This window comes from Streptomyces lancefieldiae, assembly GCF_031845825.1.
GTDB lineage: Bacteria > Actinomycetota > Actinomycetes > Streptomycetales > Streptomycetaceae > Streptomyces > Streptomyces lancefieldiae.
The window spans coordinates 1-192,998 of record NZ_JAVRFH010000013.1 but is presented as its reverse complement, the minus strand read 5'-3'; the positions used below and the strand labels follow the sequence as shown (position 1 = coordinate 192,998).

General features: G+C 71.7%; 173 protein-coding genes, 3 tRNA genes, 3 pseudogenes and 1 riboswitch. Of the genes and pseudogenes, 91 read left to right on the top strand and 88 right to left on the bottom strand.

The annotated features are described in order from the left end of the window. Together RM812_RS16280 and RM812_RS16275 are read right to left on the bottom strand one after the other, a co-directional pair. On the bottom strand, positions 1-696 hold a 696-nt coding region (locus tag RM812_RS16280), incomplete at its 3' end, for a transglutaminase-like domain-containing protein (RefSeq protein WP_311573267.1). Between the two features lie 17 nt (positions 697-713). Beyond that, positions 714-1,739, bottom strand: a complete 1,026-nt coding sequence (locus RM812_RS16275) for a GNAT family N-acetyltransferase (protein WP_311573266.1) — start codon at positions 1,737-1,739, stop codon at positions 714-716. Positions 1,740-1,879: 140 nt separating this feature from the next. On the opposite strand from RM812_RS16275, the gene fdxA reads away from it, so the two are divergent. Both fdxA and RM812_RS16265 read left to right on the top strand, forming a co-directional pair. Then, positions 1,880-2,200 carry a ferredoxin gene (gene fdxA, locus RM812_RS16270; protein WP_053136647.1) on the top strand — a complete coding sequence of 107 codons (321 nt, stop codon included), beginning with the start codon at positions 1,880-1,882 and terminating at the stop codon, positions 2,198-2,200. Positions 2,201-2,323: 123 nt separating this feature from the next. Further along, the gene (locus RM812_RS16265; RefSeq protein ID WP_311573265.1) at positions 2,324-3,421 is read left to right on the top strand and encodes a bifunctional succinyldiaminopimelate transaminase/glutamate-prephenate aminotransferase; all 1,098 of its coding nucleotides are present in this window, start codon (positions 2,324-2,326) and stop codon (positions 3,419-3,421) included. Between the two features lie 120 nt (positions 3,422-3,541). On the opposite strand, the gene RM812_RS16260 is transcribed toward RM812_RS16265, so the two are convergent. Together RM812_RS16260 and RM812_RS16255 are read right to left on the bottom strand one after the other, a co-directional pair. Next, on the bottom strand, positions 3,542-3,958 hold the full coding sequence (locus RM812_RS16260) for an ATP-binding protein (RefSeq protein ID WP_311573264.1): 417 nt from the start codon (positions 3,956-3,958) through the stop codon (positions 3,542-3,544). A 327-nt stretch (positions 3,959-4,285) separates the two neighbouring features. Then, the gene (locus tag RM812_RS16255; RefSeq protein WP_449657842.1) at positions 4,286-5,272 is read right to left on the bottom strand and encodes a heavy metal transporter; all 987 of its coding nucleotides are present in this window, start codon (positions 5,270-5,272) and stop codon (positions 4,286-4,288) included. A gap of 96 nt (positions 5,273-5,368) precedes the next feature. Between RM812_RS16255 and dapE the strand changes: the two genes are divergently transcribed. After that, positions 5,369-6,448: a succinyl-diaminopimelate desuccinylase gene (dapE, locus tag RM812_RS16250; RefSeq protein ID WP_311573263.1), complete on the top strand. Its 1,080-nt coding sequence runs from the start codon at positions 5,369-5,371 to the stop codon at positions 6,446-6,448. 108 nt (positions 6,449-6,556) lie between these two features. Then, a complete protein-coding gene (locus tag RM812_RS16245) occupies positions 6,557-7,315 on the top strand; it encodes an LOG family protein (protein WP_311573262.1) in 759 nt (252 codons plus the stop codon). A gap of 153 nt (positions 7,316-7,468) precedes the next feature. On the opposite strand, the gene folP is transcribed toward RM812_RS16245, so the two are convergent. Then, positions 7,469-8,329: a dihydropteroate synthase gene (folP, locus tag RM812_RS16240; RefSeq protein ID WP_311573273.1), complete on the bottom strand. Its 861-nt coding sequence runs from the start codon at positions 8,327-8,329 to the stop codon at positions 7,469-7,471. 338 nt (positions 8,330-8,667) lie between these two features. Here folP and RM812_RS16235 point away from each other — a divergent pair, with 338 nt between their 5' ends. Both RM812_RS16235 and RM812_RS16230 read left to right on the top strand, forming a co-directional pair. Next, positions 8,668-9,027: a DivIVA domain-containing protein gene (locus tag RM812_RS16235; RefSeq protein WP_311573261.1), complete on the top strand. Its 360-nt coding sequence runs from the start codon at positions 8,668-8,670 to the stop codon at positions 9,025-9,027. Continuing rightward, the gene (locus RM812_RS16230) at positions 9,024-9,608 is read left to right on the top strand and encodes a DNA-3-methyladenine glycosylase I (RefSeq protein ID WP_311573260.1); all 585 of its coding nucleotides are present in this window, start codon (positions 9,024-9,026) and stop codon (positions 9,606-9,608) included. Before RM812_RS16235 ends, RM812_RS16230 begins: the two co-directional genes overlap by 4 nt. 79 nt (positions 9,609-9,687) lie before the next feature. Here RM812_RS16230 and chcB read toward each other — a convergent pair whose 3' ends face one another. Further along, positions 9,688-10,491, bottom strand: a complete 804-nt coding sequence (gene chcB / locus RM812_RS16225; protein WP_311573259.1) for a 2-cyclohexenylcarbonyl CoA isomerase — start codon at positions 10,489-10,491, stop codon at positions 9,688-9,690. A gap of 370 nt (positions 10,492-10,861) precedes the next feature. On the opposite strand from chcB, the gene RM812_RS16220 reads away from it, so the two are divergent. Continuing rightward, entirely contained in the window at positions 10,862-11,029 is a 168-nt protein-coding gene (locus RM812_RS16220; RefSeq protein ID WP_003966491.1) for a DUF3117 domain-containing protein, read from the top strand. A 131-nt stretch (positions 11,030-11,160) separates the two neighbouring features. Here the strand turns inward: RM812_RS16220 and RM812_RS16215 are convergent, their stop codons facing one another. Continuing rightward, positions 11,161-11,859 carry an O-methyltransferase gene (locus RM812_RS16215; RefSeq protein WP_311573272.1) on the bottom strand — a complete coding sequence of 233 codons (699 nt, stop codon included), beginning with the start codon at positions 11,857-11,859 and terminating at the stop codon, positions 11,161-11,163. A gap of 288 nt (positions 11,860-12,147) precedes the next feature. Between RM812_RS16215 and sigE the strand changes: the two genes are divergently transcribed. The 5 genes from sigE (at position 12,148) to RM812_RS16190 (ending at position 17,777) form a co-directional block, all read left to right on the top strand. Continuing rightward, the gene (sigE, locus tag RM812_RS16210) at positions 12,148-12,819 is read left to right on the top strand and encodes an RNA polymerase sigma factor SigE (protein WP_311573257.1); all 672 of its coding nucleotides are present in this window, start codon (positions 12,148-12,150) and stop codon (positions 12,817-12,819) included. After that, the gene (locus tag RM812_RS16205) at positions 12,816-13,853 is read left to right on the top strand and encodes an anti-sigma factor family protein (RefSeq protein ID WP_311573256.1); all 1,038 of its coding nucleotides are present in this window, start codon (positions 12,816-12,818) and stop codon (positions 13,851-13,853) included. The genes sigE and RM812_RS16205 overlap by 4 nt, the downstream gene beginning before the upstream one ends. A gap of 766 nt (positions 13,854-14,619) precedes the next feature. Further along, positions 14,620-16,233: a trypsin-like peptidase domain-containing protein gene (locus tag RM812_RS16200; protein WP_394816459.1), complete on the top strand. Its 1,614-nt coding sequence runs from the start codon at positions 14,620-14,622 to the stop codon at positions 16,231-16,233. A 148-nt stretch (positions 16,234-16,381) separates the two neighbouring features. Continuing rightward, positions 16,382-16,855: a sec-independent translocase gene (locus RM812_RS16195; protein WP_311573254.1), complete on the top strand. Its 474-nt coding sequence runs from the start codon at positions 16,382-16,384 to the stop codon at positions 16,853-16,855. A gap of 250 nt (positions 16,856-17,105) precedes the next feature. Then, a complete protein-coding gene (locus RM812_RS16190) occupies positions 17,106-17,777 on the top strand; it encodes a hypothetical protein (RefSeq protein ID WP_311573253.1) in 672 nt (223 codons plus the stop codon). Positions 17,778-17,932: 155 nt separating this feature from the next. On the opposite strand, the gene RM812_RS16185 is transcribed toward RM812_RS16190, so the two are convergent. Genes RM812_RS16185 through RM812_RS16175 form a run of 3 tightly spaced genes read right to left on the bottom strand, consistent with a single transcriptional unit; the run spans position 17,933 to position 20,995 of the window. Continuing rightward, complete coding sequence (locus tag RM812_RS16185) at positions 17,933-19,066, bottom strand: Mrp/NBP35 family ATP-binding protein (protein ID WP_311573252.1); 1,134 nt, start codon at positions 19,064-19,066, stop codon at positions 17,933-17,935. 44 nt (positions 19,067-19,110) lie between these two features. Then, positions 19,111-19,713: a DUF1003 domain-containing protein gene (locus tag RM812_RS16180; RefSeq protein WP_311573251.1), complete on the bottom strand. Its 603-nt coding sequence runs from the start codon at positions 19,711-19,713 to the stop codon at positions 19,111-19,113. Further along, positions 19,703-20,995, bottom strand: a complete 1,293-nt coding sequence (locus RM812_RS16175) for a magnesium transporter MgtE N-terminal domain-containing protein (RefSeq protein WP_311573250.1) — start codon at positions 20,993-20,995, stop codon at positions 19,703-19,705. Before RM812_RS16175 ends, RM812_RS16180 begins: the two co-directional genes overlap by 11 nt. Positions 20,996-21,330: 335 nt before the next feature. On the opposite strand from RM812_RS16175, the gene RM812_RS16170 reads away from it, so the two are divergent. Continuing rightward, positions 21,331-22,026, top strand: a complete 696-nt coding sequence (locus RM812_RS16170; RefSeq protein ID WP_394816458.1) for a hypothetical protein — start codon at positions 21,331-21,333, stop codon at positions 22,024-22,026. Between the two features lie 171 nt (positions 22,027-22,197). On the opposite strand, the gene RM812_RS16165 is transcribed toward RM812_RS16170, so the two are convergent. After that, complete coding sequence (locus tag RM812_RS16165) at positions 22,198-22,716, bottom strand: hypothetical protein (protein WP_311573248.1); 519 nt, start codon at positions 22,714-22,716, stop codon at positions 22,198-22,200. A gap of 23 nt (positions 22,717-22,739) precedes the next feature. After that, on the bottom strand, positions 22,740-23,855 hold the full coding sequence (locus tag RM812_RS16160) for a magnesium and cobalt transport protein CorA (RefSeq protein ID WP_311573247.1): 1,116 nt from the start codon (positions 23,853-23,855) through the stop codon (positions 22,740-22,742). A 514-nt stretch (positions 23,856-24,369) separates the two neighbouring features. Between RM812_RS16160 and RM812_RS16155 the strand changes: the two genes are divergently transcribed. The 4 genes from RM812_RS16155 to RM812_RS16140 all read left to right on the top strand — a co-directional run bounded on the left by RM812_RS16155 (position 24,370) and on the right by RM812_RS16140 (position 27,503). Further along, a complete protein-coding gene (locus RM812_RS16155; RefSeq protein ID WP_311573246.1) occupies positions 24,370-24,966 on the top strand; it encodes a suppressor of fused domain protein in 597 nt (198 codons plus the stop codon). Between the two features lie 194 nt (positions 24,967-25,160). Then, a complete protein-coding gene (locus RM812_RS16150; protein WP_311573245.1) occupies positions 25,161-25,802 on the top strand; it encodes a DUF6758 family protein in 642 nt (213 codons plus the stop codon). A gap of 182 nt (positions 25,803-25,984) precedes the next feature. Further along, positions 25,985-26,842 (top strand): PHP domain-containing protein, encoded by an 858-nt coding sequence (locus RM812_RS16145; RefSeq protein ID WP_311573244.1) that lies wholly within the window; start codon positions 25,985-25,987, stop codon positions 26,840-26,842. Positions 26,843-26,897: 55 nt separating this feature from the next. Continuing rightward, the gene (locus tag RM812_RS16140; protein ID WP_311573243.1) at positions 26,898-27,503 is read left to right on the top strand and encodes a MarC family protein; all 606 of its coding nucleotides are present in this window, start codon (positions 26,898-26,900) and stop codon (positions 27,501-27,503) included. A gap of 71 nt (positions 27,504-27,574) precedes the next feature. Here RM812_RS16140 and RM812_RS16135 read toward each other — a convergent pair whose 3' ends face one another. Continuing rightward, positions 27,575-27,727: a hypothetical protein gene (locus RM812_RS16135; protein WP_007444413.1), complete on the bottom strand. Its 153-nt coding sequence runs from the start codon at positions 27,725-27,727 to the stop codon at positions 27,575-27,577. Positions 27,728-27,957: 230 nt separating this feature from the next. Here RM812_RS16135 and RM812_RS16130 point away from each other — a divergent pair, with 230 nt between their 5' ends. Next, positions 27,958-28,863, top strand: a complete 906-nt coding sequence (locus RM812_RS16130) for an NYN domain-containing protein (RefSeq protein ID WP_311573271.1) — start codon at positions 27,958-27,960, stop codon at positions 28,861-28,863. A gap of 16 nt (positions 28,864-28,879) precedes the next feature. On the opposite strand, the gene RM812_RS16125 is transcribed toward RM812_RS16130, so the two are convergent. Both RM812_RS16125 and RM812_RS16120 read right to left on the bottom strand, forming a co-directional pair. Next, positions 28,880-29,770, bottom strand: coding sequence for an alpha/beta fold hydrolase (locus RM812_RS16125; RefSeq protein WP_311573242.1), 891 nt, complete (start codon positions 29,768-29,770; stop codon positions 28,880-28,882). Positions 29,771-29,876: 106 nt separating this feature from the next. After that, a complete protein-coding gene (locus RM812_RS16120; protein WP_311573241.1) occupies positions 29,877-32,414 on the bottom strand; it encodes a DEAD/DEAH box helicase in 2,538 nt (845 codons plus the stop codon). 510 nt (positions 32,415-32,924) lie between these two features. Between RM812_RS16120 and RM812_RS16115 the strand changes: the two genes are divergently transcribed. Further along, the gene (locus RM812_RS16115) at positions 32,925-33,671 is read left to right on the top strand and encodes a ferritin-like domain-containing protein (protein ID WP_311573240.1); all 747 of its coding nucleotides are present in this window, start codon (positions 32,925-32,927) and stop codon (positions 33,669-33,671) included. A gap of 145 nt (positions 33,672-33,816) precedes the next feature. Here RM812_RS16115 and RM812_RS16110 read toward each other — a convergent pair whose 3' ends face one another. The 4 genes from RM812_RS16110 to RM812_RS16095 form a co-directional block, all read right to left on the bottom strand. Continuing rightward, positions 33,817-34,086 (bottom strand): hypothetical protein, encoded by a 270-nt coding sequence (locus RM812_RS16110; protein ID WP_311573239.1) that lies wholly within the window; start codon positions 34,084-34,086, stop codon positions 33,817-33,819. Between the two features lie 210 nt (positions 34,087-34,296). After that, entirely contained in the window at positions 34,297-34,524 is a 228-nt protein-coding gene (locus tag RM812_RS16105) for a DUF3107 domain-containing protein (protein ID WP_311573238.1), read from the bottom strand. A gap of 158 nt (positions 34,525-34,682) precedes the next feature. Beyond that, on the bottom strand, positions 34,683-35,324 hold the full coding sequence (locus RM812_RS16100) for a TetR/AcrR family transcriptional regulator (RefSeq protein WP_311573237.1): 642 nt from the start codon (positions 35,322-35,324) through the stop codon (positions 34,683-34,685). 209 nt (positions 35,325-35,533) lie between these two features. Then, on the bottom strand, positions 35,534-35,755 hold the full coding sequence (locus RM812_RS16095; RefSeq protein ID WP_311573236.1) for a hypothetical protein: 222 nt from the start codon (positions 35,753-35,755) through the stop codon (positions 35,534-35,536). Between the two features lie 228 nt (positions 35,756-35,983). Between RM812_RS16095 and RM812_RS16090 the strand changes: the two genes are divergently transcribed. The 7 genes from RM812_RS16090 (at position 35,984) to moeZ (ending at position 45,251) form a co-directional block, all read left to right on the top strand. After that, the gene (locus RM812_RS16090; RefSeq protein WP_311573235.1) at positions 35,984-37,006 is read left to right on the top strand and encodes an alpha/beta fold hydrolase; all 1,023 of its coding nucleotides are present in this window, start codon (positions 35,984-35,986) and stop codon (positions 37,004-37,006) included. A gap of 8 nt (positions 37,007-37,014) precedes the next feature. Next, positions 37,015-38,748: a DUF3152 domain-containing protein gene (locus RM812_RS16085; RefSeq protein ID WP_311573234.1), complete on the top strand. Its 1,734-nt coding sequence runs from the start codon at positions 37,015-37,017 to the stop codon at positions 38,746-38,748. 237 nt (positions 38,749-38,985) lie between these two features. Then, entirely contained in the window at positions 38,986-40,722 is a 1,737-nt protein-coding gene (locus RM812_RS16080; protein ID WP_311573233.1) for a DUF3492 domain-containing protein, read from the top strand. After that, on the top strand, positions 40,719-42,110 hold the full coding sequence (locus tag RM812_RS16075; protein ID WP_311573232.1) for a hypothetical protein: 1,392 nt from the start codon (positions 40,719-40,721) through the stop codon (positions 42,108-42,110). Before RM812_RS16080 ends, RM812_RS16075 begins: the two co-directional genes overlap by 4 nt. Before the next feature lie 103 nt (positions 42,111-42,213). Continuing rightward, positions 42,214-43,272, top strand: a complete 1,059-nt coding sequence (locus RM812_RS16070) for an NAD-dependent epimerase/dehydratase family protein (protein ID WP_311573231.1) — start codon at positions 42,214-42,216, stop codon at positions 43,270-43,272. Further along, positions 43,260-44,009 carry a spherulation-specific family 4 protein gene (locus RM812_RS16065; protein WP_311573230.1) on the top strand — a complete coding sequence of 250 codons (750 nt, stop codon included), beginning with the start codon at positions 43,260-43,262 and terminating at the stop codon, positions 44,007-44,009. Before RM812_RS16070 ends, RM812_RS16065 begins: the two co-directional genes overlap by 13 nt. 63 nt (positions 44,010-44,072) lie before the next feature. Next, the gene (gene moeZ / locus RM812_RS16060) at positions 44,073-45,251 is read left to right on the top strand and encodes an adenylyltransferase/sulfurtransferase MoeZ (protein WP_311573229.1); all 1,179 of its coding nucleotides are present in this window, start codon (positions 44,073-44,075) and stop codon (positions 45,249-45,251) included. 71 nt (positions 45,252-45,322) lie between these two features. On the opposite strand, the gene RM812_RS16055 is transcribed toward moeZ, so the two are convergent. The 3 genes from RM812_RS16055 to RM812_RS16045 form a co-directional block, all read right to left on the bottom strand. Beyond that, the gene (locus tag RM812_RS16055; RefSeq protein ID WP_311573228.1) at positions 45,323-46,864 is read right to left on the bottom strand and encodes an alpha/beta hydrolase; all 1,542 of its coding nucleotides are present in this window, start codon (positions 46,862-46,864) and stop codon (positions 45,323-45,325) included. A 140-nt stretch (positions 46,865-47,004) separates the two neighbouring features. Then, complete coding sequence (locus RM812_RS16050) at positions 47,005-48,552, bottom strand: alpha/beta hydrolase (protein ID WP_311573227.1); 1,548 nt, start codon at positions 48,550-48,552, stop codon at positions 47,005-47,007. 107 nt (positions 48,553-48,659) lie between these two features. Beyond that, entirely contained in the window at positions 48,660-51,443 is a 2,784-nt protein-coding gene (locus tag RM812_RS16045) for a lysylphosphatidylglycerol synthase transmembrane domain-containing protein (RefSeq protein ID WP_311573226.1), read from the bottom strand. A 185-nt stretch (positions 51,444-51,628) separates the two neighbouring features. Here RM812_RS16045 and RM812_RS16040 point away from each other — a divergent pair, with 185 nt between their 5' ends. From RM812_RS16040 to nudC, 5 genes are all read left to right on the top strand, one after another. Beyond that, on the top strand, positions 51,629-52,015 hold the full coding sequence (locus tag RM812_RS16040; protein WP_311573225.1) for an MGMT family protein: 387 nt from the start codon (positions 51,629-51,631) through the stop codon (positions 52,013-52,015). A gap of 275 nt (positions 52,016-52,290) precedes the next feature. Beyond that, positions 52,291-55,692: an ATP-dependent helicase gene (locus tag RM812_RS16035; protein ID WP_311573224.1), complete on the top strand. Its 3,402-nt coding sequence runs from the start codon at positions 52,291-52,293 to the stop codon at positions 55,690-55,692. A 132-nt stretch (positions 55,693-55,824) separates the two neighbouring features. Beyond that, positions 55,825-59,436 (top strand): UvrD-helicase domain-containing protein, encoded by a 3,612-nt coding sequence (locus tag RM812_RS16030; RefSeq protein WP_311573223.1) that lies wholly within the window; start codon positions 55,825-55,827, stop codon positions 59,434-59,436. A 10-nt stretch (positions 59,437-59,446) separates the two neighbouring features. Further along, positions 59,447-60,859 (top strand): dipeptidase, encoded by a 1,413-nt coding sequence (locus RM812_RS16025; protein ID WP_311573222.1) that lies wholly within the window; start codon positions 59,447-59,449, stop codon positions 60,857-60,859. Positions 60,860-61,021: 162 nt separating this feature from the next. Beyond that, entirely contained in the window at positions 61,022-61,966 is a 945-nt protein-coding gene (gene nudC / locus RM812_RS16020) for an NAD(+) diphosphatase (protein ID WP_311573221.1), read from the top strand. 75 nt (positions 61,967-62,041) lie between these two features. Here nudC and RM812_RS16015 read toward each other — a convergent pair whose 3' ends face one another. Then, a complete protein-coding gene (locus RM812_RS16015) occupies positions 62,042-62,284 on the bottom strand; it encodes a mycoredoxin (protein ID WP_055417962.1) in 243 nt (80 codons plus the stop codon). 166 nt (positions 62,285-62,450) lie between these two features. On the opposite strand from RM812_RS16015, the gene RM812_RS16010 reads away from it, so the two are divergent. The 4 genes from RM812_RS16010 to RM812_RS15995 all read left to right on the top strand — a co-directional run bounded on the left by RM812_RS16010 (position 62,451) and on the right by RM812_RS15995 (position 66,017). Then, positions 62,451-64,652, top strand: coding sequence for an ATP-dependent DNA helicase UvrD2 (locus tag RM812_RS16010; protein WP_394816457.1), 2,202 nt, complete (start codon positions 62,451-62,453; stop codon positions 64,650-64,652). A 163-nt stretch (positions 64,653-64,815) separates the two neighbouring features. Further along, on the top strand, positions 64,816-65,136 hold the full coding sequence (locus RM812_RS16005) for a hypothetical protein (RefSeq protein WP_311573220.1): 321 nt from the start codon (positions 64,816-64,818) through the stop codon (positions 65,134-65,136). 174 nt (positions 65,137-65,310) lie between these two features. Then, positions 65,311-65,697, top strand: coding sequence for a WhiB family transcriptional regulator (locus RM812_RS16000; protein ID WP_311573219.1), 387 nt, complete (start codon positions 65,311-65,313; stop codon positions 65,695-65,697). Continuing rightward, the gene (locus RM812_RS15995; protein ID WP_311573218.1) at positions 65,694-66,017 is read left to right on the top strand and encodes a hypothetical protein; all 324 of its coding nucleotides are present in this window, start codon (positions 65,694-65,696) and stop codon (positions 66,015-66,017) included. Before RM812_RS16000 ends, RM812_RS15995 begins: the two co-directional genes overlap by 4 nt. Positions 66,018-66,126: 109 nt before the next feature. Here the strand turns inward: RM812_RS15995 and RM812_RS15990 are convergent, their stop codons facing one another. Together RM812_RS15990 and RM812_RS15985 are read right to left on the bottom strand one after the other, a co-directional pair. Beyond that, entirely contained in the window at positions 66,127-67,509 is a 1,383-nt protein-coding gene (locus RM812_RS15990) for an ABC1 kinase family protein (protein ID WP_311573217.1), read from the bottom strand. Then, on the bottom strand, positions 67,502-68,716 hold the full coding sequence (locus RM812_RS15985) for a TOMM precursor leader peptide-binding protein (protein WP_311573216.1): 1,215 nt from the start codon (positions 68,714-68,716) through the stop codon (positions 67,502-67,504). The genes RM812_RS15990 and RM812_RS15985 overlap by 8 nt, the downstream gene beginning before the upstream one ends. 266 nt (positions 68,717-68,982) lie before the next feature. On the opposite strand from RM812_RS15985, the gene RM812_RS15980 reads away from it, so the two are divergent. The 4 genes from RM812_RS15980 to RM812_RS15965 all read left to right on the top strand — a co-directional run bounded on the left by RM812_RS15980 (position 68,983) and on the right by RM812_RS15965 (position 72,879). Continuing rightward, a complete protein-coding gene (locus RM812_RS15980) occupies positions 68,983-69,579 on the top strand; it encodes a M48 metallopeptidase family protein (RefSeq protein ID WP_311573215.1) in 597 nt (198 codons plus the stop codon). 138 nt (positions 69,580-69,717) lie between these two features. Further along, positions 69,718-71,412 (top strand): TerD family protein, encoded by a 1,695-nt coding sequence (locus tag RM812_RS15975; protein WP_311573214.1) that lies wholly within the window; start codon positions 69,718-69,720, stop codon positions 71,410-71,412. Positions 71,413-71,425: 13 nt separating this feature from the next. Further along, positions 71,426-72,106 (top strand): AIM24 family protein, encoded by a 681-nt coding sequence (locus RM812_RS15970; RefSeq protein ID WP_311573213.1) that lies wholly within the window; start codon positions 71,426-71,428, stop codon positions 72,104-72,106. 17 nt (positions 72,107-72,123) lie between these two features. Then, positions 72,124-72,879, top strand: a complete 756-nt coding sequence (locus tag RM812_RS15965) for an AIM24 family protein (protein WP_311573212.1) — start codon at positions 72,124-72,126, stop codon at positions 72,877-72,879. A gap of 65 nt (positions 72,880-72,944) precedes the next feature. Here RM812_RS15965 and RM812_RS15960 read toward each other — a convergent pair whose 3' ends face one another. Both RM812_RS15960 and RM812_RS15955 read right to left on the bottom strand, forming a co-directional pair. Further along, on the bottom strand, positions 72,945-73,460 hold the full coding sequence (locus tag RM812_RS15960) for an NUDIX hydrolase (protein WP_311573211.1): 516 nt from the start codon (positions 73,458-73,460) through the stop codon (positions 72,945-72,947). Beyond that, positions 73,457-74,917, bottom strand: a complete 1,461-nt coding sequence (locus tag RM812_RS15955) for a zinc-dependent metalloprotease (RefSeq protein ID WP_311573210.1) — start codon at positions 74,915-74,917, stop codon at positions 73,457-73,459. The genes RM812_RS15960 and RM812_RS15955 overlap by 4 nt, the downstream gene beginning before the upstream one ends. A 192-nt stretch (positions 74,918-75,109) precedes the next feature. On the opposite strand from RM812_RS15955, the gene RM812_RS15950 reads away from it, so the two are divergent. The 4 genes from RM812_RS15950 (at position 75,110) to RM812_RS15935 (ending at position 78,241) form a co-directional block, all read left to right on the top strand. Next, positions 75,110-76,231, top strand: coding sequence for an SDR family oxidoreductase (locus RM812_RS15950; protein WP_311573209.1), 1,122 nt, complete (start codon positions 75,110-75,112; stop codon positions 76,229-76,231). A gap of 93 nt (positions 76,232-76,324) precedes the next feature. After that, complete coding sequence (locus RM812_RS15945; RefSeq protein ID WP_311573208.1) at positions 76,325-76,786, top strand: molybdenum cofactor biosynthesis protein MoaE; 462 nt, start codon at positions 76,325-76,327, stop codon at positions 76,784-76,786. A gap of 143 nt (positions 76,787-76,929) precedes the next feature. Next, the gene (locus tag RM812_RS15940; protein ID WP_311573207.1) at positions 76,930-77,094 is read left to right on the top strand and encodes a hypothetical protein; all 165 of its coding nucleotides are present in this window, start codon (positions 76,930-76,932) and stop codon (positions 77,092-77,094) included. Between the two features lie 52 nt (positions 77,095-77,146). Next, positions 77,147-78,241, top strand: coding sequence for a YlbL family protein (locus tag RM812_RS15935; RefSeq protein WP_311573206.1), 1,095 nt, complete (start codon positions 77,147-77,149; stop codon positions 78,239-78,241). Positions 78,242-78,284: 43 nt separating this feature from the next. Here the strand turns inward: RM812_RS15935 and RM812_RS15930 are convergent, their stop codons facing one another. Beyond that, positions 78,285-78,827, bottom strand: coding sequence for a PPA1309 family protein (locus RM812_RS15930; protein WP_311573205.1), 543 nt, complete (start codon positions 78,825-78,827; stop codon positions 78,285-78,287). A gap of 164 nt (positions 78,828-78,991) precedes the next feature. Here RM812_RS15930 and RM812_RS15925 point away from each other — a divergent pair, with 164 nt between their 5' ends. From RM812_RS15925 to RM812_RS15910, 4 genes are all read left to right on the top strand, one after another. Further along, the gene (locus RM812_RS15925) at positions 78,992-81,967 is read left to right on the top strand and encodes a UPF0182 family membrane protein (RefSeq protein WP_311573269.1); all 2,976 of its coding nucleotides are present in this window, start codon (positions 78,992-78,994) and stop codon (positions 81,965-81,967) included. Positions 81,968-82,040: 73 nt separating this feature from the next. After that, positions 82,041-82,114 (top strand) — tRNA-Met (locus tag RM812_RS15920). A gap of 239 nt (positions 82,115-82,353) precedes the next feature. Continuing rightward, positions 82,354-84,162, top strand: coding sequence for a tetratricopeptide repeat protein (locus RM812_RS15915; RefSeq protein ID WP_394816456.1), 1,809 nt, complete (start codon positions 82,354-82,356; stop codon positions 84,160-84,162). A 258-nt stretch (positions 84,163-84,420) separates the two neighbouring features. Beyond that, positions 84,421-84,494: transfer RNA gene (locus RM812_RS15910), tRNA-Met, on the top strand. A gap of 136 nt (positions 84,495-84,630) precedes the next feature. Here RM812_RS15910 and RM812_RS15905 read toward each other — a convergent pair. After that, a complete protein-coding gene (locus RM812_RS15905) occupies positions 84,631-85,047 on the bottom strand; it encodes a Fur family transcriptional regulator (protein ID WP_311573203.1) in 417 nt (138 codons plus the stop codon). Between the two features lie 143 nt (positions 85,048-85,190). Between RM812_RS15905 and RM812_RS15900 the strand changes: the two genes are divergently transcribed. Continuing rightward, the gene (locus RM812_RS15900; protein WP_311573202.1) at positions 85,191-86,642 is read left to right on the top strand and encodes a catalase; all 1,452 of its coding nucleotides are present in this window, start codon (positions 85,191-85,193) and stop codon (positions 86,640-86,642) included. A 141-nt stretch (positions 86,643-86,783) separates the two neighbouring features. Here the strand turns inward: RM812_RS15900 and RM812_RS15895 are convergent, their stop codons facing one another. Together RM812_RS15895 and hisN are read right to left on the bottom strand one after the other, a co-directional pair. Further along, positions 86,784-87,191, bottom strand: coding sequence for a CBS domain-containing protein (locus tag RM812_RS15895; protein ID WP_311573201.1), 408 nt, complete (start codon positions 87,189-87,191; stop codon positions 86,784-86,786). 142 nt (positions 87,192-87,333) lie between these two features. Next, positions 87,334-88,134, bottom strand: coding sequence for a histidinol-phosphatase (gene hisN, locus RM812_RS15890; protein ID WP_311573200.1), 801 nt, complete (start codon positions 88,132-88,134; stop codon positions 87,334-87,336). Between the two features lie 406 nt (positions 88,135-88,540). Between hisN and RM812_RS15885 the strand changes: the two genes are divergently transcribed. After that, positions 88,541-89,152 carry a TetR/AcrR family transcriptional regulator gene (locus tag RM812_RS15885; RefSeq protein ID WP_311573199.1) on the top strand — a complete coding sequence of 204 codons (612 nt, stop codon included), beginning with the start codon at positions 88,541-88,543 and terminating at the stop codon, positions 89,150-89,152. A gap of 15 nt (positions 89,153-89,167) precedes the next feature. Here the strand turns inward: RM812_RS15885 and RM812_RS15880 are convergent, their stop codons facing one another. The 4 genes from RM812_RS15880 to RM812_RS15865 form a co-directional block, all read right to left on the bottom strand. Continuing rightward, positions 89,168-89,491 (bottom strand): DMT family transporter, encoded by a 324-nt coding sequence (locus RM812_RS15880; protein ID WP_311573198.1) that lies wholly within the window; start codon positions 89,489-89,491, stop codon positions 89,168-89,170. A gap of 126 nt (positions 89,492-89,617) precedes the next feature. Beyond that, positions 89,618-90,631: a ribosome small subunit-dependent GTPase A gene (gene rsgA / locus RM812_RS15875; RefSeq protein ID WP_311573197.1), complete on the bottom strand. Its 1,014-nt coding sequence runs from the start codon at positions 90,629-90,631 to the stop codon at positions 89,618-89,620. 12 nt (positions 90,632-90,643) lie between these two features. Continuing rightward, a complete protein-coding gene (gene aroA / locus RM812_RS15870; protein ID WP_311573196.1) occupies positions 90,644-91,960 on the bottom strand; it encodes a 3-phosphoshikimate 1-carboxyvinyltransferase in 1,317 nt (438 codons plus the stop codon). 139 nt (positions 91,961-92,099) lie between these two features. Continuing rightward, positions 92,100-92,822: a M50 family metallopeptidase gene (locus RM812_RS15865; protein WP_311573195.1), complete on the bottom strand. Its 723-nt coding sequence runs from the start codon at positions 92,820-92,822 to the stop codon at positions 92,100-92,102. Positions 92,823-92,872: 50 nt separating this feature from the next. Here RM812_RS15865 and RM812_RS15860 point away from each other — a divergent pair, with 50 nt between their 5' ends. The 10 genes from RM812_RS15860 to RM812_RS15815 all read left to right on the top strand — a co-directional run bounded on the left by RM812_RS15860 (position 92,873) and on the right by RM812_RS15815 (position 103,292). Then, on the top strand, positions 92,873-93,688 hold the full coding sequence (locus RM812_RS15860; RefSeq protein ID WP_311573194.1) for an SOS response-associated peptidase: 816 nt from the start codon (positions 92,873-92,875) through the stop codon (positions 93,686-93,688). Positions 93,689-93,731: 43 nt separating this feature from the next. After that, the gene (locus RM812_RS15855) at positions 93,732-94,379 is read left to right on the top strand and encodes an alpha/beta hydrolase family protein (RefSeq protein WP_311573193.1); all 648 of its coding nucleotides are present in this window, start codon (positions 93,732-93,734) and stop codon (positions 94,377-94,379) included. 253 nt (positions 94,380-94,632) lie between these two features. Continuing rightward, the gene (gene sigR, locus RM812_RS15850) at positions 94,633-95,316 is read left to right on the top strand and encodes an RNA polymerase sigma factor SigR (protein ID WP_003973756.1); all 684 of its coding nucleotides are present in this window, start codon (positions 94,633-94,635) and stop codon (positions 95,314-95,316) included. Beyond that, positions 95,313-95,624, top strand: coding sequence for a mycothiol system anti-sigma-R factor (rsrA, locus tag RM812_RS15845; RefSeq protein ID WP_311573192.1), 312 nt, complete (start codon positions 95,313-95,315; stop codon positions 95,622-95,624). The genes sigR and rsrA overlap by 4 nt, the downstream gene beginning before the upstream one ends. Before the next feature lie 144 nt (positions 95,625-95,768). Next, positions 95,769-97,124, top strand: coding sequence for an HD-GYP domain-containing protein (locus tag RM812_RS15840; protein WP_311573191.1), 1,356 nt, complete (start codon positions 95,769-95,771; stop codon positions 97,122-97,124). A gap of 349 nt (positions 97,125-97,473) precedes the next feature. Next, the gene (locus tag RM812_RS15835; protein WP_311573190.1) at positions 97,474-98,727 is read left to right on the top strand and encodes an HD-GYP domain-containing protein; all 1,254 of its coding nucleotides are present in this window, start codon (positions 97,474-97,476) and stop codon (positions 98,725-98,727) included. 114 nt (positions 98,728-98,841) lie between these two features. Next, the gene (locus RM812_RS15830; RefSeq protein ID WP_311573189.1) at positions 98,842-99,822 is read left to right on the top strand and encodes a tetratricopeptide repeat protein; all 981 of its coding nucleotides are present in this window, start codon (positions 98,842-98,844) and stop codon (positions 99,820-99,822) included. A 103-nt stretch (positions 99,823-99,925) separates the two neighbouring features. Then, positions 99,926-100,576 (top strand): peptide deformylase, encoded by a 651-nt coding sequence (gene def / locus RM812_RS15825; RefSeq protein WP_311573188.1) that lies wholly within the window; start codon positions 99,926-99,928, stop codon positions 100,574-100,576. A gap of 248 nt (positions 100,577-100,824) precedes the next feature. Then, positions 100,825-101,916, top strand: coding sequence for an epi-isozizaene synthase (gene cyc1 / locus RM812_RS15820; RefSeq protein WP_311573268.1), 1,092 nt, complete (start codon positions 100,825-100,827; stop codon positions 101,914-101,916). After that, the gene (locus RM812_RS15815; RefSeq protein ID WP_311573187.1) at positions 101,913-103,292 is read left to right on the top strand and encodes a bifunctional albaflavenone monooxygenase/terpene synthase; all 1,380 of its coding nucleotides are present in this window, start codon (positions 101,913-101,915) and stop codon (positions 103,290-103,292) included. The genes cyc1 and RM812_RS15815 overlap by 4 nt, the downstream gene beginning before the upstream one ends. Before the next feature lie 3 nt (positions 103,293-103,295). On the opposite strand, the gene RM812_RS15810 is transcribed toward RM812_RS15815, so the two are convergent. Beyond that, positions 103,296-104,264, bottom strand: coding sequence for a GlxA family transcriptional regulator (locus RM812_RS15810; RefSeq protein ID WP_311573186.1), 969 nt, complete (start codon positions 104,262-104,264; stop codon positions 103,296-103,298). A 92-nt stretch (positions 104,265-104,356) separates the two neighbouring features. On the opposite strand from RM812_RS15810, the gene RM812_RS15805 reads away from it, so the two are divergent. Then, complete coding sequence (locus RM812_RS15805; protein WP_311573185.1) at positions 104,357-104,611, top strand: hypothetical protein; 255 nt, start codon at positions 104,357-104,359, stop codon at positions 104,609-104,611. Here RM812_RS15805 and RM812_RS15800 read toward each other — a convergent pair. The 6 genes from RM812_RS15800 to RM812_RS15775 form a co-directional block, all read right to left on the bottom strand. Next, complete coding sequence (locus RM812_RS15800) at positions 104,524-105,552, bottom strand: ribonucleotide-diphosphate reductase subunit beta (RefSeq protein WP_311573184.1); 1,029 nt, start codon at positions 105,550-105,552, stop codon at positions 104,524-104,526. The two genes, RM812_RS15805 and RM812_RS15800, sit on opposite strands and share 88 nt — an antisense overlap. Continuing rightward, the gene (locus RM812_RS15795; RefSeq protein WP_311573183.1) at positions 105,552-107,924 is read right to left on the bottom strand and encodes a ribonucleoside-diphosphate reductase subunit alpha; all 2,373 of its coding nucleotides are present in this window, start codon (positions 107,922-107,924) and stop codon (positions 105,552-105,554) included. Before RM812_RS15795 ends, RM812_RS15800 begins: the two co-directional genes overlap by 1 nt. A gap of 124 nt (positions 107,925-108,048) precedes the next feature. Next, positions 108,049-108,172, bottom strand: a riboswitch (cobalamin riboswitch). A 52-nt stretch (positions 108,173-108,224) separates the two neighbouring features. Then, positions 108,225-108,731 carry a GNAT family N-acetyltransferase gene (locus RM812_RS15790; RefSeq protein WP_311573182.1) on the bottom strand — a complete coding sequence of 169 codons (507 nt, stop codon included), beginning with the start codon at positions 108,729-108,731 and terminating at the stop codon, positions 108,225-108,227. An 81-nt stretch (positions 108,732-108,812) separates the two neighbouring features. Further along, entirely contained in the window at positions 108,813-110,423 is a 1,611-nt protein-coding gene (gene mctP / locus RM812_RS15785) for a monocarboxylate uptake permease MctP (protein ID WP_311573181.1), read from the bottom strand. Then, a complete protein-coding gene (locus tag RM812_RS15780; protein ID WP_311573180.1) occupies positions 110,420-110,677 on the bottom strand; it encodes a DUF3311 domain-containing protein in 258 nt (85 codons plus the stop codon). Before RM812_RS15780 ends, mctP begins: the two co-directional genes overlap by 4 nt. A gap of 173 nt (positions 110,678-110,850) precedes the next feature. After that, a complete protein-coding gene (locus RM812_RS15775; protein WP_311573179.1) occupies positions 110,851-111,615 on the bottom strand; it encodes a GntR family transcriptional regulator in 765 nt (254 codons plus the stop codon). Positions 111,616-112,070: 455 nt separating this feature from the next. Between RM812_RS15775 and RM812_RS15770 the strand changes: the two genes are divergently transcribed. The 4 genes from RM812_RS15770 to RM812_RS15755 all read left to right on the top strand — a co-directional run bounded on the left by RM812_RS15770 (position 112,071) and on the right by RM812_RS15755 (position 116,755). Continuing rightward, positions 112,071-113,351 carry an extracellular solute-binding protein gene (locus RM812_RS15770; RefSeq protein WP_311573178.1) on the top strand — a complete coding sequence of 427 codons (1,281 nt, stop codon included), beginning with the start codon at positions 112,071-112,073 and terminating at the stop codon, positions 113,349-113,351. A gap of 88 nt (positions 113,352-113,439) precedes the next feature. Continuing rightward, entirely contained in the window at positions 113,440-114,426 is a 987-nt protein-coding gene (locus RM812_RS15765) for a carbohydrate ABC transporter permease (RefSeq protein WP_311573177.1), read from the top strand. Further along, entirely contained in the window at positions 114,423-115,253 is an 831-nt protein-coding gene (locus RM812_RS15760) for a carbohydrate ABC transporter permease (RefSeq protein WP_311573176.1), read from the top strand. Before RM812_RS15765 ends, RM812_RS15760 begins: the two co-directional genes overlap by 4 nt. 8 nt (positions 115,254-115,261) lie before the next feature. Further along, complete coding sequence (locus tag RM812_RS15755) at positions 115,262-116,755, top strand: glycoside hydrolase family 3 protein (RefSeq protein ID WP_311573175.1); 1,494 nt, start codon at positions 115,262-115,264, stop codon at positions 116,753-116,755. Positions 116,756-117,088: 333 nt separating this feature from the next. On the opposite strand, the gene nagB is transcribed toward RM812_RS15755, so the two are convergent. Together nagB and RM812_RS15745 are read right to left on the bottom strand one after the other, a co-directional pair. Next, positions 117,089-117,874, bottom strand: a complete 786-nt coding sequence (nagB, locus tag RM812_RS15750; RefSeq protein WP_311573174.1) for a glucosamine-6-phosphate deaminase — start codon at positions 117,872-117,874, stop codon at positions 117,089-117,091. A 120-nt stretch (positions 117,875-117,994) separates the two neighbouring features. Further along, the gene (locus RM812_RS15745) at positions 117,995-118,759 is read right to left on the bottom strand and encodes an SDR family oxidoreductase (protein ID WP_311573173.1); all 765 of its coding nucleotides are present in this window, start codon (positions 118,757-118,759) and stop codon (positions 117,995-117,997) included. A 97-nt stretch (positions 118,760-118,856) separates the two neighbouring features. Here RM812_RS15745 and RM812_RS15740 point away from each other — a divergent pair, with 97 nt between their 5' ends. Both RM812_RS15740 and RM812_RS15735 read left to right on the top strand, forming a co-directional pair. Beyond that, complete coding sequence (locus RM812_RS15740) at positions 118,857-119,501, top strand: TetR/AcrR family transcriptional regulator (RefSeq protein WP_311573172.1); 645 nt, start codon at positions 118,857-118,859, stop codon at positions 119,499-119,501. Positions 119,502-119,920: 419 nt separating this feature from the next. Then, the gene (locus RM812_RS15735; protein ID WP_311573171.1) at positions 119,921-121,396 is read left to right on the top strand and encodes a sensor histidine kinase; all 1,476 of its coding nucleotides are present in this window, start codon (positions 119,921-119,923) and stop codon (positions 121,394-121,396) included. Positions 121,397-121,580: 184 nt separating this feature from the next. Here the strand turns inward: RM812_RS15735 and RM812_RS15730 are convergent, their stop codons facing one another. Continuing rightward, positions 121,581-121,838, bottom strand: a complete 258-nt coding sequence (locus RM812_RS15730) for a WhiB family transcriptional regulator (protein WP_003973730.1) — start codon at positions 121,836-121,838, stop codon at positions 121,581-121,583. A gap of 318 nt (positions 121,839-122,156) precedes the next feature. Further along, positions 122,157-123,125 carry a diacylglycerol/lipid kinase family protein gene (locus RM812_RS15725; protein ID WP_311573170.1) on the bottom strand — a complete coding sequence of 323 codons (969 nt, stop codon included), beginning with the start codon at positions 123,123-123,125 and terminating at the stop codon, positions 122,157-122,159. A 170-nt stretch (positions 123,126-123,295) separates the two neighbouring features. Between RM812_RS15725 and RM812_RS15720 the strand changes: the two genes are divergently transcribed. Then, a complete protein-coding gene (locus RM812_RS15720; RefSeq protein WP_311573169.1) occupies positions 123,296-123,742 on the top strand; it encodes a hypothetical protein in 447 nt (148 codons plus the stop codon). Between the two features lie 60 nt (positions 123,743-123,802). Here the strand turns inward: RM812_RS15720 and RM812_RS15715 are convergent, their stop codons facing one another. The 3 genes from RM812_RS15715 to RM812_RS15705 form a co-directional block, all read right to left on the bottom strand. Next, positions 123,803-124,867 carry an RNA polymerase sigma factor SigF gene (locus RM812_RS15715; RefSeq protein WP_311573168.1) on the bottom strand — a complete coding sequence of 355 codons (1,065 nt, stop codon included), beginning with the start codon at positions 124,865-124,867 and terminating at the stop codon, positions 123,803-123,805. A gap of 17 nt (positions 124,868-124,884) precedes the next feature. Next, the gene (locus RM812_RS15710) at positions 124,885-125,298 is read right to left on the bottom strand and encodes an ATP-binding protein (RefSeq protein ID WP_003973726.1); all 414 of its coding nucleotides are present in this window, start codon (positions 125,296-125,298) and stop codon (positions 124,885-124,887) included. Between the two features lie 250 nt (positions 125,299-125,548). After that, positions 125,549-125,809 (bottom strand): UBP-type zinc finger domain-containing protein, encoded by a 261-nt coding sequence (locus RM812_RS15705; protein WP_311573167.1) that lies wholly within the window; start codon positions 125,807-125,809, stop codon positions 125,549-125,551. A gap of 61 nt (positions 125,810-125,870) precedes the next feature. On the opposite strand from RM812_RS15705, the gene RM812_RS15700 reads away from it, so the two are divergent. Further along, on the top strand, positions 125,871-127,463 hold the full coding sequence (locus RM812_RS15700; RefSeq protein ID WP_311573166.1) for a Na+/H+ antiporter: 1,593 nt from the start codon (positions 125,871-125,873) through the stop codon (positions 127,461-127,463). Positions 127,464-127,955: 492 nt separating this feature from the next. Here RM812_RS15700 and RM812_RS15695 read toward each other — a convergent pair whose 3' ends face one another. Both RM812_RS15695 and RM812_RS15690 read right to left on the bottom strand, forming a co-directional pair. Further along, positions 127,956-128,864: a 1-aminocyclopropane-1-carboxylate deaminase/D-cysteine desulfhydrase gene (locus RM812_RS15695; RefSeq protein WP_311573165.1), complete on the bottom strand. Its 909-nt coding sequence runs from the start codon at positions 128,862-128,864 to the stop codon at positions 127,956-127,958. Positions 128,865-128,901: 37 nt separating this feature from the next. Then, a complete protein-coding gene (locus tag RM812_RS15690) occupies positions 128,902-129,492 on the bottom strand; it encodes an N-acetylmuramoyl-L-alanine amidase (protein WP_311573164.1) in 591 nt (196 codons plus the stop codon). Between the two features lie 349 nt (positions 129,493-129,841). On the opposite strand from RM812_RS15690, the gene RM812_RS15685 reads away from it, so the two are divergent. From RM812_RS15685 to RM812_RS15675, 3 genes and pseudogenes are all read left to right on the top strand, one after another. After that, entirely contained in the window at positions 129,842-131,248 is a 1,407-nt protein-coding gene (locus tag RM812_RS15685) for a family 2B encapsulin nanocompartment shell protein (protein ID WP_311573163.1), read from the top strand. A gap of 88 nt (positions 131,249-131,336) precedes the next feature. Beyond that, complete coding sequence (locus tag RM812_RS15680) at positions 131,337-132,521, top strand: family 2 encapsulin nanocompartment cargo protein polyprenyl transferase (protein WP_311573162.1); 1,185 nt, start codon at positions 131,337-131,339, stop codon at positions 132,519-132,521. A 221-nt stretch (positions 132,522-132,742) separates the two neighbouring features. Beyond that, positions 132,743-133,056: pseudogene (locus tag RM812_RS15675) on the top strand (GNAT family N-acetyltransferase); the annotation flags it as partial. A gap of 321 nt (positions 133,057-133,377) precedes the next feature. On the opposite strand, the gene RM812_RS15665 reads toward RM812_RS15675, so the two are convergent. Both RM812_RS15665 and RM812_RS15660 read right to left on the bottom strand, forming a co-directional pair. Continuing rightward, positions 133,378-134,085, bottom strand: coding sequence for a B3/B4 domain-containing protein (locus RM812_RS15665; protein WP_311573160.1), 708 nt, complete (start codon positions 134,083-134,085; stop codon positions 133,378-133,380). Between the two features lie 35 nt (positions 134,086-134,120). Continuing rightward, on the bottom strand, positions 134,121-134,768 hold the full coding sequence (locus RM812_RS15660) for an FMN-binding negative transcriptional regulator (RefSeq protein WP_311573159.1): 648 nt from the start codon (positions 134,766-134,768) through the stop codon (positions 134,121-134,123). 298 nt (positions 134,769-135,066) lie between these two features. Here RM812_RS15660 and RM812_RS15655 point away from each other — a divergent pair, with 298 nt between their 5' ends. Continuing rightward, complete coding sequence (locus RM812_RS15655) at positions 135,067-135,651, top strand: helix-turn-helix domain-containing protein (protein WP_311573158.1); 585 nt, start codon at positions 135,067-135,069, stop codon at positions 135,649-135,651. 219 nt (positions 135,652-135,870) lie between these two features. On the opposite strand, the gene sodN is transcribed toward RM812_RS15655, so the two are convergent. Then, positions 135,871-136,266 carry a superoxide dismutase, Ni gene (sodN, locus tag RM812_RS15650; protein WP_311573157.1) on the bottom strand — a complete coding sequence of 132 codons (396 nt, stop codon included), beginning with the start codon at positions 136,264-136,266 and terminating at the stop codon, positions 135,871-135,873. 145 nt (positions 136,267-136,411) lie between these two features. Between sodN and sodX the strand changes: the two genes are divergently transcribed. Continuing rightward, complete coding sequence (gene sodX / locus RM812_RS15645) at positions 136,412-136,846, top strand: nickel-type superoxide dismutase maturation protease (protein ID WP_311573156.1); 435 nt, start codon at positions 136,412-136,414, stop codon at positions 136,844-136,846. On the opposite strand, the gene RM812_RS15640 is transcribed toward sodX, so the two are convergent. Next, positions 136,750-137,379, bottom strand: coding sequence for a CGNR zinc finger domain-containing protein (locus RM812_RS15640; RefSeq protein WP_311573155.1), 630 nt, complete (start codon positions 137,377-137,379; stop codon positions 136,750-136,752). The genes sodX and RM812_RS15640 overlap by 97 nt on opposite strands. A gap of 100 nt (positions 137,380-137,479) precedes the next feature. Here RM812_RS15640 and RM812_RS15635 point away from each other — a divergent pair, with 100 nt between their 5' ends. Next, positions 137,480-138,250, top strand: a complete 771-nt coding sequence (locus tag RM812_RS15635) for a class I SAM-dependent methyltransferase (protein WP_311573154.1) — start codon at positions 137,480-137,482, stop codon at positions 138,248-138,250. Positions 138,251-138,442: 192 nt separating this feature from the next. Here RM812_RS15635 and RM812_RS15630 read toward each other — a convergent pair whose 3' ends face one another. Genes RM812_RS15630 through RM812_RS15620 form a run of 3 tightly spaced genes read right to left on the bottom strand, consistent with a single transcriptional unit; the run spans position 138,443 to position 141,141 of the window. Further along, positions 138,443-139,204, bottom strand: a complete 762-nt coding sequence (locus tag RM812_RS15630; protein ID WP_311573153.1) for an amino acid ABC transporter ATP-binding protein — start codon at positions 139,202-139,204, stop codon at positions 138,443-138,445. Further along, a complete protein-coding gene (locus tag RM812_RS15625; RefSeq protein ID WP_311573152.1) occupies positions 139,201-140,148 on the bottom strand; it encodes an amino acid ABC transporter permease in 948 nt (315 codons plus the stop codon). The genes RM812_RS15630 and RM812_RS15625 overlap by 4 nt, the downstream gene beginning before the upstream one ends. 30 nt (positions 140,149-140,178) lie before the next feature. Continuing rightward, complete coding sequence (locus RM812_RS15620) at positions 140,179-141,141, bottom strand: ABC transporter substrate-binding protein (RefSeq protein ID WP_311573151.1); 963 nt, start codon at positions 141,139-141,141, stop codon at positions 140,179-140,181. A gap of 621 nt (positions 141,142-141,762) precedes the next feature. On the opposite strand from RM812_RS15620, the gene RM812_RS15615 reads away from it, so the two are divergent. From RM812_RS15615 to RM812_RS15600, 4 genes are all read left to right on the top strand, one after another. After that, positions 141,763-142,992, top strand: a complete 1,230-nt coding sequence (locus RM812_RS15615; RefSeq protein WP_311573150.1) for an NAD(P)-dependent malic enzyme — start codon at positions 141,763-141,765, stop codon at positions 142,990-142,992. A gap of 223 nt (positions 142,993-143,215) precedes the next feature. Continuing rightward, on the top strand, positions 143,216-144,181 hold the full coding sequence (locus RM812_RS15610) for a zinc-binding dehydrogenase (protein WP_311573149.1): 966 nt from the start codon (positions 143,216-143,218) through the stop codon (positions 144,179-144,181). A 120-nt stretch (positions 144,182-144,301) separates the two neighbouring features. Then, positions 144,302-144,511, top strand: a complete 210-nt coding sequence (locus RM812_RS15605; protein WP_043383227.1) for an RNA polymerase sigma factor sigma-70 region 4 domain-containing protein — start codon at positions 144,302-144,304, stop codon at positions 144,509-144,511. Next, positions 144,511-145,074, top strand: a complete 564-nt coding sequence (locus tag RM812_RS15600) for a Clp protease N-terminal domain-containing protein (RefSeq protein ID WP_311573148.1) — start codon at positions 144,511-144,513, stop codon at positions 145,072-145,074. Before RM812_RS15605 ends, RM812_RS15600 begins: the two co-directional genes overlap by 1 nt. 75 nt (positions 145,075-145,149) lie before the next feature. Here the strand turns inward: RM812_RS15600 and RM812_RS15595 are convergent, their stop codons facing one another. From RM812_RS15595 to RM812_RS15565, 7 genes and pseudogenes are all read right to left on the bottom strand, one after another. Then, positions 145,150-146,247, bottom strand: coding sequence for a PadR family transcriptional regulator (locus tag RM812_RS15595; protein WP_311573147.1), 1,098 nt, complete (start codon positions 146,245-146,247; stop codon positions 145,150-145,152). A gap of 1 nt (position 146,248) precedes the next feature. Continuing rightward, a pseudogene (locus tag RM812_RS15590) lies at positions 146,249-147,153 on the bottom strand (DUF4097 family beta strand repeat-containing protein). A gap of 198 nt (positions 147,154-147,351) precedes the next feature. Next, entirely contained in the window at positions 147,352-147,531 is a 180-nt protein-coding gene (locus RM812_RS15585; RefSeq protein WP_311573146.1) for a DUF6104 family protein, read from the bottom strand. A gap of 204 nt (positions 147,532-147,735) precedes the next feature. After that, positions 147,736-151,575 (bottom strand): multifunctional oxoglutarate decarboxylase/oxoglutarate dehydrogenase thiamine pyrophosphate-binding subunit/dihydrolipoyllysine-residue succinyltransferase subunit, encoded by a 3,840-nt coding sequence (locus RM812_RS15580; protein WP_311573145.1) that lies wholly within the window; start codon positions 151,573-151,575, stop codon positions 147,736-147,738. A 281-nt stretch (positions 151,576-151,856) separates the two neighbouring features. Then, a complete protein-coding gene (locus RM812_RS15575; protein ID WP_311573144.1) occupies positions 151,857-152,981 on the bottom strand; it encodes a sensor histidine kinase in 1,125 nt (374 codons plus the stop codon). Then, a complete protein-coding gene (locus RM812_RS15570; RefSeq protein ID WP_311573143.1) occupies positions 152,978-153,718 on the bottom strand; it encodes a response regulator transcription factor in 741 nt (246 codons plus the stop codon). Before RM812_RS15570 ends, RM812_RS15575 begins: the two co-directional genes overlap by 4 nt. 122 nt (positions 153,719-153,840) lie before the next feature. Next, the gene (locus RM812_RS15565; protein WP_311573142.1) at positions 153,841-154,539 is read right to left on the bottom strand and encodes a spermine/spermidine synthase domain-containing protein; all 699 of its coding nucleotides are present in this window, start codon (positions 154,537-154,539) and stop codon (positions 153,841-153,843) included. 188 nt (positions 154,540-154,727) lie between these two features. Between RM812_RS15565 and lon the strand changes: the two genes are divergently transcribed. Next, positions 154,728-157,151: an endopeptidase La gene (gene lon / locus RM812_RS15560; RefSeq protein WP_311573141.1), complete on the top strand. Its 2,424-nt coding sequence runs from the start codon at positions 154,728-154,730 to the stop codon at positions 157,149-157,151. Positions 157,152-157,227: 76 nt separating this feature from the next. Here lon and RM812_RS15555 read toward each other — a convergent pair whose 3' ends face one another. After that, complete coding sequence (locus RM812_RS15555) at positions 157,228-158,055, bottom strand: lysozyme (RefSeq protein WP_311573140.1); 828 nt, start codon at positions 158,053-158,055, stop codon at positions 157,228-157,230. Positions 158,056-158,292: 237 nt separating this feature from the next. On the opposite strand from RM812_RS15555, the gene RM812_RS15550 reads away from it, so the two are divergent. Next, positions 158,293-158,787 (top strand): MarR family winged helix-turn-helix transcriptional regulator, encoded by a 495-nt coding sequence (locus RM812_RS15550; RefSeq protein WP_311573139.1) that lies wholly within the window; start codon positions 158,293-158,295, stop codon positions 158,785-158,787. Positions 158,788-158,803: 16 nt separating this feature from the next. Here the strand turns inward: RM812_RS15550 and RM812_RS15545 are convergent, their stop codons facing one another. Next, on the bottom strand, positions 158,804-159,595 hold the full coding sequence (locus tag RM812_RS15545) for a protein phosphatase 2C domain-containing protein (protein ID WP_311573138.1): 792 nt from the start codon (positions 159,593-159,595) through the stop codon (positions 158,804-158,806). 440 nt (positions 159,596-160,035) lie between these two features. Between RM812_RS15545 and RM812_RS15540 the strand changes: the two genes are divergently transcribed. Genes RM812_RS15540 through RM812_RS15520 form a run of 5 tightly spaced genes read left to right on the top strand, consistent with a single transcriptional unit; the run spans position 160,036 to position 165,887 of the window. After that, positions 160,036-163,053 (top strand): sensor histidine kinase, encoded by a 3,018-nt coding sequence (locus tag RM812_RS15540; RefSeq protein ID WP_311573137.1) that lies wholly within the window; start codon positions 160,036-160,038, stop codon positions 163,051-163,053. After that, positions 163,050-163,553 (top strand): roadblock/LC7 domain-containing protein, encoded by a 504-nt coding sequence (locus RM812_RS15535; RefSeq protein WP_311573136.1) that lies wholly within the window; start codon positions 163,050-163,052, stop codon positions 163,551-163,553. The genes RM812_RS15540 and RM812_RS15535 overlap by 4 nt, the downstream gene beginning before the upstream one ends. After that, entirely contained in the window at positions 163,550-163,987 is a 438-nt protein-coding gene (locus tag RM812_RS15530) for a DUF742 domain-containing protein (protein ID WP_311573135.1), read from the top strand. Before RM812_RS15535 ends, RM812_RS15530 begins: the two co-directional genes overlap by 4 nt. After that, positions 163,968-164,609: a GTP-binding protein gene (locus RM812_RS15525; RefSeq protein WP_311573134.1), complete on the top strand. Its 642-nt coding sequence runs from the start codon at positions 163,968-163,970 to the stop codon at positions 164,607-164,609. Before RM812_RS15530 ends, RM812_RS15525 begins: the two co-directional genes overlap by 20 nt. A 15-nt stretch (positions 164,610-164,624) precedes the next feature. Beyond that, a complete protein-coding gene (locus RM812_RS15520; protein ID WP_311573133.1) occupies positions 164,625-165,887 on the top strand; it encodes a styrene monooxygenase/indole monooxygenase family protein in 1,263 nt (420 codons plus the stop codon). On the opposite strand, the gene RM812_RS15515 is transcribed toward RM812_RS15520, so the two are convergent. From RM812_RS15515 to ligD, 11 genes and pseudogenes are all read right to left on the bottom strand, one after another. After that, positions 165,851-167,011: a C40 family peptidase gene (locus RM812_RS15515; protein ID WP_311573132.1), complete on the bottom strand. Its 1,161-nt coding sequence runs from the start codon at positions 167,009-167,011 to the stop codon at positions 165,851-165,853. The genes RM812_RS15520 and RM812_RS15515 overlap by 37 nt on opposite strands. Before the next feature lie 103 nt (positions 167,012-167,114). Beyond that, positions 167,115-167,411 carry a hypothetical protein gene (locus RM812_RS15510; RefSeq protein WP_311573131.1) on the bottom strand — a complete coding sequence of 99 codons (297 nt, stop codon included), beginning with the start codon at positions 167,409-167,411 and terminating at the stop codon, positions 167,115-167,117. A 10-nt stretch (positions 167,412-167,421) separates the two neighbouring features. Beyond that, positions 167,422-168,075: a TetR/AcrR family transcriptional regulator gene (locus RM812_RS15505; protein ID WP_311573130.1), complete on the bottom strand. Its 654-nt coding sequence runs from the start codon at positions 168,073-168,075 to the stop codon at positions 167,422-167,424. Positions 168,076-168,137: 62 nt separating this feature from the next. Next, positions 168,138-169,076 carry an AurF N-oxygenase family protein gene (locus RM812_RS15500; RefSeq protein WP_311573129.1) on the bottom strand — a complete coding sequence of 313 codons (939 nt, stop codon included), beginning with the start codon at positions 169,074-169,076 and terminating at the stop codon, positions 168,138-168,140. Between the two features lie 181 nt (positions 169,077-169,257). Then, positions 169,258-169,633 (bottom strand): annotated as a pseudogene (locus RM812_RS15495) (DUF3291 domain-containing protein). 81 nt (positions 169,634-169,714) lie between these two features. Further along, complete coding sequence (locus tag RM812_RS15490; protein WP_311573128.1) at positions 169,715-171,172, bottom strand: peptidoglycan D,D-transpeptidase FtsI family protein; 1,458 nt, start codon at positions 171,170-171,172, stop codon at positions 169,715-169,717. A 16-nt stretch (positions 171,173-171,188) separates the two neighbouring features. After that, positions 171,189-172,562, bottom strand: a complete 1,374-nt coding sequence (locus RM812_RS15485) for an FtsW/RodA/SpoVE family cell cycle protein (protein ID WP_311573127.1) — start codon at positions 172,560-172,562, stop codon at positions 171,189-171,191. Positions 172,563-172,818: 256 nt separating this feature from the next. Then, complete coding sequence (locus tag RM812_RS15480; RefSeq protein WP_311573126.1) at positions 172,819-174,063, bottom strand: ATP-binding protein; 1,245 nt, start codon at positions 174,061-174,063, stop codon at positions 172,819-172,821. After that, positions 174,060-174,839, bottom strand: a complete 780-nt coding sequence (locus tag RM812_RS15475; protein ID WP_311573125.1) for a hypothetical protein — start codon at positions 174,837-174,839, stop codon at positions 174,060-174,062. The genes RM812_RS15480 and RM812_RS15475 overlap by 4 nt, the downstream gene beginning before the upstream one ends. A 107-nt stretch (positions 174,840-174,946) precedes the next feature. Then, positions 174,947-175,453, bottom strand: coding sequence for a protein-tyrosine phosphatase family protein (locus RM812_RS15470; protein WP_311573124.1), 507 nt, complete (start codon positions 175,451-175,453; stop codon positions 174,947-174,949). Between the two features lie 293 nt (positions 175,454-175,746). Next, positions 175,747-176,628 (bottom strand): non-homologous end-joining DNA ligase, encoded by an 882-nt coding sequence (gene ligD / locus RM812_RS15465; RefSeq protein WP_311573123.1) that lies wholly within the window; start codon positions 176,626-176,628, stop codon positions 175,747-175,749. 67 nt (positions 176,629-176,695) lie between these two features. On the opposite strand from ligD, the gene ku reads away from it, so the two are divergent. Beyond that, positions 176,696-177,790 carry a non-homologous end joining protein Ku gene (gene ku / locus RM812_RS15460; RefSeq protein ID WP_311573122.1) on the top strand — a complete coding sequence of 365 codons (1,095 nt, stop codon included), beginning with the start codon at positions 176,696-176,698 and terminating at the stop codon, positions 177,788-177,790. A gap of 351 nt (positions 177,791-178,141) precedes the next feature. Here ku and RM812_RS15455 read toward each other — a convergent pair whose 3' ends face one another. The 9 genes from RM812_RS15455 to RM812_RS15415 form a co-directional block, all read right to left on the bottom strand. Next, a complete protein-coding gene (locus RM812_RS15455) occupies positions 178,142-178,576 on the bottom strand; it encodes a PPOX class F420-dependent oxidoreductase (protein WP_311573121.1) in 435 nt (144 codons plus the stop codon). A gap of 69 nt (positions 178,577-178,645) precedes the next feature. Then, complete coding sequence (locus RM812_RS15450; protein ID WP_311573120.1) at positions 178,646-179,578, bottom strand: DUF3152 domain-containing protein; 933 nt, start codon at positions 179,576-179,578, stop codon at positions 178,646-178,648. Positions 179,579-179,848: 270 nt separating this feature from the next. Next, the gene (locus RM812_RS15445; RefSeq protein ID WP_311573119.1) at positions 179,849-180,184 is read right to left on the bottom strand and encodes a TcmI family type II polyketide cyclase; all 336 of its coding nucleotides are present in this window, start codon (positions 180,182-180,184) and stop codon (positions 179,849-179,851) included. 101 nt (positions 180,185-180,285) lie between these two features. Further along, positions 180,286-180,765 carry an SRPBCC family protein gene (locus RM812_RS15440; protein ID WP_311573118.1) on the bottom strand — a complete coding sequence of 160 codons (480 nt, stop codon included), beginning with the start codon at positions 180,763-180,765 and terminating at the stop codon, positions 180,286-180,288. Between the two features lies 1 nt (position 180,766). Continuing rightward, entirely contained in the window at positions 180,767-181,036 is a 270-nt protein-coding gene (locus tag RM812_RS15435) for an acyl carrier protein (RefSeq protein ID WP_311573117.1), read from the bottom strand. A gap of 118 nt (positions 181,037-181,154) precedes the next feature. Beyond that, the gene (locus RM812_RS15430) at positions 181,155-182,435 is read right to left on the bottom strand and encodes a ketosynthase chain-length factor (protein ID WP_311573116.1); all 1,281 of its coding nucleotides are present in this window, start codon (positions 182,433-182,435) and stop codon (positions 181,155-181,157) included. Continuing rightward, a complete protein-coding gene (locus tag RM812_RS15425; RefSeq protein ID WP_311573115.1) occupies positions 182,432-183,703 on the bottom strand; it encodes a beta-ketoacyl-[acyl-carrier-protein] synthase family protein in 1,272 nt (423 codons plus the stop codon). The genes RM812_RS15430 and RM812_RS15425 overlap by 4 nt, the downstream gene beginning before the upstream one ends. Continuing rightward, the gene (locus RM812_RS15420; RefSeq protein WP_311573114.1) at positions 183,700-184,161 is read right to left on the bottom strand and encodes a cupin domain-containing protein; all 462 of its coding nucleotides are present in this window, start codon (positions 184,159-184,161) and stop codon (positions 183,700-183,702) included. The genes RM812_RS15425 and RM812_RS15420 overlap by 4 nt, the downstream gene beginning before the upstream one ends. Positions 184,162-184,269: 108 nt before the next feature. Continuing rightward, positions 184,270-185,502 (bottom strand): SchA/CurD-like domain-containing protein, encoded by a 1,233-nt coding sequence (locus RM812_RS15415; protein WP_311573113.1) that lies wholly within the window; start codon positions 185,500-185,502, stop codon positions 184,270-184,272. A gap of 506 nt (positions 185,503-186,008) precedes the next feature. On the opposite strand from RM812_RS15415, the gene RM812_RS15410 reads away from it, so the two are divergent. The 5 genes from RM812_RS15410 (at position 186,009) to RM812_RS15390 (ending at position 192,483) form a co-directional block, all read left to right on the top strand. After that, entirely contained in the window at positions 186,009-187,943 is a 1,935-nt protein-coding gene (locus tag RM812_RS15410) for an FAD-dependent oxidoreductase (RefSeq protein WP_311573112.1), read from the top strand. Between the two features lie 300 nt (positions 187,944-188,243). Continuing rightward, positions 188,244-188,957, top strand: coding sequence for a two-component system response regulator CseB (cseB, locus tag RM812_RS15405; RefSeq protein ID WP_311573111.1), 714 nt, complete (start codon positions 188,244-188,246; stop codon positions 188,955-188,957). A gap of 1 nt (position 188,958) precedes the next feature. Next, complete coding sequence (locus tag RM812_RS15400) at positions 188,959-190,236, top strand: sensor histidine kinase (RefSeq protein ID WP_311573110.1); 1,278 nt, start codon at positions 188,959-188,961, stop codon at positions 190,234-190,236. Between the two features lie 142 nt (positions 190,237-190,378). Then, entirely contained in the window at positions 190,379-191,479 is a 1,101-nt protein-coding gene (locus tag RM812_RS15395) for a D-alanyl-D-alanine carboxypeptidase family protein (RefSeq protein WP_311573109.1), read from the top strand. Then, the gene (locus RM812_RS15390) at positions 191,476-192,483 is read left to right on the top strand and encodes an endonuclease/exonuclease/phosphatase family protein (protein WP_311573108.1); all 1,008 of its coding nucleotides are present in this window, start codon (positions 191,476-191,478) and stop codon (positions 192,481-192,483) included. The genes RM812_RS15395 and RM812_RS15390 overlap by 4 nt, the downstream gene beginning before the upstream one ends. A 135-nt stretch (positions 192,484-192,618) precedes the next feature. Here RM812_RS15390 and RM812_RS15385 read toward each other — a convergent pair. Next, positions 192,619-192,690: transfer RNA gene (locus RM812_RS15385), tRNA-Arg, on the bottom strand. Positions 192,691-192,998: the final 308 nt, after the last annotated feature.

The following is a 192,998-nucleotide window of genomic DNA, read 5'->3' as shown; positions in this document are numbered from 1 at the left end:
CTTGTCGACGAGCTTGCCGTCGATGGCCGTGACCCTGAGGAACTTCCACAGCGACTTCTCCGGGCTCATCTGAATGGAGTGCGCCGCGTCGGTCTGCACGGTCACCCTGGCCGACATCGCCGGCTCGAGCATCGACGGATGCAACCCCGCCCCCGTCGCCCCGGCGACCAGCACCTCCGCGTCGTTCCCGCTGAGCACCCGGCCCGCGTCGAACGGATCGGCGAGCACCCGCTCCTCCTCCGGCCCGAACTCCGGCCCGAACCCGACGACGAAATGCCCCGGCAACGCGACCCCGTACACCGGGGCCCCCGCCCGCCGGGCCACCTCCAGCCACACCACCGACAGCATGATCGGCAGCCCGCGCCGGCGCCGCAGCACCTCGTGCAGCAACGACGACTCCAGCCGCTGGTAGTCCGCCGCGCCCCCGTGGAACCCGTACCGCCCGCCGAGCAGGTCCCGCACCGCCGCCGCCCAGGCCCGCGGCGTACCCGGCCGGAACGGGAGCTGTCCGGCCAGCCGGTCGAGCTCCATCTGCGCGGCGTCCAGACCCGCCTCGTCCAGCGCCCCGTCCGCCTCCGCGCCCAGCAGCAGGCACAGCGTCGACAGGTCGGGCCGCTCGGACCGCGCCTCTTCGGCGAACCGCCTCCGCACCTCGGCGGAGCGCTCGGACGACGGGGGACGGGGGAGGTGACGCATACCTGGCTCGTGCCCTCTCACGGCGATCGCTTACCGGCCGCACCGGCGCTTTCGGGCGCGCGGTAGTGGTGGTACGCGTGATGCGCCGCGAAGCCCATCCCCGCGTACAGCGCCCGCGCCCCCGCGTTGTCCGTCTCCACCTGGAGCCATGCCGCCGACGCGCCCTCGTCGAGCGCCCGCCGGGCCAGCGCGGCCATCACGGCGGTCGCCAGCCCCCGCCGCCGCTGCGCGGGGTCGACCTCGACGGCCGCGAAGGAGGCCCACCGCCCGTCCACGACACACCGCCCGATCGCCGCCGGGGCGTCCGCGTCCGTGCCCGGCACCGTCGCGAACCACACCGACGGCCCGGCGGCCAGCACCCGCAGGGCCACCTCGCTCACGCCCTTGCGCTGGTACCGCGTCAGCCACGCCTCGTCCGCCTCCCGGGACAGGACCACCCCGGTCCCCTCCGCCCGGTCGGCGACCGGTGCCAGGGCGCCGATCCACAGCTCGGCCGTCACCTCCCGCACCCAGCCCCGCCGCTCCAGCCCCGCGCACAGCAGCTCCTGCGTGCCCTCGGCCCCGGTGGCGGTCTGGACGTACGCGGGCAGGCCGCGCTCGCCGTACCAGCGTCGTACGGCGGTCAGCGCCTCGTCGAGCGGCAGCCCCGGGTCGCCGAGCGGGAGTACGGAGTTCGCCCGCCGCGTGAAACCGGAAGCCGCCCGCAGCTCCCACCCACCGAGCCGCTCGCTCTCCACCGGCCGCCAGGCCCGCGAGGCGACGCGCGCCAGTTCCTCGTAGGAGGCCGCGGGGCCGCGCCGACGCGCCGGAGCGGACGGCACCACCTTCCCCGCGACCAGCGCGGATTCCGGGACGCGAACGGTCTCGCCGCTCTTCCGTGTGATCAGCAGCACACCGTCGTCCCATGATGTGAGAACACCGACCGTGTCGGTGAACCTCTTGTCCGCGGCACAAGGTTCGCTCAAGCGTCGCACTGAGACCCGTTTGCCCACGTCAGCGGTGGTGATACGGACCTCAAGGCGTCCAGCGGCAGAGATTTCCACGGGTCGGTCCACCCCTCCTGTTCGGATCGTGCCCCAGAACGGAGATACTAGAGGCGGGCATCGACGACGCCGCGCTCCCGCGCGCCAGGCGGCGGAGCCTGAGGAGGCCCGCCAGCGCCCAATCGAGGAGGAACGACAGCGTGACCTACGTCATCGCGCAGCCTTGTGTCGACGTGAAGGACAAGGCGTGCATCGAGGAGTGCCCGGTCGACTGCATCTACGAGGGCCAGCGGTCCTTGTACATCCACCCGGACGAATGCGTCGACTGTGGTGCCTGTGAGCCGGTCTGCCCGGTCGAGGCGATCTTCTACGAGGACGACACTCCGGAGGAGTGGAAGGACTACTACAAGGCGAACGTCGAGTTCTTCGACGAGCTCGGCTCGCCCGGCGGTGCCAGCAAGCTGGGTCTGATCGAGCGCGACCACCCCTTCATCAGCGCGCTGCCGCCGCAGAACCAGTAGCAGCGGCCCGCGCCGCGCCGCGCCGCCTCGGTCCCGTACGGCCTGATCGCTCCCGATCGGCGCCGTACGGGACCGAGGCGTTTGCCGGGTCCCTGCCGTACCGACGAAAGTGAGCCAGTAACCGTGTCCGCAGTCTCCGACCGCTTGCCCACCTTCCCCTGGGACAAGCTGGAGCCGTACAAGAAGACGGCCGCCGCGCACCCCGACGGCATCGTCGACCTCTCCGTCGGCACCCCGGTCGACCCGGTCCCCGAGCTGATCCAGAAGGCCCTGATCGACGCGGCGGACTCCCCGGGCTACCCGACCGTCTGGGGCACCCCGGCACTGCGCGACGCGATCACCGGCTGGGTCGGGCGCCGCCTCGGCGCCCGGGACGTCACCCACCGCCACGTCCTGCCGATCGTCGGCTCCAAGGAACTCGTCGCCTGGCTCCCGACCCAGCTGGGCCTCGGCCCCGGCGACCGGGTGGCCTTCCCGCGCCTCGCCTACCCGACGTACGAGGTCGGCGCGCGTCTGGCCCGTGCGGAGTACGAGGTGTACGACGACCCGACCGAGCTGGACCCGGCGGGCCTGAAGCTGCTCTGGCTGAACTCGCCGTCCAACCCCACGGGCCGGGTCCTGTCCAAGGCCGACCTGGCCCGGATCGTCGGCTGGGCCCGCGAGCACGGCGTCCTCGTCGTCTCCGACGAGTGCTACCTGGAGCTGGGCTGGGAGGCCGACCCGGTCTCCGTCCTGCACCCGGACGTCAACGGGGGCTCGTACGACGGCCTGGTCGCCGTCCACTCCCTCTCCAAGCGCTCCAACCTCGCGGGCTACCGGGCGGCCTTCCTGGCGGGCGACCCGGCCGTCCTGGGCCCCCTGCTGGAGATCCGCAAGCACGGCGGCATGATGACGTCGGCACCGACGCAGGCGGCCGTGGTGGCGGCCCTCGGCGACGACGAGCACGTCCGCGTCCAGCGCGAGCGCTACGCGGCCCGCCGCGCGGCCCTGCGCGAGGCCCTGCTCGGCCACGGCTTCCGCATCGAGCACAGCGAGGCCAGCCTCTACCTCTGGGCCACCCGCGACGAGTCCTGCTGGGACACGGTGGCCCATCTGGCCGAGCGCGGCATCCTCGTGGCCCCGGGCGACTTCTACGGCCGGGCCGGCGAGAACTTCGTCCGCGTCGCCCTCACCGCGACGGACGAGCGCGTCCGCGCGGCGGTGGAACGCCTGACGGCCTGACGGCCCGGCTGCGGTGCGCCGTTGCGCCGTAGCCCACACCATCCCGCGCCGACGTGGGCACACAAGGGCGACGGGGCCCGGGAACCCACCCCGGACCCCGTCGCCGTACCGGCCGGGTGCTCAGCGCAGCGGCAGCGCCCCCTCGCCCAGCGTGCCCGTCGGCAGCCCGCCCTTCGTGGCGGTCTGCGCGGTGTCGCCGACGATGTCCCCGGCGGAGCCCGCCACGTCGCCGGCGCCCTTCTGCGCCGCGGGCGTGGCCTTCTTGACGACCGTGCCACCGGTCCTGCCCGCGGCCGGCACGGCCTTCTTGACGGTCTTGCCGCCGGTGTCGCCCGCGGTCTCGGTGACGTTCTGGGCCGTGGACCCGGCGGTGTCGCCGACGTTCGCCCCGTCCAGGGCGGTCAGTCCCCCGAGGTTCGGGGTGGCCGGCTGTACCGGGGCCGCGCCGGCGGAGCCGGCCGCACCGACCCCGGCAGCCGCTCCCGCGGCGACGAGCAGCGCGGCACGGGCGATCCGGCGGGACAGGGGGAGGGACATGATGCTCCTTCGACGGAAATCAGCAGTGCGGAACGAGGAATCCGACCGCGCCCGGCGAGTGGTCGACCGGGCCCGGACGCAGTGACTACCGCTCGAAGGCCCGGAAGGTTGCGGCGGCCCAACGTAAAGAGTTGGTAATGCATCGCATTATCAGGTCCACAGAAAAACGGGCAAAAGGATGTCGGCCGGGAAGGTCCGCCAAATCCTTTCAGCTCTTGTTTTCCCAGGCACCGGCCGAGGCGAGGGCAGCGGCGCGACCCCTGCGCATCGCCTCGGTCCGACACCGGCACGGACACCCGCAGGGGTGACGGCTCGTACTGCCGAGCGCTACCGCGCTGACGTGATCCGGACCGATCGCGTGTCCCGCTCCGCGTTCCGGGCGCCGCTCGCGCCCGTCGGGTACCACTTGCTGTCGGTGTTGCCCGCGGTCCACACCCGGCCGGCGTAGGAGACCCGTTCGATGCGGAGCGAGGAGGCGTTGGCCACCGCCCAGTGCGCCAGCTGCCAGCCACGCCGCCCCGCAGCGTCCGACGTGCCCGAGCCGGTGCCGGCGGTCACGGGCAGCGACACGGTCCGTCCGTCCCAGCCGCCCGCGGCGCTCGCGGCCGTTGAGGGGGTGGGCCTCGAGGAGACCTCCGCGCCGGCCGGCTGGAGCACGGCGCGCCCGAAGTCCCGTACGAGCGCCGCGCGTACCGCCTCCGGCCCCTCCAGCCCCGTCGCGCCGGGGCGTCCGTCGCAGGTCAGCGTCGCCGCGGACCGTCCGGTCAGCGCGGTGGCGAGCAGCCTGGCGTCCGGTTCGTGCTTGGCGTACGCCTGGGGGAAGCCGCTGCGCTGCACGCGCTGCACGCGCTGGGCGGCGACGGTCAGGGGCAGGCCCTTGTAGCCGGGCACCTCGACCAGACGGTCGTAGAACACGCCCGCCGAGTACGCCGGGTCCATGATCTCCTTCGGCGTGCCCCAGCCCTGCGAGGGCCGCTGCTGGAACAGGCCGAGCGAGTCCCGGTCGCCGTGGTCGAGATTGCGCAGCGCCGACTCCTGCAACGCGGTCGCCAGCGCGATCGTCACCGCCTGCTCCGGCAGGTTGCGCGCGGTGCCCACCGCGGTGATCGTCGCCGCGTTCACCGCCTGCTCCGGCGTGAACCCGTAGACCACCCCGGGGTCCTCGTCCGAGACCACCTTGCACCCCGGCGCGCCCGCGCCCCCGGTGACGTACTGCACCGCCAGGTAACCGGCGACCGCGAGCAGGACCACCGAGGCCGCCCCGGAACGGAGGAGGCGGCCACGGCGTTTGCGGGGTGGTGACGGCTGAAGCACGCGTACAAGGTACTGGAGGGTAATGCCGGGTGTACGCCAGGTCCGCATGGTGCCCGAAAGGGCAGGGCGAAAGGGCAGGGCGTTAGGGTCGGAGCCATGGCCGATACCCCGCTTGACCTCACGCTGGACGCCGCAGAGCTCACCGCGCGGCTCGTCGACTTCCCCTCCGAGAGCGGCACCGAGGAGCCGTTGGCGGACGCGATCGAGAGCTCCCTGCGCGCCCTGCCCCACCTGTCGGTCGAGCGGTACGGCAACAACGTCGTCGCCCGTACGAACCTCGGCCGCGCGGAGCGCGTGATCCTGGCCGGCCACATCGACACGGTCCCGATCGCCGACAACGTCCCCTCACGGCTGGACGAGGACGGGGTGCTGTGGGGCTGCGGCACCTGCGACATGAAGGCGGGCGTCGCGGTCCAGCTGCGCATCGCGGCGACGGTCCCGGCCCCCAACCGCGACCTGACCTTCGTCTTCTACGACAACGAGGAGGTCGCCGCGGAGCTGAACGGCCTGAAGCACGTCGCCGAGGCACACCCCGAGTGGCTGGAGGGCGACTTCGCGGTGCTCCTCGAACCGTCGGACGGCCAGGTGGAGGGCGGCTGCCAGGGCACGCTGCGGGTGCTGCTGCGGACGGCGGGCGAGCGAGCCCACTCCGCACGGAGCTGGATGGGTTCCAACGCCATCCACGCCGCCGCCCCGATCCTCGCCCGCCTGGCCGCCTATGAGCCGCGCCACCCGGTCATCGACGGCCTGGAGTACCGCGAGGGCCTCAACGCGGTCGGCATCACGGGCGGGGTGGCGGGCAACGTCATCCCCGACGAGTGCGTGGTCACCGTCAACTTCCGCTACGCCCCGGACCGCAGCCCTCAGGAAGCGCTCGCCCACGTCCGCGAGGTCTTCGCGGACTGCGGGGTGGCGGAGTTCGTCGTCGACGACCACAGCGGTGCGGCGCTGCCGGGCCTGTCCCACCCGGCCGCGGCGGCCTTCATCGAGGCGGTGGGCGGCACCCCGCAGCCCAAGTACGGCTGGACCGACGTGTCCCGCTTCTCGGCGCTCGGCGTCCCGGCGGTCAACTACGGCCCCGGCAACCCGCACTTGGCGCACAAGCGGGACGAACGGGTCGAGGTGAAGAAGATCCTCGCGGGCGAGGAGCGCCTGCGGTCCTGGCTGACCGCCTGATCCGCGGGGGGTTTGCGCCGCAGCGTTCCGGACATGCTGAGGTCCCCCGTACGTAACCCGCGTAGATCTACGCTGAGGTGGAAAGACCCGCAAACGGAGGGAGCGCGCATGGCCACCGGCAACCCCGAGGGCAAGAAGCGGCCACCGGAGGAGCAGCGCCTGGGCCCTGTCCTCCGGAGGCGGGGCCAGGTCCAGGAGAGCACCACGGACCAGCGTCTGCTGGACGAGCGTGCTCCGACGGACTGGGTCCACACCGACCCCTGGCGCGTCCTGCGCATCCAGTCGGAGTTCATCGAGGGCTTCGGCACGCTCGCCGAACTCCCGCCCGCGATCAGCGTCTTCGGCTCCGCCCGTACGGCGGTGGACTCGCCGGAGTACGAGGCGGGCGTGCGGCTGGGCCGCGGCCTGGTGGAGGCGGGCTTCGCGGTCATCACCGGCGGTGGGCCGGGGGCCATGGAGGCGGCCAACAAGGGCGCCCTGGAGGCGAAGGGCACGTCGGTCGGCCTCGGCATCGAGCTGCCCTTCGAGCAGGGGCTCAACCCGTACGTCGACATCGGCCTGAACTTCCGGTACTTCTTCGTCCGCAAGATGATGTTCGTGAAGTACGCGCAGGGCTTCGTCGTCCTGCCCGGCGGCCTCGGCACCCTCGACGAACTCTTCGAGGCCCTCACCCTGGTCCAGACCCAGAAGGTGACCCGCTTCCCCATCGTCCTGTTCGGGTCCGAGTACTGGGGCGGCCTGGTGAACTGGCTCCGCGACACCCTGGTGGCCCAGGGCAAGGCCGCGGAGAAGGACCTGCTGCTCTTCCACGTCACGGACGACGTGGAGGAGGCGGTGGCCCTGGTCTCCAAGGAAGCGGGACGCTAGCGCGCGGCTCGGGCCGGGCCGGTGGCCGAGACCACCGGCCCGGCACCGGGTCTGCCGCCCCGGGGGAGGGGACGCGTGGTCCCCACCGGGACGCAGGCGTGCGGGGGCGAGGAACCCGGCGTCAGCCCCACCGGTCCGCAGTCGGCGCCCCGCCTACGCCAACCCCCGCCGGGTCACCGCAGGGACCCGGTGGCCCGCGATCGTGGCCACCATGTCCAGGACCTGCCGCGTCTCCGCCACCTCGTGCACCCGGTACACCCGCGCCCCCAGCCACGCCGACACCGCCGTCGTCGCCAGCGTCCCGAGCACCCGCTCCTTCACGGGCCGGTCCAGCGTCTCCCCGACGAAGTCCTTGTTGGACAGGGACACCAGCACCGGCCACCCCGTCTCCACCATCTCCCCGAGCCGCCGCGTCGCCTCCAGGCTGTGCCGCGTGTTCTTCCCGAAGTCGTGCCCGGGATCGATCAGCACCGACTCCCGCGGCACCCCCAGCGCCACCGCCCGCTCGGCCAGCCCCAGCGTCACCTTCAGGATGTCGGCCATGACGTCGTCGTACGTCACCCGGTGCGGCCGCGTCCGCGGCTCGGCGCCACCCGCGTGCGTGCACACCAGCCCCACCCCGTACCGTGCGGCGACCTCCGCGAGCTTCGGGTCGACGCCGCCCCACGCGTCGTTCAGCAGGTCCGCCCCCGCCTCGCAGACGGCTTCGCCGACCTCGTGCCGCCAGGTGTCCACGCTGATCACGACGTCCGGGAACCGCCGCCGCACCTCCGCGACGAACCCCACCGTCCGCCGTGCCTCCTCCGCCGCCGAGACCTCGTCCCCGGGCCCGGCCTTCACCCCGCCGATGTCGATGATCGCGGCGCCGTCGGCGACCGCCTGCTCCACGCGCGCGAGGGCGGGCTCGTCGCGGAAGGTCGCCCCCTGGTCGTAGAAGGAGTCCGGGGTCCGGTTCACGATCGCCATGATCACCGGCTCGTGCGCCGCGAACTCGCGCCTGCCCAGCCTGAGCATCCCCTGTGACATCTCCTCGCCCATACCGTCCTCACGTCCCACTCTCGCCTTGGAAACCGCCTACGCGTCAGGCCTGTGAACCAGGCCTGCGACCAGGCCCGTGAACCAGGCCTGCGACCAGGCCCGTGAACCGGGCTCACGAACCCGTCCCGAGGACCGGCCCACCGACCCGGCCCACGAGTCTTCGAAGCGGCCTTGGACCGCCTGCGACCCGGACTGTCAGACTCGCATGGCACGATCGGACCCGACACAACCGACTCCGACTCCGATCCAACCAGCCACGCGATCCGCCGAACCCACGCGATCGCCGCGCCAGACCGACCATGGGGGCCCCAGCGATGGTCATGTTCCTGTTCCTCGTCATCGCGCTGGCCGTCGTGGTCACCGCGGTCACGCTCGCCGTGGTGAGCGGCGGCGACAGCGGGCCGTTGCCCGAGGCCGCACCGGAGCGGCTGAGGGACCCCCTGCCCCCCGACCGCCCGGTGGGCCGCGCGGACGTGGAGCGGCTCCGCTTCCCGCTCGTCGTCCGCGGCTACCGCATGGCGGAGGTCGACGACGCCCTCGGCCGCCTCGGCGCCGAGCTGGCCGAGCGCGACGCCCGCATCGCCGACCTGGAGGCCGCGCTGGCCGGCGCCCGGGCCGCCGCCACCCGCCCGCACGTCTCCATGGACAAGCCGGCCCAGGAGGAGCAGCAGTGAGCGCCAAAGAGGCCGTCGTGGGGCCGGACGGCGCGCCGCGCTGCCCCTGGGCCCTGTCCACCGCGGACTACGTGGCCTACCACGACGAGGAGTGGGGCCGCCCGGTCCACGGCGACGACGCCCTGTACGAACGGCTCAGCCTGGAGGCCTTCCAGTCCGGCCTGTCCTGGATCACCATCCTGCGCCGCCGCACCGGCTTCCGCACCGCCTTCGCGGACTTCGAGATCGCCAAGGTGGCGGCCTTCACCGACGGGGACCGCGAGCGCCTGCTCGCCGATGCCGGGATCATCCGCAACCGCGCCAAGATCGACGCGACCCTCGCCAACGCGCGCGTGCTGGCCGAGTGGGCCCCGGGTGACCTGGACGAGCTGATCTGGTCGCACGCCCCGGACCCGGCCGGCCGCCCGGTCCCGAAGACGCTCGCCGACGTCCCCGCCGTCACACCCGAGTCCACGGCACTGTCCAAGGCCCTGAAGAAGCGGGGCCTGCGTTTCGTCGGCCCGACGACGGCGTACGCGCTGATGCAGGCGTGCGGACTGGTCGACGACCACCTGGCGGCGTGCGTGGCGCGACGGGCCTGAACCGCGCCGCCTGCCACCCCGCCCTGCCCCGCCGGCCACCCTGCCCCGCCGGCCACCCCGGCCCACCGGTCCCTGGCGTCTACCGGCCCAGGTACTTGGGCTTCTCCTTGTTGACGAACGCCCGCACCGCGATCGCGTGGTCCTCGGAGGACCCCGCCCGGGACTGCAGCTCGTCCTCCTTCTCCAGCGTCTCGGAGAGCGAGTGCGTCAGCCCGTACGCCATCGCCTCCTTCAGCGCCGCGTACGCCACCGTCGGGCCCCCGGCCAGCGCCCGTGCCGTCCGCTCGGCCTCGGCGCGCAGGTCGGCCGCGGGCACGACCCGGTTGGCGATGCCCAGCTCGTACGCCTCCTGGGCGCCGATGCTGCGCGGGAAGAGCAGCAGGTCGGCGGCGCGCCCCGGGCCGACGACGCGCGGCAGCGTCCAGGAGACGCCCGAGTCGGCGGTCAGCGCGACACCCGCGAACGACGTGTTGAACGCCGCCGTGTCCGCGACGATCCGGTAGTCCGCCGCGAGCGCGAAACCGAAGCCCGCCCCGGCCGCCACGCCGTTCACGGCGGCGACCACCGGCTTGGCGGCCTCGGCCAGCGCCCGCACGATCGGGTTGTAGTGCTCGCGCACCGTGCTCATCGTCCGGCCGGAGCCCGACTCCCGGTCGGAGGCGAGCAGCCCGATGTGCTCCTTGAGGTCCTGGCCGACGCAGAACGCCCGCTCCCCGGCCGCGGTCAGCAGCACCGCCCGCACGGCGTCGTCCGCCGCCGCGGAGCGCACCGCGTCCCGGAGCGCGACCTTGGCCTCGATGTTCAGCGCGTTCATCGCCTCCGGGCGGTTCAGCGTGATCGTCGCGAGCCCGTCGCTCACCTCGTAGAGCACGGTGTCGGCCATGGTTTTCCCCTCCGCGTCGTGGCGTGTGTCCTTGGGTGCGTCTTGGTGTCCGGGAGACAGCATGACGGAGATCACCGGTGACGGATCGGACCGGCGGTGTGACCTGCGTCAAAGAATTCCGGTCCGTGTCCATTCGGCGGAAGTGGGCGAGGGCGCGCAGTATCGCAGCCACATCCCCGAATTGAGTGGTTTTGCTCGCGCGCGTTGCCCAAGCGATGCCGACCGATGTTGGTCATCGGGTCCTGCGATGCGGGATAATGGCCGGGAAGCAATGTGTTCGATGCCGGTGTCGCGCGTCCGTGCCGGACTGCGCGTGCCCTCACGGGCCGTCGGCGGTGACGGTGAGCTGGTATCAGGAAGGGGAACGAGCATGGCGGCCATGAAGCCGCGGACGGGCGATGGCCCGCTCGAGGTGACCAAGGAGGGGCGGGGCATCGTCATGCGCGTTCCGCTCGAAGGCGGCGGTCGACTCGTCGTCGAGCTGACCCCCGATGAGGCCGACGCGCTCGGCGACGCCCTCAAGAAGGTCGTCGGCTGACGCGCAAGCGACCATACCCGTTCAATTGCCCCGGCACCGCGCATGGTGCCGGGGTGATTGTTTTTCCGCTTTCTCCGGCCGGAGAGAAGCGGTGACCGGGAAGAAGTGGTGACCGAGAACGGGTCACCGCTTCACCGCTTCACCGCGCACAGCAGCCCGTCGCCCACCGGGAGCAGGGACGGCACCAGCTCCTGGCTCTCCCGGACCGCGCGCAGCAGCTCCCGCAGCCGCAGCACCTCCGTGGGCTGCGGTCCGGAGTCGATCGTCCGGCCGGCGCCGAACACGCCCTCGAAGGCGACGAGACCTCCGGGACGCAGCAGACGCAACGATTCAGCGAGGTAGTCCTGGTACTCCAGGCGGTCGCCGTCGCAGAAGACCAGGTCGTAGCCGGCGTCCGCGAGCCGGGGCAGGACGTCCAGGGCGCGGCCCGGGATGAAACGGGCCCGGTTGCTGGCGAAGCCCGCGGCCCGGAAGGCCTGGCGGGCGAACTGCTGGTGCTCCGGCTCCGGGTCGACCGTGGTGAGCACCCCGTCCGGCCGCATGCCGTACAGCAGATGGATCCCGGAGACACCGCAGCCGGTGCCGATCTCCGCGACCGCCTTGGCGTCCACGGCGGCGGCGAGCAACCCCAGGGCGGCGCCCGTGCCTGGGGTCACCGAGCGCAGGCCCGCCTCATGGGCCCGGTCGCGTGCCCAGCGCAGCGCGTCGTCCTCGGCGACATAGGCGTCGGAGAACGCCCAGCTCGTCTGCCGGTTGCCGGTAATGACCCTCTCCTGTCCCCGTCGTTGCCTCGGCGTGACTGTATCCGTTGGTGTCGGGAACCCGCAGATGGGACCGGTCGTTTAAGAGGAGAGCAAAGAGACGACCGAGCGGCCGCGAGTGCGACGGGGGGCGGCGAGTTGGGCCAGGGTGCCGAGCAAGTGCTGACGCAGCCGTACGAGCCGTGTCAGCACAGATCAAATTCTCGTAAAACCGCTTATCCGGAGCTAACGGGCGAGGTGGCTATGGTAGGGGCTCCACTGGACACCACCAGAGCCGACAGGGGAGGTGCGGCCGCACCCGCGGATCGGGGAGGAGTGCTGCGGCGCTTCCTCGGATCGGCAGGCAGGCCGAAATCCGTGAACGACACCGCTGCTGACCCCAGCCACGCCGACGGTCCCGCCAAGGGACACGCCCACACCGCGACCTTCTCCAGCGACGCGAACGGGCAGGCGTGGACTCCGCCCACCTGGGAGGAGATCGTCAGCACCCACAGCGGCCGGGTCTACCGCCTCGCCTACCGCCTCACCGGCAACCAGCACGACGCCGAGGACCTCACCCAGGAGGTCTTCGTCCGCGTCTTCCGGTCGTTGTCGACCTACACGCCGGGCACCTTCGAGGGCTGGCTGCACCGCATCACCACCAACCTCTTCCTGGACATGGTCCGCCGCAAGCAGCGCATCCGCTTCGACGCGCTCGGCGACGACGCGGCCGAGCGGCTGCCCAGCAAGGAGCCCACCCCGCAGCAGCTCTTCCACGACGCCCACTTCGACGCGGACGTCCAGCAGGCCCTGGACACCCTGGCGCCCGAGTTCCGGGCCGCCGTCGTGCTGTGCGACATCGAGGGGCTGTCGTACGAGGAGATCGCCGCGACCCTCGGCGTGAAGCTCGGCACGGTGCGCTCCCGTATCCACCGCGGCCGCTCCCAGCTGCGCAAGGCCCTCGCGCACCGCTCCCCCGAGGCGCGTGCCGTGCGTCGCTCGTTCGCAGCCCGTGTTCCCGCACTGGGGGGAGGGGGCACGAGCGCGTGAGTGGGTCACGGCCGAAATCCGAGGGACACCTCGCAGAGCAGCATCTGGGAGACCGACTCTCCGCCCTGGTGGACGGAGAGCTCGGTCATGACGCGCGTGAGCGCGTGCTGGCGCACGTGGCCACCTGCCCGAAGTGCAAGGCGGAGGTCGACGCGCAGCGCCGGTTGAAGAACGTGTTCGCGGAAGCGGCCCCGCCGGCCCCGTCCGAGAGCTTCCTCGCCCGCCTCCAGGGGCTTCCCGGGGGAGGCGACACGGACGGTGGCGGCTCGCCGCTGGGCGGCGGAGGGTTCTCCGACGGTCTGGCCGGGCTGCCCGGAAGGATCGGGGCGACCGGGACCTCCGGAGTCTTCGGTACGAAGCGTGGCGAGCGGTTCGAGTTCGACTACGCTCCCGTCCGGCCGCACGCCTCCGTGCTGCCACCGTCCGCGCAGCAGCGGGGCTTCCGGATCCACGACGTGAGCCGGCACGACTCCGAGCGGTCGGCCTCGCGCGGCCTGCGGTTCGCGTTCGCCGCCGCCGGGGCGGTGTCGCTGGCCGCGATCGCGCTGGGCGGGGTCACCGTCGTCATGCCGGACGCCACCACGGAGGCACGGGGTTCGGGCAGCGGAAGCAATGTGACGCCGACGCGCACACAGGGCGCGGGCGCGTCCACGAGCCCCGACAGCCAGCGCCGGCGCTCGGGCGCTGCGCTGCTCGGACAGACCCAGGGGCAGCGGGCGCTCGGCGACACCACCGTCGCGCCCACCGCGCTGTCCGCGCCGCTGCTGCCGGGGCTGACGGCCTCCTCCGGCACCAATCCGCACCAGCAGGCCTTGCGTGCGCTGACCACTCCGGTGACGGCCGGTGCCGCCGCGATGTCCCCGTTGATACGTCCGCTGGAGTCGGTTCCGCCGCTCGCCCTGACGGCCCTGACCTCCTGGTCGACGACCCCCGAGGGGGGGCCACCCGGTCTGCTCACCGCCCCCGTCCCCGAACCCGCCGCGTCCCTCTACCCGTCGGCGTCCCCCGGCGTCTCCCACCGCCCGCCTCCCTGACCGGAGTCTGCGCGCCGGGCCGCGAACCTGATTGAATCCGGGGTGGCACCAGAGCCCTTGGAGCCGACGATCTGCGGCCAGCTGCGGGGGAGACATGAACGACGGGAAGCCCACGAAGGCGAAGTGGTGGAGTCGTCCCCGCTCGTCCGGAGACGCGACCGACGGCGACTTCGAACTGGAGCGCCCGCGCGCGACCCCCGAGTCCGCCGGCGGCGACTTCGAGTTGGAGCGCCCGTCGGCGACCCGGGTGGCCGCCGGGGGCGACTACGAGCTGCACCGCCCGGCGCCCCCGACGAACGCGCCCACAGGCACCGGCCAGGAGGCCGCCCTGCCCGACGACACGAGCACGGACACCGCCCCACCCACGGGCGCGACCTCGAGGGCGGGCGGGGGCCACGGAGGCATTTCCCTCGCGGGCGCGGACACCGGCGCAACCGCGTACACGGGTGGCGGCCACGCCGCCGCTTCGCCCACCGACGTGGCCTCACCGAAGGGCCGGGACCACGACGACGCTTCGCCCACCGACGCGACCTCACCGACGGGCCGGGACCACGCCGCCGCCTCGCTCGCGGACGCGCCCACCGACGCGGCCCCGTCGGCGGGCCGGGACCACGAGGCCGCCTCGCTTGCGGGTGCTGACGGAGCTTCGCCTGCGGGTGTGGCTGCCGATGCGGCCTCGTCGGCGGGTGGGGGCCGCGACGGTGCACCGGGCCGTGGCGTGGGTACCGGCACAGGCCCGCTCGCGGGTGCGGATGCCGAGGGCGCCATGGACACAGGCGTGGGCGCCGGCGTCGATGGTGACGGTGATGTCCTGGCCGCCGTGACCGTCGCCGAGCGGCCGAAGCCGTTGCACGATCCCGACCCGTACAGCACCCCGCCGTACGGCGAGCCGGGCCCCTGGGCCCCCGCTCCGCCGGTCCAGCATCCGGCGGCGCCGGTCCTGTCCCCGCCTCCGGGAGCGGTACCGGAACCGTCCCTGGCGGACGCCCCGCCTCCTGTCCCGCCGGCCGCCGGCCCGGTGGGGTCGGCGATGCCTCCCGTGCCCGGCGTTCCGGCGGGTCCGCCGTCCCCGCCTCCGGGTGCCGCGGTTCCCGACCCCACCGCCGGCGCGGGCACCCCGGCCCACAGCGCGACGGCAGCGGCGGGGGAGCCGTCGGCGTTCCCGCCCCCCGACCCCTGGCGGCGCTACGACCCCTGGGCCGCCTCGGCCGCCGCCGCGCCGCTTCAGCACACCGGTGCGCTCCCCCGGACGCCCAAGCAGCGGCGCAGGCGGGCCGTACGGGCACTCGTCGGCGGTTCCCTGCTGATCGCCCTCGTCTCCGGCGGCATCGGCGGCGCCATGGGGGCGTACCTCGAGCGGAACGGCGGCGTGGGGACGATCGAGTTGCCGCAGGCCGGGAAGGAACCGGCCGAGCGGGCGCCGGACAGCGTGGCCGGCATCGCCGCCCGGGCCCTGCCCGGCGTGGTGACGCTGCACGTGAGCGGCAGCGACGCGGCGGGCACCGGCACCGGCTTCGTACTCGACGGCAACGGCCACATCCTGACCAACAACCACGTCGTGGAGCCCGCCGGATCCGGCGGCGAGATAACCGTCACCTTCAACAGCGGCGACACCGCCGAGGCGACGGTCGTCGGCCGCGACAGCGGATACGACCTCGCCGTGGTGAAGGTGAGCGGCGTACGGGGACTCACCCCCATGCCCCTCGGCAACTCCGAGAACGTCCACGTGGGTGACCCCGTCGTCGCCATCGGCGCGCCCTTCGACCTGGCGGGCACGGTCACCTCCGGCATCATCAGCGCCAAGGAGCGGCCCATCACCGCGGGCGGCGAGGAGAGCGACGGCAGCGACGTGTCGTACGTCGACGCCCTGCAGACCGACGCGCCCATCAACCCCGGCAACTCCGGCGGTCCTCTCCTGGACGCCCAGGGCCGGGTCATCGGCATCAACTCCGCCATCCGGTCCGCCGACAGCGGCGGACCGGATGCGGACGGCGGCCAGGCCGGCTCCATAGGGCTCGGTTTCGCCATCCCCATCAACCAGGGCAAGCGCGTCGCCGAGGAACTGATCAACACGGGCAAGGCCACCCACCCGGTCATCGGCATCACCCTCGACATGAACTACACCGGCGACGGCGCCCGCGTCGGCACCAAGAGCGGCGACGGCGGACCCCCGGTCACCGCGGGCGGCCCCGGCGCCGAGGCCGGCCTCGAGCCCGGGGACGTGATCACCGAGGTCGACGGCCGACGCGTGCACTCCGGTGAGGAACTCATCGTCAAGACCCGCGCCCACCGCCCCGGCGACCGCCTGGAACTGACGCTGGAGCGCGCCGGCAAGGAGACGAAGGTCTCACTGGTGCTCGGTTCGTCCGGCGGGGACTGAGCCGTCGCACAGGTCCTGACAAGGGCCCAGGAAGGCAAACAATTCGGAAAGCACTCGCATACACCCGCTCGGGACCGACGGGACGGTACCGGTCGGACGGGGTCGGCGGGTACCGTGGTGGCGGCCCGGACATCGCAAGGAGCTTCAGGTGTTCAATGACATAGGACCACTCGAGCTGGTCACGCTCGTTGTCCTCGCCGTGCTCGTCTTCGGTCCGGACAAGCTCCCCAAGGTCATCCAGGACGTGACGCGCACCATCCGGAAGATCCGGGAGTTCTCGGACAGCGCCAAGCAGGACATCCGGCAGGAGCTGGGCCCCGAGTTCAAGGACTTCGAGTTCGAGGACCTCAACCCCAAGACGTTCATCCGCAAGCAGCTGGACAACGACGATCTGGGGCTCAAGGAGATCCGCAACGGCTTCGACCTGAAGAAGGAGATGGCCGAGGTCACCGACGCGATCCACGGCCGTGAGTCCGATTCGTCGACCGGTTCCTCGTCCTCCTCCGCCTCGTCGTCATCGTCGTCCTCCTCCGGGTCCACCGGCGGTCGTATCGACATGTCGAAGAAGCCCGAGACCCCCGCCCGCGACGACCGCCCGCCCTTCGACGCGGACGCCACCTGAGTCAGGCCCGCGGGCTGCCGTGCGGCACGGGAGCCCACTCCCGGCCGCACGTGACGTGTCTCACACCCCGATGGGGCCGCGGGGCGCACCGGGCGTGAAGGCGACGTCCGCGCGACCCACGCGCAGTTCGGTTTTCCGGCTGCCGCCTGTGGGTGTGGCTATGCTGCCGAGTTGTTGTGCGGACCGGAGAGTGCGCCCGAAGGGGGGCGGGCCGTTCCGGTCCGACGAGAGCGAGGAGGCGTCCGGGTTCATGGAGACGACGAGTGGGACGGTCGCGCAGGCGTCGGCCGCGGAGGACGGACCACGGGTCTCCTCCGCCCGGCGCACGGTCGACGGCTACCTGCGCGCGCCCTTCCCTTGGTACGGCCTGGACGAGGCCTTCACGGGACGGCGCTGGCTGATGCAGGTCGGTATGGCGGCCGACGGGGCCGTGGAACACGGCTCGATCGGGCACGGCGACGAACCGTCCGTGCGCAACGAGCACGTGGCGGGCGACGACCAGGACACCAGGGAGAAGTTCGCGGTCGTCGTGACCGTCGCGGCCAACCCCGACCGGCACAGCGCCGACGGTACGGGCCTGCTGGAGGCCACCTCGGTGTCCTCGGCCGCCTGGCTCGCCGGTGTGGGGCTGCTGTCCTGCACCTGGCCCGGCCAGATGGACCACTCGCTGCGCGACGACTGGCTGGAGCAGCAGACCGAGACCGCGTGGGTCCTCGCCGACGACCTCGACGGAGAGGACTGGTCGACCCTGTTCCTCCCCGTGGACGGCGTGCCGACGTCCTTCCACTACCGGGAGTCCGAGTACGGCTGGGTGCTCGCCGGTTCCACCGAACAGGGCGTCCATCTGGGGGCCTACGGCAGGGGCATCAGCGCCTACGGGCTGGCCTTCTCCGTGGTCATCGACATCGCCGCGTACGCCTAGTAGGGCCTGTCTGACCATTCCCGCCTGCCGCGCGGCCCGCCCTCCGGGCGGACGACGGGAATGGTCAGACAGGCCCTGGCCCACCCGCACTGTCCGCCGGCGCACGACAAGGGGCGCCGTCCCGGCGGACGGCGCCCCCCGTTCCGTACGGAACGTCAGAACTTGTTCTTCGGGGTGATCCCCAGCGACAGTCCCGACAGGCCCCGCTGACGGCCGCCCAGCTTCCCCGCGATCGAGCGCAGGGCCGCGCCCGCGGGGGAGTCCGGGTCGGACAGGACGACGGGCCTGCCCTCGTCGCCGCCCTCGCGCAGACGGACGTCGATCGGGATGGAGCCGAGGACCGGGACCGAGGCGCCGGTCGTGCGGGTCAGGCCGTCGGCGACCGCCTGGCCGCCGCCCGTGCCGAACACGTCGACCATCTCGCCGCAGTGCGGGCAGGGCAGCCCGGCCATGTTCTCGACCACGCCGACGATCTTCTGGTGGGTCTGGACGGCGATGGCGCCCGCCCGCTCCGCCACCTCGGCCGCGGCCTGCTGAGGAGTCGTCACGACCAGGATCTCGGCGTTCGGGACGAGCTGCGCGACCGAGATCGCGATGTCGCCGGTGCCGGGCGGCAGGTCGAGCAGCAGGACGTCCAGGTCGCCCCAGTACACGTCCGCCAGGAACTGCTGGAGCGCGCGGTGCAGCATCGGGCCGCGCCAGACGACCGGCGCGTTGCCCGGGGTGAACATGCCGATCGAGATGACCTTCACGCCGTTGGCGGAAGGCGGCATGATCATGTTCTCGACCTGGGTGGGCCGCCCGTCGGCGCCCAGCATGCGGGGCACGGAGTGGCCGTAGATGTCGGCGTCGACGACCCCGACCTTCAGACCGTCCGCCGCCATCGAGGCCGCCAGGTTCACTGTCACCGAGGACTTGCCGACGCCGCCCTTGCCGGAGGCGACCGCGTAGACCCGGGTCAGACTGCCGGGCTTGGCGAAGGGCACCTCGCGCTCGGTCTGGCCGCCGCGCAGGGCGGTGGCCAGCTCCTTGCGCTGCTCGTCGCTCATCACGTCGAGCTCGACGTCGACCCGCGTGACCCCCTCGACCCGGGACACCGCCTCCGTCACGCGCTGGGTGATCGTGTCCCGCATGGGGCAGCCGGAGACCGTCAGGTACACGGCGACCGCGACCGCTCCGTCCGCACCGATCGCCACCGACTTGACCATCCCGAGCTCGGTGATGGGCCGGTTGATCTCGGGGTCGTTCACCGTCGCCAGTGCCTCGCGCACCGCGTCTTCCGTAGCCATAAGCACGATGGTACGGCGCCGCCCACGGGGCACGGAAAGCCCCGTCACCGGTCGTGTACGTCACGTCCCCCGGACCGTTCCGCCGGGAATACCCCCGTGTCGCGGCGGTGGCCGTTCTGGCGGTCCTCCAGCTCCTTGAGCGCATCGTGCAGCTCAGAGCGGATCCAGTCCCGCGTCGCGACCTCGCCGAGGCCGATGCGCAGGGCGGCGATCTCGCGCGTCAGGTACTCGGTGTCGGCGATCGACCGCTCGTTCTGCTTGCGGTCCTGCTCAAGGTTGACCCGGTCCCGGTCGTCCTGCCGGTTCTGCGCGAGCAGGATCAAAGGGGCCGCATAGGAAGCCTGTAGCGAGAGCATCAGGGTCAGGAAGATGAACGGGTACTCGTCGAAGCGCAGACCGCTCGGCGCGGACACGTTCCACACCACCCAGACGATGATGACGACCGTCATCCAGACGATGAACCGCCCGGTCCCCAGGAAACGCGCGATGCGCTCCGACAGCCGTCCGAAGGCCTCCGGGTCCCACTCGGGCAGCAGGCGGCGGCGCGGCGCCCGGGGCTGGTCCAGGCGGGTGCCGCGGGAACGGGAGGCCGCCGTGGCCCCCGACAGCGCGCGCTCACGGGCCGCCGTCTCACGCTCAGGCGCCATCGGCACTCACCTCCGACGTCGTCTCGTCGAGGTGGTACTCGGTCTCCCGCCAGTCGTCGGGCAGCATGTGGTCCAGTACGTCGTCCACCGTGATGGCGCCCAGCAGCGCCCCGGACTCGTCGACGACCGGCGCCGCGACCATGTCGTACGTGGCGAAGAACCCGGCGACCACGGGCAGCGCGGCGTCCGGCTCCAGGGGCTGCAGATCGTCGTCGAGGATCGAGCCGACCAGGGTGTACGGGGGGTCGCGCAGCAGGCGCTGGAAGTGGACCGTGCCCAGGTACTTGCCGGTCGGGGTCTCCTCGGGCGGGCGGCAGACGTAGACCTGGGCCGCGTGTGCGGGGGACAGGTCGGGGTTGCGGATGCGGGCCAGGGCGTCGGCGACGGTCGCGTCGGGCCGCAGCACGATCGGCTCGGTCGTCATCAGACCGCCGGCCGTGTGCTCCTCGTACGCCATCAGTCGCCGCATGTCGGCCGCGTCGTCGGGCTGCATCAGGCTCAGCAGCCGTTCCTTGTCGTCCTCGGGCAGCTCGCCCAGCAGGTCGGCGGCGTCGTCGGGGTCCATCGCCTCCAGTACGTCCGCGGCGCGCTCCTCCTTGAGCTTGCCGAGGATCTCGATCTGGTCGTCCTCCGGCAGCTCCTCCAGTACGTCGGCCAGGCGGTCGTCGTCGAGGGCGGCGGCGACCTCGGCGCGGCGCTTGGGGGACAGGTGGTGCAGGACGTTGGCGAGGTCGGCGGGGCGCAGCTGCTCGAAGGTGGCGAGGAGGTTCTCGGCGCCCTGCCCCTGTTCCTCCACGGAGAAGCCGGTGACGCCGGACCACTCGACGGTCAGGGTCTCGCCCTTGTTGCGCCGGAAGGCGCCGCCCTTCCTCCCCTTGCGGACGAAGACCTTGTCGATCTCCCAGTCCCGGCGGGCGGGGAGCTGCTGCACCGACAGGTCCAGGACGGTGGCCTCCTCGCCGGTCTCGGTGAGCGTGACCCGCCGGTCGAGCAGCTCGCCGAAGACGAGGCGCTCGGTGGGCCGCTGCTCGAACCGCCGTACGTTGACCACCCCGGTGGTGATGACCTGACCGGACTCGATGCCGGTGACCCGGGTCATCGGCAGGAAGATGCGGCGGCGGGTGGCGAGTTCGACGACCAGACCCAGCACCCGCGGGGGTTTGCGGCCGACGCGGAGCATGACGACCAGATCGCGGACACGTCCCACCTGGTCGCCGGCCGGGTCGAACACGGCGATGCCGGAGAGGTGCGAGACGAAGATCCGGGGGGCGCCCGCTGCCATGGCCGCGGCTCCTTTTCCTATCGCGTGCGTCGGACTGCGCAGAGCTGTTTCGTACGGTGCCTCTTTTCCGAATTGCCCGCTCGGACGGGCTTCAGGCTAGCCCGTCCCGAACGGCTCCGCCCGGGTGGCCGGTCCGGACGGACTGGCTCCGTTCGCCCTCGGCGGCCCCGGTACGCTGCCGTAACGCCACACGGACCCCTGTCGGCTCGCCGCCGGCGCCCGCCGGTTCCGTGTCCGCCCGTTTCAACCCTTGTCAGCCGTTGTCAGCCCTTGTCAGAAAGGCGGTCCCGCCTGTGTCTGTGACTCCCCGGCGCCGAATCCGCAGGGCCGCCCTGATGGGCGCGGTGTGCGCCCTGGCGGTGACGGGAGCGGGGCTGACGGGATGCAGTGGCGAGGACCCCGACGCGGGGACCAACGGCGTCGGGAAGCTCCCGGCCGACGAGATCCACACCAAGGCCCGCGCGGTCGCCGAGTCCGCCGAAGCGGTACGTCTGCACGGGACCGTGGCCGCGGGCGGGAACACGTACACCCTCGACATGAGGCTGAAGCCCGACGGAGGCACGGGGTCGGTCGCCGCCGAGGGGACGACGTTCGGGCTGCTGCGCGTCGGCGAGCAGCTCTTCCTCAAGGCCGACGCCGGGTTCTGGAGCCACGACGGGGGAGACGCCGCGGCCGCCGGCAAGCTGGCCGGCAAGTACGTGAAGGTGCCGCAGGGCGATCCCGCCTACAAGAAGTTCAGTGGCTTCACGGACAAGGACGTCCTCCTCGGCGATCTGCTGACCCTGCACGGCACGGTGGAGACGGACGGCAGGCACGAGCAGGCGGGCGTGCGCACGGTCCGCATCACCGGCGGCCAGGGCGCCGGCGGCTCGCTGGACGTCTCCCTGGAGGGCACCCCGTACCCGCTGCGCCTGGTGCGGGCGGGCAGTGCGGGCACGCTCAGCTTCTCGGACTGGAACAAGGCCTTCCCGCTCGCGGCACCGGCCAAGGACGACACCCTGGACTACGGCAAGCAGCTGCCGACGTCCTAAGGCCTGTCTGACAATGCCCGTCGTCGCCCGGAGGGCGGCCTCGCGGCGTCAGGTGCGTGCTCTCGGCGTGCCGGGCGTAGAGCCTCGTACTGGATGTACTCGGCTCTGCGCCCGGTGCGGCGAGAGTGCGTGCATGGCGTCGCGAGGCAGGCGGGAATTGTCAGACAGGCCTTAGGACCTGCTCTTCTTCCGGCGCTTCAGCAGCAGGCGCGGCAGCCCCGCGGGGACCGGCTCGCGCGTCGTCGCCGGGGTGGGCAGCGGCGCCTCGGCCAGCGAACCGTCGGGCAGGGGCGCCGTAACACCCGTCGGCTCCAGGCGCAGCACTCGGCACTCGCGGGACCAGCGCTCGGTCATCGCCTCGCCGTCCGGGGCGTTGAGACGTTTGCCCTTGAGGTCGGCGACCGCCGCCTGCCACGCCTCGGAACCGGACGGCAGTTCCACGACCCGCGCCGCCCAGGAGACCAGCCGGCCCCCCTTGTCCTTGCTGCGCACCGTCACCTCGGCCGCCGCCCCGTCGGCCAGCCCCGGCAGCGGCTGCTCGCCGGGACCGTCGCCGATGACGCAGGCCGCCCCCTCGTGCCAGACGTGCCACAGCGCCCGGGTGGGCACCCCGGGGCCCTTGACCCAGATGAGGCCGGACTTCTTCGTGGCCTCCTCGACGAGGGCCTGGTCGAGCAACGCACTTGTCATGCGGCCAGCCTATCCAGCGCCGGTCACAGCCAGCCGTTGCGCTTGAGCGTGCGGTGGATGCCCAGACAGAGGCCGACCGTGATCGACAGGACCAGCGGATAGCCGTACTTCCAGTGCGTCTCCGGCATGTGGTCGAAGTTCATGCCGTACACGCCGCACACCATCGTCGGTACGGCGATGATCGCGGCCCACGAGGTGATCTTGCGCATGTCCTCGTTCTGCGCGACGGACGCCTGGGCGAGGTTGGCCTGGAGGATGGAGTTCAGCAGCTCGTCGAAGCCGATGACCTGCTCCTGCACCCGCGCCACGTGGTCGGCGACGTCCCGGAAGTACTTCTGGATCTCCGGGTCGATCAGCCGCATGGGCCGCTCACTGAGCAGCTGCATGGGCCGCAGCAGTGGCGACACCGCGCGCTTGAACTCCAGTACCTCGCGCTTGAGTTGGTAGATCCGGCCGGCGTCGGTGCCGCGCGGGCTGCCCTTGCGGCCCGGCGAGAAGACCTCCGTCTCGACCTCGTCGATGTCGTCCTGCACCGCGTCGGCGACCGCGATGTAGCCGTCGACGACGTGGTCGGCGATGGCGTGCAGCACCGCCGAGGGGCCCTTGAGCAGCAGCTCGGGGTCGTCCTGGAGCCGGTGCCGCAGTGCGCGCAGCGAGCCCTGCCCGCCGTGCCGGACGGTGATGAAGAAGTCCCGCCCCGTGAAGCACATGACCTCGCCGGTCTCGACGACCTCGCTGTTGGCGGTGAGTTCGTCGTGGTCGACGTAGTGGATGGTCTTGAAGACCGTGAACAGGGAGTCGTCGTAGCGCTCCAGCTTGGGCCGCTGGTGGGCCTGGACGGCGTCCTCCACGGCCAGCGGGTGCAGCCCGAACTCCCGGGCGATACCGGCGAATTCGTCCTCGGTGGGCTCGTGCAGGCCGATCCACACGAACCCGCCGTCACGGCGCACCTGGCGCATCGCCTGGTGCGGGCCGAGCGGCGCGTCCGTCTCGACGCGCATGCCGTCGCGGTAGACGGCGCAGTCGACGACGGCGGAGGCGGTCGCCGGGTCGCGGGTGGTGTCGTAGACGCCGGTGTCCTTGCGCAGGGAGACGCGGGACGGGCGGACCGCGGCGCGCAGGTCACGGATCATGGACATGGCAGGCTCCTTCGCGACGGGCAGCGAACGGGGCCGGTGACGGGTGGAACCGCCCGGAATGAGGACGTCCTGACTACGCGGGCTCGGCGCGTCCACAAAGCGGGGGGCACCGCACCGTTGCGGTGGCCGGCTTCGCTGCTGGTTCAGCTGCTGATCCGGACCGGTGGACCGGGTCAGGCACAACGAGACGAAGTGCTCTTCCGTGTGAAGGCGCGCGGGTGAGGGGGAGCGGCAGAGGGCAAGAGCCGGAGCTGCGGCGTCAGCGGCCGGAAGAGCGGGTGGTACTGCACGGTCGACTTCGGTCCATGCCAGCCCCACCTCCTCCGGTCGGTCCCTCGTGAGGGACGATCCATTCCCCTTGTTTGGAGGGGTTCCCCGTAGGGGAGTCTTCACAGTGTCGGGAGCTTGATCGCGACGCTGTGCGTGCTGCCCCGAACCGCTGACCCAGAGTATCAGTCGCCCGGCGTGTCAAGGTGCCGCTTTGCCGCTTCCCTACGAGTTCTATGCTCGCCGCATGGCTGATGTTCTTCCTCTGGTCGAGGCCCGGTTGCGCAGCGCGCTGGGCGAGCCGGACGCGCGCGCGGCGGTCACCTTCCTCGGCACCGACCGCATCGAGGTGCTGCGCTTCCCCGGCGGCGGCCAGGAGGGCGACATCGTCCGCTATGCCACCCTCGGCATGTCGTCGCAGCCCATGGCGGACCCCACGGCCGTGCTCGCCGACCCGGTCAAGGGCCCCCGCGCCGAGCTGGTCCTCTCCGTCCGGACCGGCCTCGCCGACACCGACAAGGTGCTCCGCCCACTCGCCGTGCTGGCCGCGTCCCCGCAGGTCGAGGGCGTGGTCGTGGCCCCCGGCGCCTCCCTGGACGTCGGTGAGGCGCTGTGGCCCGGGGCCCCGTTCACCTCGGTCCTGGTCGCCGAGCCGGGCGGCCTGGTCGAGGACCTGGAGCTCGACGCCCCGCTGGACCCCGTACGGTTCCTGCCGCTGCTGCCGATGACCGCGAACGAGGCCGCCTGGAAGCGGGTGCACGGCGCGCAGGCCCTTCAGGAGCGCTGGCTGACGCAGGGGACGGACCTGCGGGACCCGGCCCGCAGGTCCGTCTCCCTGGAGTGACGGGTCTCCTCAAGGTCCGTCTGCCGGGGGTGAGTCGGCGGCTCGGCCGCGGGGGCCCCGCTCGAGCCCAGTCGCGAGCGGGGGAGCGCGAGCGCGCGACGCCGTACGACGGCGAAGTTCCGCCGGCGGGCCTTTCCGCCCGGATGGGTGATCGTCCTTGACGTGGGCGAGTGAGGGTAGGACCGTGGGGCTCTATGAGGGGCGAACCCAGTTGCCCGAAGTGTGGTGGCCGGGTCAGGGCTCCCGGTCTCTTCGCCGATTCCTGGCAGTGCGACGTGCACGGTGTCGTGCATCCGCTCCAGCCCGTGCTCCCGCCCAGCGTCGAGGCGCTCGGGGTGGTGGTGCACCGCACGCAGGTGCCGGTGTGGATGCCGTGGCCGCTGCCGGTCGGCTGGCTGTTCACCGGCGTGACCTGTGCGGGCGACGACCGCAGCGGCGGCCGGGCGACCGCGGTGGCCTGCTCCGGACCCGGCCCGCTCGGCGGCATCGGTGAGCTGATCCTGGTCGCCGAGGAACTCGGCGTCGGCCTCGGCGCGCGGTACGCGGGCATCGACGCCCCGGACCCGGGCCCGTACATGAACGTCGAGAAGCCGCCCCAGGCCAAGGTCCTGGCCGCCGGCCGCCCGACCCCCCTATGGCACGTCTCCGGCGCACCCGTGGACCGAGCCGTCTTCGCCGGGGAGGCGCTCGGCATGTGGCTGTGGGCCGTCGTCTGGCCCGAGCGGTCCGGACTGCTGATGTACGAGGAGCTGGTGCTCACCGACCTGCGGGACGCGGGTGCCGAGGTGGAGCTGGTGCCGTGCGGGGCGCTGTCGCCGCGGCTGATCCAGCCGTAGCGCCGGGTGGTCGGGGTGCGCGCGGGAATGCTGCCGCGTCGCTGGTGAGTAGCCGGTGAGCAGCTGGTCAGTCAGCCGGTGCGTAGGGGGTGCAGGGCCGCTGCGGGTGTGACATCGGTGGGTGAAGTTCCGGTTATCCTTGAGCGTCCCCATCCGTCCCGTCACCGCCTGGAGTCAGCGTCGTGCGCATCGATCTGCACACCCACTCCACCGCATCCGACGGCACGGACACCCCGGCCGAGCTGGTGCGCAACGCCGCCGCGGCCGGGCTGGACGTCGTCGCGCTGACCGACCACGACACCACCCGCGGGCACGCCGAGGCCGTCGCCGCGCTGCCGGAGGGGCTCACGCTGGTCACCGGCGCCGAGCTCTCCTGCCGCACGGACGGCGTCAGCATGCACATGCTGGCCTACCTCTTCGACCCCGAGGAGCCCGCCCTGCTCGCCGAGCGCGAGCTGGTCCGGGACGACCGGGTGCCGCGGGCCCGGGCGATGGTCGCCAAGCTCAACGCGCTGGGCGTCCCGGTCACCTGGGAACAGGTCGCGCGGATCGCCGGCGACGGATCGGTCGGGCGGCCCCACGTGGCCTCGGCGCTCGTGGAGCTCGGCGTGGTGCCCACCGTGGGCGACGCCTTCACCCGGGACTGGCTGGCCGACGGCGGCCGGGCCTACGTGGAGAAGCACGAGACCGACCCCTTCGAGGCGCTCCGGCTGATCAAGGGCGCGGGCGGGGTCGCCGTGTTCGCGCACCCGGCCGCCGCCAAGCGGGGACGTACGGTGCCGGAGTCCACGATCGCCGAGCTGGCCGCCGCCGGACTCGACGGCATCGAGGTCGACCACATGGACCACGACGCGGCCACGCGGGCCAGGCTCCGCGGGACGGCGAAGGAGCTGGGGCTCCTGGTCACCGGCTCCAGCGACTACCACGGCAGCCGGAAGACCTGCGTGCTCGGCGAGTACACGACCGACCCCGAGGTGTACGGGGAGATCACGCGACGGGCGTTCGGGGCGTTCCCCGTGCCGGGGGCCGGCGGGGTCTGAACCCCGTCGCCCGCACGCCCACCTTTCACTCTTCCGCAAGGCCAGTAGCTCACCCATGTTCGACGTCGCCGTCTTCGGCTCTCTCTTCCTGACCCTTTTTGTCATCATGGATCCCCCTGGGATCACCCCGATCTTCCTCGCGCTGACCTCCGGTCGCCCCGCCAAGGTGCAGAAGCGGATGGCCTTCCAGGCCGTCTGTGTCGCCGGTGGCGTGATCACCGTGTTCGGTCTGCTCGGGCACCAGATCCTGGACTACCTGCACGTGTCCGTGCCCGCGCTGATGATCGCGGGCGGGCTGCTGCTCCTGCTCATCGCGCTCGACCTGCTCACCGGCAAGACGGACGAGCCGAAGCAGACCAAGGACGTCAACGTCGCGCTCGTACCGCTGGGCATGCCGCTGCTCGCCGGGCCCGGGGCGATCGTGTCGGTCATCCTGGCGGTGCAGAAGGCCGACAGCGTGACCACACAGGTGTCGGTGTGGACGGCGATCCTCGCGATCCATGTCGTGCTGTGGCTGGTGATGCGCTACTCCCTGCTGATCATCCGGGTCATCAAGGACGGCGGCGTGGTCCTGGTGACCCGCCTCGCCGGCATGATGCTCTCCGCGATCGCCGTGCAGCAGATCATCAACGGCGTCACCCAGGTGATCCGGGGCGCGTGAGCCGGGCATGCGCGAGGCCCCCCGCACGGCTTTCCGTGCGGGGGGCCTCGCATGCGTGCGGAAGGTCCGCGCTACAAGGCCGAGGTGTCGGCGGGGCGGATCCACAGACGCTGCCCGATGGCGGCGGCCTGCTGAACGATGCGGTTCACGGAGGCGGCGTCCACGACGGTCGTGTCCACGGGGGTTCCGTCGACGTCGTCGAGTCGCATGACTTCAAAGCGCATGGCCTCTCCCTTGATCTGGTCATCCTCCTGAGGAGAACTACTGGTGGGGCTCCCGGGTCGTCGGTGCCCGTGGTGCCGTATCTAGTCAACGGACTTCGTGTTACAAACATTCCCTACGCTAAAGAAATTTTTCGAACGTCTAACTACTGACCGGTAAGCCGCTCGGTGCGAGAGGGGCCGTACAAAGACTGACCGGGACCGGTTGTGTTCGAAGCGTGACCGCCAGGACAATGGACGTGATGAACGACGACCTCGCGTCCCTGAACGCCCGCATCGACCGCACCAACGAGCTGCTGCAGCGCATGCTCGCCGAGGTGGCGAAGACGCCCTCGACCCACGCGATCTTCGTGGACGCCGGGTACCTCTACGCGGCGGCCGGACGGCTGGTCACCGGGACCGAGGACCGCCGGGCCTTCGACCTGGACGCCGAGGGACTGATCGACGCGCTCATCGACAAGGCGCGCACGATCTTCGCGGACAGCCGCCTGCTGCGGGTCTACTGGTACGACGGCGCCCGGCGCCGCATCCACACCGCCGAGCAGCAGTCCATCGCCGAGCTGCCGGACGTGAAGGTCCGCCTGGGCAACCTGAACGCCAACAACCAGCAGAAGGGCGTCGACTCCCTCATCCGCTCCGACCTGGAGTCCCTCGCCCGCTACCGCGCCATCAGCGACGCGGCACTGCTCGGCGGCGACGAGGACCTGGTGTCGGCGGTCGAGGCCGCCCAGGGCTACGGCGCCCGCGTCCACCTCTGGGGCATCGAGGCCCCCGAGGGGCGCAACCAGGCCGACCCGCTGCTCTGGGAGGTCGACAGCCAGCGCACCTTCGACCTGGACTTCTTCAAGCCGTACGTCTCCCGGCGCACCGCCCACGCCTTCGAAGCGGCGGGTGCGGTCCGGCCGGGCCGCGAGGACGTCCGCTTCGTGGGCGCCCAGATCGCGGCGAAGTGGCTCGCCGCACGCGGCCGCGAGGCACTGGTGGAACTCCTCCCCGGCCACCCCTACCTCCCCGGCTCGGTGGACCAGGACCTGCTGGTCGAGGCCGAGGGGCTGCTCCAGTACTCGCTGCGCGGCCAGGCCGACCTGCGACGGGCGCTGCGGGACGGCTTCTGGGAGCACCTGCAGGCGCAGTACTAGAGCGTCCCCCTGCCCCTCAGGGGCGGGCCGGCCGCCGCTGTGCGGATACGCCGTCCCAGAAGTCGGCGAGGGCACGGGCGGTCGGCAGGGGCTGGTCGGTGTTGGGGGAGTGCTCGGCGCCGGGGATGACGGTCCGGCGCGCGTCGAGCCGCCGCGCCATCTCGTCGAGCAGGGGTACGGGCCAGGTGTCGTCGTAGGTGCCCGACAGCACGTGACAGGGCAGCGGTACGTCGGCGAGCTCGGCGACCCGGTCCGGCTCGCTGCACAACTGGCGCCCGGTGGCGAAGAGTTGGGCTGGCCTCGTGCCCAGCCAGCGGTTGCGCAGCCGTTGCGGGTCGCCCGGGCCGACGGCGGGTCCGCCGACCTCCTCGGGCGGCCCCATGGCCTGGATCACCTCCCAGACCTCGGCCATCGTCATGGTGTCGAGCGCGTCCCGCAGGAGCTTCACGCGCTGCTGCTGGGACTCGGAGATCCGTGCCGGACCCGAGGACATCAGCGTGACGGACTCGAAGGGCGCGTGGTCGAACAGGACGGCGGCGCGCGCGATCTGGCCGCCGAGGGAGTGTCCGACGAGATGGACACGCGTCCCGAGGGCGGCGACCTGCGCGAGCACGTCACGGGCCAACTCGGCCTGCGCGTAGACCGCTTCATCGTGTTCGGGTCCGTCGGACTCGTACTGTCCCCGCCCGTCGACGGCGACCGTACGGTATCCGCGTGCCCCGAGCGGCTCGTGCAGCAGCGTGAAGTCCTCCTTGCTCCCCGTGAACCCGGGCAGCATCAGCACCGTCCCCCTCGGCTCGACACCGTGGGCCACGGGCGAGTCGACGACGGCGAACTCGCCGCGCGCGGTACGCAGCCGGTACGCGCGGGCATCGGGGGGCGGGGCGAAGACGGCGTTCCTGCTCACGGGCAGAGGCTATCGGTCGGTCGGTGGCCCGGTGCGGCGGGAACGACGGCGGCCCGGGCCCGCGTGGAGTGCGGGACCGGGCCGACGGTCGGGTGAGCGGCGGGGATCAGCTCTCGCCGGACCCCGAGGGCTGCGTGGCAGCCGTGGCCGCCTTGCGGGTGCGGCGAGCCTTCGGCTTCGCCTCGGCCGTGTCGACCGCCGGCTCGGTGGCGGCGGCCGTGGCCTTGGCCGTGGTCTTCCGGGTCCGGCGCTTCGGTGCGGCCTCCGCCTCCTGAGAGGTCTGAGCCGGGATCTCGGCGGCGGTCGCGACGGGTTCGGCCGTCTTGCGGGTGCGGCGGCGCGGCTTGGCTTCCGCGGCCTCGGCGGTGTCGACGGCGGCTTCCGCGGCGGTGGCCTCGGGCTTGGTGCTCTCGGCCTTGGTGGTGGCCGTCTTGCGGGTGCGGCGGGGCTTGGCCTCGGTGGCTTCCGGTGCCTGTGCCACCACCTCGGTGGTCTCCGCTGCCTTGCGGGTGCGGCGGCGCGGCTTGGCTTCCGCGGCCTCGGCGGTGTCGACGGCGGCTTCCGCCTTGGCGGGCTCCGCCGTGGCGGTCTCGGCCTTGGTGGCGGCCGTCTTGCGGGTGCGGCGGGGCTTGGCCTCGGCGGCTTCCGGCGCCTGTGCTGCCTGGGCGGGGATGTCGGCGGCGGTCGCGACGGGCTCGGCCGTCTTGCGGGTGCGGCGGCGCGGCTTGGCTTCCGCGGCCTCGGCGGTGTCGACGGCGGCTTCCGCCTTGGCGGGCTCCGCCGTGGCGGTCTCGGCCTTGGCGGCGGCCGTCTTGCGGGTGCGGCGCGGCTTCGTCTCCGTCGGTTCGGACGCGGCCGCTGCCGTGCCGTCCGCCGTGTCGACCGCGGTCTCGGCGGTCGTGGCCGTGGCCTTGCGGGTGCGGCGGCGCGGCTTCTCCGCGGGGGCCTCGGCCGCCGGAACCTCGGCGATCGTCGGCTCGGCGACCGTCGGCTCCACCACCGACGGCTCGACCACGGGGGTCGTCTCCGGCGGGGCGGCCGGTGCCTCGGCCGACTTGCGAGTGCGGCGGCGGCGCGGCTTCGCCGGAGTCTCCGCCGCCTCCGGGACGTCGGTGACCTCGGAGACCGCGAGCGCGGTGGCCTCCGGCGTCTGTGCTGCGGGGGCGTCGGCCGACGCGGCCGCCACCGGCCGGCGCGACGGCTCGCCACCGCGCGTGCGGCGCCGGCGGCGCAGGGTACGGGGACCCTGGGCGGCGTCCGTGTCCGCGGCGCTGTCCGCGCCGCCGGTCACGACCTCGGGCGCGGTGGTCGCGGAGGCCTCCGTGTCCACCGGGGCGCCCGAGCGCATCCGGCGGCGGCGTCGCGGCGTCGTACGGGACGAACCTTCGCGCTCGGCGGGACGCGACTCGGCCCGGTCACCCCGGCCACCGCGCGTGCGGCCACCGCGGCCGCCCGGCTCGCCCAGGTCCTCGAGCTCCTCCGCGTCCAGTCCGGCGCGCGTACGCTCCGAGCGCGGCAGGACGCCCTTGGTGCCCTCGGGGATGCCGAGGTCGGAGTAGAAGTGCGGGGAGGTGGAGTACGTCTCCGGCGGGTCGTTGAAGCCCAGCTCCAGCGCCTTGTTGATCAGCTGCCAGCGCGGGATGTCGTCCCAGTCGACCAGCGTGATCGCCGTACCCTTGGCGCCCGCGCGGCCGGTGCGGCCGATGCGGTGCAGGTACGTCTTCTCCTCTTCCGGCGACTGGTAGTTGATGACGTGCGTGACGCCCTCGACGTCGATGCCGCGGGCGGCGACGTCGGTGCAGACGAGCACGTCCACCTTGCCGTTGCGGAAGGCGCGCAGGGCCTGCTCGCGGGCGCCCTGGCCGAGGTCGCCGTGGACCGCGCCGGAGGCGAAACCGCGCTGCTTGAGCTGGTCGGCCAGGTCGGCCGCCGTCCGCTTGGTGCGGCAGAAGACCATGGCCAGTCCCCGGCCGTCGGCCTGCAGTATGCGCGCCACCATCTCGGGCTTGTCCATGTTGTGCGCGCGGTAGATGAACTGCTTCGTGTTCGCGACCGTCGCGCCCTCGTCGTCCGGCGAGGTGGCGCGGATGTGGGTGGGCTGCGACATGTACCGGCGGGCGAGTCCGATGACCGCGCCAGGCATGGTGGCCGAGAACAGCATGGTCTGGCGCCTGGGCGGCAGCATGTTGATGATCTTCTCGACGTCGGGCAGGAAGCCCAGGTCGAGCATCTCGTCGGCCTCGTCGAGGACCAGGCACTTGATGTGCTTCAGGCTCAGCTTCTTCTGGCCCGCGAGGTCCAGCAGGCGGCCCGGGGTGCCGACGATCACGTCGACGCCCTTCTTCAGGGCCTCCACCTGCGGCTCGTAGGCCCGGCCGCCGTAGATCGCGAGGACGCGCACGTTGCGCGCCTTGCCCGCGGTCAGGAGGTCGTTGGTGACCTGCTGGCACAGCTCGCGCGTCGGGACGACGACGAGGGCCTGCGGGGCGTCGGTGAGGGCCTCGGGCGCGGCGCGGCCGGCCTCAACGTCGACGGGGACGGTGACGCGCTCGAGGAGCGGAAGGCCGAAGCCCAGCGTCTTGCCGGTGCCGGTCTTGGCCTGGCCGATGACGTCCGTGCCCGACAGGGCCACGGGGAGCGTCATCTCCTGGATGGGGAAGGGAGTGGTGATGCCGACGGCTTCGAGGGCTTCGGCGGTCTCGGGGAGGATCCCGAGGGATCGGAACGTCGTAGTCAGGGTGCTGCCTCTTCTGTGTACGTGGTGCGAGGCGAGCGCGCGGGTCGTGCCGGACCGTGTCGGGGACGTCGGCCGCCTTACGGGAGCCGTAGGACACGGGACCTCTGTCGACGCTCCAGCGCTCGTACCACTGAGGGTCCCCCTCCGAATCCCGTACGCAGTGTGGCGTACGGGAGGAGGGCTGTCGGGTCGGAGCCGATCGGGCCACCGACCGGGCATCCTCATACGTGCGGCCCGTCGAAGACGTCACGTACCCGTACGTCACATACTCGGCAGGCGCATTACCACCATACCCCGGATTCGCGCACATGCGATGGCCGATTTGGTCACGTAGTCGTCGTCACACTGGCCGACCGGGGGTGCTCGGGGTCCACCGGGGGCCGTCCGGCAGGCGGAGGGCGGGCTATTGTGCGCTGCATGACGAGCTCTGACAAGCCTGGCAACGCCGCAGACGCCCCCGCCGAAACCACGTCGGTCGCCGCCCGGGACTGGGCGACGGCCGCCGCCGACCCCCAGTACCGTGCCGCTGTCGTGGACCTGCTCGGCGCGCTCGCGTACGGCGAGCTGGCGGCGTTCGAGCGGCTCGCGGAGGACGCCAAGCTGGCGCCCACGCTGGCGGACAAGGCGGAGCTGGCGAAGATGGCGTCGGCGGAGTTCCACCACTTCGAGCGGCTGCGCGACCGGCTCGCCGAGATCGGTGAGGAGCCGACGGCGGCGATGGAGCCGTTCGTGGCCGCCTACGACGGCTTCCACCGGCAGACGGACCCCTCCGACTGGCTGGAGGGACTCGTCAAGGCCTACGTCGGCGACTCCATCGCCAGCGACTTCTACCGCGAGGTCGCGGCCCGCCTCGACTCCGGCACCCGCGAGCTGGTGCTGGCCGTGCTCGACGACACCGGGCACGCCGGTTTCGCCGTGGAGAAGGTGCGTGCGGCGATCGACGCCGACCCGCGTGTGGGCGGGCGGCTCGCGCTGTGGGCGCGGCGGCTGATGGGGGAGGCGCTCTCCCAGTCCCAGCGGGTGGTGGCCGACCGGGACGCGCTGTCGACGATGCTCGTGGGCGGCGTCGCGGACGGCTTCGACCTCGCCGAGGTGGGCCGGATGTTCTCCCGGATCACCGAGGCGCACACCAAGCGGATGGCGGCGCTGGGCCTGGCGGCCTGATCACGGCCGTCGGACGGAACCGACGGCGGCGGGACCACGGCCACGGGCGGCTGGTGGCTGCGGGTGAGGGGTCGCCGACGAGCGGCCGATCACCTGCGGGCGGCTGGACGCCGTCGGTGCGGGCGCCAGCGCGGTCGGCCGTCGGTCAGGCGGTCGCCGACCGGCGGCGGAGTCTTCCCGCGGGGCGCAGCAGCAGCGACAGCGAGGCCGCGGAGAGGGCCGCCGAGCCCAGGAGGACCAGCAGGAGACCGCCGGCACCCAGCGCGGTGTGCGTCACGAACGCTCCGAAGAGGGCCCCGGCGATTCCCGTCGGCAGCACCAGCACACGGGCCGGGAGGCGGTGCGGCAGACGGTGGGCGGCGGCCCATGCCAGCGCCAAACCGAGGATCGCGGCGCTGAGCGCTTCCAAGAGCATGTCGGGGTCCCTCCCACATGGCCGGCCTGCCCCAAACGGTCACAGCCGTCTTACCCCTGACCTGCGGAATGCAATCCTCCCCTGTGGGTGAACCGTGAGCCCCGCATGTGAACGGGAAGTCCGTACGTGAACGGGAAGAGCGGGAGGGGCCCGGCGGTGACTCACCGCCGGGCCCCTCCCGCTCTGCGTCACGCGTTCCGCGTCCGCCGGCTACAGCGCGCCGAAGCCCACCTTGCGCGGGGACAGCTCGCCGATCTCGACGTAGGCGAGACGGTCGGCCGGTACCAGGACCTTGCGGCCGTGTTCGTCCACGAGGCTCAGGAGCTGCGACTTGCCGGCCAGTGCCTCGGCCACCACGCGCTCGACCTCCTCGGCACTCTGACCGCTCTCCAGAACGATCTCGCGGGGCGCGTGCTGCACGCCGATCTTGACCTCCACGGCTATGTCCCTCCGACGGTCAGTGAAGTGCGCGATCTTCCGCGCCGTACCCAGCACACATTAGCCCGGTGAGGGGACCTGCACGTTGCGCCGGAGAACGCCAGGAGCGAACAGCCGGCGGGAACAGAACCGGCGCACGCCCCGCAGCGCCGTGCCGGTCAGTGCTGCTCGCTGCCGTGCAGGGGGAATCCGGCGATGCCCCGCCAGGCCAGCGAGGTCAGCAACTGGACCGCCTGGTCGCGCGGCACGCTGCGGTCGCTGTGCAGCCAGGAGCGCGCCACCACCTGGGCGAGGCCGCCGAGCCCGGAGGCCAGCAGCATCGACTCGGCGCGCGAGAGGCCGGTGTCCTCGGCGATGACGTCGCAGATCGCCTCGGCGCACTCGTTCGTGACCTTGTCGACGCGCTCGCGCACGGCGGGCTCGTTCGTCAGGTCCGACTCGAACACCAGGCGGAAGGCGCCGCCGTCGTCCTCGACGTACGCGAAGTAGGCGTCCATCGTCGCGCGGACGCGCTGCTTGTTGTCGGTCGTCGACGCGAGCGCGTGCCGTACGGACTGGATCAGGGCCTCGCAGTGCTGGTCCAGCAGGGCGAGGTAGAGGTCGAGCTTGCCCGGGAAGTGCTGGTAGAGCACCGGCTTGCTGACACCGGCCCGTTCGGCGATGTCGTCCATCGCGGCCGCGTGGTAGCCCTGGGCCACGAACACTTGCTGTGCGGCGCCCAGCAGCTGGTTGCGTCGGGCGCGGCGGGGAAGGCGTGTGCCCCGCGGGCGTACTGCCTCTGTCTGCTCGATGGCTGTCACGCCGCCTCCCATAGTCGTCCACGTGCGGTGTGCGCCGCGTCGCCATCGTACTTTTCGGTAACCGTGGTGTGCGCGGTGCGAGCGCAGAATTTCACGGACCGGACGGTGACGAAAGCGGCACAACAGGTTTCAAAAAGGATCAGTCCGGGCAGAAATCGGCCTCCCTCCTGCTGGGCGGGCCCCCTCGGCCGCCTTCACGGCACCGCGACTCAGCGGTAGTCGTCCTCGTCGTGGGAGACGACGCGGGCCTGTTCCGCCAGGTCGGCCTCGTTGGCGCGGTCCGGTTCGACGCCGGTCAGCGAATCGTCGCGCTCCGGCGCGATGTCCGCCTGTTGCTCGGCCGCGTCGGCGTCGGGCGCCTCGACGTCGAACTCCTGCGGTTCCTGTGTCTCGTCGTCGAAGGTCTCGGGGTCGGACGGGTCGACGGTCATCCTGGGCTCCCTTCCTACGAACGTCCCTGAAGATGCAGGGGCCACACGCGGGTGCCCACTCCACGAGCGTAGGAGACACGCGATCCGGACGCCACGCGTCGCCAAGTCCCCGGGACGCGGCCGTGGGCGCCCGGCGGCCGTGCCGAGTATCCGCGCCTGTGACGGGGCGTCCGCGCCTGTGACGGCGAACACACGAACCACTACGTGATCGTCTCGTAACATTGCCGCATGTCTTCGACCGACCTGCCCTCCGTGCCGCCCGCCACCGTGCTGCCGAAGGTCGCAGCCGTCAAGGTCGCGGACGGCGAGCACCTCAGGTCGGTCCACCTGGCCGGCGTCACCCTGGCGGTGCGCTCGAGGCGGCCGGTGCGCGAGGGACTCCCGCCCGCGCTGTACGTCCACGGTCTCGGCGGCTCCTCGCAGAACTGGTCGGCGCTGATGCCGCTGCTGGACGACGTCGTCGACAGCGAGGCCGTCGACCTGCCGGGCTTCGGCGACTCTCCGCCACCGGACGACGGCGACTACTCGATCACGGGACACGCGCGCGCGGTCATCCGCTACCTCGACGCTGCCGGGCGCGGCCCCGTGCACCTCTTCGGCAACTCGCTGGGCGGCGCCGTCGTGACCCGCGTCGCCGCCGTGCGGCCCGACCTCGTGCGGACGCTGACCCTCGTGTCCCCCGCGCTGCCGGAGATCCGCGTACAGCGCAGCGCCGTACCGACGGGGCTGCTGGCACTGCCGGGCGTGGTGTCGCTGTTCACCCGGCTCACCCGGGAGTGGACCGCCGAGCAGCGGGTCCGCGGTGTGACGGCGCTCTGCTACGGCGACCCGGGGAGGGTGACGCCGGAAGCCTTCCGCAACGCCGTGGAGGAGATGGAACGGCGGCTGCAACTGCCGTACTTCTGGGACGCGATGGCGCGTTCCGCGCGCGGAATCGTCAACGCGTACACGCTGGGCGGCCAGCACGGGCTGTGGCGACAGGCCGGGCGGGTTCTCGCACCCACGCTCCTGGTCTACGGTGGACGGGACCAACTCGTCGGCTACCGCATGGCCCAGCGGGCTGCCCGTGCCTTCCGTGACTCCCGGCTGCTGACCCTGCCGGACGCGGGACACGTGGCGATGATGGAGTATCCGGAGACCGTGGCCACGGCCTTCCGTGAACTCCTCGCGTACGCCGGGGAGTCGACGGGCGACAACAGGACCGATGGGGTCGTCGACGACGAGCCCGCCAACCAGACCACAGGAGGCTGAGGCGCAACGTGGGACGCCACAGCCGCCGCGGACCCGCCCCCAGGGCCGAGGACGCCGGCACGGCCGCAGCGCGGGAGGAACGCCCCGGGTGGCCCGACGGCCGTCGAGCGCCCGGACCTCCGGCGGGGGAGCAGGCGGCACCGGCGAGCGGGATGCCCGGAGCGGATCCCCACGGGGCGCCGGGTGGGGTCCCGGGGGGCAGCCAGGGGCATGCCGGTCCGGGCTCGGGCCCCGGCCTGGGCCTGGGCCTGGGGCGGAGGCTGCCGGACGGGACGCCGGCCCATGGCTTTCCGGAGTTTTCGGACGGTGCGCCGGGGCATGGTGTTCCGTCGGTTCCGTCGGTTCCGTCGGTTCCGTCGGATCCGGACGGGACGCCGGGGCGTGGGCTTCCGCGAATGGCGGACGGTACGCCCGCGCACGGTGTCCCCGGGGTCTCCGGCGGTACTCCGGCGCACGGTGTGCCCGGGTTCCCAGGCGGTACCCCGGCGCGTGGTGTCCCCGGCGTCTCCGGCGGTGCCCCGGCGCACGGTGTGCCGCAGGTTCGTGGTGGCCACCCCGAGCAGCGTGAGGCCGGCGGTGGCTGGGGTGAGCTGGGCGGGCGGGCCGGCGCCGGGTACGGCACCCCTGCGGGGCCGCCGGCCGGTGCCCCCGGGCAGCCGGGCCGGTCCACGAGGCCCGGCTCTCCGTTCCCGCGGCAGCGGCAGGCGCCCCCGGGAGCGCCGCGGCAGGAGTACGTGGACGCCTTCGGCGAGGGCGGCGACGTCTTCGGGGGCCGTCCCCCGCGCCGTACCTCCGTCACCGCGCAGCCCGCCGACCCGTACCCCTCCGTCACCGACTGGAGCGCCGACGGCGGGGGCGTCGGCGGCGCGGGCGGTGGCATCGCGTCCGACGCGGACGACGCGCCGCGCACCGGTGGACCCGCGCCGGCCAAGGGCGGCAAGGGCCGGACCTTCACCGGCATCGCCGCGGCCGCCGTCACCACCGTGCTGGCGGTCGTCGTGGCCGGCCAGGTCGCCGACGGGCCGCAGGGCGAGGACCTGCGGTCGCAGGCCGCCCCCGACCAGGCCCGCGGCGCCCACGACTCCTCGTCGCGGGCGGACGGGCGGCCGACGCCGTCCGCACCCGAGGCTCCGCCGCTGACGTACGAGCAGAAGATGGCCAAGAGGTACCCGCTCGGCGCCACGATGAAGGGTTCGGGGAAGTTCGACGCGGTCCCCGGCATCGCCAAGGGGCCGGGGACGGGACAGAAGTACACCTATCGCGTGGACGTGGAGCAGGGGCTCGGACTGGACGGAGAACTCTTCGCCGAGGCCGTGCAGAAGACGCTCAACGACAACCGGAGCTGGGCCCACAACGGCGCGCGCACCTTCGAGCGCATCCACTCCGGGCAGCCCGACTTCGTGATCACACTGGCCAGCCCCGGCACCACCGCCGACTGGTGCGCCAAGTCCGGCCTGGACACCACCGAGGACAACGTGTCCTGCGACTCGGCCGCCACCGAGCGCGTGATGATCAACGCCTACCGGTGGGCGCAGGGCGCGGCGCCGTACGGCGACGAGATCCACGCCTACCGGCAGATGCTGATCAACCACGAGGTCGGCCACCGTATCGGCTTCAACCACGTCACCTGCGACAAGGACGGCGAACTCGCCCCGGTCATGCAGCAGCAGACCAAGTTCGTCGACCACGACGGGATCGACTGCCGCCCCAACCCCTGGGCGTACCCCAACAGTGATGACTGACCGGCAACAGTGAAAGCGTTGGCGGGCGATGCCTGGCCGGAGCGTGACGCCTGGTGACCGGGTGATCTCTTAGCGCGATCGAACGCGTCCCGTGCGGGAAAGTTACGACCGTTCACCCCTTTTGGTGGCGTGATGGACAACCGTCCATCGCGCCACCGCCTTGTCCGCATACCTTCGTCCCGCTGTGAGCCGCCGAGCCAACGGCGGTTCCCCAAACGGGAGATCGGGGGTGCGCGCGTGCGCATCGGACTGCTTACGGAGGGTGGCTATCCGTATGTGAGCGGTGAGGCCGGGCTCTGGTGCGACCGGCTCGTGCGCGGGCTCGGGCAGCACGAGTTCGACGTCTACGCGCTCAGTCACAGCGAGCGCCAGGAGGACGAGGGGTGGGTCCCGCTGCCGCCGCAGGTCAGCCGGGTGCGCACCGCGCCGCTGTGGGACGCCGGGGACGACGGGGTCGCTCACGGGCGGCGCGTGCGCAGGCGCTTCGCCGAGTACTACGGCGAACTGGCCGCAGCCCTGTGCGCGACCACCCCCGGAACCTCGGCCGGAACCGCGGCCGGGGCCGTGGAAGATGCGTCGGAGGGCGCGTCGGCCCTTGAGGCGGACCGTTTCGCCAACGCGCTGTACGGACTCGCCGAACTCGCCCGCGACGAGGGCGGACTGCCCGGCGCACTGCGCTCGGACACCGCCGTACGCGCACTCGAACGCGCCTGTCGCGCGCCCGGCGCCCACCCCTCCGCTCGCGAGGCGCGCGTCCCCGATCTGCTCGCCGTCGCCGCGCGCCTCGAACGCGCCCTGCGCCCCCTGTCGCTCGACTGGTACGAGGCCGACGGCTTGGGCGCGGTCGACCTGTGCCACGCGGCCTCCGGCGGCACGGCGTCCCTTGCGGGCCTGCTCGCCCGGCACTTCTGCGACGTGCCCCTGCTGGTGACCGAGTACGGGGTGCGGCTGCGCACGCACTACCTGACGGAACCCGACTCCTCACCCGCGATACGGTCCCTGCTGGCCGCCTTCCAGGGCAGACTGGCCGCCGAGACCTACCGGCGCGCAGCCGTGATCACGCCCGGCAACGCGCACGCCCGGCGCTGGCAGGAGCGCTGCGGGGCCGACCGCGCCAAGCTCCGGACGGTCTACCCGGGGATGGACGCGTCTGCCTTCGCGGAGGCGGGGGAGTCGCCGCAGGGCGCCGACCCGCACACCCTCGTCTGGGTCGGCCGCGTCGAGCCCGCCAAGGACCTGGTCTCGTTGCTGCACGCCTTCGCGGAGATCCGCAAGAAGGAACCCGGGGCGCGTCTCAGGATCGTCGGCAGCCCCGGCGGCCCCGAGGGCGCGGCCTACCACGCCCACTGCAAGGGCCTGGCCGCGCAGCTCTTCCCCGACGAGGCCGACGGTCCGCACGCCGTCGGCCGCAATCCGGTCTCCTTCGAGGAGACCGGCGGGCCGGAACTGCCGTCCCGTGCCGACGCGTACGCCTGCGGCGCCCTGGTCGTCCTCTCCAGCGTCGTCGAAGGGTTCCCGGCCGGTCTGGTCGAAGCCATGTTCTGCGGTCGAGCGACGGTGTCCACGGATGTCGGCGCGGTGGTGGAGGTCATCGGCGGTACCGGGCTCGTGGTGCCCCCGCGCAATCCGCGGGCGCTCGCCGAGGCGTGCGTCGCCCTGTTGCGCGACCCCGAGCGTCGTGAGCGCCTGGGTGCCGCCGCGCGTGCCCGGGCACTGGAGCTCTTCACCGTCGAGCAGAACGTCGCGTCGTTCCACGCCATTTACCTGGACATCCTCGCGAGGACGCCGCTGCGCCGCGTCCTCCTCGACGACACCGGCGAGCCCCTGCCGTTCGCCGTCCCCGCCGAGGCCCATGTCCCCGGCCGCTGGATCGATCCCACGGCCCGTGTCGTGGCCCGGGGCGGCCCCGGCTGGGTGACGGACGCCCCTGTCCGGGCCACGAAACCCCTCTCCGCGACCGAGGGGGCCCGATGAGCGGCCTCGGCGAACTGGACCGCCCCGAGAACCCGGGCAGCCCCGGCGCATGGGACGAACGCTCACGGCAGTCCCTGACCAACGCGATCCGTGACACGCAAGCACCTGCCGGGCAGGAGGCGGGCGAGGACCGGCCGTCGGGTGGGGGCCGACCGTCGGGCGCGGGCGGGGCCCCGGGCCCGGTTGAGGATCGGCGTCCGGGCGGGAGCCGGTGGTCGAGCGAGGGCCGGTCTCCGGGTGAGGGAGAGCGGGCTCGCGAGGATGCCGGTGGCCCACCGGTCGACGGTCGCAAGCGGTCGCCGTCCGCTGCTCACCGCGCCACCGCGGATCCCGTGAAGGCCCTGATGCACCGACACCGCACCCTGTGCGAACGGGCCGTGGACCCGTTGGAGATCGCGGCGGGCCTGGAGGCGCACGGCGTCACCGACCGGACCGCGGCACGCTTCCGGCACCGGGACGTCTTCTCCCTCGCGGAGGAGATGTACGCCCGTGTACCGCGCGAAGCCGACACCCCTCCGCGCGCCACGGACCCGCCGACACCCCGGGCACGCGCCGTGTGGATCGTCCTCGCCCTGCTGCCGGGCGTGCTGGGCGCCGCGACCGCGGCCGGCCTGCGCCTCACCGACGGCCGGCCGCGCCTGATCGTGGCCGTCGCCGGCTTCCTCGCTGTGGTCCTGGCCCTGCGCGCCGCAGTGCGCCGAGGCCCACTGCACGCCGCCACGCGCACCACCGGCACCACGACCTGCTGGCTCCTCGGCTACGCGCTCCTCGGCGACGGCCTGCTCGACGCCGCCCTCGCAGGCGGCCCGGACGGCCTGCCCGACGGCACCACCGACGGTCCGTGGCCCGTCACCGTCGTCCCCGTCCTGGCCCTCGCCCTTGCCTGCGCGCCCGCGACCGCGAGCGCCCACTTCTTCGCCGTGGGCGCGCGTCGCAGACTGACGGCCAGCCGCGGCCTGGCCGACTTCTCCGCCTCCGTACGCCCGCTGCTGCTCGGCACGCTCGCCCTGTTCCTGGTCGCCCTGACGGCCCTGCTCGCGCTGACCGGCGCGGCCCTCGGCGAGCCCGCCGCCTACCCGCAGGGGATCACCCTGGGTGCCCTGCTCCTGTTCGCCCGCCTTCTCACCGTGCACGGTCACATCCACGCCCCCACACTCGTCCTCACCGCCGCGGCCACCGCCGAGGCAGTCGCCCTGGCCACGCTCTTCGCCGGCCGCCTCCCCGGATGCGGCTTCCTGGCCGTTCCCGTGGAGACGCTCGTCGTCGCCTGCGGCCCGGCCGGCGTCCCCGCGGTGGCCTGCGGCACCGGCGCCCTCACCCTCCTGATCCACGCGACCCGCCGACTGACCAGAGCCTCGGCCCACGCATCGACGGAGCAGCAGCGGTGACCGCGCGCCCGGACGGCCCTCCACCCACACGTCCGCACCACTCTCCGAAGGAGCCCCAGATGACCACCTCCCGACCCGACGCCTCGGCACCGGGAGCCGCCCGATGAGAGTCCTGTTGATCGGAGCCAACGGCTACATCGGCCGCTTCGTCGCCGACCGTCTGCTCGCCGACCCGGCCGTCCAGCTCACCGCCCTCGGCCGCGGTGACGACGCCGACGTCCGCTTCGACCTCGCCACCGGCAGCCCCGGCGCCCTCACCCGCTTCCTCGACGCGGTCCATCCCGGCGTCGTCGTCAACTGCGCCGGTGCCACCCGCGGCGGCGCCCGCGAACTCACCCGGCACAACACCGTCGCCGTCGCCACCGTCTGCGAGGCTCTGCGCCGCAGCGGCTGCGGCGCCCGCCTGGTGCAGGTCGGCTGCAGCGCGGAGTACGGCCCCAGCCAGCCCGGCTCCTCCACGGCGGAGGACGCCGTGCCCCGCCCCGGTGGCCCCTACGGCGTCAGCAAACTCGCCGCGACGGAACTGGTCCTCGGCTCCGGCCTGGACGCCGTCGTCCTCCGCGTCTTCTCGCCCGCCGGTCCCGGCACCCCTGCCGGTTCACCACTGGGCCGCCTCGCCGAGGCCATGCGCCGCGCCATGCAGTCCGGCGACGGCGAACTGCGGCTCGGCGGACTCGGCGCGCAGCGTGACTTCATCGACGTCCGCGACGTGGCACGCGCCGTCCACGCCGCCTCGCTCTCCGCCGCGCAGGGCGTCATCAACATCGGCTCCGGCCGAGCCGTCCGCCTGCGCGACGCCGCCGCCGTCCTCGCCCGCGTGGCCGGCTACGGCGGCGCCCTGCACGAGCTCGACGGGCCGCCCGGGGCGCTGCGGCCGACCATCGGCCACCCTCGCACCGAGTCCGTCGGCCACCGTGCCGACTCCCTCGGTCACCACCGCACCGATGCCCTCGGCCATCACCGCCCGGAGTCCCTCGGCCACCGCGCCGACCGTGCCGACACCGAGCACGCGGCCCCGGTCGCCCACCCCTACCCGGACGGCTGCGGCAGCTGGCAGCAGGCCGATGTGCGCACCGCACGCGACCGGCTCGGCTGGCGGCCCCGGATCGCCCTCGAAGAATCTCTCGCCGACATCTGGATGGAGGCGGCGTGCCGTATCTGACCAGTAGGAAAGCGGGCACAGCGAGCACCGCCGTCCGAACCGGCCTCGGAGTCCCGGGCCTGGCCCACCCCCTCCTCGCCCCCGGTGAGTGGGCCGACCTCACCAAACCGGGCATCCCCTTGCACTGGGTCGTCCTCAACGTCGCCGACGGCCCAGGCGCGCACCCCGACCCGCACTGCCTGGAGGCCGCCGGCCACCTGCGCAACGTGGGCGTCCGCGTCCTCGGCCACCTCGATGCCGCGTACGGTGCCCGGCGCTTCGGCGCACTGGTCTCCGACGCACACCGGTATCTCGACTGGTACCGGGTCGACGGCTTCCTCCTCGACCGCTGCCCGTCCGAACGGGCCGCGCTCCCCGAGGTCCGCCGCACGGTCACCACCCTGCGGATGATCCGTGACGACGCTCATGTCGTTCTCGGCCACGGCACCCACCCCTACCCCGGCTATGCCGAGAACGCCGATCAACTGGTCACCTTCTCGGGCACCTGGAGCGATTACCGCTGGTCCCAGGCGGCCGACTGGAGCGCCGACTACCGGCCCGAACGCTTCTGCCACTTCGTCCACGGCGTTCCCCGCGGACATCTGGACGAGGCGCTGCGCATCGCCCGCTGGCAGGGCGCCGCGACGATCTGCTTCACCGACCGCACGGACCGGGGCGGCCGAGTCGACCCCTGGGAGACGATGCCCGGGTACTGGGACGAGATCGTCTCGCGAGTCGGGACAGGTGTCTCGGAATGAAAAAGGCCGTGGCAGTGTTACCAGGAGAACAACCGTAATTACTGACCGACCAACGGAGTCCCCGTGTCGCTGCCACCCCTGGTCGAGCCGGCCGCCGAGCTCACCGTAGACGAGGTCCGCAGGTACTCCCGCCACCTGATCATCCCCGACGTGGGGATGGACGGGCAGAAGCGGCTGAAGAACGCCAAGGTGCTCGCCGTGGGCGCGGGCGGCCTCGGCTCGCCGACCCTGATGTACCTGGCGGCAGCCGGTGTCGGCACGCTCGGCATCGTGGAGTTCGACGAGGTCGACGAGTCGAACCTGCAGCGTCAGGTCATCCACAGTCAGGCCGACATCGGCCGTTCCAAGGCCGAGTCCGCCCGCGACACCATCAAGGGCATCAACCCGTACGTGGACGTGGTCCTTCACCAGGAGCGGCTCGAGGCCGACAACGTGATGGACATCTTCAGCCAGTACGACCTGATCGTCGACGGTACGGACAACTTCGCGACCCGCTACCTGGTCAACGACGCCTGTGTGCTGCTGAACAAGCCCTACGTCTGGGGCTCGATCTACCGCTTCGACGGCCAGGCGTCCGTCTTCTGGTCCGAGCACGGTCCCTGCTACCGCTGCCTCTACCCGGAGCCCCCGCCCCCCGGCATGGTTCCCTCCTGCGCCGAGGGCGGTGTCCTGGGCGTGCTGTGCGCGTCCATCGGCTCCATTCAGACCAACGAGGCCATCAAGCTCCTCGCGGGCATCGGCGAACCGCTGGTCGGCCGCCTGATGATCTACGACGCCCTGGAGATGCAGTACCGCCAGGTCAAGGTCCGCAAGGACCCCAACTGCGCGGTCTGCGGCGAGAACCCGACCGTCACCGAGCTCATCGACTACGAGGCCTTCTGCGGCGTCGTGTCCGAGGAGGCCCAGGCGGCGGCCGCCGACTCCACGATCACTCCCAAGCAGCTCAAGGAGTGGATCGACGACGGAGAGAACATCGAGCTCATCGACGTCCGCGAGCCGAACGAGTTCGAGATCGTCTCCATCCCGGGCGCGCGGCTGATCCCGAAGAACGACTTCCTCATGGGCTCCGCCCTGGAGAGCCTCCCGCAGGACAAGAAGATTGTCTTGAACTGCAAGACGGGTGTCCGCAGTGCGGAAGTCCTGGCGGTCCTCAAGTCCGCCGGCTTCTCGGACGCCGTCCACGTCGGCGGCGGCGTGATCGGCTGGGTCAACCAGATCGAGCCGGAGAAGCCCGTCTACTGACCGGACCCCGGTCCCGCTTCCCGGACGGCGGGGGTTTCGCGCACCGCAGGTGCCCGAAGCCCCCGCCGCCGTCATGAGCAGACCTTGCCGTCCTTCGGCACCGCGCCCCTCAGCAGATAGGCGTCGACCGCCGAGTCGACACAGTCGCTCCCGCTCCCGTACGCTCCGTGCCCCTCGCCCTTCCAGGTGAGCACCACTCCGACCCCTTTGCCCAGCTCGTCCGCCATCCTGCGGGCGCCCTCGTAGGGCGTGGCCGGGTCGCCGGTGTTGCCGACCACCAGGATCGGAGCCGCGCCGGACGCGCTCACCTCCGGGTTCTCGTGCTGTCCGGGCACCGGCCAGGCGTGACACCAGCCCGCCGTGTCCCAGCCGAGGAAGGCGCCGAACACGGGCGAGATCTGCTCGAACCTCGGCAGCAGCTTCTTCGTCTCCTCGAGGGTCGGCCGCTGCTTGTCGTCCAGGCACGATATGACCCGCTGGGAGTGGGTCGCCGTGCCGTAGCGCCCCGAGGAGTCACGCTCGTTGTAGCCGTCGGCGAGCGCCAGCAGCTCCGTGCCGTCGCCGTCCTCGGCCGCGGCGAGCGCGCTGGTCAGGGCCGGCCAGCCGTCCTTGCTGTACAGGGGCAGCACGATGCCGGTGAGCGCGAGCGTCTGCGTCAGCTTCCGACCCGCCGACGACGTCGGCAGCGGCTCCGCGTCGAGCCGCTCCAGCATGTCGGCGATCTTCCGTGTGCCCTGCTCCGGTTCCTGCCCGGTGGATTCCAGATAGTCGTCCAGCGCGCGCTGGAAGCCCCTCGCCTGGTTCTCGGCATGCCCCATCGTGTCGGCGCTCGGGTCCACGACCGCGTCGAGGATCACGCGCCCCACGTGCTTCGGGAACAGGTGCGCGTAGACACCGCCGAGTTCCGTGCCGTACGAGATGCCGAAGTAGTGCATCTTCTCGTCGCCGAGCACGTGCCGCATCAGGTCCATGTCGCGGGCGGTGTCCGTGGTCGAGACATGGGCCATCAGCTTGCCGGCAGCCTTCGCGCAGCCGTTCCCGAAGTCGGCGGCGTCCTTCAGGTACGCCTGTTCCTCGGCCGCGGTGTCCGGCGTGGAGTCCACCGACTCGGCGTCCCCGATCGCCTGGTCGCCGCGGCAGCGGACGCCCTCGCTGGCCGCCACCCCGCGCGGGTCCCAGCTGACCAGGTCGTACCGCTTGTGCAGGGAGGAGACGGTGTCCGCGTAGGACGGCATCGTGGACACGCCCGAGCCGCCGGGGCCGCCGAAGTTGAACAACAGGGAGCCGATGCGCTCGTCCCCGGTGGCCTTCGCCCGGATCAGCGCGAGGTCGATCGTCTCGCCGTCCGGCTCGGCCCAGTCCAGCGGCGCCTCGAGCGTGGCGCACTGCCAGTCGCCGTCCGGTGCGGGGGAGTCCGCGGTGCCCTTGCAACGGCCCCAGTCCAGCGTCTGGGAGGCCAGCGACGCGGGCACTCCGGAGGGTGCCGCCGCCGACGGTCGCGTGCTGCTCTCACCCCCGTCGCCCTTGCCGTCGTCGGACGAGCCGCTGCTGCAGCCCGCCGTCAGTAGTGCGGCGGCGGCCGTCAGAGCCGCCCACCGTCCGAGCCGCGTCATGTGCTCTCCCCCCTCGCAAGCCGTCCGCGCCGTGCGGCGGATGGCGGTCATGCCATGGTAGGCGGATCACGCAACGCCCGCTGTGCCCTGTGGATAACGTCTCGACCTGCGGTTTTGTCCGAGCTTTGGTGCTGTGGGGGTCAGGAGCAGACGGTCCCGGCGGCCGGCACCCTCCCATCCAGCAGGTAGCCGTCCACCGCGTCCCGCACGCACTTGTTCTTGCTGTCATAGGCACCGTGCCCCTGGCCCTTGTAGGTCAGTTCCACACCGACGCCCTTCCCCAGCGCGTCCGCCATCCGTCCCGCGCCCTCGTAGGGGGTCGCCGGGTCGCCGGTGTTGCCGATCACCAGGATCGGCGGCGCCCCGGGCGCGCTGACGTCGGGGTGGTCGGCAGCGCCGGCGACCGGCCAGTCGGTGCAGCTGATCATGGACCAGGCGAGGTAGTCGCCGAACAGCGCGGACGCCTTCCGGAACTCGGGCAGCCTGCGTTCCACGTACGCCGAGTCGTACCGCGGCTTGTCGTCGGCGCAGTTGATGGCGACGTTGGCCGCGGTGATGTTGCTGTACTCACCGTTCTCGTTGCGCCCGTTCAACGAGTCCGAGAGCACCATCAGAACTCTGCCGTCCCCGGCGTACGCCTGGTCCAGCCCTTCGGTGAGGTACTCCCAGAAGTCCTTCGAGTACAGCGCCTGCGCGATGCCACTGGTCGCGGCGGTCTGGGTGAGTTCGCGGGGGAAGACGCCCGGGATCGGTTTGCGGTCGAGGTCCTTCAGCAGCCGGGCGATGCGGTCCTTGACGTCCTGGGCGCTGTCGCCGACGGGGCAGTCCTCGACCTTCGACACGCAGTCCTCGGCGTAGTTGTCGAGTGCGAGCTGGAAGCCCTTGGCCTGGCCCAACGACCCCTGTTCCGAGCTCTGGGTCGGGTCGACGACCGCGTCGAAGACGGCGCGGCCCACCGTCTTCGGGAAAAGGTGGGCGTAGACGCCGCCGAGTTCGGTGCCGTAGGAGATACCGAAGTAGTGCAGCTTGTCGTCGCCGAGGACCTGGCGCAGCAGGTCCATGTCGCGGGCGGCGTCGGTCGTGGCCACGTGCGGCAGCACCTTCTTCGAGTTCTTCTCGCAGGCCGCGTTGAACTTCTCCGTGTTGTCCAGCAACTCGGTGCGCTCGGCTGCGTCGTCAGGGGTCGCGTCCTGCTGGAAGTAGGTGTCGAGCTGTTTGTCGTCCAGGCACTCCACGGGGGCACTGCGGCCGACACCGCGCGGGTCGAAGCTGACCAGGTCGTAGCGGGTGCGCAGGTTGTCGTAGTCCTGGCCGAAGGCGGGCAGCGTGGTGACACCCGATCCGCCCGGGCCGCCGAAGTTGAAGACCAGCGAACCGATCCGCCGGTCCGCATCGCCGCTCGCCCTGGCCCGGATCAGCGCGAGGTCGATCGTGTCACCCTTCGGGTCGTCCCAGTCGAGGGGTGCCCTCATGGTGGCGCACTGCCACGCGGCACCGTCCGGCAGCGGGGACGGGGCGGTGCCGCCCCCCTCGGCCTCGGACGGTGCCGGGCAGTCCTTCCAGCTGAGCTTCTGGTCCGGCAGGTCCTCGTCTTCCGGGGAGTCGCCGCCGCAGCCCCACAGCAGGGCGGACAGCACTACGGCGGTGGCGGTGAGAGCGGCGGCGTGCAGCCGGAAGGGGTTCGGCATGCGTCCATCGTGCGGTCGCGCGGGGCCGTGCGCTCGGGGCAGGGGCCGTACGAGGTAGGGGGCGGGCCCACGGACCGGCTCGGGCGGGCTTTCGGACTCCGGGGTCGCTACAGCGCCTCTTTCCGCGACAGGTGGTTGAAGGCCAGCCAGCCCGGCAGTACCGGCAGCCACAGCGTGAGCAGCCGGAACAGCAGTACCGCGGGTGCGGCGACCTCCTTGGGCAGGCCCACGGCGATCAGGCCGACCGTCAGGGTGGCCTCCACCGCGCCCACACCGCCCGGCGTCGGAGCGGCGGATCCCAGTGCGTTGCCCGCGAGGAAGACCACGGCGACGCTCGCCAGGCTGATCGACGTCGACTCGTCTCCGAAGGCCCTGATCGAGGCGTCCAGGCACATCACGAAGCAGGCGGTGAGCAGCAGCATGCCGCCGATGCCGGTGATCAGCTTCTGCGGTCGTTGCAGCACGTCCAGCATGCGCGGCACGACTCCGGCGAAGAGCGACCGCACGCGCGTGGCGACGAATTTCCGCAGGAACGGTACCGAGGTCACCACGAGCACGAGCACCGCCACCGTCAGCAGACCCGCGATGACCGTCCGGGACGGCGACAACGACGGCGTCTTCTCGGTGCCGGTCAGGTAGCCGAAGGACAGCAGCATCAGGATGTGACAGCCGAGCCCGAACAACTGCGACGCGCCGACACTCGCCACCGCGAGCCCCGGCCGCACTCCCGCACGCTGCAGGAACCGCGTGTTCAGGGCGACACCGCCGACCGCCGCGGGGGCGACGATCTTCACGAACGACCCGGCGACCTGCGCGGCCACGGTCCGGACGAACGGCACCCGCTCCGGTACGAATCCCAGCAGGGCCATCGCCGCCGCGACGTAGCTCGCCGCCGAGAACAGCACGGCCGCGGCGACCCATCCCCACTCGGCGTTCTCGATCAGCGGACCGAACTCGATGTGGGTGAGCTGGGTCAGCAGGAAGTACGCGCCGATCGCACCGGCGATGAAGCTGATCAGCGTGCGCGGCCGGATGCGCTCCAGGCGGGCCGGCTCGACGGGTGCCTGCGGCCTGATCCGCAGTACGGCGTACCGGATCTGCGTGAGCAGGTCCTCCTCGCGCGCGCCCTCGAGGGCCTCGTCCACGGCCCGTTTCTCGGCCCGCTGCTCCGCGCGCACGGCCTTCTTGTCGGCCTTTCCGGGTTTCCCCGGCCTGGGCTTCTCGTGCTCCTCGGATACCGGACCGTGGTCGTCGGCCTCGGCCGCCTCCGCGCGGGCCAGCTTGGCCTGCCGGGACGACTCCAGGACCGCCTCCCGCTCGCGCTGGGCCCGTTCCCGGGCCAGCCTGCGCAGGGTCGCGCGCGTGGAGCGGCTGAGCGCGATGGGCTGGAGCATCGGGAGGCAGTCCGCCACGGCGTCGGGGCCGAGCACGCCCACCGCCGAGGCGACCGCGCGTTCGGCACCCACCCGCAGGCCGAGCGTCACCAGAAGCTGGGAGACGTCCATGCGCAGCAGCAGGTCCCCGGCGGCGATCTCGCCGATGCGCAGATCGGTGAGGATCACCGTGCCGGAACGATCCACCAGGATGGCGTCGCCCACCAGCCTGCGGTGCGCGATGCGGCGGGACTGCAGAGCCCGCACCTGCTCCCAGGCGTCGCGCAGCAGTTCGTCGGTGATCTCCTCGTCCGACAACGAGTCGAGGGTGCGCCCGCCGGTGTGCTCGTAGACGAGCATCACGGCGTCGGGGCCCAGTTCGGACGTCGCGATCAGCTTGGGGGCGTTGGCACCCGCCGCGATCGCCGCGTAGGCGAGCAGCGCCTCCTGCTCCAGGGCCTGCCGCAGCGACGGGAGGCTGCTGCGGGTGGCGAAGCCGCGCAGCGTCAGATTGCGCCACGCGCGGTAGAAGAAGCCCTGGGCCTGCTGCTCCCGGTCCACCACCGTCACGTCCAGCGGCCGGCCGTCCTCCAGCGTGACGAAGTAGCGCCGGCCGCGGTCACCGGTCTCGGCGCTGTCCGACGGCACCTCCTCGCGGACCGCGGTCACCGGGTGGAAGCCCACGGTCCGCAGGCCCGCCATCAGCGTCCGACCGGTCGGACGGACGTTCGGGGAGCCGACCGCGTACAGCGTTCCGTAGGCCACGGTCCAGCCGATGAGGACCGTCAGAATGATCGAGAACGGCGTCGTGTAGCCGGTGACGAGCATCGAGAAGGCATCGAGGAGCAGCACGATCCACAGCACCGCGCGCCAGCGGGGTCTGCGGGACATGCCGACGGCCGTCATATACGCGATGACCGGCGCCAGGTAGCCGTGCACAGGATCGGTGAGGGCGTGGACGTCCCCCGGTGACGGCTGGGTGAGCGCCTCCTGGATGGAGCCGGGGGCGGCCTTGGCGACCCACAGGTCGGTGGCGAGGGTCACACCGTGCGCGAGGACCGCCGCCAGCACGCCGTCGGCGATCCGCAGCCCGTCCCGTTTGACCAGCCGCTCGATCGCGAACGCGACCGGCACCAGGAGGATCGCGATGCTGGAGGCCAGACCCGCGATCTTGATCAGCAGGTCGGGCGCCTGCCCGGTGCCCTTGGTGATGTCCTGTTCGAGGCCCGAGGTGGTGCCGTGCGCGAAGGCGGCGACGGCGAGCAGCACACCGACGGCGAGCACGCCCACCAGGAGCCGCATCAGGTCCGACGGACGGTGCACGCGCGCGGGGAGCAGCGGTTCGTCGCCCACCACCTCGTCGATGTGTGCCACGTCGTCGGGGTCGGCGGCCGTCGCCGACCTGCCTCCTGCCGCGCGCTCGCCGCGCTTCTCGTCGCTTCCGGCCGCGGTGCCCGGGCGCGACGAAGAGTCAGAGGTGCCCTCGCCGTCCTCGGGGTGCACACCCTGCTGCTTCATCGCCTCTTCTTGCTCTCGTATCACTGGTCACCGCCCGCACGATGGTGGCATGCCGTGTCGGCCTGCGGAGGCATCAGGGTGCCCGTGCGGGCCGCACAGTCTGCCCGAAGCGCCGCTCCCGGGCGAGGGACGCACACCGCCGGGAGCGCGTCGCGTTGTCGGTGGGGTGGGGCAGGATGGGACGGATGAGCGAGCAGAGCCTTCCGGACGACGCCCGCCCGGGGTACGCGGACGCGCTGCCCGAGTACGCCGAGCGAGTACTCGAGGTGACCGAGTTGATTCCACCGGGCCGCGTCATGACGTACGGGGACGTCGCCGAGTACCTGGAGGAGGGGGGACCTCGTCAGGTCGGGCGGGTGATGTCCCTCTACGGGGGAGGCGTGCCGTGGTGGCGTGTCGTCCGCGCGGACGGAGTGCTGCTCGCGGGGCACGAACTCGAGGCGCTCGGCCGCTACCGGGAGGAGGGCACGCCCCTGAGGGAGGCGAGCAGAGCCGCGGAGGACCACCTGCCGCGCCTCGACCTGAGGCGGGCGCGGTGGGACGGCGGCGAACGCGCACAGGGTCACACCTGACAGCTTCCGGCATCGGACCGACCGACGTGTGGCCTGTGATCCGTATGAGCGAAACGAGCGAAACGGGACGATGCGGGCATGCCTGTGACATGGCGTACGTTCGGGGAGCGGGAGACTCGCGTGCCACGAGCGACCGGAGGGAAGAAGGGGAAGCCCTGCTTCCGTCTCGTTCACCGGCGTAGCGTCGGCCGCGCGCGTCGCCCTCATCCCGCGGCCACCGCCGTACCCGCAGCGCGGACGGCCCACCAGCACACCCACCAGGACCGGCGAACCACGTGAGCTCCTCTTCCTCCATCGGACACCCGTCGCACCCCCAGGTGCGACGGGGGAGCCGTGGCGCTTACCGGTTGGTGCGTACCCCGCCGGAGCGCATGGATCCCCCTCGTCTGGACGCCGCACAGCGCGCCGTGGTTGACCACGGGACCGGGCCGCTGCTCGTCCTGGCAGGCCCGGGCACCGGCAAGACGACCACGCTGGTCGAGTCCGTGGCGGACCGGATCGCCCGCGGCGGCGACCCCGAGCGGATCCTGGTGCTGACCTTCAGCCGCAAGGCGGCCGTCGAGCTGCGCGACCGGATGGCGCTGCGCATGGGTGCCGCGCGTGCTCCCCGGGCAACGACCTTTCACTCCTTCGGTTACGCCTTGGTCCGCGCCCACCAGGACAGCGATCTGTTCGTGGAGCCCCTGCGGCTGCTCTCCGGCCCGGAGCAGGACGTGACGGTACGCGAGCTGCTCGCCGGCCAGGTCGACCTGGAGCGGCTGGGCCTGGCCCATGTGCGCTGGCCCGACGAACTGCGGGCCTGCCTGACCACCCGGGGCTTCGCCGACGAGGTCCGCGCGGTGCTCGCCCGCAGCCGCGAACTGGGTCTCGGCCCGGACGCCCTGGGGGCCTTCGCCCGGCGCATCGGCCGCCCGGACTGGGGGGCCGCCGCCGTCTTCCTCGCCGAGTACCTCGACGTGCTCGACCTGCAGGGCGTGCTCGACTACGCGGAACTGGTCCACCGCGCGGTGCTCCTCGCCCGCCGCCCCGAGGTCGCCGCGCACCTGGCCACTCAGTACGACGCGGTATACGTCGACGAGTACCAGGACACCGACCCGGCCCAGGTACGGCTGCTGCACGCCCTCGCGGGCACCGGGCGCACCCTCGTCGCCTTCGGCGACCCCGACCAGTCGATCTACGCCTTCCGTGGCGCGGACGTGAACGGCATCCTCGATTTCCCGACCGCCTTCCCGCGTGCGGACGGCCGCCCGGCGCCGGTCGAGGTCCTGCGCACCTCGCGCCGATCCGGGGCCGCCCTTCTGGCCGCGACCCGGCTGCTGACCCGGCGCATGCCGCTGACCAGGCTCCCCGCCGACAAGGTCCGCGCCCATCGCGAACTCGCCCCGGTACGGGACGGGGGGCGCGTGGAGGTGTACACGTACCCGACGTCCGGTACCGAGACGGACAACATCGCCGACATCCTGCGCCGGGCCCACCTGGAGGACGGCGTCCCCTGGGGCGACATGGCCGTCCTGGTGCGCGCCGGCTCCCGCACCATCCCCACGGTCCGCCGCGTCCTCACCGCGGCCGGCGTCCCCCTGGACATCGACGGCGACGAGCTCCCCCTGCGCCACGAGCCGGCGGTGGCGCCCTTGCTGACGGCACTGCGGGCCGTCGCGGAGGCGGAGGCGGCGGCCGGAGAGCGGTCGGGGGCAGATGCCGGTACGGCGACGAAGACAGCCGTGGACGAGGGAATCACCGGGACGACGGTGGGGCCGTCGTCCGGCGAAGGTGCCGACCCCGCGGTGGAAGCGTGCTGGCTCCCCACCGACACCGCTCTCACCCTCCTCACCTCACCCCTCGCCGGCATGGACGCCGCCGACCTGCGCCGCCTCGGCCGCGCCCTGCGTGAAGAGGAGCGCGCCGCCGGCAACCCCCTGCCGCCGCCCTCGGACGAACTGCTCGCGCGGGCGCTGGCCGAGCCGGAGCGGCTGGCGGTGCACGATCCCGCGTACGCGCGTGGCGCCCAGCGGCTCGGCGCGCTGCTCCGCAGGGCCCGCGAGCGCCTGGCGGGCGGCGGCAGCGCCGAGGAGGCGCTGTGGGACCTGTGGGAGGGCACCCCGTGGCCCACCCGCCTGGAACGGTCCGCCCGGCGCGGCGGCGCGGCCGGACGCAACGCCGACCGCGACCTCGACGCCGTGTGCGCGCTGTTCGCGACGGCCGCCCGCGCGGAGGAGCGCACCGGCGGCCGGGGCGCCCTGAACTTCCTGGAGGAGATCGACGCCGAGGACATCGCCGCCGACACCCTCACGCGGCGTGCCGTACGCCCCGACGCCGTCCGCCTGATGACCGCGCACCGCTCGAAGGGGCTGGAATGGCGGCTGGTCGTCGTGGCGGGCGTCCAGGAGGGCCTGTGGCCGGACCTGCGCCGCCGCGGCTCCCTGCTGGAGGCCGACCGCATCGGCCGGGACGGACTCGCCGAACCCCTCACGCCGGGAGCACTGCTCGCGGAGGAGCGCCGCCTGTTCTACGTGGCCGCCACACGCGCGCGTGAACGGCTCGTCGTGACCGCCGTGAAGGCACCGGCCGACGACGGTGACCAGCCCTCCCGGTTCCTGACCGAACTCGGCGTCGAACCCGTCGACGTCACGGGCCGACCGCGCCGCCCCCTCGCCGTCGCGGCACTCGTCGCCGAGCTGCGCGCCACCACGGTCGACCCCCGCGTCTCCGAGCCCCTGAGGGAGGCCGCCGCCCGCCGCCTGGCACGCCTCGCCGCCCTCGCCGACGAGGACGGCCGCCCACTGGTGCCGTCCGCGCATCCCTACCGCTGGTGGGGCATGTGGGACCCGACCGAGAGCAAGGTGCCGTTGCGCGACCGCGACCGGCCCGTCACGCTCTCCGGCAGCGCCTTGGACCAGCTGGCCAACACGTGCGCCCTGCAGTGGTTCCTGGGCCGCGAGGTGAAGGCCGACGCGCCCGCGACCGCCGCCCAGGGCTTCGGCAACGTGGTGCACGTCCTCGCCGACGAGGTGGCCTCCGGGCACACCCCGGCCGACCTCGCCGTTCTCATGGAGCGTCTGGAATCCGTGTGGAACGCGCTCGCGTTCGACGCGCCGTGGAAGTCGGCGCAGGAGAAGGCCAACGCGCGCGTGGCGCTCGAACGCTTCCTGAAGTGGCACGTCATGGACCGCGCCGGGCGCACACCGGTGGCGAGTGAGCACGACTTCGACGTGACCCTGGAGGCCGGCGACTACGAGGTGCGCATCCGCGGCCAGATGGACCGCGTCGAGGCCGACGCCGACGGCCGCGCCTACGTCGTCGACTTCAAGACCGGCAAACAGGCGCCCACCTCCGCCGAGGTGGCCCGCCACCCCCAGCTCGCCGTCTACCAGCTCGCCGTGCGCGAGGGCGCCGTCGACGAGGCCTTCGACGGCGTACGCCCCGAACCGGGCGGCGCCGAACTCGTCCAGCTGCGCCAGGGCGCGCCCAAGCGGGACGGCGGCGAGACACTCCCCAAGGTGCAGGCGCAGGAGTCCCTGGAGGGGGCGGCGGGCGAGTGGGTCGGGGACCTGCTGGCCACGGCCGCCGGCAAGGTCCTCGACGAACGGTTCACCCCGACCGCCGGCCAGCACTGCACCCACTGCGCCTTCCGGGCGTCGTGCAGCGCGCGGCCCGAGGGCCGGCACGTCGTGGAGTGAGTCGCTCCAGCGGGACCACGGGAGCCGGGGAACCGGTGTGATGAGACGCACCACAGGCGCTGACCTGCGCTTTCCCTGATCCCGAAGGCGACCCGGCACCCGCTGTCGGTGCCCGCCGCTAGCCTCTTTGACGTGCCTGCCCATCTCACCGATCCCGATCAGCTCAAGGAGCTCCTCGGCATCCCCTTCACGCCGGAGCAGACGGCGTGCATCGTCGCGCCGCCCGCCCCGCAGGTGATCGTGGCCGGAGCCGGGTCGGGCAAGACGACGGTGATGGCGGCGCGCGTGGTGTGGCTGGTCGGCACCGGCCAGGTGGCCCCGGAACAGGTCCTCGGTCTCACCTTCACCAACAAGGCGGCCGGCGAGCTCGCCGAACGCGTCCGCAAGGCGCTCGTCAGGGCCGGCGTCACCGATCCGGACGTGATCGACCCGGACAACCCGCCGGGTGAACCGCTGATCTCGACGTACCACGCCTTCGCGGGCCGCCTCCTGACCGACCACGGTCTGCGTCTCGGGCTGGAGCCGACCTCCCGTCTCCTCGCCGACGCCTCCCGCTACCAGCTCGCCGCGCGGGTCCTGCGCGAGGCCCCCGGGCCCTACCCGGCGCTCACCCGCTCCTTCGCCGATCTGGTCAGCGACCTCCTCGCACTCGACGCCGAGCTCGCCGAGCACCTCGTAGGCCCCGAGGAACTGCGCGGCTGGGACGCCGACCTCCTGGACTCCCTGCAGAGCGTCAAGCTCGGCAACGCCGATCTGCGCAAGGTCCCCGAGGCCGCCGCCGCGCGCCGCGAACTCGCCGACCTGGTGATCCGCTACCGGGCCGCCAAACGCGAACGGGACCTGCTCGACTTCGGCGACCAGATCGCCCTGTCCGCACGGCTCGCCGGGCTTCCCGAGGTGGGCCGCGTCCTGCGCGACGAGTTCCGGGTCGTCCTGCTCGACGAGTACCAGGACACCTCGGTGGCCCAGCGCATCCTCCTGGCTGGCCTGTTCGGCGGTGGCACCGGGCACCCCGTGACCGCGGTGGGCGACCCCTGCCAGGCGATCTACGGCTGGCGCGGTGCCTCCGTCGCCAACCTCGACGACTTCCCCGAGCACTTCGCCCGCGCGGACGGCCGCCCCGCCACCCGGCAGGCGCTCAGCGAGAACCGCCGCAGCGGCGGCCGCCTCCTCGACCTCGCCAACGGCCTCGCCGAGCCGCTGCGCGCCATGCACGCGGGCGTGGAGGCCCTGCGGCCGGCCCCCGGCGCCGAACGCGACGGCGTGGTCCGCTGCGCACTGCTGCGCACCCACGCCGAGGAGATCGACTGGATCGCCGACTCCGTCGCCCACCTCGTGCACACCGGCAAGGCGCCCGGTGAGATCGCCGTCCTGTGCCGCACGGCGACCGACTTCGCCGGGATCCAGGGCGCGCTGGTGGCCCGCGACGTCCCCGTCGAGGTCGTGGGCCTCTCCGGCCTGCTGCACCTGCCCGAGGTGGCCGACCTGGTCGCCGTCTGCGAGGTCCTCCAGGACCCCGGCGCCAACGCCTCCCTGGTCCGCCTGCTCACCGGCCCGCGTTGGCGCATCGGCCCGCGCGATCTCGCCCTGCTCGGACGCCGGGCCCGGCTCCTGGTGGCCCACGCGCGCGTGGGCGGCGACGAGGACCCCGACCGGCGGCTCGCCGAGGCCGTCGAGGGTGTCGACCCGTCCGAGGTGATATCGCTCGCGGACGCCCTCGACACCTTCCTGGAGACACCGCTGGACGGTTCCGGGGACGACGACGGACTGCCCTTCTCACCGGACGCGCGCGTCCGGTTCGCCCGGCTGGCCGCCGAACTGCGCGACCTGCGCCGAGCCCTGTCCGACCCGCTCATGGACGTCCTGCACCGCGTCCTCGCCGTCACCGGCCTCGAGGTCGAGCTGTCGGCGTCCCCGCACGCCCTGGCTGCCCGGCGCCGCGAGACCCTCTCGAACTTCCTCGACGTCGCCGCGTCCTTCGCCGCGAGCGACGGCGAGGCCACCCTGCTCGCCTTCCTCGGCTTCCTGCGCACCGCCGCCCAGTACGAGAAGGGCCTCGACAACGCCCTGCCCGGCGGCGAGAACACCGTCAAGGTGCTCACCGCGCACAAGTCCAAGGGCCTGGAGTGGGACGTCGTCGCCGTACCCGGGCTGGTCACCGGCACCTTCCCCAGCGGTCAGGGCCGAGAGAAGTGGACGGCCCAGGGCAAGGTGCTGCCGCACCGCCTGCGCGGCGACGCCGACACCCTGCCCGACGTCGACTCCTGGGACTCCCGTGGCCTCAAAGCCTTCCACGAGGCGATGAAGGACCACCAGCACACCGAGGAACTCCGCCTCGGCTACGTCGCCTTCACTCGCCCCCGCTCCCTGCTGCTGGGCTCCGGCCACTGGTGGGGCCCGAGCCAGAAGAAGCCCCGCGGACCGTCCGACTTCCTCACGGCCCTGTACGAGCACTGCGCCGCCGGATACGGCGAGATCGAGGCCTGGGCGGACGAACCCGCCGAGGACGAGGAGAACCCGGCCCTGCACCAGGCGACCGGCGACCAGGCCTGGCCCCTGCCCCTGGACGACGAGGCCCTCGCCCGCCGCCGGGCCGCCGCCGAGACGGTTCTGGCCCACCTGGACAGCCTCGCCGCCCAGGAGGACGGCCACCCCGCTGCCACACACGACCCGGACGACACCTACGACGACCCGGACTGGCCGCCGACCCGCGAGGACGACGAGGCACTCCTGGCGGAAGAGGCCCCCGACCGGGCCGAGGACCCCGCCGACTGGGACTCCTGGACCACGGACCGGCCCGCCACGCCGCAGACGGAGGGGCCCGCCACGCCACAGGCGGACGGGCCCGCCATGCCTGCCACGGATCGCCCCACCACGCCCCCGACGGGCCGCCGCCCCACGATCCCGCACCAGGCGACCCCTCCCGGACAGCCCGGCGGCACCGTCGGCGTCCACCCTCAACCACGGTCGCCCGAACCGGTGCCCGCCTCCCAGGAACCCGTGGCCGCTCGCCTGACCCCGGAGGAGGCCCGCACGGTCGCCTCCTGGGACCGCGACCTGGACGTGCTCGCCGGCGAGCTCCTACGCGCCCGCGAGAGCGTGACCGAGGTGCGTCTTCCGGCGTCGCTGACCGCCTCCCAACTGCTGAGCCTGGCCGCCGACCCCGACGGCTTCGCGCAGGAGCTGGCCCGGCCCATGCCCCGCCCGCCCCAGCCCGCCGCCCGCCGCGGCACCCGTTTCCACGCCTGGGTGGAAGCCCGCTTCGAACCGCTGACGCTGCCCCTGCTGGAACCGGAGGAGCTGCCCGGCGGTGACGCCGAGATCGCCGACGAGCGCGATCTGGAGTTCCTCAAGAACGCCTTCGAGCGCACCGAGTACGCCCGGCGCACCCCTTACCGCGTCGAAGCGCCGTTCCAGCTCTCGCTCGGCGGCCGAGTCGTACGAGGTCGCATCGACGCCGTCTACAAGGAGGGCGACGGCCGGACGGCCACGTACGAGATCGTCGACTGGAAGACCGGTCGGGCCGCCACCGGGGACCCGCTCCAGCTCGCGCTCTACCGCCTGGCCTGGGCAGAGCAGCAGGACGTACCACTGGAGTCGGTGACGGCCGCGTTCCTGTACGTACGCACCGGCGAGGTCGTACGGCCCGACGGGCTGCCGGGCCGTGCCGCGCTGGAGAGTCTGCTGCTGGCCGAGCCGGTCGGTGACGAAGCGCACGATCAGGGTGCCCGTGCGGGCCGCTAGGCTCGTGAGCATGAGCCACCCCGTTGACAATGCTGTCAGCGCTGTCCGTACGTACATCGAGCAGCACCGCGCCGGCTTCCTCGACGACCTCGTCGACTGGCTGCGCATCCCGTCCGTGTCGGCGCAGCCGGAGCACGCGAACGATGTACGCCGCAGTGCCGACTGGCTCGCCACCAAGCTGAAGGAGACCGGTTTCCCGACCGCCGAGGTCTGGCCGACGCCGGGCGCCCCGGCCGTCTTCGCCGAGTGGCCCTCCGACGACCCGGAAGCACCGACGGTCCTCGTCTACGGCCACCACGACGTGCAGCCGGCGGCCCGCGAGGACGGCTGGCACAGTGAGCCGTTCGAGCCCGTCGTCCGAGAGAACCGCCTCTACGGACGCGGTGCGGCCGACGACAAGGGGCAGGTGTTCTTCCACACACTCGGCGTCCGCGCCCACCTCGCCGCCACCGGCCGTACCGCCCCGGCGGTGCATCTCAAGCTGCTGATCGAGGGTGAGGAGGAGTCCGGCTCCCCGCACTTCCGCGCCCTCGTGGAGGAGCGCGCCGAGCGGCTCACCGCCGACGCGGTGATCGTCTCCGACACCGGCATGTGGTCCGAGGACACCCCCACGGTCTGCACCGGCATGCGCGGCCTCGCCGAGTGCGAGATCCAGCTGCACGGACCCGACCAGGACATCCACTCGGGCTCCTTCGGCGGCGCGGTCCCCAACCCGGCCACGGCCGTCGCCCGCCTCGTCGCCGCCCTGCACGACGAGCACGCGCGCGTGGCCATCCCGGGCTTCTACGACGGAGTGACCGAACTCACCGACCACGAACGCGAGCTCTTCGCCGAGCTGCCCTTCGACGAGCGGCAGTGGCTGCGCACGGCCAAGTCGTACGCAGCCCACGGTGAGGCCGGACACACCACGCTGGAGCGGATCTGGGCCCGCCCCACCGCCGAGGTCAACGGCATCGGCGGCGGATACCAGGGCCCGGGCAGCAAGACGATCATCCCGTCGTCCGCCATGGTGAAGCTCTCCTTCCGGCTGGTCGCGGGCCAGGATCCCGACGACGTCGAGAAGGCCGTCCGCGCCTGGGCCGCCGAGCAGGTGCCCGTCGGCATCCGCTGCGAGATCACCTTCGGCGCGGCCACGCGCCCCTGCCTGACACCGCTGGACAACCCGGCGCTGCAATCGGTGGTCCGAGCCATGGGGCGCGCCTTCGGGAAACCGGTCCGCTTCACCCGTGAAGGCGGCTCCGGACCGGCCGCCGACCTCCAGGAGGTCCTCGGCGCGCCGGTGCTCTTCCTCGGCATCTCCGTCCCGTCCGACGGCTGGCACGCCCCCGACGAGAAGGTGGAGCTGGACCTGCTCCTCAAGGGCGTCGAAACCTCCGCCCACCTGTGGGGTGACCTGGCGGAATACTGGCGTCATGCGCCCTGAGCGCTCAGCGCGGACCGGGTCGGGACCGGCCTCGCGCGCGCGGCACACTGGAAGGGCCGCCGCGCACGGCCGAACTCTCCCGGACCCGATCGCCACCCGTCGTACGACCCGCTGAAACCGCCTGCCGAAAAGAACCGCTCACCGGGGGAGTTGGAAGCACCCGTGACCATCTGGACCGACCACACCGCCGACCGTCCCATCTCGCTCACCGCTCCGAGCGGTATCGACCGCGCCGCCCACCACCGCCTCGACGAGGCCTGGCTCGCGGCGGCGTGGAGCCACCCCTCGACGCGCTGCTTCGTGGTCTCCGGTGGTCAGGCGCTCATCGACGAGACGCCCGACGGGCGCACCGAACTCGTCATGACCCCCTCCTTCGAGGCCCCCCTCACCGAGGCGCACCGCTACTTCCTGGGGACCGACGAGGACGGCGTCAGCTACTTCGCCCTCCAGAAGGACTCCCTGCCCGGCCGCATGGACCAGTCCGCGCGCCCGGCGGGTCTGCGCGAGGCCGGCCTGCTGCTGTCGCCCCGCGACGCGGGCCTGATGGTGCACGCGGTGGCCCTGGAGAACTGGCAGCGTCTGCACCGGTTCTGCTCCCGCTGCGGCGAGCGCACCGTCATCGCCGCCGCGGGCCATATCCGCCGTTGCCCCGCCTGCGGCGCCGAGCACTATCCGCGCACCGACCCCGCGGTGATCATGGCCGTCACCGATGCCGACGACCGCATCCTGCTCGGCCGCCAGGTCCACTGGCCGGAGGGCCGCTTCTCGACGCTCGCCGGTTTCGTGGAGCCCGGCGAGTCCATCGAGCAGTCGGTGCGCCGTGAGGTGCACGAAGAGGTCGGCATCACCGTCGGCCCGGTCGAGTACGTCGCCAGCCAGCCCTGGCCCTTCCCGTCCAGCCTCATGCTGGGCTTCACGGCCCGCGCCACCTCCACCGAGATCAACGTCGACGGCGACGAGATCCACGAGGCCCGCTGGTTCTCCCGCGACGAACTGGGCGCCGCCTTTGATTCCGGCGAGGTGCTTCCGCCCTACGGCATCTCGATCGCGGCTCGCCTCATCGAGCTCTGGTACGGCAAGCCCCTGCCCACGCGGGGCTTCGTCTGAGGCCGACGACACAAAGGGGTGGCCCTCCCCTGTGGGAGGACCACCCCTTTGCACACCGTTCTGTCGGCCGCCCGCTTACGCGCCGACCTTCTGCTTCACCTGTGCCAGCGACGGGTTCGTCAGGGTCGAGCCGTCCGGGAAGAGCACGGTCGGCACCGTCTGGTTTCCGCCGTTCGCCTTCTCCACGAACGCGGCGGACTCCGGATCCTGCTCGATGTTGATCTCGGTGTACGCGATGCCCTCGCGGTCCATCTGGCTCTTCAGCCGACGGCAGTAGCCGCACCACGTGGTGCTGTACATCGTCACAGTGCCCGGCATGTCTATCGCGCTCCTTCGGCGGCTCGGGGATGAGGTCGCAGCTGGGGAACGTCTGCGGCGGTGCCACCATTCCCGGCGCGTGACGCTTGTCGCATTGATACGACTATCGGTGCGTGCCTGTGGACAACCGACTCACCTGTCTCCCACGACCTGGCAGCATGGCGGTGTGACAGCAGCAACGCACTCCACCCTCTTCCCGCAGGTACCGGACTCGGCCGATGCGGTGCTCGACGGGCTCGACCCCGAGCAGCGCGAGGTGGCGACCGCCCTGCGCGGTCCGGTGTGCGTGCTGGCGGGCGCGGGTACGGGCAAGACCCGGGCGATCACCCACCGCATCGCGTACGGGGTGCGGGCCGGGGTCCTGCAACCGTCCAGCGTGCTCGCCGTCACCTTCACCAACCGCGCCGCCGGGGAGATGCGGGGGCGGCTGCGCCAGCTCGGCGCCGGCGGCGTACAGGCTCGCACGTTCCACTCGGCTGCCCTGCGCCAACTCCAGTACTTCTGGCCGAAAGCGATCGGCGGCTCCCTGCCCAGGCTCGTCGACCGCAAGATCCAGCTCGTCGCCGACGCGGCCGCCGCCTGCCGCATCCGCCTCGACCGGGGCGAGCTGCGCGACGTCACCGCCGAGATCGAGTGGTCCAAGGTCACCCAGACCGTCCCCGCCGACTACGCCCTCGCGGCGGCCGAGGCCGGCCGCGAGGCGCCCCGCCACCCGGCCGAGATCGCCCAGCTCTACTCCGCCTACGAGGACATCAAGCGCGGGCGCGGTGTGATCGACTTCGAGGACGTGCTGCTGCTGACGGTGGCCGTCCTCCAGGACCGGCAGGACGTCGCCGCACAGGTCCGCGCCCAGTACCAGCACTTCGTGGTCGACGAGTACCAGGACGTCAGCCCCCTCCAGCAACGCCTGCTGGAGCTGTGGCTCGGCGACCGGGACGACCTGTGCGTGGTCGGTGACGCCAGCCAGACGATCTATTCGTTCACGGGAGCAACCCCCGACCATCTGCTCGACTTCCGCATGCGCCATCCTGGCGCCACCGTCGTCAAGCTGGTCCGCGACTACCGATCCACCCCGCAGGTCGTCCACCTCGCCAACGGCCTGCTCGCCCAGGCCCGTGGCCGGGCCGCCGAGCACCGTCTGGAGCTGGTCTCCCAGCGGCCCGCAGGCCCCGAGCCCGCGTACACCGAGTACACCGACGAACCGGCCGAGGCCGAAGGTGCCGCCCGCCGCATCCGAGAGCTCATCGACTCGGGCGTTCCGGCCGCGGAGATCGCGATCCTGTTCCGGACCAACTCCCAGTCCGAGACCTACGAGCAGGCTCTCGCCGACGTCGGCGTTCCCTACCAGCTGCGCGGCGCGGAGCGCTTCTTCGACCGCCCGGAAGTACGCAAGGCCAACAGCTCCCTGCGGGCCGCGGCGCGCTTCGGCGGCAACGACTCCCTTCTCGACGACGCCGTCGACCTGCCCTCCCAGGTGCGAGCGGTGCTGTCGGGGGAGGGGTGGACCTCGCAGCCCCCGGCCGGCTCCGGCGCCGTCCGGGAGCGCTGGGAATCACTGGCCGCCCTGGTCAACCTCGCCCGGGACTTCGCCGCCGCGAGTCCGGGCGCCACCCTCGGTGACCTCGTCGCGGAGCTCGACGAGAGGGCGAATGCCCAGCACGCCCCGACCGTGCAGGGCGTCACCCTCGCCTCACTGCACTCGGCCAAGGGCCTGGAGTGGGACGTCGTCTTCCTGGTGGGCGTCGCCGAGGGCATGATGCCGATCGCCTACGCAAAGACCGACGAACAGATCGAGGAGGAGCGCCGTCTCCTGTACGTCGGTGTCACCCGTGCGCGCGAACGTCTGCACCTGTCCTGGTCGCTCGCCCGTGCGCCAGGTGGCCGGCCGAGCCGCCGTCCCAGCCGCTTCCTGAGGGGGCTGAGGCCAGGGTCGGGCGCTGTGGGCGGGCCAACGACCGCGGGCGGGAGCGGGGGTGTCGAGCGCGGTTTCGGGAGCGTCGGCACCGCGGCCGCCGTCCCCAGACGGACACAGCGGACCCCGGCCCGCTGCCGGGTCTGCGGCCGCACGCTCACCGACGCCGGCGAGATGAAGCTGATGCGCTGCGAGGGCTGCCCCTCCGACATGGACGAGGGCGTCTACGCGCGGCTGCGCGAGTGGCGTGCGATCCAGGCGGGGCGCAGCGGGCAGCCGGCGTTCTGCGTCTTCACCGACAAGACACTGATGGCGATCGCCGAGTCCGTCCCGGACGACGAGCGCGAGCTCGCGCGTATCCCGGGGGTCGGGGCTCGCAAGCTCAACCGCTACGGAGCCGAGGTCCTGGCCATCTGCGCAGGCCGGAGCGCCGAGGGGCTTGACGAGGACGGCTGATACGAACTCGTCGAAAAAATAGTTTGCGCATGCCCCAGGAATCCCCATAGGTTCTTGGTCACGGGAACGGCGGCCTTCCAGAGGCCCTGAATCCGTGTTGTACTTACATATCCGCGGACTGGTTCGTCCCAGTCCCCCGAGACGCCGAGAGGAGGCGAGCCCAGTGATCAGCATCAACTTCAGCACCACCACCAAAGTGACCGATCGCTCGGCCGTCTCCCTGTGCATGCTCGGCGTTTCCAACCCGGGCACCGGTCTGTCCGGCATTCGTGCCGTGCGTCCGGCCGCCGCCTCCGTTGCCCCCGCGGGCCTTCCCGTCCGTGGGCGCAATGAGCGACCGACCAAGGCACTGGAAGCAGCAGTAGCGGCGCAGGCCAAGGCCTATGCCTTTACCGCGCCCAGTGCCGGATTCCGGAAGCAGACGACGCAGCACCACCTGATGTGGGCCTTCCGTGGGCCAGAACCCTGGAGTGATCCAGCCTGATCGCCGATCAGGCCGGCGCCTTCAGGGCCGCGGAACCCCATCCGGGATCCGCGGCCCTTCTGTTTTCCCCGAACGGGGACGACAGCAAGAAGGAGCCTCGGGACAAGAAAAGAACCCGGTACCACGCCGCCACCCGGCCAACCGGCCGGAACGACCAGACGAGGAAGACCACCCGTGCAACTCGAAGCGCACGCCCCGTCCGTACCGCCTTCCGACACGATCCCCAAGCCCGGCTCCACGGAGGACTCCACCTTGACCCCGCTCACCCCGCTCACCGCGCTCACCGCGCTCACCGTGCTCGACGACGCCATCGAGAACCTCGGCGTGCCCGTCCCCTGCCGTTCCTACGACCCGGAGGTCTTCTTCGCGGAGTCGCCGGCGGACGTCGAGTACGCCAAGTCCCTCTGCCGCACCTGCCCGCTCATCGAGGCCTGCCTCGCGGGGGCCAAGGAGCGGCGTGAGCCCTGGGGCGTCTGGGGTGGCGAGCTGTTCGTCCAGGGTGTCGTCGTCGCCCGGAAGCGGCCCCGTGGTCGCCCGCGCAAGAACCCGGTCTCGGCATGAACATCACAGGAACGATCGACCGTCCCCTCACGCACGACCCCGAGAAGCAGGCCCCGATGAAGCCGTCCGCCCACGACATCGCAGGCACCGCGCCTGAAGACTTCACCACCAGCGGCGCGAAGGACTCGCGTCAGAACAGGAACCGAGAGATGCAACTCATCCCAGAAGCCCTGGCACGTGCGCATATGCACGACCGCCTGCAAGAGGCGGAGCGGGAACGCCGGGCCCTGCGCCTGGCGACCGCTCGCCGGATGCAGCGCCGGGCCGAGCGCGCTTCGATGCGTGCCCGGCGTGCGCTCGCCATGGCGGTCATGCAGTAACCGAGCACACCCGAAGCGGTGGCCCTCCGGTTCGGGGGGCGAAGCTCTTCCTGTGGGGGCCGGTCCGGCCGAACGGACCGACCCCCACAGGGCGTTCACCGGCGGCGGCTCAGGCCTCGGCCACCACTTCCTCTACTTCGTCCGCCTCATCTGCTTCTTCCTCGGGGAGGAACCCCGCCAGCCACTCCTCCAGCTCATCGCGAAGCCGCACCGTCGCCCCCAGCTGACACAGCACGCCGATGGTGCTCAACGTCACGCGGTGGATCAGGAGGTAGGCCGGCGGCAGGTTGAGCTGCTTGGCGAGTTGGTACGCGGGGGAGCGAGGGTCGGCGATCCGGGCCGCCTGGCTGCGCATCCAGCCACGGGTGAAGGTGAACGTGTCGACCCGGGCCGGCTCGATGATCGGCAGAAGGTAGTCGAGGACGGCGTCCGGGTCCAGCTCTATCGACTCCTTGACGAAGCCTTCCGCGCAGAGCATCTCGTAGACGGCCTCCGCCTCGCCGTCCAGCGTCATGCGCAGGGCCGCCCCGATGGGCTCGGGCAGGCCACCCGGAAGGCGGTCGACCGTGCCGAAGTCCAGGACGCCCAGGCGCCAGTCGTCGTCACCGTCCGGCCCGCCGGGCAGTAGACGGAAGTTGCCGGGATGCGGGTCGGCGTGCAGGAGGCCGGTGCGGGCCGGGCCCGAGAACAGGAAGTGGGCCAAAAGCTGGCCGGCCCGGTCACGCTGCTCCGGCGTGCCGTCCGTGATGATCTCCGACATCTGGATGCCGTCGATCCACTCGGTGATCAGCACCTGTTCGCACTGGTGGACGACGTCCGGCACCACGATGTCCGGGTCGTCCGCGAACTCCTCGGCGTGGGTCTGCTGGGCCTGTGCCTCCAGGGCGTAGTCCAACTCCTCCGAGACCCGGTCCTTGAGCTCCGTGATCAACGGCTTGACGTCCATGCCGGGAACCAGCGGGCCCAGCAGGCGGGCGAAGCGGCTCAGCTGGTTCAGGTCGGACAGCAGCGCCTCGCCGGCGCCCGGATACTGCACCTTGACGGCCACCTCGCGGCCGTCGTGCCACACGCCCCGGTGCACCTGGCCGATCGAGGCGGCCGCGGCGGGTTTGTCCTCGAACTCCAGGAACAGGTCGTGCCAGTCCTCTCCGAGCCGCTCCGCGAGCACGGAGTGCACCGTGCGCGTCGGCATCGGCGGTGCCGCCTCCTGCAGCTTGGTCAGCGCCGCCCGATAGGGGCCGGCGACCTCCTCGGGCAGCGCCGACTCGAAGACGGACAGGGCCTGGCCGAACTTCATCGCCCCACCCTTGAGCTCACCGAGCACCTTGAACAGCTGCTCAGCGGTCCGCTGCTGCAGCTGCTGGCCGACGATCTCCGCGGACTCACCCACAATCCGCTTGCCGAGCCCCCAGGTCGCCCGCCCGGCGAAGCCGAGCGGGAGCGCGGCGAGCTTGGCGGTCCGGGTGACCGCCTTGCGCGGAAGATCAGACATGCGCCCTCCAAGTCCCAGCCGACCGCGCCGTCACTGCCTCACGGCGAACTTCTGCTGATGGCCATTGCCCAGCCATTGTCGCGCGCCGATCCCCATCCTCGGGGGTGTGTTCCGGCTCACCCTTCGCGGCGGCTCCGCACGGGCACGCGGGATGTGCCCGGACCGTCCGCGTCCGCCACCGCAGACCGGGCAGCGAGACCTCCCAGCGCTCACCGACGCTCGAGGGCGTCCGGCCGTCCAGGAAGGCGAGCGCGTGGGCTGCCGCCAGCCCGGCGACGGCCGTGGCCAGCGTGAGGTCGCAGGGCCGTACCTGGCGCTGCCCGCCGGAGCGCCACTGCGCCACCAGGCGCGGCCAGGCCGGGTCGCGGTCGGTGCGGTCCGCGTGCAGACAACCCGCACACCCCGTCTCGCCGGGCAGGACGAGGGGGCCGACGACGCCGGTCCCCTCCACGACACCGACGTACAAATGGGGCGTGCCGGAAGCCATCAGGGGTTCCGCGGTGGCCGGGTCGGGTGCGTGCACCGCGACGTCGTCGCGCGGGGCGACGACCACCAGGGAGAAGCCCGGGTCGCCCTCGTCCGGCGGAGTCGTGGGACGGCGGCGCGACGGCCGACCGGGGGCGGCCCGGCGGACGACGCGGCGGGCCGACTCGTCCCGACGATCGCCGACGGCCTCGGCGGGCAGCCCGCCGGGGGCCACGTCCCACGGCTCGACGCGTCCGCCGTCGCGCACATCGATCTCGCCGACGCCCGCGCCCGACAACAGGCAGGACAACACCGCACCCACCCGGCCCGCACCCTTCACCCGCACCCGCAGGGCACGCCGGGCGACCAGGTGCCTGATCGCATCCCCCGGCGCCGAGGTCGTCAAGGACAGTGAGGCCAGATCGGGGCGGAGCCGGTCGAGTACCTCCTTCTTCTCCCGCAGGGCCTCGGCCTCCGGCCCACCGCCGCGCGAGTCGTCGAGAAGCCCGGCTCGCGCCAGCCGTTCCACCACCTGGTCCACATGCCCCTCCGGCAGGTCCATGCGGCGACCCTCCTCGCGCAGGAGTGCCGGCCCGCGGGTGCCGTTGAGCAGTTCGAGGAAGCTGCCCGTCGCCGTGTCCACCGGGCCGAGCGTCAGCGCATGCGCCGGCGTCATCCCGAACTGCACGGTGTTCAGATCCCGCCAGCCCCGCCTGAGCGCGGGCTTCACCACTGGATGCATGACTGGTCCCCCGTACGTCTTCGCACGCCTTCGCACGTCCCCGTGTGGCCGGCGGTGGTCGGTCGCGTACTGGGTCGTGCGGTCGGTCGCGCATCCGCCGGCGAGTGCCAGCATGCCCGGATTCGCGACCGGGCGTCGAAAGTTGTCCACAGGTAGTGGGTATTCGTCGTACAAATCAGTCGCACGCCTCGAAAGTGGGGTGGCGGATCGGTACCGAACCATCCCGGAGCCGGGACTTCCCCGTGTGCAGCGGGTAACGTCGGGGCGTGTCCGCCGACCCACTGCACCGCGCCGGGGCGCCCCAGCGCACACCGACGAATCCGCTGCCGAACGGCTCGGGGGCGCCCGCGATCGAGGTCCGCAGGAGCACCCGGCGACGCCGGACGGTTTCCGCGTACCGCGAGGGCGATCGCACCGTCGTGCTGATCCCCGCCCGGATGTCCGAGGCGGAGGAGCAACGCTGGGTGAGCCTCATGCTGGACAAGCTGGCTGCCCAGGAGAGCAAGCGCGTCCTCGGCGACGTGGAGCTGGCCGAGCGGGCGGAGCGCCTGTCGGCCCAGTACTTCGACGGCCGGGCCCGGCCCTCCTCGGTCCGCTGGGTCACCAACCAGAACACACGCTGGGGCTCGTGCACCCCGTCCGAGGGAAGCATCCGGCTGTCGCACCGGCTCCAGGGCATGCCCGAGTACGTCGTCGACTACGTCCTTCTCCACGAACTGGCGCATCTACTCGTCCCCGGGCACGGGCCGCGGTTCTGGCGGCTGCTGGAGGCATATCCGCGGACCGAGCGGGCCCGGGGCTACCTGGAGGGCGTGGTCGCCGCCGACCGGCTGCCGCACGTGCCCGGGGCCCGCAGCGAGTAGCGCGCTCCCCTCGACGGCGCGTCCGGCACGGCCGCGCACGGGTTCTGTACCGGGTCTGTACCGACTTCCTTCGGTGTCAGGGTTTGCCGTTAGCCTGACGCGACGCACTCACATTCGGATGGGGGACGGTCGTAACGCATGGCCAGGGAATTCCAACGCGGCCACAAGGCCAGGATCAGTGACCTCACCGCGGGCACGGATCTGTACGTAGGCGTGCAGATCTCCGGCCCCGGGCTGAGCTTCGACATCAGCTGCTTCGGTCTCGACGCCGACGAACGGCTGTCGGACGACCGGTACTTCGTGTTCTTCAACCAGCCGAAGACCCCCGAGGAGTCCATCCAGCTCCTGGGTGCGCAGGCGGGTGACACGGAGTCCTTCAGGGTCACCCTCGACCGGATCCCGCCGCAGATCCAGAAGCTGTCCTTCACCGCGACGATCGACGGCGCCGGCCAGATGTCGCAGGTCGGCCCCGGGTACCTCCGGATCGTCGCGGGCGGCGAGGAGGTGGCCCGCTACCCGTTCAGCGGCTCGGAGTTCTCCACCGAGCGGGCCGTGATGCTGGGCGACTTCTACCTGAAGGACGTGTGGCGGTTCGCCGCCGTCGGACAGGGCTTCGACGGCGGGCTCGACGCGCTGCTCAGGAACTTCGGCGGAGAGGTGGCCGAGGAGGAGGCGCCCGCGGCGCAGCAGCCCCAGGCCGGCGCCGCCCCGGGCTTCGCCCCGCCCGCCCAGGCCGCGGCGCCGCCGGCGTTCGGCGCGCCCGCACCGGCCCCCGCGCCCGCACCGCAGCCCGCCCAGCCCGCACCGCAGGGCTTCGCACCTCCGCCCGGTGCCACGCCGCCCCCTGCTCCGACCCCGGCCCACGCGCCGACCATGCACGCCGCGCCGACCATCGTCGCGCCCATGAACACGCCGCCCGGCGGCTCCCCGGTGCCGCCCCCGGCGCCCGGGCCGTACGGTCAGCCCGGTCAGCAACCGCCGCCGTACGGCCAGGTCCCCGGTCAGACCGCGCCGCCGCCCCCCGGCTACGGCCAGCCGCAGGCCACCCAGGCCCCGCCCCCGCCGCCCGGTTACGGCCAGCCCATGCCGCCTCAGGGATACGGACAGCCGACTCCGCCGCCGGGCTACGGTCAGCAGGCTCCCCACGGTGCGCCGCAGGGCATGCCCCAGGGGGCCGGTGTGACGGCCGCGCTCCAGCAGTTCCGCGAGACGGCGACCGGACAGCGCTGGACCCAGCAGAACAAGAAGCTCGTCCGCGTCGATCTCGGTGCGGAAGGCCAGCCGGTACTGGCCCGCCAGGGCAGCATGGTGCTCTACCAGGGCAAGGTCGACTTCAGCTACAAGGGCGCCGGGTTCGCCGGCCGAGTCGTGGGCAACGCCACCGGCCAGGAGATGCAGCTGATGCGCTGTACCGGCAAGGGACAGGTGTTCCTCGCCGACAACTCCGCGATGTTGCACCCCATCGAGCTCCAGGGCGACGCCGTGTGCGTCTCCGCGGAGAACGTCCTCGCCTTCGACGAGAGCCTCCAGTACGAGGTCCGCCGCATCGAGGGCCACGGCATTCCCGGTGGCGCGCTGTTCACGATGCAGTTCCAGGGCACCGGCACGATCGTGGTCAAGACGCACGGCGTGCCCGTGGTGCTGCCGGTCACGCCCACCACGTTCGCCGACTGCAACGCGGTGGTCGCCTGGTCGGCCGCCGCCCAGGTGGTCGTCTCCAGCCAGGTGCGGATGCGTCGCAACTCCTACGCGGGCGACACGGGCGAGAGCGTCAACCTGCAGTTCCGGGCGGCGCCCGGCAGCTTCGTCGTCGTCCAGCCGTACGAGATCTGAGGGAGAGCCCGTCATGAACCAGCCGCTCGCGGGCTACGCTCCCGCACCCGTCACCGCCCGCATGGAGAACCACGGCAATCACATGCTGAAGGTCGCCATGCAGACCGGAAACGACCTCCTCGCGCGTGTGGGCTCGATGGTCGCCTACGAGGGCTTCGTCCAGTACGAGCCCAACCCACCGGCCGTACGCCAGATCGCCCGTGACTGGGCCACCGGTGAGGGCGCGCCCCTGATGAAGTGCTCCGGAGACGGCCTGCTCTATCTCGCCGACTACGGTGCGAACGTCGTCGTCATCAACCTCAACGGCGACGGGATCTCCGTCAACGCCACCAACCTGCTCGCCTTCGACGCCCACCTGACGTGGGGTGTGGAGCGGGTCAAGGGCCTGGCGAAGTTCGCCGGGCAGGGCCTGTGGAACACCAAGATCTCCGGCCAGGGATGGGTCGCGCTCACCTCCCGGGGCAAGCCGATCGTCGTCGACTGCGGCGGTGGTGACGACGAGACGTACGTCGACCCGGACGCGCTCGTCGCCTGGTCCCCGAACCTCAAGGTGAAGGGCAAGCGCAGCTTCAAGGCGCAGTCGCTGATCGGCCGCGGCAGCGGTGAGGCCTTCCAGATGGCCTTCTCCGGTCAGGGCATCGTCGTCGTCCAGCCCAGCGAGGACAGCACCGACCGCCTCCGGGTCCGGGGCTGAGGGGGAGCCAGAACATCATGCAGAGCCCGCTTTTCGCCTACAACGACCAGCAGACCCAGGAGCCCTGGAGCCTGCAGAACAAGCACATGCTCCGCGTCGCCCTGGAGGGGCACGACGACGTGCTCGCCCGCAAGGGCACGATGGTCGCCTACCAGGGGCTCGTCGAGTTCGACGCCGAGTACCAGAGCAACAACCAGTCACGCGCGCGTGCGCACACCGGCGAGGGCCTGGACCTGATGCGCTGCCACGGGCAGGGCACGGTCTTCTTCTCCAACCTCGCTCAGTACGTCCACGTGATGGAGGTGGAACAGGACGGCCTCACCGTCGACAGCAGCTACGTGCTGGCGATGGACTCGTCCCTTCACCACGAGGTCGTCGCGGTCGACAGCCTGTACGGCATCTCCGGCTCGGGGAAGTACCAGCTCAACATCACCGGCCGGGGCAGGGTGGCACTGATGACCTCGGGCGCCCCGCTGCTGATGCAGGTGACGCCCGACAAGTACGTCAACTGCGACGCCGACGCGATCGTCGCCTGGTCCACGGGTCTGCGGGTGCAGATGCAGGCCCAGACGCACTCCTCAGGGGTGTGGCGGCGCCGCGGCAACACGGGGGAGGGCTGGGAGCTGAGCTTCATGGGCAGCGGCTTCGCCCTCGTCCAGCCCAGCGAGCTGCTGCCACCGCAGAACGCCCAGGTCGGGTCCGGTCTGGCCGCGCAGTACGGCATGGGGCAGCAGGGCGCCCGCGGCCAGAACCAGGGCAACGTCTGGAGCTGAGCGCGGAGCGCCGTGTCGTCCGGGCGGTAAGGGGTGATCGCAAGGGCGGTCACCCCTTACCGACCTCAGAGCCGGGCGCGGGCCGCCTCCAGCAGGCGTACGACCGACTCGTCGGCCACGTCCGCCACCTCGGCGTACGGGAACCATCGCAGGTCGAGGGACTCGTCGCTGATCGCCTCCACGGCCCCGGCCGGAGCCAGTGCCGCGTACTGGACGTCCAGGTGCCAGGCGCAGGGAGTGGGGTGGCGGTCCAGCCGCACCGGGCCACCGGGGGACAGGGTCAGCCCCGCGATGCCCGACTCCTCGGTCGCCTCGCGCAGGGCGGCCCTGGCCAGGGTCTCGTCGACCGGCTCGCAGTGGCCGCCCATCTGCAGCCACATGCGCAACTTCTTGTGCAGGGTCAGCAGGACCCGCTCGCGCGACGGGTCGATCACCAGCGCGCTCGCGGTGATGTGGCCGTCCCCGCAGGCTTTCCACATGCCGTCGGGGTGCGCCGCGAGGTGATCCAGATAGGCCTGCCGCAGCTCGTCCTGGCCGGTGTAGCCCTTCAGGACCAGGACCGCGTCGTCGTGGAGGCTCACCCGGCGTCGTCGCCCTTGCCCTCGCCCTTGCCGTCGGGCTTGTCCCCGGCCTCGTCCTCGGCCTTCTTCTCGAGGTCCGGCTTGCCGGCGGCCTCGCCGAGCATCTTGTCCAGCTCGGAGAAGTCGAGCTGCTCACGGTGCACGAAGCCGTCCGGGTCGCTCAGGTCGGTCGCGGTCGGCAGCATGTCCGGGTGGGCCCACAGGCCGTCCCGGCCGTCGACACCGCGCGCGTCCGTCAGGGACGCCCACAGGCGGGAGGCGTCGCGCAGACGACGCGGCCGCAGCTCCAGACCGATCAGCGTGGCGAACGTCTGCTCCGCCGGGCCGCCGGAGGCGCGACGGCGGCGCAGCGTCTCGCGCAGCGCGTCGGCGGAGGACAGGCGCGGCTTGGCGGCGGCGTGCACCACCGCGTCCACCCAGCCCTCGACAAGCGCCAGGGCCGTCTCCAGACGGGCCAGGGCCGCCTTCTGCTCCGGGGTGTCCTCCGGCTGGAACATGCCCTGCTGGAGAGCCTCCTGCAACTGCTCGGGGTTCTGCGGATCGAACTGGCCGACCACGTCCTCCAGCTTGGCCGTGTCGACCTTGATCCCGCGGGCGTAGCCCTCGACCGCGCCGAACAGGTGCGAGCGCAGCCACGGCACGTGCGCGAAGAGGCGCTGGTGAGCGGCCTCGCGCAGGGCGAGATACAACCGCACCTCCTCCTGCGGCACGCCGAGGTCCTTGCCGAACGCCTCGACGTTCACCGGCAGCAGCGCGGCCTTGCCCGCCGGGCCGAGCGGCAGGCCCACGTCGGTCGAGCCGACGACCTCGCCGGCGAGCACACCGACGGCCTGTCCGATCTGCGTGCCGAACATGGCACCGCCCATGGAGCGCATCATGCCGATCAGCGGGCCGGCCATGGCCTGCATCTCCTCGGGCAGCACATCGCCCATGGCGGTGCCGACGCGCTCGGCCACCGGGTCGACGAGCTCCCGCCAGGCGGGCAGGGTCGCCTCGACCCACTCCGCGCGGCTCCAGGCCACCGCGGTGCCCGCCCCGGAGGGCAGGGCGGTCGCGTCGTCCAGCCACAGGTCGGCCAGGCGGACGGCCTCCTGGACGGCATTGCGCTCCGCGGGGCCGACGCTGGCGTCCTTGGTGCCGTCCGGCGTGCCCTGGGCGACCGTCTGGCGGGCGATCTGCTTGGCCATGTCCCAGTTCACCGGGCCGCCCTCGTAGGAGAGCATCTGGCCGAGCTGCTGGAACGCGGCGCCCAGGTCGGTGGGGTTCATGGAGCCGAACATCGCAGCGAACGGGTTGTCCGCACCGGGGCCGCCAAGGCCTCCGGCTCCGGTCATCCCGAAACCGAACGGGTTGGCCGGTCCCTGACCACCGCCGCTCTGCTGGTCCTTCTTCTTGCCCTCGTCGCCGTCGTCCGGCTCCTCCGGCGGAAGGCCGAATCCGAATGGGGTGTCACTCACGGGGTTCCTCGGCTGGTAAGGCCGCCGGTTCTTTCCGGCGGCACGGCTGCCCGACATCACCACCCAGCGTAGACACCCGGGGCGGTTCGGGCCTCGGTGCTTCGCCGACTGACGGCCTGCGGCAGGATGGATGCCACCTGGTACGTACGCGTCGAGCGCGCCCGTACTGAAGACAACCGCTGGAGACGCCCGGTGAGTTCCCCAGATCCGCAGGTTCGCGCAGCGCGAAACCAGTCAACCAGTTCCGTCGGCTCCGGCACGCGCGGACCCGTCGTCGCGGTCACCGGTGCCGCGTCCGGGATCGGCGCGCTGCTCACGGCGCGCCTCGCCGCGTCCGACGAGATCAAGCAGGTCGTGGCCATCGACGAGCGGCGCGGTGAGTGCGCTGCGGCACGGTGGCAGATCCTGGACGTACGGGACCCGGCGATCGCCGAGAAGCTGCGCGGCGCGGACGTGGTGGTGCACCTGGCGCTCGACCTCGACCTGGAGACCGACGCGGCCGCCCGGACGGCCTACAACGTGCGGGGGACCCAGACCGTCCTGACCGCCGCCGCGGCGGCCGGCGTGCACCGGGTCGTGCTGTGCACGTCCGCGATGGTCTACGGCGCGCTCGCGGACAACGAGCTGCCGCTGTCCGAGGACGCGGAACTGCGTGCCACGGCCGAGGCCACGGGGGTCGGGGACCTGCTGGAGATCGAGCGGCTCGCGCGCCGCGCGCCGCGCGCCCACCCCGGACTCAATGTGACCGTCGTCCGCCCCGCCGTGCTGGTCGGAGGCGTGGACACGGCGCTGACCAGGTATTTCGAGTCGCCTCGGCTGCTTGTGGTGGCCGGGTCCCGGCCGGCCTGGCAGTTCTGCCACGTCGATGACCTGTGCAGCGCTCTCGAGTACGCCGTGCTGGAGAAGGCCGACGGCGAGCTGGCGGTCGGGTGCGACGGGTGGCTGGAGCAGGAGGAGGTCGAGGAGCTCAGCGGGATCCGGCGGATGGAGCTGCCGTCGGCGGTCGCGCTCGGCGCGGCGGCCCGGCTGCACCGGATCGGCCTGACGCCCTCCCCGGCCGGGGACCTGGCGTACACGATGTACCCCTGGGTGGTGAGCGGCAGTCGGCTGCACGACGCCGGCTGGCGGCCGAAGTACACCAACGAGGAGGTGCTCGCGGAGCTGCTCGAGGAGGTCTCCGGACGGCACACGGTCGCCGGGCGGCGACTGGGACGCAAGGACGCGACGGCGGCGGGGGCCGCCGGAGCGACGGTGGCGCTGCTGGGCGCGGCGGCGGTGGTGCGGCGGGCGCGGAAGGCCCGGCGCCGGATCTGAGACGGCCCCTGTAGGAGGCTCCAAAGCGGTACGCGCGCGTGCCGGGCGATAGCGCTATTCCGCGCTGTCCGTGCCGTGGGGCACGATGGGCGCATGGCAACCACCAACGACCACCCCGGTGAGCTGGCCGCACCGGACCCCGTCAAGCTGATCGGCATCCGGGAGACGCCCCTCTCCGTCGACGAGGTCTTTCGGGCCGTCGGGGACGACGCGGCCGGAGGGACCGCGCTGTTCGTGGGGACCGTGCGGAACCACGACGGCGGGACCGACGTCGACCGGCTCGGGTACTCGTGCCATCCCAGTGCCGAGGCCGAGATGCGGCGGATCGCCGAGAAGGTCGTCGCGGAGTTCCCCGTGCGGGCGCTCGCGGCCCTGCACCGTGTGGGGGATCTGGAGGTCGGGGACCTCGCCGTGGTCGTCGCCGTGTCCTGCCCGCACCGGGGCGAGGCCTTCGACGCCTGCCGGAAGCTGATCGACGACCTGAAGCACGAGGTGCCCATCTGGAAGCACCAGACGTTCTCCGACGGGACCGAGGAGTGGGTCGGAGCCTGCTGAAGGCGGTGGAACCCCCCGAATGGCCCCCTGCCCCACGTGCCGCTCCGGTTGCGTAACCGGCACCCCGGCGTGAGCGTTGTCACGGCGGATGGTTAATCTGCTGATCAGTCAGTGGCGGACGCTCATGGGGTTGGGAGGTCGGCATGGCAGCGCTTGCCTGGTTGCTGATTCCGCTTGTGGCCGCTGTCGGCGCGGGACTGTGGGGCAGTTGGGCCAACCGGACGCGCAAGGCACGGAGCGACGGCCCCGAGCTGGACGGGTACGCCCGTTTCCGTGAGGCCATGGAGAGGCCCCGCATCGGCTCCTGAACGAGCGCCGCCCTGACGGTGCTCCGACAGCCACGTCCCGTACTGTCGTGCCATGCCACGCCGCACCGCGACGATGCTCGCCTCCACCCTGATGCTGATCGCGCTCCTGTGCGCGGGTGTGTTCATCCCCGTGCCGTACTCGGAGATGTCCCCGGGGCCGACGGTGAACACGCTGGGGGATCACGACGGCGAGCCGGTGTTGCAGATTTCGGGGCACAAGATCTACGAGGCGAATGGTCATCTGAACATGACCACCGTCCGGGTCACCAGCGCCGACTACAAGATGAACCTCGTGGAGGCCGTCTACGGATGGCTCGCGCACGACAACCGCGTGGTGCCGCACGAGACCCTCTACCCGGACGGCAAGACCGAGGAAGAGGCCACCCAGGAGAACGCCGAGGAGTTCAGCCAGTCCCAGGAGAGCGCCAAGGTCGCCGCTCTGAAGGCGCTCGACATCCCGGTGAAGTCCTGGGTGGTCGTCTCCACAGTCGTCAAGGACTCCCCGGCCGAGGGCAGGCTGCACGCCGGCGACGTGATCAAGGCCGTGGACGGCACCACGGTCAAGAAGCCCGCCGACGTCGCCGAGCTGGTGACCAAGCACAAGCCCGGACAGGACGTCGTCTTCACGATCGTGCCCGCCAAGGAGCAGGCCGCCGCGGAGAAGGAGGGGCGGACGCCCACGGAGACCCGGAAGGTCACGATCACCACCGCGAACTCCGACGACGCCGGCGAGAAGCGCGCCATCGTCGGAATCTCCGCGGGGACCGATCACACCTTCCCCTTCTCCATCGACATCAAGCTGGCCGACGTCGGCGGCCCGAGCGCCGGTCTGATGTTCGCCCTCGGCATCTACGACAAGCTCACCCCGGGCGACCTCACCGGCGGCAAGTTCGTCGCCGGCACCGGGACGATCGACGACAACGGCAAGGTCGGCCCGATCGGCGGCATCGGAATGAAAACCATCGGGGCACGTGACAAGGGCGCCCAGTACTTCCTGACACCCGCAGACAACTGCGCGGCCGCCGCCGAGGACACCCCCGACGGGCTCACCCTCGTGAAGGTGGACACCATCGACGACGCCCTCGGCGCACTTCAGGACATCCGCTCCGGGAAGACCGCCGACCTGCCGAAGTGCACGACCGGCTGACGGAGCGGGCAGCCGCACAAGGGTCCCGCGGGGCCCCGCGGGACTACTCCTCGAAGGTCGCGGTGAGCGCCTGCGCCAGGCCCGGCACCAGGTCGGAACCCGTGAGAACCTCCGTGGCGGCGTCCTTCTCGCGCAGCCGCAGCGCCGAGTCGCGGGTGCCGTCGCGCAGGACCGCGACCGTCATGCGGACCTCCTGGCGGTCCGGGTGCTCCGCCACCCACCGCGCCAGCTTCGCCTCGTCCAGGCCCTGCGGGACCTGGGCCTCGGCGGACGGCGGCAGCATCAGGCGTTCCACCGCGAGAGCGCAGCCGACGACCGCGTCGGGCCATGCGATGGTGCCCAGGAACTCGTCCAGCGGCTGGTCCGTTGGAATTTCGTCCTGCTCGATCGGGGTCAGGCCGGAGCTTTCCGTCTCCTCCTGCAGACCGAGCCGGTCCGCGAGCGAGGGCTGATCGGTCCGCAGCCGTGCGGTGTCGACAAGTGCAAAGAGGCGTGCGGGCTGGTCCCAGCCCAGGCCGGAGACGTACTCGTCGATCTCGAGTACGGCCCGGGTGAGGGGGCTCGCTGCCATGGGGGTGTTGGACATGGTCACAATCCTGCCTCGTTACTGGCCCGAATCGGGAACCGAGTAAACGATGAGTAAGTTGCATAAGTGTGGGCCCACGATCACGAGGGCGCACGGGGGGCCCGCGAACCCGAGGGCCTGACGGATCAACAGCGAACTTCGAGGTGCGCACCTTGGCTTTCCAGATGCCGGACCGCGGCGGAGGCCCCCCGACGGGGCCGCGGATCAGAGTGGGCCGCCCGTCCCGGCGTGTCCGAACCCTGCTGCTGACACTCGGTGTCCTCGCCGTGCTCGGCATGGCGTTCACCATGTTCGCGGGCTTCTGGACGGACTGGCTGTGGTATCGGTCGGTCCACTACTCGTCGGTGTTCACGACGACCCTGTGGACCAAGATCGGACTCTTCTTCGTCTTCGGTCTGCTGATGGCGCTCGCCGTCGGGTTCAACATCTGGCTGGCGCACCGGCTGCGGCCGCCGCTGAGCGCCATGTCGATGGAGCAGCAGAGCCTCGACCGGTACCGGATGGGCATCGCCCCGTACAAGAGGTGGCTGCTGCTCGGCATCACCGCTCTGGTCGGCCTGATCGCGGGCGCCTCGGCGTCCGGCCAGTGGCGGACCTGGCTGATGTGGGTCAACGGCGTGTCCTTCGGACAGAAGGATCCCCAGTTCAAGCTGGACGTCTCCTTCTACGCCTTCGACCTGCCCTGGTACCGGTTCCTGCTCGGCTTCGGCTTCGCCGCGGTGATCATCTCCGTGATCGCCGCCGCGCTCACCCACTACCTGTACGGCGGGCTGCGCGTCACCAGCCCGGGTGCGCGCGCCACGGCCGCGGCCACCGGACACCTGTCGGTGCTCATCGGCGTCTTCGTCGCCCTCAAAGCGGTCGCCTACTGGCTCGACCGGTACGGGCTGGCGGTGAAGTCGAGCGACTTCAAGGCGACCGACAACTGGACGGGCCTGAGGTACGTCGACGCGAACGCCTATCTGCCCGCCAAGACGATCCTGTTCTGCATCGCGGTCATCTGCGCGCTGCTGTTCTTCGCCACCCTGTGGCGGCGCACCTGGCAGCTGCCCGTGATCGGCTTCGGCCTGATGGTGCTCTCCGCGATCCTCATCGGCGGCCTGTACCCGGCACTCGTCCAGAAGTTCCAGGTCCAGCCGAACGAGCAGGCCAAGGAAGCGCCGTACGTCGAGAAGAACCTCAAGGCGACGCGCGAGGCGTACGGGATCGAGGGCACCCAGGTCGCGGAGTACGCGGGCAGGAGCGAGACCAAGGACAGGACCAAGCTCCGTGACGACGTGGACGCCGCCGCGTCCGTCCGGATCATGGACCCGAACGTCATCTCGCCGACGTTCCAGCAGCTCCAGCAGATGCGGAACTACTACGCGTTCCCGACCAACCTGGACGTCGACCGCTATGCCAAGGACGGCAAGGACCAGGACACGGTCATCGGTCTGCGCGAGCTGAACCTCGCCGGCATTCCGAAGAAGAACTGGATCAACAACCACTTCCGCTACACCCACGGCTACGGCGTGGTCGCGGCCAAGGGCACTCAGGTCGACTCCGAGGGCCGCCCGGTCTTCACCGAGTCCAACCTGCCGTCCGAGGGCGACCTCCCGACGTACGAGCAGCGGATCTACTACGGCGAGAAGACCACCACCTACTCGATCGTCGGCGGTCCCCAGAAGGAGATCGACTACTCCGACGACAGCGGGGAGAAGACCTTCAGCTACAAGGGTGACGGCGGGGTCGACCTGTCCAACCCGATCAACCGGGCGGCCTACGCGGCGGCGTTCGGCGAGCCGCAGATCCTCTACTCCGGCGCGATCGGCGAGGGCTCGCGGATCCTGTACAACCGCACACCCAAGGAGCGCGTCGAGGCGGTGGCCCCCTGGCTGACCATCGACGGCGACGCCTACCCGGCGGTGGTGGACGGCCGTATCCAGTGGATCGTCGACGCGTACACGACGACGAACGGCTATCCGTACGCCTCCCGTACGACGCTCGGCGACACCACCGCCGACTCGCTCACCGCGAACAACAACTCGCGCGCGGTGGTGGCCCAGCAGAACCAGGTCAACTACATCCGCAACTCCGTGAAGGCGACCGTCGACGCGTACAGCGGTGACGTCAAGCTCTACCAGTGGGACACCAAGGATCCGGTCCTGAAGACCTGGATGAAGGCGTTCCCGAACACGGTGCAGGACAAGAGCGAGATCTCCGGCGACCTGATGGCGCATCTGCGCTACCCGCAGGACCTGTTCAAGGTCCAGCGCGAGCTGCTCACCCGCTACCACGTGAAGGACGCGAACACGTTCCTCAGCGGCAGCGAGGTGTGGCAGGTGCCGGACGACCCGACCAACAAGTCGGGTGACGCGGTCCCGCCGTACTACCTGAGCATGAAGATGCCCGACCAGGACCAGCAGTCGTTCTCGCTGACGACGACGTTCACGCCCAATGGACGGGACAACCTCAGTGCGTTCATGGCGGTCGACGCCGAGGCGGGAACGGAGGGCTACGGCAAGATCAGAATCCTGAAACTGCCGACGAGCACGACCGTCGACGGCCCCAAACAGGTCCAGAGCCAGTTCAACTCCGAACAGGACATCGCCGAGTCCATCAGGCTGCTGAGAGGCGGCGACTCGGAGGTCGAGTACGGAAACCTGCTGACGGTGCCCCTCGACGGAGGCCTGTTGTACGTGGAGCCGGTCTACGTACGCGGTGGCGACCTCAAGTACCCCCTGCTGCGCAAGGTGTTGGTGAGCTACGGAGGCAACACCGCCTTCGAGAACACGCTCGACGAGGCCCTCAACAAGGTCTTCGGAGCGCAGGAGTCCGGAACCGAGCAGCCACCGGACGAGGGTGAGGGCACGACCGAGCCGCCGCCGACGTCCACCAACCCGACGGTCCGGGAAGCGCTGAGTGATGCGCAGAAGGCCTTCGACGCCGGCCAGAAGGCCTTGGAGCAGAAGGACCTGGCCGCGTACGCCGAGGCGCAGAAGGACCTGGAGGCGGCGCTGCAGCGGGCCGAGGATGCGCAGGCGAAGGCCGACGAGAGCGCCGGCGGCAAGAACGGGGACGGCGGGAAAGCCGGCGACAAGAGCGGGGACGGCAAGGCCGACCCGAGCGGCACCCCGACCGGAGACCCCGGCGGCGGCTGACCCCTCGCTCGAGCTGCGCGTTCGAGCTGGTCAAAGCCCATCCCGCGCCGTGATACGGTTGTGAACACAACGGCGCGGGGTGGAGCAGCTCGGTAGCTCGCTGGGCTCATAACCCAGAGGTCGCAGGTTCAAATCCTGTCCCCGCTACTGAAGTCGTGAGCTACGTGCGAACGACCACGAAGGCCCGGATTCCGAAAGGGATCCGGGCCTTCGTGATGTGCGAACGCATGTCCCGGTGGCGTCGACGGCCGCGTCGGCAAGGGGAGTTGAGGGGATCTGTGTTTGACTTGTCTCCCTGTGGGCATGTCGACAAAACGCTGAAGTGACCTCACTGGCTGCGGTATACCGGCTGTACCCAGCTTGCAGGTGGTGCGACGATGGACGTTATGGGGGACATGGTAAATCTGTTCGGGACAGGGCGTTTTGCGCAGCCGTCCGGTCAGGAGGAGGCCGCGGACGAGGCCCAGGAAGCCGCCGACGAGGTCGCCGAGGAAGTGCGCCGGCGGCTGGCCGCCGATGCCGGTGACGTCGAGGCGATGAGCGTCCTCGGTGCGATGCTGCTGCGCCGCGGCGACTTCGACGGAGCCGAAACCCATCTGCGCGCCGCCACCGCGGCCGGCGACCGAGCCGCCGCCAACAACCTGGGCGTCCTGCTGCACCAGCGCGGATACGCGGACGAGGCCGCCGGATGGTGGCGGATCGCCGCCGTCGCCGGGTCCGCCGCGGCGGCCCACGCCCTGGGACGGTACTTCCGGGAGCGCGGGGACGAGCCCGCTGCCGAGTACTGGCTGTGCCAGTCCGCCGAGCAGGGCCACGTACTGGGTGCTTACGCGCTCGCCGACCTGCTGGAGCACCGTGGTGACGACGTCGGAGCCGAGCGGTGGATGCGGGCCGCGGCCGAGCGCGGCCACCGGGAGGCCGCGTACCGGCTGGCGCGGACGCTGGACCGGCGCGTCGGGCCGAAGGCCGGGGACGACGAGGGGACCCCGCGCGAGGGGGCCGAGCAGTGGTACCGGCAGGCCGCCGCGCGGGGTCACCGGCGGGCCGCACTCCACCTCGGCGCGATCCTGGAGAAGCGGGGCGAGCTCAAGGAGGCGGGCCGCTGGTATCTGACGTCGGCCAAGGACGGTGAGGCTCGCGCCGCCTGCGCGCTCGGCTTCCTGCTGCGGGACGCCGGCGACAGTGAGAGCGCCGCCGTGTGGTGGCTGCGCGCCGCGCAGGACGGCGACGGCAACGCGGCCAACGCGCTGGGCGCGCTGCACGCCGAGCGCGGCGAGACCCAGACCGCCGAGCGGTGGTACCGGGCCGCGATGGACGCGGGGGACGACAACGGGGCGTACAACCTCGGGCTGCTCTGCGCCGAGCAGGGCCGCACCACGCAGGCCGAGCAGTGGTACCGGCGGGCCGCGTACGCCGGGCACCGGGAGGCCTCCAACGCGCTGGCCATCCTGCTGCTGCGCAGCGGCGACGAGACCGGCGCCGAGCCGTGGTTCTCCAAGGCCGCCGAGGCGGGCAGTGTCGACGCCGCCTTCAACCTCGGGATCCTGCACGCCGGGCGCCACGAGGACCGGGCCGCCCTGCGCTGGTACGAGCAGGCCGCCGCCGCCGGGCACACGGAGGCGGCGCTGCAGGTCGGCATGGCGCGGCTGCGCGACGGGGACGAGCGCGAGGCCGAGCGGTTCCTGCGGTGCGCGGCGGGGGGCGGCAGCGCGGAGGCCGCGTACCGGTTGGCGACGGTGCTCGACGCGCGTCGGCCGCCGGCGCCCGCGCACGAGTTGGGCGAGACGGCGCAGGAGAAGTCCGAGTGCGAGGAGTGGTACGAGCGGGCGGCTTCCCAGGGGCACCGCCGGGCCCAGGTGCGGGTCGGGATGCTGGCCGCGGCACGGGGCGACGTCGTGGAGGCGGCGCGCTGGTACCGGGAGGCGGCCGAGGCCGGATCACGCAACGGCGCGTTCAACCTGGGTCTGCTGCTGGCCCGTGAGGGGAGCGATCCGGAGGCCGTCGTGTGGTGGCGCCGGGCGGCCGACGCCGGGCACGGTCGGGCGGCGCTGCGGCTCGCGCTGGTCTGCGCGCGGCGGGGGGAGCTGGCCGAGGGGCAGCGGTGGGCGGACCGGGCGGTGTCGCTGGGTCCGCGGGAGGTCGCGGAGCGGGCGGCCCGGCTGCGGGACGCGTTGCGGCAGGAACTGTCGGCGTAGCGATGCGCTGAGCGGGGGGCGCGTTTCCGGGCGCCGGTGCCGGTCCGGGCGCGGGTGGGACGCGTGGCCCGGCGGCGACGGGGTGCCTCCCCCACTCCTCGGCTTCGCTCGGGCGGGGCGACCCCCATCGCCCACCCGTGCCGCCCCTGGGGAGCCTCCCAGGCCGTTCAGGCACTGGGGGAGGAACGACGTCCCGCAGCTGGGTTCAGCAGCGATTTGCTTCTTGTCGTTGGGGTGACGTAGTGTTCCATTCATCGACGCGGGGTGGAGCAGCTCGGTAGCTCGCTGGGCTCATAACCCAGAGGTCGCAGGTTCAAATCCTGTCCCCGCTACTGAAGGCCGAGGGCCGGAATCCGAAAGGGTTCCGGCCCTCGCTGCTGTTCCGGCCCTCAGCTCCGGCCCTCGGTGCTTTCGGTGCAACGCAAAGCCCCGGCACCCATCGGTGCCGGGGCTCTCGTGCGAACCGGGTTACGCCGCCGTGCAGTTCGGGCAGGTGCCGCGGTAGGTCACCTCGACGTCCGAGACGGTGAAGCCGAAGCGCTCCGAGTCGGGCAGGTCGGCCAGCGGGTTGCCGATCGGGTGGACGTCGCGGATCGCACCGCACTGGGCGCAGACCAGGTGGTGGTGCGGCTGGTGTGCGTTCGGGTCGTACCGCTTGGCGCGCTTGTCCGTCGCGACCTCGAGCACCTCACCGAGAGAGACCAGCTCACCCAGCGTGTTGTAGACCGTCGCCCGGGAGATCTCGGGAAGCCTGTCCACGGCCCGGGCGTGCACCTCGTCGGCCGTCAGGTGAACGTGTTCGCCGTCGAGGACCTCGGCCACGACGCGTCGCTGCGCGGTCATGCGCCATCCGCGTCCACGCAGCCGTTCCAGAAGGTCACTCATACAGACCAGCCTAACAGCAAGGGGACCAGGTCCCGAACGGGTGTGACTTTGGAGTCTTACTTGACTTAGACATTGTCCATTGTAGGATCGACAGCGGCATTAGCCAAGCGACAGGTTTTGCAGGATTGGCGCAGGAGGCGTACGTGACTCAGGGACCGCTTACGACGGAGGCCGGTGCTCCGGTAGCCGACAACCAGAACAGCGAGACCGCGGGCGTCGGCGGCCCCGTGCTCGTCCAGGACCAGCTGCTCCTGGAGAAGCTGGCCCACTTCAACCGTGAGCGCATCCCGGAGCGTGTGGTGCACGCCCGTGGCGCGGGTGCCTACGGCACCTTCACGGTCACCGCCGATGTCACCCAGTACACGCGCGCCAAGTTCCTCTCCGAGGTCGGCAAGGAGACGGAGACCTTCCTCCGTTTCTCGACCGTGGCCGGCAACCTGGGCGCGGCGGACGCCGTCCGCGACCCGCGTGGTTTCGCGCTGAAGTTCTACACCGAAGAGGGCAACTACGACCTCGTCGGCAACAACACCCCGGTGTTCTTCATCAAGGACGCCATCAAGTTCCCCGACTTCATCCACACCCAGAAGCGCGACCCGTACACGGGCTCGACGGAGATGGACAACGTCTGGGACTTCTGGAGCCTGTCGCCCGAGTCCACGCACCAGGTGACCTGGCTGTTCGGTGACCGCGGCATCCCGGCGTCGTACCGCCACATGGACGGCTTCGGCTCGCACACCTACCAGTGGAGCAACGAGGCCGGCGAGGCCTTCTGGGTCAAGTACCACTTCAAGACCGACCAGGGCATCAAGTGCCTCACGCAGGCCGAGGCCGACAAGCTCGCCGGTGAGGACCCCGACTCCCACCAGCGCGACCTGCGCGAGGCCATCGAGCGCGGCGAGTTCCCGTCCTGGACCGTCGGCGTGCAGGTCATGCCCGTGGCCGACGCGGCGAAGTACCGCTTCAACCCGTTCGACCTGACCAAGGTCTGGCCGCACGCGGACTACCCGGTCATCGAGTTCGGCAAGCTGGAGCTCAACCGCAACCCGGAGAACATCTTCGCCGAGGTCGAGCAGTCGATCTTCTCCCCGGCGCACTTCGTGCCCGGTATCGGTCCGTCCCCGGACAAGATGCTCCAGGGCCGTCTCTTCGCCTACGGCGACGCCCACCGCTACCGCGTCGGCATCAACGCCGACCACCTGCCGGTGAACCGCCCGCACGCCACCGACGCGCGCACCAACTCCCGTGACGGCTACCTGTACGACGGCCGCCACAAGGGCGCGAAGAACTACGAGCCGAACAGCTTCGGCGGCCCGTTCCAGACGGACAAGGCCCTGTGGCAGCCGGTCGCGGTCTCCGGCGTCACCGGTGACCACGAGGCGCCGTCGCACGCCGAGGACAACGACTTCGTCCAGGCGGGCAACCTCTACCGGCTGATGACGGACGAGGAGAAGGAGCGCCTGGTGAACAACCTGGCGGGTGCCATCTCCCAGGTCTCGCGCGAGGACATCATCGAGCGCGCGGTCAACAACTTCCGCCAGGCCGACGGTGACTTCGGCAAGCGGCTGGAGGCCGCGGTGCAGGCCCTGCGCGGCTGACGTCCAGCACTGGACCGCTTGTCGTAACGGCGGGCCGGATCCCCGGGAACGGGGGCCCGGCCCGTTCGTCGTGTCGTCCCGAGACGCGAGAACGGGAGGGGCGCGAGGGAGGGGAGGGACGGGGGAGGGAAGGGGTGTCCGTCAGGCGGTCACCACCGGCGTCCCGTCCCGCGACCGCTCCGGTACCCAGCAGCGGATGATGTCGCGGACCGAGACGATTCCGGCGGGTTCGCCGCGCTCGAGGACGATGAGATGGCGGAAGCCGCCGTGAGTCATCGCACGGGCCGCCTCCTCCACGGACCAGGACGGCGCGGCGAACACGACGTCGGTGGTGGTGTGGGCGTGCGCGCGTTCGGTGTCCGGGTCCTGGCCCAGGCCCACGGAGACGAGGACGTCGCGTTCGGTGAGGATGCCGATGCCGTCGGCGTCGGGGTCGTACACCACGGCCGCGCCGACCCGGCGGGCTGACATCAGGGCGGCGGCCTGGCGGAGGGTGTGGGCGGGGCCGATGGTGAGGACGACCTTGCTCATGGCTTCGCGGACGAGCATGGGTGGAGCCACCTCCTGCCGTGATCCATGAGTTCGTTCATGGATTCACAAGTTCACAAGTGGGGGACTCTCAGAGTGGCAGGTAAAGCACGGGTCAACAAGAGGGCGCGTAGGGCGTACGCAGGGGGCGCCAGGAAGCGCGTCAGTAGCGCTGGTTGAGGAATCCCAGCAGCTCGTCGTGGAGTCGGCCGTTGGACGCCGCCGCGTTGCCGCTGTGCGGGCCGGGGCGACCGTCGAGGCCGGTGAAGGTGCCGCCGGCCTCCGTGACGATGATCGCGTTCGCGGCCATGTCCCAGAGGGAGAGCTCGGGTTCGGCGCACAGGTCGACCGATCCCTCGGCGACCATCATGTACGGCCAGAAGTCGCCGTACGCGCGTGTGCGCCACACCTCGCGGGTCAGGTCCAGGAAGCCGTCCAACCTACCCTGCTCCTCCCAGCCGCTGAGCGAGGAGTACGCGAAGGAGGCGTCGGAGAGCGCGGAGACCTGGGACACCTGGAGCCGGGAGGCCGAGGTCAGGCTGCGGCCGGTGAAGGCGCCGTGGTCCTTGACGGCCCACCAGCGGCGGCCGAGTGCCGGGGCGGAGACGAGGCCGACGACGGGCTGGTAACCGCCCTCACCGGCTTCCATGAGGGCGATGAGGGTGGCCCAGACGGGGACGCCGCGCACGTAGTTCTTGGTGCCGTCGATCGGGTCGACGACCCAGCGGCGGGGGCCGGTGCCCTCGACGCCGTACTCCTCGCCGAGGACCGCGTCGCGGGGGCGGGCGCGGGCGAGGTGGCCGCGGATGAGTTCCTCGGCGGCCTTGTCCGCCTCGCTCACCGGCGTCATGTCCGGCTTGGTCTCGACTTTCAGGTCGAGGGCCTTGAAGCGGTCCATCGTCGCGGCGTCGGCGGCGTCCGCGAGGACGTGGGCGAGGCGGAGGTCGTCGAGGTAGTCGGGCATGCGGCCACGGTATCTGTCGGGGATGGGACGGGGCTACCAGGGGTTTGGCGGGGCGTGGCGGGAAACGTGAGGGGGCCGCGGTCCGGTGGTGCGGGCCCGTTGGTGCCGGGCGGGTGGGACGCGCGGGTCGGCGCCGGCGGGGTGCGACTGCACCCACCCGCGCTGCCCACCCGTGCCACCCCACCCACCCGGGCACCCCACCGGCACGACTGCCTGCACCGGCGTGACCGCCTGCACCGGCGTGACCGCCTGCACCGGCGTGACCGCCCACGGCGGCACAGCTGTCCGCACCGGTGCGGCAGTCCGCAGCCGGAGCTCGGCCCTGCACGGCGCGCGCAGCCCCTTGACAGTGCCCCCCTGCCCGTCAAATCTGGGCACCTAGTCGCTCGGCCCCAGGGAGGCGACGATGCCTGCAGCCCGGGAATCCCTGCTCGACGCCGCTTACAGGGCGCTGGCGCGTCGGCCGTGGTCCGCAGTGCGGATGGTGGACGTGGCGGCGGCGGCCGGGGTGTCCCGGCAGACGCTGTACAACGAGTTCGGGAGCAAGGAGGGGCTCGCCCGGGCGCTCGTCCGCAGGGAGGCCGACGGGTACCTCAGCGGCGTCGAGCACGCGCTCTCCGGACCTGGTGACCCCTGCGAGCGGCTCACCGCGACCGCCGAGTGGACGACGTCGGCCGCCCGCCGGAACGCGTTGGTGCGGGCCATGCTCACCGGCTGCTGGAGCGAGCGATTGCCCTCCCCGGCCCTGACGGCGGTGCCGTCCTCCTCCGCGGTGCCGGCTCAGCGCCGGGCCGACGGCCCGCTGCCCGCGCCCGGCGACTTCGTGGCCCTCGTCCGCGACCGCGCGGTGGCCGCCCTGAACGATGTCGGCGCACCCGAGCCGCCGGACCTCACCGAGCTGGCCCGCTCCTGCGAACTGGCCGTACGCCTCGCCCTGTCCTGTGTCGCGGCCCCGCCCGGCGAGGGTGGGGTGGGGGAACTCGTGCGCAACGCTCTGCCGCGACAGTCGACGTCCTGACGTCCTGACGTCCGGTCAGTGCGCCGAGCCCGACAGCTGCAGGCCGATCACACCGATGACGACCAGGCTGATCGAGACGATCTTCAGGGTGGAGACCAGGTCGCCCAGGAACACCATGCCGTAGATGGCGGTGCCCGCGGCGCCGATGCCGGTCCACACCGCGTACGCGGGACCGACGTCGAGTTTCTTCAGGGACATCGTCAGCAGGCCGAAACTGCCCAGCGCGAAGGCGCAGAAGGCGATGGTCGGCCAGAGCCGGGTGAAACCGTGCGACAGCTTCAGGCAGACGGCGAAGCCGGTTTCGAGTAACCCGGCCACTATGACCAGCAGCCACGCCATGTCTCGTCCTCCCGTAGTCCCCTACCGTGACCGCTTCGTCGCTACGTCGCGCTTTACGCAGGCTTGGATCCGGCTTGGTGCGATTATGCACTTACCGATCCAGCGGTACGGCAAACAACGCGGAGGTCAGTCGCCTTCCTTCCGTTCCCGCGTCGACAGCAGCCGGCGCAGCGAGTACAGCCGCGCCGGGTCGGCGTGGCCCTCGGCGACCCACGCGTCCAGCGCGCAGTCGGGCTCGTCGTGGCTGCACGCGCGGGGGCAGCCCTCCGTACCGGGCTCCAGGTCGGGGAACGCGTGGATCACCCGGGACGGGTCGATGTGGGCGAGGCCGAACGACCGTACGCCCGGGGTGTCGACGACCCAGCCGCCCGCGTCCGAGGACAGCGGAAGGGCGAGGGCCGAGGTCGTCGTGTGCCGACCGCGTCCCGTCACCGCGTTGACGTGTCCCGTCGTACGGCGGCGGTCCTCGGGTACCAGCGCGTTGACAAGCGTCGTCTTGCCGACGCCCGAGTGGCCGACGAAGGCCGTGACCTTGCCGTCCAGGTGTTCCCGTACGCGGTCGGCGGCGTCGCCGTTCTCCAGTTCCTCGCGGCTGGTGACGACGTAGGGGATGTCCAACGCGCCGTAGAGTTCGAGCAGTTCGTCGGGCGGGGCTAGGTCGGACTTGGTCATCACCAGCAGCGGGGTCAGGCCGCCGTCGAACGCCGCGACCAGGCAGCGGTCGATCAGACGGGGGCGCGGCTCGGGGTCAGCGAGGGCCGTGACGATGGCGAGCTGGTCGGCGTTGGCGACGACGACGCGCTCGTACGGGTCGTCGTCGTCCGCCGTGCGGCGCAGGACCGAGGTGCGCTCCTCGATGCGGACGATGCGCGCGAGCGTGTCCTTCTTGCCGGTCAGGTCACCGACCAGCGCGACCCGGTCGCCGACGATCGCCGCCTTGCGGCCCAGTTCGCGGGCCTTCATCGCCATGACGACCCGGTCCTCGACGAGGCAGGTCAGCCGGCCCCGGTCCACGGTGAGGACGAGGCCCTCAGCGGCGTCCTCGTGCTTGGGCCGGATGTGGGTGCGCGGTCGGTTGCCCTTGCGGTTGGGGCGGGAGCGGATGTCGTCCTCGTCGGTGTGCTTGCCGTAGCGGCGCATGGCGAACGGTCCCTACGCCCCGAGCATCCCGGCCCACAGGTCGGGGAAATCGGGCAGGGTCTTGGCCGTCGTCGCCACGTTCTCGATCTCCACGCCTTCCACCCCGAGCCCGATGATCGCGCCGGCGGTGGCCATGCGATGGTCCTCGTAGGTGTGGAAGACCCCGCCGTGCAGCCGGCGCGGCCGGATGTGCAGGCCGTCGGCGGTCTCGGTGACGTCACCGCCGAGTTCGTTGATCTCCTTGGTGAGCGCGGCCAGGCGGTCCGTCTCGTGCAGGCGCAGGTGGGCCACCCCGCGCAGGGTCGAGGGGGAGTCCGCGAGGGCGGCGACGGCCGCGATGCCCGGGGTGAGCTCACCGACCTCGCCGAGGTCGACGTCGATGCCGTGCACCGCCCCCGATCCGGTGAAGACGAGCCCGTAGTCGGTCAGTTCGCAGGAACCACCCATGTCGGTGAAGATCTCGCGGAGCCGGTCACCGGGCTGGGTGGTGCGGGACGGCCAGTCGGGGATCACGACCTTGCCGCCGGTCACGAGCGCCGCCGCCAGGAACGGCTGGGCGTTGGAGAGGTCCGGCTCGATCGTCAGGTCCCGGCCGAGCAGCGCGCCCGGGGTGACCCGCCAGACGTTCGGTTCGCCGCCCGACTCCGGGGTGTCGACCTGGGCCCCGACCGAGCGCAGCATGTCGACCGTCATGCGGATGTGCGGCATGGACGGCAGCGCGGAGCCGGTGTGGCGGACCTCGACGCCCTGGTTGAAGCGCGGCCCGGACAGCAGCAGGGCGCTGACGAACTGGGAGGACGAGGACGCGTCGATCTCCACCGGGCCGCCCTCCAGGGCGCCGCCGCCGTGCACGGTCATGGGCAGTGCGCCGCGCCCGTCGTCGTCGACGCGGGCGCCCAGGACGCGCAGCGCGTCGATCACACCGTGCAGGGGGCGCTCGTACGAACGAGGGTCGCCGTCGAAGCGGATGGCGCCGTCGGCGAGTGTGGCGACCGGCGGCAGGAAGCGCATGACCGTGCCGGCGTTGCCGACGTCGACGGTGGCCGGGCCGCGCAGGCCCGCCGGGATGACCCGCCAGAACTCGCCGGTGCCTTCCGGGCCGACGCCCTCCTCGATCTCGACGCCCATCGCGCGCAACGCTCCGGCCATCAGCAGGGTGTCGCGGGAGCGCAGCGGGCGGCGCAGCCAGCCGGGCTCGGAGGCGAGGGCGGCCAGCACCAGGGCGCGGTTGGTGACCGATTTGGATCCGGGCACGTGGACGGTCGCGTCGACGGCTCCGCTCGCGTGCGGGGCGGGCCAGAGGGCGGTGTGCGCGGGGTTCACGGTCATGGGCCCCACTTTAATGGCTGAGGGCGGTCGGAGATCTTGATCAGAAGCGGCGAAACCTGACCGAAGCCATGACAGGGAAATTGCCTTGCATATATGCATGAGATCGAAAAAGACCGCACCCAAGAGACCGCTCCCGGTTTCAGAGCTCCAGCAGCCAGCGCCCCCCGCCCAGCAGCGAGCACAGCGACACCGCGTGGAACAGGAGGAACCACACCCCCGCCGGTGCGTGGGTCAGCCGGGCCAGCTGGTCCGCGTCCGAGTCCCCGGCGCCGCCCCGCGCCCGTACGGCCTGCAGCTCGAACGCCGGGCGTACCCCACCGAGCAGCAGGAACCACACCACCGTGTACGCGAACGCCGCCTGCACCTGCGGCCCGGCCAGCCAGGACACCAGGACGAACGTGCCGCCGGTCAGCACCACGGTCAGCATCCCGTACGCGTTGCGGACCATCACCAGCAGGGCGACGAGCAGCGCCGTCGCGAGCCACAGCAGCAGGGTGATGCGCCCCGAGGCCAGCAGGGCGGCGCCGCCGAGGCCGAGCAGCGGGGGAGCGGTGTAACCGGAGACCGCGGTGAGGATCATCCCGAGCCCGTGCGGCTTGCCGCGGCTGACGGTGAGGCCGCTGGTGTCCGAGTGCAGGGTGATGCCGGTCAGCGTGCGCCCGGTGAGCAGCGCCACGAGCCCGTGACCGCCTTCGTGGGCGATGGTGATGGCGTTGCGGGCCATGCGCCACGGCCCGCGCGGAGCGACGACGGCGAGCGCGGCGCCCAGGGTCACGATCACCACCCACAGGTCGGGGTCGGGCTGGGTGCCCGAGACTTCGTCCCAGAGGGAGGCCAACGAGGCCGATGCGAGGTGGTCCATGTCCGGTGAGGGCTCCTCGTTCACGCGCGGGGTCTGGCAGTGTGGCACGTATGTGCGGACGGTATGCGGCGAGTCGTCGACCCGAGGATCTCGCGGGAATCTTTGAGATCGACAAGTGGGAGCCCAAGGAATCCTTGGAGCCCGACTACAACGTGGCTCCCACCAAGGAGGTCTACGCCGTCCTGGACCGTCCCCTGAAAGACGTCGAGGACCCGAAGCCGGTTCGCCAGCTGCGGAAGCTGAAGTGGGGACTGGTCCCCTCCTGGTCCAAGACGCCCGAGGGCGGCGCCCGGATGATCAACGCGCGCGCGGAGACCGTCCACGAGAAGCCGTCCTACCGTCGCGCCTTCGCCACCCGGCGCTGCATCCTCCCCGCCGACGGCTACTACGAGTGGGTCACCGGCAAGCAGGAGCGGGACCTGGAGGTCGAGGGGCGCAAGAAGCGGCCCCGCAAGCAGCCCTACTTCGTGACTCCGGCCGACGGGTCCGTGTTCGCCATGGCGGGGCTGTACGAGTTCTGGCGGGACAGGACGCTGCCGGACGACCATCCGCAGGCCTGGTGGGTGACGTGCTCGGTGATCACCACGGAGGCGGAGAGCACGCCGCTCGCGGTCGCCCCGGCCGACGGGCCGCACGCCCTGGCCGACATCCACCCGCGGATGCCGCTGATGCTGACGCCGGACCGGTGGGACGACTGGCTCGACCCGGCGCGCACGGACCCCGACGAGCTGACCTCCCTGCTGGCACCCCCGCCCGCGGGGCTGATGCGGGCCTTCCCCGTCTCCACCGCGGTGAGCAACGTCCGCAACAACGGGCCGGAGCTGCTGAAGGAGCTGGAGGCGCCGGAAGAGGGCACACTCTTCTGATGCGACGGATGAGACGAAAGCGGCTGATGTGACGGATGTGCCTGTGACGGATGCGACAACGGATGTGACGGAGGTCGTCGAGACGGAGGCGGGGCCCGCCCGTGTCACCTGGCACACCGCGAAGAAGCCCCGCCTCGTCCTGGGCGTGAGCCACGGCGCCGGCGGCGGCATCGAGGCACGCGACCTGAAGGCGCTGGCGGCCGTGCTGCCCGCGCACGGTGTCAGCGTCGCCCTCGTCGAACAGCCGTGGCGGGTGGCCGGCAAGAAGGTGGCGCCCGCGCCGAAGACCCTGGACGTCGGCTGGCGGGGCATCTGGCCCGCGCTGACCGCGCCGGGGCTGCCGGTGATCTCCGGCGGCCGCAGCGCCGGGGCCCGCGTCGCCTGCCGCACCGCCGCCGAACTGGGCGCCCACGCCGTCCTCGCCCTGAGCTTCCCGCTGCATCCACCGGGCAGGCCCGAGAAGTCCCGCGCGGACGAACTGCTCGGGGCCGGGGCGCCGACCCTCGTCGTACAGGGCGGCAACGATCCGTTCGGGAAGCCGGAGGAGTTCCCGGCAGGCGGACACGAACTGGTCGAGGTGCCGTACGGCGACCACGGCTTCGCCGTCCCGAAGCGCGCGGGCATCACCCAGGACGAGGCCCTGGCGGTGATCACCGACGCCGTGGCCGCGTGGACCGGGTCACTCGGCTGACGCCCCGGGAATGACGAGCCACCGGTCACTGTTGTGGCGGACATACGTTGCTGAGCATCAGCACCGACGCCGTAGGAGAGGAATTCGCCGCATGGGTTCGACCTTCTGCCCGAGCCGTGGCCGCACCGACCTGGACTGGTCCGTGCTGCATGCGGCGAAGACCGCCCCTATTCGGGCGGCGGGCGGACCGGATCGTCGTCTATCCTCCGATTCGAGCGGGACCGGTCTCGGTCTCGTGACATCACTGGAGGAGGTGGGTCCGGTCACTGGGACCGACGCAGGGACCGAACACGGCCAGGCGGAGCAGCCCGAGGGCCGGGGCACGGGCGCGGAGTCGACCGCGGAGCGCAGTGCGCGCTTCGAGCGGGACGCGCTCGAGTTCCTCGACCAGATGTACTCGGCCGCGCTGCGCATGACGCGTAATCCGGCCGACGCCGAGGACCTGGTGCAGGAGACCTACGCCAAGGCGTACGCGTCCTTCCACCAGTTCCGCGAGGGCACCAACCTCAAGGCTTGGCTGTACCGCATCCTCACCAACACCTTCATCAACTCGTACCGCAAGAAGCAGCGCGAACCCCAGCGCAGCGCGGCCGAGGAGATCGAGGACTGGCAGCTCGCGCGCGCCGAGTCGCACATGTCGACCGGTCTGCGCTCCGCGGAGTCGCAGGCGCTCGACCACCTGCCCGACTCGGACGTCAAGCAAGCGCTCCAGGCGATTCCCGAGGAATTCCGTATCGCCGTGTACCTGGCGGACGTCGAGGGCTTTGCCTACAAGGAGATCGCCGACATCATGGGGACACCCATCGGTACGGTGATGTCCCGGCTGCACCGCGGACGCCGCCAGCTGCGCGGCATGCTGGAGGACTACGCCCGCGACCGCGGTCTGGTCCCGGCCGGCGCCGGAGAGTCGAACGAAGCGAAAGGCTCGGGGTCATGAGCTGCGGAGAGCCGCACGAGACGGATTGCAGCGAAATCCTCGATCATCTCTACGAGTTCCTCGACAAAGAGATGCCCGACTCGGACTGCGTGAAGTTCGAGCACCACTTCGAGGAGTGCTCGCCCTGCCTGGAGAAGTACGGGCTGGAGCAGGCCGTGAAGAAGCTGGTCAAGCGGTGCTGCGGGCAGGACGACGTGCCGGGTGACCTGCGGTCCAAGGTCATGGGCCGGATCGACCTGATCCGGTCCGGGCAGTCCGTGCCCGAGCACGACGTCACGGTCGCGCCGCCGACTCCGCAGGAGTCCTGACACCGCGGGAGTCCTGACAGCGTGGAGTCCGCGTCCTGACACCGCGCATCACTCGTACGTGCTAATCCTCGGGTAGTCCGCCCGCCTCCCCCAGCTGCCGTCCTAGGCTCCGGAGCCTGACAGGCGTGGCCGGGGGAGGGGCACATGGACGCGGTACCGGCGCGGGTGCGTGCCTACGTCACCGGTGTCGCCCTCGCCGTCCTGATCTCCCTGCGCCCACTGCCGGCGGTGCACACCCCGTGGTGGGCCGTGCTGCTGCTCGCCGGGCTGTACGTGGGCTGCGAGCAGGTCGCCCGGTCCCGTTTCCTGGGGACCGGCTACCCCGTGCTCCTCGCCGGGGCCTTCCTGCTGCCGCCGCCCGCCGCCGTGCTGGTGGCGCTGCCCGGGGCCGTGCTGTCCCCGGGTGCGCGGCCTTTCGGCCCGCGGCGCGTCTGGCGCGCCGTGCAGCCGGCGCTCGCCGTGTGGGTCGCCGCCCGGGTGCACGGGGAGCTCGGTGGGCGGGACGCGGTCGTCGCGCCCGACTTCCCGTACGCGCTCGTGCCGGCCGGGGCCGCCGTACTCGCTTTCTGCCTGGTCCTGACGCTGCTGGACGGCGGCATCATGGCGCTGGCCATGGGGGCACCGCCCGCTCCTTTCAGGCAGCGGGGGAGGGGCGCGGTGGGCCGGGCCTGGCGGGGGCTGTTCTCCCGGTCGCTCGCACCGATCGCCGTGCACGGGCTCGCCGGGCTGATGATGGCCGTCCTGTGGCGCAGCCCGTACGGTCCCGTCGCCGCGCTGCTCGTGCTGCTGCCGATGTGCGTGGCGTGGTGGGCGTTCGCCCAGTACCACCGGGAGCGCGCCGCGCACCAGGCGACCATCCGGGCGCTCGTGCAGGCCGTCGACATCAAGGACGGGTACACGCGCGGGCACAGTGAACGGGTCGGTCAGGCCTCGATGATGATCGCCCGTGAGCTGGGTATGGACGACGAACGCGTCGAGACGCTCCGCTTCGCCGGGATCCTGCACGACGTGGGCAAGCTGGGCGTGCCCACCCGGCTGCTGCGCAAGGACGGGCCGCTGACGCCCGAGGAGCGCCGGGTGATCGAGCTGCACCCCGAGTACGGGCACGAGATGGTGCGCGGCATCCGCTTCCTGGGGGAGGCCCGGGCCGCCGTCCTCCACCACCACGAACGGCTGGACGGCAGCGGCTACCCCTATGGGCTGGCCGGCGACCGGATCCCGGAATCGGCCCGGGTGGTGGCCGTCGCCGACGCCTTCGACGCGATGACGTCCACGCGTTCCTACAGCAGGGCCCGTCCCGTCGCGGCGGCGGTGGCCGAGCTCGAACGGTGTGCCGGGGCCCACTTCGACCCGCGCATGGTCGGGGCGCTGGTGCGCGCCCTGGGACGCCACGGCTGGCGCCCGGCCGTGACGGCCGACAGCACCCCGGCTCTTCCCGCCGGGGTGATCGTGGATCGGGGCGGGGAAGCGCGGGACGGTGCGGGCAGGGGGACGCGGTGACGGCGGTGGGGGCCGGGGCGGCCAGAGGCCCGGGACCGGTGACGGGCCGGCGCCCGGCGGCGACGGCCTACGGCACACGGGCCCTGCCGACCGGTGTGGTTGACGGGGGTGGTGCGGGTGGCTCCTCGGGCCGGCCGTCGGTGACCGGTCACTGCGGTCGCTGGTGGTGGGAGGCGGTCGTCGGTGGGCACGCCCCCGCGCGCCGGACGCGTGTGCGCGTCGACCACGGAGGGCCGCCGACGACGGACGGCCGTGGGGCAGGAGCGCATGCTCGCGTCGACCACGGAGGGCCGCCGACGAGGGACGGCCGCGGGGCGGGAGCGCGTGGTCGCGTCGACGGGAGCACGCCATGACGTCGTCGCGGTCCCGGGCTCCCGTTGTCCTCGGCCTCGTCCCCGCCTGCGCCGGGCTCGTCGCGCTCGCCTGCGTCACCTCCGTGCTGTGGTCGGGGCCGACGGAGCGGCCCGTCGCGCTGGCCTTCGGCGTCCTCGTCGCCCTCGGTGAGCTCACCCGGCGAGCCGGGACCGAAGTCCGGGAGACCGCGCCCCTCGGGGCCGCCGGAGCACTGGCCTACGCACTGCTCGGCAACGTCGCCGGGCAGTCCGTGCACCATGGCGTCGCCCAGACCGTCACCGTCGTGCTCGCCGCCTCGCTGCTCGGCACCGTGCCGTACGTCGCGCACGGCCGCGGACCCGTGCTGGACCACCTGGCGCGGCGCGTGCTCACCGTCGCCTTCGCCGCCGTGTGCTTCCGGCCGCTGTCCAACCAGGGCTTCTTCCAGGACTGGAGCGGCCCCGCCTACGCGCTGCTGCTGATCGGGCTGCTCGCCCTGACCACACTGTGCGACGCCGTGTTCGCCGCGGCACCCGTGCACGCGCGCACCGGGTGGCCCTTCGGCCCGCTGCTGCGCGAGGAGTTGCGCGGCAGGGTCGGGATCACGTCCGCGGTGTGCGCGACAGGGGTTGTGATGGCGCTCGCGGTGGCCGTCGCGGGACTGTGGGCGCTCCCCGTCTTCTGCGTGCCGCTGCTGCTCACCCAGCTGTCCTACCGCAGGTACGCGGCCGTCCGGGCCACCTACCGCCAGACCATCGCCTCCCTGGCGCGGGCCACCGAGATCGCCGGGTACACCCCGGCCGGGCACGCCCGCCGCGTGGCCGAGCTCAGCGGCGCCGTCGGACGCGACCTGGGGCTGTCCGGAGCCGAGCTGATCGTCCTCGAGTACGCGGCCCTCATGCACGACATCGGGCAGCTGAGTCTGGTCGACCCCGTCCCGGCCGGAGCCACCGCCGGTCTGCCCGTCACCGAGCAGCGGCGGATCGCGCTGCTCGGCGGGGCCGTCGTCCGTCAGACGGGCGTCGACGCGGCGGTCGCGGTGGTGGTGGAGCGACAGGCCGACCCCTGCCGTGAGCAGCCGGTCGCCGCGCGGATCGTACGGGCCGTGAACGCCTACGAGGAGAAGGCAAGGGACGCCGGGCCCGGCGGCGACCTCACGGCACTGGAGGAGCTGCGCCTGGCAACCGCGGACGATTACGCTCCCGACGTCGTGGAAGCACTGGCCCGGGTGCTGTCCCGAGGCAGTCTTACCGCGTCCGCGGCTGGGTAACCCATGGGTAATGAGCGACCTCGTGGCCGTACGTGGTTGGATGCGAAGGAGAAGGTGTCCGGGGGCGCGGGAAGGCACAGCCAGCCCACAGAACGGAACTGGCAGGCGGGAATCGTGAGGATCTTCGGCAAGGGACGGCACCGGCCCTCCGCCTCCTGGCGGCAGGCCACCGACCGCGCGTTCACGCTGATCGGCGACGGTCGCTACGAGGACGCGGGCGCGTTGCTGACGCGCGCCGCCGACCTGGAACCCTGGCTGTCGGAGTCGTGGTTCAACCTCGCCCTGCTGCACAAGTTCCGGCACGACTGGGAGCAGGCCAGAGCGGCCGGCCTCAGGGCCGTGGCGCTGCTCGACCGGGACAGCGGCGCGCCCGACTGGTGGAACGTCGGCATCGCCGCGACCGCCCTGCAGGACTGGCCGCTGGCCCGTCGTGCGTGGCAGGCCTACGGGTTGCGCACCCCAGGGGGCGCGACGGACGCCGGCGAGCCCCTCGGCATGGACCTCGGCAGCGCGGCCGTGCGGCTGTCCCCGGAGGGCGAGGCCGAGGTCGTGTGGGGGCGGCGGCTGGACCCCGCCCGCATCGAGGTGCTGTCCATCCCGCTGCCGTCCTCGGGCCGGCGCTGGGGCGAGGTGGTCCTGCACGACGGGGTGCCGCACGGGGAACGGACGACCGCCGCGGGGCACGCCTACCCCGTCTTCGACGAGATCGAGTTGTGGGCGCCGTCGCCCGTGCCCACCTGGGTGGTCCTCCTGGAGGCCGCGACCGAGGCCGACCGGGACGCCCTGGAGCAGCTTGCCGCCGACGCGGGTTTCGCCGCCGAGGACTGGTCCTCCTCGGTCCGGCTGCTGTGCCGGATGTGCTCGGAGTCACGGATGCCGTCCGACGAGGGCGACGGCGAGCACCTCGACCCGCACGACCACAGCGAACCGGGACACCCGGGGCCCCTCGGCCACCGCACCGACGGACAGCTCTGGGTGCCGGAGCGGGAGTGCGGGGTGGCCGCGCCGGCCGCGCTGGTGAGGGGACTGCTCGACGGGTGGGTCGCGGACAGTCCCGACTCCCGGGACTGGCGGGATCTGGAAGAGGTCTGCTGAGCGGCCCCGTAGTCTTTACCAGGACTCTGCGGCACCAGGACTTCGCGGCAGCAGTCCCCATCAGCATCACCCCTTAGTTGTTCGAGGAAGGCGTACGTCGGTCATGGCCCAGCAGGACACCGATCAGCAGCACGCGGGCGTGCTCCCCGTGGACGACGAGGGGTTCGTCGTCGACACCGAGGACTGCGAGGAGCGCGAGACGGCCTGGCGTGAGCGCGGCACCTCGCGTCCGATCACGGTGGTCGGCAACCCGGTGCTGCACAAGGAGTGCGAGGACGTCACCGACTTCGGCGAGGAGTTCCAGCAGCTGGTCGCGGACATGTTCGCCAGCCAGCGCACCGCCGAGGGCGTGGGCCTGGCCGCCAACCAGATCGGCGTCGGCAAGAAGGTCTTCGTCTACGACTGCCCCGACGACGAGGGCACCCGCCACGTCGGCGTGGTCTGCAACCCCAGGCTCGTCGAACTGCCCGCCGACCGGCGCCGTCTGGACGACAGCAACGAGGGCTGCCTGTCCGTGCCGACCGCCTACGCGCCGCTCGCCCGCCCCGACTACTCCGAGGTGACCGGGCAGGACGAGAAGGGCAACCCGATCAAGGTGCGCGGCACCGGCTACTTCGCACGGTGTTTGCAGCACGAGACGGACCACCTGTACGGGTACCTCTACATCGACCGGCTCTCCAAGCGCGAACGCAAGGACGCCCTGCGGCAGATGGCCGAGAACGAGCCGCGCTACCCCGTGGTCGCGAACGACTGACTTCGCATCACCGGTCCCACAAGCCCCGTGCGCACGGCGCCCGTTCGGTCTCATCCCGAGCGGGCGCCGTTTCTGTGCCGGAACCTGCCACACAACAGGAGAATTCCGGCACAGGGGGTAGTGAATAAAGCAAATCCGTTCCCAGAGTGGTCAGTTGTGGTGCTGAATGGGAAGTGTGGGGATACGCAACGGCGCACGCCCCGTTCCACGAGAGAGGTGCGCCACCGGCGGCTGAGAGGGGTTTGTTCGTGCATGCTTTCTCACACGGCACCACAGCGACACCGACCGCGATCGCAGTACCTCCATCGCTCCGCCTCCCGGTGATCGAGGCGGCTTTTCCCCGGCAACTGCACCCGTATTGGCCGAAGCTCCAGAGGAACACCCGCACCTGGATGCTGGAAAAACGGCTCATGCCGGCCGACAAGGTCGAGGAACATGCCGACGGCCTCCGCTACACGGACCTCATGGCGGGCTACTACCTGGACGCCCCCGACGAGGTCATGCAGGCGATAGCGGACTTCAGCGCGTGGTTCTTCGTCTGGGACGACCGGCACGATCGTGACATCGTCCACGGCCGTCCCACCGGCTGGCGACGGCTGCGGGACCGGCTGCACACGGCTCTCGACTCCCCGGGGGACCACCTGCACCACGAGGACACGCTGGTCGCCGCGTTCGCCGACAGCGTGCGGCGGCTGTACGCCTTCCTGCCGGCGCCGGCGACGTGGAACGCCCGGTTCGCCCGGCACTTCCACGCGGTGATCGAGGCGTACGACCGGGAATTCCACAACCGCACCCGCGGGATCGTGCCGGGCGTCGAGGAATACCTCGAAATGCGCCGGCTCACCTTCGCGCACTGGATCTGGACCGACCTGCTGGAGCCGAGCGCGGGCTGCGAACTCCCGGACGCCGTCCGGAAACACCCGGCATATCGCCGGGCGGCGCTCCTGAGCCAGGAATTCGCCGCCTGGTACAACGACCTCTGCTCCTTGCCGAAGGAGATAGCGGGTGACGAGGTCCATAATCTCGGCATCAGTCTCATCACTCATCACGGGCTGACTCTGGAAGAAGCGATAGGGGAAGTCCGGCGACGCGTCGAGAAATGCATCAACGAATTTCTTGTCGTGGAACAGGATGCGTTACGGTTCGCCGACGAACTCGCCGACGGCACCGTGCGCGGAAAGGAACTGAGCGGCGCCGTACGGGTCAACGTCGGCAATATGCGGAACTGGTTCAGTTCCGTCTACTGGTTCCACCACGAGTCCGGCCGGTACAGGGTCGAAAGCTGGGACGACCGGTCCACGCCCCCGTACGTCAACAATGAAGCGGCAGGTGAGAAATGACCGTCGATTTTTCCCCGACCCCCGGGACCCGGGCAGACGGGGCGCCGGAGCTGCGCGAGCCGCCCGTGGCGGGTGGCGGCGTTCCTCTTCTCGGCCACGGCTGGAAGCTGGCCCGCGACCCGCTGGCCTACATGTCCCAGCTGCGCGACCACGGCGACGTCGTACGCATCAAGCTCGGCCCGAAGACCGTGTACGCGGTCACCACGCCGGAGCTCACCGGCGCGCTGGCGCTCAGCCCCGACTATCACATCGCCGGCCCGCTCTGGGAGTCGCTGGAGGGCCTGCTCGGCAAGGAGGGCGTGGCGACCGCCAACGGCCCGCTCCACCGCCGTCAGCGACGCACCATCCAGCCGGCGTTCAAGCTCGACGCCATCCCCGCCTACGGGCCGATCATGGAGGAGGAGGCGCACGCGCTCGCCGAGCGCTGGCAGCCGGGGCGGACCGTCGACGCCACCTCCGAGTCCTTCCGCGTCGCCGTGCGGGTCGCGGCCCGCTGCCTGTTGCGCGGCCAGTACATGGACGAGCGGGCCGAACGGCTGTGCGTCGCGCTCGCCACCGTCTTCCGGGGCATGTACCGCCGGATGGTGGTCCCGCTCGGACCGCTCTACCGCCTGCCGCTGCCGGCCAACCGGCAATTCAACAACGCCCTGGCCGATTTGCACCTGCTGGTCGACGAGATCATCGCCGAGCGCCGCGCGTCCGGTCAAAAACCGGACGATTTGCTGACCGCATTGCTGGAGGCGAAGGACGACAATGGCGACCCGATCGGGGAACAGGAGATCCATGATCAGGTCGTCGCGATACTCACACCCGGCAGCGAAACCATCGCATCCACGATCATGTGGTTGCTCCAGGCACTTGCCGGGCACCCGGAACATGCCGACCGCATACGCGACGAAGTCGAAGCGGTCACCGGCGGGCGCCCCGTGGCATTCGACGACGTCCGCAGGCTCACGCACACCGGCAATGTCATCATCGAGGCCATCCGTTTGCGTCCCGCCGTATGGGTATTGACGCGGCGGGCGGTGGTCGACACCGAACTCGGTGGCTACCGCATTCCGGCCGGTTCGGACATCATCTACAGTCCGTACGCAATCCAACGCGATCCGAAGTCGTACCCCGACAGCCTGGAGTTCGACCCGGACCGTTGGATTCCGGAACGTGCCGGGGACGTGCCGAAATATGCCATGAAGCCATTCAGTGTGGGCAATCGCAAGTGCCCCAGCGACCACTTCTCGATGGCCCAGCTGACGCTGATCACGGCGGCACTCGCCACGAAGTACCGCTTCGAGCAGGTGGCCGGTTCGAACGACGCGGTCCGCGTGGGCATCACCCTGCGTCCGCACGACCTGCTGGTCAGGCCGGTCGCGCGGTGAGGATCAGGCCGCTGCCTCCGGGCCCCGGAAGGCGCGCCGGAAGGCGTGCGGGGTGGTGCCCAGGGACCTGACGAACTGGTGTCTGAGGGCCGCCGCCGTGCCGAAGCCCGTGCGCCAGGCGATCGTGTCCATCGTCTCGTCCGTCGCCTCCAGCAGCCGCTGGGCCAGCAGCACACGCTGGCGCAGGATCCAGCGGTAGGGAGTCGTACCCGTCTCCTGCTGGAAGCGGCGGGCGAAGGTGCGCGGGGACATGTGCGCCCGGGCCGCGAGCTGGTCGACGGTGACCTCCTCGTCGAGGTGCTGTTCCATCCAGGCCAGCACCTCGCCGACGGTGTCGCAGGAGGAGGGCGGCAGCGGCCGTTCGATGTACTGCGCCTGCCCGCCGTCCCGGTGCGGCGGTACGACCATGCGCCGGGCGATCTTGTTGGCGACCTCCGGCCCCTGTTCCTTGCGGACGATGTGCAGACAGGCGTCGATGCCGGCGGCGGTGCCGGCGCTGGTGATCACCGGGTCCTCGTCCACGTAGAGCACGTCGGGTGAGACGGCGACCTGCGGATACTGCCGGGCCAGCTCGGCCGCGTGGTGCCAGTGCACCGCGCACCGCCTGCCGTCCAGCAGCCCGGCGGCGCCCAGCACGAACACCCCCGAGCACACGCTCAGCACCCGCGCGCCCCGGTCCACCGCCCGCCGCAGGGCGTCCAGCAGCTCGGGCGGGTACTCCCGGCGGACGTAGTCGCTCCCCGCCGGCACCGTGATGAGGTCGGCTTCCTCCAGCCGGTCCAGCCCGTACGGCGTGGAGACGGAGAGCCCGCCGACATGGGTGCTCAGCGCCGGACCCTCCGCCGACACCACCGCGAAGTCGTACACCGGCAGGCCGTCGTCGCTCCGGTCGATGCCGAAGACCTCGCAGACCACTCCGAGTTCGAAGGGATGCACGCCGTCCAGCAGGACGGCGGCCACGTTCTGCAGCATGCCGCCAGTGTGCCTCGGAAGTGGCAGGAAATCGAGGCCCTACGGCAGTCCTGCCACTCCCGGTAAGGAGTGCCCGGCGCGACAGTGGTGTCATGACCGGAAACCAGATGGAAGCCCTGATCGGAATGCTCGTGACCTTCGGACTCCTGGTCCTCATGGTCCTGCCCTCGGTGATCGGCATCGTGCACGACAAGCGCGTCGACCGTCAGCTCAGGCGGGCCCAGGAGGACCGGAGTGAGGGGAAGGAGGCCCGGGAGCCTCAGAAGTCCTCTTCCAGGTCGACGGTGCCCTCCACCGCCACCTGGTACGCGGAGGGGCGCCGCTCGAAGAAGTTGGTCAACTCCTGAACGCCCTGCAGCTCCATGAAGGAGAAGGGGTTCTCGGAGCCGTACACCGGGGCGAAGCCGAGGCGCGCCAGGCGCTGGTCGGCGACGCACTCGAGGTACTGCCGCATCGAGTCGGTGTTCATGCCCGGGAGGCCGTCACCGCACAGGTCGTGCGCGAACTGCAGCTCGGCCTCGACGGCCTCCCCCAGCATGTCGGTGACCTGCTGCCGCAGTTCGTCGTCGAAGAGGTCCGGCTCCTCCTTGCGGACGGTGTCGACCACGTCGAAGGCGAAGGACATGTGCATCGTCTCGTCCCGGAACACCCAGTTGGTTCCGGTGGCCAGACCGTGCAGCAGGCCCCGGCTGCGGAACCAGTAGACGTAGGCGAAGGCGCCGTAGAAGAACAGGCCCTCGATGCACGCGGCGAAGCAGATGAGGTTGAGCAGGAAGCGGCGGCGGTCGGCCTTGGTCTCCAGGCGGTCGATCGACTCGACCGAGTCCATCCACGTGAAGCAGAACTCGGCCTTCTCACGGATGGAAGGGATGTTCTCCACGGCCGCGAAGGCGGCGGCGCGGTCCGCCGGGTCGGGGAGGTAGGTGTCCAGCAGCGTCAGATAGAACTGGACGTGCACGGCCTCCTCGAAGAGCTGCCGGCTCAGGTACAGCCGCGCCTCGGGGGAGTTGATGTGCTTGTAGAGGGTCAGCACCAGGTTGTTCGCGACGATCGAGTCGCCCGTCGCGAAGAAGGCCACCAGCCGGCCGATCAGGTGCTGCTCCTCGGGGCTGAGCTTGGCCAGGTCGGCGACGTCCGAGTGGAGGTCGACCTCCTCCACGTGCCAGGTGTTCTTGATGGCGTCCCGGTAGCGCTCGTAGAAGTCGGGGTAGCGCATGGGGCGGAGGGTCAGCTCGAAGCCGGGGTCGAGCAGGTTCTTGGTCGCGCCGGGCACGGTTTCGGTGGTCATTACTGGCAGGCCTCGCAGGACTCGGGGTTTTCCAGGGAGCAGGCGACCGCTTCGGGGTCCGGGGTGGCCTGCACGGGGACGGTGGCGCGGGCGGCCGCGCGGGCGATGCGGGTCGCCGGGCGGGAGCGCAGGTAGTACGTGGTCTTCAGGCCCTGCTTCCAGGCGTAGGCGTACATCGAGGAGAGCTTCCCGATGGTCGGCGTCTCCAGGAACAGGTTCAGCGACTGGGCCTGGTCGAGGTACGGGGTACGGGCGGCGGCCATGTCGATCAGGCCGCGCTGCGGGATCTCCCAGGCCGTGCGGTACAGCCGCCGCACCTCCTCGGGGATCCAGGCGAAGTCCTGCACCGAGCCGCCCGCATCGCGCAGCGCCTCGCGGGTGCGGGCGTCCCACACTCCAAGCCGCTTCAGGTCGTCCACCAGGTAGGAGTTGACCTGGAGGAACTCGCCGGAGAGGGTCTCGCGCTTGAACAGGTTGGACACCTGCGGCTCGATGCACTCGTACACGCCCGCGATGGAGGCGATGGTGGCGGTCGGCGCGATCGCGAGGAGCAGGGAGTTGCGCAGACCGGTCGTGGCCATGCGTGCGCGCAGTGCCGTCCAGCGCTCCGGCCAGGCCGGTTCGACGTCGTAGTGGTCGGGGTGCAGCACGCCCCGGGCCGTACGGGTCTTCCCCCAGGCCGGCAGGGGGCCGTCGCGCTCGGCGAGGTCGGCGGACGTCTCGTACGCGGCGAGCATGATCCGCTCGGCGATGCGCGTGGAGAGGGCCTTGGCCTCGGGCGAGTCGAAGGGCAGGCGCAGCTGGAAGAAGACGTCCTGCAGGCCCATCGCGCCGAGGCCGACCGGACGCCAGCGGGCGTTGGAGCGGGCCGCCTGCTCGGTCGGGTAGAAGTTGATGTCGACGACCCGGTCCAGGAAGGTGACGGCGGTGCGGACGGTGGCGTCCAGCCGGTCCCAGTCGAGGTCGCCGGTCGCCCGGTCGACGAACGCGCCGAGGTTGACCGAGCCCAGGTTGCAGACCGCCGTCTCCCCGTCGTCCGTGACCTCCAGGATCTCCGTGCAGAGGTTGGAGGAGTGGACGACGTGGCCTGGCTCGGCGGTCTGGTTGGCCGTGCGGTTGGCGGTGTCCTTGAAGGTCATCCAGCCGTTGCCGGTCTGCGCGAGGGTGCGCATCATACGGCCGTACAGCTCACGGGCGGGGAGCGTCCTGCGGGCCAGTCCCGCCGCCTCGGCCCTGCGGTAGGCGGTGTCGAACTCCTCGCCCCACAGGTCGACCAGTTCGGGGACGTCGGACGGTGAGAACAGCGACCAGGTCCCGTCGGCGTCCACCCGGCGCATGAACTCGTCCGGCACCCAGTGCGCGAGGTTCAGGTTGTGCGTGCGGCGGGCGTCCTCGCCGGTGTTGTCGCGCAGCTCCAGGAACTCCTCGATGTCGGCGTGCCAGGTCTCCAGGTAGACCGCCGCCGCGCCCTTGCGCCGTCCGCCCTGGTTGACGGCGGCGACCGAGGCGTCCAGCGTCTTCAGGAACGGGACGATGCCGTTGGAGTGCCCGTTGGTGCCGCGGATCAGGGAACCTCGGGAGCGGACGCGGGAGTAGGCGATGCCGATGCCGCCGGCGTGCTTCGAGAGGTTGGCGACCTGGTGGTAGCGGTCGTAGAGGGAGTCGAGTTCGTCCTTGGGGGAGTCCAGGAGGTAGCAGGACGACATCTGGGCGTGCCGGGTGCCGGAGTTGAACAGGGTGGGGGAGGAGGGCAGGTAGTCGAGGCTGCTCATCAGCCCGTAGAGGGCGGCGACCTCGTCCGCGGACCTGGTGCTGTCGTCCTCGGCGAGACCGGCGGCGACGCGGAGCATGAAGTGCTGGGGGGTCTCGACGACCTTGCGGCTGGTGGGGTGCCGCAGCAGGTAGCGGCTGTGCAGGGTGCGCAGCCCGAAGTAGCCGAAGCGGTCGTCGGCCACCGGGTCGATCAGCGCGTCGAGGCGGTCCGCGTGCAGCCGCACGAACTCGGCGGTGCGGTCGGCGATCAGACCCTCGCGGTGGCCGGCGGCGACCGAGTCGGTGAAGGTGGTCACGCCCTGGGAGGCCGCCTCGGCACGGATGCCGATCGTGAGCAGGCGGGCGGCCAGCTTGGAGTAGACCGGGTCCTCCGAGATGAGTCCGGCCGCCGCCTCCGTGGCGAGCTCGCGCAGCTCGGCCTCGTCCGCGCGGGCGGACCGGCCGCGCAGTGCGGCGGCGGCGACCCGGCCGGGGTCGGCGCCCCGGAGGTCGGCGGTCAGCCCGGTCAGGGTGCGCAGCAACGCGGCACCGGGACCGTCGGGTTCCTCGGTCGCCGTCGCCGGGGTCGCTGAAGCCGGATCGGCTGGCGCGATGGTCACGTGGGGGCACTCCCTCGCTCGGCACGGGGCCTGGCGGAGGGCAGGGGCAGCTCACGAACGCACGCGGCGTCGCGTCCACCGGCCCACTCCGCGAGGCCCGGACGTCATGGCACCCGGACCGGGACGGCCGGGCGCACTGTCGGCAGGTCCTCGGACTGGACATGCGTGCGGAAACACGCAAGTACACCGTTGCGGGACAGTTCCGGATTCGCACCGGATTCCCCTGCGGCGACAGCGAGCATGAGCATACATCTTGTGCCGGGTTCCGCGAGCACCCCCAGATGTTGTGTCGGGTCGGTGTCAGAGTGTCAGTTCATAAGTGAGGAGGGTGATGTCGTCGAGCTCCGGGAGCGGCTTCCAGTCGCGGTCCGGGGTGCGGGTGAAGCCCAGCCGTTCGTAGAGGCGGTGGGCGGTGCGCATCGTGCGCTGGGTCGACAGCACGACGCGTACGCAGCCCTCGACGGCCCGGGCGCGGTCGACGCAGGCCCGCACGAGCGCCTCGCCGACCCCGCGGCCGCGTGCCTCGTGGGCGACGGCGAGCATGCGTATCTCGGCCTCGCCGGGCCCTGCGATGTCGGACATGGGACCGCTGGAGGGCACGAAGGCCACGCCGCCGAGGACCCGGCCGTCCGCCGCGGCGACCAGCACCTCGGCGGCCACCGCCCGCTTGGCCACGTTCCGCAGCTCGCCGAGGTACGCGTCGCTCTCCCCGAAGTCGAGGAGCCCGTCCCGTAGGTAGGCCTGTGCGGTGATCTCGCCGAGGGGGTCGTACTCGTCGGAGGCCGCTTGCCGGATCACGAAGTTCATGGGGCCGAGTGTGCCCGAGGGGTACGACAACGGGCCGCCGGATCTCTCCGACGGCCCGCTGCGCGGCGCGTGTGCCGCAGGTCAGTGCGACGTGCCCGCCGTGGCCGGCGGGAGCTCCGTCTGGACGCCGGGGTCGCCCGCGTCCGCCGTGTAGTCGCTCGGCTTGGTCTCGTCGACGCCGTCGGGCGCCTTGACGGCCCTCAGGACGAAGGTCAGGACCACGGTGACCAGGACGTTCAGCACGAACGCGGTGAGGCCGATGTAGCCGATCTCGCCGATGCCCGGGATCTCCTTCGAGGAGCCGCCGAAGTGCTTCTGCGTCGGCGAGGCCACACCGTAGGCGGCGACCGTGCCGTAGACCATGCCGACCGCCCAGCCGGCGAGCAGCGCCCAGCGGTGGAACCAGCGGGTGAACAGGCCGCCGACCAGGGCCGGGAAGGTCTGCAGGATCCAGATGCCACCCAGCAGCTGGAAGTTGATCGCGACCGTCTTGTCCATGCCGAGGACGAAGACCAGCGCGCCCACCTTCACCAGCAGGGACACCAGCTTGGAGACCTTGGTCTCCTGGGCCGGTGTGGCGTCCGGCTTGATGAAGTCCTTGTAGATGTTGCGGGTGAAGAGGTTCGCGGCCGCGATCGACATGATCGCCGCCGGGACCAGGGCGCCGATGCCGATCGCCGCGAAGGCCACGCCCGCGAACCAGTCCGGGAACATGTTCTCGAACAGCTGCGGGATCGCCAGCTGCCCGTTGTCCACCTTGACCCCGGCCGCGATCGCCATGAAGCCCAGCAGTGCGAGCAGGCCCAGCATGAGCGAGTACAGCGGCAGGATCGTGGTGTTGCGGCGGATCACCTCACGGCTGCGCGAGGACAGCGTCGCGGTGATCGAGTGCGGGTACATGAACAGTGCGAGCGCCGAGCCGAGCGCCAGGGTGGCGTATGTCCACTGGCCGCCGTGGTCCGGCGTCAGCGAGCCCTTGCCCGACTCGGTGAACTTGTCACCCGCCGCCGCGAAGATGTCGTCGAAGCCGCCCAGCTTGATCGGGATGTAGATGATCGCCACCGCGATCACGATGTAGATCAGCGTGTCCTTCACGAACGCGATCAGCGCGGGCGCGCGCAGACCCGACGAGTAGGTGTACGCCGCCAGCACACCGAAGGCGATCAGCAGGGGCAGGTCCTTGATGAACCAGTTGGTGTCCTCACCGCCGCCGACGCCCATCACGTCCAGCACGGCCTGGATGCCGACCAGCTGCAGCGCGATGTACGGCATCGTCGCCAGGATGCCGGTCACGGCCACGGCCAGCGACAGCCCCTTCGAGCCGAACCGGCCGCGCACGAAGTCCGACGTCGTCACGTACCCGTGCTTGTGGGAGACCGACCACAGCCGGGGCAGGAAGGTGAAGATCAGAGGGTAGACCAGGATCGTGTACGGCACCGCGAAGAAGCCGGAGGCGCCCGCCGCGTAGATCGCCGCCGGTACGGCCACGAAGGTGTACGCCGTGTACAGGTCGCCGCCCAGCAGGAACCAGGTGACCCAGGTACCGAACGAGCGGCCGCCGAGGCCCCACTCGTCAAGGCTCTGCTCGTTCTCCGCCCGGCGCCAGCGCGCGGCCAGGAAGCCCATCGCGGTGACGAGGACGAAGAAGAAGATGAAGACGGCGAGTGCGACGCCGTTCACTCCGTCGTTCACTTGGCCCCACCTTCCCGGCGGGCGCGCTGGTCACGCTGCCACAGCTTGTACGCGATCATCGTGAGCACGGTGGAGATCAGTACCCAGGCCATCTGGTACCAGTAGAAGAACGGGACGCCGATGAAGTCCGGGTCGGCATCGGCGTACGACCCGACCCACAGCATGGCGACGAACGGTGCGACGAGGCAGAGGCCGATGACGACGCGCACCGGCGTCACCACCGGCCCTCTGCTCACTTCTGGGTCTTCTGACATGCGGCGGCTCCGTCCCCTAGCTGATCACCTGGTGCAGTGCGCACGAAATGTAGGGGACGGCGTCAAGACAGCGGAAGCCCTCGTCCGTATATCGGTCCTCAACTGCAACGTCGCGATCGGGCGCGGCGGGTTCTGCCGGATGTGCGCCGGGGTGGGTCCTGGAACGGCGGGCCCTAGTCCTGGGGCCGCTTGAGCCGGGCCACGAACTTGTAGCGGTCGCCCCGGTACACCGACCGGACCCACTCCACCGGCTGCCCCGTCCGGTCCAGCGAGTGGCGGGAGAGCATCAGCATGGGCAGGCCGACGTCGGTGCCGAGCAGGCCGGCCTCGCGCGGGGTGGCCAGCGAGGTCTCGATGGTCTCCTCGGCCTCGGCCAGATGGACGTCGTACACCTCGGCGAGGGCCGTGTAGAGCGAGGTGTACTTCACCAGGGACCTGCGCAGGGCCGGGAAGCGTTTGGCCGACAGGTGGGTCGTCTCGATGGCCATCGGCTCTCCGTTGGCCATGCGCAGCCGCTCGATGCGCAGCACCCGCCCCCCGGCCGTGATGTCCAGCAGCGCCGCGAGCCGGTCGTCGGCGGTGATGTAACCGATGTCCAGCAGTTGCGAGGTGGGCTCCAGGCCCTGCGCCCGCATGTCCTCGGTGTACGAGGTGAGTTGCAGGGCCTGCGACACCTTGGGCTTGGCGACGAAGGTGCCCTTGCCCTGGATGCGCTCGAGGCGGCCCTCGACGACCAGTTCCTGAAGGGCCTGGCGCACGGTCGTGCGCGAGGTGTCGAACTCCGCGGCCAGCGTGCGCTCCGGTGGGACCGGCGTGCCCGGTGTCTGCGTCCGGGTCATGTCGAGCAGATGCTTCTTCAGACGGTAGTACTTGGGCACGCGCGCGGTACGGACGGTCGCCCCACCCTCGTTCTCCGCACTGCTGACGTCGGTGCTCATGCTCTGCCTTCCCGGCTCCGGGTGCCGAAGCGACCGACATCTCCCCGCCGGTCACGGCTCACATCGTGGCACGGCTTGGCGCCGGGACGGTCCGGCACGCTCCGTGATCCCTTCTGTATACCTCCGGGACCCTCGTTGGTCTAGTCCACAGGGCCGCTCGACCTCGCTGGTACGCGCGTTCGGAACCGTACCGGCACGTGATGCGGTGAGTGGTGGTACACCCGGTCCCGGACCGTCCGATCTGCCGCTTGCGGAATGAAAGGTCCCTGCATATCTCGGTCGCATCACGGACGCCCGGAGCGCGCTTGAACACCCTTGACAGCCCTATTGGTCTGGGCCAAGCTCCCCGTACTGGTCTACACCATTGGTCCAGGTCCCGGCCCCATGGGCGGTCCGCGTCGACGAGCAACCGCGGGGAGGCAGGGGGGTTTTGTGGCATCCCTGAGGAGGGTGGCGTGAAGCGCAAGCTGATAGCCGCGATCGGTATCGCGGGCATGATGGTCTCGATCGCGGCGTGCGGGGGCGACGGCGGCGACGACGACGGCAAGAAGTCCGGGGCGGACGGTTACGCCGGCGAGACGCTCAACGTGTGGGTGATGGACGGGTCCTCCCCGGACGACTGGCAGGCGGACCTCGCCAAGGAGTTCGAGGCGAAGACCAAGGCCAAGGTCAAGTTCGAGATCCAGAAGTGGAACGGCATCCAGCAGAAGCTGACCACCGCCCTCTCCGAGGAGAACCCGCCCGACGTCTTCGAGATCGGCAACACCCAGACCCCGGCCTACGCCAAGACCGGTGGCCTGGCGGACCTGAGCGACCTCAAGAGCGGGATCGGCGCCGACTGGTCCGAGTCCCTCAACAAGTCCGCCGTCTTCGAGGGCAAGCAGTACGCGGCCCCGTGGTTCGTGGTCAACCGCGTGGTCGTCTACAACAAGAAGATCTGGGCGGACGCGGGCATCAAGGAGACGCCCAAGACCCGCGACGAGTTCTACAACGCTCTCAAGACGATCGGCGAGAAGACCGACGCCGAGCCGATCTACATGCCCGGCCAGAACTGGTACCACTTCGTGGGCCTGGCCATCGGTGAGGGCGCCGAGCTGGTGAAGAAGGACGGCGACAAGTACGTCTCCAACCTGGGTGACCCGAAGGTCGCCGCCGCCACCGAGACGTACAAGAAGTTCCAGGCCCTCTCCAAGGCGCCCAAGGACAAGGACGAGGCCACCCCGCAGCAGGGTGAGATCTTCGCCAAGGGCAAGACCGGCGCCATCATCGGCATGGGCTGGGAGGGCGCCACGGCGATCACCACCAACCCGGCGATCGAGAAGGACCTCGGTTACTTCACCATCCCGGGTGCCACGGCCGACAAGCCCGAGGGCGTCTTCCTCGGCGGCTCCAACCTGGCCGTCGCCGCGGGCAGCAAGAAGCAGGCGCTGGCCAAGGAGTTCCTGAAGATCGCACTGTCCGACAAGTACGAGGGCGCGCTGGCCAAGGCCAACGGCGTCATCCCGAACAAGGAGGCGCTGCAGACCAACCTGCAGGGCAACGCCGCCGCCGAGGCCGCCGCGCCGGCCGCCGCGGGCGGTGACACCACGCCGCTGATCCCGGAGTGGGCCGCGGTCGAGAACGACCCCAACCCGATCAAGACCTACCTGACGGCCGTGCTGAAGGGTAAGTCCCCGGCCGACGCCGCCAAGCAGGTCGAGGGCGAGTTCAACAAGCGCCTGGCGCAGCAGCAGTAGGACCGGGTGAGCCGGGGCGGGGGTCGGCAGACGACGGCCCCCGCCCCGGCATCGAGTTGAACAGGTCGAGAAGAGAGAGACCGCGAGCATGACCGTGCAGACCGAACGGCCGCCATCAGGCCCGTCGGACGTCCGCAAGGCGGACGGCGGGGGCACCGGCCGGCCGAAACCGAGAGCCGCGTCGCGCGCCGGCGCACTCGCCCCGTATCTGTTGCTGCTGCCCGCCTGCGCCGCCACCGTGCTGCTGCTCGGCTGGCCGCTGCTGAAGGACGCCCTGCTGTCCTTCCAGAACCTCAACATGGCGCAGCTGATCCAGCACGTCACCGAGTGGAACGGTATCGACAACTACAAGGAGGTCCTGACCGGCGAGGACTTCTGGCGGGTCACCGTCCGCTCGATCCTCTTCACCGCGGTCAACGTCGCCCTCACCATGGTGGTGGGCGCCCTGATCGGCCTGCTGCTCGCCCGCCTCGGCAGGGTGATGCGGCTCGTGCTGATGATCGGCCTGGTGCTGGCGTGGGCCATGCCGGTGGTCGCCGCGACCACCGTCTACCAGTGGCTCTTCGCCCAGCGCTTCGGCGTCGTCAACTGGGTCCTGGACAAGCTCGGCTGGCACTCCATGGCCGACTACAGCTGGACCGGCAGCCAGATGTCGACCTTCTTCGTCGTCACCCTGCTCATCGTCTGGATGTCCGTCCCGTTCGTCGCGATCAACCTGTACGCGGCGACCACCACCATCCCCGGCGAGCTGTACGAGGCCGCCGCCCTCGACGGAGCCGGCGCCTGGCGCAGCTTCACCACGGTCACCCTGCCGGTCCTGCGGCCGTTCCTCTACGCGACGACCTTCCTGGAGATCATCTGGATCTTCAAGGCGTTCGTTCAGGTCTACACGTTCAACGGCGGCGGCCCCGACCGCCTCACCGAGATCCTGCCCGTCTACGCCTATGTCGAGGGTGTCGGCAACCAGCACTACGGCATGGGAGCGGCGATCGCGGTCCTGACCATCCTGATCATGCTCGGCCTGACCGCCTACTACCTCAGGATCGTGCTCAAGCAAGAGGAGGACGAGCTGTGAAGCGCTCGCTCTTCGGCCGCGTGTGGCCCAACGTCACGGCCGTCATCCTGTTCATCGGCCTCGTCTTCCCCGTCTACTGGATGTTCGCCACGGCCTTCAAGCCGACCGGCGACATCATCTCGGAGGACCCGGTCTGGTTCCCGACCGATGTCACCTTCGAGCACTTCAAGACCGCGGTCGACGCCGACCACTTCTGGACGTACGTCGGCAACTCGCTCATCGTCACCGTCTGCGCGGTCGTCTTCTCGCTGGTCATCGCCCTGGCCGGGGCCTTCGCCCTGGCACGGATGCGGTTCAAGGGACGGCGCGGCTTCATCGTCGGCTTCATGCTCGCCCAGATGGCGCCGTGGGAAGTCATGGTCATCGCCATCTACATGATCGTGCGCGACGCGTCGATGCTGAACAGCCTCGTGCCGCTCACCCTCTTCTACATGATGATGATCCTGCCCTTCACCATCCTGACGCTGCGCGGCTTCGTCGCCGCCGTGCCGAAGGAACTGGAGGAGTCCGCGATGGTCGACGGCTGCACCCGCGCCCAGTCCTTCCGCCTGGTCATCCTGCCGCTGCTCGCTCCGGGCCTGATGTCCACCTCGATGTTCGGCTTCATCACCGCCTGGAACGAGCTCCCCCTCGTCCTGGTCGTCAACAAGGAGGCGGAGTCCCAGACCCTGCCGCTGTGGCTGACCAGCTTCCAGACCGTCTTCGGCGACAACTGGGGTGCGACCATGGCCGCCTCGTCGCTCTTCGCCATCCCGATCCTGATCCTCTTCGTCTTCCTGCAGCGCAAGGCCGTCAGCGGCCTGACCGCCGGCGCCGTGAAGGGATAACGCCACCCATGACGACCATCGCCAGGGGGACCGACACCCTCACCCGCGACGCGCTCACGGTTCTCCAGCCCGGCTTCACCGGCACCACCGCCCCCGACTGGCTGCTGCGCCGCCTCGGTGAGGGGCTGGCTTCCGTCGGCCTGTTCGGGCGCAACATCGCCTCGCCCGAGCAGGTGGCGGCGCTGACCGCGCAGTTGCGCGCCGAGCGCGAGGACGTGCTGGTCGCCATCGACGAGGAGGGCGGTGACGTCACCCGCCTGGAGGTACGCACCGGCTCCTCCTTCCCCGGCAACCTCGCCCTCGGCGCGGTGGACGACACCGGGCTCACCCGGGAGGTGGCCGCGGAACTGGGCCGCAGGCTCGCGGCCTGTGGCGTGAACCTCAACTGGGCCCCGTCCGCCGACGTGAACTCCAACCCGGACAACCCGGTCATCGGCGTACGCGCCTTCGGTGCCGACACCGACCTGGTCGCCCGGCACACCGCCGCCTACGTCACCGGCCTGCAGTCGTCCGGCGTGGCCGCCTGCACCAAGCACTTCCCCGGGCACGGCGACACGGCCGTCGACTCCCACCACGCCATGCCGCGCATCGACGTGGACGCCGCCCTGCTGGCCGCACGCGATCTGGTGCCGTTCCGCGCGGCCATCGCCGCCGGGAGCCGTGCGGTGATGAGCGCCCACATCCTGGTCCCGGCCCTGGACCCGGACCACCCGGCAACGTTGTCCCGCCACATCCTGACCGAGCTGCTCCGCGGCGAACTGCGCTACGACGGCCTGATCGTCACCGACGGCATGGAGATGCGGGCCATCGCGGACACCTACGGCATCGAACGCGGCAGCGTGCTGGCCATCGCCGCCGGCGCGGACGCGATCTGCGTGGGCGGTGGCCTGGCCGACGAGGACACCGTACGACGGCTGCGCGACGCCCTGGTCGAGGCCGTCCGCTCGGGCGAGCTGCCCGAGGAGCGCCTGGCCGACGCGGCGGAACGCGTCCGCGCCCTGGCCCGCTGGACCGCGGCGCACCCGGCGGGCGACGCCGGGGCCGTGGGCGGGGGCGACGGCGACGTGGGCCTGCGTGCCGCGCGCCGTGCCCTGCGGATCACGGGCGCCGAGGGCTTCGCTCCCCTCACCGAGCCGCCGTACGTCGCCGCGCTCACTCCCGTCGCGAACATCGCGGTCGGCGACGAGACGCCCTGGGGCGTCGCCGCCGAGCTCGTCCGGCTGCTCCCCGGTACGGAGACCGGCAGCTTCACCGGGCCGGACGCCGGGAAGGAAGTGCTGGCCGCGGCCGGTCCGCGCCGCGTCGTGGCCGTCGTCCGTGACGAGCACCGCCACCCCTGGATGGCGGCGACCCTCGACACCCTGCTGGCGGCCCGCCCCGACACGATCGTGGTCGAGATGGGCGTCCCCGGGGCCGAACCCCGCGGGTCCCTCCACCTGGCCACCCACGGCGCGGCCCGCGTCTGCGGCAGGGCGGCGGCGGAGGTCATCGCCGGCGCGTAGCGGACACAGCCGCCGCCACGACGCAGGCGCCGGGCCCCCGGAGCGGGGTCCGGCGCCTTTGCGCACGGTTGCCCATGGGCGTCTGCCGACCACGCCCGCTGCTGCGCGCAGACGCCCGCGTTCCTCAGGCAGAGGGCTCGGACAGAGGGTGCGTCGCTCGTCGCGCGACGGGCACCGCGCTGGGTAGGCCCTTCCGTCGGTACGGCGAGGCGTTCGCCGACTCCCGGCCCGCTGATGGCCTCCCCCCGGTCGGTACGACGACGGCGCCGGCCCCCGACGCGGGGACCGGCGCCTTTCGCTCGGAATCGTCCGGCGCTCAGGGCTCGGACAGGTTCAGATCCCCTGCCAGTCGGGCTTGTGCGCGTAGGTGTGCCGGAAGTAGTCGGCGAGCTTCAGCTTGGAGGCGGCGGCCTCGTCGACGACGACCGTGGCGTGCGGGTGCAGCTGGAGCGCGGAGGCCGGACACACGGCCGCGACCGGGCCCTCGACGCTCGCGGCGACCGCGTCCGCCTTGCCCTCGCCGGTCGCGAGCAGCACCACGTGCCGGGCCTCCAGGATGGTGCCGATGCCCTGCGTGATCACGTGGTGCGGCACCTGCTCGATGTCACCGTCGAAGAAGCGCGCGTTGTCGACGCGGGTCTGCTCGGTGAGCGTCTTGATCCGGGTCCGCGAGGCGAGCGAGGAGCAAGGCTCGTTGAACCCGATGTGCCCGTCGGTCCCGATGCCCAGCAGCTGGAGGTCGACGCCGCCGGCTCCGCCCAGCGCCCTGTCGTACGCCTCGCACGCGCTCTGCACGTCCGCGGCCGTGCCGTCGGGGCCCATGAACGCGTCCATGTCGATTCCCAGCGGCTCGAGCACCTCGCGTCGCAGCACTGAACGGTACGACTCCGGGTGCTCAGCGGGGAGGCCGACGTACTCGTCGAGCTGGGCGATCCGAGCCCGCGCGGTGTCCACGGCGCCCGAGCGCACCTTGGCCGCCAGTGCCTCGTACACCGGCAGCGGCGTCGAGCCGGTGGCCACCCCGAGCAGAGCGTCGGGCTTGCGCCGCAGCAGCTGCGCCATGGCCTCGGCTATGAGCTCGCCGCCCGCCTTGGCATCGGGAACGATGACAACTTCCACGCTTGCCTGCCGTTTCGAAGAGAGGACTCACCCGGGGTCCGGGACTGGCTATGTGGTTTAGACCAATCTAACAGAGCTGGGCCCCTCGGGCGCGTTGAACCGGTCAGGCGGGTGGCGGCGTCATGACGTCATGGAGCCTCCCGTCACGTCCACCCAGCTTCCCGTGACCCATCGGCCCCCGTGCGAGGCGAGGAACGCGACCACGTCGGCCACCTCGGCCGGCGTGCCCACTCCGCCCAGCGCGGAGAGGGCGGACGCCCGGTCCCAGCCGTCCGCGCTCCCGTGCAGCAGTTCGGCCGTGTTGTCCGTCTCGATGATGCCGGGCGCCACCGAGTTCACCGTGATGCCGCGGGCGCCGAGGACCTTGGAGAGATCGCGCGAGAAGACGTCCAGCGCGCCTTTCGTCATCGCGTACGCCATGTTGTCCGGCATCACCGCGGAGCGCGCCAGTCCCGACGATATGTTGATGACCCGGCCCCCGTCGCGCAGCCGTGCCATGCCGTGTTTGAGGAGGAAGAACGGCGCCTTAACGTTGACCGCGAAGACGGCGTCGTACTCCTCTTCCCCTATCTCCCCGATGGGGTGGGTGCTGCCGATCCCGGCGTTGTTCACCAGGATGTCCAGTCCGTCGGCGTGCCGGTCGAACTCCTCCCACAGTGCCTCGGCGGCCCCCGGAGCGCCCAGCTCGACCCCGATGGCGAACGCCGAGCCGCCCGCCGCCTCGATCGCGGTGACCGTCTCCTTGGCCGCCGCCTTGTTCCTGCCGTAGTGCACCGCGACTCGCGCGCCGTCGCGCCCCAGCCGCTCGGCGATCCCTCGCCCGATGCCCCTGCTCGCCCCCGTGACGAGAGCCGTCCTGCCCGTAAGCGCACCCTGCACGCCCATGTCGGCGCCCCCTTCGCATTTGTCTAGCGGTCGCTACAGAAATGACCGTACAGCACCCGGGCGGCATTTCTCTAGTCATCGCTATAAAATCCGCTCCATGGCGAGCAGCGAGAAGAGCGAGCGGGCCGGGGCGCCGGCCAGGGGTACCGGGGGCAGGGGTCGTGGCCGCCCCCGTTCCTTCGACCGGGCGACGGCCCTGGAAAAGGCGCTGATGGCCTTCTGGGAGCACGGTTACGAGGCGACGTCCGTGTCCGACCTCACGCGAGTCATGGACATCGGCACCCCGAGCCTGTACGCCGCCTTCGGCGACAAGCGCTCGCTGTTCGAGGAGGTCGTACAGGAGTACGGGACGCGGTACGGATCCTTCGGTGACCGTGCGCTCGCCGAGGAGCCGACCGCGCGCGCGGGTATAGAGCGGATGCTGCGCGAGGCCGCCGTCGAGTACACGGCGCCCGGCAGGCCGCACGGCTGCCTCGTCATCCACGCGGCCGTCAACTGCTCGACCCCCGAGGTGGAGGAGTCCCTGCGGGAGCGGCGCAACGCCAACATCGCCGCGATCGAGAGCCGGATCGCGGCCGACGTGGCCGCGGGTCTGCTGCCCCCGCACACCGAGGCCGCCACTCTCGCCCGATACACCGGCGCCATGATCCAGGGCATGTCCCAGCAGGCGCGCGACGGCGCGAGCCGGGGGGAACTGGAGGCGCTCGCGGAAATTGCCCTGGCCGTCTGGCCCCGCGGGTGAGCCAACAGGGTTAGGCTTTGGGCCGGGTGCTCGGGTCTCCGAGCAGTCGGCGGAACGCGACAACAGCAGACATCGTCCACCGCATGGACATGGTGAGTGGTCTAGTCCACAATGGCCAAAGAGACGCTTACCGCGATAGTCACGCAAGGTGAACGTCAGGCTTCCGCCCTCCCCGCACAGGAGGGCGGACCGAGGAACCGGAGCTCTCTGCCCTGACTGCCCCGGGTCCTCATCCTTCGGCCGACCGGGACCGCACACCCCACGGCCGTTGTTGCTCCGGGCTGCGGTGCCGGGAGGGTTGAGGGTCCCTCTCAGGCGCCGCGGCCCGCGGGTGTTTCCGGCGGGTCCGGCCGGGCGGGAGAGCGGTGGAATCTGGCTGGTTTCGATCGCTGTCCGTACCGCCAGGTACGCTCAGCCACGTGCCCTCCATGAACGAACTCGTACGCCAGCACACCGCGCTCGACGACTCCGACCTCGAGTGGCTCCACCTGCTGGTCTCGGAGTGGCAGCTCCTCTCCGACCTCTCCTTCGCCGACCTCGTCCTGTGGGTTCCCACCCGCGACGGCACGCGCTACGTCTCCGTCGCCCAGATGCGGCCCAACACCGGGCCCACCTCGTACCAGGACGACATGGTCGGTCACCTCGTCCCGCGTGGCCGGCGCCCCATGCTGGACGTCGCCCTGGACGAAGGCCGGATCGTGCGCGAGGGCGACCCGGAGTGGCGCGAGGAGGTCCCGGTCCGCGTCGAGTCCATCCCGGTACGGCGCCAGGGGCGCGTCCTCGGTGTGATCGCCCGCAACACCAACCTGCTCACCGTGCGCACACCGAGCCGCCTGGAACTCACGTATCTGCAGAGCGCATCCGACCTGGCGCAGATGATCGCGGCCGGCGCCTTCCCGTTCGAGAACCAGCAGGTCGACATGGACGCCTCGCCCCGCGTCGGGGACGGGCTGATCCGGCTCGACGCGGACGGCATCGTGCAGTACGCCTCCCCGAACGCCCTCTCGGCCTACCACCGCATGGGCCTCGCCGCCGACCTGGTCGGACACCACCTCGGCCGGACCACCGCCGAACTCGCCCCGTCCCGCGGCCCGGTGGACGAGGCGCTCGCCAAAGTGGCCAGCGGCTGGGCGCCCCGCGAGTTCGAGATCGAGGCGCACGACGGGGTGATCCAGTTCCGGGCCATCCCGCTCAAGCCCAAGGGCACGCGCATCGGCTCGCTGGTGCTTCTGCGCGATGTCACGGAACTGCGCCGTCGTGAGCGCGAGTTGATCACCAAGGACGCCACGATCCGGGAGATTCACCACCGGGTGAAGAACAACCTCCAGACGGTGGCCGCCCTGCTGCGCCTCCAGGCCCGGCGCATCGAGTCCGACCGGGGCCGCGAGGCGCTCGAGGAGGCCGTGCGCCGGGTCGGCTCGATCGCGATCGTGCACGAGACGCTCTCGCAGAACCTGGACGAGCGCGTGGAGTTCGACGAGATCGCCGACCGCGTGCTGGCGATGGTGGCGGAGATCTCCCCGGGCAAGGTCACCGGTCGGCGTGCCGGCCGCTTCGGCATCCTGGACGCCGAGGTCGCGACCCCCCTGTCGATGGTGCTGACCGAAGTGCTGCAGAACGCTCTGGAGCACGGGTTCCGTGAGGGCGACACCGGCACGGTCGAGGTCTCCGCGGTCCGTGGCGGTACGACGAAGGAAGCCCGGCTTCTGGTCACCGTCCAGGACGACGGCGTCGGTCTGCCCGAGGACTTCGATCCGCACCGCTCCGGCAATCTCGGTCTGCAGATCGTCCGCACTCTGGTGGAGGGCGAGTTGGGCGGCACTTTCGACATGGTCCCGGCGCCGGAGCGCGGCACCCGGGTGATCCTGGACATCCCGGTGCCCGCGGAGAAGTAGCGGGCGGAGCGGGGGCGTGACCGCGGGCAGCAAAAAGCCCCGGACCGGTGAAGGTCCGAGGCCAGTGCTCGTGCGATGCATCGTCCGATGCGCATCGGGGGTACTGCGCGCTGCGGCTCGGGAGCGGGAGTTGCGTACTCGCTGTACGCGCCGCCAAGCTCAGGCTGTCAGCAGGGGTGGATGGTCAGGCGGAGGCCTGACGAGCCCGGTTGCGGGCGGCACGGCGCTTCATCGCGCGGCGCTCGTCCTCGCTGAGACCACCCCAGACGCCGGAGTCCTGACCGGACTCGAGCGCCCACTGCAGGCACTGCTCCATGACAGGGCAGCGACGGCAGACGGCCTTGGCTTCCTCGATCTGCAGCAGCGCGGGACCGGTGTTGCCGATGGGGAAGAAGAGCTCGGGGTCTTCCTCGCGGCAAACGGCGCGGTGACGCCAGTCCATGGCTGCTACCTCTCCTTGGTATTACGTGCAGGATGCTTGTGAATGTGAACGCTTTCACGAATCCCTCAACAAGGGAAGGGCCTACCGCCAGGTTCCCGGCGTGGTCCTGTGATTTGAAGAGGGGTTCTGGTGATCTGTGGAGGCTGGTGTTGCGGGCCGTCCCGATCGCCATGTAGAGACTCGCAAACCTCGGCGGCGGATACAACCCCTTCCGGAAAGTTTTTTTTGATTCTTCGGTGTCGACTAGGTCACAGCCGTACTTCCATGGGGTGGACCCTGGTCTAAACGTTCGAGTGAAAGGACTTTCGCCCCTTCTGCTCACACAATCACACGCAGTGCACGGCGTACGCCTGTGAACGTCACGCTGGTCCGCAGCCCCAGGTGGTCACCGTCCATCTGGAGGGGGAGTGGCACCTTCGAATGCAAGGTGAACCGGCTCTGATCGTGCAAGGAGAGGGCATGTCGGCCCCGGGGGCCGCGCTCGGGGGACGAAGTGAGCAACTGGGTGCCATACCGGGCGACGGCGGCCGTCGAGAGGCGGCTGAGACCGAACACGTCGAGCCCGGTGTCGAACGATGCCTTGGGCGAGGCGTAGATCGGGCGATTACCGAGGAACGTCCAGGGACACGTGTTCGAGACTATGGACAGCACCAGGTCCTCGACCGGGTCCTCGCCGGCCCGCTCCAGGGTGATGGTCCCGCTGCGGCGGTGCGGCTCGCCGATGAGCTGGCGCACCACCTGGCGGACGTAGAGGGCGTGCGTGGACTTCTTGCCCCGCTCGCGGTGCTGTTCGACGCGGCCGACCACGCCGGCGTCGAAGCCCAGACCTGCGTTGAAGGTGAACCAGCGCTCCGGTACGGCTTCGTCCTCCGAACCCGGAGTGCCCGAGGCGAGGCCCAGGCCGACGGTGCGCTCGCTGCCTTCGCGCAGCGCGTCCAGCAGGGCGCCGGTGGCCTCCACCGCGTGGTTGGGCAGGCCGAGGGCGCGGGCGAAGACGTTGGTGGAGCCGCCGGGGACCACCGCGAGACCGGGCAGGTGCTCCGGGTCGGGGCCGGCGTGCAGCAGGCCGTTGACGACCTCGTTCACCGTGCCGTCGCCGCCGAGGGCCACCACCATCTCGATGTCGTCGCTCTGGGCCGCGTGCCGGCCGAGGTCGCGTGCGTGGCCGCGGTACTCCGTGGTGACCACTTCCAGCTTCATCTCACTCGCGAGCGCGTGGATCAGCACGTCGCGCGTACGCGCGCTCGTGGTGGTTGCCGCCGGATTGACCACGAGAAGTGCACGCATGGTCTGCAGGGTACCTACTCGGTGGTACCCGGCCCAGACCGAGGTGCGGCGGACCGCGGCGGGAGCAGGGCGAGCATGGCGGCACGCGAATCCCGGGCGGTCGGTCGGTCGGGTGGGTGCGTCACGGACGTGGGCACGGCCGTCCTCATGCCGAGAGCTACCCTTCATGGGTGAGCAGTGAGCAGACCCCCACCCCGGAAGCCGCCGAAGAGGCGGGCCCTCGTCCTGGCCGGTTGACCGCCGCGGCCGCAGTGGCCGCCCTGGAGGGGCTGGCGCTCGTCGTCGGCGGCGCGTGGATGCTCGTGGAGGGTCTCACCGGCCACCCCGACGACCGCACCGCGGCCGTCACCGGCGGCATCACCCTGATCGTCCTCGCCCTGCTGCCGCTGCTCGCGGCCCGCGGACTGCTCGCCCGGCGGGGCTGGAGCCGGGGGCCCGCCGTCATCACGCAGATCCTGGCGCTGCCCGTGGCCTACAACCTGCTGCAGGCCGACAGTGTGGCGATCCCCGCGGGGATCGTGCTCGGTGTCGTGGCCGTCACGGCGCTGGTGCTGCTCGTGAACCCCACGACGACCCAGGCCCTCGGCATCCGGGGACCCGGCGGCGCCGAGAAGTAACCGCCGCCCGGGAGTACGCGGGGGCGTGGGAGCTGCCCGGCGGTCTTCGGGCGCCGGTGCTTACTCCTCGACCAGCAGCTTCTCCCGCAGCTGCGCCAGCGTGCGCGCCAGCAACCGCGACACGTGCATCTGCGAGATCCCGACCTCCTGCGCGATCTGCGACTGGGTCATGTTGCCGAAGAAGCGCAGCAGCAGGATCCGTTTCTCGCGCGGCGGCAGGTCCTCCAGCAGCGGCTTGAGCGACTCCCGGTACTCGACACCCTCCAGGGCCTCGTCCTCGGCGCCGAGCGTGTCCGCGACCGCCGGGGACTCGTCGTCGGTGTCCGGGACGTCCAGGGACAGCGTGGAGTACGCGTTCGCCGACTCCAGGCCCTCCAGGACCTCCTCCTCCGAGATCGACAGCCTCTCGGCGAGTTCGTGGACCGTGGGGGAGCGGCCGTGCAGCTGCGAGAGCTCCGCCGTGGCCGTCGTCAGGGCCAGTCGCAGCTCCTGGAGCCGGCGCGGGACGCGCACCGCCCAGCCCTTGTCCCGGAAGTGCCGCTTGATCTCGCCGACGACCGTCGGGGTCGCGTACGTGGAGAACTCCACCCCGCGGTCCGGGTCGAAGCGGTCGACCGACTTGATCAGGCCGATGGTGGCGACCTGCGTGAGGTCGTCCAGGGGCTCGCCGCGGTTGCGGAAGCGGCGGGCGAGGTGCTCGACGAGCGGCAGGTGCATGCGGACCAGCTGGTTGCGCAGCTCCGCGTACTCGGGGCTGTCCTTCTCCAGCGTCCGCAGCACGGCGAACATGGCACGGGCCCCGCTGCGGTCCTGCGGGTCGTGCCGCGTGCGCTGCGTGCCCCGTGCGCCCGGCGCGTCGTCCTCGGAGTGTCGCTCGTGCTCGCTCATCGTCCCGCCCGTTGCCCTTTCCCGAGCCCTCGCCTCCGCTCGGACGGGTCGGACGGGGGTGTCCCCGGTCCGCTGCCCGTCGCCCGGGACGACGGCCTCCAGGGAGGTCTCGTCCTCCGGATGCGGCCGGGCCTGCTCGGGGATTCCGTCGATGCCGTCCGCCACGCGTCGGACCTCGTTCGGAGAACGAGTGCCCTCGGCCGGCAGCTCCCGTGTGCCGCGCTCTTCGTCCCGCACCGGCCCGTCCCCGTTCCTCACGTCGGCCCGGGTCCCGCGCCGCGCTGTTTGTAGAGGCTGATCGAAACGGTTTTGTCCTCGTCCACGGCGGACGAGACCTTGCCCGCGAGAGCGGACAGGACGGTCCAGGCGAAGGTGTCCCGCGAGGGGGCGTGGCCGTCCGTGGTCGGGGCCGAGACGGTGACCTCGAGCGAGTCGTCGACGAGGCGGAAGACACAACTGAGCACCGAGCCGGGCACGGCCTGCTGAAGCAGGATCGCGCAGGCCTCGTCAACTGCGATGCGCAGGTCCTCGATCTCGTCGAGGGTGAAGTCCAAGCGGGCTGCGAGGCCGGCCGTCGCCGTACGCAGCACCGACAGGTAGGCACCCGCGGCCGGCAGCCGGACTTCGACGAAGTCCTGGGTCGCGGGCTCGCCTGCGATCTGGGACACCCTCACCTCCAAGGTGGTACAAGCGTTACAGGGCCGAGGGTCGCCCCTCGGGGTAACGCGATACGTGGTTCAGCGGTGACGTTATCGCGCTCCGAACTTTCCTGTCCCCGAGACCCCAACCCCTTGCTGTCACTCATAGTAAACACATGAACACGCACAGTGGCTAGGGGTTCGGCGGGCTCAAATCGGAAGAGCGCGCGCCGGGTTGACGTACCCAGGCCTCAGACCGTCGAACCGTCCCAGGCCGAGGTCACAGGAGGACGTGGTCGACGAAGCACCAGCGCCAGTTCTCCCCGGGCTCGAAGCTGCGCATCACCGGGTGGCCGGTCTCCTTGTGGTGCGCCGTCGCGTGCTGCCTCGGCGAGGAGTCGCAGCAGCCGACATGACCGCAGACCAGGCACAGTCGCAACTGCACCGGGTCCGTGCCCTCGGCCAGACACTCCGGGCAGGTCTCGCTCCGCGGCTCCGGTTCCGGGTGCGGCAGCGCGTCGGCGTGCGTGCACTGTTTCATGATTGCCAGGTTACGACGGGTGCGCGGGTGGCCGCGCGCAGGAAAAGGGTGGGCGAGGACGATGGACGTGATGCCGCTGCTGTTGCTGGTGGCGGGCAGTGCCGCGATAGCGGGGGTCGGGCGGCGCGTGCCGGTACCGGCGCCGCTGCTGCTGGTCGCGGCCGGCCTGGTGGTGAGCTACGTGCCGGGCGTGCCCGACTACACCCTCGACCCGCACATCGTCCTGCCGCTGCTGCTGCCCCCGCTGCTCTACACGGCGGCCACCGACAGCTCCTACCTCGACCTGCGGGCCCAGGCGCGGCCCGTGGCACTGCTCTCGGTGGGCTACGTCCTCTTCGCCACTTTCGTCGTCGGCTGCGCCACGTACCTGATCGTGCCCGGTCTGCCGCTGACCGCGGCCCTCGTGTTCGGCGCGGTGGTGGCCCCGCCGGACGCCGTCGCGGCCACGGCGGTCGCGCGCCGGGTGGGACTGCCGTCCCGGATCACCACGATCCTCCAGGGCGAGTCCCTGGTGAACGACGCGACCGCGATCACCGCTTTCAAGGTGGCGCTCGCCGCGGCGGTCGGTGAGGGCGCCACCTGGGCCGGCGGGACAGCCGAGTTCCTGATCGCGGCCGTGGGGGGCGTCGGCGTCGGCCTGGTGCTGATGGTGCCGCTCCACTGGCTGCGCACTCACCTGAGGGAGGCACTGCTGCAGAACACACTCTCCCTGCTGATCCCGTTCGTCGCCTACGCGGTCGCCGAGCAGGTGCACGCGTCCGGGGTGCTCGCGGTGGTGGTCGTCGCGCTCTGTCTCGGCCACCGCGCGTGGGAGGTCGACTTCGCCACCCGTCTCCAGGAGGAGGCGGTGTGGAAGATGGTCGCCTTCGTCCTGGAGTCGGCCGTGTTCGCCCTGATCGGACTCCAGCTGCCCGTCGTCCTCAAGGGCCTCGGGGCGTACGACGGGGCCGATGCCGCCTGGTACGCGGTTGCCGTCTTCCTGGTGGTCGCCGTCGCCCGGTTCGTGTGGGTGTATCCGGCGACCTTCCTGCCGCGGCTGTCGGCACGCGTCCGCGCGCGCGAGGAGGACCTCTCCTGGAAGGGGCCGTTCGTGATCGGCTGGGCCGGGATGCGGGGCGTGGTCTCGCTGGCCATCGCCTTCTCCATCCCGCTCACCGTGCACGGCGGTGAACCCTTCCCCGAGCGCAACCTCATCCTGTTCCTCACCTTCACCACGGTCATCGGCACGCTCGTCGTCCAGGGCGTCACCCTGCCGCCGCTGATCCGCCTGCTGAAGTTCCCCGCGCACGACATACAGGCCGAGACGCTGGCGGAGGCCAACGCCCAGGCACAGGCCTCCCGCGCCGCCGAGCAGCGCCTGGACGACCTCCTCGCCGACGAGCGCAACGCCCTGCCGGCCCCGCTCGCGGACCGCCTCCGCACGGTCCTGGAGCGCCGCCGCAACGCCGTCTGGGAACGGCTCGGACAGGTCAACCCCGTCACGGGGGAGACCGTCGACGGGACCTACCGGCGGCTGTCACGCGAGATGATCAGCGCCGAGCGCGAGGTCTTCGTCCGGCTGCGGGACGGCCGCTACATCGACGACGAGATGCTGCGTACGCTGCTGCGCCGCCTCGACCTGGAGGAGGCGGCGGCGTACCGGGAGACGACGTAGGGCCTGGCGGGCCGACCGGCCAGAGGGTCGCGGCCGGGGCTCCTACGGGCCAGGGAACGCGGACGGGCGCCACGCGCGCGTGCGGGGCGGTGCCGCGCGTGGCGGAGCCGTGCGTGGCGGAGCCGTTCGGTGACAGGCCGAGGCGGCCGGCGGTGGTCGTGCCCGCGCGGTCCGACGGCGTTCCGTGGGCGCGCCCGTCGTGCGGAGGGCGGTGCGGTGCGGTGCGGGCTTTGGACGGGTCGTGTGGCCGGGGTTGGGTCCGGCGGGTTTTTTTGGGGGTCCGCGTCGTCTGTTGCCGTCTGTCTCGGGACATGGGGCCGCGCCAGTTGCACGGGGCCGCGCATCTGCGGGACAGGCGGCCGGGCGGTGATCGCTCCGGTGGCTCGGTGGTGGTGCGTGAGGGAGTCCGATGTCACGGGTGCGGGTGCGTCGCACACCACCCGCCCGTAGCTGTCGGGCCGGCCGGCCGACGGTCGAGTCGACGGCGACGGCTCAGGGGAAGGGGCGGCCGGTGACGACCGCCGCCAGGGTCGTCCCCCGGGCGAAGTTGCCCTCCTGGGTGAGGACGAGCAGGGCGTGGAGCATCTTGGCGACGTAGACGCGCTCCACGCGCAGACCGTGGTGGCGTTCGAAGTCGTCGGCGAAGGCGTCGAGCTCGGGTGTGGTGCGGGCGTAGCCGCCGCAGTGGAAGCGGTCGTCGAGGCTCCAGGAGCCGCGGAGCCCGCCGAACGCACGGCCCTGGAGCCGGCGTATGTCGTCGGCCAGGAAGCCGCCTTTCAGGACCGGTATCCCGAGCGTCCGGCACCCCGGAGGGAGGCCGGCGGCCAGCCCGGCGAGCGTGCCGCCGGTTCCGCAGGCGAGCGCGACCACGTCGGCGTGCCCGCCCAGTTCCTCGCCGAGGGACCGGCAGCCGCGGACGGCCTCCGCGTTGCTGCCGCCCTCGGGGACGACGAGCGCGTCCTCGGCCCGCGCCGCGCGCAGGACAGCGGCCAGGGTCTCCGGTTCGGCCTTGCGGCGGTACGTCGAGCGGTCGACGAAGTGCAGCCGCATGCCGTCGGCCGCGCACCGGGCCAGGGACGGGTTGAGCGGTCGGCCGGCCAGTTCCTGACCGCGCACCACGCCCACCGTGGACAGACCGAGCAGCCGGCCGGCGGCGGCCGTGGCGCGCAGATGGTTGGAGTAGGCGCCGCCGAAGGTGACGACGGTGCGACCGCCGGACGTGGCGAGATTGGGGGCGAGTTTGCGCCACTTGTTGCCGACCAGCTCGGGATGGATCAGATCGTCCCGCTTCAGGAGCAACCGGACACCGAGACGCTCGAACCGCTCGTCGGCGACCTCCTGCAAGGGAGAGGGCAGGCGGGGTCGAAGCGGGGCGAGGTCGCGGGTGTCGGTGCCGGTCACCCTGCCATTGTCACGCCGCCGTGGCGCGGCGGACACGTCACTTCAGCCGGTCCCGGATCCGCCCGCGCATCGACGCCATCGTGAAACCCCGGGGGTCCACCTTCCCCGGCTGCCATTCGAGGTGGCCGATGACGGATCGCTCGTTCCACCCGTGGTGGCGGCAGACAGCGGCGGCGGCGTGCTCGATCGCCTTCAGTTGCGCCGTCGGCCAGGGATCGTCGCCGTCGCCCAGGTTCTCGCACTCGAAGCCGTAGAAGTGCCGGTTGCCGTCGGTGTTCGCCTCGTTGTCCCGCGGCAGCGCCTTCTCGGCGATCACCGCGCGCAGGACGTCGTCGTCGCCGAGACCGGCGTGGTTGGCCCGGCCGTACCCGACCAGGTGCACCTTTCCGTCCTTGGTGATGACCCCGTGGCACAGCGGACCCGGCAGACCCTTGTAGCCGTCGCGGCAGATCTCCACGGTGCGCGCACTGCCCTTGGTGACCGTGTGGTGGATCATCACACCGTGCACGGGCCCCCAGGGCCCCTTGTGATTGCGGTTGTGGTGCCGCCAGTCGCCGACCTCGACGACGGTGAGGCCTTCCGCTTTCAGTGCCTTGAGGAAACTGCCCGCGGACATGGGTGAGGCCATGGCCGGCTCCTTCCCGCTGCGCGACGGCCGCCGGGCGCGACCGCCTCGTACCGGTTCTTGTACCGAAACGGAGCACTCGCTATTACTTGTTCGGCCGGTGTGCGAGCCGATCCGGACAACATCGTTTCCGCCAGTGGCTCCGGACAGGTCGGGCAAGACGCCGAGATGCCGAGACGTCGACCCACCGAGACGCCGAGACGTCCGGGCAAGCCCTCATACCTGCCCCGGCCACCGGTGATCCATTCCCGCTCTTTCGTGTAATAGCACTGGCACGCTCCGTGAGGAAGGCTGGTGCACGCACATCGATGCCGGGCGCAGCCGCCCGGCATGACCGGGAGGGCAATTCCATATGTCGGTAGGCGAAGAGGTCCGCACCGAGCAGACCAGGCCGCAGCAGAGCCTTGGCACGGCGGCCGCGCGGAACCTGGCCACCACGACCAAGTCCGTTCCTCAGATGCAGGAGATCAGCTCGCGCTGGCTGCTGCGCTCGCTCCCCTGGGTGGACGTACAGGGCGGCACGTACCGGGTGAACCGGCGTCTGACCTTCGCAGTCGGTGACGGCCGGGTGACGTTCGTGAAGACCGGCGACCGCGTCGAGGTCATTCCCGCGGAGCTGGGCGAGCTGCCGGCCCTGCGGTCGTACGAGGACGAGGACGTGCTCTCGGAGCTCGCGCAGCGCTGTGAGCAGCGGGAGTTCGGACCCGGTGAGGTGATCGCCTCGTTCGGTGGTCAGGCGGACGAGATCTACCTGCTGGCGCACGGCAAGGTGGAGAAGATCGGCACCGGCCCCTACGGTGACGACGCGGTGCTCGGAGTCCTCGCCGACGGCGCCTATTTCGGCGACCAGGCGTTGCTCGACGGGGACGCCATCTGGGAGTACACCGCCCGCACGGTCACCGCCTGCACGGTGCTCGTGCTGCCCCGCCAGGAGGTGGAGCAGGTCGCGGAGCGCGCGGACTCCCTGCGCGAACATCTCCAGCAGCGGCGCTCGATCCCGGAGCAGCGGACCAACAAGCACGGCGAGAAGGCGATCGACCTCTCCGCCGGTCACAGCGGCGAGCCGGACATTCCGCACACCTTCGTCGACTACGAGGCCAGGCCCCGTGAGTACGAGCTGAGCGTCGCCCAGACCGTCCTGCGCATCCACTCCCGCGTGGCCGACCTCTACAACCAGCCGATGAATCAGACCGAGCAGCAGCTCCGGCTGACGGTCGAGGCCCTGAAGGAACGTCAGGAGCACGAACTCGTCAACAACCGAGAGTTCGGCCTGCTGCACAACTGCGAGTACGACCAGCGGATCCAGCCGCACGACGGCGTACCCGGCCCGGACGACCTGGACGAGCTGCTCAGCCGCCGGCGCGGCACCAAGCTGCTCCTCGCCCACCCGCGGGCTATCGCCGCCATCGGACGCGAGCTCAACAAGCGCGGACTCGTCCCCGAGACGATCGACATCGCCGGTAACCGCATCCCCACCTGGCGCGGTGTGCCCATCTACCCGTGCAACAAGATCCCGATCACCGAGGCCCGTACGACCTCGATCATCGCGATGCGTACCGGGGAACAGGACCAGGGCGTCATCGGCCTGCGGGCCACCGGCATCCCGGACGAGATCGAGCCGAGTCTGTCGGTGCGCTTCATGGGCGTCAACGAACAGGCCATCATCAAGTACCTGGTCACCGCCTACTACTCGGCCGCGGTCCTCGTGCCGGACGCGCTGGGCGTCCTGGAGAACGTCGAGATCGGCCGCTGGCGGTGACTCCTGTCTCCCGAACGCCGTGTTCCCGCCCTCCCGGGCGGGTACACCCCCGGGGATACGGAAATGGGCGCATGGGGGAGGTGAGTCCATGACGGAGGCTCGGCACGGCACCACCGAGGCGTGGCACCCTACCGGAACCCTGGAAAGGCACGGGCCCATCGGCACGCAGCGGGACGAGGAGCCGGACCTGTCGTCCGGCGGGCAGTGGCCGGGGGTGGCCGACGGTCTGCAGACGGCGGTGTCCGACGGCCACGAGGCGCTGGTGCTCCTGCGGGAGTCCAGGGCGTCGGTCGACCCCGAACTGCGGACCGCCATCGCGTCGCTGCCCGCTTCGATGCGCCGGATCGCGTTCTATCACTTCGGCTGGCAGCACGCGGACGGCACGCCGGCGGCGGACAACGCGGGTAAGGCGATCCGCCCCGCGCTCGTCCTCGCCTCGGCCGCCGCGATCGGCGGGCCCGGAGCCCGGGCGGCGGCGGTGAAGGCCGCGGCGGCGGTGGAACTGGTCCACAACTTCACGCTGTTGCACGACGACGTGATGGACCGGGACACCACTCGTCGTCACCGGCCGACCGCGTGGGCCGTGTTCGGCGACGCCGACGCGATCCTCGTGGGGGACGCCCTCCAGGCGTTGGCCCTGCGGCTGCTTGCCGCGGACCCGCACCCGGCGGCCGCGGCGGCGGCCACCCGGCTCGCCGACTGCGTCATGGAGTTGTGCGAGGGACAGCACGCGGACACGGCCATGGAGCGGTGCGCCCCGGACGAGATCACCCTGGCTGAGACGCTCGCCATGGCCGAGGCCAAGACCGGCGCCCTGCTGGGATGCGCCTGTGCCCTCGGCGCGTTGTACGCCGGCGCAACCGACGAGGATGTCGATGCTCTGGACGCGTTCGGCCGCGAGGCCGGGCTGGCCTTCCAGCTCATCGACGACGTCATCGGCATATGGGGCGACCCGCACCGCACCGGCAAGCCGGTCGGTGCGGACCTGGCCGCCCGCAAGAAGTCGCTGCCGGTGGTCGCCGCCCTCACCTCCGGCACCCCGGCCGCAGCCGAACTCGCCGAGTTGTACGCGGCACCGTACGACGAGGACAGGGAGGAACTGGAGCGCACGGCGCTGGCCGTGGAGCGGGCGGGCGGCCGGGACTGGGCGCAGACCCTGGCAGCCGACCGGATGGCGAGGGCCATGCAGGAACTGGCCCGCGCCGTGCCCGACCCGGAGGCGGCGGGCGGTCTGCTCGCGCTGGCCGAGTTCGTGACCCGGCGCAGCACCTGAGGCCGGCGCAAGGCCCCGGAGCCCGTACAGAGCCGTACGGCACCTGACCGACGTACGGCCGCACCGCCGAGGGCTCCGGTCAGGCGGGTCCCGCACTTCCCCACGGTGTGCGGGGCCCGCTCCCCCGGCGAAGGTCCGGCCACATCGCCCAGCTGCCGCCGATGTCGCCGGTTGGGGCCACCCGGCACAGAACGCTGCTGCGGTGGGGAGGTGGGCGGGGCATGGGTGTGGTGATCCGGACGGCGGGGGGGGGAGGAGGAGGACCGGGAGCTGGTCGTCCGGCTGCTGGACGAGGCCTTCCAGGGCGATCCCGTGAGCAGCTGGGTCTTGCCCGACGAGGTGTACCGGCGCCGGACCCATCACCGGCTCATGGCCGTCTTCACCGACGCCGTGCTCGCCGACGGGCGTCTCGGCCTCACCGAGGACGGTGCGGCCTGCGCGCTGTGGCTGTCCGTGCCCCGCGGACGAGCGCACCGGTGAGGAGCCCGGTGGAGGGGCCGACGACGGCCCCGTCCAGGTGCGCGAGACGGTCGACCGAGGTACGGCAGGCAGCGCTGAGGCGTCGCCCGATCTACGCTGGACACATGGACAGCGAGAAGTACGCCTGTCCCGTTTGCGGACAGCCAGTCGAAACGGTCGTCCGGCGACACAAGACGCTGGGCGCGTGGGTCCCGACATGGGAGCCCGGCCCGTGCCGCAACCCCAGGTGTGGGGCGGGTCCCGAGCAGAGCACCCGGGGCGCCGAAACCGAGGCGCGGCCCCGGACCGCCGAGCCAATGCGAGAAGGGGTCAAGGAGAAACCCTGACGCCCGGGCGTGGTCCCGGAGGGCGCGAGCGCCGGACTCAGGCGGAGGTCTCAGATGACGACCTGGGGCTGTGCGGGGCTGAGGTGGTGGAGAGCGGTCCGTTCGGAGTGCGGAGCGAGCAGGCCCTGCAGCTCGTCGGCCGCGACCTTCAGGAGGTCGCCGTCGCGGGAGACGTGGAGGGTTTCGAGGACGAAGGCGACGTGGGTGGAGTCCTCGGTGACACGGGTGCGGTGGGCGTCGCGGTGGTTCCAGTGGCGGGTCAGGACGCCGGTCGTGTCCGCGTAGATGATCTCGCCGGGCTTGGGATTCTCGACGGTGTCGGGTTCGCCGAGCGGGGTGAAGGACTCGGTGCCGTCCGCGGGGCGGATGTCGGTGTCACCGGTGACGTGGTCCAGGTCGAAGGCTCCGGCGGGCAGGCCGTGGCGGACCGAGACGGCGTTGTAGGAGTCGACGGCCGGGTTGATGCGGGGCAGTGTCCCCTTCTTGGCGAGGCGACGGCCGAGCGCGTCGACGCTGGGGCGGATGCGGCGGGGGTTGGTGCCGAAAGAGCGGTAGGCGGTGTGCCACGCCTCGATGCGCGGGTCGCTCTCGTCGGCGGGCTGCCAGCTGCCGCCGGCGAGCTGCTGCTCCAGTTCCTCCAGGGCGGCGGTCGCCTCGGGCCAGGGCTCGTGGCCGCGCAGGCCCGTGGCGGTGACCACGGCGATGAGGGTGTCGGGGAAGGCGTCCGCAACGGCGGGAGCGAGGTGGAAGATGGTCATGGGCGGTGTCCGTTCGTGCGTCGGGGCGGGGTCGGTCAGGGCTTCCAGGTGCCGATGCGGTCGAGTCGGCGGAGCTGTTGGCGGGCGCTCGGCACGTCCAGACCCCGGCCACGTTCGGTGAGGCGGTCGGAGATGTCGGTGCGCTGTTCGACGGGTTTGTGATCGTCGTACTTGAACTTGGCCCGTACGTCGGTGACTTCCAGTCGCAGGCCGCGGATGCCGGGCAGCATCCGTCCGTACGGGGGCTGGTCGACGGCGACGGGGGCATGGTCGCCGTCGGGCTGGAAGTGGGCGAGCTGCCGGCGCAGCAGCTCGGCCTTGGCCTCGGGGTCGTCGACGATGTGGGCGCGGCAGGTGAACTGGACGGCTGTGTAGTAGCTGGTGGGGACGCCGTCGGTGGGTGGGGTGCCGGCCTTGGCGCGCCAGGGGCCGGGGATGAAGACGTAGTCGCCGAAGACGGTGAACAGGACGTTCGGGTCGTGCTCGATCGCCTGCCAGACCGGGTTGGGCCGGGCGAGGTGGATCAGCAGGTGGCCGGCGTCGCCGGTGAAGTGGGTGGGGACGGCGACGGGCGCCTGGCCGGGCAGGCCGTTGACGCCGAGGAGGCCGAAGTCGTGACCGTCGGCGATCCAGGTCTGCCATTCGGCTTCGTCCAGGCCGGCGTCCCAGGGCTGGATGAACATGGCATCTCCTTGCGTGGCGGGGCTTGTTCAGGTGCGGGCGAGGAAGCCGCGGGCGAGCAGAGCGGCGCCGGCCGGGCAGAGGGTGTTGCGCCGGACGTGGGCCTCGCGGGCACCGAGGCCGCGGGGAGGACGACGCACCCGTGGCCGACGGAGCTGCCGAGGACCGGCAGCGGAGCGATCACGGTTCGTCCCTTACTATCAATGGAACGACCAAACCGTACAACGCACTGACCGACGGGTGTCAACCGAACGACCGGGTGGTGCAGTGCAGTGGGCCACGCTTGAGGATGGTGATCGGATGGCCGAGACGGCCGCAGCCCTGCGGGCGCTCGCGCACAACGTCAGGGCGGCCCGCACCCGCGCCGGCCTGTCCCTCGACGAACTCGGCCGGCGGGCCCAGGTCAGCAAGGGCGCTCTGGTGGCACTGGAGAAGGCCCAGGGCAACCCCAACTTCGCCACCCTGGTCCGGTTGGCCGACACCCTCGGCATCTCGGTGTCCGCCCTGATGGAGGGACCGGCCGAAGGGCGCGTCCGCGTCGTGACCGCCGACGCCGTGGCGCCGTTGTGGACGGGGGAGCAGGGCGGCGAGGCCCGCCTGATGCTGACGACGTCGGGTCCGGCCCCGGTCGAGGTCTGGCGCTGGCGACTGGAGCCCGGCGAGGAATACCCCAGCCACCCCCACCAGGCCGGAGTCGTGGAAACCGTCAGCGTCACCGCCGGCCGGATGACCCTGGTCGTCGACGGCACCGAATACCCCGTCGGAGCCGGACAGACCGCCACCTTCGACGGCGACACCCCCCACACCTACCGCGGTGGGGGTACCGGGCCCTGCAGCCTGATCATGACGGTCCACCTGCCGCCCGGTCCTGCTGCCACGACCTGATCCGCGCACTCCGCGGCACGCCCTCCGAGGGGTGGCCGCTCACGGGGCAGGAGGGCGAGTCCCTCGACCGCATGCCGCGGATCGACGCCCATCCGCGGCCGGGCGAAGCAGACCGCACCCGGACCGTCAGGGACACCGTGTTCGGCGGCCTGCGGTCCGGGTGCGGAAAGGGAGACGCTGCAAGTAAGGAAACTGCAGGTCAAAGGGCATGATCGAAGATCAGGCCTTCTTGGTCTCCCAGAAGATCTTGTCGATCTGGGCGATGTGGTCCAGTGCCTTCTGGCCGGTGGCCGGGTCGGTCGACGCCTTGGCGGCCGACAGGGCCTTCAGGGTGTCGTTGACCAGCTGGTGCAGCTCCGGGTACTTCTCGAAGTGCGGGGGCTTGAAGTAGTCGCTCCACAGCACGGAGACGTGGTGCTTCGCGAGCTCGGCGCGCTGCTCCTTGATGACCGTGGCGCGGGCCTGGAAGTGCGGGTCGTCGTTGCCGGCCATCTTCTCCTGGACGGCCTTCACCGACTCCGCCTCGATGCGGGCCTGGGCAGGGTCGTACACGCCGCAGGGCAGGTCGCAGTGGGCGCTGACCGTCACCTTGGGGGCAAACAGGCGGGAAAGCATGGAGCGTTCCTTCCTCGTGATCGTCTTCTCAGGGGGGACATTACTCCCTGGGAGGCCCGATTTCGCGAGTGCCCCCGTGGGCTTAGGACAAAAGTCCGGGGTGAGACTGAGACTGGTGGAGGAAAGACAGGGGAGGTGCCGGGTGATGCCGGAGCTGTCGCGGGAGACCGAGCGCGCGAGAGGACTGCTGCCGTTCGGGCCGGCCGAGGTGACCGGGCCGTCGATGGTGCCCACGCTGCACCACGGGGACGTGCTTCTCGTGCACTGGGGGGCCAGGGTCGGGCCGGGTGACGTGGTCGTGCTGCGGCACCCCTTCCAGCAGGACCTGCTCGTGGTGAAGCGTGCCGTCGAGCGGCGCGGAGCCGGATGGTGGGTGCTGGGGGACAACGCCTTCGCGGGTGGTGACAGCACCGACTACGGGGCCGTCCCCGAGGAGCTCGTGCTCGGCAAGGCACGGCTTCGGTACCGGCCGCGGCGGCCGGGTCAGCGCTCGCCGTTCGCCGTGGCCCGCTGGGTGTTGTCGGCGCTCAGGCCGGTGCTGACCGACCGGTCCGCCTCCAGGCGCTTGCGGGCGCGGTAGGCCGCCACGTTGGCGCGGGTGGCGCAGCGGTCGGAGCAGTAGCGCCGGGAGCGGTTGGTGGAGGTGTCCAGGTAGGCGTTGCGGCAGGGGGACGCCTCGCACAGGCCCAGCCGGTCCACGCCGTACTCCGTGAGGTGGAAGGCGAGGCCCATCGCCGCGATGGCGGCGAAACCGGCGGTCGCGTTGGACGGGTGGTCGGCCAGGTGCATGTGCCACAGCGGGCTGCCGTCGTCGTCGCGGTGGTCGTGGCCGGAGATCTGCGGGCTCACCGGGAACTCCAGGAGGAGGGAGTTCAGGAGGTCCACGGCGAGGGTCTCGTCGCCGCCGTCGGCCGCCTCGAAGACCGCGCGCAACCGTCCCCGGACCGACCGGAACCGCGTCACGTCCGCGTCCGTGGCACGGCGGGCCGCCGACTGGTTGGTGCCGAAGAGTCCGCGGACGGCCTCGACCGAGGTCAGGGAGTCCTGCCCGCGGACCGGTTCCTCGGTGTTGACGAGACGCACGGCGTAATCCGAGTAATAGGCCAGTTCCACTTGTAGTCCTTACGAAAGGGGCTCTATGGTCGTGCCTGTGGTCAGGTAACAGCTGATCGTGCTTCCAGGGTATTACGCGCTTGGGTGAGGGAGGGGCACGATGACGGACGCGGACACCACCACGACCGGTGCCGACTGGCAGGCCTGGCAGAAGAGCTGGGACCGGCAGCAGGAGTGGTACATGCCGGACCGCGAGGAGCGCTTCCGGACCATGCTCGACCTGGTCGAGGCCCTGGTCGGCACCGCGCCGCGCGTCCTCGACCTCGCCTGCGGCACCGGCACCATCACGGCCCGGCTGCTCGCCCGGTTCCCGGAGGCCACCAGCACCGGCGTGGACCTCGACCCCGCGCTGCTCGCCATCGCCGAGGGCACCTTCGCGGGGGACGACCGGGTCTCCTTCGTCACCGCCGACCTCAAGGACCCCGACTGGCCGGTGAAGCTGCCGTACGACTCCTACGACGCCGTCCTGACCGCCACGGCCCTGCACTGGTTCCACGCCGAACCCCTCGCGGTTCTCTACGGTCGGGTCGCGGAGCTCGTCCGCGACGGTGGTGTCTTCATGAACGCGGACCACATGATCGACGAGACGACGCCCCGGATCAACGCGGCCGAGCGCGTACAGCGGCACGAGCGGATGGATGCCGCCAAGAGTGCGGGCGCACTCGACTGGGCCGAGTGGTGGCAGCTCGCCGGGAAGGACCCGGTCCTCGCCGAGCCCACGGCCCGCCGGTTCGAGATCTACGGTGAGCACGCCGCCGGCGAGATGCCCTCGGCGGCGTGGCACGCGCGCGTGCTGCGCGAGAAGGGCTTCGGCGAGGCGCGGCCGGTGTGGTGCTCGCCGTCGGACACGCTGCTGCTGGCGCTCAAGTAGTCCGCGACCGATCCACGGGTTCCGCGGGGCTGGCCCACGGGTTCCGCGGGGCTGATCCACGGGTTCCGCGGGGCTGGTCCGCGAGTTCCGCGGGGCTGGTCCACGAGCACGACCGAAGGGGCGGTACGGAGATCCGTACCGCCCCTTCGGTCCGTCGTCCGGTCGTCGTCCGGGCCGCCGTCGTGCGGATGCTCAGAGGACCTTGGACAGGAACGCCTTCGTCCGCTCGTGCTGCGGGTCCGTCAGGACGTCGCGCGGGTTGCCCGACTCGACCACCACGCCGTTGTCCATGAAGACCAGGCTGTCGCCCACCTCGCGGGCGAAGCCCATCTCGTGGGTGACGACGACCATCGTCATGCCGGACTCCGCCAGGTCGCGCATGACGTCGAGCACGTCACCGACCAGCTCCGGGTCCAGGGCCGAGGTCGGCTCGTCGAACAGCATCAGCTTGGGGTCCATTGCGAGGGCCCGGGCGATCGCGACCCGCTGCTGCTGGCCGCCGGACAGCTGCGTGGGGTAGTTGCCGGCCTTGTCGCCCAGCCCCACGCGCTCCAGCAACTGGCGTGCGCGCTCCTTGGCCTGGGCCTTGCTCACGCCCTTGACCTGCACCGGCGCCTCCATGACGTTCTCCAGCGCCGTCATGTGCGGGAACAGGTTGAAGCGCTGGAAGACCATGCCGATGTCCCGGCGCTTGAGGGCGACCTCGCTGTCCTTGAGCTCGTAGAGCTTGTCACCCTTCTGGCGGTAGCCGACCAGCTCTCCGTCGACGTAAAGCCGCCCGGCGTTGATCTTCTCGAGGTGGTTGATACACCTGAGGAAGGTGGACTTGCCGGAGCCGGAGGGCCCGATGAGGCAGAACACCTCGCCGGCCTTCACCTCCAGGTCGATGCCCTTGAGGACCTCGACGGGGCCGAAGGACTTGTGGACGCCCTCGGCCTTGACCATGGCGGTCATGCGGCACCTCCCGCCGTGGGTCGGTTCGACAGGGACAGCAGGTTCGCCCTGATCTTCTGCCACGGCGTCGCCGGCAGCTGGCGGCTGGAGCCGCGGGCGTAGTAGCGCTCCAGGTAGTACTGCCCCACGCTGAAGATCGAGGTCAGCAGCAGGTACCAGGCCGCGGCCAGGAACAGCATCTCGGCCGGGGCGCCGGAGGTCTGGCCGATGTCCTGCGCGACGCGGAACAACTCGGAGTACTGGACGACCGACACCAGCGAGGTCGTCTTCAGCATGTTGATGACCTCGTTGCCCGTGGGCGGCACGATCACGCGCATCGCCTGCGGGACCACGATCCGGCGCAGCGTCTTGGCGTGGCTCATGCCGAGCGCGTGCGCCGCCTCGGTCTGGCCCTCGTCGACCGCGAGGAGACCGGCACGGCAGATCTCCGCCATGTACGCGGCCTCGTTGAGGCCGAGGCCGAGCAGTGCCGTCAGGAACGGCGTCATGAAGTCCGACCACTCGTCGCGGTAGACCGGGCCCAGGTTGATGTACTCGAAGACCAGGCCCAGGTTGAACCAGACGACCAACTGCACCAGGACCGGCGTGCCGCGGAAGAACCAGATGTAGAACCACGCGATGGACGACGTCACCGGGTTCTTCGACAGCCGCATCACGGCGAGCAGGATGCCGCCGACGATGCCGATCAGCATGGCCAGGACGGTGATCAGGAGCGTCTTGCCCATGCCGGTCAGGATGCGGTCGTCGAAGAAGTAGTCCGGGATCGCACCCCAGTTGATCTTGCCCTGGGAGAACGCGTAGACGACCGCGGCCAGCAGTGCGATCGCGACGGCCGCGGACACGTAGCGCCCGTAGTGGCGGACCGGGATGGCCTTGATGGCCTCCGGACCGGCCGGCGGGGTGTCGGCCGGACCGCCCGCCCTCTTGTCGATGTCAACAGTCACGGATGTTGCCTTTCAGTGCCCGCCGCGCGGTCACTTGCCGCCGTTGATGGTGCCTTCCGTGACGGCGCCTTCCGCCACGCCCCACTTGTCGAGGATCTTCTTGTACTCGCCGTTCGCGATGACCGCGTCGAGCGCCGCCTTCAGCGCGTCGCGCAGCTGGGTGTTGCCCTTGCCGACCGCGATGCCGTACGGCGCGGCCTCGACCTGCTCGCCGACGAGCTGGAAGTCGTTGCCGCCGCCGGAGGTCTTCACCGCGTACGCCGCGACCGGGAAGTCGGACGAGCCGGCGTCGGCGCCGCCCGCGCGAAGGCGGGTCTGGGCCTGCTGGTCGTTGTCGAAGGGCTGCATGGAGATCTTCTTGCCGGCCGGGCACTTCGCGCTCTCGGCCTTGGCCAGGTCCTCCGAGACGGTGCCCCGCTGCACCACGAGCTTCTTGCCGCACAGGTCGGACCAGGTCTTGATGCCCCGGTCGTCGCCCTTCTTGGTGTAGATCGAGACACCGGCGGTGAAGTAGTCGACGAAGTCGACGCCCTCGCCGACCTTCTTGCCGGTGTCGGCGTCGATGCCCTCCTGACGGTCCTTGGTGTCGGTCATCGCGGACATGGCGATGTCGTACCGCTTGGAGCGCAGGCCGGTGATCAGCGTGTCGAAGGTGCCGTTCTCGAACTCGAACCGGACGCCGAGCTGCTTGCCCAGGGCGTCCGCGAGGTCGGGGTCGATACCGGCCGTCTTACCGGAGTCGTCCTTGAACTCGACCGGAGCGTAGGCGATGTCGGAACCGACCTTTATGACGCCCTTGTCACGGATCGACTGGGGCAGCTTCTCGGCCAACGGGGCACCCACGGCGGACTGGGTGTCGCTGCTGCCGGAGTCGCTGTTCTCGGTCTGGTCGCCGCATCCGGCGAGCAGCAGGGCGCCTGCGACCGCGATCGCACCGACCGCTGCTGGCCGGGAGTACGCGGCGGTCGTACGACGGGTGGAGCTTGCGGTCATGGTGGTTCCTCCGGCGGATGAGGGAGTAGCCGATGGGACGGGACGCCCGCCGGGGAACCGACGGGCGTTGTGGGTCGACGAGAGCACACGCCTTCGAGTGTCGCGACCTCGTGTGATTACGGCATCTTGCCATTCGGACTCGGCCGTTCAGGGTGACCGTCATGTCAAAATCGGATAACGGGTGACCACTCGAAACGCACCAGGTCGGTACATCACGACCGAACCTTTGCGGGAATCGATCCTTCCGGCCGGAAGATCTTCGGTATTTCTCGAAATACGGGCATCGTTCGATGGCGTGAGCGGCCGTTGAAAGCCTGTTCTCCGGCTCTGTCAAGGGGCCTGGAGAAGTTGTCCGGATCCCCGGCTATGAGCCATGTCACCGGCATGCGGCGTGCGAGGTCCGACATGTGAGCTCCCCCTTATCGGACTCGTCGCCAGGGACGTCCGTCGGGTATGAAGGTTCTTTACACCCCTCATCAGGGGCTCAGGGCGCGTGTGCGGCGCGCCCGTCGCGCAGGGGTCCGTGTGGCCTAGGCGGCCATCTCCCTGCGCGGTGCCCGCCCATTCCTCACCAGGAGTGGACAAACCCTCAATCCATGAACTCTTAAGGGGTAAGACAAAGTGGCAGCGGAGATCGTCAATCCTCGCAGCGACAGCGACGCCGGTACGGAGCAGGAGGCGGGGCCGGAGCCCCTCGACTCCTTCGACCCCGCGTTCGCGCTGCACCGCGGCGGCAAGATGGCCGTGCAGGCCACCGTGCCGGTCCGGGACAAGGACGACCTGTCCCTGGCGTACACGCCCGGCGTCGCGAAAGTGTGCAGCGCGATCGCCGAGCAGCCCGACCTCGTCCACGACTACACCTGGAAGTCGTCGGTCGTGGCGGTCGTGACGGACGGTACGGCGGTGCTGGGACTCGGGGACATCGGCCCCGAGGCCTCTCTTCCGGTGATGGAAGGGAAGGCGATTCTGTTCAAGCAGTTCGGCGGTGTGGACGCGGTCCCGATCGCGCTCGCCTGCACGGACGCCGACGACATCGTCGAGACGGTGGTCCGGCTCGCGCCCTCCTTCGGCGGCGTGAACCTGGAGGACATCTCGGCGCCGCGGTGCTTCGAGATCGAGCGCAAGCTCCAGGAGCGCCTCGACATCCCGGTCTTCCACGACGACCAGCACGGCACGGCGGTCGTGACGCTGGCGGCGCTGCGGAACGCGGCGCGGCTGAGCGGACGGACGCTGGGTGAGCTGCGGGCGGTGATCTCGGGCGCCGGCGCGGCCGGTGTCGCCATCGCCAAGATGCTGGTGGAGGCCGGTATCGGGGACGTCGCGGTCGCCGACCGCAAGGGCATCGTCTCGGCGGACCGGGACGACCTGACCGCCGTCAAGCGGGAGCTGGCCTCCTTCACCAACAAGGCGGGACTGTCCGGCTCGCTGGAGGCGGCCCTGTCCGGCGCCGACGTGTTCATCGGCGTCTCCGGCGGTACGGTGCCGGAGCCGGCGGTGGCCTCGATGGCCGAGGGCGCGTTCGTCTTCGCGATGGCCAACCCGAACCCCGAGGTGCACCCGGAGGTCGCGCACAAGTACGCGGCGGTCGTCGCGACGGGGCGGTCGGACTTCCCGAACCAGATCAACAACGTGCTGGCGTTCCCGGGCATCTTCGCGGGCGCGCTGCAGGTGCGGGCGTCGCGGATCACCGAGGGCATGAAGCTGGCGGCGGCCGAGGCGCTGGCGTCGGTCGTCGGTGACGACCTTGCGGCGGACTACGTCATTCCGTCGCCGTTCGACGAGCGGGTTGCGCCGGCGGTTACGGCTGCGGTGGCTGCGGCGGCCCGGGCGGAGGGGGTTGCGCGCCGGTGACGGTGTGACGCCCAGTGGTGTGAACGGCCCTGTCCTGGTGGACGGGGCCGTTCGCTGTTCGGGTGCGTCGAGCCGGAGCCGTGGGTGCGGGGGGTGGGTCCGCAGCCCGGCGGTGCGGGGTGCCTCTCCCACTCTCGGCTTGCGTGGCCGGGTGGTGCAAGAGGGTGTGTGTCACATGGTCGGGTGGTTTCCGATGGCGGGTGGGGAACCTATCGTCAAGGTCATGTTCGCTGTCTACGCCGCCCGAATCGACCGCGACCAGCCGCTGACCGGCCTCGAGTTGGGGGAGCGCCCTGCTCCTGAGGCCCGCCCCGGCTGGAGTGTCGTCGATGTCAGGGCCGCCTCCCTCAACCACCACGACCTGTGGTCCCTGCGCGGCGTCGGCCTCCCCGAGGACCGGCTGCCGATGATCCTCGGCTGCGACGCCGCCGGTGTCGACGAGGACGGCAACGAGGTCGTCCTGCACTCCGTGATCGGCCAGACCGGCCACGGGGTCGGCCCCGACGAGCCCCGTTCCATCCTCACGGAACGCTACCCGGGGACGTTCGCCGAGCGGGTCGCCGTGCCGGCCTGGAACATCCTGCCGAAGCCCAAGGAGCTCTCCTTCGAGGAGGCCGCCTGTCTGCCGACCGCCTGGCTGACCGCGTACCGGATGCTGTTCACCAACGCCGGAGTGCGTCCGGGTGACTCGGTGCTGGTGCAGGGTGCCGGCGGTGGGGTCGCCACGGCTGCGATCGTGCTCGGCAGGGCCGCGGGGCTGCGGGTCTTCGCGACCAGCCGGGACGAGGCCAAGCGGAAGCGGGCCGTGGAGCTGGGTGCCGTGGAGGCCGTCGAGCCGGGCGCGCGGCTGCCGCAGCGGGTCGATGCCGTCATCGAGACGGTGGGCGCCGCCACCTGGTCCCACTCGGTGAAGTCGCTGCGGCCCGGCGGCACGCTCGTCATCTCCGGCGCCACCAGCGGCGACCGGCCCTCCCACGCCGAACTGACCCGGATCTTCTTCCTCGAGCTCAAGGTCGTCGGCTCCACGATGGGTACCAAGGACGAGCTGGAGGACCTGCTCTCCTTCTGCGCCGCCACCGGCGTGCGTCCTGTCATCGACGAGGTGCTGCCGATGGACCGGGCCCGTGAGGGGTTCGAGCGGATGGCCTCCGGTGAGCAGTTCGGCAAGATCGTGCTCAGCGGTTCCTGATCCCTCCTCACGACCGTCGGCGGCGGGTCCGGTCCTCCGGGCCCGCCGTTCGCGTTCTCCGAGCCGTCCCGGGTGTCAACGAGGGTTGACGCCCGAGGTCTGTCAACCTAAGTTGACTTCATGAGCGAAGCAACGGATCTCGCCGCGCGTGCGGGCGATCGCGACCCCCGGGTCGGGCTGCGGGCCGTCGCCGCGCTGCGGAGGCTGTTGGAGCAGCTGGAGGCGGTGCAGGTGCGCGGCGCGCGCAATCAGGGCTGGTCGTGGCAGGAGATCGCCACGGAGCTCGGGGTCAGCAGGCAGGCCGTGCACAAGAAGTACGGGAGGCATTGATGTTCGAGCGGTTCACCAACGACGCCCGAGCCGTGGTGCAGGGGGCGGTGGAGCACGCCGAGGGGGCGCGGGCGCACACCGTCGACGCCGAGCACTTGCTGCTCGCCCTGCTGGATCGCGAGGGCAGTCGCGCCTCCTTCGCGCTGTCGGCGCTCGGGGCGGGCGAGCGCAAGGACTCGGTACGGCGGTCCTTGGCGCAGGCGCGGCGCCGTGCCGGTCTGTCTCGGGCCGAGACCGACGCCCTCGCCGGGCTGGGGATCGACGTCTCGGAGATCGTCGCCCGGGTGGAGGAGGCGCACGGCGTCGGCGCGATGTCCGGCGACCGGAAGGACAGGCGTTGGTGGTCCGGGCACCGCAGCTTCAGCCGGGAAGCCAAGGAGGTGCTGGAGAAGGCCCTGCGGATCGCCGTCGCCCGGCGCGACCGGCGCGTCGGGGACGAGCACATCCTCCTGGCCCTGACCGTCCGTCCCGGTGTGCCGGCCGAGGCGCTCGCCGACCACGGCGTGACCCACGAGTCGCTGACCAGGGTGCTGGGCGGTGGCACGGGGGAGGCCTGCGCCTGATGCGCGCGGCGCCCCCTGCGAGGCGCCTGCGGCGGCGCGCCGGGGGCGCCGGGGCCGGGGGAGCCGGGCCGGGGCTCAGGCCTTCGGGGCGCGCAGTATCACGCCGATGTGCGCCGCGGCCGTCGACAACTGATGGCGGGCGTCGCGGAGCTGGTCGGGAGTCACGCCGTGGTCCCGTGCCGCGTCACGGATGTCGTCCCGGAAACGGTCCAGCAGCCGGTCCAGATCGCGGGCCGGGTCGCCGGTGGAGTCCGCTGCGTCCTCGTGGGCCCAGGCCGGGACGTAACCGGCCGGGAAGTTTTCGGGGGTGGCGGAGTACTCGGGGGAGGAAGGACGCTCGGAGGGCGCGGGGCGCTCCGTCCGCTGGGCGGTCGGGTCGGTGCGGCCGAAACCCCAGTCCTTCCCGAACTCCTTGCCGAAGTCCTTCCCGAACTCGCCGACCCCCTTGGCCAGTTCGCCCAGGCCCTCGCGCAGCCCCGTCGGCCAGTCGCCCCGCGGGAAGTGGTCCTGCATCTGCTCCTGGACCCGCTGGGTGATGCGCTGCACCTCCTCCTGCGCCTGGGCCCAGGCCCGTTCCTGCGCCTCCTTGGCCTGGCGCCGGGCCCGCTGGGCTTCCTCGCGGGCCCGGCGGCTCTCGTCCTTGGCGCGTCGGGCCTGCTCCTTCCACTCCTGCTTGACCCGCCGCATCTCCTCCTTGGCGGCGCGCCAGGCATCCTTCTCGTCGGCGTCCGCGGCGTCGGTGGCGGACCCGTCCCCCGCGCCGTCCGCACCGGAGCCGGTGTCCCGGCGGGCCGCGCCGAGCGCGGCCCGCATCTCCCGGCGCAGATCGCCCGCCGCGCCGCGTACGTCGGCCCGGATCTCGGCGGCGAGTTCGGCTACCGACTCCCGGATCTCCAGCTCCAGGTCGGCCAGCTCGCCACTGCGTTCGGACAGCTCGGCGCGGCCGGCGTCGGTGATGGCGTACACCTTGCGGCCGCCCTCGGTGGTGTGGGTGACCAGGCCCTCGGCCTCCAGCTTGGCCAGGCGCGGATACACCGTGCCCGCCGACGGTGCGTACAGGCCCTGGAAGCGTTCTTCGAGGAGCCGGATCACCTCGTAGCCGTGGCGCGGGGCCTCGTCCAGGAGCTTGAGGAGGTAGAGGCGGAGACGGCCGTGGGCGAAGACGGGAGGCATGTCAGAGCACCTTCTTGTCGGTCGTGCCGTCGGCCGGGGCGCCGGTGGCGCCGTGGTCTGGGCCGGAAGCGGAATTGTCCCCCGAGTCGCCGGGCGTGCCCTCCACCGTCGGACGGCGCAGCAGAGCGATCGAGCCGGAGACCGTCGTGGCCTTCAGCCTGCCGTTGCCCGCGCCGAGCCGGCCGGTGATCCGCTTGGCCCCCCACTGGCCGGTCACCCGCAGGTCCTCGAAGGCGTTGGAGACGGTGCCGCCGGCCGTGTGCGCCTCCACCTGCGCGTCGGCCGGCTGGGGCAGTCGGATGGCGATCTCGCCCGAGACGCTGGTCAGCCGATGTCGGTGGGTCCGCCGGACGTGTCCAGGTCGACGATCATCGACCCGCTCACCGACTCGGCCCGCACGGAGGAACCCGCCTCCACCACCGTCAGGTCCCCGGAGACGGAGTTGAAGCGCAGGTCGCCGGAGAGGGCCTGGGCCTCCACGTTCCCGGAGACGGTGTGCGCGCGGACCGGGCCCGCGAGGCTCACCAGTGCGGTGTCCCCAAAGACGCCCTTCACCTCGGTGCTTCCCTCGATCCCGGAGACCACGGCCGCGGCGCTCACCACGCCGACCTCCACCCGCGTGTGCGAGGGCACGGTCAGGGAGACCACCGCCCTGCGGCGCCGGCCCCTGTGGTCGAGCCACTTGAGGAAGTCCTTCCAGGGCAGGTCCTCGTAGGCCACCGTGAGTATGCCGTCCTGGTGGGTCGCGATCAGGGGTGGTCCCTCGATCTCGGAGACCTGCAGGCGGGCGGAGGGCTCGTTCGTGCCCACCACGTTCACCGTTCCGTTGACGATGCGGACGTGGAGCTCGCTCACGGACTCGTCGAAGGTGAGCTTCCCGGGTTCCGCGACGGACCACTCGGACATCGTGCAGACCTCCTCGACCGAACGCGCCATATCGCGTCCCCGCTATTCACGATATATCGCGGCTACGGAAAGTCAAGGAACCCTTCTGGTGATGCAGGGCGTACGGCCTCTCACGGCGCCCTGAGGGCACACGCAGGCGCGGCGTACCCGACTCCGCGCGGAGCTGCGGCGTACCCCGGTTCCGGCCTGCGGACCTGCTTACTCGTCGTCCTCGTCGTCCATCCGTGCCAGCCACGTCGCCAGCCGCTCCACCGGCACCTCGAAGTCCGGGTTCAGGTCGACGAAGGTGCGCAGCTGCTCGGCGAGCCACTCGAAGGTGACCTCCTCCTCGCCGCGCCGCTTCTCCAGTTCCTCGATGCCGCGGTCGGTGAAGTACAACGTGCTCTCCGTCGAAAGGGTCGGCCGGGTGGGACAGGGTGGGACAGGTTCGGACGGGGTCGGTTTCCGTCGGAACCGCTGGTCCCAGGATAGGCGCGGCCCGCACCCGACCCGTACGGCCCCGGGTGCGGGACGGAACGCCGAAGGGCCCGGTCACCGTCGGTACGGTGACCGGGCCCTCACGCGTGGGGCCGGATCGAGGGCTTACGCCTCGAACACCTCACGCACCAGCTGCTCCTGCTCGGCCTGGTGCCGCTTGGCGGAACCGACGGCCGGGGACGAGCCGTGCGGCCGCGAGATGCGGCGCAGGCGCTCGCCGTGCGGGACGTCGGCGCCGACCGCCAGGTCCAGGTGGTCGATCAGGTTGAGCGCGATGAACGGCCAGGCACCCTGGTTCGCCGGCTCCTCCTGGGCCCACAGGTACTTCTCGGCGTTCGGGTACTTGGCGATCTCCGCCTGGAGCTCGGCACCCGGCAGCGGGTACAGGCGCTCGATGCGGATGATCGCCGTGTCCGTGACGCCGCGCTTCTTCCGCTCGGCGTCGAGGTCGTAGTAGACCTTGCCGGCGCAGAAGACGACCTTCCTGACCGCGGCCGCCTCGACCGACTCGTCGCCGATGACCGGGCGGAACTGGCCCGTCGTGAACTCCTCCGCCTTCGAGGCCGCGGCCTTCAGGCGCAGCATCGACTTCGGGGTGAAGACGACCAGCGGCTTGTGGTGCGGGTTGTGCACCTGCCACCGCAGGAGGTGGAAGTAGTTCGACGGCAGGGTCGGCATCGCGACCGTCATGTTGTTCTGCGCGCAGAGCTGGAGGAAGCGCTCCGGGCGGGCCGAGGAGTGGTCCGGGCCCTGGCCCTCGTAGCCGTGCGGCAGGAGGAGGGTCACGCCGGAGGTCTGGCTCCACTTCTGCTCGGCCGACGAGATGAACTCGTCCACGACCGTCTGCGCGCCGTTGACGAAGTCGCCGAACTGCGCCTCCCACATCACCAGCGCGTCCGGGCGGGCCAGCGAGTAGCCGTACTCGAAGCCCATGGCCGCGTACTCGGAGAGCAGGGAGTTGTAGACGTTGTACCGGGCCTGGTCCTCGGACAGGTACAGCAGCGGCGTGAACTCGTCGCCCGTCTCGCGGTCGATGACGACCGCGTGGCGCTGGCCGAAGGTGCCGCGCTGCGAGTCCTGGCCCGCCAGGCGGACCGGGACGCCCTCCAGGAGGAGGGAGCCGACGGCGAGGGTCTCGCCCATGCCCCAGTCGATCGTGCCGTCCTCGACCATCGCCGCGCGGCGCTGCAGCTGCGGCAGCAGACGCGGGTGGATGGTGACGTGGTCGGGGATGTTGACCTGGGACTCGGCGATCCGCTTGACGGTCTCGGCGCTGACCGCGGTGTTCACGGCCACCGGGAACTCGGCCTGCGGGTCCGAGGGCTCGGCGGCGGTCGGCTGGGAGACGGCCTCGCGGACCTCGGTGAAGACCTTCTCCAGCTGGCCCTGGTAGTCCTGCAGCGCCTGCTCGGCCTCTTCCAGGGTGATGTCGCCGCGACCGATGAGGGACTCGGTGTACAGCTTGCGCACCGAGCGCTTCTTGTCGATCAGGTCGTACATCAGCGGCTGGGTGAAGGCCGGGTTGTCCGACTCGTTGTGACCGCGGCGGCGGTAGCAGATGAGGTCGATCACCACGTCCTTGTTGAACGCCTGACGGAACTCGAAGGCGAGCCGCGCGACGCGGACCACGGCCTCCGGGTCGTCGCCGTTCACGTGGAAGATCGGGGCCTCGATCATGCGGGCCACGTCCGTCGCGTACATGGAGGAACGCGAGGACTCGGGGGCCGCGGTGAAGCCGACCTGGTTGTTGATGACGACGTGGACCGTGCCGCCGGTGCGGTAACCGCGCAGCTGGGACATGTTCAGGGTCTCGGCCACCACGCCCTGGCCCGCGAAGGCCGCGTCGCCGTGGATCGCCACCGGCAGGACGGTGAAGTCCGTGCCGCCCTTGTTGATGATGTCCTGCTTGGCGCGGGCGACGCCCTCCAGGACCGGGTCGACCGCCTCCAGGTGCGAGGGGTTGGCGACCAGCGAGACCTTGATCTGCTCGCCGTCCAGGCCGGTGAAGGTGCCCTCGGCGCCCAGGTGGTACTTCACGTCACCGGAGCCGTGCATCGACTTCGGGTCGAGGTTGCCCTCGAACTCGCGGAAGATCTGCGCGTACGACTTGCCGACGACGTTGGCCAGCACGTTCAGCCGGCCGCGGTGGGCCATGCCGATGACGACCTCGTCCAGGCGGGACTCGGCCGCCGAGTCGATGACCGCGTCCAGCAGCGGGATGACGGACTCGCCGCCCTCCAGGGAGAAGCGCTTCTGGCCGACGTACTTGGTCTGCAGGAAGGTCTCGAAGGCCTCCGCCGCGTTCAGCCGGCGCAGGATGCGCAGCTGCTCCTCGCGCTCCGGCTTGGTGTGCGAGCGCTCGATGCGGTCCTGGATCCACTTGCGCTGCTTCGGGTCCTGGATGTGCATGAACTCGACGCCGGTGGTGCGGCAGTACGAGTCGCGCAGCACGCCGAGGATGTCGCGCAGCTTCATCAGGGACTTGCCGGCGAAACCGCCGACCGCGAACTCGCGCTCCAGGTCCCACAGGGTGAGCCCGTGCTCGGTGATGTCCAGGTCGGGGTGCTTGCGCTGCTGGTACTCCAGCGGGTCGGTGTCGGCCATGACGTGGCCGCGGACCCGGTAGGAGTGGATCAGCTCGAAGACGCGGGCGGCCTTGGTGACGTCGTCGTCGTGCGAGGCGTCGATGTCCTTGAGCCAGCGGACCGGCTCGTAGGGGATGCGCAGCGCCTTGAAGATGTCGTCGTAGAAGCCGTTCTCACCCAGGAGCAGGTTGGCGACCTGGCGCAGGAACTCGCCGGAGGCGGCGCCCTGGATGACCCGGTGGTCGTAGGTCGACGTGAGCGTCATGACCTTCGAGATGCCGAGCTTGTTCAGGGTGTCCTGGCTGGTGCCCTGGAACTCCGCCGGATAGTCCATGGAGCCGACGCCCATGATGACCGACTGGCCGGGCATCAGACGCGGCACCGAGTGGACGGTGCCGAGGCCGCCGGGGTTGGTCAGGGAGACCGTGACGCCGGTGAAGTCGTCCATCGTCAGCTTGCCCTCGCGGGCGCGGCGGACGATGTCCTCGTAGGCCTGCCAGAACTCGAAGAAGTTCATGGTCTCGGCCTTCTTGATCGCCGCGACGACCAGCTGGCGGTCGCCGTTGGGCTTGACCAGGTCGATGGCGAGGCCGAGGTTGACGTGCGCCGGCTTGACGAGCGTCGGCTTGCCGTCCTTCTCGCCGAACGAGTGGTTCATCGCCGGCATGGCCTTGATGGCCTGCACCATCGCGTAGCCGATCAGGTGCGTGAAGGAGATCTTCCCGCCCCGGGCGCGCTTGAGGTGGTTGTTGATGACGATGCGGTTGTCGAACAGCAGCTTCACCGGGACCGCGCGCACGGACGTGGCCGTGGGCAGCTCCAGCGAGGCGTTCATGTTCTTCGCGACCGCGGCGGCGGGGCCGCGCAGGGTCACCAGCTCGGGCCCCTCGGGGGCGGCGGTGGCGTCCTTGGCGGGCGCGGCGGCCTTCGCCTGCGGCTTGGCGGCGGGCTTGGGCGCGGCGGGCTGCGGTGCGGGAGCCGCGGGTGCCGCGGGAGCTGCAGGGGCCGCAGCGGCCGGGGGCTGTGCCGCCGGCTTCGCGGGGGCGGCCGGCTGGGGGGCCGCCGGGGCCTGCGCCGGGGCGGCAGCCTGCGCCTGGGGCGCCGGTGCCGGCGCGGCCTGCGGGGCGCCGGCGGTGTCCGTGCCCGTGGCACCGGGGGCGGCCTGGGCGGCGGGCGCCCCGGGCTTGTAGTCGGCGAAGAAGTCCCACCAGGCTCGGTCCACGGAGTTCGGGTCCTGGAGGTACTGCTGATAGATCTCGTCGACGAGCCACTCATTGGCACCGAACGCGGCAGCGGGGTTCTTGCCCGCTTGGTCGGTGTCGGTCGAGATGCTCGAGTTACTGGGGGACTGTGGCGACACGGCGAGAACCGCCCTCTTCCGCTTCACAAGATGGTGGACAGCGGGAATCAAGGCTACGCCTCCCGGACCCGGAAGGTCAGGCCGGGCTCGTTCATCGTCGCGTAAGTCACACTGCAGGCCGTGTTTCGGCGCTGGAAATGGCGGGAAACAAGCGAGGTTCCGTTGCGCGCGGGAAGGGGAGACCGTGACCCGGCGCGAAGAAAACGCGGGCCTGTGCCTGATCACACGTGTCCGCCAGCGCGGATGCCAGTGGATCTTGGCGCTCCGCTTCGAACCCTACGTCAACTCGACGCCGACGGCAGGCCCGGAAGAGTGATGCGGATGCGGCAGCCCCGCTCGGATTCGGCCACACCGATCCGGCCGCCGTGCAGATCCACCGCCCAGCGCGCGATCGCCAGGCCGAGCCCGGTGCCGCCGTCGCTGCCCGGACCGTGCGGCCGGGAGACCGAACCCCGGTTGAACCGCTCGAAGACCCGGCGCCACTCCGACCGCGGAATGCCCGGACCCTCGTCGAGGACCTCCAGTTCGAGGGACTCGGGCAGTTCCCCGCGGCGCGCCCTGACCGTCACCCGGCCGTGCGGCGGGCTGTGCTTGACCGCGTTGTCGATGAGGTTGGCGACCACCTGGTGGATGCGCTCGGGGTCCGCGTGCGCCGTCAGGTCCGCCGGGAAGACGTCGAGGGCCAGGTGGACGTCGGTGCGGGTGTGACTGCCGGAGCCGGAGGCGATGCCCGCGCGTGCCGAGGCGACCATGTTGGCCTCCTTCAGCACGCCCGAGAGGTACGGCCACACCTCGAAGCGCCGCTTGCGCAGCGGTATGACGCCGTTGTCCAGGCGGGAGAGGTCCAGCAGCGTCTCCACCAGCCGGCCGAGCCGCTCGGTCTGCCCGAGGGCCGTGCGCATGGTCTCCGGGTCGGCCTCGGTGACCCCGTCGACGATGTTCTCCAGCACCGCGCGCAGGCCCGCGATGGGGGTGCGCAGCTCGTGCGAGACGTTCGCCACCAGCTCCTTGCGCTGGAGGTCCTGGGCCTCCAGGTCGTCCGCCATGCGGTTGATGGTGACGGCCAGGTCGCCCAGCTCGTCGCGGCGGTTCTCGCGCACCCGGCGCGTGTAGTCGCCGTGCGAGATGGACCGGGCCACGGCGTTCATCTCGTCCAGCGGCGCGGTCAGCGAGTGGGCCACGAACTGCGTGATCAGCAGCGTGGCGATCATCGAGAAGACCGTGATGAAGCGCAGCTCCGTCTTGGTGTGCACCGCTATCACCGACAGCCCGGTGGTGATCAGCACCGACGTGACGACCAGCGCACCCAGCTTGGTCTTGATCGAGAACGGGCGTACGCCGCCCCAGGGCTCCCCGGTGTTCCGAGGACCGGGGCTCCTCCGTGCGGCCTCCCGTCCCCCGCTCATGGCGTCGGCGTCTCCAGCGCGTAGCCCACGCCGTGCACCGTGCGGATGCGCTCGGCGCCGATCTTCCTGCGCAGCGCCTTGATGTGGCTGTCGACGGTCCGGGTGCCGGAGGCGTCCGCCCAGTCCCACACCTCGGCCAGCAGCTGCTCGCGGGAGAGCACCGCGCGCGGGGTGTTCGCCAGGCACACCAGGAGGTCGAACTCGGTGGGGGTGAGGTGGACGTCCTCGCTGCCCACCCGCACCCGGCGCTGCGCGTGGTCGATCTCCAGCTCGCCGAGGCGCAGGATGCCGCTGCGCGGCGTCGAGGCGGCCACGACGGCCCGCTCCACCCGGCGCAGCAGGACGTGGACCCGCGCGGCCAGCTCACGCATCGAGAAGGGCTTGGTCATGTAGTCGTCGGCGCCCACGCCGAGTCCGACCAGCATGTCCGTCTCGTCGTCGCGCGCGGTGAGCATCAGCACCGGCACCGGACGCTGGGCCTGCACGCGGCGGCAGACCTCCAGGCCGTCGAAGCCGGGCAGCATGATGTCGAGGATCAGCAGGTCGGGCTGCCAGGCCTCGGCCGTGTCGACGGCGGCCGGCCCGTCGCCCGCCGTTTGCACCAGGAACCCCTCGGCGCGCAGGCGGGTCGCGATGGCGTCCACGATCGTCTGGTCGTCCTCGACCACCAGCACCCGGCGCTGTGCGCCCTGGGTGGCCGTCCCCGTGCCGTTGTGGGAGGTCTGTGTCTGCTCCATCGCCCGCCCCTGAGGTGTGCTTACCGGAATCAGTGGGGTGATTCCTCGTCTGCGCATGACTGCGATTGACGCTTGAATGACCGCGTCAGGTCAGCAGCGTACGGGGAGTCACGGCGCCTTTGCTATCCAGGCCCGACGCCGATGTGGACGACGTCCGGAACGCCCCGGGCAACGGGGATCTCTTCGGTACGCACCTGCTGGAACCCGGCATTACGCAAGGTTTCTTCGAATTCCGGAGAGGGCTGTGCGGACCATACGGCAAGTACCCCGCCCGGCCTCAACACCCGTGCGCAGCCCGCCAGTCCGGCCGGTGCGTACAGTCCGTCGTTGCCCTCGGTGACGGTCCAGCCGGGGCCGTTGTCGATGTCGAGACAGAGCGCGTCGTACGTGTCGGAAGTCTCATTGACGTACGTCACCAGGTCCGCTTCCACGATCCGCGCGCGCGGATCGGCCAGAGCCTCGGCGGACAGCGCGGCCAGCGGCCCGTCGCGGTGCCAGTCGATGACGGCGCGCTCGCGTTCGACGACCGCGATCCGGCCCCAGCGGGGGTCGGTTGCCGCGTGTGCGAGCGAGAAGCCGACACCGAGCCCGCCGATGAGCAGGTGCGGTGCGGCCCGCCCGCCGCGGGCGTCGAGCGCCTCGGCCGCCGCGTCGACCAGGCGCCGCTCCGAGCGCCCGTCGGAGGTGTCCATCAGGAAGCAGCCGTTCGCGATGATCTGGAGCAGCGCCCCGTGCCGGCGCAGGACGACCTCGCCGTGCGGGCCCTCGCGACGGTCCAGCACCTCGGGGATGTCGTACGAGTCGTGGGAAGTGATGGGCATCGGCCCATCCTGGCAGGGAATGCCGGGCCGTTGGGCGGTGCTCCTGGGGAGAGTGCGACGGGGTCCCGGACAAGGGGACGGGGCGGTCCCGGCCCTTGATCGCTCAGAGCGAACACCTCTTGGGGAACAATCAGGGACTCCCTTTCATTGAGTCGATGTAACTCAACTTGACTGCCTAAGGGGAGATCATGGCTGCTGAGTCCGCCGCCTACACACCGCTCACCCTGCCCGTGCTGCCGCTCGACGACGAAGTGGTCCTGCCCGGAATGGTCGTCCCCCTGGACCTGAGCGACACCGAGGTACGAGCCGCGGTGGAGGCCGCCCAGGCCGCCGCGAGGTCCGAGTCCGGCAAACCCCGGGTGCTCCTCGTCCCACGCATCGACGGCACCCACGCCGCCACCGGCGTCCTCGGCACGGTCGAGCAGGTCGGCAGGCTGGCCGGCGGCGACCCGGGGGCACTGATCCGCGGCCGGGACCGTGTGCGGATCGGCGCCGGCACCACCGGCCCCGGCGCCGCGCTGTGGGTCGAGGGGACACGGATCGACGAGACCCTGCCCGAGCCGCTGCCCGGGCAGGTCGACGCACTTGTCAAGGAGTACAAGGCGCTCGCCACCGCCTGGCTGCGCAAGCGCGGCGCCTGGCAGGTCGTGGACCGCGTCCAGGCCATCGAGGACGTCTCCGCGCTCGCCGACAACTCCGGCTACTCGCCCTTCCTCACCACCGAGCAGAAGGTCGAGCTGCTGGAGACCGCCGACCCGGTCGCCCGCCTGAAGCTCGCCACCCAGCACCTGCGCGACCACCTCGCCGAGCAGGACGTCGCCGAGACCATCGCCAAGGACGTCCAGGAGGGCGTCGACAAGCAGCAGCGGGAGTTCCTGCTGCGCCGTCAGCTCGAAGCCGTGCGCAAGGAGCTGCGGGAACTCAACGGCGAGCAGGAGGGTGAGGAGTCGGACGACTACCGCGCCCGTGTCGAGGCCGCCGACCTGCCGGAGAAGGTCCGTGAGGCCGCGCTCAAGGAGGTCGACAAGCTGGAGCGGTCCTCCGACCAGTCGCCCGAGGGCTCCTGGATCCGCACCTGGCTCGACACCGTCCTCGAACTCCCGTGGAACGTCCGCACCGAGGACGCCTACGACATCCAGGGCGCCCAGTCCGTCCTGGACGCCGAGCACGCGGGCCTTCAGGACGTCAAGGAGCGGATCACCGAGTACCTGGCGGTGCGCAAGCGGCGCAGCGACCGGGGCCTCGGCGTCGTCGGCGGGCGGCGCGGCGGCGCCGTCCTGGCGCTGGTGGGCCCGCCCGGTGTCGGCAAGACCAGCCTGGGCGAGTCCGTCGCCCACGCGATGGGCCGCAAGTTCGTCCGCGTCGCCCTCGGCGGCGTCCGCGACGAGGCCGAGATCCGCGGCCACCGGCGCACGTACGTCGGCGCGCTGCCCGGCCGGATCGTCCGCGCGGTCAAGGAGGCGGGCTCGATGAACCCGGTCGTCCTCCTCGACGAGATCGACAAGGTGGGCTCCGACTTCCGGGGCGACCCGGCCGCGGCCCTGCTGGAGGTCCTCGACCCGGCCCAGAACCACACCTTCCGGGACCACTACCTGGAGGTCGAGCTCGACCTGTCCGACGTCGTCTTCCTGGCCACCGCCAACGTCCTGGAGTCCATCCCGGAGGCCCTGCTCGACCGCATGGAGCTGGTCCGCCTCGACGGCTACACCGAGGACGAGAAGGTCGTCATCGCCCGCGACCACCTGCTCCCGCGCCAGCTGGAGCGGGCCGGCCTGGACGAGGACGAGGTCACGATCGACGAGGGCGCGCTGCGCAAGCTGGCCGGCGAGTACACGCGCGAGGCGGGCGTGCGCACCCTGGAGCGGTCCATCGCCCGACTGCTGCGCAAGGTGGCGGCCCAGCACGAGCTGGGCGAGCGGGAGCTGCCGTTCACCGTCTCCGACGCCGACCTGCGCGACCTGATCGGCCGGCCGCACCACGTGCCCGAGTCCGCCCAGGACCCGGCCGAGCGGCGCACCTCGGTGCCGGGCGTGGCCACGGGCCTCGCGGTCACCGGCGCGGGCGGCGACGTCCTGTACGTGGAGGCGTCCCTCGCCGACCCGGAGACGGGCGCGGCGGGCCTGACCCTGACCGGTCAGCTGGGCGACGTGATGAAGGAGTCGGCGCAGATCGCGCTGAGCTTCCTGCGCAGCCGCGGCGCCGAGCTGGAGCTGCCGGTGGCCGACCTGAAGGACCGGGGCGTGCACATCCACTTCCCGGCGGGCGCGGTCCCCAAGGACGGCCCCAGCGCCGGCATCACGATGACGACGGCGCTGGCGTCGCTGCTCTCCGGCCGGCTGGTCCGCACGGACGTGGCGATGACCGGCGAGGTGTCGCTGACCGGCCGCGTGCTGCCGATCGGCGGGGTCAAGCAGAAGCTGCTCGCGGCGCACCGGGCGGGTGTCACCACGGTGATCATCCCCAAGCGCAACGAGCCCGACCTGGACGACGTCCCGGCGGAGGTGCTGGACAAGCTGGACGTCCACGCCGTCACCGACGTCCGCCAGGTCCTGGAGCTGGCGCTCGCACCGGCGACGAGCGGTGCGCGGCCGGAGGTTCCGGTCGCGGCGTGACGGACGCGTACCGGGAGGGGTGAGGCCCGGGTCCCCTGGAACGCGCCGGGGGGATCCGGGCCTCGCCCTGTGCGGGTCAGCCGTTGGCGAGCGCCTGGACGCGGTCGAGGGCGCCGTTGAACTTGTTGTGGTCGCCGACCGTCGGGCCGGACGAGGTGTACTGCCACATCGTGTAGTACCCCCAGCCGGCCGGCAGGGTGCCCACCGTCGAGGCGTAGCGGGCGATCCACAGCGGGTTGTACGCGGCGAAGCCGCCGTAGTTGCCGGTGCACTGGGTCCACCAGCTGGTGGCCGTGTAGATCACGGCGTCACGGCCGGTGCGCGACTTGTAGGTGTTCAGGAAGTCGCGGATCCAGGAGACCATCTGGCTCTGCGTCTTGCCGTAGCAGGCGGCCCCGTACGGGTTCCACTCGATGTCCAGCGCGCCCGGCAGTGTCTTGCCGTCGCGGGACCAGCCGCCGCCGTGGTCGACGAAGTAGTTGGCCTGGGCGGCGCCGCTGGTCGTGTCCGGGGTGGCGAAGTGGTAGGAGCCGCGGATCATGCCGACGTTGTACGAGCCGTTGTACTGCTGGGCGAAGTAGGGGTTCGTGTAGTACGTCCCCTCGGTGGCCTTGACGTAGGCCCACTTGACCCCGCTGTTCCACAGGGTCGACCAGGCGACGTTGCCCTGGTGGCTGGAGACGTCGACGCCCTCCGTCTGGGTGGCGTCGCCCGGGACGGGCGTGCCGCCCCGTCCGTCGTGCTCCACGACTCCCATGCCCATGTGGGCGGAGCCGCGGGGCGGGATGTCGGCGGCCGAGGAGGAGTGGGCGGGGAGGGTGAACACGAGGGAGAACGCGGCGAGCAGGATCCCGGAGACGGCGAGGCGCCGCCCGCGGGCCGATCCGGATCTGTGCACGAGCATGACGTGCCTCCGATGGCTCGGTGGTGCTCGGTGGGGGATGCGTGGGTGGGGAGAACCCTGGCCTGGCGTGGGCATGCCATTCAGGGTCCGAGGAAGACGCTACGCACGTAGAACGGCGGCTGGGAAGAGGGCGGGGAACCGCCGATGGTCTACGCCTGCGAAATACTTGCCGAGCTGGGGCGATGGCGGCCCCTGGCGGAAACTTTCAGGAACGGTAAAACCGAGGCAGGGACTGACGTGCACGAAGACGGGAACGGCGACGGTCGCGGAGTCGAATCCGACGTGTCCGGGAGTGGTGTGAACCAACCGGAGTTCCTGGCTCTGGAGCGGGAGTTGACGGTTCTGCTCCGGCGGGCCCGGGCCAACCAGGGGGAGATGGCCCGGGAGGTCCACCCCGACCTGGAGTCGTCCGCGTACGGCCTTCTCGTGCGGCTCGGCGAGTGCGGCGGGCAGCGGGCCACGGAACTCGCCGCCTACATCGGCGTCGGCAAGGCGACCATGTCCCGCCAGTTGCGCGCCCTGGAGCAACTCGGCCTCGTCGCCCGTGAGCCCGACCCGGCCGACGGCCGGGCCTGGCTGATCACCCTGACCCCGGAGGGCCAGGAACGCGTCGGCCGGGTACGGGAGGCCCGCCGCGCCCGCTACGCCCGCCGGCTGGCCGACTGGAACCCGCGCGAGGTGACGGAGCTGGCCCGGCTGCTGCACGAACTGAACCGGGGGATGGAGAAGTGAGCCACGTCCGACGGGCTCAGAGCTCCGCGTAGACCACCGTCGCGTCGTCGTGCGTCTTGCTGCGGCCGAGGAACGACCGGGTCCCCGCCGCGTCCGCGCGTTCCAGCTCCCGCACCCGGTCCACCAGGGCCTGCGCGCCCTCCTTGCGCACCAGCGTGAGGCAGTCCGCCCAGCCGCCCTCCCGGAACTTCTCCACCCACCGCGCGGCCCCGTCCGTCAGCGCCGCGAGCGCCCTCACCTCGGTGCGCGGCAGCGTTCCCGTCACCGCCCGCGCGGTCACCGCCGGGTCGGCCGCGGCCGTGAAAAAGCCGCCCTCCTTGTTGCGGAGGGTGGCGTCGACCAGCGCGTCCGTGCTGAGGGCCGAGCGGGGCAGCCGGGCCAGCCGGTCGTCCAGGACGGCCGTGACCGTGCCGTCCGGGGCCTCCACCAGCAGGGCCGAGTCGGACAGGACCAGGTACTCGACGGCGGAGGGGGACCACCGCGCCAGGACCACGGTGGCCTGCGGTGTGCGCGGGTGAGAAAGGTCACAGGTTTCCGCGTGTGCGGCCGAGGTACGAGCGATGGCGCGGGACAGGGCTTCGGCGAGGGGAACATCCGGGAGTGAAACGGTCAGTTCGGTCAGGGCTCCACCGAGGCGCGCCGTGAACCAGGGCACGGAATGCAGACAACCCGTCGCGCTCCGGGGCGGTGTCACACCGTCCAGCACGACGAGTGAACCACCCTGCCCCGAGGCCGGTAGTCCGACGCTCGCGAAGTCCTCGTTGGGGTGGTCGGCCAGGCCAGGTTCCGAGACGAGTTCCGTGCGCATCCAGCCAGTCTGCACGACCCCTTCACGGCGCCCGCAAATAGCCTGCATGATGACCGGAATCGACGCGGCGGTGCAGGTCAGGCGCCGGATTTGGGCTGGAATTCCGCACTCCGGTGACGCGTGGCGGCACATAGTGCCACCGCCCGTCGCGGACGTCCAACCGGCGCGCCGCACAGGCCCGTCGCGCGCGCCACGGGAACTTGCTCCCCAACTCCCGTCCGGGGTTCACTCCTTCGGGTGGCGGGTCGGATGATGCGCGCCCACCGGCCATCGGCACTGGGAAGGTCGGGAACCGGTCGGGGGCCTGCCCTGCTCTCGCGGCCTCCCCGCCCGCTGTGCGGTCGACGGCGGGGGAGCAGCCCAGAGCTTGGCGCAGGGCGCGTGCGCCGACCGGCCAGTTGACGGAGCGCCACCCGGGCCCCCGGGTACACGAGTGAGGAATGCGAGCACCGGTGCAGAAGACGCGGCCTCGTCGGACAGGCAAGCAGACGGCCCCCGAGGGGAACGCGGAGCGGACCCCCGGCATCTCCACCCCGGCGCCGTCGGCGGCTCCCGTCGGCAAGGGCCGCCCCACCCACGTACGGAACCGTCTGATCGTCGCCGTGGCGGTCGTGGCCGTCGCCATCGCCGGCGCCGGGGCACCCTCCGTCGTCGCCGCCTCCGGGCAACTGCACGACTCCCAGGAACTGGTGACGCTCGCCGAGCAGGCCCAGGGTGCGCTGACCCTCGCTCACTCCCTCGCCGACGAACGGGACGAGGTCACCCCGTACATCGCCGCCGGCCGCCCCAGGTCCAAGGCACCGTCCGAGCAGCGCAGCGCCCGCGTCGACCGGCAGGTGGAGGAGCTGCGCGCCGACACCGACACGCCCGCCTCCCTGCGCGAGGACCTCGACGCCGTCGCGACGCTGCGCCGGGCCGCCCTCACCGGCAAGAGCACCGCCCTGGAAGCCCACGAGGCCTACTCGGAGGCGATCACCGAACTCCACGCCCTGGCCGAGGAGCTGGCCGAGCGGATGCCGCCCCGCGCGGGCGCCGGTGCCTACGCCCTCGCCGAACTGGACACCGCCGTCCAGCAGGCCGCCGCCACCCGCGGCCTGCTGCTCGCGGCCCTCGGCGTGCCGAGCAGCACCGAGATCGTCTTCGACCCGGTCACCGGCCTGCCGACCGAGTCCCGCACCTCCTCGGACGCCGATGCCGAGCAGCGCGACGCGCTCTCCGCCGCCGCCCAGCAGGCCAGGGTGCGCTCCGACGCCGCCCTCGCCGACTTCCGCGAGGGCGCGCCCAAGGAGGCACGGGACAGCTTCGACTCCACGGTCACCGGTCCCGAGGTCGACTCCGCCGAGAAGTACCTCGCCGGCCTCACGGACGAGCCGACGCTCTCCGACAGCGACCTCGGCACCAGCACCAAGCGGCTGGAGGCCGCGCTCTCCGCCCGTGTCGACGCGATGCGCGGCGCCGAGTCCGCGCTCTACGACAAGCGCATCAAGTCCCTGGAGCGGCTGCGCGACGACGACGTCACCGCCCTGGAGATCCGGATCGCCGCCCTCGGCGCCCTGATCCTGCTCGCCGTCGGCATCGCCACCGCCATGGCCCGCACCCTCACCCGCCCGCTCTCGGTGCTGCGCCGCGGCTCGGCCCGGCTCGCCGACGCGGACGACCCGACGGCCCAGGAGCCCGTGGTCTTCACCGGCCGCAACGACGAGTTCGCCCAGGTCGTCCGCTCCGTCAACGCCCTGCACGCGCACGCCGCGACGCTCGCCGAGCGGGTCGCCACGCTGGAGGCCGACCGCAAGCACCTCGTCGGCCAGCGGCAGAAGATGGCCGACGCCCGCGAGGAACTGCGCGCCGAACTCGCCGAGTCCGCCGCCCAGCTGGACGTGATGCGCAAGAGCATCGGCTCCACCTTCGTCAACCTCGCCCTGCGCACCCTCGGCCTGGTCGAACGGCAACTCGCGGTCATCGAGAGCCTGGAGGAGCGCGAGCAGGACCCGGAGCGCCTCGCCACCCTGTTCAAGCTCGACCACTTCGCCACCGTCATGCGCCGGCACAGCGAGAACCTCCTCGTCCTCGCGGGCACCGAGCACATCCAGCACAGCACCGGACCGGTGCCGCTGGTCGACGTGGTCCGGGCCGCGGTCAGCGAGATCGAGCGGTACGAGCGGGTGCGCATCGCCGCACTGCCGCCGCACGCCCACGTCGCCGGGTTCGCGGCCGACGACCTCTCCCACCTGCTCGCCGAGCTGATGGAGAACGCCACCTCCTTCTCGCCGCCGGACCTGCCCGTCGAGGTCTCCGGCTGGCTGCTGGAGAGCGGCGAGGTGATGCTCTCCGTCCAGGACGAGGGCATCGGCATGGCCACCGAGCGGCTCCAGCGGCTCAACGCCCGCCTCACCGACTTCGACCCGGAGGCGCCCTACGACCAGGAGGGCGAGGACGGTCTCGGGCTCGGCCTGTACGTGGTGGCCCGCCTCGCCCACCGGCACGCCGCGCGCGTACGGCTGCGGGAGCAGAAGCAGGGCGGTGTCGCGGCCGTCGTGGTCCTTCCGAGCACGCTGCTCGCGGCGGCCCCGCCGGCCGCCCTCGCCCCGACCGCGCCGATGTCCGAGGGCACCGGGTCCTTCTCCCTGCCGGGCGCCGACGCCGAGGCCAACTCCAACGTCCTGCACGGCCGCGCGGAGAACGGCCGGCAGCAGGACGCGGACCCGCTGGTGGCCTCGGCGGAACAGGCCGTACGGCGCGCGGAGACCGACGCGGCGGACGCGGTGGACACGCCGGCTGCGCCGGACGCGGTGGGCACGGCGGTGAGCGCGGAGTCGGCCCCGGAGCCGGAAGAGGCGCAGAAGGCGGACCTGGACGCAGACCTGGAGCCCGCCCCTGAGCCCGCGCAGGAGCCCGCCCCTGAGCCCGCGCAGGAGCCCGGGCAGGAGCCCGCCCAGGAGTCGGAGGCCCCCGAGGCCGGGAACGCCCCCGGCCGGGACCTCCCGGACGACAGCACGATGGCCCTCCTGCTGCCGACCCAGGCACCCGCACCCGTACCGGGAGCGGAGCAGTCCACGCCGGAGCCCGCCCCGCAGGAACTCACCGCACCCGAGCCCCCCGCACCCCGCGCCGCCGACGCCTACGCCATCGGCCCCGACGCCCACGACCGCACGCCGGACGAGGACGCGACGCGGAGCGGGGAGAGCGAGCCGACCGGAACCGTCACCGACAAGGGTCTGCCCAAGCGGACCCCGAAGCTCGCCACTCCCACCTCGGTACCGCGACCGCGCACGACGGGTTCCGTCGACGCCGAGGCACTCCGCCGGCGCCTGGGGGGATTCCGCCGGGGGGCGGAGGCCGGCCGCCGCGACGTCGAGGCGGAGATCGCCGACCGGACGGCACCGCACGAGGCGCCGTCCGCGCCGGCAGGGACAACCGAAGAAGCCACGGGGGGCACTGTCGAGGAGGCAAGCAGTTGACCGCTCCCAGTACCTTCGGACTCAGCAGTGAAGCCCGCAATCTCCACTGGCTGCTGACCAACCTGGTCGAGGAGGTGCCCGGCATCCTCTCGGTCGCGGTGGTCTCCTCCGACGGGCTGCTGCTGCTCTCCTCCGACCAGGCGAGCAACGACGCGGCCCGCGAGGCCCAGGCGGTGCGCCGCACGGGACCGCGCGGATCCGCCGCCGACCTCGCCACCGTCGTCTCCGGCGTGGGCAGCCTGACCGTCGGCGCGGCCCGGCTGATGGACTTCGGCGGCGTGAAGCACACGATGGTCACCATGGACGAGGGCAGCCTGTTCGTCATGTCGATCAGCGACGGCTCGCTGCTCGGCGTGCACGGCTCCGCGGACTGCGACATGAGCGTCATCGCGTACCACATGGCGCTGTTCGTCGGCCGCGCAGGCCACGTCCTGACCCCCGAACTCCGCAGCGAGCTGCGGAAATCCCTGGAGTCCGAGTCGGCGGAGGGCGCCCGATGAGCAGCCCCAGGAAACCCGCGAAGAGCCTCCCCGTACGCGGCGCCGACCGCAAGCCCGCCCGCGTACGCCCGTACTCGCTCACCGGCGGCCGCACCCGCTTCGGGCACGTCCTGCTCGTCGAGACGTTCGTCGGCGCCACCGCCGGCACCGCCGCGCTCGAAGCAGCCGAGGAGCGCAAGGAACTGACGAACGGCGGCCTCACCTCCCGCGTGATGCCGGAGATGCGGGCCATCGTCGAACTGTGCCGCCGTATGCGTACGGTGGCCGAGATCGCCGCGCTGCTGAAGATGCCGCTCGGCGTGGTCCGCGTGCTCCTCAGCGACCTGGCGGACCAGGGAAAGATCCGCGTGTACGGCACCGGAACCGGCCACGGCACGGGCCGCCCGGACCGCGCTCTGCTCGAAAGGGTGCTCAGTGGACTCCGTCGTCTCTGACGTCGCCGCCTACGGCGTCCCCCCGCTCGTCGACCCCGACGAGCCCGTGCGGCCCTGGCAGACGGACCGCACCCGCGCGCCCGTCGCCACGAAGATCGTGGTCGCGGGCGGGTTCGGCGTCGGCAAGACCACGCTGGTCACCGCCGTCTCGGAGATCACGCCCCTGCAGACCGAGGCGCTGATGACCGAGGCGAGCGAGGAGACCGACGACCTCACCGCCACCCCGGACAAGCTCACCACCACCGTGGCCATGGACTTCGGCCGCATCACGCTCGACGACGACCTGGTGCTCTACCTGTTCGGCACGCCGGGCCAGCAGCGGTTCTGGTTCATGTGGGACGACCTGGTGCGCGGCGCGATCGGCGCGGTCGTGATGGCCGACACCCGCCGCCTGACGGACTGCTTCCCGGCCCTCGACTACTTCGAGAGCTGCGGACTGCCCTACGTCGTCGCGGTGAACCACTTCGACGGCAGCGAGCTGTTCGAGGCGGAGGACGTGCGGGAGGCGTTGACGATCCCGGGGCACATACCTGTAATGATCATGGATGCGCGCCGCCGGATCTCGGCCATCGAGACCCTCTTGTCCCTCGTGGGCCACGCGCTCGACGAAACCCCCGAGTAGGAGACGGAACACCGCATGCGGAAGATACTCGTCGTCGGGGCCGGCCAGTCCGGTCTCCAACTCGCCCTCGGCCTGCAGGCGCACGGCTACGAGGTCACCCTGATGTCCAACCGGACCGCGGACGAGATCCGCACCGGCCGGGTCATGTCGACGCAGTGCATGTTCCACACGGCACTCCAGCACGAGCGCGATCTCCAGCTGAACTTCTGGGAGTCCCAGGCCCCGAAGATCGAAGGACTCGGAGTCTCGGTGGCGGCCCCCGGCTCCTTCGACCCCGGGCCCTCGCAGCGGGCGATCGACTGGCTGGGCCGGTTCGACGGCATCGCGCAGTCGGTGGACCAGCGGGTGAAGATGGCCGGCTGGATGGAGACCTTCGCACAGCGCGGCGGCCAGCTCGTCATCCACGGCGCGGCCGTCGGCGACCTGGACTACTTCTCCCGCGCCTACGACCTCGTCCTCGTCTCCGCGGGCAAGGGCGAGCTGGTCCGGATGTTCGGCCGCGACGCCTCCCGCTCCCCGTACGGCGAGCCGCAGCGGGCCCTCGCCGTCGCCTACGTCCACGGCCTGGACCCGCGCCCGGAGCACCCGGAGACCGAGGCCGTCCGCTGCAACCTGGTGCCCGGCGTCGGCGAGATGTTCGTCATGCCGACCCTCACCACCTCGGGCCGCGCCGACATCCTGTTCTGGGAGGGCATACCCGGCGGCCCGCTGGACGCCTTCAAGGACGTCAAGGACCCCTCGGAGCACCTCTCCCTGACCCTGGAACTCATGGAGAAGTTCCTCCCCTGGGAGTACGCGCGGGCCACCAAGGTCGAACTGACCGACGCCGGCGGCACCCTCGCCGGCCGCTACGCGCCCACCGTCCGCAACCCGATCGGCCGCCTCCCCGGCGGCGGCACGGTCCTCGGCGTCGCCGACGTGGTCGTCGCCAACGACCCGATCACCGGCCAGGGCTCCAACTCCGCCTCCAAGTGCGCCGCCTCCTACCTCGCCTCGATCCTGGAGCAGGGCGAGAAGGAGTTCGACGAGGCCTGGATGCAGCAGACCTTCGACCGGTACTGGGAGACGGCCCGGCACGTCACCAAGTGGACGAACGCGATGCTCGCCCCGCCGCCGGAGCACGTCCTGAACCTGATCGGCGCCGCCGGCCGGCTCCAGCCGGTCGCCGACCGCTTCGCCAACGGCTTCGACGACCCGGCCGACTTCGAGAACTTCTTCTACGACCCCGCGAAGACCGAGGGCTACCTGATGGAGGTCTCCGGAGCGGCCGGAGCGTAGGCGGCGGCGTACCCCTCGTGGGCCCCGTCCGTCGCGCCCCGGGGGAGCTTCGGCGGCGTGTACCGCCGCAGGGGCTCCCCGCCGGGGTCGGGCCGTACGGCGCCCAGCACCGGGTTGGCCGCGATCGGCGACACCTTGACCTCGGCGCCGGGACGCGGCGCCTGGACGACCATGCCCCCGCCGAGGTACAGCGCCACATGGGTGGCCTCGGGGAAGTAGACGACCAGGTCACCGGGGCGCAGCTCGGCGAGCGGGATGTGCTCGAGCCGCGCCCACTGCTCCTGGCTGGTCCGTGGGATCGGCGTCCCGGCCCGCTGCCAGGCGACGGAGGTCAGGCCCGAGCAGTCGTAGGACGCCGGGCCCTCCGCGCCCCACTCGTACGGCTTTCCGAGCTGCTCCACCGCGAAGCGCACCGCCCGCTCGCCGTTCGCCGACGGTCTGGCGTCCTCACCGAGCGCTCCGGACGCCACGAACCGTTTCTGCGCCTCGGCGATCCCGGTCCTCTCGAACTCCGCCAGCGCGGCCAGTTTCCGGGGGGTGAGCGAGGCGAGCAGCTCCTCGACGGCGTGCAGCCGGTCCCGTACGGCGTGCTGGTCCTGCTGCTGCCGCCGCGCCAGGGCGAGTTGCCGGTCCATGGCCCCGCGTGCCCGCCGGGCCAGCTCGTCGGCCTTCTTCTCGTCGTCGGTCAGGCGGCCCACCGTCTCGGCCCGCTCCCGGGCCAGCCGCCCGATCACGCGCCCCTGGTCGAGGGCGTGCTGCGGGTCGCGGGCGAGCAGGAGTCGCAGATAGGGGGAGAGGCTGCTGCTGTTCTGGTACTGCTGCCGGGCGAGCCGTCCGGCAGCGCCGCGGCTGTCGCGCAGGGACAGCCGGGTCCGGGCCAGCTCGGCGTCCAGCCGCCTCACCTCGGCGCGCTGCTTCGCCAGCCGCTCCTCGGTGGCGTTGTAGGTCTCGGTGGCCTTCTCCGCCTCCCGGTAAAGCCCCTGAAGGTCCGTCAGCAGTCCGGCCACGGACCGGTCGTCGCCGGCCCCGCCGGGCTCGGGTACGGCCGCGGCGGGCAGGGGCGCGAGGACCATCCCGGCCGCCACCGCCGCCGTACACACCAGACGCAGAAGCCTTCCTGACACGTCATCACCTCCGTTGCGGGGCGGCTCGTCCGCTCCGCACGGCGAGCATGTGACGTGTGGTGGTGCTCCGCGCGCCGAGTGTGCGCGGTTCGGCGCAATCGGGTCACCCGTCGGCGTCGTCCGGCTTGCCACCCGGCGTGGCGTCCGGCTTGGACCAGGGCCACTTCCGGCCGGAGCCCTTGCGGCCCGTGGGGTCGTAGGCGTACTTCCAGCGGGCGAACCCGGCCCGGCCCCGTTCGCGGGGGACGCGGCGGTAGACGAGCACGGTCGAGGGCCCGCCGGACGGGTCCGGCACGGGGATGCGGTAGGTCTTCGGCGGGTGCCCGGTCATCCCGACCAGCACGGGCAGCACCCGCCCGTCCATGGGGCCGCCCTCGAAGGGGGTGTCTTCGCTCTTCACGGCACCAGTGTCAGACATCCGCCGCCAGCGCCTCGACCAGCGCCCCGGTCTGCGGGTCGCGGCGGGCGGTGACCGCCAGCATGGCCAGGAACTGCTCCACGAGCCAGTCCCGCAGCTCGTCCACGGGCGGCCGCTTTCCCTCGTCCAGCCAGATCAACGAGGACGCCTCCACCGCCGTGATCCACATCCGGACCGTCATCCGCAGCCGCGGACCGGGCCCGGCGACCTCCAGGTGGCTCAGGATGTGCTCGGCGGCGGCCCGGCGCACGCCGTCCACGATGGACGAGGTCCGCGAGGTCTCGGCCACGCTGCCGCCCCGCAGCAGCGCGCTGAAGCCGGTGTCGTGCTGGTCGACGAAGGCGAGATAGCGGTCCAGGGCGCGGGACAGCCGGGCCGGCAGGGGGCCCTCGCGGGGCTCGTCGAAGCACAGCCGCAGTTCGTCTGCGGCCGACCCGAGCGCGGCCTCGTACAGCTGCTGCTTCCCGCCGGGGAAGTACCGGTACACCAGGGGGCGCGAGACCCCGGCCTGCTCCGCCACGTCGTCCAGGGAGACCTCCTCCGGCGGCCGGTGCGCGAAGAGGGTGAGCGCCGCGTGGAGAAGCTGGACGCGGCGCTCCTCGACGCTGAGGCGGCGGTAGGCGGGGGTGGGGGCCTGCGGGGTCATGGAGCGCAGGGTAACCCGCACGCCGCCGCGGCCACCCGTGTGAGCCGGCCGGACCGGCCCCACTACGCCAGCAGTCCCGACGCCCGCCACAGCCGGCGGCCGACACCCCGCAGTACGCCGATGTCGTCCAGGAAGTCCGTGAGGCGCTTCGCGCCGGTCTGCATGATGTCCCGGCGGTGGCCGCTGGCCTTGACCTGGGCCATCGCCTCGCGCTTGTCCAGGCCGACGTTCGTGTAGACCTCGGGGTTGACGAAGGCGACCGAGAAGACGCGGGCGAACTCGCCGGAGGTGACCCGGGTGAACTCCTGCGACCACTTCGGTGCCGTCACCATCTGGCGGCGCAGCTCCTCACGGGCGTACCGGACGTGGCGGGCCTCCTCCACCACGTGGATGCGCGTGACGCCCCGGATCAGCGGCTGGATCCGCTCGTCGGGGAAGGTCAGCCGCTGCATCCAGTCCAGGACCTCCTCGCCGAGCAGGGTGGCGGTGAAGGAGCCGGGCGTGGTGGAGATCGTCTTGAACAGGCGCCCCAGGTTCTGGTGGAGCGGGCTCACCGGGTACCACGGGGTCTGGCCGCGGGATATCAGCCGGGCGAACATCTTCGAGTGCCGGCACTCGTCCTCGATCTCGGTGAGCGCGTAGCGCACGTGGGCGCTGGTCGCCGACTTGTCGTAGACGTGCCGCACCAGCAGCTGCATGAGGATCAGCTCGAACCAGATGCCGAGCGAGGCGAGCGCCGCGGCCTCGTGCTGGGAGAGCAGGATCCGCTGCTCCTCGCTCATCCGCCGCCACATCGGGGTGTCGTACAGCGACACCAGCTCCGGCGGCCAGAACCACTTGCCCTCCTCGAAGGGCGCGTCCCAGTCGAGCTCCTTGTCCGGGTCGAAGGAGTGCTTGGCGGAAGAGGCGAGCAGCCGTTCGGCCACCTGCTCCCGGTCCTTGAGCAGCCCGAGCGCGTCGCGCAGGCCGTCGAGCGCGTCGGCTTCCGTCAGGGTCGTCATGGCTGTCCCACCTCGTTGTGTTACCCGCGGTCACTCGCTCGTCTTATGAGACTGCGCGTCAGCAAGCTCGTCAATCCCCTGCGCGGGACTTGTTGACCGTGGGTAAAGCGGCGGGGGCACCAGTAGGGGCGGCAGTGGGGGCAGTAATGGGGGGCTCAGGTCTTCCGGCCGGGCGGCCGGGTCACTGGACCGAGCAGCCCAGCCCCTCCGGCACCTCGCCCGTCACCGGCTCCGTCGCCCCCGCCGGGAACGACGTGCGCAGCGTGAAGGCGTACGGCGTCGGGCCGTGCGTCCGCAGGTGCAGCAGGCGCGACTCCGCCTCCGCGACCGTGGGGCGGTGGCCCGCCGGGACCCACCAGACCCGTCAGGGTGTTCGCGTCCCGCCACACCGTCAGGTTGACGATCAGCCAGTCGTCGCCGAAGAACGGCACGTCCGTCGCGTTGCCCGACTCGCTCTGCAACCGCCAGACGAAGCCCTCCGCCGCGTTCACCGGGTCGAGCGCGTCCACGAAGTCCTTCGACCGCGGTGAGTCCAGCGGTGCTTTGAGGCGGGCGATGTCGACCTGGGCGAGTTCGTGCCCGGCATGAGTCGTGGACCGAACGGCAGGTCGGTGACCCGCTCCGCGGCAGCCCCCGTCTCACCCAGTGAGCACCGCCTCCATCACCGCCCGTGCGATCGGCGCCGCCAGCCCGCTCCCGCTCACGCCCTCGCGGTCCGCCGCCGTGCCCTCCACGACCACCGCGACCGCGACCTTCGGCTCCAGGTCCTGGTCGGCCTGCGCCCAGGAGACGAACCAGGCGTACGGCGTGCCCGAGTTGCCGACGCCGTGCTGGGCGGTGCCGGTCTTGCCGCCGACGGTGGCGCCGCGGACGGCGGCGTTCGCGCCGGTGCCGTTCTCCACGACACCGGTCATCAGCTCCTTCAGCCGCGCCGCCGTGGAGGGCCGCATCACCTCCCGGGAGGGCTGTGACCCGGCCGTCGCCACGAGGCTGCCGCCCGCCCTGAGGGTCCGCTCCACCAGGTACGGCGAGCGCACCTGGCCGCCGTTGGCCACGGACGCCGCCACCATCGCCATCTGGAGCGGCGTCGCCCGCGTGTTGTACTGCCCGATCGAGGACAGCCCGAGCTGCGCCCGGTCCACCGAGGTGTCGAAGGTGCTCCGCGCGACGGAGAAGGGGATCCGCAGCCCGGCGTCGTTGAAGCCGAAGGCCTTCGCCGTGGCCGCCATGCCGGTCACGCCCACGTCCACTCCGAGCTTGGCGAACACCGTGTTGCAGGACCGCTCGAACGCCTCCCGCAGCGTGGCGTCCCGGCACCCGTCGGACTCGTTCGTCAGCCTGGTCCGCGTGCCGGGCAGGGTGTACGGGTCGGGGGCGCGGATCGGCGCGTCGAGGTCCCGGACCACGCCCGCGTCCAGTGCCGCCGCCGCGGTGACCACCTTGAAGGTCGAGCCCGGCGGGTAGGTCCGGTGCACGGCCCGGTTGAGCATCGGCTTGTCCGGGTCGCCGTTCAGCCGGTTCCAGGTCCGGGTGGCCGCCGTGTCGTTCCCCGACAGCGACTGGGGGTCGTACGACGGGGTGGACACCAGCGCCAGGATCCGGCCGGTGGACGGCTCGATCGCGGCCACCGCCCCCGTGCGCCGGCCGAGCGCTTCGAACGCCGCCCGCTGCGCGGCCCCGTTGATCGTCGTCACCACGTCGCCGCCCGCGTTGTGGGTGCCCGTCACGTCGTTCCAGAGCGGCAGCGGCGCGAGCATCGGGTCGGCGCCCGACAGGAGGCCGTCCTCGGCGTGCTCCAGCAGGGTCGTCCCGTACGCCTGCGAGGCGAAGCCGGTGATCGGCGCGTACAGCGGCCCGTTGGCGTACGTACGCTCGTAGCGCAGGTGCTCGCCGGTGTCCCGGGAGCCGGTGACGGGCTCGTCGCCGACCACGATGTCGCCGCGCGGCTGCTGGTACCGGGCGATGTCCGGGCGGCGGTTGGCCGGGTTGTCGTCGTACTCGGGGGCCTGGACGACCTGCACCCGGGCGGCGTTCACCACCAGCGCGACCAGCAGCAGGGCGCAGAAGGCGGCGGCGTGCCGGATGTGCCGGGTCACCGGAGCCTCCCGGCCCTCACGCCGCCACCTGCTCGTCGGCCTGGCTGCGGGCGGCGTGGCTGACCCGGATCAGCAGGGCGACGATCGCCCAGTTGGTGACGACCGAGGAGCCGCCCTGGGCCAGGAACGGCATCGCCATGCCGGTCAGCGGGATCAGCCCGGTCACCCCGCCCGCGATGACGAACACCTGGAGCGCCACGATCGAGGAGAGGCCGACCGCGAGCAGCCGGCCGAAGGGGTCGCGGGCGGCGAGGCCCGCCCGGTAGCCGCGCTCCACCAGCAGCGCGTACAGCAGGAAGACCGCGGTCAGGCCGAGGAAGCCCAGCTCCTCCCCGGCCGTCGCGAGGATGAAGTCGGACTTGAGGGCGAATCCGATCAGGGCGGAGTGCCCGAGGCCGAGTCCCGTGCCGGTCACCCCGCCCGCCGCGAAGGCGAACAGCGACTGGGCCAGCTGGTTGGGTCCCTGACCGGCCTCGATCGACGCGAACGGGTGCAGCCAGTCCTCCACCCTGCCGTGCACGTGCGGCTCCAGCCAGCCCACGGCGACCGCGCCCAGCGAGGCCAGCAGCAGGCCCACCGCGATCCAGCCGGTGCGGCCGGTGGCGACGTAGAGCAGGACGACGAAGAGGCCGAAGAACAGCATCGAGGTGCCGAGGTCGCGCTCCAGGACCAGGACGCCGACGCTGACCAGCCACACGGCGACGATCGGGCCGAGGACCCGGCCGGTCGGCAGCTGGAGCCGCCACACCCGGCGCCCCGCGTACGCCAGCGCGCTGCGGTTGGCGGCCAGGTACGCGGCGAAGAACACCGCGAGGAGCACCTTCGCGAACTCGCCGGGCTGGATGGAGAAGCCCTCGATCCGGATCCAGATGCGGGCGCCGTTGACGGCCGGGAACAGGACCGGCACGGTGAGCAGGACGAGCGCGGCGGCGACGCAGACGTAGGCGTAGCGCTGGAGCACCCGGTGGTCGCGCAGGAGCAGGACGACGACGATGAACAGCGCGACGCCCAGCGTCGACCACACCAGCTGGGTGGGGGCCGCCCGGTCGCCCGGCGTCTCCAGGTCGAGCCGGTAGATCAGCACCAGGCCGAGGCCGTTGAGCAGCACGCCGATGGGCAGCAGGAGCGGGTCCGCCCAGGGGGCGCGCAGCCGCACGGCCAGGTGGGCCAAAAGCGCGAGCACGCCGAGCCCGGCGCCGTAGCCGGCGGCGCCGGGCGGGAGGGTGCCGTGCTGGGCGAGGCCGACGTTGCAGTAGCCGAACACCGACAGCAGCACGGCCATGACGATGAGCGCGAGTTCGATGCCACGGCGCCGGGCCAGACGCGCGACGGGAGCGGGCGTGTCCGCCTGTGTCACGGTGATTCCGGTTCCGGTTCCGGCCTTGGTCATGTCCGGAACTTACCTAAATGGTGTGGTGTGCGAGTAGGCCCGCGCCGCGGCCGGCGTCCCCGCCGGAGGGGTTGCCCACGACGCTGCTGGAATCCGGTTCAGCGGCGACATGGGATACCTCCCGGGAAATTCAGGCGCCGAGGCGGCCCAACGTGACTGATCGCCACATTAGGGGCGGTGCGGGGGCCTCGCCCGTCGCACTGCGCCATCGGGGAGCGAGCCGCGCTCCGGGCCACTCAGGGCCGCTCCGGGCCACTCAGGGCTGCTGAGGCAGCGTCAGCGTGGCCAGCGCCCCGCCGTCCGGCGGATTCGCGAACTCCAGCCGTGCCCCGAGCACCTCCGCCTGCCCCAGCGCGATCGTCAGCCCGAGCCCGTGCCCCTTCGACCCGCCCTCGGTGCGGAACCGCTGCGGCCCGTGCGCGAGGACGTACCCGGGATAGCCGTCCCCGTGGTCCCGTACGGTGATCACCCGTCCGTCCACGGTCAGCACCACCGGCGCCCGCCCGTGCCGGTGCGCGTTCGCGACCAGGTTGCCGAGCACCCGCTCCAGCCGCCGCCGGTCGGTATCCACCCACGCGTCCCGTACGACGTCCACGCGCGTGTCGGTGCCGGAACCGCGCACCACCCGCGCGGCCACCGCGCCCAGCGCCTCCGCGTCCACCTCGAGCCGCTCCCGCCCGGTGTCCAGCCGGGAGATCTCCAGCAGGTCCTCGGTGAGCGTGCGCAGGGCGGCCACCCGGTCCCGGACCAGCTCGGTCGGGCGGCCCGGCGGCAGCAGCTCGGCCGCCGCGTGCAGACCGGTCAGCGGGGTGCGCAGTTCGTGCGCCACGTCCGCGGTGAACCGCTGCTCGGCGAGCAGCTTGCCCTGCAGCGACGCAGCCATGGAGTCCAGCGCGGCGGCCACCGAGGCCACCTCGTCCTGCGGGCGCGTCGGGTCCTGCGCCCGGGGGTCGTCGACCCGCGCGTCCAGGTCGCCCGCGGTGATCCGACGCGCCACGCGCGCCGTGGTGTGCAGCCGGCGCGTCACCCGTGTCACGGCGAACGCGCCCACCAGCAGTGTCGCCCCGATCGCCAGGGCCGAGGACCACACGATCGCGCCGTCGAGGCCCTCGATGGTGCGCTCGCCCTGGGAGTGGTCGACCTGAACGGCGAGCGCCCGGCCGCCGGCGGCGGGACCCGCCGCCCACATCGTGGGGCGCCCGTCGTGCTCGGCGAGCATCGTGCCGCGCCGCCCCGAGACGGCCAGCTCCCGCAGCCGCCGGGGCAGGCCCGGGGGGTCGACGCCGGCACCCCGCCGCAGCGGGTCCCCGGCCTCGTACGCCGCCGTCGCCTCCCGCAGCCGGACCAGGGCGACCTCGCGGGCCTGGCCCACGGTCTGGTTGGTCACCGAGACGTGCACCAGGACGCCGAGCAGCGCGGCGAGCGCGCAGCACATCACGGTGATGAAGACGGCCGCCCGCACCGCGAGCGGGCCGGCCCACCGGGGAAGGGCGAGCCTCATCGGGCGGTCGCCGAGGAGGACGCGGTCGCCGAGGGCCGCGCGGACGCCGAGGGAGACGCCGACGGGCGCTTCCGGGGCTTGCCACCGCCGTCCGTGCGCAGCATCTCGTCCCTCGTGAGGAGCATGGCCCGCTGGTCGGGGTCCCAGGTCCACTGGAGGCGGTACTCGTAACCGGCGACCTCCGAGGGCGACCGGACGATCACCGTCCGCCCCGCCAGCTCGACCGCGCTGACGGCGTCGTCGTAGGACATGACCCGCACGAGCCGGTCCTTCTCGACGGTGTAGACGCGCACGGCGGTCAGTTTCTGGGGCAGCAGCCGGAAGCCCAGTGTCATCTCGGGGCGCCCGTCGCCCGTCAGGTCGCGGTAGTACGGGTGGAGCACCGGGCACCGGCTCCGCCCACCCTGTGTGCCGCAGTCGGCCATCCGGTCCGCCGTCTCGTGGTACTGCGCCCCGGCACCCTCGTAGTCGTCCGGGTGCGCGGTGATCTCGGCCCGGACCGCGGCCACCGGGTCCGCCCGGCGGATGTCACCGCCGGGCACGGCGACGCCCTGGACGACGGCGTGCTCCACTTCCCCGATGTCATAGGCCGGACTCGACGCCGGCGTCAGGTCGGGCCAGAGCCGGGCCGGACTCTGCGCGGCCGGGGTCGCACCCGCTCCCCGCAGCCCGCCCGCGTCACCGCACGCGGTCAGCGCCCCGGCCGCCGCGGTCGCCAGGACGAGCGCGAGGGCGGCGGGGACGCGGGCGCGGCGCCCACGGCGGCTCGGGAGCACTGCACTCCTGGGGTCGGTGATCGGCGTCGGTGGCCCGCACGGCTGAGGGCGGCATCGTACGCGTCTTCGTACGGAAGGCCATTCTGCGCGCGGGGAGGCGTGCCGGGCTACTCGGTCAGCTCCTCCAGCAGCTGCGCGGTGGCCAGGCCGGCCCGCAGGTACTCCACGAACAGCTCGTTGTGCAGCGCCCACGGCGAGCGCCGGGCCCGGATCAGCCGGATCGCCTCCTCGGCGTCGGCGCCCCGGCGCATCAGCGTGTGGGCCACGACGAGGCCGGAGCGGTTGTATCCGTGATAGCAGCGGACGAGGACCCTGCGCCCTTCGTCGAGCGCCTCACCGGCGGCCCGCGCCAGCCGGATCACCCCCGCGAGCTGCGTCCCGTCGAGCGGACCGTCGGGGATCGGCCACACATGGTGCTCGACACCGGCGTCCGGCCCGTGTCCGGGCAGCCGCAGCAGGGTCTGCACCACGTCGAACTCGTCCCGCACCACGGCGAACTCCAGCTGCCCGGCCTGCCGCCGGAACTCGTGCCCGCCCATCCACAGCCCCGGCACGACCTCGTCCCACGGCCGGCCGGGAGCGGGTACGTCGGATCCCTTCCCACGGGTACGCAACGGCGCCTCCCCTGTCCCGCCCGAGGGCCTGCCCAACTCCTCCCCAAGGTAGCCGGGTTCTTGCCCCCGCAGCACCCCGCCTGTTCCCATGGTCGGGGGTGATGGGCCATGAACGGACTGCGCGTCGTACCGACCTGGCGGCACGGTCAGGAACGGCTGTACGTCTGCCTCCCGGACGGCGGGAAGGAAACCGGCGGACGTGGAGGCCCTGCACGCCATCGCCAGGGACCGGTCCACCTGGACGCGCGTCTGAGGAGTGCGCGTCTGAGGGGCGCGGGTCTGAGGGGAGCGGGTCAGGGCAGGGTGCCCGCCCGCCGCCGCTCGAACAGCGGCGCCAGCAGATCGCCGTGGTCCCGCACCCGCGGGCCGACGTCCCCCGCCCGGAAGACGAGCTGCTCGGCGCGCCGGCACGCGGCCACCTCCTCCCACGTCACCGGCGTGGAGACCGCCGGCTCGGGGCGGGCCCGCATCGTGTAGGGAGCGGCCGTGGTCTTGCGGGCGGCGTTCTGGCTCCAGTCCACGAACACCTTCCCCGGCCGCAGGCTGCGCGTCATCCGGTGCACCACGAGCCGCGGCAGGGCCCGCTCCGCCTCCACGGCCAGCGCCTTCGCGTACTCCGACACCCGCTCCGAGGACGACCCCCGCACGCCTGCCAGCAGGTGCAGCCCCTTGGCCCCGGACGTCTTGGCGTACGCCTCGATCCCGTCCGCCGCCAGCCGCTCGCGCAGCCACAGCGCGACCTCGCAGCAGTGCACCACCGTCGCGGGCGGCCCGGGGTCGAGGTCGAACACCAGCCGGTCGGCCTCACCGGGATCGTCCGCGACCCACTGGTGCGTGTGGAACTCGGTCACCAGGTTCGCCGCCCACATCAGGCTGGCCAGGTCCTGCACCAGCACCATCCGGGCCGGTCCCTCCGAGCGGGGCACCTCGGCCGTGGTGACCCAGTCGGGCGTACCCGGCGGCACGTTCTTGGTGAAGAACACCTCGCCGTCCGGCCCGTCCGGATACCGCAGGAAGGACACCGGACGGTCCCGCAGGTGCGGCAGCAGCACCCCGGCGATCGTCGCGTAGTAGTGCAGCAGCTCGCCCTTGGTGAGGCCGGTCGCGGGATACAGCACCTTGTCCAGGTTGCTGAGGGCCACTCGCCGCCCCTCCACCTCAGTGATAGGCGCCATACCATGAGAATCTCACGGAATTCGGACAAGCTGCCCGGTGTGGCAAGCGATCGGAAAGGTGCTGCACGTGAGATCCATCTGGAACGGCGCCATCTCGTTCGGCCTGGTCAGCATCCCGATCAAGCTGGTGAACGCGACCGAGAGCCACTCGATCTCCTTCCGTCAGATCCACACGGAGGACGGCGGCCGGATCCGCTACCGCAAGGTCTGCGAACTCGAGGACCGCGAGGTCACCCAGGGCGAGATCGGCAAGGCGTACGAGGACGCCGACGGCTCGATGATCCCCATCACCGACGAGGACCTGTCCCACCTGCCGATCCCGACGGCGCGGACGATCGAGATCGTGGCCTTCGTGCCCGAAGAGCGCATCGACCCGCTCCAGATGGGCTCCGCGTACTATCTCGCGGCGAGCGGCGCCCCGGCCGCCAAGCCGTACACGCTGCTGCGCGAGGCGCTCAAGCGCAGCAACCGGGTGGCCATCGCGAAGTTCGCGCTGCGCGGCCGTGAGCGCCTCGGCATGCTCCGGGTCGTCGGCGACGCCATCGCGATGCACAGCCTGCTCTGGCCGGACGAGGTGCGCGCCCCCGAGGGGGTCGCCCCGGACACCGGCGTCACCGTCCGCGACCAGGAGCTGGACCTCGCCGACGCCCTGATGGACACGCTCGGCGAGATCGAGCTGGACGACCTGCACGACGAGTACCGCGAGGCCCTGGAGGAGGTCGTCGCCGCGAAGGCGTCGGGCGAGGCCCCTCCCGAGACCCCCGAGCCGGCGACGCCCGGCAAGGTGCTGGACCTGATGGCCGCGCTGGAGAACAGCGTGCGGGCGGCACGGGAGTCCCGGGGTGAGGAAGGGGGCGCGGTGGGTGAGGAGGCCGAGGTCAGGAGCCTCCCGCAGCGCAAGACGTCCTCCCGCGCCACACCCAAGGAGGCCGGCGGCAAGAAGTCGACGTCGACGGCGGCCAAGAAGCCGGCCGCGAAGAAGGCGACGGCCTCGACCGCCTCGGCGAAGAAGTCGACGGCCAAGTCGGCCCGGTCCGGTCAGTCCGGCAAGAAGGCCGCGGCCGGGAGCACCGCGAAGAGCACCGCCAAGAAGGCGACGGACAAGAGCGCCGCCGGCAAGAGCACCGCGAAGAAGACGGCCTCCCGCAAGCGCAGCGCCTGACACCTCCCGGCCGGGCGCGGTGACGGTGGGCGGGTGCGGTGCCGGGGCCGCACCCGGAGAACGACCGGCCCGGCGCCCGCGGAGGCGCCGCGCCGTCGCGGCCCGCGACGCCTGGCGCCTGGCGTCCGATGTGCGACGTGCGACAGCCGACGTCCGTCGCGTGCGGGGCCGGGGTCATCGGGACGCGGTCCTGGTCGCCGTCGGCCTTGTCCGGACGGAGCACGGCCGAGGGGGCCGGGGCGGGACAGGCACATGGTGCCTCCAGCGGAGACGCGAGGGACGAGTACGCGTACGCCGGGAGGTACGGAGACCGAGGCCGGATCCCTCACCGGTCCGGCACGGAAGTCGGGGTCAGCCGATGTCGGCCCCGTACACGCGCTCGACCGTCATGGTGAGCAGCACCCGGCGGTCGGACACCATCGTCATCCGGTACTCGTCCCAGTCCGGGTGCTCTCCGGCGGCGGCGCGGTAGTACTCCACCAGCGCCTCGACCTCCGGTCCCTGCGGGTCGGTGCCGGGCCCGGTGAGGGTCGCGACGCCCTCGGCGGTGGCCCAGGACCTGCCGTCCGGGGCGGTCACCTGCAGGGTGGCCCGCGGGTCCCGGCGCAGGTTCGCCGTCTTGGCGAGCCCGTCGCGGGTCGAGATGCGGATGACGTCGGCCTCCGGGTCGTAGGCCGGCATGACGGGGGAGAGCTGCGGGCGGCCGTCCGACTTGATCGTCGCGAGCACGCCGAGCCGGCTCTGCGCCAGCAGGGCGCGGGGGTCGAAGCGCGGTGTGGTGGTCATGGGCCGATCATCACCCCTCGTCACGCCGGCTGTCCCGGGAAGCGTCCGCCGAATGCCCCGCCGGGTCGCTCAGGAGACCGAGGGCCCGCCCAGGTAGTCGCCGTCGCGGTCGTAGGGCCAGGCGTTGGCGACGCACCCCTTGAGGCCCTTGATCTGCTGCATCATCGCCGGGGCGGGCAGTCCGGGGCCGGGGCAGGTCTCGTGGCCGTGGCCGATGCGGTGGCCGACCTCGTGGTTGATGATCAGCGCCCGGTACTCGCCGATCGGTCCGTCGAACTGCGGGGAGCCCAGCACCCAGCGCTTGAGGTTCACCACGACGTCCGTGCCGACCGCGCAGTTCACCTCGCCCCGGGTGAGCAGACCCGCGGCGCCGCAGATCTTGTCGACGGTGCCCGGCGTGGCGATCTTCACCACGAAGTCGTACGAGCCCGAACTGACCAGCCGGAACGAGTTGGTCCCGTCCCTGGTCCAGCCGCGGCGGTCGGCGAGCACGTCGGATATCTCGGCCGCCGCGGCGCTCGCCCGGACGTCGAGGCCCTCCTCGACCAGGACCTTGTAACGGCGTACGCGGCCGCCGGTGCCCACGGTCGTGCCGTCGGCCTCGGCGGTCACGAAGGTGCCGGGGCCGGTCGCCGGGATGTCGATGACGGAGGGGGAGGGCGAAGGGGACGGGGAGGCCTTGGCGGACGGCGAGGCGGAGGGGCTCGCCGACCCGGACGACGTCCCGGACGGCGTCCCGGCCGACGGGTCGGGGCCGGCCGTGCCATCGGCGGCGTCGAGGGCGTCGGCGACGTCGGCCGCCTGGTCGTCCGTCACGGGGGGCCGGGTCTCCCGCCAGTACGCGACGGCGGCGCCCGCGGTGACCAGTACGGCACCGAAGGCCAGGCCGGCCAGGGTCACGCGGGCGGTTCTGCGGCGCCGCCGTCTGCGGGCGCGGGACACCCGCCCGTCACCGTCCGACCTGGTTCCTCGGCGGGGCTGGCGGGCGGTGGATCGGCCCACGACGTTGCGTCCTCTCTGCCGGTCTGCGGGGCGCACACGGTGCGCTTCTGCCTGCTTTTGCGCCCCCAAGATCAAAGCGGAAGGACGTGCGAAACCATCGCAGGACATCAAGTGGCCCTTCTCACACGCACGTTCGGATCCACGGTACAACCCTTCGGCGGTCCGGAAGGTCCGCGAGAGATCCGCCGGCCGGTCGTGCGCGCACACGTGCGTCGGGGTCGCCCGGCAGAACCCGGGCGACCCCGACGCGGTGCGGGCGGCAACGGCCCGTCAGCCGGCGGCGGTCCGCTCCCAGCGGTAGAAGCAGCGTGCCATCGCGTCCTTGGGACCGCGCCAGGTCGCCGGGTCGTACGCCGAGACGTACGGTTCGAGCCGCTCGCTGACCCGGCGGAACTCCGGGTGCCCGGTCAGTGCGCCGATGGTGGGCGCCGGGTCCTCGTCGCTCTCGATGAGGTGCAGGTACACGCCGTCACCGAACTCGAAGAGACTGCGCCGGTTGACGCCCACCAGGTGGGGCAGCTCGCCGCTGTCGGACTCGGCGAACACCTTCGCGATGTCCGGTGCCGCGCCGGGGGCCATCCGGGCGACGATCAGAGTGTGGTGCATGGGGAGGTGCCCTTCGTATCGGTGCCGGTCGGCTGGTCGGTGTCGGTTCGGTTGGTCGGTGCCGGTCGATTGGTCGGTCGGTGCCGGTCGGCTCGTCGGTGTCAGTCGGCGAGCACCGCGGCGGGCCGCCGCTCGCCTGCGGCCTGCTCGATCCGGTCCCGGATCAGTTCCATCTGGGTACGCGAGTTGCGGTTGATGTTGTCGGTCATCCCCGCGTCGTCGACGGGCGCCTCCGGCTTCATCGCGAAGTCCTGGATCCAGCGCATCCGCGTGCCCCCGGCGGTCTCGGCGTACTCCCAGACGATGTTCATGTACTGGAAGGGACCGGTCTCGACCCGGTGGGCGCGCACGGTACGGGTCGCCGGGTCGGCGACGCGCTCGGACACCCAGCTCCACACCCGGTCCTGCTCGTCCGGGTGCATGGTGAGCCGGAACCTGACCCGGTCGCCGTCGCGTTCGAGGACGTCCACGGAGGCGTACTCGCTGAACAGCCGGGGCCAGTTCTCGATGTCGTTGGTCATGTCCCAGACCAGCTCCATCGGAGCGGCGATGGTGATCTCGTTGTCGGTGTGGCCTGCCATGTCACACTCCCGTCTTCAGGGCGCCGTTGACCAGCGCGAGGAAATCGGCGGGCGTCTTGCAGCGTTCGGCCTGCTCCGGCAGGCCCAGCGCGTACCGCTTCTCCAGCTCGGCCACGATGCCCAGCAGGCCGAGGGAGTCCAGGCCGAACGTGTCGAAGACGTCGTCGGCCTGCTGCTGGAGGGCGACCGGGTCGACGTGCACGCCGGCGGTGCGCTTCATCAGCGCCGCCAGCTCCTCGACGGTCACCTGGTAGCTCAGTTGGTCGGTCATGTGAGGTGCTCCTTCACTCGGTCCGCGCTCGCCCGGTTGCGGCGCTCACTCGGGGATGGCGTTGGTCTGGTCGGTCGTCGTCACGGACCACGGGCCGTCGTCGCCCGCCGGTCGTCACTCATCGGTCCTCCCACGGCACGGCGCCCCGGCGCAGGACGAGCGCCGAGTTGGAGCCCATGAGCCCGCGGCCGAGGACCAGTGCCGTGCGCGGCTCGGCGGGGCGCGCCCGGCCGACCACCACGTCCAGGTCGTGGCACACGTCGAACACGTGCGGGGTGGGCGGGATCAGCCCGTGCTCCATGGCGAGCACCGCGGTCGCCACGTCCAGCACCGGGGCCGCGCAGTACGCCCGCCCGGTCCCGGTCTTGGGCGCGGTGACCGGCACCCGCCGCGCGTGCGGGCCGAGCGCGTCGGCCAGCGCCAGCGCCTCGGCCCGGTCGGCCTCCGGAACACCGAGGGCGTCCGCGAACACCACGTCCACCTCCTCGGGCCGGCAGCCCGCCTCGGCCAGCGCGCCCTCGATGGCACGGGCCAGGCCGGTCCGGGACCGCGCCCAGCGGGCGGGGCCGGTGAAGGTCGCCGCGTGCCCGGCCACCGTCGCCCGCACCTCGGCCCCCCGGGCCCGGGCCGCCCCCTCCTCCTCCACCACGAGCACGGCACCGCCCTCGGCCGGCGCGTACCCGCAGGCCGCGGCGGTGAACGGGCGGTAGGCGAGGTCGGGTTGGGTGGCGCGGCTCAGCTCGGGGTAGCCCAGCTGGCAGACGATCGAGTACGGGGCCAACGGCGCCTCCGTCGCGCCGCAGATCACCGTGTCGGTGCCGCCCCGCACCGTCAGGGCCGCGTGCGCCAGGGCGTCCAGACCGCCCGCCTCGTCGGCGGCCACCACACCGCACGGGCCCTTGAAGGCGTTGCGGATGGAGATCTGGCCGGTGCTGGCCGCGTAGAACCAGGCGATCGACTGGTAGGGGCCGACGTAGCGCGACCCCTGACCCCACAGGTTCTGCAGCTCGCGCTGCCCGAACTCGCCACCGCCCGACCCCGCGGCGGTGACGACCCCGACCGAGTACGGCGACTCGACGTCGGCGCGACCCAACCGGGCGTCGTCCAGCGCCAGATGGGTGGCGGTCAGCGCGAAGTGGGTGAACCGGTCGGTCTGGACGAGGTAGCGGTCCTCGACCGTCTCGGTGGCGTCGAAGCCGCGCACCTCACCCGCGACCCGCAACGGCAGGTGCTCGCAGCCCTCCCGGGTGACGGGCCCGAGGCTGCTGGTGCCGTCCGCGACCGCCTTCCAGAACGCCTCGGCCCCGACGCCGTGCGGGGACACCACGCCGAGCCCGGTGACGACCGCGCGCCTGTTCTCGTCCTGGCCTCGGCGCCCGGTCCGTTGTGGTCCGCTCATCGCAGCCCTCCTTCGCAGCCGCTGAGTACGACCGCGGACTGGAAGCCACCGAAGCCGCTGCCCACCGACAGCACGTGCCGCAGCGTCCGCTCCCGTGCCTCGCGCGGCACGTAGTCCAGGTCGCACTCGGGGTCGGGGGTCGTGTAGTTGGCCGTGGGCGGCACCACCTGGTGGGCCATCGCCAGCACGCACGCGGCCAGTTCGATCGAGCCGATCGCGCCGAGAGAGTGGCCCACCATGGACTTGATCGAGCTCATCGGCGTCGCGTAGGCGTGCTCGCCCAGCGAGCGCTTGACGGCCGCGGTCTCGTGCCGGTCGTTCTGCACGGTGCCGGAGCCGTGCGCGTTGACGTAGTCGATGGCGGAGCCGTCCAGGCGGGCCATGCCGAGCGCCGTGTCGATGGCCCGCGCCATCTCCAGGCCCTCCTTGGTGAGCCCGGTCATGTGGTAGGCGTTGCCGAAGGTCGCGTAGCCGGAGATCTCGCAGTACACGTCCGCGCCACGGGCCCGGGCGTGCTCCAGGTCCTCCAGGACGAGGACCGCGGCACCCTCGCCCATGACGAAACCGTTGCGTTCGGCGTCGAAGGGGCGGGAGGCGTGGGCGGGGTCGTCGTTGTTCGGCGAGGTCGCCTTGATGGCGTCGAAGCAGGCCATGGTGATCGGCGAGATCGGGGAGTCCGCCGCGCCCGCCAGGCACACGTCGACGCGTCCCTCGGCGACGGCGTGATAGGCGTACCCCACCGCGTCCAGACCGGACGTGCACCCGGTGGACACCGTCTGCACGGGACCGTGGACGCCGAACTCCTCGGCCACGGCCGACGACAGCGTCGCCGGGGTGAACGCCCGCTCCAGGTGCGGCTCGGCCCTGCGGTCGTCGACGTCCCACCGTTGGCCGCGCTCGCTGACCAGGACGTAGTCGTGCTCCAGCCGGGTCGTGCCGCCGACCGCGGTGCCCAGCGTGGCGCCGGCCCGCCAGGGGTCCTCCCGCGCCAGGTCGAGGTGCGCGTCCCGCACCGCCTCGGCGGCGGCGACGAGCGCGAACTGCACGTACCGGTCGCACCGCTGGACCGTGGCGAGGTCCAGCCCGTGCTCGGACGGTTCGAAGTCGCACTCGGCGGCGATCTGCGAACGCAGCCCGGCCGGGTCGAAGAGGGAGATGCGGCGCGTCGCCGTACGGCCGTCGGACAGCAGGCTCCAGAACTGGGGCACGCCGATCCCGCCCGGGGCGACGACGCCTATGCCCGTGACGGCGACCCGACGCCGGGTCATGACACCGCCTCGGCCGCGGCGGCGGGACGTCCGTCCTGCGCGCGGTCCCGGTCGGTCGGCAGGGCGTTGCCCGCCGCGTCCTCCGTGTCGACGTGGCCGAGTTCCGGACGCGGGGCCAGCGGCCCCAGGTGGAAGACGAGACGCGCCTCGACGTCACCCACGTTGCGGAACCGGTGGCGCATGTCCTGCGGGATCAGCAGACCCTGCCCGACGGAGAGCGAGTGCGGCGCACCGTTCAGGTCCACCTCGAGCGCGCCGTCGGTGACGTACACGAACTCCTCGGAGTACGGGTGGTAGTGCTCGGCGATGCGGTCGCCGGGCTGCACGATGGCCACGCCCATGAAGCCGCTGGTCGACCCGGCTGTGGTGGGCGTGAGGAGGGCGCGGAGGTCTCCGCCGCGGCGGCGGTTCGGCGCGATGTCGCCGAGGGAGACGATGCGTACCTGCTGGTCTGTCATGTCGTTCACTCCGGGGTGACGAAAGGCGATGGGAAGAGGTGGAGGGGCCACGCGGCCCGGCGGGCGCGCCGTTGGGCCAGGCCCGGCCGTGCGGTCGGGACGCGCGGTTCAGGAGCCGCTGGAGCGCCGGTCGGTCAGGGGCGTCATACGCGCCCGCGCGAGCAGCGCGGACAGCGCCCGGGCGTCCGACAGGGGCCCGTCGACACCGACGGCGGCGGTGTCCAGCAGCCGCTCGGCCCGGGCGACGCCGCCGGTCCCGGTGGCTCCGGAGGCGTCACCGGCGCCGGCCGGCCCGTGCAGGCCCAGGACGAACGCGGGCGCGTCGTCCGGGTCACCCGCCACGTCCACGAGCCGTACGACGAGGTCGTCCCGGTGGAAGACGGTGGCGCCGAGGACCGGGCTGTCCGGGGCGTGCGCGGCGGCCGCGTCCTGGCGGGCCAGCAGCCGGGCCAGTTCCGGACCGGCGCCGGTCCGGACGGGGTAGAACAGCGCGACTCGCCGCGGGCGCGGGCCCGAGGCGTCGACGGACCCCACGTGGTGGACGGCCGGCATGGCGGCCCGGGTGAAGAACCGCCGGGCCGACCGGGGATCCCGAAGGTCCCGGTCCTGCTCCAGATACGGGTTGAGCGCCTCCTCGACGGCCCGCACCCCGGGCTGCCGGGCTACGTGACGCAGCGCGGCCTGCAGGTCGCCCCGTACCTCCACGGCCCGTACGACCCGGTTGCCGTGCAGGAAGAGCGAGGTGCGCAGCAGCCGGGTGGAGTCGTCGACGTGGGCCTCGGGCGACTCGTACTCGGACAGCAGCCGGGCGACCTTGTCCTCGCTCCCGGGCCGCACGGTGAAGGTCAGGGCGTGCCGGACGACGTTGCTCCCGATCCGGGGAGCGGACCGCAACAGCCGGTCGGCCGGGGCCTGTTCCCCGGTCGTCTCCCGCAGGACGCTGTAGCGCAGGGAGCGGGTGTCGCGGACGCAGTCCTGCAACGGCTCGACGGTGTCCAGGTGCTCGTCGCTGTTCACCCAGGCCAGGAAGGGTGCCGCGCTCTCCCACTCGCTGGTGAGGAGCCACTGGGTCGGGTTCTCCAGGGACTGGCACAGTTGGTCGCTGACGTGTCCCGGCACGGCGGCGACCCGGTCGCGGATGCGCTCGTAGGCGTCCAGGAACTCCTGCTGCATTCCGTCATGGATGTCGAGCATCAGGACGACCCGCACGCGAGATCCGTCGAACGCGGATATCGAGACGCCACCCGCGCCCGCCGCCACCGCGGCCGACGCCGTCATGGCGTCCGTGGACAGGGCATCCGCCGACACGGTATCCGTCGCTACGACGGGAGAGACCGTCATCCGGCCCACCTCTTCTCGGGGAACTTCCTCGCGGACTGGGCAGCGATCGCCGCGGCGCGCGCCGTGGTCGGCGGGTTGCGGCGGTCGCGTAAGCACGATCGTGGGCCGTGCCCGCGGGGACCGCGAACCAGGCGGGTTAAGCGGGTGAAGCCTGCGCCGCCGCGGGCCTCATCGGGACGCATGGGGCATGCATGAAAGCCCCGGCGCACATCTGTCACGCGGGCCGCGGGACGGGACGGCCGCACGGCGAACCAGTCGTGGGACGAGACGCCGCGACGGCGGAACGGTCCGGGGACGAGACGGCCGCGACGGCGAACAGCGGTAGGACGAGAGGGCCGTAGGGCGAGAGGGCCGTAGGTCCGAACAGCCGCGGAACTGAACAGCCGCGGAACTGAACAGCCGCGGAACTGAACAGCAGCGGAACTGAACAGCCGCGGAACTGAACAGCTGCAGTACCGAACAGCGCAGAACCGAACAGCACAGGACGAAACAATGGAGGACGAGCGATGAACGCAAGAGCCGATCGATCGGAACCGGCGGTCCACCGCGTTCCGGTACTGATCGTCGGAGGTTCCCTGGTCGGACTGTCGACCTCGGTGTTCCTGGGCCGGCTGGGCGTCCGGCACACCCTGGTGGAGCGCCATGCCGGCACCTCCATCCACCCGCGCGGTCGCGGCAACAACGTCCGCACGATGGAGATCTTCCGGGTGGCCGGCACCGAGCCGGACATCCGCAGGGCCGCCGCCACGCTGGCCGGCAACCACGGCATCCTGCAGACGCCCACGCTGGTCGGCGACGCGGGGGAGTGGCTGTTCCGGCAGATCGACCCGGGCAACGGACTGGCCCGCTTCAGCCCCAGCTCATGGTGCCTGTGCAGCCAGAACGACCTGGAGCCGGAACTCCTGGCCCACGCCACCGACCTCGGCGGCGACCTGCGCTTCGGCACGGAGCTGCTCTCGTTCGAGACCGACGCGGAGGGCGTCACCGCGATCGCGAAGAGCCGGGAGACCGGCGAGCACACCACGATCCGCGCGGACTACCTGGTGGCCGCCGACGGCCCCCGCAGCCCCGTCCGCGAGCAGCTCGGCATCGGGCAGAGCGGCCCCGGCGACCTCTTCCACAACATCAGCATCACCTTCCGCTCCCGCCGCCTCGCCGACGTCGTGGGCGACCGCCGCTTCATCGTCTGCTACCTGACCAGTGAGGACGCCGACGGCGCCCTGCTCCCCGTGGACAACCGCGAGAACTGGGTCTTCCACGCCCCCTGGCACCCCGAACGGGGCGAAACTGTCGAGGACTTCACCGACGAGCGCTGCGCCGCCCACATCCGCCGCGCCATCGGCGACCCGGACCTCGACATGGAGATCACCGGCAAGGCCCCCTGGCACGCCGCCCAGCGCGTCGCCCGCAGCTACCGCTCCGGCCGCGTCCTGCTCGCCGGCGACTCGGCCCACGAGATGTCCCCCACCGGTGCCTTCGGCTCCAACACCGGTATCCAGGACGCCCACAACCTCGCCTGGAAGCTGGCCGCGGTTCTGGAGGGCTGGGCGGGCGACGGCCTCCTGGACACCTACGACGCCGAACGCCGCCCGGTCGCGGAGGCCACCAGCGCCCGAGCCGCGGCCCGCTCGGTGGAGCACAGCCACCCGGGCTTCGCCCCGCCGCCGATGACGGGCGGCGCCGGCCCGGTCGACGCACCGAACGGTGGTCCCGGGGGTGGCCCTACGGGCGGTCCTGGTGGCGGCTTTGCGGGCGGTTCTGACGGTGGCCGTGTCGGTGCTCCCGCGGGTGGTCCTGGCGGTGCTCCTGGTGGCGGTCTTGCGGGTGCTCCCATGGGTGTCCCTGCGGGTGGTCCGGGGGGTGCTCCCTCGGGTGGTCCGGGTGGTGGCACTACGGGCGGTCCCGGCGGTCGTCCGGGTGGTGCCCCTTCGGGCGGCCCCGGCGGCGGCCCGCAGCGCGGCATCCTCAACGTCGCCCTCGGCTACCGCTACCCCCAGGGCGCGGTAGTCGGCGCCGACCCGGGAACGCCCGTGGTCCCGGAGAGCCTCGACCTCACCGGCGCCCCCGGCAGCAGGGCCCCCCACCTCTGGCTCCGCCGTAGCGACACCGACGCCCGCGTCTCCACGCTGGACCTCTACGAGGACTCCCTGGTCCTGCTCAGCGACGCCGCACAGCCCGCCGGCTGGCACGAGGCGGCGACGCACCTGGCTGCCGACCTGCGCGTTCCCCTGAAGTCGTACCGCGTCGGCGGAACTCCGCAGGCCGACCTGACCCCCGAGGACGACGCCACCGACTGGGCGAAGGCCCACGGAGTGGCGCGGGACGGCGCGGTCCTGATCCGCCCCGACGGCTTCGTCGCCTGGCGTTCACCGGGCTCCGCCCCGGACCCGGAGTCGGTGCTGCGCCAGGTGGTGAGGACGGTCCTGTCCCTGGCCGAGTGACGCGACCGGGGGATCCCGGGGGCCGGCCGGAGGGGAATGCCCGGCCGGCCCCGAGGCAACCGACGAAGCGGTGTCATTCTCGGGCCGCTCCCGAGCGATGCCGATCACAAGTCGGTGCGCACCGTGGGAGGAGATGCAGGAGAGGTGCCGTCATACCGTGCCGGGGCGGCTGCCCCACCCCGCACCAGCCGCCCCCTCACGTGACCACTTCCCGGCATTGATCGGCGAGCTACGATTTCGCTCTGTTCAGTGCCGAATCTTGCCCGGAAGTGTCGCTGTGGTGTGGTGAAAGGCTCATTTGTGGTTGCGCTTTTGCTGGTCGAGGACGACCCGGCGATCCGGAGGTCGCTCCAGCTGGCACTGGAGCGCTACGGCTACACCGTGTCCGTCGCCGGGGACGGGCTCACCGGCCTGGAGGTGTTCCAGCGGGAGCGGCTCGACCTGCTGATCCTCGACGTGATGCTGCCGCATCTGGACGGCATCGGCCTGTGCCGCCGGATCCGCGAGGAGAGCCAGGTGCCGATCCTGATGATGTCCGCCCGTGGTGACTCCCCCGCCGTGGTGTCGGGTCTGGAAGCAGGCGCGGACGACTACGTCGTCAAGCCCGTGGACACCGCCGTCCTGGTGGCGAGGATCCGGACCCTGCTGCGCCGGGCCGCGTACTCCCCCGCAGCGGATGCCGGAGCCCCCCCGACCCCGTACGCGCGCACCGGGCCGGCGGACGGCACGGCCGTGCTGTCCTTCGGCGATGTCACACTCGACACGCAGGCCCTGGAGGTGCGCCGGGGCGGCGAACCCGTCGCCCTCACCCCGACCGAACTGCGGCTGCTGCTCGCCTTCGCCGAACGCCCGGGCACCGTGCTCGACCGGCAGCGCCTGCTGCGGGACGTCTGGGACTACGGGTGGGACGGCGACTCCCGCGTGGTCGACCTGTGTGTGCAGCGGCTGCGCAAGAAGATCGGCGCCGGGCGGATCGAGACGGTCCGCGGCTTCGGCTACAAGCTGCGGCGCTGACATGGCCCCCGACGTGGCCCGCGCGCGCGTCCGCGCACCGCTGCGGTCCCTTCGGTGGAAGGTCGCCGCTCTGGTGACGGTGGCCTGCTGCACGGTCGCGGTGGCCGTCGGGGTCCTGGTCCACCGCGCCACCTGGGAGCATTCGCTGGGCCTGGGCAAGGGGCGGGCCGAGCAGGCACTCGACGAGGCTCTCACCGGCATGGCCCGCGGGGAAGTGCCGGGCCCGGACACCTACGACATCATCCCGCCGGCCGAGGTACCCGAGGAGGCGCGGCAGCAGCTGCGCGCCGGGGACCGGGCCATCTGGTACGACGACCACCGTCCCGGCCAGGAATGGATGCACGCCGCGACGGCCGTGGACGGTCAGGTGCTGGCGGTACAGGTGGAGATGGGCAGCGACGTGCGCCGACTGGGCGCGCTGGACCGTGACATGGTGGAGGCCGGCCTGACCGCCCTCGTCGTCGTCGTGCCGCTGTCCGTGCTCGCCACGGAGAGCTCCAACCGGCGTCTGCGCCGGGTGACCCGTACCGCGCGGCGGGTGGCCGACGGCGACCTCGACGCCCGCGTCGGCTCCGGCGGCCGGGGCTCGGACGAGATCGCCGAGATCGCCACCACGGTGGACACCATGGCCGCCGCGCTGCAGCGGCGGCTTCAGACCGAGCAGCGGTTCACCGCGGACGTGGCCCACGAGCTGCGTACACCCCTGACGGGCCTGGTGACCTCGGCCGAGCTGCTGCCGCCCGGCGAGGCCGCCGACCTCGTGACGGACCGGGTGCGGGCTCTGCGGACGCTGGTGGAGGAGCTGCTGGAGATCTCCCGTCTCGACGCCGGCACCGAAGAGGCCCGACGGGCCCCGGTGCCGCTGGCGCCGTTCGTCGAGGACGCCGTGCGGCGCACGGGGCTCGAGGCGCGTGTGTCGGTGACCGGCGCGCCGGTGGTCGCCGTGACGGACCCGCGGCGGCTGGACCGGATCCTGGCCAACCTGGTGGTCAACGCGTACCGGCACGGGAGCCCCCCGGTCGAGGTCACCGTCGACGGCCTGACCGTCGTCGTACGGGACCACGGGCCGGGCTTTCCCGAGGAGCTGCTGGCCGACGGCCCCCAGCGGTTCCGCACGGCGGCGACGGAGCGCGGGCGCGGACACGGGCTCGGGCTCACCATCGCGACCGGGCAGGCCCAGGTGACCGGCGCGGAGCTGATCCTGGCGAACCGCCCGGGCGGCGGAGCCGTCGCCACCCTGCGCCTGCCCGCGCAGGACGAACCGCCGTCAGAGGGCTGAGTCGATACACGGCTGATACGCGGCCGCGCCGCAAGGCATACAGGATCACGCGGCAGTGGATGCGTGACGGCGGCGGTCCCGACACCTCCCGACCGGACGATGGCACGGACATGATCGTCCGCTTTCTCCCGGAGGTGCCCGCATGGCGTGGCGCGACCACGTACCCGGCCTCGACGGCCGTCGCCGGACCGACCGAACCGACCGAACCGACCGAACCGACCGGACCGACCGGACCGAACCCGGCGCGAGCCCCCGGGCACCGGCCGGCCGCGGCGGGGCGGCGGCGCGCAACCGTGTGCTGCAGGGGGTGACCGTGGGGGCCGCGCTGCTGCTGGTGATCGCCTCCTGCGGGGCGTTCGGCGACGGCGCGGACCGCCACGAGGCGGCCGGCACCCGCCCCACCGGCCCCGCGCCGACCGCACTGTCCCTGCCCTGGCCCGAAGAAGGCCAGTCGGCGGTGTGGGTCGAGGGCCTGGGCAGCCTCGGCGCCCACGGCGGCCACGAACCCGTGCCGATCGCCAGTCTCACCAAGGTGATGACCGCGTACGTCCTGCTCCAGGAGCATCCGCTGAGCGCTACGGAGCCCGGGCCCACCATCGAGATCGACGCCACCGCCGCCGCCGAGTCGGGGTCCGGCTCGGAGACGACCGCGTACGTGTGGCAGGGACAGAAGCTCTCCCAGCGGCAGTTGCTGGAACTGATGCTGCTGCCCTCGGCCAACAACATCGCCCGCTTCCTGGCCCGCTGGGACGCGGGCAGCCAGGAGGCGTTCGTGGCGAAGATGAACCGCGCCGCGCGGGAACTCGGTATGGACGACACCACGTACACCGGCGCGAGCGGTGTCGAGGCCACCACCAGGAGCACCGCCCGGGACCAGCTGACACTCGCCGGGGAGGCGATGAAGGACGAGGCGTTCCGCTCGATCGTCGCCGAGCGGCGTGCGACCGTCCCCGGCAGCGGGACCATCGCCAACACCAACACCCTGCTCGGCCGCGACGGCGTCATCGGCGTGAAGACGGGCACCACCACAGCGGCGGGCGGCAACCTCGTCTGGGCGACGACCGTGACGGTGCACGGCGCGAAGCGGCTGGTCCTCGGGGCCGTGCTCCATCAGCGTGCCGGCACCGGTCCGCCGGAGGCGGGCCCGGCGGCGCGCGACGCCAGTGCCGCACTGATCTCCGCGCTGCGCGAGAAGCTGCCGCGCGCCCTGGAAGCCCGGACGGCCGAGGCGGCCGGGCGATGATCCGGACCCTCCCGCGGAGGTCGGCGCCGACGGACCCGCCTCCCCGCCCCGGCCCCCTGCGGGTCGTGCTGCGCCGGTGGCTGCCACTGTCCTGGCGGCGGGGCCGTGTCGTCGCCGCCCTCGCCGTCGCCGTGGCCCTGGGGATGCTCCTACTTCCTCACCTGCCCAACCGGTTCGGCAACCTCGGCAGCCTGGCCCAGACCCTGCTGCCCTGGACCGGGGTGGCCGTGCCCGTCCTGCTGCTGTTCGCGCTGGCCCGACGCTCCGCCGCCGCCGTGACGGCCGTGACCCTGCCCGCCCTGGTCTGGCTGTCCCTGCACGGCCACGCACTCCTCGACAAGCAACGCGGAGGGGGCGATCTGACCCTGGTCTCGCACAACGTCGACAGCGCGAACCCCGACCCGGCGGGCACCGCCCGCCGCCTCGCCGAGGCCGGAGCCGACGTGATCGCGCTGGAAGAACTGTCACCGCCCGCGACACCCCACTACGAGCGCGCCCTCGCCGCCGCCTACCCGCACCACGCGGTCATGGGCACGGTCGGCGTGTGGAGCAAGGTCCCGATCAGCGACACCCGGGCCGTGCCGATCATGCCGTGGCCCCGCGCACTGCGCACCACGCTGCACACCCCAAAGGGCCCGGTCGCGGTGTACGTGGCGCACCTCGCCTCGGTGAGGGTGCACCCGAGCCGGGGCTTCACCACCGAACGCCGAAACGAGGCCGCCGACCGCCTGGCCCACGCTCTGCGCACCGAGCCCCTGGCCCGGACCGTCCTCGTCGGTGACCTCAACGGCAGTGTCGACGACAGGGCGTTGACGTCCGTCACCTCCGGACTCCGCTCCGCACAGGACGCGGCGGGCGACGGCTTCGGCTTCAGTTGGCCGGCCGCGTTCCCCGCCGTCCGCATCGACCACATCCTGTCCCGACACCTCCCCGCGACCCGCTCATGGACCCTCCCGGCCACCGGCAGCGACCACCTGCCCGTCGCCGCTTCCTTCGCGCTGTGACCCCAGCCCACCCGGACAGGCGCCGCGGCGACCGCGCCACCTCGACGACTTCGACTTCTCCTGGATGACGCACGACAAAAGACCCCACCCTCAGCATCGCTGCTGCTGGTGAGGTCTTGGCACACTTGCACAGTGTGCCCCCGGCAGGATTCGAACCTGCGCACACGGCTCCGGAGGCCGTTGCTCTATCCCCTGAGCTACGGGGGCGTGTCGGTCGCGGTCGGTGTTGCTCGCGGCGACGGGTAGAACACTACCAGCTCGTCCGGGGTGGTCATGAACGGGTTTTCGCGGACCGAGTCACCCCGGCGGCCCCGTTCCTCCCCCGCGCGGGGTGGAAGTGGGGAAAACCCGGACGCGGTGGCCGGTCTGGACCTACTCTCGAGTGGTGCCTAGGTGTATTGATCACGAGCGTTGTTGACACTCGCCGGTGCTTGATCATGGCGAAGACCTCCGGTGTGGTGGAGCTGTCTAGGACTGCACCGCACGGAGGTCTTCGTGTCCCACCGTAATGCCCG

Coding starts and splice junctions, on each gene's coding strand:
- rsgA (WP_311573197.1), bottom strand. CDS start 90,631: ATGCGCCGCTACGGCAAGCACACCGACGAGGACGACATCCGCTCCCGC.
- RM812_RS15865 (WP_311573195.1), bottom strand. CDS start 92,822: ATGGACCACCTCGCATCGGCCTCGTTGGCCTCCCTCTGGGACGAAGTC.
- RM812_RS15775 (WP_311573179.1), bottom strand. CDS start 111,615: ATGAGCACCGACGTCAGCAGTGCGGAGAACGAGGGTGGGGCGACCGTC.
- RM812_RS15700 (WP_311573166.1), top strand. CDS start 125,871: ATGGACGTGATGCCGCTGCTGTTGCTGGTGGCGGGCAGTGCCGCGATA.
- RM812_RS16175 (WP_311573250.1), bottom strand. CDS start 20,995: ATGGCAGCGGGCGCCCCCCGGATCTTCGTCTCGCACCTCTCCGGCATC.
- RM812_RS15945 (WP_311573208.1), top strand. CDS start 76,325: ATGGCAACCACCAACGACCACCCCGGTGAGCTGGCCGCACCGGACCCC.
- RM812_RS16115 (WP_311573240.1), top strand. CDS start 32,925: ATGACGAGCTCTGACAAGCCTGGCAACGCCGCAGACGCCCCCGCCGAA.
- RM812_RS15915 (WP_394816456.1), top strand. CDS start 82,354: ATGGGGGACATGGTAAATCTGTTCGGGACAGGGCGTTTTGCGCAGCCG.
- chcB (WP_311573259.1), bottom strand. CDS start 10,491: ATGGCCGACACCGTGCTCTACGAGGTGAGCGACGGGCTCGCGACGATC.
- RM812_RS15740 (WP_311573172.1), top strand. CDS start 118,857: ATGGCGAGCAGCGAGAAGAGCGAGCGGGCCGGGGCGCCGGCCAGGGGT.
- RM812_RS16050 (WP_311573227.1), bottom strand. CDS start 48,552: ATGCCGAACCCCTTCCGGCTGCACGCCGCCGCTCTCACCGCCACCGCC.
- RM812_RS15800 (WP_311573184.1), bottom strand. CDS start 105,552: ATGACCACCGAAACCGTGCCCGGCGCGACCAAGAACCTGCTCGACCCC.
- RM812_RS16190 (WP_311573253.1), top strand. CDS start 17,106: ATGGAGACGACGAGTGGGACGGTCGCGCAGGCGTCGGCCGCGGAGGAC.
- def (WP_311573188.1), top strand. CDS start 99,926: ATGGCCCAGCAGGACACCGATCAGCAGCACGCGGGCGTGCTCCCCGTG.
- RM812_RS15610 (WP_311573149.1), top strand. CDS start 143,216: ATGTTCGCTGTCTACGCCGCCCGAATCGACCGCGACCAGCCGCTGACC.
- RM812_RS15990 (WP_311573217.1), bottom strand. CDS start 67,509: ATGTCTGATCTTCCGCGCAAGGCGGTCACCCGGACCGCCAAGCTCGCC.
- RM812_RS15895 (WP_311573201.1), bottom strand. CDS start 87,191: ATGCTCGTCCGCGAAGCCATGAGCAAGGTCGTCCTCACCATCGGCCCC.
- RM812_RS16200 (WP_394816459.1), top strand. CDS start 14,620: ATGGACACAGGCGTGGGCGCCGGCGTCGATGGTGACGGTGATGTCCTG.
- RM812_RS16185 (WP_311573252.1), bottom strand. CDS start 19,066: ATGGCTACGGAAGACGCGGTGCGCGAGGCACTGGCGACGGTGAACGAC.
- RM812_RS15445 (WP_311573119.1), bottom strand. CDS start 180,184: ATGCACCACACTCTGATCGTCGCCCGGATGGCCCCCGGCGCGGCACCG.
- RM812_RS15685 (WP_311573163.1), top strand. CDS start 129,842: ATGTCGGTAGGCGAAGAGGTCCGCACCGAGCAGACCAGGCCGCAGCAG.
- RM812_RS15885 (WP_311573199.1), top strand. CDS start 88,541: ATGCCTGCAGCCCGGGAATCCCTGCTCGACGCCGCTTACAGGGCGCTG.
- RM812_RS16155 (WP_311573246.1), top strand. CDS start 24,370: ATGGCTGATGTTCTTCCTCTGGTCGAGGCCCGGTTGCGCAGCGCGCTG.
- RM812_RS15395 (WP_311573109.1), top strand. CDS start 190,379: ATGGCGTGGCGCGACCACGTACCCGGCCTCGACGGCCGTCGCCGGACC.
- RM812_RS15880 (WP_311573198.1), bottom strand. CDS start 89,491: ATGGCGTGGCTGCTGGTCATAGTGGCCGGGTTACTCGAAACCGGCTTC.
- RM812_RS15705 (WP_311573167.1), bottom strand. CDS start 125,809: ATGAAACAGTGCACGCACGCCGACGCGCTGCCGCACCCGGAACCGGAG.
- RM812_RS15565 (WP_311573142.1), bottom strand. CDS start 154,539: ATGCCCATCACTTCCCACGACTCGTACGACATCCCCGAGGTGCTGGAC.
- RM812_RS15520 (WP_311573133.1), top strand. CDS start 164,625: ATGCGGAAGATACTCGTCGTCGGGGCCGGCCAGTCCGGTCTCCAACTC.
- RM812_RS16070 (WP_311573231.1), top strand. CDS start 42,214: ATGAGAGTCCTGTTGATCGGAGCCAACGGCTACATCGGCCGCTTCGTC.
- RM812_RS16135 (WP_007444413.1), bottom strand. CDS start 27,727: ATGCGCTTTGAAGTCATGCGACTCGACGACGTCGACGGAACCCCCGTG.
- RM812_RS15480 (WP_311573126.1), bottom strand. CDS start 174,063: ATGAGGCTCGCCCTTCCCCGGTGGGCCGGCCCGCTCGCGGTGCGGGCG.
- RM812_RS15810 (WP_311573186.1), bottom strand. CDS start 104,264: ATGCTGCAGAACGTGGCCGCCGTCCTGCTGGACGGCGTGCATCCCTTC.
- aroA (WP_311573196.1), bottom strand. CDS start 91,960: ATGACCGTGAACCCCGCGCACACCGCCCTCTGGCCCGCCCCGCACGCG.
- RM812_RS15440 (WP_311573118.1), bottom strand. CDS start 180,765: ATGGCAGGCCACACCGACAACGAGATCACCATCGCCGCTCCGATGGAG.
- sodN (WP_311573157.1), bottom strand. CDS start 136,266: ATGCTTTCCCGCCTGTTTGCCCCCAAGGTGACGGTCAGCGCCCACTGC.
- rsrA (WP_311573192.1), top strand. CDS start 95,313: ATGAGCTGCGGAGAGCCGCACGAGACGGATTGCAGCGAAATCCTCGAT.
- RM812_RS16160 (WP_311573247.1), bottom strand. CDS start 23,855: ATGTCCATGATCCGTGACCTGCGCGCCGCGGTCCGCCCGTCCCGCGTC.
- RM812_RS16110 (WP_311573239.1), bottom strand. CDS start 34,086: ATGCTCTTGGAAGCGCTCAGCGCCGCGATCCTCGGTTTGGCGCTGGCA.
- RM812_RS16220 (WP_003966491.1), top strand. CDS start 10,862: ATGGCGGCCATGAAGCCGCGGACGGGCGATGGCCCGCTCGAGGTGACC.
- RM812_RS16235 (WP_311573261.1), top strand. CDS start 8,668: ATGGTCATGTTCCTGTTCCTCGTCATCGCGCTGGCCGTCGTGGTCACC.
- RM812_RS15970 (WP_311573213.1), top strand. CDS start 71,426: ATGAACCAGCCGCTCGCGGGCTACGCTCCCGCACCCGTCACCGCCCGC.
- RM812_RS15925 (WP_311573269.1), top strand. CDS start 78,992: ATGCCGGACCGCGGCGGAGGCCCCCCGACGGGGCCGCGGATCAGAGTG.
- RM812_RS15630 (WP_311573153.1), bottom strand. CDS start 139,204: ATGACCGCCATGGTCAAGGCCGAGGGCGTCCACAAGTCCTTCGGCCCC.
- RM812_RS15930 (WP_311573205.1), bottom strand. CDS start 78,827: ATGTCCAACACCCCCATGGCAGCGAGCCCCCTCACCCGGGCCGTACTC.
- RM812_RS15620 (WP_311573151.1), bottom strand. CDS start 141,141: ATGACCGCAAGCTCCACCCGTCGTACGACCGCCGCGTACTCCCGGCCA.
- RM812_RS15660 (WP_311573159.1), bottom strand. CDS start 134,768: ATGTTCATCCAGCCCTGGGACGCCGGCCTGGACGAAGCCGAATGGCAG.
- RM812_RS16170 (WP_394816458.1), top strand. CDS start 21,331: ATGGGCGCGGTGTGCGCCCTGGCGGTGACGGGAGCGGGGCTGACGGGA.
- RM812_RS15730 (WP_003973730.1), bottom strand. CDS start 121,838: ATGGACTGGCGTCACCGCGCCGTTTGCCGCGAGGAAGACCCCGAGCTC.
- RM812_RS15595 (WP_311573147.1), bottom strand. CDS start 146,247: ATGCCTCCCGTCTTCGCCCACGGCCGTCTCCGCCTCTACCTCCTCAAG.
- RM812_RS15635 (WP_311573154.1), top strand. CDS start 137,480: ATGACGGACGCGGACACCACCACGACCGGTGCCGACTGGCAGGCCTGG.
- RM812_RS15975 (WP_311573214.1), top strand. CDS start 69,718: ATGGCCAGGGAATTCCAACGCGGCCACAAGGCCAGGATCAGTGACCTC.
- RM812_RS15965 (WP_311573212.1), top strand. CDS start 72,124: ATGCAGAGCCCGCTTTTCGCCTACAACGACCAGCAGACCCAGGAGCCC.
- RM812_RS15745 (WP_311573173.1), bottom strand. CDS start 118,759: ATGGGCGTGCAGGGTGCGCTTACGGGCAGGACGGCTCTCGTCACGGGG.
- RM812_RS15390 (WP_311573108.1), top strand. CDS start 191,476: ATGATCCGGACCCTCCCGCGGAGGTCGGCGCCGACGGACCCGCCTCCC.
- RM812_RS15430 (WP_311573116.1), bottom strand. CDS start 182,435: ATGAGCGGACCACAACGGACCGGGCGCCGAGGCCAGGACGAGAACAGG.
- RM812_RS16040 (WP_311573225.1), top strand. CDS start 51,629: ATGAGCGAGCAGAGCCTTCCGGACGACGCCCGCCCGGGGTACGCGGAC.
- RM812_RS15940 (WP_311573207.1), top strand. CDS start 76,930: ATGGCAGCGCTTGCCTGGTTGCTGATTCCGCTTGTGGCCGCTGTCGGC.
- RM812_RS15505 (WP_311573130.1), bottom strand. CDS start 168,075: ATGACCCCGCAGGCCCCCACCCCCGCCTACCGCCGCCTCAGCGTCGAG.
- RM812_RS16015 (WP_055417962.1), bottom strand. CDS start 62,284: ATGCCGGGCACTGTGACGATGTACAGCACCACGTGGTGCGGCTACTGC.
- RM812_RS15840 (WP_311573191.1), top strand. CDS start 95,769: ATGGACGCGGTACCGGCGCGGGTGCGTGCCTACGTCACCGGTGTCGCC.
- RM812_RS15600 (WP_311573148.1), top strand. CDS start 144,511: ATGTTCGAGCGGTTCACCAACGACGCCCGAGCCGTGGTGCAGGGGGCG.
- RM812_RS15415 (WP_311573113.1), bottom strand. CDS start 185,502: ATGACGGTCTCTCCCGTCGTAGCGACGGATACCGTGTCGGCGGATGCC.
- RM812_RS15690 (WP_311573164.1), bottom strand. CDS start 129,492: ATGGCCTCACCCATGTCCGCGGGCAGTTTCCTCAAGGCACTGAAAGCG.
- RM812_RS16130 (WP_311573271.1), top strand. CDS start 27,958: ATGGACGTGATGAACGACGACCTCGCGTCCCTGAACGCCCGCATCGAC.
- RM812_RS15755 (WP_311573175.1), top strand. CDS start 115,262: ATGACGACCATCGCCAGGGGGACCGACACCCTCACCCGCGACGCGCTC.
- RM812_RS16025 (WP_311573222.1), top strand. CDS start 59,447: ATGAGCCACCCCGTTGACAATGCTGTCAGCGCTGTCCGTACGTACATC.
- RM812_RS15435 (WP_311573117.1), bottom strand. CDS start 181,036: ATGACCGACCAACTGAGCTACCAGGTGACCGTCGAGGAGCTGGCGGCG.
- RM812_RS15985 (WP_311573216.1), bottom strand. CDS start 68,716: ATGCATCCAGTGGTGAAGCCCGCGCTCAGGCGGGGCTGGCGGGATCTG.
- RM812_RS15860 (WP_311573194.1), top strand. CDS start 92,873: ATGTGCGGACGGTATGCGGCGAGTCGTCGACCCGAGGATCTCGCGGGA.
- RM812_RS15790 (WP_311573182.1), bottom strand. CDS start 108,731: ATGAACTTCGTGATCCGGCAAGCGGCCTCCGACGAGTACGACCCCCTC.
- RM812_RS15485 (WP_311573127.1), bottom strand. CDS start 172,562: ATGACCAAGGCCGGAACCGGAACCGGAATCACCGTGACACAGGCGGAC.
- RM812_RS16260 (WP_311573264.1), bottom strand. CDS start 3,958: ATGTCCCTCCCCCTGTCCCGCCGGATCGCCCGTGCCGCGCTGCTCGTC.
- RM812_RS15780 (WP_311573180.1), bottom strand. CDS start 110,677: ATGTCAGAAGACCCAGAAGTGAGCAGAGGGCCGGTGGTGACGCCGGTG.
- sodX (WP_311573156.1), top strand. CDS start 136,412: ATGCCGGAGCTGTCGCGGGAGACCGAGCGCGCGAGAGGACTGCTGCCG.
- RM812_RS16245 (WP_311573262.1), top strand. CDS start 6,557: ATGGCCACCGGCAACCCCGAGGGCAAGAAGCGGCCACCGGAGGAGCAG.
- RM812_RS16090 (WP_311573235.1), top strand. CDS start 35,984: ATGTCTTCGACCGACCTGCCCTCCGTGCCGCCCGCCACCGTGCTGCCG.
- RM812_RS16045 (WP_311573226.1), bottom strand. CDS start 51,443: ATGAAGCAGCAGGGTGTGCACCCCGAGGACGGCGAGGGCACCTCTGAC.
- RM812_RS16095 (WP_311573236.1), bottom strand. CDS start 35,755: ATGACCGTCGACCCGTCCGACCCCGAGACCTTCGACGACGAGACACAG.
- RM812_RS16150 (WP_311573245.1), top strand. CDS start 25,161: ATGAGGGGCGAACCCAGTTGCCCGAAGTGTGGTGGCCGGGTCAGGGCT.
- RM812_RS15555 (WP_311573140.1), bottom strand. CDS start 158,055: ATGCTCGTGCACAGATCCGGATCGGCCCGCGGGCGGCGCCTCGCCGTC.
- RM812_RS15935 (WP_311573206.1), top strand. CDS start 77,147: ATGCCACGCCGCACCGCGACGATGCTCGCCTCCACCCTGATGCTGATC.
- RM812_RS15540 (WP_311573137.1), top strand. CDS start 160,036: ATGCGAGCACCGGTGCAGAAGACGCGGCCTCGTCGGACAGGCAAGCAG.
- RM812_RS16120 (WP_311573241.1), bottom strand. CDS start 32,414: ATGACGCTCCCCGTGGCCCTGTCGGGCACGGACGTCATCGGCCAGGCC.
- RM812_RS15815 (WP_311573187.1), top strand. CDS start 101,913: ATGACCGTCGATTTTTCCCCGACCCCCGGGACCCGGGCAGACGGGGCG.
- RM812_RS16180 (WP_311573251.1), bottom strand. CDS start 19,713: ATGGCGCCTGAGCGTGAGACGGCGGCCCGTGAGCGCGCGCTGTCGGGG.
- RM812_RS15400 (WP_311573110.1), top strand. CDS start 188,959: ATGGCCCCCGACGTGGCCCGCGCGCGCGTCCGCGCACCGCTGCGGTCC.
- RM812_RS15805 (WP_311573185.1), top strand. CDS start 104,357: ATGACCGGAAACCAGATGGAAGCCCTGATCGGAATGCTCGTGACCTTC.
- RM812_RS15425 (WP_311573115.1), bottom strand. CDS start 183,703: ATGACCCGGCGTCGGGTCGCCGTCACGGGCATAGGCGTCGTCGCCCCG.
- RM812_RS16055 (WP_311573228.1), bottom strand. CDS start 46,864: ATGACGCGGCTCGGACGGTGGGCGGCTCTGACGGCCGCCGCCGCACTA.
- RM812_RS15765 (WP_311573177.1), top strand. CDS start 113,440: ATGACCGTGCAGACCGAACGGCCGCCATCAGGCCCGTCGGACGTCCGC.
- RM812_RS15725 (WP_311573170.1), bottom strand. CDS start 123,125: ATGCGTGCACTTCTCGTGGTCAATCCGGCGGCAACCACCACGAGCGCG.
- RM812_RS15570 (WP_311573143.1), bottom strand. CDS start 153,718: ATGGAGCAGACACAGACCTCCCACAACGGCACGGGGACGGCCACCCAG.
- ligD (WP_311573123.1), bottom strand. CDS start 176,628: ATGGCGCCTATCACTGAGGTGGAGGGGCGGCGAGTGGCCCTCAGCAAC.
- RM812_RS15455 (WP_311573121.1), bottom strand. CDS start 178,576: ATGACCACCACACCGCGCTTCGACCCCCGCGCCCTGCTGGCGCAGAGC.
- RM812_RS15575 (WP_311573144.1), bottom strand. CDS start 152,981: ATGAGCGGGGGACGGGAGGCCGCACGGAGGAGCCCCGGTCCTCGGAAC.
- RM812_RS16165 (WP_311573248.1), bottom strand. CDS start 22,716: ATGACAAGTGCGTTGCTCGACCAGGCCCTCGTCGAGGAGGCCACGAAG.
- RM812_RS15835 (WP_311573190.1), top strand. CDS start 97,474: ATGACGTCGTCGCGGTCCCGGGCTCCCGTTGTCCTCGGCCTCGTCCCC.
- RM812_RS15420 (WP_311573114.1), bottom strand. CDS start 184,161: ATGACAGACCAGCAGGTACGCATCGTCTCCCTCGGCGACATCGCGCCG.
- RM812_RS15995 (WP_311573218.1), top strand. CDS start 65,694: ATGAACATCACAGGAACGATCGACCGTCCCCTCACGCACGACCCCGAG.
- RM812_RS15665 (WP_311573160.1), bottom strand. CDS start 134,085: ATGACCATCTTCCACCTCGCTCCCGCCGTTGCGGACGCCTTCCCCGAC.
- hisN (WP_311573200.1), bottom strand. CDS start 88,134: ATGCCCGACTACCTCGACGACCTCCGCCTCGCCCACGTCCTCGCGGAC.
- RM812_RS15545 (WP_311573138.1), bottom strand. CDS start 159,595: ATGCGCACGGAACTCGTCTCGGAACCTGGCCTGGCCGACCACCCCAAC.
- dapE (WP_311573263.1), top strand. CDS start 5,369: ATGGCCGATACCCCGCTTGACCTCACGCTGGACGCCGCAGAGCTCACC.
- RM812_RS16075 (WP_311573232.1), top strand. CDS start 40,719: ATGAGCGGCCTCGGCGAACTGGACCGCCCCGAGAACCCGGGCAGCCCC.
- folP (WP_311573273.1), bottom strand. CDS start 8,329: ATGCTCAGGCTGGGCAGGCGCGAGTTCGCGGCGCACGAGCCGGTGATC.
- RM812_RS15905 (WP_311573203.1), bottom strand. CDS start 85,047: ATGAGTGACCTTCTGGAACGGCTGCGTGGACGCGGATGGCGCATGACC.
- RM812_RS15680 (WP_311573162.1), top strand. CDS start 131,337: ATGACGGAGGCTCGGCACGGCACCACCGAGGCGTGGCACCCTACCGGA.
- lon (WP_311573141.1), top strand. CDS start 154,728: ATGGCTGCTGAGTCCGCCGCCTACACACCGCTCACCCTGCCCGTGCTG.
- RM812_RS15655 (WP_311573158.1), top strand. CDS start 135,067: ATGGCCGAGACGGCCGCAGCCCTGCGGGCGCTCGCGCACAACGTCAGG.
- RM812_RS15410 (WP_311573112.1), top strand. CDS start 186,009: ATGAACGCAAGAGCCGATCGATCGGAACCGGCGGTCCACCGCGTTCCG.
- RM812_RS15530 (WP_311573135.1), top strand. CDS start 163,550: ATGAGCAGCCCCAGGAAACCCGCGAAGAGCCTCCCCGTACGCGGCGCC.
- RM812_RS15500 (WP_311573129.1), bottom strand. CDS start 169,076: ATGACGACCCTGACGGAAGCCGACGCGCTCGACGGCCTGCGCGACGCG.
- RM812_RS15605 (WP_043383227.1), top strand. CDS start 144,302: ATGAGCGAAGCAACGGATCTCGCCGCGCGTGCGGGCGATCGCGACCCC.
- RM812_RS16140 (WP_311573243.1), top strand. CDS start 26,898: ATGTTCGACGTCGCCGTCTTCGGCTCTCTCTTCCTGACCCTTTTTGTC.